At 68.2% G+C, this 178,199-nt stretch carries 155 protein-coding genes, 1 tRNA gene and 1 pseudogene; 81 read left to right on the top strand and 76 right to left on the bottom strand.

What is annotated here, in order from left to right; genetic code table 11:
* The first annotated feature begins 74 nt into the window (after positions 1–74).
* The 11 genes from FV217_RS01840 to FV217_RS01790 all read left to right on the top strand — a co-directional run bounded on the left by FV217_RS01840 (position 75) and on the right by FV217_RS01790 (position 11,004).
* Positions 75–1,706, top strand: coding sequence for an AarF/UbiB family protein (locus FV217_RS01840; protein ID WP_147813732.1), 1,632 nt, complete (start codon positions 75–77; stop codon positions 1,704–1,706).
* 353 nt (positions 1,707–2,059) lie between these two features.
* The gene (locus FV217_RS01835) at positions 2,060–3,289 is read left to right on the top strand and encodes an HWE histidine kinase domain-containing protein (protein WP_147813708.1); all 1,230 of its coding nucleotides are present in this window, start codon (positions 2,060–2,062) and stop codon (positions 3,287–3,289) included.
* Positions 3,290–3,425: 136 nt separating this feature from the next.
* Positions 3,426–3,731, top strand: a complete 306-nt coding sequence (locus FV217_RS01830; protein WP_147813706.1) for an alkylphosphonate utilization protein — start codon at positions 3,426–3,428, stop codon at positions 3,729–3,731.
* Positions 3,732–3,879: 148 nt separating this feature from the next.
* Positions 3,880–4,725: a formate/nitrite transporter family protein gene (locus FV217_RS01825; RefSeq protein ID WP_147813704.1), complete on the top strand. Its 846-nt coding sequence runs from the start codon at positions 3,880–3,882 to the stop codon at positions 4,723–4,725.
* A gap of 62 nt (positions 4,726–4,787) precedes the next feature.
* Complete coding sequence (locus tag FV217_RS01820) at positions 4,788–6,530, top strand: bifunctional protein-serine/threonine kinase/phosphatase (RefSeq protein WP_147813702.1); 1,743 nt, start codon at positions 4,788–4,790, stop codon at positions 6,528–6,530.
* Between the two features lie 213 nt (positions 6,531–6,743).
* A complete protein-coding gene (locus tag FV217_RS01815) occupies positions 6,744–7,127 on the top strand; it encodes a response regulator (RefSeq protein WP_147813730.1) in 384 nt (127 codons plus the stop codon).
* 130 nt (positions 7,128–7,257) lie between these two features.
* Positions 7,258–8,547: an aminotransferase class I/II-fold pyridoxal phosphate-dependent enzyme gene (locus tag FV217_RS01810; protein ID WP_147813700.1), complete on the top strand. Its 1,290-nt coding sequence runs from the start codon at positions 7,258–7,260 to the stop codon at positions 8,545–8,547.
* A 62-nt stretch (positions 8,548–8,609) separates the two neighbouring features.
* Positions 8,610–9,155 (top strand): L,D-transpeptidase family protein, encoded by a 546-nt coding sequence (locus tag FV217_RS01805; protein WP_147813698.1) that lies wholly within the window; start codon positions 8,610–8,612, stop codon positions 9,153–9,155.
* A 63-nt stretch (positions 9,156–9,218) separates the two neighbouring features.
* Positions 9,219–10,232, top strand: a complete 1,014-nt coding sequence (locus tag FV217_RS01800) for an NAD(P)-dependent alcohol dehydrogenase (RefSeq protein WP_147813696.1) — start codon at positions 9,219–9,221, stop codon at positions 10,230–10,232.
* Between the two features lie 167 nt (positions 10,233–10,399).
* Positions 10,400–10,642 (top strand): hypothetical protein, encoded by a 243-nt coding sequence (locus tag FV217_RS01795; RefSeq protein WP_147813694.1) that lies wholly within the window; start codon positions 10,400–10,402, stop codon positions 10,640–10,642.
* Between the two features lie 5 nt (positions 10,643–10,647).
* Positions 10,648–11,004 (top strand): MmcQ/YjbR family DNA-binding protein, encoded by a 357-nt coding sequence (locus FV217_RS01790; protein WP_147813728.1) that lies wholly within the window; start codon positions 10,648–10,650, stop codon positions 11,002–11,004.
* A 21-nt stretch (positions 11,005–11,025) separates the two neighbouring features.
* On the opposite strand, the gene FV217_RS01785 is transcribed toward FV217_RS01790, so the two are convergent.
* Positions 11,026–11,382: a hypothetical protein gene (locus tag FV217_RS01785; RefSeq protein WP_147813692.1), complete on the bottom strand. Its 357-nt coding sequence runs from the start codon at positions 11,380–11,382 to the stop codon at positions 11,026–11,028.
* A gap of 84 nt (positions 11,383–11,466) precedes the next feature.
* Positions 11,467–12,216, bottom strand: coding sequence for an RNA methyltransferase (locus FV217_RS01780; RefSeq protein ID WP_147813689.1), 750 nt, complete (start codon positions 12,214–12,216; stop codon positions 11,467–11,469).
* Positions 12,217–12,250: 34 nt separating this feature from the next.
* Between FV217_RS01780 and FV217_RS01775 the strand changes: the two genes are divergently transcribed.
* Positions 12,251–13,024 (top strand): TraX family protein, encoded by a 774-nt coding sequence (locus FV217_RS01775; RefSeq protein WP_187272396.1) that lies wholly within the window; start codon positions 12,251–12,253, stop codon positions 13,022–13,024.
* 45 nt (positions 13,025–13,069) lie between these two features.
* Here FV217_RS01775 and FV217_RS01770 read toward each other — a convergent pair whose 3' ends face one another.
* On the bottom strand, positions 13,070–13,618 hold the full coding sequence (locus FV217_RS01770; protein ID WP_147077143.1) for a formaldehyde-activating enzyme: 549 nt from the start codon (positions 13,616–13,618) through the stop codon (positions 13,070–13,072).
* 113 nt (positions 13,619–13,731) lie between these two features.
* Here FV217_RS01770 and FV217_RS01765 point away from each other — a divergent pair, with 113 nt between their 5' ends.
* A complete protein-coding gene (locus FV217_RS01765; protein WP_147813684.1) occupies positions 13,732–14,247 on the top strand; it encodes a hypothetical protein in 516 nt (171 codons plus the stop codon).
* A 106-nt stretch (positions 14,248–14,353) separates the two neighbouring features.
* On the opposite strand, the gene FV217_RS01760 is transcribed toward FV217_RS01765, so the two are convergent.
* Positions 14,354–15,487, bottom strand: a complete 1,134-nt coding sequence (locus tag FV217_RS01760) for a WcbI family polysaccharide biosynthesis putative acetyltransferase (RefSeq protein WP_147813682.1) — start codon at positions 15,485–15,487, stop codon at positions 14,354–14,356.
* A 161-nt stretch (positions 15,488–15,648) separates the two neighbouring features.
* On the opposite strand from FV217_RS01760, the gene FV217_RS01755 reads away from it, so the two are divergent.
* Together FV217_RS01755 and FV217_RS01750 are read left to right on the top strand one after the other, a co-directional pair.
* Entirely contained in the window at positions 15,649–16,863 is a 1,215-nt protein-coding gene (locus FV217_RS01755) for an NADP-dependent isocitrate dehydrogenase (RefSeq protein ID WP_147813680.1), read from the top strand.
* A 249-nt stretch (positions 16,864–17,112) separates the two neighbouring features.
* A complete protein-coding gene (locus FV217_RS01750) occupies positions 17,113–18,222 on the top strand; it encodes a helix-turn-helix transcriptional regulator (protein WP_147813678.1) in 1,110 nt (369 codons plus the stop codon).
* Positions 18,223–18,243: 21 nt separating this feature from the next.
* Here FV217_RS01750 and FV217_RS01745 read toward each other — a convergent pair whose 3' ends face one another.
* From FV217_RS01745 to glgX, 3 genes are all read right to left on the bottom strand, one after another.
* Entirely contained in the window at positions 18,244–18,561 is a 318-nt protein-coding gene (locus tag FV217_RS01745; RefSeq protein WP_147813676.1) for a plasmid stabilization protein, read from the bottom strand.
* Positions 18,562–18,574: 13 nt separating this feature from the next.
* Complete coding sequence (locus tag FV217_RS01740) at positions 18,575–20,185, bottom strand: histidine kinase famiy protein (RefSeq protein WP_147813673.1); 1,611 nt, start codon at positions 20,183–20,185, stop codon at positions 18,575–18,577.
* Positions 20,186–20,471: 286 nt separating this feature from the next.
* Positions 20,472–22,751 (bottom strand): glycogen debranching protein GlgX, encoded by a 2,280-nt coding sequence (gene glgX, locus FV217_RS01735; RefSeq protein WP_147813671.1) that lies wholly within the window; start codon positions 22,749–22,751, stop codon positions 20,472–20,474.
* 394 nt (positions 22,752–23,145) lie between these two features.
* Between glgX and FV217_RS01730 the strand changes: the two genes are divergently transcribed.
* From FV217_RS01730 to FV217_RS01715, 4 genes are all read left to right on the top strand, one after another.
* A complete protein-coding gene (locus tag FV217_RS01730) occupies positions 23,146–23,781 on the top strand; it encodes a hypothetical protein (protein WP_147813669.1) in 636 nt (211 codons plus the stop codon).
* 143 nt (positions 23,782–23,924) lie between these two features.
* Positions 23,925–24,773: an SHOCT domain-containing protein gene (locus FV217_RS01725; protein WP_147813667.1), complete on the top strand. Its 849-nt coding sequence runs from the start codon at positions 23,925–23,927 to the stop codon at positions 24,771–24,773.
* An 11-nt stretch (positions 24,774–24,784) separates the two neighbouring features.
* Complete coding sequence (locus FV217_RS01720; protein WP_147813665.1) at positions 24,785–25,852, top strand: spore photoproduct lyase family protein; 1,068 nt, start codon at positions 24,785–24,787, stop codon at positions 25,850–25,852.
* A 19-nt stretch (positions 25,853–25,871) separates the two neighbouring features.
* Positions 25,872–26,336 carry a nucleoside deaminase gene (locus FV217_RS01715; protein ID WP_147813663.1) on the top strand — a complete coding sequence of 155 codons (465 nt, stop codon included), beginning with the start codon at positions 25,872–25,874 and terminating at the stop codon, positions 26,334–26,336.
* Positions 26,337–26,345: 9 nt separating this feature from the next.
* Here FV217_RS01715 and FV217_RS01710 read toward each other — a convergent pair whose 3' ends face one another.
* The 11 genes from FV217_RS01710 to FV217_RS01660 all read right to left on the bottom strand — a co-directional run bounded on the left by FV217_RS01710 (position 26,346) and on the right by FV217_RS01660 (position 34,878).
* Entirely contained in the window at positions 26,346–26,657 is a 312-nt protein-coding gene (locus FV217_RS01710) for an ETC complex I subunit (RefSeq protein ID WP_147813661.1), read from the bottom strand.
* Positions 26,658–26,681: 24 nt separating this feature from the next.
* Positions 26,682–26,758, bottom strand: a tRNA-Pro gene (locus tag FV217_RS01705).
* A gap of 147 nt (positions 26,759–26,905) precedes the next feature.
* A complete protein-coding gene (locus tag FV217_RS01700) occupies positions 26,906–27,334 on the bottom strand; it encodes an exopolysaccharide production protein YjbE (protein ID WP_238230753.1) in 429 nt (142 codons plus the stop codon).
* A gap of 130 nt (positions 27,335–27,464) precedes the next feature.
* Positions 27,465–27,791: a DUF167 domain-containing protein gene (locus FV217_RS01695; protein ID WP_147813659.1), complete on the bottom strand. Its 327-nt coding sequence runs from the start codon at positions 27,789–27,791 to the stop codon at positions 27,465–27,467.
* A gap of 98 nt (positions 27,792–27,889) precedes the next feature.
* Positions 27,890–28,159 carry a cell division topological specificity factor MinE gene (gene minE / locus FV217_RS01690; protein WP_147813657.1) on the bottom strand — a complete coding sequence of 90 codons (270 nt, stop codon included), beginning with the start codon at positions 28,157–28,159 and terminating at the stop codon, positions 27,890–27,892.
* Positions 28,156–28,971 (bottom strand): septum site-determining protein MinD, encoded by an 816-nt coding sequence (gene minD, locus FV217_RS01685; protein ID WP_147813655.1) that lies wholly within the window; start codon positions 28,969–28,971, stop codon positions 28,156–28,158. The genes minE and minD overlap by 4 nt, the downstream gene beginning before the upstream one ends.
* A 47-nt stretch (positions 28,972–29,018) precedes the next feature.
* Positions 29,019–29,651, bottom strand: a complete 633-nt coding sequence (gene minC, locus FV217_RS01680) for a septum site-determining protein MinC (RefSeq protein WP_238230828.1) — start codon at positions 29,649–29,651, stop codon at positions 29,019–29,021.
* Between the two features lie 401 nt (positions 29,652–30,052).
* Positions 30,053–31,594: an exopolyphosphatase gene (ppx, locus tag FV217_RS01675; RefSeq protein WP_147813651.1), complete on the bottom strand. Its 1,542-nt coding sequence runs from the start codon at positions 31,592–31,594 to the stop codon at positions 30,053–30,055.
* 11 nt (positions 31,595–31,605) lie between these two features.
* Positions 31,606–33,975, bottom strand: a complete 2,370-nt coding sequence (locus tag FV217_RS01670) for an RNA degradosome polyphosphate kinase (RefSeq protein WP_147813649.1) — start codon at positions 33,973–33,975, stop codon at positions 31,606–31,608.
* Positions 33,976–34,088: 113 nt separating this feature from the next.
* Positions 34,089–34,553 carry a hypothetical protein gene (locus FV217_RS22640; protein ID WP_187272395.1) on the bottom strand — a complete coding sequence of 155 codons (465 nt, stop codon included), beginning with the start codon at positions 34,551–34,553 and terminating at the stop codon, positions 34,089–34,091.
* Between the two features lie 55 nt (positions 34,554–34,608).
* Complete coding sequence (locus tag FV217_RS01660) at positions 34,609–34,878, bottom strand: BrnA antitoxin family protein (RefSeq protein ID WP_238230751.1); 270 nt, start codon at positions 34,876–34,878, stop codon at positions 34,609–34,611.
* Between the two features lie 44 nt (positions 34,879–34,922).
* Here FV217_RS01660 and FV217_RS22635 point away from each other — a divergent pair, with 44 nt between their 5' ends.
* Positions 34,923–35,201 (top strand): hypothetical protein, encoded by a 279-nt coding sequence (locus FV217_RS22635; RefSeq protein ID WP_210245112.1) that lies wholly within the window; start codon positions 34,923–34,925, stop codon positions 35,199–35,201.
* Positions 35,202–35,274: 73 nt separating this feature from the next.
* Here FV217_RS22635 and FV217_RS01650 read toward each other — a convergent pair whose 3' ends face one another.
* Complete coding sequence (locus tag FV217_RS01650; protein WP_147813645.1) at positions 35,275–36,003, bottom strand: hypothetical protein; 729 nt, start codon at positions 36,001–36,003, stop codon at positions 35,275–35,277.
* A 219-nt stretch (positions 36,004–36,222) separates the two neighbouring features.
* Between FV217_RS01650 and FV217_RS01645 the strand changes: the two genes are divergently transcribed.
* Positions 36,223–37,767, top strand: a complete 1,545-nt coding sequence (locus tag FV217_RS01645; protein WP_246682698.1) for a hypothetical protein — start codon at positions 36,223–36,225, stop codon at positions 37,765–37,767.
* A 14-nt stretch (positions 37,768–37,781) separates the two neighbouring features.
* Here FV217_RS01645 and FV217_RS01640 read toward each other — a convergent pair whose 3' ends face one another.
* Positions 37,782–38,873 (bottom strand): AI-2E family transporter, encoded by a 1,092-nt coding sequence (locus FV217_RS01640; protein ID WP_147813643.1) that lies wholly within the window; start codon positions 38,871–38,873, stop codon positions 37,782–37,784.
* A 371-nt stretch (positions 38,874–39,244) separates the two neighbouring features.
* Here FV217_RS01640 and purM point away from each other — a divergent pair, with 371 nt between their 5' ends.
* Positions 39,245–40,312, top strand: coding sequence for a phosphoribosylformylglycinamidine cyclo-ligase (gene purM / locus FV217_RS01635; protein WP_147813641.1), 1,068 nt, complete (start codon positions 39,245–39,247; stop codon positions 40,310–40,312).
* A gap of 163 nt (positions 40,313–40,475) precedes the next feature.
* On the top strand, positions 40,476–41,129 hold the full coding sequence (gene purN / locus FV217_RS01630; protein WP_147813639.1) for a phosphoribosylglycinamide formyltransferase: 654 nt from the start codon (positions 40,476–40,478) through the stop codon (positions 41,127–41,129).
* 60 nt (positions 41,130–41,189) lie between these two features.
* On the opposite strand, the gene FV217_RS01625 is transcribed toward purN, so the two are convergent.
* Both FV217_RS01625 and ndk read right to left on the bottom strand, forming a co-directional pair.
* On the bottom strand, positions 41,190–41,564 hold the full coding sequence (locus FV217_RS01625) for a hypothetical protein (protein WP_147813637.1): 375 nt from the start codon (positions 41,562–41,564) through the stop codon (positions 41,190–41,192).
* Between the two features lie 171 nt (positions 41,565–41,735).
* Positions 41,736–42,158, bottom strand: coding sequence for a nucleoside-diphosphate kinase (ndk, locus tag FV217_RS01620; RefSeq protein ID WP_147813635.1), 423 nt, complete (start codon positions 42,156–42,158; stop codon positions 41,736–41,738).
* Between the two features lie 225 nt (positions 42,159–42,383).
* Here ndk and FV217_RS01615 point away from each other — a divergent pair, with 225 nt between their 5' ends.
* Both FV217_RS01615 and FV217_RS01610 read left to right on the top strand, forming a co-directional pair.
* Positions 42,384–42,917, top strand: coding sequence for a DUF2147 domain-containing protein (locus tag FV217_RS01615; protein WP_147813633.1), 534 nt, complete (start codon positions 42,384–42,386; stop codon positions 42,915–42,917).
* A gap of 421 nt (positions 42,918–43,338) precedes the next feature.
* Complete coding sequence (locus FV217_RS01610; RefSeq protein ID WP_147813631.1) at positions 43,339–45,399, top strand: carbohydrate porin; 2,061 nt, start codon at positions 43,339–43,341, stop codon at positions 45,397–45,399.
* 389 nt (positions 45,400–45,788) lie between these two features.
* Here the strand turns inward: FV217_RS01610 and FV217_RS01605 are convergent, their stop codons facing one another.
* From FV217_RS01605 to FV217_RS01595, 3 genes are all read right to left on the bottom strand, one after another.
* Positions 45,789–46,265: a MucR family transcriptional regulator gene (locus FV217_RS01605; protein ID WP_147813629.1), complete on the bottom strand. Its 477-nt coding sequence runs from the start codon at positions 46,263–46,265 to the stop codon at positions 45,789–45,791.
* A gap of 277 nt (positions 46,266–46,542) precedes the next feature.
* Positions 46,543–49,662, bottom strand: coding sequence for an efflux RND transporter permease subunit (locus tag FV217_RS01600; protein ID WP_147813627.1), 3,120 nt, complete (start codon positions 49,660–49,662; stop codon positions 46,543–46,545).
* 9 nt (positions 49,663–49,671) lie between these two features.
* Positions 49,672–50,772 (bottom strand): efflux RND transporter periplasmic adaptor subunit, encoded by a 1,101-nt coding sequence (locus FV217_RS01595; protein WP_238230747.1) that lies wholly within the window; start codon positions 50,770–50,772, stop codon positions 49,672–49,674.
* Positions 50,773–51,055: 283 nt separating this feature from the next.
* Here FV217_RS01595 and FV217_RS01590 point away from each other — a divergent pair, with 283 nt between their 5' ends.
* The 9 genes from FV217_RS01590 to FV217_RS01550 all read left to right on the top strand — a co-directional run bounded on the left by FV217_RS01590 (position 51,056) and on the right by FV217_RS01550 (position 63,284).
* A complete protein-coding gene (locus tag FV217_RS01590; RefSeq protein WP_147813625.1) occupies positions 51,056–51,436 on the top strand; it encodes a hypothetical protein in 381 nt (126 codons plus the stop codon).
* 63 nt (positions 51,437–51,499) lie between these two features.
* On the top strand, positions 51,500–53,182 hold the full coding sequence (locus FV217_RS01585; RefSeq protein ID WP_147813623.1) for an HlyD family efflux transporter periplasmic adaptor subunit: 1,683 nt from the start codon (positions 51,500–51,502) through the stop codon (positions 53,180–53,182).
* A 120-nt stretch (positions 53,183–53,302) separates the two neighbouring features.
* On the top strand, positions 53,303–56,473 hold the full coding sequence (locus tag FV217_RS01580) for an efflux RND transporter permease subunit (protein ID WP_147813621.1): 3,171 nt from the start codon (positions 53,303–53,305) through the stop codon (positions 56,471–56,473).
* Positions 56,474–56,499: 26 nt separating this feature from the next.
* Positions 56,500–56,886, top strand: a complete 387-nt coding sequence (locus FV217_RS01575; RefSeq protein ID WP_147813619.1) for a DUF305 domain-containing protein — start codon at positions 56,500–56,502, stop codon at positions 56,884–56,886.
* A 464-nt stretch (positions 56,887–57,350) separates the two neighbouring features.
* A complete protein-coding gene (locus FV217_RS01570) occupies positions 57,351–57,818 on the top strand; it encodes a c-type cytochrome, methanol metabolism-related (RefSeq protein WP_238230826.1) in 468 nt (155 codons plus the stop codon).
* A gap of 398 nt (positions 57,819–58,216) precedes the next feature.
* Positions 58,217–59,044 carry a methyltransferase domain-containing protein gene (locus FV217_RS01565; protein ID WP_147813617.1) on the top strand — a complete coding sequence of 276 codons (828 nt, stop codon included), beginning with the start codon at positions 58,217–58,219 and terminating at the stop codon, positions 59,042–59,044.
* Between the two features lie 146 nt (positions 59,045–59,190).
* Positions 59,191–60,231, top strand: coding sequence for an alpha/beta fold hydrolase (locus FV217_RS01560; RefSeq protein WP_147813615.1), 1,041 nt, complete (start codon positions 59,191–59,193; stop codon positions 60,229–60,231).
* A 761-nt stretch (positions 60,232–60,992) separates the two neighbouring features.
* Positions 60,993–61,700 carry a carbonic anhydrase gene (locus FV217_RS01555; protein ID WP_147813613.1) on the top strand — a complete coding sequence of 236 codons (708 nt, stop codon included), beginning with the start codon at positions 60,993–60,995 and terminating at the stop codon, positions 61,698–61,700.
* Positions 61,701–61,715: 15 nt separating this feature from the next.
* Positions 61,716–63,284, top strand: coding sequence for a SulP family inorganic anion transporter (locus tag FV217_RS01550; RefSeq protein WP_147813611.1), 1,569 nt, complete (start codon positions 61,716–61,718; stop codon positions 63,282–63,284).
* 183 nt (positions 63,285–63,467) lie between these two features.
* Here the strand turns inward: FV217_RS01550 and hflX are convergent, their stop codons facing one another.
* The 7 genes from hflX to dusB form a co-directional block, all read right to left on the bottom strand.
* The gene (hflX, locus tag FV217_RS01545; protein WP_147813609.1) at positions 63,468–64,862 is read right to left on the bottom strand and encodes a GTPase HflX; all 1,395 of its coding nucleotides are present in this window, start codon (positions 64,860–64,862) and stop codon (positions 63,468–63,470) included.
* Positions 64,863–64,957: 95 nt separating this feature from the next.
* Positions 64,958–65,215, bottom strand: coding sequence for an RNA chaperone Hfq (hfq, locus tag FV217_RS01540; protein WP_147080744.1), 258 nt, complete (start codon positions 65,213–65,215; stop codon positions 64,958–64,960).
* A gap of 318 nt (positions 65,216–65,533) precedes the next feature.
* Positions 65,534–66,904 carry a sigma-54 dependent transcriptional regulator gene (locus tag FV217_RS01535; protein ID WP_147813607.1) on the bottom strand — a complete coding sequence of 457 codons (1,371 nt, stop codon included), beginning with the start codon at positions 66,902–66,904 and terminating at the stop codon, positions 65,534–65,536.
* Positions 66,901–69,261, bottom strand: a complete 2,361-nt coding sequence (locus tag FV217_RS01530) for a PAS domain-containing sensor histidine kinase (protein WP_147813605.1) — start codon at positions 69,259–69,261, stop codon at positions 66,901–66,903. Before FV217_RS01530 ends, FV217_RS01535 begins: the two co-directional genes overlap by 4 nt.
* 102 nt (positions 69,262–69,363) lie before the next feature.
* Entirely contained in the window at positions 69,364–70,821 is a 1,458-nt protein-coding gene (gene ntrC / locus FV217_RS01525) for a nitrogen regulation protein NR(I) (RefSeq protein ID WP_147813603.1), read from the bottom strand.
* Positions 70,822–70,844: 23 nt separating this feature from the next.
* Positions 70,845–71,978: an ATP-binding protein gene (locus FV217_RS01520; protein ID WP_147813601.1), complete on the bottom strand. Its 1,134-nt coding sequence runs from the start codon at positions 71,976–71,978 to the stop codon at positions 70,845–70,847.
* Between the two features lie 5 nt (positions 71,979–71,983).
* Positions 71,984–73,018, bottom strand: coding sequence for a tRNA dihydrouridine synthase DusB (gene dusB / locus FV217_RS01515; RefSeq protein WP_147813599.1), 1,035 nt, complete (start codon positions 73,016–73,018; stop codon positions 71,984–71,986).
* A 115-nt stretch (positions 73,019–73,133) separates the two neighbouring features.
* Between dusB and FV217_RS01510 the strand changes: the two genes are divergently transcribed.
* The 4 genes from FV217_RS01510 to FV217_RS01495 all read left to right on the top strand — a co-directional run bounded on the left by FV217_RS01510 (position 73,134) and on the right by FV217_RS01495 (position 77,517).
* A complete protein-coding gene (locus FV217_RS01510) occupies positions 73,134–74,429 on the top strand; it encodes a bifunctional 2-C-methyl-D-erythritol 4-phosphate cytidylyltransferase/2-C-methyl-D-erythritol 2,4-cyclodiphosphate synthase (protein ID WP_147813597.1) in 1,296 nt (431 codons plus the stop codon).
* Positions 74,426–74,920 (top strand): CinA family protein, encoded by a 495-nt coding sequence (locus tag FV217_RS01505; protein ID WP_147813595.1) that lies wholly within the window; start codon positions 74,426–74,428, stop codon positions 74,918–74,920. Before FV217_RS01510 ends, FV217_RS01505 begins: the two co-directional genes overlap by 4 nt.
* Positions 74,921–75,412: 492 nt before the next feature.
* A complete protein-coding gene (locus FV217_RS01500; RefSeq protein WP_147813593.1) occupies positions 75,413–77,200 on the top strand; it encodes an ABC transporter ATP-binding protein in 1,788 nt (595 codons plus the stop codon).
* Positions 77,197–77,517 carry a phosphotyrosine protein phosphatase gene (locus tag FV217_RS01495; RefSeq protein WP_147813591.1) on the top strand — a complete coding sequence of 107 codons (321 nt, stop codon included), beginning with the start codon at positions 77,197–77,199 and terminating at the stop codon, positions 77,515–77,517. The genes FV217_RS01500 and FV217_RS01495 overlap by 4 nt, the downstream gene beginning before the upstream one ends.
* Before the next feature lie 128 nt (positions 77,518–77,645).
* On the opposite strand, the gene FV217_RS01490 is transcribed toward FV217_RS01495, so the two are convergent.
* The 3 genes from FV217_RS01490 to FV217_RS01480 all read right to left on the bottom strand — a co-directional run bounded on the left by FV217_RS01490 (position 77,646) and on the right by FV217_RS01480 (position 79,718).
* Positions 77,646–78,281 carry a L,D-transpeptidase gene (locus FV217_RS01490; RefSeq protein WP_147813589.1) on the bottom strand — a complete coding sequence of 212 codons (636 nt, stop codon included), beginning with the start codon at positions 78,279–78,281 and terminating at the stop codon, positions 77,646–77,648.
* 192 nt (positions 78,282–78,473) lie between these two features.
* The gene (locus FV217_RS01485) at positions 78,474–79,151 is read right to left on the bottom strand and encodes a metal ABC transporter permease (protein ID WP_147813587.1); all 678 of its coding nucleotides are present in this window, start codon (positions 79,149–79,151) and stop codon (positions 78,474–78,476) included.
* Between the two features lie 147 nt (positions 79,152–79,298).
* Positions 79,299–79,718, bottom strand: a complete 420-nt coding sequence (locus FV217_RS01480; protein WP_147813585.1) for an EF-hand domain-containing protein — start codon at positions 79,716–79,718, stop codon at positions 79,299–79,301.
* A gap of 454 nt (positions 79,719–80,172) precedes the next feature.
* Between FV217_RS01480 and pqqA (FV217_RS01475) the strand changes: the two genes are divergently transcribed.
* The 3 genes from pqqA (FV217_RS01475) (at position 80,173) to pqqA (FV217_RS01465) (ending at position 80,574) form a co-directional block, all read left to right on the top strand.
* Positions 80,173–80,262: a pyrroloquinoline quinone precursor peptide PqqA gene (pqqA, locus tag FV217_RS01475; protein ID WP_147048147.1), complete on the top strand. Its 90-nt coding sequence runs from the start codon at positions 80,173–80,175 to the stop codon at positions 80,260–80,262.
* Between the two features lie 68 nt (positions 80,263–80,330).
* Positions 80,331–80,420 carry a pyrroloquinoline quinone precursor peptide PqqA gene (gene pqqA, locus FV217_RS01470; protein ID WP_147813583.1) on the top strand — a complete coding sequence of 30 codons (90 nt, stop codon included), beginning with the start codon at positions 80,331–80,333 and terminating at the stop codon, positions 80,418–80,420.
* A gap of 64 nt (positions 80,421–80,484) precedes the next feature.
* Positions 80,485–80,574: a pyrroloquinoline quinone precursor peptide PqqA gene (gene pqqA, locus FV217_RS01465; RefSeq protein ID WP_091970034.1), complete on the top strand. Its 90-nt coding sequence runs from the start codon at positions 80,485–80,487 to the stop codon at positions 80,572–80,574.
* 149 nt (positions 80,575–80,723) lie between these two features.
* On the opposite strand, the gene FV217_RS01460 is transcribed toward pqqA (FV217_RS01465), so the two are convergent.
* From FV217_RS01460 to FV217_RS01435, 6 genes are all read right to left on the bottom strand, one after another.
* Positions 80,724–81,236, bottom strand: coding sequence for a winged helix DNA-binding protein (locus FV217_RS01460; RefSeq protein WP_147813581.1), 513 nt, complete (start codon positions 81,234–81,236; stop codon positions 80,724–80,726).
* A 354-nt stretch (positions 81,237–81,590) separates the two neighbouring features.
* Entirely contained in the window at positions 81,591–81,830 is a 240-nt protein-coding gene (locus tag FV217_RS22630) for a hypothetical protein (RefSeq protein ID WP_187272393.1), read from the bottom strand.
* 387 nt (positions 81,831–82,217) lie between these two features.
* The gene (locus FV217_RS01450; protein WP_147813579.1) at positions 82,218–83,525 is read right to left on the bottom strand and encodes an HlyD family type I secretion periplasmic adaptor subunit; all 1,308 of its coding nucleotides are present in this window, start codon (positions 83,523–83,525) and stop codon (positions 82,218–82,220) included.
* Positions 83,522–85,246, bottom strand: coding sequence for a type I secretion system permease/ATPase (locus FV217_RS01445; protein WP_147813577.1), 1,725 nt, complete (start codon positions 85,244–85,246; stop codon positions 83,522–83,524). The genes FV217_RS01450 and FV217_RS01445 overlap by 4 nt, the downstream gene beginning before the upstream one ends.
* A 95-nt stretch (positions 85,247–85,341) precedes the next feature.
* Positions 85,342–87,342 (bottom strand): hypothetical protein, encoded by a 2,001-nt coding sequence (locus FV217_RS01440; protein WP_147813575.1) that lies wholly within the window; start codon positions 87,340–87,342, stop codon positions 85,342–85,344.
* A 252-nt stretch (positions 87,343–87,594) separates the two neighbouring features.
* A complete protein-coding gene (locus FV217_RS01435) occupies positions 87,595–87,954 on the bottom strand; it encodes a hypothetical protein (RefSeq protein WP_147813573.1) in 360 nt (119 codons plus the stop codon).
* A 95-nt stretch (positions 87,955–88,049) separates the two neighbouring features.
* On the opposite strand from FV217_RS01435, the gene FV217_RS01430 reads away from it, so the two are divergent.
* On the top strand, positions 88,050–89,009 hold the full coding sequence (locus tag FV217_RS01430) for a LysR family transcriptional regulator (RefSeq protein WP_147813571.1): 960 nt from the start codon (positions 88,050–88,052) through the stop codon (positions 89,007–89,009).
* 34 nt (positions 89,010–89,043) lie between these two features.
* Here the strand turns inward: FV217_RS01430 and FV217_RS01425 are convergent, their stop codons facing one another.
* The 3 genes from FV217_RS01425 to FV217_RS01415 all read right to left on the bottom strand — a co-directional run bounded on the left by FV217_RS01425 (position 89,044) and on the right by FV217_RS01415 (position 93,428).
* A complete protein-coding gene (locus tag FV217_RS01425; RefSeq protein WP_187272392.1) occupies positions 89,044–89,340 on the bottom strand; it encodes a hypothetical protein in 297 nt (98 codons plus the stop codon).
* A 253-nt stretch (positions 89,341–89,593) separates the two neighbouring features.
* Positions 89,594–92,830: a glycosyltransferase gene (locus FV217_RS01420; RefSeq protein WP_187272391.1), complete on the bottom strand. Its 3,237-nt coding sequence runs from the start codon at positions 92,828–92,830 to the stop codon at positions 89,594–89,596.
* A gap of 148 nt (positions 92,831–92,978) precedes the next feature.
* Positions 92,979–93,428 carry a tRNA (cytidine(34)-2'-O)-methyltransferase gene (locus FV217_RS01415; RefSeq protein WP_147813565.1) on the bottom strand — a complete coding sequence of 150 codons (450 nt, stop codon included), beginning with the start codon at positions 93,426–93,428 and terminating at the stop codon, positions 92,979–92,981.
* A 197-nt stretch (positions 93,429–93,625) separates the two neighbouring features.
* On the opposite strand from FV217_RS01415, the gene FV217_RS01410 reads away from it, so the two are divergent.
* Positions 93,626–95,512 carry an ABC transporter ATP-binding protein gene (locus FV217_RS01410; protein WP_147813563.1) on the top strand — a complete coding sequence of 629 codons (1,887 nt, stop codon included), beginning with the start codon at positions 93,626–93,628 and terminating at the stop codon, positions 95,510–95,512.
* An 18-nt stretch (positions 95,513–95,530) separates the two neighbouring features.
* Here the strand turns inward: FV217_RS01410 and FV217_RS01405 are convergent, their stop codons facing one another.
* Complete coding sequence (locus tag FV217_RS01405) at positions 95,531–96,922, bottom strand: dipeptidase (protein WP_147813561.1); 1,392 nt, start codon at positions 96,920–96,922, stop codon at positions 95,531–95,533.
* 270 nt (positions 96,923–97,192) lie between these two features.
* Between FV217_RS01405 and FV217_RS01400 the strand changes: the two genes are divergently transcribed.
* The 8 genes from FV217_RS01400 to FV217_RS01370 all read left to right on the top strand — a co-directional run bounded on the left by FV217_RS01400 (position 97,193) and on the right by FV217_RS01370 (position 103,361).
* Positions 97,193–97,714: a (2Fe-2S)-binding protein gene (locus tag FV217_RS01400; protein WP_147813559.1), complete on the top strand. Its 522-nt coding sequence runs from the start codon at positions 97,193–97,195 to the stop codon at positions 97,712–97,714.
* On the top strand, positions 97,711–98,724 hold the full coding sequence (locus FV217_RS01395) for a xanthine dehydrogenase family protein subunit M (RefSeq protein ID WP_147813557.1): 1,014 nt from the start codon (positions 97,711–97,713) through the stop codon (positions 98,722–98,724). The genes FV217_RS01400 and FV217_RS01395 overlap by 4 nt, the downstream gene beginning before the upstream one ends.
* A gap of 13 nt (positions 98,725–98,737) precedes the next feature.
* The gene (locus FV217_RS01390; protein ID WP_147813555.1) at positions 98,738–100,996 is read left to right on the top strand and encodes a xanthine dehydrogenase family protein molybdopterin-binding subunit; all 2,259 of its coding nucleotides are present in this window, start codon (positions 98,738–98,740) and stop codon (positions 100,994–100,996) included.
* Between the two features lie 141 nt (positions 100,997–101,137).
* Entirely contained in the window at positions 101,138–101,506 is a 369-nt protein-coding gene (gene crcB / locus FV217_RS01385; RefSeq protein ID WP_147813553.1) for a fluoride efflux transporter CrcB, read from the top strand.
* Positions 101,507–101,516: 10 nt separating this feature from the next.
* Positions 101,517–101,951 carry an EamA family transporter gene (locus FV217_RS01380; RefSeq protein WP_147813551.1) on the top strand — a complete coding sequence of 145 codons (435 nt, stop codon included), beginning with the start codon at positions 101,517–101,519 and terminating at the stop codon, positions 101,949–101,951.
* Entirely contained in the window at positions 101,951–102,610 is a 660-nt protein-coding gene (locus FV217_RS01375; RefSeq protein WP_147813548.1) for a M15 family metallopeptidase, read from the top strand. The genes FV217_RS01380 and FV217_RS01375 overlap by 1 nt, the downstream gene beginning before the upstream one ends.
* A gap of 281 nt (positions 102,611–102,891) precedes the next feature.
* The gene (locus FV217_RS22625) at positions 102,892–103,038 is read left to right on the top strand and encodes a hypothetical protein (protein ID WP_187272390.1); all 147 of its coding nucleotides are present in this window, start codon (positions 102,892–102,894) and stop codon (positions 103,036–103,038) included.
* Positions 103,035–103,361 (top strand): hypothetical protein, encoded by a 327-nt coding sequence (locus FV217_RS01370; RefSeq protein ID WP_147813546.1) that lies wholly within the window; start codon positions 103,035–103,037, stop codon positions 103,359–103,361. Before FV217_RS22625 ends, FV217_RS01370 begins: the two co-directional genes overlap by 4 nt.
* A 269-nt stretch (positions 103,362–103,630) precedes the next feature.
* Here FV217_RS01370 and FV217_RS23275 read toward each other — a convergent pair.
* Positions 103,631–103,729, bottom strand: a pseudogene (locus FV217_RS23275) (ISAs1 family transposase); the annotation flags it as partial.
* Positions 103,730–104,223: 494 nt separating this feature from the next.
* On the opposite strand from FV217_RS23275, the gene FV217_RS01365 reads away from it, so the two are divergent.
* The 5 genes from FV217_RS01365 (at position 104,224) to FV217_RS01345 (ending at position 108,904) form a co-directional block, all read left to right on the top strand.
* Positions 104,224–104,709 carry a copper chaperone PCu(A)C gene (locus tag FV217_RS01365; protein ID WP_187272389.1) on the top strand — a complete coding sequence of 162 codons (486 nt, stop codon included), beginning with the start codon at positions 104,224–104,226 and terminating at the stop codon, positions 104,707–104,709.
* Positions 104,710–104,825: 116 nt separating this feature from the next.
* Positions 104,826–106,517 (top strand): circadian clock protein KaiC, encoded by a 1,692-nt coding sequence (kaiC, locus tag FV217_RS01360; RefSeq protein WP_147813542.1) that lies wholly within the window; start codon positions 104,826–104,828, stop codon positions 106,515–106,517.
* Positions 106,514–106,852, top strand: coding sequence for a circadian clock KaiB family protein (locus FV217_RS01355; protein ID WP_147813540.1), 339 nt, complete (start codon positions 106,514–106,516; stop codon positions 106,850–106,852). The genes kaiC and FV217_RS01355 overlap by 4 nt, the downstream gene beginning before the upstream one ends.
* Positions 106,849–107,154, top strand: coding sequence for a circadian clock KaiB family protein (locus tag FV217_RS01350; RefSeq protein ID WP_147813538.1), 306 nt, complete (start codon positions 106,849–106,851; stop codon positions 107,152–107,154). Before FV217_RS01355 ends, FV217_RS01350 begins: the two co-directional genes overlap by 4 nt.
* 1 nt (position 107,155) lies before the next feature.
* Positions 107,156–108,904 (top strand): PAS domain-containing sensor histidine kinase, encoded by a 1,749-nt coding sequence (locus FV217_RS01345; RefSeq protein ID WP_147813536.1) that lies wholly within the window; start codon positions 107,156–107,158, stop codon positions 108,902–108,904.
* Positions 108,905–108,946: 42 nt separating this feature from the next.
* On the opposite strand, the gene FV217_RS01340 is transcribed toward FV217_RS01345, so the two are convergent.
* Entirely contained in the window at positions 108,947–110,077 is a 1,131-nt protein-coding gene (locus tag FV217_RS01340; RefSeq protein WP_147813534.1) for a DUF2778 domain-containing protein, read from the bottom strand.
* A gap of 319 nt (positions 110,078–110,396) precedes the next feature.
* Between FV217_RS01340 and FV217_RS01335 the strand changes: the two genes are divergently transcribed.
* On the top strand, positions 110,397–111,122 hold the full coding sequence (locus tag FV217_RS01335; protein ID WP_147813532.1) for a tyrosine-protein phosphatase: 726 nt from the start codon (positions 110,397–110,399) through the stop codon (positions 111,120–111,122).
* Between the two features lie 7 nt (positions 111,123–111,129).
* Positions 111,130–112,143, top strand: a complete 1,014-nt coding sequence (locus FV217_RS01330) for a WcbI family polysaccharide biosynthesis putative acetyltransferase (protein WP_147813530.1) — start codon at positions 111,130–111,132, stop codon at positions 112,141–112,143.
* 69 nt (positions 112,144–112,212) lie between these two features.
* Here the strand turns inward: FV217_RS01330 and lpxD are convergent, their stop codons facing one another.
* The 6 genes from lpxD to frr all read right to left on the bottom strand — a co-directional run bounded on the left by lpxD (position 112,213) and on the right by frr (position 120,476).
* Entirely contained in the window at positions 112,213–113,274 is a 1,062-nt protein-coding gene (gene lpxD / locus FV217_RS01325) for a UDP-3-O-(3-hydroxymyristoyl)glucosamine N-acyltransferase (protein ID WP_147813528.1), read from the bottom strand.
* A gap of 213 nt (positions 113,275–113,487) precedes the next feature.
* Complete coding sequence (bamA, locus tag FV217_RS01320; RefSeq protein WP_147813526.1) at positions 113,488–116,043, bottom strand: outer membrane protein assembly factor BamA; 2,556 nt, start codon at positions 116,041–116,043, stop codon at positions 113,488–113,490.
* Positions 116,044–116,394: 351 nt separating this feature from the next.
* Positions 116,395–117,555, bottom strand: coding sequence for an RIP metalloprotease (locus tag FV217_RS01315; RefSeq protein WP_147813524.1), 1,161 nt, complete (start codon positions 117,553–117,555; stop codon positions 116,395–116,397).
* Positions 117,556–117,702: 147 nt separating this feature from the next.
* Positions 117,703–118,881, bottom strand: a complete 1,179-nt coding sequence (gene dxr, locus FV217_RS01310; RefSeq protein ID WP_147813718.1) for a 1-deoxy-D-xylulose-5-phosphate reductoisomerase — start codon at positions 118,879–118,881, stop codon at positions 117,703–117,705.
* 8 nt (positions 118,882–118,889) lie between these two features.
* Positions 118,890–119,777, bottom strand: a complete 888-nt coding sequence (locus FV217_RS01305) for a phosphatidate cytidylyltransferase (RefSeq protein ID WP_147813522.1) — start codon at positions 119,775–119,777, stop codon at positions 118,890–118,892.
* Between the two features lie 132 nt (positions 119,778–119,909).
* Positions 119,910–120,476: a ribosome recycling factor gene (gene frr, locus FV217_RS01300; protein WP_147813520.1), complete on the bottom strand. Its 567-nt coding sequence runs from the start codon at positions 120,474–120,476 to the stop codon at positions 119,910–119,912.
* Between the two features lie 454 nt (positions 120,477–120,930).
* Between frr and paoA the strand changes: the two genes are divergently transcribed.
* Genes paoA through paoC form a run of 3 tightly spaced genes read left to right on the top strand, consistent with a single transcriptional unit; the run spans position 120,931 to position 124,721 of the window.
* The gene (gene paoA, locus FV217_RS01295; protein ID WP_147813518.1) at positions 120,931–121,566 is read left to right on the top strand and encodes an aldehyde dehydrogenase iron-sulfur subunit PaoA; all 636 of its coding nucleotides are present in this window, start codon (positions 120,931–120,933) and stop codon (positions 121,564–121,566) included.
* Complete coding sequence (locus FV217_RS01290) at positions 121,563–122,513, top strand: xanthine dehydrogenase family protein subunit M (RefSeq protein ID WP_147813516.1); 951 nt, start codon at positions 121,563–121,565, stop codon at positions 122,511–122,513. The genes paoA and FV217_RS01290 overlap by 4 nt, the downstream gene beginning before the upstream one ends.
* Before the next feature lie 3 nt (positions 122,514–122,516).
* On the top strand, positions 122,517–124,721 hold the full coding sequence (gene paoC / locus FV217_RS01285) for an aldehyde oxidoreductase molybdenum-binding subunit PaoC (protein WP_147813514.1): 2,205 nt from the start codon (positions 122,517–122,519) through the stop codon (positions 124,719–124,721).
* A 43-nt stretch (positions 124,722–124,764) separates the two neighbouring features.
* Here the strand turns inward: paoC and pyrH are convergent, their stop codons facing one another.
* From pyrH to FV217_RS01265, 4 genes are all read right to left on the bottom strand, one after another.
* A complete protein-coding gene (gene pyrH, locus FV217_RS01280; RefSeq protein WP_147813512.1) occupies positions 124,765–125,487 on the bottom strand; it encodes a UMP kinase in 723 nt (240 codons plus the stop codon).
* A gap of 265 nt (positions 125,488–125,752) precedes the next feature.
* On the bottom strand, positions 125,753–126,673 hold the full coding sequence (gene tsf / locus FV217_RS01275; RefSeq protein ID WP_147813510.1) for a translation elongation factor Ts: 921 nt from the start codon (positions 126,671–126,673) through the stop codon (positions 125,753–125,755).
* Positions 126,674–126,818: 145 nt separating this feature from the next.
* Positions 126,819–127,886, bottom strand: a complete 1,068-nt coding sequence (locus FV217_RS01270) for a 30S ribosomal protein S2 (protein WP_147813508.1) — start codon at positions 127,884–127,886, stop codon at positions 126,819–126,821.
* A 212-nt stretch (positions 127,887–128,098) separates the two neighbouring features.
* Positions 128,099–129,019, bottom strand: a complete 921-nt coding sequence (locus tag FV217_RS01265; protein WP_147813715.1) for a KpsF/GutQ family sugar-phosphate isomerase — start codon at positions 129,017–129,019, stop codon at positions 128,099–128,101.
* A 317-nt stretch (positions 129,020–129,336) separates the two neighbouring features.
* Between FV217_RS01265 and FV217_RS01260 the strand changes: the two genes are divergently transcribed.
* The 6 genes from FV217_RS01260 to secA all read left to right on the top strand — a co-directional run bounded on the left by FV217_RS01260 (position 129,337) and on the right by secA (position 142,725).
* On the top strand, positions 129,337–130,035 hold the full coding sequence (locus FV217_RS01260; protein ID WP_147813506.1) for a response regulator transcription factor: 699 nt from the start codon (positions 129,337–129,339) through the stop codon (positions 130,033–130,035).
* On the top strand, positions 130,032–131,444 hold the full coding sequence (locus FV217_RS01255; RefSeq protein ID WP_147813504.1) for an ATP-binding protein: 1,413 nt from the start codon (positions 130,032–130,034) through the stop codon (positions 131,442–131,444). Before FV217_RS01260 ends, FV217_RS01255 begins: the two co-directional genes overlap by 4 nt.
* A gap of 130 nt (positions 131,445–131,574) precedes the next feature.
* Positions 131,575–135,696, top strand: a complete 4,122-nt coding sequence (locus FV217_RS01250) for a PAS domain S-box protein (protein WP_187272386.1) — start codon at positions 131,575–131,577, stop codon at positions 135,694–135,696.
* 16 nt (positions 135,697–135,712) lie between these two features.
* A complete protein-coding gene (locus FV217_RS01245; RefSeq protein WP_147813500.1) occupies positions 135,713–138,625 on the top strand; it encodes a bifunctional [glutamine synthetase] adenylyltransferase/[glutamine synthetase]-adenylyl-L-tyrosine phosphorylase in 2,913 nt (970 codons plus the stop codon).
* 165 nt (positions 138,626–138,790) lie between these two features.
* Positions 138,791–139,543 (top strand): class I SAM-dependent methyltransferase, encoded by a 753-nt coding sequence (locus FV217_RS01240; RefSeq protein WP_147813498.1) that lies wholly within the window; start codon positions 138,791–138,793, stop codon positions 139,541–139,543.
* A 263-nt stretch (positions 139,544–139,806) separates the two neighbouring features.
* On the top strand, positions 139,807–142,725 hold the full coding sequence (gene secA, locus FV217_RS01235) for a preprotein translocase subunit SecA (RefSeq protein WP_147813496.1): 2,919 nt from the start codon (positions 139,807–139,809) through the stop codon (positions 142,723–142,725).
* A gap of 65 nt (positions 142,726–142,790) precedes the next feature.
* On the opposite strand, the gene FV217_RS01230 is transcribed toward secA, so the two are convergent.
* Positions 142,791–143,525 carry a methyltransferase domain-containing protein gene (locus FV217_RS01230; protein ID WP_147813713.1) on the bottom strand — a complete coding sequence of 245 codons (735 nt, stop codon included), beginning with the start codon at positions 143,523–143,525 and terminating at the stop codon, positions 142,791–142,793.
* A gap of 167 nt (positions 143,526–143,692) precedes the next feature.
* Between FV217_RS01230 and gloB the strand changes: the two genes are divergently transcribed.
* The 10 genes from gloB (at position 143,693) to lpdA (ending at position 155,684) form a co-directional block, all read left to right on the top strand.
* Positions 143,693–144,472 (top strand): hydroxyacylglutathione hydrolase, encoded by a 780-nt coding sequence (gene gloB / locus FV217_RS01225; protein ID WP_147813494.1) that lies wholly within the window; start codon positions 143,693–143,695, stop codon positions 144,470–144,472.
* A 132-nt stretch (positions 144,473–144,604) separates the two neighbouring features.
* On the top strand, positions 144,605–144,991 hold the full coding sequence (locus FV217_RS01220) for an MAPEG family protein (protein ID WP_147813492.1): 387 nt from the start codon (positions 144,605–144,607) through the stop codon (positions 144,989–144,991).
* 256 nt (positions 144,992–145,247) lie between these two features.
* A complete protein-coding gene (locus FV217_RS01215) occupies positions 145,248–145,898 on the top strand; it encodes a TetR family transcriptional regulator (protein WP_306424624.1) in 651 nt (216 codons plus the stop codon).
* 310 nt (positions 145,899–146,208) lie between these two features.
* The gene (mdh, locus tag FV217_RS01210; protein WP_147813488.1) at positions 146,209–147,171 is read left to right on the top strand and encodes a malate dehydrogenase; all 963 of its coding nucleotides are present in this window, start codon (positions 146,209–146,211) and stop codon (positions 147,169–147,171) included.
* A gap of 109 nt (positions 147,172–147,280) precedes the next feature.
* Positions 147,281–148,477 (top strand): ADP-forming succinate--CoA ligase subunit beta, encoded by a 1,197-nt coding sequence (gene sucC / locus FV217_RS01205; protein ID WP_147813486.1) that lies wholly within the window; start codon positions 147,281–147,283, stop codon positions 148,475–148,477.
* Positions 148,478–148,486: 9 nt separating this feature from the next.
* Positions 148,487–149,371, top strand: a complete 885-nt coding sequence (gene sucD, locus FV217_RS01200) for a succinate--CoA ligase subunit alpha (protein ID WP_147813484.1) — start codon at positions 148,487–148,489, stop codon at positions 149,369–149,371.
* A 131-nt stretch (positions 149,372–149,502) separates the two neighbouring features.
* Positions 149,503–152,490: a 2-oxoglutarate dehydrogenase E1 component gene (locus tag FV217_RS01195; protein WP_147813482.1), complete on the top strand. Its 2,988-nt coding sequence runs from the start codon at positions 149,503–149,505 to the stop codon at positions 152,488–152,490.
* Positions 152,491–152,492: 2 nt separating this feature from the next.
* A complete protein-coding gene (locus FV217_RS01190; RefSeq protein WP_147813480.1) occupies positions 152,493–152,795 on the top strand; it encodes a YciI family protein in 303 nt (100 codons plus the stop codon).
* A 56-nt stretch (positions 152,796–152,851) separates the two neighbouring features.
* The gene (gene odhB / locus FV217_RS01185; protein WP_147813478.1) at positions 152,852–154,192 is read left to right on the top strand and encodes a 2-oxoglutarate dehydrogenase complex dihydrolipoyllysine-residue succinyltransferase; all 1,341 of its coding nucleotides are present in this window, start codon (positions 152,852–152,854) and stop codon (positions 154,190–154,192) included.
* 91 nt (positions 154,193–154,283) lie between these two features.
* On the top strand, positions 154,284–155,684 hold the full coding sequence (gene lpdA / locus FV217_RS01180) for a dihydrolipoyl dehydrogenase (protein ID WP_147813476.1): 1,401 nt from the start codon (positions 154,284–154,286) through the stop codon (positions 155,682–155,684).
* A 116-nt stretch (positions 155,685–155,800) separates the two neighbouring features.
* On the opposite strand, the gene zapE is transcribed toward lpdA, so the two are convergent.
* From zapE to miaB, 10 genes are all read right to left on the bottom strand, one after another.
* Entirely contained in the window at positions 155,801–157,015 is a 1,215-nt protein-coding gene (gene zapE / locus FV217_RS01175; RefSeq protein WP_147813474.1) for a cell division protein ZapE, read from the bottom strand.
* A 183-nt stretch (positions 157,016–157,198) separates the two neighbouring features.
* A complete protein-coding gene (gene mnhG / locus FV217_RS01170) occupies positions 157,199–157,540 on the bottom strand; it encodes a monovalent cation/H(+) antiporter subunit G (RefSeq protein ID WP_147813472.1) in 342 nt (113 codons plus the stop codon).
* A complete protein-coding gene (locus FV217_RS01165; RefSeq protein WP_147813470.1) occupies positions 157,537–157,821 on the bottom strand; it encodes a K+/H+ antiporter subunit F in 285 nt (94 codons plus the stop codon). Before FV217_RS01165 ends, mnhG begins: the two co-directional genes overlap by 4 nt.
* Complete coding sequence (locus FV217_RS01160; protein ID WP_147813468.1) at positions 157,818–158,306, bottom strand: Na+/H+ antiporter subunit E; 489 nt, start codon at positions 158,304–158,306, stop codon at positions 157,818–157,820. The genes FV217_RS01165 and FV217_RS01160 overlap by 4 nt, the downstream gene beginning before the upstream one ends.
* Positions 158,307–158,316: 10 nt before the next feature.
* Positions 158,317–159,882, bottom strand: coding sequence for a monovalent cation/H+ antiporter subunit D (locus FV217_RS01155; protein ID WP_147813466.1), 1,566 nt, complete (start codon positions 159,880–159,882; stop codon positions 158,317–158,319).
* Entirely contained in the window at positions 159,879–160,217 is a 339-nt protein-coding gene (locus FV217_RS01150) for a Na+/H+ antiporter subunit C (protein ID WP_147813464.1), read from the bottom strand. Before FV217_RS01150 ends, FV217_RS01155 begins: the two co-directional genes overlap by 4 nt.
* Positions 160,217–163,153 carry a monovalent cation/H+ antiporter subunit A gene (locus FV217_RS01145; protein ID WP_147813462.1) on the bottom strand — a complete coding sequence of 979 codons (2,937 nt, stop codon included), beginning with the start codon at positions 163,151–163,153 and terminating at the stop codon, positions 160,217–160,219. The genes FV217_RS01150 and FV217_RS01145 overlap by 1 nt, the downstream gene beginning before the upstream one ends.
* A 180-nt stretch (positions 163,154–163,333) precedes the next feature.
* Entirely contained in the window at positions 163,334–164,632 is a 1,299-nt protein-coding gene (locus FV217_RS01140) for a leucine-rich repeat-containing protein kinase family protein (protein WP_147813460.1), read from the bottom strand.
* A 14-nt stretch (positions 164,633–164,646) separates the two neighbouring features.
* A complete protein-coding gene (locus tag FV217_RS01135) occupies positions 164,647–165,714 on the bottom strand; it encodes a PhoH family protein (protein WP_187272397.1) in 1,068 nt (355 codons plus the stop codon).
* A gap of 61 nt (positions 165,715–165,775) precedes the next feature.
* Positions 165,776–167,116, bottom strand: coding sequence for a tRNA (N6-isopentenyl adenosine(37)-C2)-methylthiotransferase MiaB (gene miaB, locus FV217_RS01130; protein WP_147813710.1), 1,341 nt, complete (start codon positions 167,114–167,116; stop codon positions 165,776–165,778).
* A gap of 91 nt (positions 167,117–167,207) precedes the next feature.
* Between miaB and FV217_RS01125 the strand changes: the two genes are divergently transcribed.
* On the top strand, positions 167,208–167,699 hold the full coding sequence (locus FV217_RS01125; RefSeq protein WP_147813456.1) for an MEKHLA domain-containing protein: 492 nt from the start codon (positions 167,208–167,210) through the stop codon (positions 167,697–167,699).
* 5 nt (positions 167,700–167,704) lie between these two features.
* On the opposite strand, the gene FV217_RS01120 is transcribed toward FV217_RS01125, so the two are convergent.
* The 4 genes from FV217_RS01120 to FV217_RS01105 form a co-directional block, all read right to left on the bottom strand.
* A complete protein-coding gene (locus FV217_RS01120; RefSeq protein ID WP_147813454.1) occupies positions 167,705–168,598 on the bottom strand; it encodes a lysophospholipid acyltransferase family protein in 894 nt (297 codons plus the stop codon).
* Between the two features lie 25 nt (positions 168,599–168,623).
* The gene (locus FV217_RS01115; RefSeq protein WP_147813452.1) at positions 168,624–169,145 is read right to left on the bottom strand and encodes a GNAT family N-acetyltransferase; all 522 of its coding nucleotides are present in this window, start codon (positions 169,143–169,145) and stop codon (positions 168,624–168,626) included.
* Positions 169,142–169,831: a tRNA (adenosine(37)-N6)-threonylcarbamoyltransferase complex dimerization subunit type 1 TsaB gene (gene tsaB, locus FV217_RS01110; RefSeq protein WP_147813450.1), complete on the bottom strand. Its 690-nt coding sequence runs from the start codon at positions 169,829–169,831 to the stop codon at positions 169,142–169,144. Before tsaB ends, FV217_RS01115 begins: the two co-directional genes overlap by 4 nt.
* A 143-nt stretch (positions 169,832–169,974) precedes the next feature.
* Entirely contained in the window at positions 169,975–170,541 is a 567-nt protein-coding gene (locus tag FV217_RS01105; protein WP_147813448.1) for a NifU family protein, read from the bottom strand.
* 310 nt (positions 170,542–170,851) lie between these two features.
* Here FV217_RS01105 and rplS point away from each other — a divergent pair, with 310 nt between their 5' ends.
* Entirely contained in the window at positions 170,852–171,256 is a 405-nt protein-coding gene (gene rplS / locus FV217_RS01100; protein ID WP_147813446.1) for a 50S ribosomal protein L19, read from the top strand.
* A 116-nt stretch (positions 171,257–171,372) separates the two neighbouring features.
* On the opposite strand, the gene FV217_RS01095 is transcribed toward rplS, so the two are convergent.
* Together FV217_RS01095 and leuD are read right to left on the bottom strand one after the other, a co-directional pair.
* A complete protein-coding gene (locus FV217_RS01095; protein ID WP_147813444.1) occupies positions 171,373–172,560 on the bottom strand; it encodes a lytic murein transglycosylase in 1,188 nt (395 codons plus the stop codon).
* Positions 172,561–172,697: 137 nt separating this feature from the next.
* Positions 172,698–173,300 carry a 3-isopropylmalate dehydratase small subunit gene (gene leuD, locus FV217_RS01090; RefSeq protein WP_147813442.1) on the bottom strand — a complete coding sequence of 201 codons (603 nt, stop codon included), beginning with the start codon at positions 173,298–173,300 and terminating at the stop codon, positions 172,698–172,700.
* A gap of 130 nt (positions 173,301–173,430) precedes the next feature.
* On the opposite strand from leuD, the gene FV217_RS22620 reads away from it, so the two are divergent.
* The gene (locus FV217_RS22620) at positions 173,431–173,604 is read left to right on the top strand and encodes a hypothetical protein (RefSeq protein ID WP_187272385.1); all 174 of its coding nucleotides are present in this window, start codon (positions 173,431–173,433) and stop codon (positions 173,602–173,604) included.
* Positions 173,605–173,614: 10 nt separating this feature from the next.
* On the opposite strand, the gene ccrA is transcribed toward FV217_RS22620, so the two are convergent.
* Together ccrA and FV217_RS01080 are read right to left on the bottom strand one after the other, a co-directional pair.
* Positions 173,615–174,922: a crotonyl-CoA carboxylase/reductase gene (ccrA, locus tag FV217_RS01085; protein WP_147813440.1), complete on the bottom strand. Its 1,308-nt coding sequence runs from the start codon at positions 174,920–174,922 to the stop codon at positions 173,615–173,617.
* 152 nt (positions 174,923–175,074) lie between these two features.
* Positions 175,075–176,547 carry a catalase gene (locus tag FV217_RS01080; RefSeq protein ID WP_147813438.1) on the bottom strand — a complete coding sequence of 491 codons (1,473 nt, stop codon included), beginning with the start codon at positions 176,545–176,547 and terminating at the stop codon, positions 175,075–175,077.
* A gap of 157 nt (positions 176,548–176,704) precedes the next feature.
* Here FV217_RS01080 and proB point away from each other — a divergent pair, with 157 nt between their 5' ends.
* Positions 176,705–177,955, top strand: a complete 1,251-nt coding sequence (proB, locus tag FV217_RS01075) for a glutamate 5-kinase (protein WP_147813436.1) — start codon at positions 176,705–176,707, stop codon at positions 177,953–177,955.
* Positions 177,956–178,199: the final 244 nt, after the last annotated feature.

Genomic DNA, 178,199 nt, shown 5'->3' with positions numbered 1-178,199 from the left:
CCCCAAAAAAGCCCCACCCTCGTGACCCTTCACCCGTGCTTGCCAATCCGGGCGGCCGGGTCCATCCCAACCTCATGCTGAAGACCGCCTTCGTTGCCGCGCGCGACCGTCAGCGCCTGTCGGAAATCGCTTCGGTCCTGATCGGCTTCGGCCTGAACAAGGCCGTGGACCGCCTGGGGCTCCGCAACATCCCGCTGATCCCCCGGCGCACGCCGCGGGTCGACGTGACCCGGCTGTCGCAGCCGGAGCGGTTGCGCCGGGCGATCGAGGCGCTTGGGCCGACCTTCATCAAGTTCGGGCAGATCCTGGCCAGCCGGCCGGACCTGCTCTCGCCGGTCTGGACCGACGAGCTCGAGAAGCTGCACAGCCAGGTCAAGCCGATCCCGTGGGAGATGATCGGGCCGCAGCTCGAGACCGATCTCGGCGCGCCGCCGCAGGAGATCTTTGCCGAGTTCGACATGAACCCGATCGCCTCGGCCTCGATCGCCCAGGTCTACCGGGCGCGGCTGAAGAGTGGCGAGGACGTCGTCGTCAAGGTTCTGAGGCCGGGGCTGAAGAAGATCATCGAGGCGGACCTGCGCCTGATGGGTCACGGCGCGCGCATCGTCGAGACCGAGTGGCCGGAGATGGCCCGCTACCAGCCGCAGGAGCAGATGAAGCACCTCGCCGCCGGCATCAACGGCGAGCTCGACCTGCTCAACGAGGCCCGCAACTGCGAGATGATCGCCGGGATCTTCGAGGGCCGCGATGACATCCTGATCCCGAAGATCCACTGGGAGTGGTGCTCCGAGCGGGTGCTGGTGCAGGAATTCGTGAACGGCGTCTCGCCGAACGACGCCGCGGGCCTGCGCGAGATGGGTGCCGACAAGAAGGCGCTGGCCCAGAAGGGCTGCGACGCCTTCCTGCGCATGGCGCTGATCGAGGGCGTGTTTCACGCCGACCCGCATCCCGGCAACCTGCTGATCCTGCCGGGCAACCGCATCGGCTTCATCGATTTCGGCATCGTCGGCCGGCTCTCGCAGAAGCGGCGGCAGCAGCTGCTGGTGCTGATCGGCGCCATGCTGAAGCAGGACGTCGACGGCCTGATGGCGACGCTGCTCGACTGGACCGGCGCGACCACGCCCGATCTAACGAAGTTGGAGCAGAGCGCGCAGAACTTCGTGCAGGCGCATTCCTCGATCCCGCTCAATCTCGGGCTCGTGCTCACCGACTTCATGACCATGGCCCGCGAGAACGATCTCGCGATGCCGACCGATTTAGCAATTCTTTTTAAAGGTCTCGTCACGGCGGACGGCGTGATGCGCCAGCTCGACCCGAATTTCGACCTGTTCTCCGCCGCCGGCCCGACCGTGCGCGCCTCGATGCGCAGCGTGTTCTCGGCCAAGGCGCTGATGAAGAAGGCCGAGGCGCTGGGCTCCGGCCTCTACGGTGCGGCCTCCGAGCTGCCGACGCTGATCCACCTGCTGCTGGTGCGGCTCAAGCAGGGCCGCGTCACCGTCGAGATCGAGCTGAAGGGCATGGACAAGCTCGTGCGCGGCATCGAGCGCGGCGCGGCGCGGGTCGCCGTGGGCCTCGTCGTCGCCGCCTTCGCGATGCAGCTCGCGCCGCGGCTGATCGATCTCGGCACCCCGGTCTTCGTGCTGATCGCGCTGGCCGTCTCCGTCGTCGGCATCGGCTGGCTGGTGCTGCTTGGGCGTAACCGCTGAGTCTTCGCGGCGGCTCGACTCGCCGAGGTTGCAGCGCACACTGCGATCATGAGTCGAGCCCGCGATGGATAAAATCGTCGCGACCCGATTCATTGCATAGTCAGCTGTTTAACATTTACGAAACCTGCAACCCTCACTTGCGAGGCTGCGGTATCGTGATATGATCTGTCATGCACCGAATCGCGGGATGCCTTTAGGTAGCGCGACGGGGACAGAAACGGACAAGAAGCCGTCGCCCCGCCGAAGCTAGGAGAGCAGATCCCCACCCGCCCGTCGGCGCATGAAGCGCGGCGGCTGCGCGACTCCGTGGGAGGGTCGGCCCGTCGCCTCAGGGGGCTCCGGTGCTTGAGACCATGACGTTTTCCGCGGGGCCGTTCCGCGCCAGCCGAAAGGCCATTCTCGAGGCCGAGAACGCCTACCTGCGCAAGTTGCTCGCCGAGCGGCCGCCCGGCCCCGACGGCATCTACGTGACCGGTGAGCGCCGCCGCGCGGACGAGGCCGGCGCGTCCCGCTCCACCGCCGGCCGGACCGGCGCTGAGGCCGAGGTCGCCCGCTCCGCCGAGGCCGAGGAGGTCAACGCCCAGCTCCGCGCCAGCGAAGAGTTCAACCGGCGGGTCCTGGCATCAACTACGGATTGCATCACCGTCCTCGACGTCGAGGGCCGCCTGATCTCGATGAACGAGGTCGCCGTCCCGGTCTTCGGCGGCACGAGCTTCGCCCATGTCGTGGGCCGGCCCTGGATCGACGTCTGGCAGCTGCCGGAGAGCCGCGACGCGGTGCTCGCCGCCCTCGAACAGGCCCGCGCCGGCCGCAGCTGCCGCTTCCAGGCGGCGCTGGAGACCGGCGCCCCGGCCGAAACCCTGTGGTGGGACATCGTGCTCGCTCCGATGAACGGCGACGACGGCCGCCCCGAGCGCATCCTCGCGGTCTCGCGGGACATCACCGATCTCAAGCAGACCGAAGCCCGGCAGACCGTACTGATGCACGAGATGGCGCACCGGGTGAAGAACACCCTCGCCATGGTGCAGGCCGTGGCGACGCAGACCCTGCGCAACGCGCATTCGCTGGAGGAGGCCGGCGATGCGCTCGGCGCCCGGCTGCAGGCGCTGGCCCATGCCCACGACGTGCTGATGCAGGGCGCCTGGTCGAGCGCCGATCTGCGCGGCCTCGTCGACACCGCCGTGGCCCTGCACAGCGACGGCGAGCCCGGCCGCTTCGTCATCGACGGTCCCGACGTGACGCTCGGGCCGCGCCCCGGCCTGACGCTCGCGCTGATTCTCCACGAGCTCGGCACCAACGCGACCAAGTACGGCGCGCTGTCGAAGCCCGAGGGCCGCGTCGTCATCGGCTGGAACGTCGCGATGGTCGAGGGCGAGGAACGCCTGTCCTTCCGCTGGGAAGAGGTCGGCGGGCCGCAGGTGGCGCCGCCGACCCGCGTCGGCTTCGGCACCCGGCTGATCGAGCGCAGCCTCGTCCACAGCTTCGGCGGCAGCGCCAAGCTGCAATTCCCCGAGGACGGGGTCGTGCTGACCATGCAGGCCCCCGCCGCCAACGTCGTCGTGGTGCCGGCCGCGACCGCCTGACCGGCAAGGGGCGAACCGGGCGAACCGGTTCGCCGTCATCGCGAGCGCGTTTTGCGATGACGGCTTGTCGCGATGACGGCTTGCCGTTCACCCGCGCTACCGCGACAAGGTCCGCTCTTCGAGGCGGAGATTGCACGTGGCCGGCGCGGACGACGACTGGGTATACGACGAGGCCAGCGGCGAGTGGGGTCCGGCCCCAGCCGCGACGGCCCCGGCCGCCGCCGCGCGGAGGGAGGTGCGCGACGCGTCGGGCACCCTGCTGGCCGATGGCGATTCCGTCACCCTGATCAAGGACCTGAAGGTGAAGGGCGCAAACCAGACCCTGAAACAGGGCACCGTCATCAAGACGATCCGCCTCACCGACGACCCCGAAGAGATCGACTGCCGTCACGACGCGATCAAGGGCCTCGTGCTGCGCACGGAATTCGTCCGCAAGCGCTGAACACCCGCAGCCCGCGCGGCAAGGCTCGGCATGGATGATGCATTCTGCGGCACGCTGTGGGCGTGATGCCCGCAGAGTAGGCGCTCGCGGGTGCCCCGCTCATCTTTCGCATGTCTTTCGGCTCGACCGACGCCGCCAGGGAACAACAATGGCTTATCTCGCGCCCTCCGAATTCGTCATCAAAATGGTCGACGCCGGAGAATCCAAAGTCTTCATGTCGACCCGTGACACCTTGATCCGCGCCTACATGGCCGGTGCGATCCTGGCACTCGCCGCGGTGTTCGCCACGACCATCAACCAGCAGACCGGCATCCCGATCGTCGGCGCGGCCCTGTTTCCGGTCGGCTTCTGCATGCTCTACCTGCTCGGCTTCGACCTGCTGACCGGCGTGTTCGTGCTGGCGCCGCTGGCGCTCCTCGACAAGCGCCCCGGCGTCACCCTCGGCGGCGTCCTGCGCAACTGGGGCCTCGTGTTCCTCGGCAACTTCCTCGGCGCGCTCACCGTCGCCGTGATGATGTCGATCGTCTTCACCTACGGATTCTCGAGCCCGCCGGACAAGGTCGCACAGTTCATCGCCGGCATCGGCGAGAAGCGCACCCTCGGCTATGCCGAGCATGGCGCGCAGGGCTGGCTGACGATCTTCGTGCGCGGCATGCTCTGCAACTGGATGGTCTCCACCGGCGTCGTCGGCGCGATGATCTCGACCCACGTCAGCGGCAAGGTGATCGCCATGTGGATGCCGATCATGCTGTTCTTCTTCATGACCTTCGAGCACTCGGTCGTGAACATGTTCCTGTTCCCGGCGGGCCTGATGCTCGGCGCCAACTTCTCGATCTACGACTACTTCGTCTGGAACGAGATCCCGACCGTGCTCGGCAACCTCGTCGGCGGCCTCGCCTTCACCGGCCTGACCCTGTACTCGACCCATGTCCGCACCGGCGCCAAGCGCGGCCCGGCTGCCGTCGCCGCCAGCCCGCGCCGCCTCGCGGCCTAATCGGGACGCCGGTTCTCGATGCCTCGGCCCGCACGGGCCGGGGCCACTCTCGGCGATTGCTCATGCCGCCCGAACTCACCGTCTCCATCGGCCAGCACAGCGCGCGCGGCCGCAAGGCGGCGAACCAGGATTTTCACGGCGCCCTGGTGCCGCGCCAGCCCGATCTCGGCCTCAAGGGCATCGCCGTAGCGCTGGCCGACGGCATCAGTAGCAGCGCGGTCGGCGGGGCCGCCGCCGAGACCGCGGTCAAGACCTTCCTCGACGACTATTACGGGACGCCCGAGACCTGGACGGTCAAGACCTCGGCGCAGCGGGTGATCACCGCCACCAATTCCTGGCTCCACGCCGAAACCCGCCGCGGCCGCCATGCCGACAACCGCGACAAGGGCTACGTCACGACGTTCAGCGCGCTCGTGCTGAAGGCCCGCACCGCCCACCTCTTTCATGTCGGCGATGCCCGGATCTGCCGGGTTTCGGGCGCGTCGCTCGAACGGCTGACCGAGGATCACCGGGTCGTGGTGTCCTCCGAGGAATCCTATCTCGGCCGCGCCCTCGGCGTGAACGCGCATGTCGAGATCGATCATCTCGCCGTCCCGATCGAATGCGGCGACGTGTTCGTGCTCACGACGGACGGCGTGCACGAGCATGTCTCGGCGAAGGCGATCGTTGCGGCAATTGCCGCTTGCGCAGGCAATTTCGAGAATGCCGCCCGAGCCATCGTCGATGCTGCCTACGAAGCAGGCAGTTCGGACAATCTGACTGTCCAGATCGTGGGCATCGACGCGCTGCCGCCCGCCGAGCCGTTCGATATCGTGGGCAGCCTCGATCAGCTCGCTCCGGCGCCGGTGCTCGAACCGCCGACCAGCTTCGACGGCTACGACATCCTGCGCCCGTTGCATGCCAGCGCCCGCAGCCACGTCTATCTCGCCCGGGATGCCGCGACCGGCGCCATGGTCGCGCTCAAGGTGCCCTCGGTCGACCTGCGCGGCGACGCCGACTACCTGCGGCGCTTCATGATGGAGGAGTGGATCGCCCGGCGCATCGACAACCTGCATGTCCTGAAGGCCCACCCGCAGACGCGGCGGCGCAGCCACCTCTACGTCGCCATGGACTACGTCGACGGCCAGACCCTGACGCAGTGGATGGCCGACCATCGCGAGCCCGGTCTCGAGACCGTGCGCAACCTCGTCGGGCAGATCGCCCGGGGCGTGCAGGCCTTCCACCGGCGCGAGATGGTCCACCGGGACCTGCGGCCCGAGAACATCCTGGTCGATGCCGGCGGCACCCTGCGCATCATCGATTTCGGCTCCACCAAGGTCGCCGGCGTCATCGAGGCCGAGCCGCCGGTCGCGGACGAGGCGATGCTCGGCACACTGCAATACACCGCGCCGGAATGCTTCCTGGGCGACCCCGCGACGCCGGGCTCCGACATCTTCTCGGTGGGGGTCGTCGCCTACCAGCTGTTGACCGGCCGGCTGCCCTACGGCGCCAGCGCCGCCCGCGCCTGGACCCGGGCGAGCCAGCGCAAGCTGCGCTACGTCTCCGCCCGCGAGAGCCGGCCGACGCTCCCGGTCTGGGTCGACGGCGCGCTGCGCCGGGCCGTGCATCCCAACCCGGAGAGGCGCTACGCCGTCCTCTCCGAATTCCTGCACGACCTGCGTCACCCGAACCCGGTCCTCGCCGACACGCGAAGCCTGCCGCTGCTGGAGCGCAACCCGCTGATCTTCTGGCAGGGGCTCTCGCTGATCCTGGCCGTCGTGGTGTTCGCCCTGCTGGCCGATCGCGTGTTCTGGCCGCCGCGATGAGCGATCGAAGCCCGTCCGGCCCGGCGAAAACCGCGATCGGAGTCATCACGTTTTGTTGCTCCACACAGTCCCGCTCGGGGCTCTCGCAAAATCAATGCGATAGCGCTGCGCTGGGCGCTGCAGTGCACAAACCGGCGCTTTGGCGTCCTTGACCTCGAAGCGGGCCGCCTTTAGGGCGCAGACAGAAGCAGTATGAGAGCGTCACCGTCGCTGATGACAGACGACCCGTCCGAGCACCCCGTCGTCCTCCTCGTCGAAGACGACGGACTCCTCCTGATGGAGGCCTCCGATACGCTGGCGGAGGCCGGCTTCACCGTTCTCGAAGCGGCCCATGCCGACAAGGCGCTGACGGTTCTCGAAGGCCGCACCGACGTCGGCGTCCTGATGACCGACGTGGACATGCCGCAGGGGTCGATGGACGGCTTCGCCCTCGCCCGGCTGGTCTCCCGGCGCTGGCCCGGGATCCCGGTCCTCGTCGTGTCGGGCATGGGATTCCCCGGCCCGAACGACATGCCCGACGGGGCCCGCTTCATCTCGAAACCCTACCAGCCCTCGGCACTGGTGCGCACCCTGCGCGCGGTCGTCGGGGCAGCCTGAGTGATCCTCACACAACGCCCGTTCGCGACCGGTCTTCGGCCGGCGCGCAACAGGCTGCGGGCGTTGTTTGAGTAGCATTGTGCGACGCACCTCCTTGAGGCGCGCGCCGTTTCGCGACACTGTCCAAAAGATGTCCACCGAAAAACACCGCTTCGCCACGCAGGCCGTTCATGCCGGCGCCTCGCCCGATCCCGCCACGGGAGCGCGGGTGCAGCCGATCTATTTCACCAACGGCTTCGTCTTCGAATCTACCGAGCAGGCCGCCGACATCTTCGCGATGCGTCGGACCGGCTTCTCCTATTCGCGCGGCTCCAACCCGACGGTGGCGGCCCTCGAACGGCGGGTGACCGGGCTCGAAGGCGGCAAGGCCGGCGTCGCGGTCGCGTCCGGCCAGTCGGCCGTGCTGATGGTCATGATGACCCTGATGCGCTCGGGCGATGCCTACGTCTCCTCCAAGCGCCTCTTCGGCGGCTCGCTGGGCCTGATGCGCCGGCTGGAGGGCCGCTACGACCTCAAGCCGCAATTCACCGAGGACTTCACGCCGGAGGCCTTCGAGGCGCAGATCACGCAGGAGACCAAGGCGATCTTCTGCGAGTCGATCGTCAATCCGTGCGCGAGCGTGGTCGACCTCGCCGGCATCGCCGACGTCGCCCGCCGCCACAAGCTGCCCCTCGTCGTCGACAACACCCTGGCCTCGCCCGCCCTCATCCGCCCGATCGAGTACGGCGCCGACATCGTCATCCACTCGACCTCGAAGTTCCTGGGCGGCTCGGGGCTGACCATCGGCGGCATGATCGTCGATGCCGGCAAGTTCGACTGGGCGGCGCAGGGCTCGCGCTACAACCTGATCAACGATCCCTGGCCCGATTACGAGGGCATCGTGCTCTCCGAAAAGTTTCCCGAGACCTGCTTCGCCTCGGCCTGCAAGCTGTTCGGCCTGCGCGACCTCGGCCCCGGCCTCTCGCCGATGAACGCCTTCCTCACGCTGACCGGCATCGAGACCCTGCCGCTGCGCATGGAGCGCCACTGCTCGAACGCGAAAATCGTCGCGGCCTTCCTGAAGGACCACCCGGCGGTCGCCTGGGTGAGCTATCCGGCCCTGCCCGGCCAGGAGGGCGAGGCCATGGCCGCGCGCTACGTGCCGCAGGGCCCGGGCTCGATCTTCACCTTCGCCCTCAAGGGCGGCGAGGCGGCGGCCCGCACGGTGATCGAGAGCCTCGAGCTCATCTCGCACCTCACCAATATCGGCGAGATCAAATCCCTCGCGATCCACCCGTCGAGCACGACGCACCGCCAGCTGCAGAGCCACGAGAAGGCTGCCGCCATGGTCGGTCCGGAGGCCGTGCGGTTGTCTGTCGGGCTGGAGAACGTCGAGGATCTGATCGCGGATCTGGAGCAGGCGCTGGCGCGGGTTTCGTAGGCCGCCGACCTCTCCCCGCTCTGCAGGGGAGGGTCGGCGCGCAGCGATGGGGTAAGGGACACATGCGGAAGCGGCGTACGGTCGGCGTTGTACTGGGCCTCCTGATCCTCGCAGGCTCCGCCGTCGTCGCCTCCGACTACCTCCAGCTCTTCCGCACCGAGCCGCCCCTCGCCCCCGAGGCCGAGCGCGCAGACCTCGTCCGTGTCGAGAAGGGCGCACGCCGCCTCACCCTCCTGCGCGACGGCCGGGTGCTCGCGAGCTATCCGGTCGCCCTCGGCTTCACGCCGGTGGGCCACAAGCAGCGCGAGGGCGACGGGCGCACGCCCGAGGGGCGCTACCGCGTGGAATACAGGAACCCGGCGAGCGTCGCCCACCTGTCGCTCAAGGTCTCCTACCCGGAGCAGGCTGACCGGGACGCGGCGGCGGCACGGGGCGAGGAGCCCGGCGGCGACATCATGATCCACGGCATCATGAACGGGCTCGGCTGGACCGGGAGCCTGCACCGCCTGATGGACTGGACCAGCGGCTGCGTCGGCGTGAGCAACGCCGAGATGGAGGCGATCTACGCCCGCGTCGACGTCGACACGCCGATCGAGATCAGGCCGTGACCTGACGGGATCGGCGCCTACCTTCAGGGCACGCACGACAGCCCGAAGACCAGGAGCCCCCCCATGCGCGCCTACGAAATGTCCTCCGCCGACGGCCTCGACAGCTGGCGGCTGGCCGAGCGTACGCAGCCGGAGCCGGGTCACGGTCAGGTGCTGGTGCGGATGCACGCCGCCTCGCTCAACTACCGCGACCTGCTCATCGCCAACGGCCAGTACCCGTTCGCGGTGAACCTCGACCGGCTGATCCCCGTCTCGGACGGGGCCGGCGAGGTCGTCGCCGTCGGTCCGGGTGTGCGGCGCTTCGCGGGCGGCGAGCGCGTCGCCGGCATCTTCTCGCAGTCCTGGCTCGGCGGGGCGCAGGTCGCGGACATGTGGCAGACGGCGCTCGGCGGCGCCGTCGACGGCGTGCTCGCCGAGTTCCAGGTGTTTTCGGAGGAGGGCCTGGTCGCGCTGCCGGACCACCTCTCGTTCGAGGAAGGCGCGACCCTCCCCTGCGCCGCCGTCACCGCCTGGAACGCGCTCTACGGCGCGAAGCCGTTGAAGGCCGGCGAGACCGTTCTGACGCTCGGCACCGGCGGCGTCTCGATTTTCGCGATTCAATTGGCCCACGCGGCCGGCGCACGGGTGATCGCCACCTCGTCAAGCGACGCGAAGTTGGAGAAGGCCAAGGGCCTCGGCGCGGACGAGACCATCAACTACCGTGAGCATCCCGACTGGGAGAAGGAGGTCCGCCGCCTCACCGGCGGCGTCGGCGTCGACCACGTCGTCGAGATCGGCGGCACCGGCACGTTGCCCCGGTCGATCGCCTCCACCCGGCCGGGCGGCCATGTCGGCCTGATCGGTCTCCTCGCCCAGGGCGAGCCGATCGACCCGTTGGCCATCCTCGGCGGAAGCTGCCTCGTGCGTGGCGTCGCCGTGGGCTCGCGCGAGATGTTCGAGGACATGAACCGCGTGATCGCGCTCCACGCCATCAAGCCGGTGATCGACCGGACGTTCGGGTTCGACGCGGCGAAGCAGGCGCTGGCGGCCCTCGGCGAGGGCGCGCATGTGGGGAAGATCGTGGTGGCGATCGCGTAGCGCGCGAGTCAGCCGATGAGCCAGCATAACGCCGACTCGCGGGGCAGCCCGCCCAGTTCGGTTGGCGACCCACGAAGCGCAAGCGCGTTCACGCCATGGGACCGCCCGGAAGGGCAACGCGTTGACGACCCGGCGCGGCAGACCCAGCCGCCGGAGGATTCCTGTCAATGACGACCCTGTTCATCGCGAAGGTCCGCGGGCCGAACGGCGAGAAGCCGCTGATCACGGTGAGGGCTGCGGCCGAGGGCGAAGCGCGGCTGTTTCTCGAGGCGGCTTATCCCGAGGACACGATCGAGGACGTCGTCGAGCCGGGAGACTGGGTCAGCGACGCGGATACCGGCACGAAAGCCGGCGACGTGCGTGAGCATCCCGGCGTGTCGTGGCAGGCCCCGACGGGCAGTTCGGGCTGACAGCCGTGCCGTGCCTGCCGGAGGACGTGCGCGCACTCGCGCTGTTGCTTCCCGAGACGGTCGAGGGGGCCCACCAGGGGCATCCCGATTTCCGGGTCGGGGGCCGGGTCTACGCGACGCTCTGGACGGAGGAGGAGCGCCTCGTCGTGCGGCTGACACGCGAGACCCAAGCCACATTGGTCGAGACCGAGCCCGATTCTTTCGAGACGGTCCCGGGCAATTGGGGCAGTCGCGGCTGGACGAGCCTCGCCCTGTACGCGGCCGAGGAGGATGTCTTGCGCCGGGCGCTCCTCAGCGCCTGGAGCACCACCGCGCCGCCGGGGCTGGTCGCCCGATACGACGGGCTCGTCCTCGATCCGTAGAGGCGCATCTCGCGGCCGGCGTCATTGCCCCTTCGACAGTCGATCACCGACCTGTCCGTAGCCGAGCCGGGTGGCCGCCTGGTTCACCCGCCCGAAGCGCAGCACCGATTCTTCCAGGTAGTCGATCGCACCGACGAGATGCTGCCGTGCCGTCGCGACGTCGTCCCCGTCGCTTTCCGCAAGGATTACGGACGCGATGAGGACCCGATCGCGTTCGTCCTCGATCCGCCGATCCCGTTCGACATTGGGGCGTACGTCCGAATCGAAGGCCTCGATCACCTTCCAGGGTAAGTCGTCGGCTTTCGTCGCGCCGGGAAAGGCTTCCGCCAGCCGACGTCCCTTGGCCGCCGCAGCGCGAACCCGTTCAGCCAGCGTCACGTGCCGCTTCCTCGCATGGTACAGAGCGCTCACGTCTTATCGCGTCGGCCGCACCCTGACGATGCGGCGGACTCGGCCGGTCGCTCACGCCGGATCGATCGGATCGCGCCTCGCCCGCCGCGTCAGCGCCCGCAAGGCCCCGCGAAACGTGCGCACGTCCTGCTCGGTCAGCGCCATGCGGTGGAGCCGGTCGCGCATGTTGCGGATGATGCCGAGACGCTTTTCGGGAGGGTAGAACCCGGCCCGGCCGAGCGCCGTCTCCAGGCTCTCGAACAGCGAGAGCACGGCCTCGCGGCTCGCGGGCGGGGCCGTCATCGCACCGTCGAAGGGCTGGCGGGCGAGGCCGGCGGCGCGGCGCCACTCGTAGGCGACGAGCAGCACTGCCTGGGCGAGGTTGAGCGAGGAGAACTCGTCCGAGACCGGAAAGGTGACGATGGCATCCGCCAGCGAAACCTCGTCGTTCGACAGCCCCGTGCGCTCGCGCCCGAACAGGATCCCGACCCGCTGTCCGGTGTCCTGCCGCGCGGCGACGTCGGCCATGGCCGCGTCGGGGGCGTAGGCGCGCTTCATCTGGCCGCGCTCGCGGGCGGTAGTCGCCACCACGTATTGCAGGTCGGCGATGGCCTCGCCGAGCGTCGCGTGGATCGTGACGCCGTCGAGGACATGGACGGCGCCCGACGCCGCCTCGCGCACGCCCTTCTTCGGCCAACCGCCCTTGGGCGCGACGAGACGCAGCTCGGCCAGCCCGAAATTCGCCATGGCGCGGGCGGTCATGCCGATGTTCTCGGCGAGTTGCGGCTCGACCAGGATGATGACGGGGGCGGCACCGGACATGCCGGGCCTCTCGCACGGACCGGGGGAATGCGCCATGCCCGACGCGGGCTCGACCGAAACGGGCTTCTGGAAAACCTTGGGCTCGCGCCTGGAGGGCGCACCGCTCGACGCGATCAAGCTCGTCGCGGCCGTGTTGATGATCGGCGACCATGTCGACACGATCCTGCTCGACGGCCACGCGGTTCCGCTCTGGCGGCTCGGACGGATCGCGTTCCCGCTGTTCTGCCTCGCCGCCGCGCTGCATCTCGCCCGCGGCCATGATCCCGGCCGCTACGTGCTGACGCTGCTCCTCATCGCCGTGCCGACCCAACCGATCTACGCCACGGCCTTTCCCTACGGGACGACGGAGGCGAGCATTCTGGTCACCCTCGCCGCCGGCACGGCTTTCGCGGTGTGGCTCGCGAAGGCCGGCGCGTGGCGGCATGCGGTGCTGGCGGCGGGGCTCGCCTGCGTGCTGCTGCTGCCGAGCCTCGCCAAGACCGGCGTGGATTTCGGCCTCGCGGGCGTGCTGGTGCCGGGGGCATTCCTCCTGGCGCTGACCGGGCGAGCGGGCGGCGTGGCCTGGCTCGTCGCCGTCATCTTCGCGCTGAACGTCCATGGCTGGCATCCGCGCGGCGAAGCACCGTTGCCGTCGGCGATGTTCGATGCGGCGACGATTCTTGTTGGCGTTGCCGCGATTGTTTTGTTCGCGATGGGGCTGCAGGGGCGGCCGCGGTTCCTGCCGCGCTACGCGCTGCACGCGTTCTATCCGGGGCACCTGCTGGCGTTGGTAGGACTACGCGCGGCCGGATTCGCCATCGGTTCCTAGAAAACGCCGCCAGCAAAGCCGGCGGCGCAACTCTCGAAAGAAAAATCAGATCTTACCGTCGAGACCCATCTGATAATATTTGTGGGTGATCTTGTCCTGGTTCTCCAGCAGCCAATCGATCGAGGGCTCGTTGGTCATGGCCTTGCGGATCGCCTCGCACATGCCCTTGCGCTGGATCTCGAACAGCGACTTGTGGTCGACGGTCTCGGCCTCGATCACGCCGGGGCTGAGCCAGACCGAGCAGATGATGCCGAGGTCGTTGGCCTTGTGCTTGGGGATGTAGCCGGCGCGGACCGCGTCGAGGACGCCGTTGGCGATGGCGAACTGCACCGTGCCCATCAGGATCGAGGTGTACTTGCTCTCTGTCACGCTGACCTTGGAGACGCAGAGCGTCACCGGGCGGACCATGATGTCGGTGTTCAGCAGCGCGAACACGCGCGAATGGCCGACGACCTGATCGCCGGTCAGGGTGGCGAGCGCGGTGCCGACCGGCCCGTCGAGCTCGCCGATGATGACCTCGGGCTCGGCCGCCGTGTTCGGCGCGCCGCCCGCGACGAGGGCCTCGCCGGCGCGCAGGATGATACGGTCGCTCATGATGTCTCCTTGGAAATGGGAATGGCCTGAACCTGTTGCGCTGATGCACGAAATCCAGGGCCAGGGCCATGCGGGTGGCGCGGACGGGGTCCGTCCGGTAAGGCCTCGCGGCCATGACCCGACAGTCGCGACACGAGCATGACGGCCTGCGCTACACGGTGGCGCTGGTCGAGATCTGGGGCGGGATCAACGGTCTCTGGGGGTTCCTCCGGGATCTCGGCCAGACCGGATTCGCCGTGCCCCTGACGCTGCTGCCCGGCGTGCTGATCATCGGGCTCGTTCTCGCGGCGAGCGTCGTCGCGGGCGTCGCCCTCTGGTTCGACCGGCGTTGGGGCTACGCGCTGTCGCTGCCGGTGCAGCTGGCGCAACTGGTCTGGTTCACGGGCGCGTCGCTCACCTTCCGCATCGCCTCCAGCGGCTGGATACTGGCCGACCTGTTCGTCCGCAGCCGGGCCGACGGCAGCCTCGTCTTCGGCTGGCAGCTCGATCCGGTGCATAGCGGCGGCTATGCGCTCTCGCTGGCGCCGCGGGAGGAGATCACCGTCGCACTCAACTGCGTGGCGCTGGCGATCCTGGTCTGGCTGGGCCTGCGCCTGCGCACCCGGCCGCCGGGACTGCAGCGTGGCTGAGGCTGAGAGCCGTACCCGACCCGACTGCATCGGGCCGGCGTCTCTCAGCGATTGTCGTAACGCGCTTTCTTTCGACCAACCGGCAACCACTTGGTCGGAAAGCGCTCTAGCGGCCGGCGGCGGCGCGGAGCATCCCGCGGATCGCAGGATCGGCCCGCCAGGCCGCGACGCGCGCGCAGGTGAGCGCTTCGTCCGGAACCGTCCGGTAGCGGGCGAAGCTCGCTTCGACGAAGGCGCGCAGGGTCATGGTCCGCGCCGGGCCGCTTCGCGGCGTCTCGACCTTGAAGAACAGGGTGTTGCCCGGCACGCCGTAATGGCGGGCAATGTCCGGATAGACCGGCCAGGTCCCGCCGGCGATCAGGGTGTCCGCGAGATAGCTGTCGAGATCGCAGGGCACGTAGGGAATTCCGGCCTTGTCGAGCAGGCCGCGGGCGAGGTCGGCGGCGACGTACATCTTCGGATGGTTGTCCGAATGCATGAAGCAGCCGCGGCGGCTCCAGCGGATCAGGTCGGCATCGAAATCGTATCCGGCCTGCGCCCCGAGGACGCGCAGGCCTTCGGCCGAGGCGTTCCACTGATCGTAGTAGCCGAGCTCGCCGTAGATGCGCCCGTCGTAGAGCCCGAGGGTTCCGTCGAGGCCGACGCCTTCGAGATGACCGAACAGGGCGAGGGCGGAATGGGCGTGCCCCATCGGGCTCAGGAGCCCGCCATAGGCCGGCCGCCGCTCGTCCATGCCGACGCGAACCTGATCGGGGTGAAAGGCGGCGAACACCACGCTCGGGATCAGCACGGCCCGCGTCTCGGCCAGCAGCCCCAGCAGGTCGCCGCCATCCCGGAACGGCGGCAGATAGTGGTTCGTGAACACGAAGTCGTGGCGGCGCGCTTCGGCGAGGAGGTCCGCCAAGCGCGGAAACCGCCGGTTCAGCGTGAAGGCGGACAGGCCGGTCACGGCGGCGTCCGGCAGCAGCAGCGACATCGCCTGGGCCACCGCCGACCCCTGGCAGGTGCCGATCACCAGGATTCGGGGTGTCCGGCCGAGGCCGGCTCGGCGCGCCCGCCGCTCCGAGCCGCGCGACAGGAGGCTGCGCCGGACATCGGACAGAACGTCCATCATCAGCATCGGGCGCTTCTGGCATGACGCCCGCCGCCCGGCAATTACCGCGGGCCGCCTGTCGAGCGAGCGGCGTGGGAGGGCATGGAGCGCCAGCGCGCGGCCCGGATCGCCGGTCCGTGCGCGCATCCGGTGCCACGATCGCTTTGTGCCTTTGGTGCACCGCGTTATAGCGGGTTCCGACCTGACCCGCGGCGCGCGCCGGAGGGGATCCGGTCATTGTTCTTTCGCGCTTCCCCGGGCCGGCCCGGCATCGATTTCGGCGGGAAGCGCTCCAGCGGGGAAGCGATATGGCGAAGATCAAGGTGGCGAATCCGGTCGTCGAACTCGACGGCGACGAGATGACCCGGATCATCTGGGCGGAGATCAAGAACAAGCTCATCCACCCCTACCTCGATCTCGACCTCGACTATTACGACCTCGGCATCGAGCACCGCGACGCCACCGACGACCAGGTCACGGTCGATGCGGCCGAGGCGATCAAGCGCCACGGCGTCGGCGTGAAATGCGCCACCATCACCCCCGACGAGCAGCGCGTCGAAGAGTTCAAGCTCAAGGAGATGTGGAAGTCGCCGAACGGCACGGTCCGCAACATCCTCGGCGGCGTGATCTTCCGCGAGCCGATCATCTGCAAGAACGTGCCGCGCCTCGTGCCCGGCTGGACCCAGCCGATCGTGATCGGCCGCCACGCCTATGGCGACCAGTACCGCTGCACGAACTTCAAGGTTCCGGGCAAGGGCCGCCTGACCATCAAGTTCGAGGGCGACGACGGCACGGTGATCGAGCAGGAGGTGTTCAAGTTCCCGGCGCCGGGCGTCGCGCTCGCGATGTACAACCTCGACGACTCGATCCGCGACTTCGCCCGCGCCTCGCTGAACTACGGCCTCGCCCGCAAGTACCCGGTCTACCTCTCCACGAAGAACACGATCCTCAAGGCCTATGACGGGCGCTTCAAGGACCTGTTCGAGCAGGTCTACCAGGAGGAGTTCAAGTCGCGCTTCGTCTCGCTCGGCATCACCTACGAGCACCGCCTGATCGACGACATGGTCGCCTCGGCGCTGAAATGGTCGGGCGGCTACGTCTGGGCCTGCAAGAACTACGACGGCGACGTGCAGTCCGACACGGTGGCGCAGGGCTTCGGCTCCCTCGGCCTAATGACCTCGGTGCTGCTGACGCCGGACGGCCAGACCGTCGAGGCCGAGGCCGCGCACGGCACGGTGACGCGCCACTACCGCGAGCATCAGAAGGGCAAGGAAACCTCGACGAACTCCATCGCCTCGATCTTCGCCTGGACCCGCGGCCTCGCCCACCGGGCCAAGCTCGACGGCAATGCCGAGCTGGCGAGCTTCGCGACGAAGCTCGAGACTGTCTGCGTCGACACGGTCGAGTCCGGCTTCATGACCAAGGACCTCGCCCTCCTCGTCGGCCCGGACCAGAAATGGCTCTCCACCACCGGCTTCCTCGACAAGGTCGACGCCAACCTCAAGACCGCCATGGGCGTCTGAAGATCCAGGCGGGCGTTATCATGTATTCAATCGATGACGCCCACACTGGTCCCGGCCGGTGACCGCAGAGCCTGTCCGGCTCGACCGGGCCGTTCCTTTGCGTCGGCCCGGCTCGACTTCAGATGGCCTTGAACAACCGTAGCGATTTTTGTGTCAATCTTGCCCGCAACGGTGGCGGCCGGCGGCGACAACGGTTAACCTGAGGCGATCCCATCGCGTTTCGCGGGGGCAAAACCCAGGCTCCGGCGCATGGCGAGCGCGACACGGCGCTTCGACATCGAAGCGATCACCGACAAGATCTACGAGGCCTCGGTCGTCCCCGAATCGTGGACCTCCGTGCTCGATTCGATGACCGACATCGCCGGCGGCGTCGGCACGATCCTGCTCGCCGCCGACACCACCGATTTCCGCTTCATCAGCACGCAGGGGCTGAGCGGCTTCGTCGAGAGCTTCGTCGAGCAGGGCTGGCCGGAGCGGAACACCCGCACACCGGCCGTGCTCAAGGCGCGCCATGCCGGTTTCATCGTCGAGAAGGACGTCTACTCGCCCAAGGAGATCGAAAACGACCCCCTCATCAACCAGTTCCTGCGCCCGCAGGGACTGGGTTGGGCCACGGCCACCGCCTTCCCGATGAGCACGGGCGACACCCTGGTGTTCAGCGTGGAGCGCGCCTACCGCAACGGCCCGGTGCCGGAGGCATCGGTGGAGCTGCTCGACAGCGTGCGCCCGCATCTCGGCCGGGCCGCGCTGATCTCGGGCCGGCTCCGCCTCGAACGCGCCCGCGCCGCCGTCGAGACCTTGGCGCTGCTCGGCCTGCCGGCCGGCATCGTCTCTCGGGATTTCCGGCTCCAGGCCGCCAACGCCCTCCTCGAAGGGCTGATGCCGCGCGTGGTGCGCGACGGCAGCGCGCGGGTGGCCTTCGCCGACGGCGATGCCGACGACCTGCTGGCCACCGCGCTCAACGCCACCCGCCGCCAGGTGCCGCGCTCGATCCCGATCCCGAAGCGCGATTCCGACCCCGCCTTGGTCGCCCATCTCGTGCCGGTCCGCGGCATCGCCCGCGACCTGTTCACCGGCAGCGCCTTCATCCTGGTGCTGACGCCGGTGGAGAAGCAGGCGCAGGGGCCGGATGCGGACCTGCTCCAGGGCCTGTTCGACCTGACCGCCGCGGAGGCGCGGGTCGCCCGCGCCATCGTCGCCGGGGAGACCGTCGAGACGCTGGCCGTGCGCCAGCGCATCAGCGAGAGCACGGTGCGCACCCAGCTCAAGTCGATCTACGCCAAGACCGGCATGAAGGGGCAGATCGACCTCGTCCGCCTCGGTTCCGGCCTCAGCCTCGTGCGATCCGACGAGGCCTGAGGGGCGCGGACTACCCGACCCTCAGCCTGCCTTCGATTCCGCGTTTCTCTTCCGCGTGGCCGCCGCCTTCCTGGCCGAGGCCGAGCGCTCCTCCGCCGTGCGCGAGGACGAGGCCGCGCCACCCTTGCGGCCGCCCTTGTGCGCGGCCGGGTGGCCGGTCGACTTGCCGCGCCCCGAGCCGCCGGGATGCTTGCCGCCGCCGTCGTCCTTGTTGACGGTCGCCCAGGCGCGGGCCTCGGCCTCGGCCTCCGGCACCCCACGCTTCTCGTAGGATTCGGTGATCGCCTCGGCCTTGCGGACCTGCTTGTCCGTGTATTTCGACTTGTCTCCGCGGGGCATGGCCATCTCCGGCTCAGCCGCCCGTGGCGGCGTCGAGCGTGTTCCTCACCCGCCGCACGAGATCGGCGCGGCGATAGGGCTTGTTCAAGATCTCGAACTCCGATCCCCCCACGTCAGTTCGCTCCAAGCTGGCTTCGGCGTAGCCGGTGGTGAGCAGGACCTTGAGGTCGGGCCGCCGCCGCCGCGCCTCGCGGGCGAGCATCACGCCGTTCATGCCACCGGGCATGATCAGGTCGGAGAACAGCAGCGCGACGTCGGAGCACGTCTCCAGCACCTGCAGGGCTTCGCGGCCGTCGGCGGCGGTGAGGGTCGTGTAGCCGTAATCGCGCAGGATCGTCCTGGCGAGGTTCGCCACGTCCTCGCGGTCGTCGACGATCAGCACCGTCTCGGTGCCGGCCGGCTCGGCCTCCGGCGGGACGGGCACAGCCTTCGGGACCTCGTCCGCGCTCGCCGGGAAGGACAACCGCACCGTCGTCCCCTCGCCTACCACCGACGAGACCTGAGCGGTGCCCCCCGACTGCTTGGCGAAGCCGTAGACCATGGAGAGGCCGAGCCCGGTGCCCTTGCCCTCCTCCTTGGTGGTGAAGAACGGGTCCATCACCCGCGCCAGCAGCTCCGGCGGGATGCCGCTGCCGGTGTCGGTGACGGCGACGCTGACGAAGCGGCCGCCGGGGAGGCCGCTCGTGGCGGTCGCCTCCTGCGGCGTCAGATTCTCTGTGGCGATGACGAGCCGGCCGCCCTTCGGCATGGCGTCGCGGGCGTTGATCAGGACGTTGAGCAGCGCGACCTCGGCCTGGGCCGGATCGATCCGGCAGGTCCAGAGATCGGGAGCGAGCCGGGTCTCGATGGCGACCTGCTCGCCCAGCGTCCGCCCCGCGAGTTCCCCCATGCTCTCGACGAGCTGGTTCAGGTCGACCGGCCGCCCCTCCAGCCGCTGCTTGCGGGCGAAGGACAACAGCTGCTGCGTCAGCGTCGCCGCCCGCTCGGCGGCAGTGCGGATGCTGTCGGTGGCGCGGCCGAGGCGCGCCCGGTCCGCCCCGGGGTCGTCGAGCCCGGCGGCAACGATGTCGACATAGCCGAGGATGACCTGCAGCAGGTTGTTGAAGTCGTGCGCGATACCGCCGGTGAGCTGGCCGAGCGCCTCCATCTTCTGCGCCTGACCGAGCGCATCCTCGGCATCGCGGCGCCGGGAGACGTTGAGTTGCGAGGCGAAGAAGTACACCGCCTCGCCGGAGGCATCGAAGACCGGCGAGATGAACAGCGCGTTCCAGAAGGCCGAGCCGTCCTTGCGGTAGTTCAGGATCTCGACGGCGACCTCCCGGCGCGCCTCGATCGCGCGGGCGATCTTGGCGGCGGCCTCGGGATCGGTCGCCGGCCCCTGCAGGAAGCGGCAATTGCGGCCGACGACCTCGTCATGGACGTAGCCGGTCATCGTCAGGAAGGCGCTGTTGGCGTAGACGATCGGCGTATCGGGCAACCGCGGGTCGGCGATGACCATGGGCATCCGCGTCATCTCGACGGCGGCGAAGAAGACGTTGCCCTCGGGCCGCTGGATATCCAGGCCGGCGCGCTCCACGATCACGGGGCGCGCGAAACTCGCCGGCTTCTCGGGAGACGCGTCCATAGGCTCTTCCATCCCCTCCGGAGAGAGCGCGCCGTTCCTCAGCCCCGCCGGCGCAACCGACAAATAAGTAGTCGGAACATGAAGTCGTGTCGATCGATGGTTCGATGCGATGAACGGACCGGGCACGGCTTTGTCGTCCGGCACAGTTACCCAGGTCGAAGCATCGGCTTTTCCAAAACACCAACGACCACTTTTGCGGCCGGTGCTCCAAGCAAGGCAATCCCGAGGCATACACGCGACGTCGCGAGCCGCCCCGGGATTACTTCGCTGCGCGCAATGCCGGCGACTACGCTTCCCCGTCGAGCCCGAAGCTCACGCTCTCGACATGCGCCCGCTCGAAGGCCTGCATGACGTGCTGGTAGGAGCGCTCCATCTCGGAGTTGTCGGGACCCGACGTCTCCTCGGGTTTGAGCACGAACATCAGCATCGAGCGGCCGGTGACGGTGTAGCTGTCGCCGATGCCGAAGCTCGCCAGCTCCTGGCTGTCGGGCAGGTTGGTGTCGAGGATACGCGTCCAGGCGACGCCGCCCTTCAGCTCGGGCAGCGTGAAGTCGACCACGTCGTGATAGGAATTGTAGAACAGCAGCAGCGTGGCGTCCCCGCCGCGGCGATGGATGCCCGAGGCCTGGGCCCGGCCGTCGAGGAGCACCGCGAGAGAGCGCGAATTGCCGTCGTTCCAGTTCTCCGGCGCCATTTCGGTGCCGGCGGGCGTCAGCCAGGTGACGTCCTTGACCCCGAATTCCTCGTCGAAGGCGCCCGTGACGAAGCGGCCGCGCGAGAGCATCGGCAGGGCGTTGCGCAGCAGGATCAGGCGCTGCGTGAACTCGGCGAGATCGCGCTCGTCGGCACCGATCGCCTCCCAGTCCATCCAGGAAACCTCGTTGTCCTGGCAATAGGCGTTGTTGTTGCCCTTCTGCGAGCGGGCGAACTCGTCGCCGGCGAGCAGCATCGGCGTGCCCTTGGAGAGAAACAGCGTCGCCAGCATGTTGCGCATCTGGCGAAGCCGCACGGCCTTGATCTCGGGATCGTCGGTCGGGCCTTCGACGCCGAAATTGTAGGACAGGTTGTGGCCGTGCCCGTCGCGGTTGCCCTCGCCGTTCGCCTCGTTGTGCTTCTCGTTGTATGAAACCGTGTCGGCCAGCGTGAAGCCGTCATGGGCCGAAATGAAGTTGACCGAGGCCCAGGGACGGCGGCCGCGCTTGTTGAACTTGTCGGCCGAGCCGGTGATGCGGGACGCGAGCGACGGCAGCAGGCCCGCATCGCCCTTCCAGTAGCCACGGACATCATCGCGAAAACGGTCGTTCCACTCGGCCCAGCCGGGCGGGAAGCCGCCGACCTGATAGCCGCCGGGGCCGCAATCCCAAGGTTCGGCGATGAGCTTCACGGAGTTCAGCACCGGGTCCTGACGGCAGGTGTCCAAGAAGCCGCCGCCTTCGTCGAAGCCGTACGGTTCCCGGCCGAGAATGGTGGCGAGGTCGAAGCGGAAGCCGTCGACCCGCATTTCCGTCGCCCAGTAGCGCAAGCTATCCGTGACGAGCTGCAGCACGCGCGGATGCGACAGGTTGAAGGTGTTACCGGTGCCGGTGTCGTTGATGTAGTAGCGCGGCTCCTTCGGCATCAGCCGATAGTACGAGGAATTGTCGATGCCCTTGAAGGAGAGCGTCGGACCCTTCTCGTTACCTTCCGCGGTGTGGTTGTAGACCACGTCGAGGATCACCTCGAGGCCGGCGCCGTGCATGCGCGCGACCATCTCCTTGAACTCGGAGAAGGCGAAGTCCGGCACCGCCGCGTAGCGCCGGGCGGGGGTGAAGAACGAGATCGTGTTGTAGCCCCAATAGTTCGTGAGGCCCTTCTCCTGCAGGTAGTCGTCCTGCACGAAGGCATGGACGGGCAGCAGCTCGACCGAGGTGACGCCGAGGCTCTTGATGTAGTCGAGCACGGCGGGGGTGCCGAGGCCGGCATAGGTGCCGCGAAGTTTTTCCGGCACGGCCGGGTGCTGCTTGGTGAAACCCTTGACGTGGGTCTCGTAGAAGATCGTCTTCTCCCACGGCACGTTCGGCTTCACGTCGCGGCCCCAGGTGAAGGCCGGATCGATCACCTGACAACGGCGGGTGTAGGGTCCGCTGTCGCGATCGTCGAAGGTCAGGTCGTCGCCGGTCTCCATCTGGTAGCCGAACAGGGCCGGATTCCAGGTGATCGAGCCGACGAGCCCCTTGGCGTAGGGATCGATCAGCAGCTTGTTGTGGTTGAAGCGGTGGCCGGCCTTCGGCTCGTAGGGGCCGTGCACGCGGTAGCCGTAGATCGTGCCGGGGCGGGCGTCGGGCAGGTATCCGTGCCAGACCTCGTCCGTGTACTCGGGCAGGTCGATCCGCTCGATCTCCTTCTCGCCGGCATCGTCGAACAGGCAGAGTTCGACCTTGGTGGCATGGGCCGAGAAGACGGCGAAGTTGACGCCGAGGCCGTCCCAGGTCGCGCCGCGCGGGTGGGGCGAGCCCTCCCGGATGCGCGAGCGCGTGACGCGCGGCTTCGCGGGTCCATCGGTCTGGGTGCTCTTGGCGTCGGCCATGGTGTCTCCGCTGGCGGCCGCAACACGCGGGCGGCCGAATTCGAGGTGGGAACGCTCACGTTGCGGTGAAGCTCCGCCGCAACGCGAAAATATGCTGCGGCCGACAGGGTTGACGGGCAGAATTCCGCTGCAGCGCAGCAAGCCACCGCGCCCGCACGTCTTTTCCGCTCAGCCATGTGGCCGCCATGCCTAAGCGTTCATTCATTTCGCGCCGCTATGGTCCCGCCGAGTTGCGTTCGGCGAGCCGGAGTTGGTCGTGGTGGCGGTTGTTGCGTTGGGGAGCGCGCTGGGGCGTCTGTGCGGAGAGCTGGCGGCGGCCATCGCCTGCCATCTGACGCGATCGGACCACGAGGTCGGACCGGGCGCCGAAGGCGCGACTTACTACCATGAATCCATGCCAGCCTTCGAGGAGGCGACGCGGGTCCTGAAAGGCTTCGGTCTCGCAGCCCCCGTCCCCCGCGCCGACAAGCCGGATGAGGACTGGTACTGCCGCCACGCCCTGACCATGGATGCCGAAGCCATGCCGGGCGCGCTGGCTTCCGCCGGGATCGACGGCGACGCGGCGCTGCAGGCCGTGCTGGGCTCGTTCCTCACCCTGGGCTGCGGCCATGACCGCCTGTCGTCCGAGCGCACCCCCTTCACGCCGCCGGCCGCCTACGAAGCTGCGATGCGCGCGCTGGTCCGCGCCGGCTACGCCCAGAGCGTCGGCAGCGCCTTCCGCTGGACGGACAAGATCGGTCCCGCCATGCGCGGGATCGAGGCCTGGGACGAGAACGGCCAGTCGCTCGCGACCCTCCGCGAGCAGGACCGGCTGGCGCAGGCCGATGCGGCCTGGCGCTCGATGCCGGAGACGATCCGGCGGGCGCATTTCGCCAAGCGTCCGGTGCCCCTCGTGCCCGTGGTCGAGGCGCTCACCATGAGCTGGCGCGACGGCGCCTGGCATCCGGTGACCCGCGACGCGCCGGCCGCACCCGCCGGACAGATCGCCCTGGCGCGGCGGTTGATCGATTTGGCGCAGGGCCACGCTTGAGCGCCTCCTACGAAACTTGCCCTGCACGGTCGTGGCCAGGGCGAGCATTCCCGATGGCCCGGAGCTTCGCGAGAGACACCAAGCCCGGTTCCACCGGAGCCGTATCGGCGCGATAAGGGGGCAACTTCCAGCAGGATCGCGCCATGACCGATGACCCCTCCGACACCGCCGCGAGCCTGCGCGCTCTGGCGGAGAAGCATGGGGTCAGCCCGGAGGCGGTACGGCACATGCTGCAGGCGCTCGAGTCCGGCGGCGGCCGCATGGCGCAGTTCGATCATCCCGAATTCGGCGGCATGGGCCAGTGGTTCTCCGGCGGCATGGTCATGGTCGGCCGCATGAACGACCACGGCCTGAAGGCCCGCGTGACCGCGCTCTGCGACGACCTCTCGGCCGCCCTGCCGGAGCTGGCGCCGCGCCGGTCGCAGAGCTTCTCCACGAGCCAGTCGTCGAGCGGGTCTTCGGGCAACTGTTGGCCCGAGGGCCTCGGGCGGGCCTCGAGCGTCGGGTCGCAGAATTCGACCCGTTACGCCTGGTTTCCCGACAGCCGCCGGCTCGCCGTCGAGACCGACGGACGGGTCGCGCTCTACGACACCGGCGACCACGTCATCACCGGCGCCTCGCAGCAGCAATCGGGCACGTCGCGTGTCCGCTTCAGCGGCCCGCACGGGGTGATCTCGCTCGACGACCTGACGCCGGTCGGCCAGACGCAGGCACAGAGCGAGCCGAAGCCGAACGAGCCTGCGCGCACGGCGCCGTCATACTCCCCTCCCCCGGCTCCCGAACCACGCCCGGCCTACGCTCCGAGCCGTGACGACGCGCCGAGCCAGGCCAGCCCGCCCGAACGTCCCCGGCCCGCTTCCGCACCGACATCGGCCAGCCCGCAGACCGACGTGATCTCGACCCTGGAGCGGCTGGCCGAGCTGCACCGCAAAGGCATCCTCACCGACGAGGAGTTCTCGGGGAAGAAGGCGGAGTTGCTGGCGCGGCTCTGACGGTTCGCCGCATGACCCCGCAGCGCGACCTCGTCGACATTCAAAGGATCTACCACGAGCCCGCCGTCGCGGAGTTTGCCCGGGGGCGGGAGATCTTCGCGCGCTTTCCGGATGTGGAGCGCATTGCCGTGCCCTCGCACTGGAACATCCCTTCCCTCCACGGCAACGCGGGCGCGATCGAGGATTGGCTGCGCATCAAGCGCACCACGCTCGTCGTCGGCGTGAAGAAGGGGCTCGCCCTGCGGCCCAACGGGCGCAGCGCCCATTTCATCGCGCCCTCGACCTCGAACGGCTGCGCCATGGCCTGCGCCTATTGCTACGTGCCGCGCCGCAAGGGTTTCGCGAACCCGATCTCGCTGTTCGTCAACACCGAGGCCATCGGTGAAGCCATCCGCCGCCACGCCGAGAAACAGGGGCCGCTGACCGAGCCCGATCAGGTCGATTCGGCGCTATGGGTCTACGATCTCGGCGAGAACGGCGATCTCTCGGTGGACGCCATGCTCTGCGACAATGTCCGCGACCTCGTCGCGCTGTTTCGCACCATCCCGAACGCAAAAGGTTCGTTCGCGACGAAGGCGGTGAACCGCGACCTGCTCGCCTACGAGCCGCAGGGCAAGACGCGGATCCGGTTCTCGCTGATGCCGGCGCGGATCGCCAAGGTCGTGGACGTGCGCACCAGCCCGATCGCCGAGCGCATCGCCGCGATCGATGACTTTCTGCGTGCGGGCTACGAGGTCCACGTGAACTTCTCGCCGGTGATCCTCTACGAGGGCTGGGAGGCGGATTGGCGCGCGCTGTTCGACGAGATCGACGGCACCATCTCCGACGCGGCCAAGGCGCAACTCAAATGCGAGATCATCCTGCTGACCCACAATGCGGGCCTGCACGCGGTCAACCTCGGCTGGCATCCGCGGGCGGAAGACCTCCTCTGGCGGCCCGACATCCAGGAGGCCAAGCGCTCCGAGGGCGGCGGCGAGAACCTGCGCTACCGTACCGGCTGGAAGGGGAAATGGCTCGCCCGCTTCAAGGCGCTGCTGGCGGAACGGATGCCGTATTGCACGGTGCGCTACGCCTTCTGATTCTTTTCCGGAGTTTTCGATGAGCGATCACGAGACGTTCCTGCGCGAAGCCATCGCGCTCGCCCGCGACAACATACCGGCGGGTGGTACCGCCTACGGCTCCGTGATCGTGCGAAACGGCCGAGTGATCGCGCGGGCGGCGAACCAGGTCCACGCGACCAACGATCCGACGGCCCATGCCGAAGCCCTGGCGCTGCGCGAGGCCGGCCGCGTGCTCGGGCGGCCGGTGCTCGACGACTGCATCGTCTACGCCAGCGGCCGGCCCTGCCCGATGTGCCACGCCGCGATGCGGCTCGCCGGCATCCGCGAGGCCTATTTCGCCTTCACGGCGGAGGAAGCCGAAGCCCACGGCGCGGGCAGCGCGACGATCTACGCGGAGCTGTGCCTGCCGCCGGCCGAGCAACCGATGCAGGTGCGCCATCTGCCGCCCGTGGGCGAGACGGCGCCCTATGCGGACTGGGCCGCGCGCCGGGATCGGAGCTGAAGACCGCGCTCAGTGCGTCCAGGGCGCCGTGCGGTTGAACTTGAAATTGTCGGAGTAGGACAAGCCCTTGCGCACGGTCTGGGGCCGCGGGGTCTCGACCCGATAGGCGATGCCCTCGCGCTTGGCGTAGGCGATGGCCTCCTCAGCCGTGTCGAATTCCAGACGCACCTGCTGCAGCATGTCCGACGACGAGGTCCAGCCCATCAGCGGGTCGGCCTCGCGGGCGCTGGTCCGGTCGAATTCGAGCAGCCACTGCTTGGTGCGGGCCATCCCCGACTGCGAGGCATCCTTCGAAGGGCGGAAGATGCGGGCGCTCGACATCGGACGGAGGCTCTCCGGAAAAAATGGTCGGGGCGATAGGATTCGAACCTACGACCCTCTGGTCCCAAACCAGATGCGCTACCAGGCTGCGCTACACCCCGACACGCTCGCGCGCTGAGACGGACGTACGATTTTGCCTCCGCTGGGGCAAGCAGCGGCAGACGCGAACGTCCCATGAAAAACCAGCCCATGAAAAACCCGTCCGGCACGGCCGGACGGGCGGAATCGTCAAACGGGCCGGATGCGGATCAGCAATCGTCGCCCTTGTGGCCGGCATGTTGGGTGGCGGGTGTGTCGTTCATCGCGCCGACGGTGCCCGGCGAGGCAGGCTGTTCGCCGCCGGCCAGGTTCTTCGAACCGGCTTCGGCCTTGTCGCTCTTCTCGCCGCCCTTGTCGGCGGTCTGGGCCGCCTGGTTCGCGCCGGTATTGTTCATGGCGCCGACCGTACCCGGCGAGGCCGGCTGGGCACCGCCGGCAATGTTTTTGCTGCCCTTGTCTACGTCCGAGCTCGTCGCGTTGGTCGCCTGATCCGGGCTCTTTCCCTTCTCGGCGGTGCACGGCGCAGCGATGGCGGCAGAGGCGGACAGCAGTACGGCGGCAGCGAGATTGGCACCGATCACAAATTTCTTCACGTTTTTCTCCGCGTTGTTGTTCGCGGGAGAAAGCAGCAGCCCCATGCGGATGTTCCGCCCGAACAGGGTGGCTGCGACAATTCTGTCGCGCGGCCGCCGTGAACACGTCTATGCTGGAAAATACTTCCGGCATCGCGACAGAATATCGCAGGAAATCTTGAGCGGCGCCTCGGTCTCAGGGGTCGAGGAGCGCCGTGAGACGCGCCGCGAGCCCGGCGCCGTCACCGGCGAGATGCAGCAGCTTGAGCCGGGAGGTCGCGCCGGAAAGGATCGTCACGTCGGCCTTTCGCAGGCCGAAGCTCTTGGCCAGGAAGGCGACGAGGACCGCATTGGCCGCACCCTCCACCGGTGGCGCCGCGACGCGGAGCCCCAGCGCGGCCCGGCCATCCGCGCCGACGACGACGCGGCCGAGCGCCGTGCGGTCGGCCTTCGGCGTCAGGCGCACGGCAAGCCGCAGCCCGTCGGCATCGATCGCGAAGGGGGCTGGCGTGTCGGGCGTCATGGCGCTTCGGTCCGGCGGCTCTCACCGGACCATTGAACGAACGACGGCGATGGGTGGCCCCATCGCCGTCTGGCATCGGACTGGAGTTGGCAGACCACTCAGGCGCTGGCGCGCATCGGGGTGGCGTCGACGGGGATCTCGATATCCACGCCCAGCGTCGAGACGCCCTTGCCGCGCTCCAGCTTGATCTGGACCTTGTCGGCATCGACCTTCACGTACTTGGCGATGACGGCCAGGATCTCTTCGCGCAGCGTGATCACCAGATCGGGACGGCCGTTCTCGGACCGCTCGTGCGCGATGATGAGCTGTAGGCGTTCGCGGGCGGTGTTGGCCGAGCCGCGGGGCTTGAGGAAGGTGAGAACGCTCATGCTGCCCTCCGTGTGAACAGCTTGTTGATCAGGGACTTGCGGTCGGACGGGATCGCCATCGCAACGGTTTCACCCTTCAGGCGGCGCACGGCGTCGATATAGGCGCGGGACGGGGCGCAGAGCGGGTTGTTCAGCGTCACCGGGCAGCCGACATTCGAGGCGCGGAGCACTTCGAGGCTCTCGGGGATGATGGCCAGCAGCGGGATCGAGAGGATCTCGAGCACGTCGTCGACTTTGAGCATGTCGCCGCGGTCGGCCCGGGCCGGGTCGAAGCGGGTGAGGATCAGGTGCTTCTCGATCTGCTCGCCCTTTTCGGCGCGCACGGTCTTGGAATCGAGGAGACCGATGATCCGGTCCGAATCGCGCACCGAGGAGACTTCCGGGTTGGTGACGACCACCGCGACGTCGGCGTGGCGCATGGCGAGCTGGGCGCCGCGCTCAATGCCGGCCGGGCTGTCGCAGACGACCCAGTCGAACTTTTCGCGCAGCTCGGCGATGACGCGCTCGACGCCTTCGTCGGTCAGGGCATCCTTGTCGCGGGTCTGCGAAGCGGGCAGCAGCGAGAGGTTCTCGAGCCGCTTGTCGCGGATCAGCGCCTGGTTGAGCTTGGCGTCGCCGTTGGTGACGTTGATGAGGTCGTAGACCACCCGGCGCTCGGCGCCCATGATCAGGTCGAGGTTGCGCAGGCCGACGTCGAAATCGACGACGCAGACCTTCTCGCCGGCCTGGGCCAGCGCTGCACCGAGGGCGGCCGTGGTCGTCGTCTTGCCGACGCCGCCCTTGCCGGATGTCACACAGAGAACCTTGGCCATCTCATCGTTTCCCTTGAAGCCAAATCGTGTTCGTCGAAGCGTGCCGCTCAGGCGAGGGCCGCAAACTTGATCGCGCCGCCGTCGAGCCAGATCTGGACAGCCTGGCCGCGCAGGTGGCTGCCCATGTCCTCGGCCGTGCGGACGAGGCGGTCGATGCCGAGGAGTTCGGGCTCGAACTTCCGGCAGTAGATTCTTGCGCGCGGGTTCTTGGCGGCTCCCGCGATGACCCGGCCGCGCAGCGCGCCGTAGACGTGGACGGAGCCGCCCGCGAGAATTTCGGCGCCGGAGGAGACGGAGCCCATCACGGTCACGTCGCCCTCGGGATGACAGATGCTCTGGCCGGAGCGCACCGAGCCCTCAATGGTGAGCGAGGTGACCGGAGGCTTTTCCGCCTCGATCGTGACCGTCACACCCTCGAGCGTCGGACGGCCGCCGGCGAGGAAGGGAGGAAGTCCGACTGACGCGCAGGCCGCGCCCTCGATGCCGAGGATGCGGATGCTGCGGCTCGACAGCTCGGCGACGAGGCCTTCGAGCGCGGAGGCCTCGGGGGCCAGCGCCGCCACGTCGAGGATCACGCCCTTGTCCGCGAACAGGGTGGGCGAGCGCTTCAGCGCGGCGTCGAGGAGGGCGAGCCAGTCGCCGACCGGAGCTTGGGGCGCCAGGGCGAGCGCGCGAAACACGCGGCCGCGGCAGGCGAAGATGGGGAGTGTGGGAGCAGGGCTTGTCACGGGGGTGAACGTTTCCTTACCGACCCCCCCATTCACGGCCGCCATGGTTACCGTGCGGTTAATTTTTCCGGGCGGTCGGCAAGTTTTGCCGGGTGACGTCCGGGCACCGGATTGCCGTGTTTCGGAAATTATCCTTCACCGTCAGTGGCTTGATGATCGTGATCGGCGCGATACAATCGTTAAGGCGATTTCATCCGGCCTGCGGGGATCGCCCAATCCTGTGATCGTGCGAATCAGGGAGACGCCGACGCGGACGGTGATCGAGGGGTTTTCGAGAGGCGCGATCGCCCCCGGTGCCGGATCGCCTTCCGCCGGCGCCCCGGGCATCCGGCAAGGGGAAGTCGCCGGCGGCCTCAGCCGACTTCGACCCGGCCGTCGAGGCCGATCACGCGGCCGAGGCCGCGCACGCGGTTGAGCAGGCGTTCGCCGTCGAGGGGGCGCCATTCGGCCGGAAGCCTGAGCACGATCTTGCCGTCCTCGACGGCGAGCGGTGTCCGCTGGAGCACGCCCGCCATGCCGGCTGTGACCGGGAAGGCGACGCGCTGCAGGGCGGCGATCAGGCGGGCGCGCTCCAGCAGGCGGGGACCGGCGAGATCGCGCAGCATCTGGCTCGCCTTCTCCGGCGCGATGCCCTCGTGGCGAAAATATCCGGTCAGCGCGAGATAGGCGCGGCCGGGGTGGTCGATCCCGGTGAAGGCCGCGTTGGCGATCACGTTCAGGCCCTGCTCGCCCCGGTAATCCGGATGCGCCCGCCAGTTGATGTCCGACAGGAGGCAGGCGGCGTGGCGCAGCCGGCGCTCCTCGGTGGTCTCCGGCCCGTCGAGGGTCGCGATGAAGCGGTCGGTCCAGCCGCGCAGCTCCTCGCCGTGGCCGGGAGAGCGCGCGCGCTGGTCGTTGAGCACTTGCGCCCCGGCGATCAACGGGTCGAGCATCCGGGTCTCGCGGTCGAGCTGCTCGAACAGCAAACCCTCGCGGACGCCGAGCGCCGAGATCGCGACCTCGCGCGGCCGGCCGACATTGATGATCTCTTCGAGCACCACCGCGCCGTAGGCGAGCAGCGGCCGCCGTGCCTCCGACACGAGTTCCACATCCTGCAACGCGCTCGATTCGTTCTTCTCGACCATGTCGAGGAAGTCGAGCGTGTCCTGCGGCTCGACGCTGTAGCCGTGCATGACGTGGAGGTCATAGCCGCGGGCGGCCATGTGCAGCTTGGCCAGGGCGCGCCAAGTGCCGCCGACCGCGTAGAAGGTGCGCCCGCGCATGATCTCGAGCTGAGGCTCGGCCTTCTTGAGATGTTCGCGGGCGATCTTGCGGGCCTTCTTGGCGGAATCGCCGGAGAGATCCTGCAGGGCGAGGCCGCCGAGCGGCATGGTCACGCCCTGGCCCACCGTCGAGCCGCGCACGTCGACGAGTTCGAGGGAGCCGCCACCGAGATCGCCGACGACGCCGTCCGGCCCGTTGAAGCCCGAGACGATGCCGAGCGCCGACAATTCGGCCTCGCGCCGGCCCGACAGAAGCTCGATGCCCTGGCCGAGAATATCCTCGGCCGCCTTGATGAAGGCGGGGCCGTTCTCGGCGTCGCGCGCGGCGGCCGTGGCGAGCACGAAGATCCGTCCGATCTTCATGGTGTCGCAGAGCACCCGGAACCGGCCGAGCGCATGGAGCGCGCGGCGCACGGCCTCGTCGCTCAGCCGCCGCGTCGAGAAGACGCCCCGGCCGAGACCGCAAAGGACCTTCTCGTTGTAGAGCGGCGTCGGCGCACGGGTCAGCCCGTCATAGGCGACGAGCCGCACCGAGTTCGACCCGATGTCGATGATCGCAACGGGTTTGAGCCGGTCGGGCAAGGGCATGTCGGCGGAATGGGCGAGCGTCAGGTGAGAACGAATCGGACCCATGCGTCACCCTTTCAGGCACGCTGAGCCCGACGGCTCAACGAGCGGGGGCTGGATTTCTTCGACGACTTGCCGCGCCCGGACAGGCTCGGATTCGTCATGAAATACTTGTGCGCGTTGAACGGCTCTTCGCCCTCGGCGGGCTGGATCCGCTCGCTTGCGCCCGATGCCAGTACACGCCAGCTCTGCCGGTTGTCGAGGAGGTTCGCCAGCATGATCTGGTCGAGCACCTGCTGGTGCACAGTCGGATTGGTGATCGGCAGCAGGGCCTCGACGCGCCGGTCGAGGTTGCGCTGCATCAGGTCGGCGGACGAGATGTAGACGATCGCCTTGGGGTGGGGCAGCCCGGCGCCGTTGCCGAAGGCGTAGATGCGTCCGTGCTCCAGGAAACGCCCGACGATCGACTTGACCCGGATGGTCTCGGACAGGCCGGGCACGCCGGGACGCAGGCAACAGATGCCGCGCACCACGCAATCGATCTGCACGCCTTCAGTCGAGGCGTCGTAGAGCGCGTCGATGATCTGCTGGTCGACCAGCGAGTTGCACTTGATCCAGATCGCCGCCGGGCGCCCGGCCTTGGCGTGGGCGATCTCCTGCGCGATGTGCTCGAGGAGGCGCGGCTTCAGCGTCATCGGCGAGACCGCCATGCGCTCGAGCTCCGCCGGCTCGGCATAGCCGGTGATGTAGTTGAAGATGCGAGAGACATCGCGGGCGATGGCCGGGTCCGCCGTGAAGAAGGACAGGTCGGTGTAGATGCGCGCGGTGATCGGATGATAGTTGCCGGTGCCGATATGGCAGTAGGTGACGAGCTTCTCACCCTCGCGGCGCACCACCATCGACAGCTTGGCGTGCGTCTTCAACTCGATGAAGCCGAACACGACCTGCGCGCCGGCCTTTTCGAGGTCCTTCGCCCAGCGAATGTTCGCCTCCTCGTCGAAGCGGGCCTTCAATTCCACCAGTGCGGTCACCGACTTGCCGGCCTCGGCCGCCTCGGCCAAGGCGGCGACGATCGGCGAGTTCGAGGAGGTGCGGTAGAGCGTCTGCTTGATCGCGACGACGTTCGGGTCGCGGGCGGCCTGGGCCAGGAACTGCACCACCGAGTCGAAGGTCTCGTAGGGGTGGTGGACGATGAAGTCCTTCTGCCGGATCGCCGCGAAGACATCGCCGCCGCTCTCGCGGATGCGCTCGGGGAAGCGGGCGTTGTAGGGCTTGAACTTGAGGTCCGGCCGGTCGATCCCGACGATCTGCGAGAGCTCGTTGAGCGCCAGCGTGCCTTCGACGAGGAACACGCCGTCCTGCGCGATCTCTAGCTCGTCCATGACGAAGCTGCGCAGGTCCTCGGTCATGCCCTCCTCGATTTCGAGGCGGATCACGACGCCGCGGCGGCGCTGCTTCAGCGCGCTCTCGAAATGCAGGACGAGGTCCTCGGCCTCCTCCTCGATTTCGAGATCGGAGTCGCGCACCACCCGGAAGGCACCCTGGCCCTTCACGGAATAGCCGGGAAACAGCCGGTTCGTGAACTTCACGATGACCTGCTCGATGGCGATGAAGCGCGCCGTCGTGTCCCCCGTCGCGTCGGGCAGGCGCACGAACCGGTCGAGCATGGAGGGCAGGCGGATCAGCGCGCGGAGCGTGCGGCCGTCGCGCGGGCGCACCAGCATCAGGGCGATGGTCGAACCGAGATTGGGAATGAACGGAAACGGATGGGCCGGGTCGATCGCGAGCGGCGTCAGCACCGGCAGGATGTGCTGCAGGAAGTAGTCGTCGAGCCAGGCGCCATGCTCGTCCGACAAGCCCGCCGGCTCGACGAGCTCGATGCCGACTTCGAGCAATTCGCCACGCAGCGCCCGCCAGCGCTCCTGCTGGTCGAGGGCCAGCCGCGAGACCTCGGCGCCGACGCGCACGAGCTGTTCGGAGGGCGAGAGGCCGTCCTGCGAGGGCGTGGTGATGCCGGCGCGGACCTGATCGTACAGGCCCGCCACGCGGACCATGAAGAACTCGTCGAGGTTGGCCGCCGAGATCGAGAGGAAGCGCAGCTGCTCCAGCAGCGGGTGGTTCTTGTTGGAGGCCTCCTCCAGCACACGCCGGTTGAACTGCAGCCAGGATAGCTCGCGGTTCACGAAACGCTCGGGCGAGTGGCGCAGATGGCGGCCGGCCTCCAGGATCGGCTCGCGGGCGGCCTCGTCGACCTTAGCCCCCGTCTTCTGGCCGGTCGGGCCGGCCTCGGGCTCGGCGGCCTTCTCGGCGGCGAGGATGCGGGCGGCACGGGCCGTGCGGGCGCGGGCGCTCTCGCTGCGGACGCCGCGCTCTGTGGCGAGCGTCGTCTCCTCGGCCTCGACCGCCTCGCCGTCCTGCACCGTGACGTCCGACTCCATCTCCGGCAAAGGTCAGCCTCCTCAGTTGCGCGCGGGGCGGTGCCGTAGCACGGGCCGAGCTATGCCATATGACGTTTTTGCGACAGAGCGGCCAATGCCGCTGCGCCGCGACGGCCGGAAGGCTACTCCCCTTCCGCCTTCGCCTCCTCGGCGAAGATCGTCATGGCAGGGCCGAGATTCGGGGCGGGCTCGCGGCGCGTGTTCACCAGACGCAGCAGCAGCAGCGACTCGCCCATCACCGCCTTGAAGCCCGGCGTCACCCGGATCGGCAGGCAGCGGTCGAGCGTGAGGTAGGCCGCTGCTTCGTAGCGCTTCTTCGCGTCGTCGTCGCCTTTCAGGATCTTGGCCATGACCATCGGCGGGCCGCGCAGGCCGCCATTCGGCGCGAACAGGAAGCGGAACGCGACCACCGAGCCCTCGGTCCCCTTGGGCACCGTCCAGCAGCGCACGAAGGCGGCGCGCAGGTCCTTCCAATTGTCGAGGAGTGGCGCTGGATCCTCGGCGCGGGCAGGGAGGGCGGCCAGGAGCAGGACGAAGCCGACGGAGCAGACGCGGCGATACAGACGGCTCGGCAGATCAGAGGTCATGAGGTCCGATCCTCGTTTCGTGTCGCGGGCACGAGCCCAGAGTGATCGGTAACGGTCAGTCCCGCTCGCGAGGCGAAGCCGCCAGCCAATCCCGAAGCGCCTGATTGACCCGGCCATGCCAGCCGGCACCGGTCGCACGGATGCCATCCAGGACGTCGGCATCGAGACGCAGCGTGACCTGCCGCTTCGGCCGTTCGATCTTGGGCCGCCCGCGGCCGCGCCTGATGAGTTTGCCGCCGATGTGGAAATCGGCGCGTTCGATCATCTCGTCGGTAATCTCGGGAAGTTCTTCGTATTCCTCGGGCGTGATCTCGTGGGCATCCAAGGCAACGAGGTCCGTTCCGATCGGTCGATCGGCGGAGAAGCGGGGTGAAGCGCGTTTGCTCGCGGACATTGGCTTTCCTCATGGAAAATACGGCGATCCAACCCCCGTGGAATCCATCCAACGACGACCATTCGGCCGAAAAACAGCCCCATCGTGATGTTGCCGACCTCGCCGTAGTCTTTGCGCGTGTCTTCGAACGTGTAGGTCGGTCCGGCGAAAACGACCTCGGCATCGTCGAAACCGAGGCGCCCCTCGGTGAGCGCGTCTCTGGCGCTTCGCAGGATCCGAGACGATCGCCATCGATTATTCGCAACGCCATTTAACGCGGCGATCGACGATTAAAAGGCGTTACACAAAAGGCCGATCGGCATCACCCCTGTCGGAGAGCCGCGGTCATCAGGCCTCGTCATCCGCCCCGTCGGCGTCGTCCCCGGTCTCGGCCATGCCGAGCCGGTCGAGCACCGCCAGAGCCAACGGCTTGGTGATCCGCCGGCCGCGGCCGAGGGCGTCGCGGTCGAGTTCGGCGACCACGTCGCGGGCACGGGCCAGCGAGCGGTCGATGCGTAGGGCGACCGCTTCGACAACGGCGAGGTCCACCACGATCTGCCGGTCGACGAAGAGCTTGACGATGACCGCGCGCAGCAGGGCGTCGTCCGGCGGCAGGATCTCGACGCGCGGCGCGAGGCGCAGCCGCGAGCGCAGGTCCGCCACCTTGAGGCCGAAGCCGTCGACCGGGCCCGCTCCGGTGATCATCACCGGGCATTTCCGCTCGCGGGCGAGATTGAGCAGGTGGAACAGTGAGGACTCGTCACGATCCGCCGGGCGGTCGACATCCTCGATCACCAGGGCGCCGTTCGAGACGAGATGCCTGACCTGATCGGCCTGCAGCGTGCCGGCGGACACGGTCCAGGCATGGGCGCGCGTCGCCCAGATCGAGGCGAGGTGGCTCTTGCCGCTGCCGGCCGGTCCCTGCAGCAGAAGCACCGTGTCCGGCCAGTCGGGCCAGGCCTCGACCAGGCCGTAGGCCGTCTCGTTGGCCGGGCCGACGAGAAAATCCTCGCGGCCGTAGCGCGGGTCGAGGGGCAGGTCGAAGGTGAGCTGCTTCGGCGGAGCTTTGTCGCGCATGGGACGGGCTTATACACCCGATCCGTTGCGAAATTCGCGCGCGTTGCCTGCGAGTCATCAGCAGCCGTTCGGAGCAATCGTCGGGCCGAGCCTGTACGCGATACGGCGGAAATTGCATAAAATTAGAATTTCAAAATGCTCCAGAGGGCCGAAACAGCGCAAAGCCAAGTCTTAACGACTCCACTTCCAAATCGGGGACTGATTTTCGGGAGAGGCGACATGGCACGACCACGGCACGGTTTCCTGCTGGCCGCACAGGCGATCGTGATACTCGCCACCAGCGTCTGTCTCGGCACCATGCAAGCCTCCGCCACGACCGACGAGGTCCGCAATCATCTCGCCCGCAAGGACTGCGTCCGGGGAAAATTCGCGAACTACTATCGCGAGGGCCAGGGCGGCGACCCCGCGCCTAACTATCGCGGCCGGGTGTACAAGCTCAGCCAGGACTATCCCAATCAGCTGCCGCCCGCGGAAAAGCTTCCGTGGCAAAAGATCGATTTCAAGGATGGCGGGCCGGTCGATCCGAGGGCCTACCTGCAGGCGCTTCTCGATTACGGCCTGGAGGGCAATGTCGACGTCGACTTCTACGTCGAGGACAATAAAGTCCGCAAATGGTACGGCATGCCGTGGATGGACTGGAACACCGAGGTCGCCTCGGACTGGCCCGGCACCGACGGACGTGAATTCGTCCACGGTTTCACCCACGAGTTCGACTCGTCGGGCAACACGCTGAGCACCCTGCAGCGCGATTTCGTCGACACCTGGTCGGGCGCCTATTTCAACGACCGCGCCGCCTTCGGCATCGGGCAGGTCTATTGCAATCCGGACGACCCGAAACCCGGCGCGCTGAACCCCGACCCGACCGCGCTCAACACGTTCCCTGACGGCGCCTTCATCATCAAGCTGCTGTTCTCCACCGTCACGGAGGATCAGCTTCCCACCGTGAAGAACGCCCTCGAATGGAAGGCCGACGTCTTCGTCAACGACGATCCGCGCTGGCGCAATGCCGGGCCGATCGAGCGGTTCAAGCGCGAGATCAGTACGATCCGCATGATCCAGATCGACGTGTCGGTCCGCGACGCGCGCAGCACCACGGGCTGGCTGCTCGGCACCTTCGGCTATGACGGCAACGCCCGGGGCGACACGCCCTGGAAGCGGATGGTGCCGCTGGGCCTCCAATGGGGCAACTCGCCCAAGGCCACCTTCGCCGAGACTTGCACGGGGCCGAACGGACCCTGCGATCAGTCCAAGCTCACCGAGCAATGGATCAACCCGCAGGCCCTGAAGGAGCTGACGACCGCGCCGCTCAACTTCAACCATCTCGGCTATGGCGGGCGACTCGCCGGCCCCGTCGACAACGCCAAGGCCTCCTGCATGGGATGCCACCAGACGGCGGGCTTCCCGAACGTGGCGATCCTGCCGGAGTTTTCCGCCAACGGCACGCTGCTCGGCCTCGACGCCGAGCGCCGGCCGCAGACCGAGCAGAGCCTGCGGATGATGTACCAGGCGAACGTCGTCTCGGGCGTGGTGTTCAGCGACACCCAGCTCTACTCGTCGGATTCGTCCCTGCAGCTCTCGATGAGCCTACAGAACTACGTCTCCCTGCGTTGCGCGGCCCGGCCTCCGGGCGCCGGCGCGCCGCAGGAGACACCCTCGCTCTGCACGCAGCTCGCCCGCTGGCAGGTGCTGCAACGCAAGTCGATCGACGCCGTCTCGACCTTCGGGACGCCGGGTCCGGATGGCGGTCCGCTGCCGAGCCCGTAAACGTCTCGCAGAGGCTACTCCTCCGGCTCTGCCAGCAGCACCGGCTCTTCCGAGGTGTAGAGCCGGCTCTGCAGATACTGCTCGACGCCGAATCGAACGACCACGCCGATCGAGGCCGCCACCGGCACGGCCAGCAGCAGGCCGACGAAGCCGAACAGCGTGCCGAAGGCGAGCAACGCGAACATCAGCCAGACCGGATGCAGCCCGACGGAATCGCCGACGAGCTTCGGCGAGATGACGTTGCCTTCGAGGAACTGGCCGACCAGGAACACGCCGACGGTGAGGCCGATATGCAGCCAGTCGCCGGTCGGCCACCACTGCACCAGCGCGACGCCGAGCGAGAGCAGGAAGCCGGTGAGGCTGCCGACGAAGGGGATGAAGGTCAGGAAGCCCGAGATCAGCCCGATCAGCACGCCGAAGTTCAGCCCGACCGCAAACAGCCCGACGGCGTAGAAGGTGCCGAGGATCAGGCAGACCAGGGATTGCCCGCGCACGAATCCGGTGACGGCGTTGTCGATCTCGGCGGCGAGCCGGCGCGTGGTGTCGCGATGGCGCGGCGGCACCCAGCCGTCGAGGCCGGCGATCATCCGGTCCCAGTCGTGCAGCAGGTAGAACGCCACGACGGGGGTGATCACGAGAAGTGAGGCGATCGAGACCAGCGCCTGGCTGCCCGACCAGATCGAGCCGAGGAAGGCGAGGAACCAGGTTCCGCCCTGCCCCACCAGCGAACCGACCGAGCTCTGCAGCTCGCTGACGACGTCGGTGCCGCCGATCTTTTGCAGCACCGGCCCGACCCGCTCGACGATGATGCCCTGGAGCTTCGAGACCATGCCCGGCAGTGCGTTGACCAGCGAGGCGATCTGCCCGGCGGCCAGCGGCACGACGATGATCAGCAGCATGATCAGTCCGACGACGAAGCCGGCCAGGATGATCAGCGTCGCGGCAAGCCGCCCGACGCCGAGCCGCTCCAGCCGGTCTGCCAGGGGATCGAGCAGGTAGGCGAGCGCCAGACCCGCCACGAAGGGCAGCATCACCTCCCGCAGCGAATAGAGCAGGAAGACCAGGACCCCGAGGATCAGGAGACCGATGATTGCCCTGGTGCGCATCCCGGCTCCCCCGCAGCTCGACCGTTAACGAGACGGAGAGTGGGAAGCCGGTTTTGCCGGTCAAGGCAAGCCCAGGATGACGGCGGCCGTTCGGGGAACCGATACCCGGCCGATTTCTTCGGATTCATGCGAAGGCCATGATCTGCGATCCGGTCGGCAACCAGATGTCGGTCGTGCTCCCACAAAAGGGGCTGGCGAGATCGGCGAAGCCGTTCGCGGCGCCGCTCAACAAAGCAGGTAGTGTCGGTGCCGCGGATCGGCGGCCGAACCCACCGAGCGTTGTCGACAGCGATCTCGGCGATTGTGCGCAGGATGGGGTGGATGCCGGGCAAAATCGGCTAAAGAGGCTCCAACACGAGGACGGAGAGCCGATGACGGCCGCAGATCAAGACGGGCTGACCTACGCGCAGGCCGGCGTCGATATCGACGCCGGCAACGCGTTGGTCGAGACGATCAAGCCGCTGGTGCGGGCCACGCGCCGGCCCGGGGCGGATGCCGAGATCGGCGGCTTCGGCGGCCTGTTCGACCTCAAGGCCGCCGGCTTCAAGGACCCGATCCTGGTGGCGGCGAATGACGGCGTCGGCACCAAGGTGAAGATCGCCATCGAGACCGGGCGCCACGACACCATCGGCATCGACCTCGTCGCCATGTGCGTAAACGACATCATCGTGCAGGGCGCCGAGCCGCTGTTCTTCCTCGACTACTACGCCACCGGCAAGCTGGTGCCGGGCGTCGGCGCGGACATCGTGCGCGGCATCGCCGAGGGCTGCCGTCGGGCGGGCTGCGCGCTGATCGGCGGCGAGACCGCCGAGATGCCCGGCCTCTACGCCAACGAGGATTACGACCTCGCCGGCTTCGCGGTCGGCGCGGCCGAGCGCGGCACGCTGCTGCCGCGCCCCGGCATCCAGCCCGGCGACGCGGTGCTCGGGCTCGGCTCCTCCGGCGTCCACTCGAACGGGTTCTCGCTGGTGCGCCGCATCGTCGAGCGCAGCGGCCTCGCATGGGACGCCCCCGCGCCGTTCGCCCCCGGCCGGACGCTCGGCGAGGCGCTGCTGGAGCCGACGCGGATCTACGTGAAGGCCCTGCTCGCCGCGATGAAGCGCGCCGGCGGCGTGCGGGCGCTGGCCCACATCACCGGCGGCGGATTTCCCGACAACCTGCCCCGCGTCCTGCCCGACGGCGTCGGCATCGAGATCGACCTCTCCGCGATCGCGGTACCGCCGGTCTTCGGCTGGCTCTCCAAGGAGGGCGGCGTCTCGCAGGCCGAAATGCTGCGCACCTTCAACTGCGGCATCGGCATGGTGGTGGTGGTTGCCGCAGACGCCGTGGACGCGGTGGCCGGCGCCCTCGCCCAGGCCGGCGAGACGCCGGTGCGGCTCGGCCTTATCACCGAGCGTGGACCGGAGCCCGTGACGTTTACTGGATCGCTGGCGCTGTGATGGTGGGAGACTCGCCTTCCCTCCCCCTTGTGGGGAGGGATCGAGGGTGGGGGCGGTTTCGCCTGCCTCAGGCGGAGTCCAGCGGATCCAACCCCACCTCCAACTCCTTCCCACAAGGGGGAGGAGAGCCCGTTGGTGATTGCTTCTCCCGTGCGGCCTCCGCATGAGCGAACACCGAAAAAAACGGGTCGCAATCCTGATCTCGGGGCGCGGCTCGAACATGGTGTCGGTGATCGAGGCGGCGAAGGCAGCGGATTACCCGGCCGAGATCGTGCTGGTGCTTTCCAACCGGCCAGATGCGGCCGGTCTGGCACGCGCGGCCGAGGCCGGCATCCCGACGCAGGCGATCGACCACAAAACGTTCGAGAGTCGAGAGAGCTTCGATGCCGCGCTGGACACGGCGCTACGCGAGGCCGGGACCGAACTCGTCTGCCTCGCCGGCTTCATGCGGATCTTTTCCGCCGGCTTCGTCGAGGCCTGGGCCGGGCGGATGATCAACATCCATCCCTCCCTGCTGCCGCTGTTTCGCGGCGCGCAGACGCACGAGCAGGCGCTCGCGGCGGGTGTTCGCCTCCATGGCTGCACGGTGCATTACGTGGTGCCGGAGCTCGATGCCGGGCCGATCATCGCCCAGGCGGCCGTGCCGGTCCTAGCCGGCGACGATGCGGACAGCCTCGCCGCCCGCGTCATCGTGCAAGAGCACCGGCTCTATCCGAAGGCGCTGGCGCTGGTCGCGTCTGGCCGCGCGCCGCTTGAGGGAGGCCGCGTCGCCTTCGCCACCGGGCAAGGCACCGAAGGCGCCCTGCACTCGCTCTAACCCGGAGATTCCGAAGGGCTCGGCCCTTCGGCGGGGCGCGGGGCAGCGCCCCGCAACGGTTCAGGCCGGGCGCGGCAGCTTGCAGCTGTCGAGGGCGTTGAGGGCCTTCGCCTTGGCGCTTTCGTTGAAGTAGCCGGTTGCGCGGTAGGACTGGATCTCGCCGCTGTCGAGGGTGCTGAGCGTGCGGTCGGCATAGCAGCCGCAGGGCTGCTCGACGGAGGCCTCGGGCACCTTCTGCGAACGGGCCTGGGTAATGACGCAGGCGTGGCTGACGCGGCCCTTGAGGTTGCTCTTGGAGGCAGTCTTCAGCGCCGGATCGGGCGTGTAGCCTTCGAGCGAGGCGACCTGCGTGCGGCCGGACTGGCAAGCGGCGAGCAGGGAAGCGAGGGCGGCCGCCGCGAGAAGCTTGCTGGCGCGCGAGGAAACGAGGCGCATGGATCTTGTCCGCGAGAGAGATTCGTCGATGGAATCCTTCTCGTCTCGCCGGCCTCTGCGCCGCTAGGGCAGCGAGGCCACACCTTGGCGGGAATGCGACTTCACCGTGTCGCCGCCCGCAAGCGGGATGGTCTTCGAGACGTCCGCCTCGAAGACCGGATCTTGCAAAAATCAGCCGGCGATGTCGGAATCCTGGAAGAACTGCGCGATCTCGAGCTTCGCGTTCTCGGCGCTGTCGGAGCCGTGCACGGTGTTCTCGCCGACCGACTCCGAGAAGGTCTTGCGGATGGTGCCCTCGTCGGCCTGGGCCGGGTTCGTGGCGCCCATGACTTCGCGGTACTTGGCGATGGCGTTCTCGCCTTCGAGCACCTGCACGACCACGGGGCCGGAGATCATGAATTCCACGAGCTCGCCGAAGAACGGACGCGCGGCGTGAACTTCGTAGAACTTCTCGGCCTGGGCCTTGCTCATCTGGATGCGGCGCTGGCCGACGATGCGCAGGCCCGCCTTCTCGATCACGGCGTTGACCGCGCCGGTGAGGTTCCGCTTCGTCGCGTCGGGCTTGAGGATGGAGAAGGTGCGCTCGGTGGCCATGATCGGTACGGACTTTTTATGAGAGGTCGGTGAGGCCGAAAACGGCCGTCGCGCCGGGCTTATAGCGGGGGGACCCGGCGTCCTCAACCGAGGGCCGGCCGTGGACGGACATGGCATTGGCGCAACACTGCCGGAAATTCGCCCCATTGCGACGCTTTGATCCGTGAACGACGCGGGGCCCGGCCCTGCAGCAAGCGTCCCACGGCAGGCACACGGAGACCGCCCATGCGCATCGCCCTTCGATCCGCCCTCGTCCTCGCAGCGCTCGGTGCCGCCTCCGCGGCCTCCGCGGCACCGAAGGACCCGACCGGCACCTGGCTGACGGAGGACGGGCGCGCCAAGGTCCGCATCGACCGCTGCGGCCCGAGCGCCTCGAACATCTGCGGCAAGGTGGTCTGGCTCAAGACGCCGACCGCTCCCGGTGGCGGCCCGCGCACCGACCTCAAGAACCCCGACCCGAAGAAGCGCACCCGTCCGGTGATCGGCCTGACGCTGCTCGACAATCTCAAGCCGGAAGAGGCGAAGTTCTCGGGCGAGATCTACAACGCCGAGGAAGGCAAGATGTACTCGGTGAGCCTGGAGCGCGAGAGCGCGTCCGAGCTGAACATCTCGGGCTGCCTGCTCAAGGTGCTGTGCGGCTCGCAGACCTGGAACCGCGTACCGGACGTGAACCAGCAGGCAGCGGTCAGCACGACAGAGCCGAAGACCGCCACGAAGCCGGCCGCAAAGGCCGCTCCGGAGGCCGAACCGGAAGATTGACCGCCGGATTACTGTCGGCGACCCATCCTTGAACGAAAAAGGGCGCACCGGTCACGGTGCGCCCTAAGTTTTTGCCTATCCTGATGGGGGTTTAGGCTTCGCCTGATTACAGCACCCGCAGACTGCGACAAGTGATCGGCGCCCGCCAAGCTGTGATATCTTCCGACTTTCGATGCTGCGGCGCACGCGCCGGCCCGTACGAACGTTCGGGTGGCTGTCATCATCCTGTCGGCCAGTCCTGCTTGATCGCCATGTGGCGCTGGCGCAACGGTTCCGGAGAGTCGCTCCAGGCCGATTGCCGCGATTATAGCATTGGCTATACCTCGCTGACGGTCGCGGTGGGGAGTGCGTTTCGGTGGGGTGGGTCAGGGGACGAGACGAGGCGCGTGGCACCTGCCGGGCATGGCCCCGTGCGGCTTGGATGCTCGCCGCCGCCGGCCTGATCGCCGACGGGGCGCAGGCTGCCGATCTCGCGGCCCCCTCCCCTGCACCCGGCTTCGTCGACTGGTCCGGCAGCTATCTCGGCCTGCAGGGAAGCGCCGGAGCGTCGTTCGCCAACTTCGAGTTCGGCCCGTCGACGATCGGCGGGCGTCGCGTGCGGGCCTTCGAGACCGGCGACGCGACCGGCCGCGCCAACCTGAACCGCGATGCGACGGCGGCCGTCGGCGGCGCGTTCGGCGGCTGGAACTGGCAGAGCGGCGCCTTCGTCTACGGCATCGAGGCCGACCTCGTCGGCGCGAACCTGAAGCGGCCGGGATCCTCCACCGCACCGGGCTTCGGCTACGAGGCGGTCGACCCGCCCTTCGCCCTGATCCGCGAGAAGACGGACGTGATCGGCAGCGGCCGGGTCCGGCTCGGCTACGCCTTCGACCGGAACCTCGTCTATGCGAGCTTCGGCCTAGCCGGGGCGAACGGGCGGGTGATCGCGACCTATCCGGATCTCGCGACCGGAGGCGTCGGCGGCGCCCGCCGCGACGTGTCGTATCTCGGCTTCACGCTGGGTGCCGGCGTCCAGTACGCGATCACGCCGGACTTCTCGCTCGGGCTCGACTACCGCTACATCGATTTCGGAGAGAGCGGCCGCTTCGATCTCGGTGTGCTGCCGGGCGTGAACGGCGGCCCGGTCGCGACGCGCAGCGCCTTCGTCTCGAACGAGATGATGCTGCGCCTGTACTGGCATCCCGAGGGCCTGCGCCTTCCGCCGGAGAGCGAGGACGACACGCCGAGCGAGCCGAGCCGATTCTCGCTGCACGGCCAGACCACCTTCATCAACCAGGGCGTGACCGGCTTCCGCTCGCCCTATCGTGGCGACCAGAGCCTGGTGCCGCACCAGGCGCAGGCGACCACCACGGCCACGGCCTTCCTCGGCTTCAAGCTCTGGGAGGGCACCGAACTCTACTACAATCCCGAGTTCAGCCAGGGTTTCGGCCTGTCGCGGACGCTCGGCGTCGCCGGCTTCGTCAACGGCGAGGCGCAGAAGGCCGGCGCGCCGTTCCCGAAACTTCGCTCGAACCGCTACTTCCTCAAGCAGACCTTCGGCTTCGGCGGCGAGACCGAGGCGGTGCCGGACGGCCCGAATTCCATCGCCGGCACGCGCGACGTCGAGCGCATCACGCTGGTCGTCGGCAAGTTCGCGCTCGGCGACTATTTCGACAACAACGCCTACGCGCACGACCCGCGGGTCGACTTCATGAACTGGGGCCTGTGGGGCGCGGCCGCCTACGATTTTCCGGCCAACCTTCCCGGGTTCACGCAAGGCCTGATGGTCGAGTACAACCGCGCGGAATTCGCCCTGCGCGCCGCCTACACGCAGGTGCCGAAGCAACCCTCCAGCGACATCTTCGATACGCGGGTGCTCGAGCGGCAGGGCCTCACGGCCGAAATCGAGGAACGCCACGTGCTGCCGTGGCTCGAACAGCCGGGCAAGGTCCGGCTCGGACTGTTTTCCAACGTCGGCAACACCGCGAGCTACCGCGAGGCGGTGACGCTGACGCAGCTCGGCGTCTTCGGCGACGTCAACGATGCGGCGGCTGCGACCCGGACGGCGCGCCGCAAGAGCGGTTTCTACCTGAACCTCGAACAGGCGGTGACCAGCGATCTCGGCGTCTTCGCCCGCGCCAGCGCCGGCGACGGCCGAACCGAAAACCTGTCCTTCACCGACGTCGACCGCTCCTATTCCGGCGGCGTCTCGCTGAAGGGCACGGCCTGGGGCCGCCCCGCCGACACGATCGGCCTCGGCACCTCGATGAACCAGCTCTCGCCCGCCCACCGGGACTTCTTCGCGGCCGGCGGATTCGGCCTGCTGATCGGCGACGGCCAGCTCAACTACTCACCCGAGCGGGCGATCGAGGCCTACTATGCGATGAGCCTGACCAAGTCGGTCACGATGTCGTTCGACTACCAGCACGTCGAGAACCCGGCCTACAACCGCGACCGCGGCCCGGCCGACTTCTTCGGGACCCGGCTGCACGCGGACTTCTGATATCGTATCCAGTTGATCCGTTCGGTCCCACGGCCCTTTCCCGGACGCCTGCAGCGGAGCGGAAAGTGATCCGGGACCCAGCGTAACAAAGGCCGCGCCAGCGGCTCGATTCGAACGGCGCAGACGTTTCGACGCTTCGCGACGTCTTTATGCTCGGCCCCGGATCGGGTTCCGCTGACGCTCCACCCGTCCGGGGAAGGGAGCGTGGTAGGCCGAAGGAATCAACCGGAAACCGTATGAGAGAACGACCGGTGATCGCGATCGCCACGATGCAATCGCGACAGGCGGATCGACTCACCGAAACAAAGAGAGAGCCGCACCCGGTATGATCGGATACGGCTCTCGATAGTCTCGTGCCACCCTCGCGGACGACGAACGCGTCCAAGATCTCAGGCGACCTTGCGGCGACCGCGGGTCTTAGGCTCTTCGACGGCTTCCTCCGGAATACGGCCGCCCGGACGGCCGAGGCCGATCGACTTGGCAAGTGCGGAGCGCTGCGCGGCGTAGTTGGGTGCGACCATCGGATAGTCGCTCGGAAGGCCGTAGCGCTGGCGATAGGAATGCGGGTCGAGGCCATGCGTGCCGAGATGGCGCTTCATGGTCTTGTACGACTTGCCGTCGATGAAGCTGATGATCGCGTCGGGCGTGATCGACTTGCGCACCTGAGCCGGGGTCGGCTTCTCGACGCTCTCGGCGACCGGGGCGGCCTCGACGCTGCCCGACAGGCCGACGAGGGCCGTGTGGACGCTGCCGATCAGGGCCGGAAGGTCGGCGGCTGGCAGGGAATTCTTCGATACGTATGCGGAAACGATATCACCTGCGAGGGTGACGAAGTCTGTGTTCATTGTCTGTTGTTCTTCTGCCATTTTCACGGTCCGGTTGTGTGCCCCTCAGACGTAAGATCATACAAATGATCCTGAAAATCAAGAGACGATCCGAAGAGATCATGCACAGTTCACGGTCTGTACGATAGACGAATTCGAACAGAGCCTAGCCAAGGTGCAGACGACGCGAATTTGTATCAACCGAGCACTTCCAACGCCCCAATACGTCAACAAGCATACAAAAAGTTCCGGAGCCCTCGATCAAATCACCGTGATCGGCGTTAGCCGATCAAAGCTCGTTTCGCCAGCCGTCGGGCGATCAGGCGTCTTTCGCGGTGGTGAAACGACCGTAGTGGAGCGCGAGCGTCGGTACGATCGACAGATTCAGGATCGTCGAGGTCGCCAGCCCGCCGAGGATGACGATCGCCATCGGCCCCTCGATCTCGCGGCCGGGCTCGCCCGCTCCGAGGGCGAGTGGAAGGAGGCCGAGTCCGGTCACCAGGGAGGTCATCAGGATCGGCACGAGACGATCCGCCGCACCTTCGATCGCCGTCGCAAGTGTCCAGTCCCGACCCTCGGCACGAACCAGATGCTCGTAATGCGCGACCATCATGATCGTGTTGCGTAGACTGATTCCGAATAGCGTCACGAATCCGACGATCGATCCGAGCGAGACGACAGTTCCGGTCAGTCCAACGGCCAGCACGCCGCCGACGAAGGCGAAGGGCATGTTGACGAGTACGATCGCGAGGTTGCGCAAAGATCCCGTGACGATCGCGAGCAACAGCAGGATGCCGAGTCCGGCGAGGCCGGAATACAGGATCAGATCCTGCCGGGCCTGCGCCTGCGCTTCGGCCGCCCCCTCGAACCCGACATAGACGCCGGGCGGCAGCTTCACCGAACGGCCGATCTTGCGCTTGGCGGCGGCGACGAAGGAGGCGACGTCGCGGCCCTCGACGTTGGCCGTCACCGTGCGCACGCGCTGGGCTCCCGAATGCTGCACCGCGTAGCGGCCGGAGGTCTCGTAGACGTCCGCGACCTGGGCGAGGCGAATGTAGCTGCCGCTCGGCGTGCGCAGCGGAAGGTCGCCGACTGTCGAGAGCTTCGCGCGCGCCGCGCGTTCGAGGATCACGATGACGTTGAAGACGGCGTTGCCTTCGTAGGCCTGACCGACCGTGTCCCCCTGGTAGGCGGTGCGCACGATCTCCAGCACTTCGATCGCGTCGAGGCCCCAGTGGCGCAGGTCGTTCGGGCGTAGCCCCACATTGATCTGCGGCAGCCCGGCCGGCGACTTCTGCTGGACGTCGGCCGCGCCGCGGACCTCGGCGAGTTCGCGGGCGACGTCGCGGGAGGCCGCCTCGATCCGATCGAGGTCCGAGCCGTAGACCTGGACGACGACCGGCGCGGTGAAGCCCGACACCGTCTCCTCGATGCGCTCCGTCAAAAACGTCTTCAGAGAAAAACTCGCGCCGGGGGTCGCCGCCATCAGCGCGCGGATGCCGGCCTGGGCGCGGTCCTGGGCCGTGCCGTCGAGGCCGCGCTCCAGGTCGATATGGATCTCGCTGTCCTGCGGACCGCCGACATCGTAGCCGGCCTCGGCCCGCCCGACCTGCTGGGCGACGGCGCGCACGCCGGGGATCGCCTTCAGCCCCGTCGCGATATGCCCCCCGAGCCGCAGCGACTCCTGCAGCGAGGTTCCGGGCGCCGAGGCCATGTGCAGGATGAGGTGGCCCTCTTTCAGGTCGGGCAGGAAGGCGCTGCCGTAGAACGGGGCGGCCGCCGCGCCGGCCAGCGTCGCCAGAAGCGCTACGGTGATCATGAGGCGCGGGTGCCGGTCGATCCGCGACAGGCACCGCATGTAGACGGCCCGCGCCCCGCGCATCACCGGCGGATCGCGGGTCGGCAGGTTCTTGCGGCCCGCGAGCAGCAATCGCGAGAGGGCGGGCGTCACCGTCAGCGCCGTGACCAGTGAGGCCAGAACCGCGAGGATGTAGGCGATGGCGAGCGGACCGAAGAGCCGGCCGGGCACGCCGGTCAGCGCCAGCACGGGCAGGAAGACGAGCAGCACCGCGAAGGTGGCGTAGGCGACCGAAATGCGCACCTCGAGGATCGCATCGAGGATGATGCGGGACTCGCTCGACGAAGAGCCGGTCCTGCGATGTTCCCGCAGTCGGCGCACCACGTTCTCGACGCCGATCACCGCGTCGTCCACCACCTCGCCGATGGCGATGGCGAGGCCGCCCAACGTCATCGTGTTCAGGCTCTCGCCCAGCAGGCGCAGCACCAGCACGGCGCTGATCAGAGAGAGCGGGATCGCTACCGCGCTGATCAACGCCGTGCGCCAATCGAGCAGGAAGACGAACAGCACGATCACCACGAGCACGCCACCGAGCGCCAGCGCCTGCAGGACGTTCGCGTTGGCGACCGAGACGAAGTTCGCGGGTCGGAAGAGGTCGGCGCGCAGCGTGATGCCGTCGCGCTCCAGCGCCGGACGGAGTTCGGCCAAGGCCGTCTCGACCTTCTCGGTGACGTCGAGGGTGTTGGCCCCGTATTGGGCGCCGACCATCAGCAGCACGCCGGCCTTGCCATCGACCGACGCCCCGCTGATCGCGGGTTCGGGCGCGGTGACCACGTCGGCGACGTCCCCGAGGACGACGCTCGCCCCGCCCTCGTTGACGAGGACCGTGCGCGCCACCTCCTCAGGCGTCAGCGACTGTCCCTCCGTCTGCAGCGCGATGCGCTGGTTCACCGTGTCGACGAAGCCGGCGCCGCGCACGCCGGTGGCCTTGCGGGCGGCGACGAGCACGTCGTTGAGGCCGATGCGGAAGCGGATCAGGTCCTTCGGCCGGACCTGGACCTGGAACGAGCGCACCTCGCCGCCATAGACCAGCACTTCGCCGACGCCGGGCGCAGCGAGCAGCCGCAGGCGCACGCGCCAATCGGCGATGGTGCGCAGGTCGATCGGCGAGCGCGAGTCGGAGGTCAGGCCGACGAGGAGCACCGAACTCGTCGACGAGGTCAGCGCCGTCATGGAGGGCTGGAGGACGCCCTGCGGCAGCCGACCGGAGAGCGTCGCGAGGCGCTCGGTGACGAGCTGGCGCACCCGGTAGATGTCGCTGCCGGTGCCGAAGGTCACGGTGATCACCGAGACGCCCTGGATCGAGTTCGAGCGCATGGTGGCGAGCCCCGGCAGGCCGCTCAGCGCGACCTCGACGGCCTGCGTCACCAGCACCTCGACCTGCTCGGGGTTGAAGCCCGGCGCCTCGGTCTGCACCGTCACCGTCGGCGGCGCGAACTCGGGAAAGACGTCGTACTTCGCCTGACCCAGACCGAGGATGCCGTAGACGGCAAGCGCCATCGCCAGCGCCAGGACGATGCCGGGCCGACGCACGGCGAAGGCGACGAGGGCGGCCTGCGGGCCGGAGGGATCACGGATCACCGGTCTCTCTCAATCGTCGTCGTCGGCGGTGGAGCCCTGGCCCTGCGTCCGCACCTCCTCGGAGAGCACGGCCTGCGGCCCGGTCACGACGATCTCGGTCTCGGTGGTGAGGTCGGCCACGACGTAGGAATCGTCGGCCATGGGTGCGTCCGACCGCAGGGCATGGCGCGCGAAGGTGTCGTCGCCGACGCTCCGATAGATCCAGGCGCCGCCCTGCCAATGCACCACTGCGCTCTCGGGCACGGCGATGCCGTTGGCGACCTTGTCCGAGGTGAGGAAGGCGAGCGTGCTCATGCCGGGCAGGAGCCCGCTCTCGCCGGACACCGTATAGAAGAAACTCAAGCCCTGGATGCGCTGGTCGGTGCGGGTCGCGGCCGAGACGAGACGGAGCGCCACGCGCTCGCTCTGCGGCGGCACCTCGGCAAAGGCCGCGCCAGGCTGGCCCTTGAGCGTCTCGCCTGGTGGCAGCGTCACCTGCACCAGAAAGTCGGCCCGCTCGATCAGCCGCGTCACCGCCGGCGCCCGCTCGACGATCGCCTTGCCGAGCACCGGCCCCCATTCCTGCTGGGCCGTCGCCGCGAGGGTGCGCAGTTGCGACTGTGCCGCGGCGAGCGCCGCCTCGTCGGTGCGAAACGTGCCCTCGGAGGTCTCGACCTGCACCTGCGTCGCGTACTGGCCGAGACTCTTGGCCCGCGCATAGGCGCTGCGCGACACCTCCGCCCGGGCCTGCGCCGTCTGCAAAGCCGCCTTGGCGCTGGCGTAGGAATTGGTCAGGTCGGTGATGCGGGCGATGTCGAGCACGCTGCCATAGGCCTGGATCTCGGTGCGATGCGCCTTCGGCACCAGCCGCGCCGTCTCGACGCCCATGCGCCCGCGCTCGGCGTCGGAGAGCTTCACCACGATGCGGCCGCCCTCGACGGCGGTGCGCATCGCCGGGAGATGGGGGCGCTCCGGTTCGGCCTTGGCGGGTTCGGGCGTCTTCTGCGCGATCGGAACCAGGGGTTTCGGCGCGAACTGCTCCTGTAGAAACGGCCAGGGCAGCACAACGAGGGCGGCGGCCAGCAGCAGGCCGGCCATCCACCAGGCGGCGGTGTTGCTGCGGCCTCTCACGGGCGCACCGGTTTTTTCAATGCGAGCGCGACGCCGCCATCTCCCCAGGGGACGGGAAAGGACGTACGGGGCCACCCGATTCGATCAATGCGAAACCGAACCACGCGCGCTCCCCGATATTCGGCCACTTGGCGTAAGCCGTTCTGATCCCGTACTCGGATTACCGTTTTATCCCGAATCTTACTACCGTTTTAACCCGTCCTTCGAATCCTTTACCCTGACTGTCCCCGCTACAATGGTGGCCTGTCTCGGCAACGAGGTTCGTGCTAAGCGTGAGCGGGTCATGGCTCTGGTCCGACACATCGCGCTCCTTCTGGCGCTGGCGATCGCAACGATCGTCGTCTCCCTGACGCCGTCCTCGGCGCAGGCCCATGACGGCCATGCCCACGCCTCCGTCTCCATATCCGTTGATGCAGCCCGTCACGCATCGGCCGCGAACACGGTCATGACGGTCCAGGCCGAGGCCCGCATCGACTGCACCGGTCCGTGCTGTGCCGCCGACGGTCATCACGGTTCGTGCTGCTGTGCCACCGGGCTCGCCCCGGAAGGCACAAACGCAACGCTGCCGCCGATGGCGTCGGCCCGCTCCCTGTCGCGCGAGCATGCGAGCCCGGACGGAATCGTACCCGAGGCGCTCCCCGAGCCCCCCAGACCCTTCGCCTGAGCTCGCTGCCCGGGCCGCGCTCGCGCGCCGCCGGCGGCCTCCCTCCGGTGAAGGTTTTTCGTCATGTCTCGATTGTTTGCGGCAGCGCTCTGGGCGCTGGCCGTTTTTGGAGCGCATCCGGGGCTGGCCCACGAGGGTCACGACCACGGCACTGAAGCCCCCGTACCGGCCCATGTCGGGCCGCGGGCCGAGGCCGCTTCCCCAACCTTCGAACTCGTCGCGATCCCGCGCGGGCACGATCTCGTGCTCTATCTCGACGCCTTCGCCAGCAACGCACCGGTGGCCGGCGCCGACATCGACGTCGAGACGCCCGACGGCTTCGTCGAGGCGAAGGCGCAGGAGGACGGCAGCTACCGGCTTGCCGCGCCCTGGCTCGCGGCCGGCTGCCACCACGACCTCGCCGTCACGGTGAAGGCGGACGGCATCGAGGAGACGCTGACGCTCGATCTCGACCTGCCCGAAGCCGGGCAAGCCATGCCGGCAGCGGGAGCCGCAGAACCCTCCGCCCTTCTCACCGAACTCCGAAACCATCTCGGCCACCAGGGCCTCGTCGGCGCGGTGGCGGGTGGGTTCCTGCTCGGGCTCGCGACCATCGCGTTGATGCGCTCGCGGCGCGCGCTCCCGGCCCTGGCGGTCCTCGCCCTGACGCTGACCCTGCTGGTCGGCGGCGCGGCCATCGCGCATGAAGGCCACGACGAACCGCCGCCGCCTGTGAACGGTGCGGCCCTGATCGAGCCCACCGCCACCGTCTTCGAGCAGGCACGCCGGCTGCCCGACGGCACCGTCTTCGTGCCGAAGGCGACGCAGCATCTTCTGGCCGTCCGCACCGGCGTGACGGCCGAGGCCGCCTATCGCCGGACCATCGAGCTGCCCGGCCGGGTGATCGCCGATCCGAATGCCAGCGGCGTCGTGCAATCCTCCGTCGGCGGACGTCTGTCGCCGCCGCCCGGCGGTTTTCCGAATCTCGGCGCGCAGGTGCGCCGGGGCGACGTGCTCGCCACCGTCACGCCGCCGGTGCAGGCGGTGGACGCCTCCGACATGCGCCAGACCCAGGGCGATCTCGACCAGCAGATCGCCATCGTCGCCCGCCGCGTCGCCCGCTACGAAAAGCTCGCGCCGAGCGGCGCCATCGCGAAGACGGCGCTGGACGATGCCCAAGCCGAACTCACCGGCCTCAAGGATCGCCGCAGCGCCCTCGACACCCTTCGCCGCGTGCCGGAGGACCTGATCGCCCCCGTCGACGGCGTTGTCGCGGAGCGCGCCGCGACCGCCGGCCAGATGGCCGCCCCCGGCACCATGGTTTTTCGGATCGTCGACCCTGGGAAGCTCTACGTGGAGGCCTTGAGCTTCGAGGCTCTGGAGCCCGGCGCCACGGCCACCGGACGCCTGCCAGACGGCCGCACCCTTACCCTCGCCTATCGCGGCGCCGGCCTCGCCGACCGTGCCCAGGCGGTCCCGGTGCAGTTCGCGATCACAGGCGGAGCCGACGGCGTGCGGCTCGGCCAGTTCGTGACCGTGCTGGCCCCAACCGGCGGCACGGCCACCGGCCTCGCCCTGCCCCGGGCCAGCGTGATCCGCTCCGAGGGCGGTGCGGTCGTCTACGAGCACGTCTCGGCCGAGCGCTTCGCGCCGCTGGCCGTGAAGGTCGAGCCGCTGGATGCGGAGCGGGTGCTCGTGGCGGGCGGCGTTGCAGCCGGTCGGCGGATCGTGACGCAAGGTGCCGAGTTGCTGGATCAGGTGCGGTGATCATGGCTTTGCATCGGCCAGACGCCACCGCTTCAAGGCGGGCGCCCCCCTCTACCCGCGTGCGGGGAGAGGGAGGCTGCTCACGACCGGCGCGTGCGTCCTGCGAGAGGATTTAGCGCGATGTTCGCCTTCCTCGTCCGCGCCGCCCTGCTGAACCGCGTCCTCGTCCTCGCCCTCTGCGCCGCCCTCGTACTCGGCGGCGGGCTGGCGCTTACGCGATTGCCGGTCGACGTGCTGCCCGATCTGAACCGGCCCACCGTCACGGTGATGACGGAGGCGGACGGCTATGCGCCGCGCGAGGTCGAGCAGCTCGTCACCTACCCGATCGAGACCCGAATGAACGGCCTACCCGGCGTCAGCCGCGTCCGCTCGGTCTCAGGCGTCGGCCTCTCCATCGTCACGGTGGAATTCGACTGGGACACCGACCTCTATCGCGATCGCCAGTTCGTCGCCGAAAAGCTCGCCCTGGTGCGGGCCGAGCTGCCGGCGGGCGTCGAGCCGACCATGGGGCCGGTGGCCTCGATCATGGGCGGCATCCTGCTCGTCGCGGTGACCGGCGAGACGGCGACGCCGATGGAGCTCCGCGAGACCGCCGATTTCACCCTGCGGCCGCGGCTGCTCGCCATTCCCGGCGTGGCGCAGGTGATCCCGATCGGCGGCGAGGTCCGCCAGTTCCGGGTCAGCCCGAACCCGGCCGCGATGCGCATGCTCGGCGTGACCAACCAAGGCCTCGCCAACGCGCTCGCCGGCTTCGGCACCAATGCCGGCGGCGGTTTCGCGGATAGCAGCGCCCGCGAGATCCTGATCCGCAACGTCGGCCGCACGTTGAGCCTCGACGACCTGCGCAACGTCGTGATCCCAACCGGCGCGCAGGGCGCCACCGCGGCGGCGGACCTGCCGGGCACCGGCAATCCGGCGGTCGAGGGCCGGGTGCATCTGCGCCAGGTCGCCGAGGTGGCCTACGCGGCCAAGCCCCGGCGCGGCGACGCCGGCTACATGGGCAAACCGTCGGTGATCCTCTCGGTGGAAAAGCAGCCGGGCGTGGACACGGTGCGCCTTACCCAGAGCGTGGAAGCCGCCCTCAAGGACATCAGCCCGAGCCTGCCCGCCGGCATCGACGCCGAAAAAATCCTGTTCCGGCAGGCGGACTTCATCGAGACATCCCTCGGCAACGTCGAGCGGGTCCTGCTGGAGGCCGTCGCGGTGGTCGCGCTGGTGCTGTTCGCCTTCCTGATGAATGCGCGCACGACGCTGATCTCGCTGACCGCGATTCCCGTCTCGATCCTGACGACCGCCCTGGTCTTCAAGCTCTTCGGATTGTCGATCAACACGATGACGCTCGGCGGCCTCGCCATCGCCATCGGCGAGTTGGTCGACGACGCCGTGGTCGACGTCGAGAACATCCATCGCCGGCTGCGCGAGAACCGGGCGGCGGGTTCGCCGCGCCCGGTCTTCGATGTCGTGGTGGCGGCCTCGAGCGAAGTCCGCTCGGGCATCGTCTATGCGACGGCGATCATCGTGCTGGTCTTGGTACCGCTCTTCGCGCTGTCGGGCATCGAGGGCCGGCTGTTCGCGCCGCTGGGGCAGGCCTACATCGTCGCCATCCTGGCGAGCCTGCTCGTCTCGGTGACGCTGACGCCGGTGCTGGCCTCCTACCTGCTGCCCGGAATGAAGAGCCTCGCCGACCACGAGCCGCTGCTCGTGCGCAGCCTCAAGGCCGGCTATGCGGTGCTCCTGCGCGGCGCACTCGTGCACCAGCGCCTGCTGATCGTGGCGACGGTGATCGCGGTGGTCGCTTCGGGGATCGGGGCGAGCCGGCTGCCGCGGGCCTTCCTGCCGGCCTTCAACGAGGGCTCGTTCACGATCAACCTCACTTTCCGGCCGGGGATCTCCCTCACCGAGAGCGCCCGCGTCGGCACCATCGCCGAGCGCCTGCTGCTGGACGTCCCCGAGGTGCAGGCGGTGGGCCGCCGCACCGGACGGGCCGAGCTCGACGAGCATGCCGAGGGCGTCCACTCTTCGGACTTGGAAGTGCGGATGAAGCCCGGCGGCCGCGCGCGCGAGGCCGTGGTTGCGGATTTGCGGGCGCGGCTGGCGGTACTGCCGGTCGCGGTGAATGTCGGCCAGCCGATCTCGCACCGGCTCGATCACATGCTCTCGGGCGTGCGCGCCGAGATCGCCCTGAAGCTGTTCGGCGAGGATCTCGACACCCTGCGGAGCAGCGCCGAGGCCCTGCGCGAAAAGATCGCCAAGGAGGTGAGTGGCTTGGCCGACCTGCAGATCGAGCGGCAGGTGCTGATCCCGCAGCTCGACATCCGCGTCGATCACAACCGCGCCGCGCTCTACGGGGTCTCGCCCTCGGGCGTCGTCGAGGCGATCAGCAGGCTCGCCAACGGCCGCACGGTCTCGACCATCGCCGACGGGCCGCGCCGCTACGACGTCGTGGTGCGCCTGCCCGAGGCGCGCCGCACGCCGCAGGCGTTGGGGGATCTCCTGGTCGAGACGCCGTCGGGCTGGGTGCCGGCCCGCGAGATCGCCGACATCCGCGAGACCGACGGGCCGAACCAGATTCTTCGCGAGAACGGCCGTCGGCGGATCGTCATCCAGGCGAATTCCGACGGCCGCACCGACATGACCGCTCTCGTCGCCGGAATCCAGGGCGTGGTGGACGGCGCCCGGCTTCCCAAGGGGGTCGGCGCGAGCCTGGAGGGGACGTATCGGGCGCAAGGCGAGGCCGCCCGGACCATCGGCCTGCTCATGCTGACCTCGATCGTCATGGTGTTCGCCCTGCTGCACGGCCGGTATCGCTCCGTGACGCTCACCCTGGTGATCATCGCGAACGTGCCGGCGGCCATGATCGGCAGCGTGGCGGCCTTGTGGATCGCCGGACTACCGGTCTCCGTCGCGTCGATGATCGGATTCGTCACGCTCACCGGGATCGTCGCCCGCAACGGCATCCTCAAGATCAGCCACATGCTGAACCTCGCGGCCGGCGAGGGACTCGACCTCGGCCCCGCCCTCGTGATGCGGGCGAGTCTGGAACGGATGACTCCGGTGCTGATGACGGCCCTCTCGGCCGGCATCGCGCTGGTGCCGCTGCTGATCGACGGCACCGCGCCGGGCAAGGAGATCCTCCACCCCGTCGCGGTCACGATCTTCGGCGGCCTGATGAGCGCGACGCTGCTCGATGCGGTGCTGACGCCGGTCCTGGTCCTGCGCTTCGGCCGCCGCGCCTTCGCCCGGCTGAAGGCCGAGACGCCGACGGCCGGCGCGCTCCGCGAAGCCTATTGATCCCCCCTCACCCGACGAGAACCCGCATGCGCAAAGCCGCCCTCGCCGCCGCCCTCCTCCTCGCCTCGGGCTTCGCCGCCGCGACGGCCCTCGCAGAGGGGGCGCATCATCACGACCACGCCATGCCCGAGGCTAAGGCCACCGATACGGCGGCCACCAGGGAATTCCGCGCGGCCGACGCACAGATGCACCGGGACATGACCATCAGCTATTCTGGCGACGTCGATCTCGACTTTGTGCGCGGGATGATTCCGCATCACAGGGGCGCCGTCGCCATGGCGAAGGTCGCGTTGGCGCATTCGAAGGATCCGGAGATCCGCAAGCTCGCCGAAGAGATCATCAAGGCGCAGAACGTCGAGATCGCGCAGATGCAGGCTTTTCTAAAGCGCCGGCAGTCCTCCGCCGCTCAGTGATCGCCCGGAGTGCGAGCCGCCGTCATCGGTTGCTCGCGCACCCCGGTCGAAGTCGGCACCGGGGCCGGGAGCCCGACCCGAACTGCCGCGACATTGGATGGTCAGGCGACCCCGCGAGCCTATAGCTGCACTGCAAAATCCTGGGACTGACGCGAACCTGTTCCGATCGAAAACTCTGAAGTTGCGCTGCAATGAACGCAGCGCAAAACAGGTGTATCATACCTGACAGATAGACTAGAATTTCTCAAATTCGACTTTACGCTGCATCCTTATGCGGATCTCATGAGTTTCCCTGTGCGGCCGAACGCCACGGCCTTGGAGCGACAGTCCCAGCCACGGTGATCGGAATCGATGCCGTCTCTGCGAAGACGTGTCGCCAGAACAGGGAGAACGCCTTGAGACACGGACATCCCGGACAATTGCGGAAACTCGCCTTCCTCGCAGCCTTCGCGGCGGCGTCGGGACTGGCGACGGGCGCGGCGAATGCGGAGCCGAAGAAGCCGGCCAAGAGCGAGGACGGCAAGTATCTCGATGCCGACGGCCACCCGACCTACAACATCTCGGAAGAGGGCAAGAAGGTCGATTGGCTGACCTATTCCGGCTACCGCCGCTATCACGCCGAGTGCCACACCTGTCACGGTCCGGACGGCGCCGGCTCGACCTACGCGCCGGCCCTCGCCGACTCCCTGAAGACCCTCACCTACGACAAGTTCCAGGAGACGGTGATGGGCGGCAAGCAGGACGTGAACGCCTCCGAGAACAAGGTCATGCCGGCGTTCGGCGGCAACAAGAACGTGGCCTGCTACGTCGACGATCTCTACGTCTACCTGAAGGCCCGCGCCGACGACGCCTGGGGCCGCACGCGTCCGGGGGGCCACGAGGACAAGCCCGGCGCCATCGCGGAAGCCGAGAAGGGCTGCCTCGGCAGCTGATTGGGAAGCGACGGCGGGCGGGCCGGCCTCGGATGCCGGCCTGCTTCGCTCGACGTCGTCACCGTTTCGCCCGCGCTGCTGCGGCCGTCCACGACGCGCCCGATCCACGACATCGCTCGAAATCCGACGCCCGGCACTGATCCCGAACGTCCACGTTCGGAAGGGACTCGCACGACGCGTCGTCATGCCGATGCCGTCGCGCACCTCTTCAGGATGGAGCAGTCGACGGAGACCTTGGCATCGCATCCCCAAATACACAGTAAAATTTAATCATGGTTAATCGTCGGTTTAACCTCGACTACGTATTTGGAATGAGCAATCTTAAATGGCGCCGTAAAAACGAAGACGCACAATACACGGCATAGTAGTAGCTATCTCGATACCATAAGGGCGCCGCCATGCATGATGTGCTTTCGCAGCAATCCCGAAGCCTGGGTGATTTTGCCGACGTCGATTCTGCGGATTCCGAACATTTCGTCGCCAAACTCGACGAGATGCAGGCGTTGCCGGCTTTCCAGGACTACAAGCAGATTGCCTTCGCGCTGCTGAGGCTCGTTCCCGGCGCGTCCGTCGCCGACATCGGCTGCGGAGCGGGCGACGATGCAGGCCGTCTGATCGCGCTGGTCCAACCCTCCGGCAGCGTGACGGGTTTCGACTTGAGCGAGACGATGCTGGCGCAGGCGCGGGCGCGGTACGGCAATATTCCGGGCTTGAGTTTCGCCTTCGGCAGCGCGGACGGCATGACGGCGGCGGAAGGACGCTTCGATGCCGTGCGGGCCGACCGCGTCCTTATCCATGTTCCCGATGCAACGCAAACCTTGGCCGAGATGGTTCGGGCCACCAAGCCGGGCGGCCGTGTCGTCGTCAGCGAGCCCGACATGCCGGGCTGCTGGATGTCGAGCTCCGATCCGGAACTCGCGCAACGCGTCGTCCACGAAATCGCGCAGACCTGCACCTCGCCGTTCCTGGCGCGGGATCTCGTTGCGCTGTTCAAGGATGCGGGCCTCGTCGACGTCACCCTGACGGTCAGCCCCGTCACGGCCTTCGAACCCGGAATCGTCGGCAAGATCCTGGACTTTGCCGGCATCGTGCGCCGCCTGGTGGAGAGCGGAGCCGTGACGAAGGAAAAGGCGACGGAATGGGTCGCGGAACTCGAGGAGCGCGGTCGCACCGGCCGTTTCGTCGGCGGGATGTCAATTATGACGGTTGCGGGAACGAAGGTTTAATCTCCGTCAGATAGCCCAGGCTCGAGCGCTTTCCGATCGAGTGGATGCCGGTTGGTCGAAAGAAGGCGCGCCAGAACAGACTTTAGGCTCGTCGGCCGGATGGAATCGGGCCGGCGACCCTAAAGCGACTTCAGCTGGGCCTTCGGATGATCAAAGCCGCAGTACCGGCCTGCGACAGACCGGGGATCCATTGGAGGTCGCTGGGCAGCTACATCCGGGCGATCGGCGCATTCACGCGGACGGCGGCGCCAATCCTCGAACGATCGAGCTTCGCGCGGATCGCCGCCTCCGACTGGTCGGACCTTCCGCCGGCGCAGACCTTCCCGGTTCCCTCGGCCAGCCTCGGCTTCCGTCATTACGCGGCGGCCGACAGCAAACGCGTGCTCGTTCTGATTCACGGCTCGGGCTGCTTCTGTGACCTGGCCCACGAGATGGCCGTGCGAATCGTCCGCCGCAACGCCGCCCATGTCTATACCCTCGACATGCGTGGGCACGGCCGGTCGAGCGGCCCGCGCGGGCACGCCATCGACGACCAGGGCCAGATGATCGGCGATGTCGTCGCCTTCGTCCGTCACCTTCATGCCACCCACGATCGGCCCCAGGTCACCTTGGGCGGCCATTCCGCCGGCGGCGGAATCGTCCTGGCCTTCGCGCGCAGCCCGGCCGCGGACCTCGTGTCGTCGTACCTGTTCCTGGCGCCGTTCCTGGGTTTCGGCTCCGAGGTGGATCGTCCGCATTTCGGCGGCTGGGTCCGTCTGCGCATCGGCGTCCTGCGGCTCCTGACGCTGGCGAACGTCCTCGGCATCACCCGCTTCAACGGCAGCACCGTCGTCGACTTCAACATCGAGGCGGCGGGCGATCCGCGCTACGTGCCGAGCTGGTCGTTCAGCACGCTCCTGGCTTTCGGACCGGACCGTTGGTCGGCGAACGCCCGGCCGCTCCCCGCCGACAAGCCGGTGCTGGTCCTGGCCTGCTCGGACGACGAATGCTTCTCGCAGCGCCACTACGCCGGAGCGTTCGCGGTCGTCGCGCCTCACGCGGAGCTTCCCGAAGTCGGCCCCGGAGGGCACTGGGATCTGCTGGTCGATGCCAAGGCCGCCCAGCTCGCGGTTCGATGGCTGGAAGCTCAAGATCGGAGAGAGACCGAAACGACTGATAAGACGACGCCGCGTGAGCGTGCAGCTTAGTCGTATCCGAACACCACGGTGATCGCAGGCGCCATCCTGCCGTCCACGTCGAGGTCGGCGTCACGCGGGATCGGGCGTTCCGGCACTGTCTCCGGTTTCTCCCTGCAGAGCTGAGCAGAGCGCTCGCTTCGACCGGTCCGTTCGGTCGGACAGGGTGCGAGCAGTCGCGACCATCCATGACGGCCTGTGGAGGTGACGGCGGCCGACGCAACTTGAGCGATACGCGCCTCTCCGCATTCCGTGGCCGCTCTCCGAAAATCATCCCTGAAAATCTGCACCACACTGCAGAGATGTGCGATCACGCACATTGCTGAAAGTTCCCCGGGATTAAACCTCAAGTATATACAAGTGCGAAAACGCACTTAAGTTTGGTGTTTACATCGCTATAGGATGGAGCGCGCTGAAAGACTTCGTGCCGGGATAGCGACAGTCATGGACGCCTGATCGAAACGTCACCACTCTCGAGACGAGCGCAATCGGACGGGCAGCGCCCGCCGACGGTCCTCGCCCCGGCGGCAACGCAGACCGGAGCGTGCGACACAATCGCTGCCCCGGGATGAATGTAGCGCGAGATACGCGCGTCCAAGAATAGCCGCAGTATGGAATGGGGCCGCCGCCCGATCGTTCCAGTCAGATTCTTGGTCGGCATGCCGATCATGTGAGTTCCGAAGCATCTTTCTGACTGCAATCAATCCGTCATCTCAGACGAGTATTGCCTCCGCAGCGTACCGAGCCTCCCATTCGAGACGACGAGGTCATTCGTGGACAATATCATTCAGGGCATCTCGAATTTCCGCGGAAATATATTTCCCGGACAGCAGAAGGTCTATGAGCAACTCGTCCGCGACGGCCAGAACCCGAGCGCCCTGATCATCGCCTGCGCCGATTCCCGCGTCTCCCCCGAGCACATCACCCAATCCGGCCCCGGCGACCTCTTCGTCTGCCGCAACGCCGGCAACATCGTGCCCCCGTACTCGCAGCATAACGGCGGTGTCTCCTCGGCGATCGAGTACGCCGTCGTGGCGCTCGGCGTGCGCGACATCGTCATCTGCGGCCATTCCGATTGCGGCGCGATGAAGGGGCTGATGATGCCCGAGGCCCTCGAGAAGATGCCGAACGTCGCGGCGTGGCTGAAGCACAGCCAGGCGGCCAGCCGGATCGTCTGTGAGGCCTATCCCGCCGACATGGACCCGAAGGACCGTCACCGCGCCCTGGCGCTGGAGAACGTCGTCGTCCAGCTCAGCAACCTGCGCACGCATCCGAGCGTCGCCTCGGGCCTCGCCAGAGGTCAGTTGCGCCTCCACGGCTGGTTCTTCGAGATCGAGAAGGGCACCGTCCTTGCCTATGACGGCGAGGAGGGAGGCTTCGTTTCGATCGAGGAGAACATCCAGATCAAGGTCGCGCAGGCTCCTTCCGTGAGGGTCGCCGCCCCCGAATTCGCGCGAGCGATGTCGGTCGCGGCCGAATAAGGTCCAACCAACCCCATGCCACAGTCCCTCTCGCGGTTCCTGCCCGCCTCCCTGTCGCGGGACCTGCCCGCCTCCTTCGTCGTGTTCCTGGTGGCGCTGCCACTGTGCATGGGTATCGCCATCGCCTCGGGCGTCCCGCCCGAGCGCGGACTGATCACGGGCATCATCGGCGGCCTCATCGTCGGCATGCTCGCGGGTTCGCCGCTCCAGGTCAGCGGCCCCGCCGCCGGCCTCGCGGTCATCGTCTTCGAGTTCGTGCGCGAGCACGGCATCGGCATGCTCGGCCCCGTGCTGGTGGTGGCCGGCGCGATCCAGATCCTCGCCGGGGCGCTCCGCGTCGGCGGCTGGTTCCGGGCGATCTCGCCGGCCGTCGTGCACGGCATGCTCGCCGGCATCGGCGTGCTGATCGTGCTCGGGCAGATCCACGTGCTCACCGACGCGCTGCCGCAGGCGAGCGGCCTCGACAACCTCGTCGCCATCCCGGCCGCCTTCTTCGACTTCGTGCAGGGCGAGGGCAACAAGACCGGCGCGGTGATCGTCGGCCTCTCGACCATCGTCGGCATGCTCGGCTGGGAGAAGATCCGGCCGGCCCGGCTGAAGATGCTGCCGGGCGCGCTCGTCGGCGTGGTCGCAGGCACCGTCGTCAGCGCCGTCGCCGGCCTTGCCGTCAAGCATGTCGACGTGCCGGATGCGATCCTCTCGACGCTGGCGCTGCCGGCCACTGGCGATTGGGGCCGGCTCTCGGAGCCGACCATGATCGTCATGGCGCTCACCCTCGCCATCATCGCCAGCGCCGAGAGCCTGCTCTCGGCGGCGGCGGTCGACCGGATGCATGACGGCCCGCGCACCCAGTACAACCGGGAGCTCGGCGCGCAGGGCATCGGCAACATGCTGTGCGGCCTCGCCGGCGGCCTGCCGATGACCGGCGTGATCGTGCGCTCCTCGGCCAACGTCCAGGCCGGCGCCGTGAGCCGCGCCTCCGCCGTGATGCACGGCGCCTGGATCCTGGCCTTCCTGATGGCGCTGCCCTGGGCGCTGGAGCTGGTGCCGACGGCGGCGCTCGCCGGCATCCTCGTCGTCACCGGCGTGCGCCTCATCAGCATCGAGCACGCCTTCCACCTTCACCGGCGCCACGGCATCGCGACCGCGGCGATCTGGCTGGTTACCATGCTGACCGTGGTCGGCACCGACCTCCTCACCGGCGTGCTCGTCGGCCTCGGCCTCAGCCTGATCCAGGTGGTTCCGCACCTGCTCCAGAAGGGCCTGCTCAAGATCGAGGGCGGCGCCGCGACGGCCTTCCAGCCCGAGGGCGGCCTCGCGGCCGTCCCGGAGGTCCGACTCTCGGGGTCTGCGACCTTCCTGCAGCTGCCGCACCTGAACGAGGCGCTGGAGCTGACGCCGGTGGGCGGCACCGTCCGCGTCTCCGCGGACAAGCTGGGCCATGTCGACCATACCTGCCTGGAGATGATCCAGGACTGGGCCTCGCGCCGGGCCAAGGCCGGAACGACCTTCGAGGTCGTCGGCGGCTCGGCCAGCCTGCGCGAGAAGCTGACGGCAGCACTTCATCCCGCTGCAGCGCACTAGATCGCGCTGCGTTTTGATCGAATCGATCAGAACGCAGAAAACGTGATCGATCCAAAAGTTGACAGCAGGCTTCGCGCGAAAAAAACGTTACCACTTTTTCGCAGCCTGCTCTGACCGGACGCAGACACGCAAAAGGCCGGCGTGGGATCACCGCGCCGGCCTTTTTCGATGTCGAAGCTCGTTCTACCGAGTGGCGCTGCGGATGCGACGCGCGCCTTCGAAGCGGTTGAGGAAGCGCGGCTCCTTCTCCGGCGCGATGCGGATGGCGAGATGCATCGCGCCGCCCTCCTCCGACTTGCGATCGAGCACCTCGGCATTTTCGTAGAGCCAGTTTAGCGCCGCCCCCTCCTCCGGCCCGAGCTTCACCGCGAAGGTCGAGCGGGCGGTAGCGATGCGCTTCTCGATGCGGGAGGAGAGTGCGTCGAGCCCCTCCCCGGTCAGCGCCGAGACCAGCACGGGGGCTGCGCTGCCGCTCTGATTGCCAAGATTGGCGAGCCGGGTGCGCTCGCCCTCGTGCAGCAGGTCGGCCTTGTTCCAAACCTCGATGATGCGGTCGGCATTCGCCTCGATGCCGAGTTCGCGCAGCACCGTGTCGACGTCCTCGCGCTGCGCTTCCGTGTCGCCGTGCGAGACGTCGCGGACATGCAGCAGGATGTCGGCCTCGATCACGTCCTCCAGTGTGGCGCGAAAGGCGGCGATCAGCGAGGTCGGCAGGTCGGAGATGAATCCGACGGTGTCGGACAGGATCACCGTCTCGCCGTGCGGGAGCTTGGTGGCGCGGGCCGTCGGGTCGAGGGTCGCGAACAGCATGTCCTGCGCCTTCACGTCCGCTTTGGTCAGCGCGTTGAACAGCGTCGACTTGCCGGCATTGGTGTAGCCGACCAGTGCCACGATCGGGTACGGCACCCGCGCCCGGCTGGTGCGGTGCAGGCCGCGGGTCCGGGTCACCGAATCGAGATCGCGCTCGATCTTGGTCATGCGCTCCTGGATCTGGCGGCGGTCGGCCTCGATCTGGGTCTCGCCGGGGCCGCCGAGGAAGCCGAAGCCGCCGCGCTGCCGCTCCAGGTGGGTCCAAGACCGCACGAGCCGGCTCTTCTGGTAGGACAGGTGGGCGTGCTCGACCTGCAGCGTGCCCTCGCGGGTCGAGGCGCGGCGGCCGAAAATCTCGAGGATCAGGCCGGTACGGTCGATGACCTTGGCGCCCCAGGCCTTCTCGAGGTTGCGCTGCTGCACCGGCGAGAGCGCGCAATCGGCGACGACGAGGCCGATCTCTTCCGCCGCGATCAGCCCGGCGATCTCCTCGACCCGGCCCTTGCCGAGATACGTCGAGGGCCGGATGCGCTGGATCTGGACGCTGATCGCCTGCGTCACGTCGAGCTCGATCGCCGCCGCGAGGCCGGTGGCTTCGTCGAGGCGCGCCTCGATCGAGCGCGGGGTCTCGCCGCTACTCGCCGATCGCTCGGCGGCGCGGGTCAGATAGGGTCCGACGACCAATGTGCGGGTCGCGGCCGCGATGTCGCCTTCGGGCGCGGCGTGACGCCGCAGCCGATCTTCGGCGGGGGTCAGCGTCTCAGTCATGAAATCCTCTTGGCATCACGACGACATATCGTGATGCCGCTGCCGTTTCGCACGGGGTTCGCTCGGCGCAACCTCAAGCTGCGCGAGAAAAGGCGTCAAACCTTCTCGGCGGGCGCAGCCTCGTCCGGCTCGAACAACTGTACGGGATGGCCGGGCATGATGGTCGAGATCGCGTGCTTGTAGACGAGCTGCGAATGTCCATCACGGCGCAGAAGCACACAAAAATTGTCGAACCAGGTTACCACGCCCTGAAGCTTGACGCCGTTGACGAGGAAGATCGTGAGCGGGATCTTGTTCTTGCGAACATGGTTGAGAAACGTGTCCTGAAGGTTCTGTGCACGCTCGCCCGCCATTTTTCTTATCCTTTTTTGATTCGTGCCCGCCACTCGGGTGGGTTCTCTTGGTTGGCGACGCGCGTCGGACCGTCCACAGCCGACATTCGGGTCTGACTCCGCAAGCCCTCTCCATTACACGGCGAAGCCTTCGGCGACGCAAGAGGCTTGCGCAGCGGAAGGCTTCTTCTTGGACCGGTCCACAGCAAGGTGGTCCGGTCCAGTGCACCTTCCGACCAGGCAGTCGCAATCGGCCGGCAAAAAGCGCGTCGAGACAGAACCTTGGAGCCGCAGGCCCGATGCAATCGGATCGGATACGGATCCGGAACGATCAGACGTTCAGGGGCCGATTCCGAGGGATTTCAGCTTCCGGTGCAGCGCCGAGCGCTCCATACCGATGAACTCTGCGGTCCGGGAGATGTTTCCGGAGAATCGGGCGATCTGAGCGATCAGATACTCGCGTTCGAAGATCTCGCGCGCCTCACGCAGGGCCAGGCTCATCAGCTTCTCGCCGCCCGCCCCCGTCGGCGTGGTCGGCACCAACGCGCCGACCTCGGTGGGAAGCATCTCCGAGGTGACCTCCTGCTCCGGATCCGTCTTGGTCAGGATCATCAGCCGTTCGACGTTGTTGCGCAGCTGCCGAACGTTGCCGGGCCAGTCGTGCGATTGAAGAACCGCCATCGCATCCTCGGCGATCCGGCGGCGCGGCAGGCCGGTGGCGCCCGAGATCTGCTCCATGAAGAAGGTGATCAGTTCCGGCACGTCCTCGCGGCGCTCGGCGAGGGAGGGCACGCGGATCGGCACCACGGAGAGCCGGTGGAACAGGTCCTCGCGAAACCGTCCGCCGGCGATCTCTTCGGCCAGATCGCGCGACGAGGACGAGATAATGCGCACGTCGACATGCACGCGCGTCGTGCCGCCGACCCGCTGGAAGTTCTGGTCGACGAGAACGCGCAGGATCCGGCTCTGCGTCTCCTTGGGCATGTCGGCGACTTCGTCGATGTAGAGCGAGCCGCCATGCGCTTCCTCCAGCGCGCCGACCCTGCGGGTGCGGCCCTCGCCGGCCTCCACGCCGAATAGCTCCGCCTCCATCGTATCGGGTGTGATGGTGGCCGCGTTGATCACCACGAAGGGGCCGCTGGCGCGGGCCGACGTGGTGTGCAGGGTCCGGGCGGCGAGTTCCTTGCCAGAGCCCGGCGCGCCGGAGATCATCACGCGGGCATTGGTCGGCGCGACACGGTCGACGGTCTGGCGCAGCTGGTTCACGGCGACCGAGGCCCCGACGATGCGGTTCGTCTGGCCGCCACGAGTCTTGAGGTCGCGCACCTCGCGCCGCAGCCGCGAGGTCTCCAACGCGCGCTCGGCAACGAGAATCAGCCGGTCGGCCTTGAACGGCTTCTCGATGAAGTCGTAGGCGCCCGACTTGATCGCCGCGACCGCGGTCTCGATGTTGCCATGGCCCGAGATCATCACCACCGGCAGGTCGGGATGGCCGGCCTTGATCAGGTCGAGCACCTGCAGGCCGTCGAGGCGCGAGCCCTGCAGCCAGATGTCGAGGAAGACGAGGTGCGGCCTACGGCTCTCGATCGAGGCGAGCGCCTCGTCCGAACCGGAGGCGGTCCGGGTGCGGTGGCCCTCGTCGTCGAGGATGCCGGAGACGAGGTCGCGAATGTCGGCCTCGTCGTCGACGATCAGGATATCGGCGCTCATGACTGCATCTCCGCGACGCGGGGCGCACTTGAGACGGCGCCCTCCCTGCCAGTGTTGTTGTGAGGAGCCCGCACGGACGCGGCCGCCGCATCGGTGACGGCATCACGCGAGACATCGCGCGGCACCTTCATGCGGACCTGACCGCCCCGTCCGTCGGGATTGTCGTTCAACTCGATCCCGCCGCCATGCTCTTCCAGAACCTTGCTGACGATGGCCAAGCCGAGGCCCGTCCCCCCTTCGCGGGTCGTCATATAGGGCTCGAGCAGGCGCTGGCGTCCCTCGGCGGGAAAGCCTTTTCCGTTGTCGGTGACTTCGATCACCGCGAAGTCCTGTTCGACGAGCAGCCTCAGGCGCACCCGGCCCTGGCCGCCATCCGCCGTCAGCACGTCCTCGGGGACGGCCTGGACCGCCTCGACGGCGTTCTTGAGGATGTTGGTCAGCGCCTGGGACAGGAGCCGGATATCGAAGGCCGCCTCGATCCGTTCCTCCTCGCCGACGCCGTCCACCGAGAACGGGAAATCGAAGTCGGGATGCGCGACGCGCATCATGAAGAGGTTCTGCTTGGCGATCTCGGTGAGATCCTGCCGGGCGATGGCCGGCTTCGGCATCCGGGCGAAGGACGAGAACTCGTCGACCATGCGCTTGATCTCGTCGACCTGGCGCACGATCGTCGCCGTGCACTGGTCGAAGATCTCTTTGTCCTCGACGATCACCTTTCCGTACTTGCGCCGGATGCGCTCGGCCGAGAGCTGGATCGGGGTCAGCGGGTTCTTGATCTCGTGGGCGATGCGGCGCGCCACGTCGGCCCAGGCGGAGGTTCGCTGGGCCGAGACCAGATCGGTGATGTCGTCGAGGGTCACGACGTAGCCGCGTGCCCCGCCCTGAGCCTGCTCGCTCGTGACCCGCACCGCGATGGTGCGCTCGCGGCCGTTGCGCTGGAGCTGGATCTGCTTCTGGAGCGCGCGCTGGCGGCCCTCGCGGGCGCCGCCCTCCTCCGGCAAGAGCGCCGCCAGTTCCGGCACGGCCTGGGTCAGCGGCACGCCGACAAGTTCGCCGGAGGTCAGGCCGAGGGTACGCTCGACGGAGGGGTTGGCGATGGTGATGACCCCGCCCGCGTCGACGCCGATCACCCCCGGCGAGACGCCCGACAGCACGGCCTCGGTGAAGCGCCGGCGGCGGTCGATCAGCTCGCTCGCGGCGGTCAGCCCGTCATGCTGGCGGCGGAGTTCCTGTGTCATCTTGTTGAAGCTATCGCCGAGATGGCCGAGATCGCCGTCGTCCCTGCGGGCAGGCACCTGCGCGTAGAAGTTGCCCGAGGCGACTTGGTCGGCGGCGTTGATCAGGCGGCGGATCGGCTCGACGAAGCGGTTGGCGAAGCTGAGCCCGAACCAGACCGCCGAGAGCAGGGTGATCAGCGCGATCAGCAGGAAGACCGAGGCGAAGGCGATCTGGATCGAGCGCTTGAGCGAATCGTAGGTGAGGTATTCGGCCGCCGCCGCGCGCGAGACGCCGGGGAAGTCGATGGCGAGCTGACTGACCTCGCGCTGCACGAGGAGCACCGCGTTGTCGTAGGCCGGCATCCGCAGCAGGGCGGCGAAGACCCGGCCCTCGTTCGGCAGCAGGCAGATCGGATCGCTCGATTTCGCCGCGTCCTCGAAGGCCGCTGCCGAGGGCAGGCGCGTCTGCTTGAGGATGTCGATCTGGGCGCGGGCGACCACGTCGTTCGGCCCGCGCATGATCTTGGCGATCGGCAGGCCGAGCGCCTGGGCGCGCGTCGTCATGAAGCTCTCGAACCACTCGCGGTTCACGTCGAATTGCGGGCGGGCGCGGGTCAGATCGTCGGTGAGGATGCGGATCTCGCGCGCCAGCGACTGGCACTGGTTCTCCTGGTAGGCGTCGGCGACCTCGACGGATTTCAGCACCACGTCCCGGACCCGGTCGGTGAAGCCGAGGGACAGCCCGCGATCGATGGTGATCGAGGCGACGACGGCGAGCAGGATGGTCGGCAGGATCGCGATCAGGCTGAACAGGCCTACGATGCGCGAATGCAGGCGCGCCACCGCCGCATGGGCCTTGCGGGCATGCAGGAAGACTCGCGCCTCCCAGGCGATGACGACGACGAGGCCGAGGACGAGGGCGGCGTTGATGGCGAGCAATGCCACGCCGGTGGCGGGCTTCGGCGTCACCTTGATCAGCCCTGCGAGCATCATGAAGGTGACGCTGGCCGAGACGAGGGCCGTGGCGACCACGGCCGCGCCGATCCAGCCCGGTCCGCGGGGCGCCGAGGACGGCGCCGCGGCCCGGCCGGTATCCGCATCGGAGGCGGAGGTTTTCCTGATCCATTGCGTCAGCGGCATGGCTGATGCAGGGCCACAACAGTGTGGCGAAATTAATACGAATCGGGCCGAATTGCCGCCCGATCGATCAAACGGCCACGGTGGCCCTACCCGCCCTGCGGGTTAGCGCGAGGTGCGGAACACCTGCAGGTCGAGATCGCGCACCTTCTTCCGCAGCGTGTTGCGGTTCACGCCGAGCAGTTCGGCCGCGCGGATCTGGTTGCCGCGCGTGGCGGCGAGCGCAGCGCCGATCAGCGGGCCTTCGATCTCGCGCAGGATGCGGTGATACAGGCCGGGCGGCGGCAGGCTGTCCTTGTAGCCGGAGAAGTACTCGGACATGTGCCGCTCGACCGCGCCCGAAAGCGTCTCGTTGTCGCCGACCTTGCGGGCGCTCCCGTTCAGCGATTGCGGCTGGGCCAGCGGCAGGGTGTCGAGTTCGGCCTCGATCACCGGGCCGGTGATGGTCTCCTGCGGATAGAGGGCGGCGAGGCGCCGGACGAGGTTTTCGAGCTCGCGCACGTTGCCGGGCCAGCGGTAGCGCTTCAGGCGCTCCATGGCCTCGCCGTCGAGCTGCTTGCGGCTCAGGCCCTCGCGCTCGACGAGGACGAAGAAGTGCCGGATCAGATCGGGCACGTCTTCCGAGCGCTCGCGGAGTGCCGGCAGCCGCAACGGCACGACGTTGATGCGGAAGAACAGGTCCTCGCGGAAGATGCCCTGCTGGATCGAGACGCGCAGGTCCTTGTTGGTCGCGGCGATGATGCGGACGTTGGTCTTGATCGGTACCCGCCCGCCGACGGTGGTGTACTCGCCCTGCTGCAGCACGCGGAGCAGCCGGGTCTGCGCCTCCATCGGCATGTCGCCGATCTCGTCGAGGAAGAGCGTACCGCCCTCAGCCTGCTCGAAGCGGCCGGCCGAGCGGGTCAGCGCGCCGGTGAAGGCGCCCTTCTCGTGGCCGAACAGTTCCGATTCGATCAGGTCGCGCGGGATCGCCGCCATGTTGACCGGCACGAAGGGGCCGGCCCGGCGGCGGCCGTAATCGTGCAGCGCCCGGGCGACGAGTTCCTTGCCGGTCCCCGATTCGCCGGTGATCATCACCGTGAGGTCGGTGGGCATCAGCCGGGCGAGGGCCCGGTAGATCTCCTGCATCGCGGGCGAGCGCCCGACGAGGGGGATGTCGTCGTTCTCCGGCCCGGCACCCGGCGCCGGCGTGCCGCGCGGCCGGGAAAGCGCGCGGCCGACGATCGCCGTCAGCTCCTTCAGATCGAAGGGTTTGGGCAGATACTCGTAAGCTCCGCGCTCCGAGGCGCGGATGGCGGTCATGAAGGTGTTCTGCGCGCTCATCACGATGATCGGCAGATCGGGCCGCACCCGCTTGATGCGGGGCAGCAGGTCGAACACGTTCTCGTCCGGCATCACCACGTCGGTGATGACGAGATCGCCCTCGCCCTGGGCCACCCAACGCCACAGCGTCGCGCAATTGCCCGTGGAGCGGACCTCGTAGCCGGCCCGGGACAATGCCTGGTTGAGCACGGTCCGGATCGCTGCGTCGTCGTCCGCGACGATGATGTTGCCGTTCGGCATATCGGTTTACTCGGGCTCCGAACTCACGGCTCCGCCGCCGAGGCACGTCCGTCCCGGGCGCTGGACATGGGCAGAAGGATGCGGAAGGCAGTGCGGCGGGGAACGGGATCGCATTCGACGATACCGCCATGGTCGCCGACGATTTTCGCCACCAATGCAAGACCCAGGCCCGATCCCTGCGCCTTCGTCGTCACGAAGGGGTCGAACAGGTCGGGAAGCAGTTCCGCGGAGATGCCCGGCCCGTTGTCGCGCACGGCCACCTCGATCGGTAGGCTGACGCGCTCGCGCGAGCCCGGCACCTGCAGGCGCAGACCGGTGCGGAAGGCGGTCGACAGGGTGATCTCGCCCTCGACGGAATCGGCACCGATCGCCTCCGCGGCGTTCTTCACGAGGTTCAGGATCACCTGGACGAGCTGGTCGCGGCTGCCGAGGACCGGCGGCAGCGAGGGATCGTAGTTTTCGACGAAGCGGATGTGACGGCCGAAGCCGGACTGGGCCGAGCGCTTCACCTGGTCGAGCACGCCATGCACGTTGACCGGCCCGCGCTCGACGGGACGCTCCTCGCCAAAGAGCTCCATGCGCTCGACGATGCGCACGATCCGGTCGGATTCGTCGCAGATCAGCTGGGTGAGGACGCGGTCCTCCTCCACGCCGGACTGTTCGAGCAGCTGCGCGGCGCCGCGGATGCCGGCGAGCGGGTTCTTGATCTCGTGGGCGAGCATGGCGCCGAGGGCCACCATCGAGCGGGCGGCGCCGCGATGGGTGAGCTGGCGGTTCATCTTGTCGGCGATGGTGCGCTCCTGGAGCATCAGCACCACGTTGTCGCCGCCGTCGCCGAGATGCGTCGCGAACACGTCGACACTGCGCTCCAAGCCCGTGCGCGGCTGGATCAGCTCGACCCGGTACTCGCTGACGCTGGAGCGTCGGTTCCGCACCTCGGCGACGATCGCCACGATCGGCGAGGCGAACGGGAAGATGTCGCGCAGCCGGCCGCGCTTCATCAGCCGGACCGACGCGTCGAAGAAGTTCTCGGCGGCGTGATTGGCGTGGAGGATGCGCTCGTCGGTGCCGATGGTGAGGACCGGCAGAGGCAGAGCGTTGATGATCGCCTCCGGCGTGAGGCTTCCGATGGGAAAGGCGCTGCTCTCGCTAGTCATCGCGACTACGCAGCCTCGCCGAGGGATTCGAGGACGCCGTCGGCGGGGTCGAGAAACGCCCGGCGCAGCAGCGCGAGGGCTTCCGCCGGGTCGCTCGTCGTGAGCAGGCGCGTGCGGTCGGGCTGGCCGAGTGCGCCCGGCCCGGCATGGTCGACATAGGCCGCGAGATGCTTGCGGGCGTGCCGCACGCCCATCGCTGCGCCATAGAGCGCGATCAGCCCTCGGTAGTGCTCGCAGGCCGTCTCCGCGCGCTGCTCCCGCGAGAGATCGGCCACCGGTTGCCCCCCGAGGCCCGCTGCGATGGCACCCACCAGCCAGGGCCGGCCGAGCGCCGCCCGGCCGATCATCACGCCGGCCGCCCCCGAGGCGGCGAGACAGGCGCGGGCGTCGTCGAGGCTCGCGACGTCGCCGTTGGCGATGACGGGGATGCGCACCGCCTGGACCACGGCGCGGATCGCCGACCAGTCCGCGCTGCCCTTGTAGAATTGCTGCCGGGTGCGGCCATGGACGGTGACGCCGTTCAGGCCGAGGCCCTCGGCCCGTTGCGCCAGTAGGGCGGCGTTAACGGTCGCATGATCCCAGCCGAGGCGCATCTTGACGGTGACGGGTACGGCGACCGCGTCGCGCACGGCGCCGAGGAGGCGGGCGGCGTTGTCGAGGTCGCGCATCAGGGCCGAGCCCGCCGCGCCGCCGGTAACCGTCTTGGCCGGGCAGCCCATGTTCACGTCGATCACGTCGGCGCCGTTCGCGACGGCGATCTCGGCCGCCCGCGCCATCGGCTCCGGTGCGCAGCCCGCGAGCTGGACGATGTGCGGCGACACGCCCGCGCCCTCCGCGCGGACCTGCGATTCGGCGTCGCCGCGGGCGAGTTCGGCGGCGGCGACCATCTCGGAGACCACGGCGCTCGCGCCGGCGCGGCGGGCAATCCGGCGCATGTGCAGATCGGTCACGCCCGACAGCGGCGCCAGCAGGACCGGCGGTGCCATGCCCGGCCCCGCCTTCATTCCGCCGAGAACGCTCAAATAATGGTCAGCCGTCATTCTGCACAACAAATAGACAAATGCGCTCGGATGCAAGCGCTACCTCGGTTTGCCTTCACCTTGGGCACCGATTATGAGCGCAGCCGACTTCGCCATGATGTCGCAGAGGCCCCCGATGTCCGAGTCCGCCGCAAGGCCCCTGACCGCAGCGGTGGTCGTCGCGGCCGGCAAGGGCCTGCGCATCGGCGGCGACCTGCCGAAGCAGTATCGCCGAGTTGGTGGACGGGCCGTCCTGACGCGGACTCTGGCCGCCCTGGCAAGCCATCCCGGCATCGACCGCATCCAGCCTGTGATCGCGCCCGACGCCGCCGACTTCTTTCGCGAGTGCCTTGCCGATCTCGAACCGGACCTCGGCCGAAAGCTATTGGCGCCCGTCGATGGCGGGGCGACCCGCCAGCAATCCGTCCGTGCCGGCCTCGAAGCCCTGGCCTGCGGAGAGGCGCCGGACCTCGTGCTCGTCCACGACGCCGCCCGCCCCTACGTGGCGACGGACCTGATCGACCGCGCCATCGCGGCCGGCCGCGCCCATGGCGCGGCGGTGCCGGGCGTGGCGGTCTCCGACACGATCAAGCTGGTCCAGCCGATCGCCCCCGGCATCGGCCGCGTCCACGAGACGCCGGCCCGCGAATCGCTGCGCGCCGTGCAGACGCCGCAGGCCTTCGTCTATGCGACGCTGGTCGACGCGCATCGCCGTGCCGTGGCGGAAAACCGCGACGGCTTCACCGACGACGGCGCGCTCGCCGAATGGGCCGGGCTTGCGGTGGTGGTGTTCGAGGGCGACGCCGCCAACCGCAAGATCACGCAACCGAGCGACCTGATCGACGCCGACCGCACTTTCTCGGAACGCGCCGACGCGGTATCTGCATCAGCCATGACAACCCTCGTCTCCCACCTCGCCACCGGCTTCGACGTCCACAAGTTCGGACCGGGCGACCATGTCTGGCTCGGCGGGATCAAGATCCCGGCGGATCGCGGCGTGATCGCGCATTCCGACGGTGACGTGGTGCTGCATGCGCTCACCGACGCGCTGCTCGGCACCATCGCCGACGGCGACATCGGCACGCATTTCCCGCCGAGCGACGAGAAGTGGCGGGGCGCGGCCTCCGACCAGTTCCTGGCGCACGCCGTCGAACTGGTGCGCGCCCGAGGCGGCCGGATCGACCATCTCGACATCACCGTACTGGCCGAGGCCCCGCGCATCGGCGCGCACCGTGAGGCGATCCGCGCCCGCGTCGCCGAGATCGCCGGCATCCCGGTCGGCTGCGTCTCGATCAAGGCGACCACCACGGAAACGCTCGGCTTCGTCGGCCGCGCCGAGGGCCTCGCCGCACAGGCCGCCGCCAGCGTGCGCCTGCCGGAAATCTGCGCCGAACTCGACGCCGAGGCGGAGCAGGCCGCCCGCCAGTCGTGATCGAAGACGCCGCGCTCCTCGCCCGTGCCGAGGCGCTGGTGAAGGCCTACACGGCGGCGGGCAAAAAGATCGCGACGGCGGAATCCTGCACCGGCGGCCTCGTTGCCGCGCTGCTCACGGCGATTTCAGGATCGTCGAAGGTCGTGGAGCGCGGCTTCGTCACCTATTCGAACGAGGCGAAGGCCGAGATGCTGGGCGTCTCGACGGCGATTCTCGCCGCGCATGGCGCCGTCAGCGAGCAGACCGCCCGCGCCATGGCCGAGGGCGCGCTCGCGCATTCACAGGCCGACGTCGCGGTCTCGATCACCGGAATCGCCGGCCCCGATGGCGGCTCTCCTGACAAGCCTGTCGGGCTCGTGCATTTCGGCCTTGGCCGGACAGGCACGCAGACACGGCATCTGGAGCGGCGCTACGGCTCACTCGATCGCGGCGACATCCGGCGCCGCGCCGTCGAGGATGCGCTCGGGCTTCTCGAAGGCGCGGTGGCCTGATCGGCAACCGATTTGCTGGACTGAATGGCACGATCGAAGTGAGCACCGTCCCGGCCGATCGCACGGGGACCGGTGCGCTGGCGCACATCGGCGTTCGGATACTTTGCACGTTCTGAACGGCAGTGCATCTATCGATCGACCCGAATAGCCGCGATTTTTATTTTTCAATACATTACGTACTATGAAATATACTCTATCAATAGATCGAATTTGAAAAAATACTGTTCAATCTACGAATTTGCGAAGTCCAGTCGCGGCTGCTATCCACCGACTCGGCTGCAATTCAAACGAGGGAGGCCGCATGTTTAAAATTCGTCTCGCCTCTCCCGCCGGCCAGCGTTAGCTCGCTGAGCCTGCCATCCGCACCGGCCTGACGGCCGCCGCGGACATCGCAACCCTTCTTCCCGATCCGACCGCGACCGACGGCGTCATGCCGTGGCGACGCGCGTCCGTTGATGGAGCCGGCGTGTTTTCGCGCGTCGGGACAATTTCATGACTCTTCGTTCTCCCCGGCGCGGCGGCGCGCTCGGCCGCGTCCTCGTCTTCGTCTCCCGCCAATGGCGGCTGCGCTCCGGCCTCGTCTCTGCGCTCCTGGCGGCGACGATCCTGGCGACGCTCGCCGACGTGCTGCTGCCGCTCTATGCCGGCCGCCTCGTCGACGCGCTGACCCAAAGCGATCGCAATGCCGCGCTCGACACGGCCTTGTGGGCCTTCGCGGCGATGGCCGTGCTCGGCCTGTTCACGATCGGCTTCCGCCACCTCGCCTGGAGCCTGGTGGTGCCGCTGACGCTCGGCATGATGTCCGACGTGGCGCAAGCGAGTTTCCGCCGAGTGCAGCGCCTGTCGACCGATTGGCACGCCAACAGCTTCTCCGGCTCGACCGTCCGCAAGATCTCGCGCGGGATGTGGGCGCTCGACGGTCTCAACGACGTCGTGCTGCTCTCACTGGTGCCGACGCTGATCGTGCTGCTCGGCACGATGGTGATGCTCGGCCTGCACTGGCCGGCCATGGGCGCCCTCGTGGGCGTCGCGACGCTCCTCTACGTCTTCACGGCCGGGTACCTCGCGACGCGGGTGATCGCCCCGGCGGCACAGCTCTCGAACACCCTCGATACCCGGCTCGGCGGCGTGCTCAGCGACGCCATCGGCAACAATGCGGTGGTGAAGGCCTTCGGCGCGGAGGCGCGGGAGGACGCGCGGCTCGCCCGCACCTTCGGCAAGTGGAAGCGGCGGACCTGGCGCACCTGGATGCGGGTGACCTGGAGCGGCACGGTGCAGTTCGTGCTGCTGCTCGTCTTCCGCACGGCGCTGGTCGGGCTCGCGCTATGGCTGTGGTGGCACGAGGCGGCGAGCGCCGGCGAGGTCGCGACCGTGCTCACGAGCTACTTCGTGCTGCACGGCTACCTCCGCGACATCGGCGGCCACATCAACCACCTGCAGCGCGCGGTGAACGAGATGGAGGAGCTGGTCGACCTCGAAGCCGAGCCCTACGGCGTCGCGGATCTCGCTGAGGCGCGTCCGCTCGCCGTCGGCGGCGGGGCCGTGCGCTTCGACGACGTGACCTTCCACTATGCCGGCCACGACACGCCGCTCTACCAGCACGTCTCGGTGACGATCCCGGCCGGGCAGCGGGTCGGCCTCGTCGGGCGCTCGGGCTCCGGCAAGACGACCTTCGTCAAGCTGATCCAGCGGCTCTACGACGTCACCGGCGGCCGCATCCTGATCGACGGGCAGGACGTGGCGGGGGCGACGCAGGGGTCCTTGCGCTCGCAGATCGCAATCGTGCCGCAGGAGCCGGTGCTGTTCCACCGCTCGATTGCGGAGAACATCGCCTATGCCCGGCCGGACGCCTCCCTGGCCGAGATCGAGCGGGCGGCAGGGCTCGCCAACGCGCACGACTTCATCGCGCGGCTGCCGAAGGGCTACGCCACGCTGGTGGGCGAGCGCGGCATCAAGCTCTCGGGCGGCGAGCGCCAGCGCGTGGCGCTCGCCCGCGCCTTCCTGGCGGACGCGCCGATCCTGATTCTCGACGAGGCGACGTCCAGTCTCGATTCGGAATCGGAAGCACTGATCCAGGAAGCGATGGAGCGGCTGATGCGCGGGCGCACGGCGATCGTGATCGCGCACCGTCTCTCGACGGTGCAGGCCCTCGACCGCATCCTCGTGTTCGACCGCGGCCGCATCGTCGAGGACGGGCCGCACGCCGCCCTGATACGCCGTCCGAACGGAGCCTACCGGGCGCTGTTCGAGAAGCAGACCGTGCTGGCGGAGAGCGCGTGAGGCTGCTGTTCGTCTGCGGTCGGGCCCGCCTCCGGAGCCCGACCGCAGAGCAGATCTTTTGTCGGTACGACGGTCTGGAGACGGCCTCGGCCGGGGTTTCGGCGGATGCCGACGAGCCGGTCACGGCCGAGCATCTCGCATGGGCCGATATCGTCTTCGTGATGGAGCGTGGGCATCGCCGGAAGCTTCAGCGGCGGTTCCGGTCGGCGCTCAAGCATGCCCGGCTGATCTGCCTCGATATTCCGGACGACTGTGCGTTTATGGACCCGGCGTTGGTGCGGTTGCTCGAGACGAAGGTACGGCCGCATCTCCGATGATGTCGAGCCGTCATTGCGGGCGCAGCGAGGCAATCCAGGGCCAAATGCTCGACCGTAAGCGAGTTGGCCCCGGATTGCTGCGCTGCGTTCGCAATGACGAAAAGATATCCGCTTACCTAAAAGCTGTCTCAATACTCCCCGTAGGCGTCCTGCCGGCCGTAATAGCCTTCGCCGAAAGGATCGTAGGAACGCTGCCGCGGGGCGTATTGGTAGCCGGTCGGGGCGCGGCTGGCCTCCATACCGGCCGGCATGACATCGCCGTCGTCGTAGTCGCGGCGCGAACGGGCCGCGCGGTAGCCGGGCTCGCGACCGCCGCCGGCAACGCGCTCCTCGACCTCGCCCTGCAGGGTGATCCGCGTGTTCGCCATGCCCTGCGCCTTGATCAGACTGTAGAGCGTCGCGGCGTTGCCGGGCGAGAGCCGGACGCAGCCATGCGAGGCGGCGCGGCCGAGGTTGCGCACCTGGTTGGTGCCATGGATGGCGTGGCCGATCTGCGTGAAGAACACCGCATGCGGCATCGGCGCGTTGTCGAACTCGCGCGAGAAGTGGCTGGCCTCCATCCGGAACGGCTTGAAGCTGCCGCTCGGCGTGTCGTAGCCGGCGACGCCCGTGGAGACGGGCCAAGTGTAGCGAGGCTGGCCATCGACGGTCACCGACATCCGCTGGGACGCCTTGTCGACGTCGATGCGGAGTTCGGCCGAGGCCGAATTCGTGAGAACCGCGAGCAGAACGCCCGACAGTAGGATTGCAGAGAACGGACGCATGAAACGGCCTCGCGGCGACGACGGTCGAACCTGACGGACTACGTGCCGAACCGTAGGCGGTTCCGGCAGGTGTGGCGAGCAGTCCGCCTTCACCGACGGGGCATAAGGCCCTGCATCGTCGGTCTTTTCGGCGAAACGGCGCCGGAAATCCTCCCGGCGCCGCCCGATCTCGGTAGTCTGACGCCCGGCCGATCACATCGGAGGGGTCAGGCCGTCCTTGCCGACGGCGACGAGCTTGCCTTCGAGCTTGCTGCCGTCCTTGGCCGCGACCACGAAGATGTGGCTGCCGGGCTTGAGGATCGCGGCGTCGGCGGGCTCGAACGCCACGATCGGCGCCTTGGCCGGCACGGCGATCGTCTTCGAACCGTCCTTGTCGTAGGTCACGGTGAGGGTCTTGTCGCCGCCGGCGCCCGCGGCCGACTTGACGGTGCCGTTGGTCATCGAGCTCTTCACCTTCGGCGCGGCTGCGGAGCTTGCCTTGACCGTACCGTTGGTCATCGAGCTCTTCACCTTGGTGCCGCCCTCGGTGGTGTCGGTGATCTCGTCCCAGCCGTAGTGGCCTTCCGCCGTGCCGCGCATCGACTCGGGGAAGAGCACGACTTCAAGGGCGGTGGGCGGGTTGTCGCCCTTGGTGGCGGTGCCGATGAAGACGCCGTCCTTGATCTCGTCGAGGCTCGACTTGACCACCCAGGCGAACTTGGCGCCCGAAGTCGCGACGGTCTCGGACTTGCCGTCCGCCGTCTTGATCACGACCGAGCTGCCGTCGGCGCTCTCGATGGTGCCGCGAACCCGCTGAAGCTCGGGGGCGGCGACGCTGGCGCTCGTGAGGGCCAGAAGACCGGCGAAGGCTGCGAGCGTGGTGCGTTTCATGGTCGTATCTCCCTGTCTGTGCCCCGCAATTATGGGGCGGCCGACCGGGCAGACAAGCTTGCGCGCAATCGAATGACGCTCAAGCATCCTTATATTGCGCATAGGGGCGTGGCCGCCCGGTTTCGGACAGCCACGCGACGGAAACCCTTACTTCAGCAGCTTGGACAATGCCTTGCCGGCCGGGCTCTTCAGCTCCTTGGCGTCGACGGTGCCGTCGTTGTCCGGATCGGCTTCCTTGAACAGCGAACCGGCGAGCGCGACGAACTCCTTCTTGTCCAGGGTGCCATCGCTGTCGGGATCGGCCTTCTTGAGGGCGGACGGGCTAAGGCGGCCCTTGAGCTCCTTGACGTCGAGCGTGCCGTCCTTGTCGGGGTCGAGCACATCGAACTTCGCGGAGGCAGCAGCCTCGACTTCCTTGAGGTCGATGGTGCCGTCGTTGTCGGTGTCGACCGACTTCAGGATCGCGCTGCCGGCGGCCTTCTTGGCGAAGGCAGGGCTCAGGGTGGCAACCGGCAGCAGCAACGCTGCGGCAGCGAGAAGTGCGGTCGCACGGAACGGAACGGTCATCGTCGGTCTCTCCTGACTGTGGATGATTAGCAACGATCGATGACTACCATGACGGCGCAAGCGGATGGCCGCGATATCTTGCAATGCGGCATTGCAATATGGGCAAGTTCGGCAATCGGGCCGCAGATGCGGGAGCGGCTTCGTCCGGGCCACCGGCGGTCATCGAATCGTGTTCCGACCGGCCGGCAACCGGTACCGGGCTGAGGCGTTTCTCAGATGCAGAAGCGGCAATCCGGCCCTTGCGCGACGCTTGTCTTCCCGTGCGCATCGGCGATTGGAACGATATCCCGGACGCTAAGCCGCTGTCATATCGGCGCTATCAATTCCGGCTGGCGTCTCGCTCGGCGCACAGGCCTGCCGGAATGTTCTATGAGAAATATAAGTGTAGTGCCCGCTTGAATTGCGCCCAATAGATCGCCTATGTTGGGTCTATCGAAGAACGCAGGAGATGGTCATGAAGTGGTCCGCCCCGGTCGTCCAGGAAGTCTGCGTCGGCATGGAAGTCACCAGCTACGAGTCGGCAGAGATCGACACCTTCAACTAATGAAGTGACGGCGGCTCGATCGAGCCTGTCTCTTGCGTCTCATCCAAAATCCAAACAGGAGAAACGTCATGAAGTGGTCTGCCCCCATCGTTCAGGAAGTCTGCGTCGGCATGGAAGTCACTTCCTACGATTCCGCTGAGATCGACACCTTCAACTAAGGTCGTCTCCGGCTAGATTCAGCCGATCCTTCCTCTTTTTAATCAGTCAATCAGGAGATTCATCATGAAGTGGTCCGCTCCCGTCGTCCAGGAAATCTGCGTCGGCATGGAAGTCACCAGCTATGAGTCCGCCGAGATCGACACCTTCAACTAAGGTCGTCTCGTCGAACTCCAGCGGTTCGAGGGCGTCACCCGGAAGGGTGGCGTCTTTTTTTCGTGCCGTGACGAACGACGTGAAACGGCCGGATGATCGCTCATCCGGCCGTTTCACGTGTTAACAGGACTGGTCGGTGAGCCGAAGGCTCAGAGCTTGTAGCGGATCTGGTCGGTCCAGAAGCGTTCGAGCCGGCCCAGTGCCTGGTTGAGGCGGCCGAAATCGTCGGTCGAGATGCCGCCGATCGGCTGGATGGTGCGAGCGTGCTTCTCGTAGAGGCCGCGGATGATCTCGTGGACCTCGTGGCCCTTGTTGGTCAGGCTGATCCGCACCGAGCGGCGGTCCAGCTTGGAGCGGGCGTGGTGGAGGAAGCCCGCCTCGACCAGCTTCTTGACGTTGTAGGAGACGTTCGAGCCGAGATAGTAGCCCTTCGAGCGCAGCTCGCTCGCGGTGAGCTCTTTGTCGCCGATGTTGTAGAGCAGCAGGGCCTGGACGCTGTTGACGTCCTCGCGACCACGGCGCTCGAACTCGTCCTTGATGACGTCGAGCAGGCGGCGGTGCAGGCGCTCCACGAGGTGCAGAGCCTCGAGATAGTTGCCGGCCACCGGAGCGGTGTCGGGAGCGGTGTCGGACTCGACGATCCTCGCAGCCTGGGACTTCATCTGACGCCTCACTTGGTCTGTTCTGCCGGTGCGCCGTTTTGGTCGGCGCCGCTTATGCAGCCAATCTGGCCCAGACGAATGAAAGGCGATTTAAGCGACAAGATGAATTTGTGATTTACCCGGAGTGGTCAATGCGCAATGAAATCCGCGATATTTACGAACGCGAAGGGCTATACGGCAAGCTCCCGCTAAGATTACCAAGCTCGCTTCGCAACTCGACTTCGCTTTGCCGGGGAAACCTGCGGAAAGCGCCAGGACGGTCTCAAGCTGGACCCGCGACGGCCGGACCTCCGGCGCGTCGGCATCGCATCCGGGCGCCACCGCGCGGCCCAGGATTCAGCAGCCGAGAAGCCCTCAGGCCTTCACGGTACGCTTGCGCTTCGGCTTGGGAGCGGCCGGCTCGGGGGCCTGGGCCGCGACCTCCGCCTCCTTGGCCAGACGCATCGCGCGCAGGCGCTGAGTCCGGTCGTCGACCGCCCTGATCTGCGCCTTGTGGTCGGCCATGGCCTGCGCGCCGTCACGCGCCATGCGCTCGGCGCGCTCGGCGCGGTCCTCGGCGCGGTTCTTCGCAGTCGGGTCCTCGGTCGTCGTCATCGCGGTCTTTCGGTACTCGTCCGGTGCCCATCCATCGGCGCAGCGCATGGCGCATGCCGAAAATCCGCTCTCCGGCGAGGACGGGGCTGCGTCGGGAAGACATGGCGCCGAGCGGAGGAAGCCGGCACCGATTACGCTGCCCGATGTAGCACGCCGCGATGCGCAATGGCCAATCGCAGCACTCGCTTCATCCTTTCTCACCGCGAAAACATCGGTTCGGTGGCAAGCGAGAACCGCAGATGCCGCTCGCGGCGCATATCGGCGGCGATGATTGCCTCGGGCGACCGTCCAGGCGCACCGCCAAGTCGGGCATCGTGCTCGATACACGGCATTCGCAAAGCCGCCCGACGCGACCCGGTCGGACGGCGGAATGCGGGCGCGCCTCCCTTACTTCTCGCGGAAGGCCCGCCGGGCCTGATCCGTCAGCGGCTTGGTCAGGTAGGAGAACACCGTGCGATCGGCGGTGCGGATGAAGGCCTCCACCGGCATGCCGGGCATCAGCTTGGCGCCGTCGAGGCGGCCGAGCTCGTCCTTCGTGACGCCCAGCCGCACGAGGTAGTAGAAGCTGCCCGTCCGCTTGTCCTCGCTGACGTCGGCGGCGATGCGGGTGACGCGGCCGTTCAGCTCCGGCGTGGTGCGCTGGTCGAAGCTCGGAAAGCGCAGGCCGGCCTCCTGTCCGGTGCGCAAGCGGTCGATGTCCTGGGGCGCGACACGCACCTCGACGACGAGAGAATCCGCGGTCGGCACCACGAGCATGATCGGCTCACCCGGCGAGATCACGCCACCGCGGGTGTGCACCGCGAGTTCGTGGACATAGCCGGTCTGCGGCGAACGGATGTCGATGCGCTGCAACTGATCGAGGGCGGTGATCTTCTGCTCGGTGAGCGTCGCGGCCTTGGCGCGGATCTCTGCGAGTTCCTTGGCCACGTCGCTGCGCAGGTTCTGCTCCAGCTGGATCACCTGCAATTCGGTCTCCGAGATCTTTCCCTTGGTCTGCGCGATGTTGGCGACGAGTAGGCCGCGCTCGCCCTTGAGCCGCGAGATGTCGCGTTCCAGCGCGGTGAGGCGGGTCATCTGGATGAGGTTCTTCTTCCAGAGATCCTGCACGCCCTCGTATTCGCGGCCGATGACCGTGGATTCCTGCTCTTTCGCGGCGGATTGCTCGACGAGCCCCTTGATCTCCTCGCCGAGCTGCCCGACGCGCTCCTTCAGCTGCGATTTCTGGCCCTGCAGCGCATCGCGCCGGAAACGGAAGAGCTTTTGCTCGCCGTCGACGATCCGCGAGACCTCGGCGCCGGCGGCGGTCAGCTCGGCCGGGAAGGCCACCGCGTCGAGCCCGTCGCGCTCGGCCTCCAACCGCGCGCCCCGGGCGGCCAGCTCGAAAAGGCTCTTGCTGACGCTGTCGTAGGTGGCCCGCGCCGTGGTGGCGTCGAGGCGGATCAGCAGATCGCCGGCCTGGACGCGCGCGCCTTCCTGCACCCGCAAGTCGTCGACCACGCCGCCGGTCGGATGCTGCACCTTCTTGATGTTGGTCTCGACCACCAGGGAGCCGGTGGCGATGATGGCGCCGGAGAGTTCGGTCGCCGCCGTCCAGGCGCCGACGCCCGTCGCCACGACGATCACCGCGGCGACGCCGCCGATATGCCGCCGCAGCGAACGGCGGGTGTTCCGGGTGACGTCCACTGCGTTGCTCATGCGACTCTCGTGGGTGTCTGGCGGGTGAGCGCGCTAAGCTGCGCCAGGACCTCGTCGCGCGGGCCGTGCATCTGCACGCGGCCGTCGGCGAGCACGAGGATGCGGTCGACCGCGGTTAGCGCGCTCGGCCGATGCGCGATGACGATGGCGATGCCGCCACGCGCCCGCACCGCCTGCACCGCCGCCGACAGCGCCCGGTCGCCCTCGACGTCGAGGTTGGAGTTCGGCTCGTCGAGCACGACGAGGAACGGATCGCCGTAGAGTGCCCGCGCCAGGGCGATGCGCTGGCGCTGGCCGCCGGACAAGCCGAGGCCTCCCGCGCCGAGCAGCGCGTCGTAGCCGCCGGGCAGCCGCAGCACGACCTCGTGGACGCCCGCCGCCCGCGCGGCAGAGAGCAGCGCCTCCGGATCGGGCTCGGGATCGAAGCGGGTGATGTTCTGGGCGATGGTGCCCTCGAACATCTCGATGTCCTGCGGCAGGTAGCCGGTGGAGCGGCCGAGCGCGTCGGGATCCCATTGCGCGATGGCCGCCCCGTCGAGGCGGATGACCCCGCGGCTGGCGCGGGCGAGCCCGACGAGCGCGCGGGCGAAGGTGGACTTCCCAGAGCCGCTCGGGCCGATCACGCCGAGTGCGCTGCCGGGGGCAAGGGCGAGGTTGACGTCGTGAAGCGCTAGCGTGTCGGTGCCGGGGATCGCCACCGAAAGCGCCGTCACCCGCAGGCTCTCGCGCGGGGCGGGCAAGGGCGTCAGCGCGGCGGGTTCCTTGCGCGGCAGGAACGTGGCGAGGCGGGTCCAGGCCTGGCGCGCGGCTGCGAACGACTTCCAGTTGGCGATGGCCAGATCCACCGGCGCCAGCGCGCGGGCCGACAGGATGGTCGCGGCGAGCATCACCCCGGCCGTCGCCTCTTCCCGCACCACGAGATAGGCACCGAGGGCGAGGATGCCGGATTGCAGCACGGTGCGCATCAGCCGCGCTGAAGCGCCGAAGCCGATGGCGAGGTCGTTGCCGTAGGTCGCGACGTCGAGGTTTTTTTCCGCGCGAAGCTGCCACAGAGCGGCGATGCGGGAGCGCATTCCGAGGGCCGACAGCAGCGGCGCGGTGCGGTGCGCCATGTCGACGAAGGCGCGGCGCTCGCTCGCCGCCTTGACCGCCTCACGGGTCGGGCCGGACGAGGCCCAGTCGGTCAATATCGTCAGAATGCACAGAAAGATCGCGCCGCCCAACACCGTCAGACCGATCCAGGGGTGGAACAGGAAGCAGACGGCGACGTAGAGCGGCACCCAGGGCAAATCGAAGAAGGCCGTGAAGGCCATGCTCGACAGGAAGCCGCGCACCGTGTCGAGGTCGCGGAGCGCCTGGGGGCCTTCGTCGCTGCGCGGCATCTCGGAGCCCCGCACCAACAGCCCCCGAAAGATCCGCGAGCCGAGGCGCTCGTCGACGAGGCGGCCGAAGCGCGAGAGGATGCGCGCTCGAAACACTTCGAGCACACTCTGAACCAGGAACAGTATCAGGGCGATGCCGGCGAGCCCGACGAGCGTCGCAAGGCTTCGGCTCGGCAGCACCCGGTCGTAGACTTGGAGCATGAAGACCGGCGCCGTCAGCATCAGCAGGTTGATGAGCCCGCTGACGCCGATCACGGCGAGCAGCGCCCCCCTCCCCGCACCCACGGCAGCCCAGAATTCCCGGCGCTTGGCCAGACGCACCACGCGGTCTTCGCTCACGTCACGGTTCCGGGTTTTTGGGGGACGGGGTGCGGAGGGTCAGGTCTGGGGGTGCGAAAAAGTCCCCGCCGCGCCAGGGCGGCGGGGACCGGTCGTCACAGCCCGAGGAGGTGGAGGCCGCTCGTCGCGCCATGCGGCGTCGGATCGGCGTGATGCGCTTCCGCATGCCCGCCGAGATCGATCGCGAGCACCCCGAGATCGATGCCGGCACCGTGCGAGGCGTCCGCATCGGCCGATCCGGCGGTCGTCGTGTGGACGATGTCGAGGACATGGCCGACCAGGGCGTCCCCGCCGCCGCCGCCCGTCGCGGGGAAGGCGATGCCGTCGCCGGACAGAAGCCCGGCGCCAAGCAGGCCCGGCTGGTCGGCGCCGACGCCGATCGCGCCGACCTGAACCGTGTGCGCCGGATCGGCCGGGGGCGTGAAGATTCCGACATTCGCGACCGGCGCCGCAGTGGTCGGGCCGGCTGCCACGTCGATCAGCGGATGCGTCCCCTCCCCGCCGCCGGTCAGGCCACCGAGGATCCCCGTCAGCGGATTTCCCCCACCCGTTACTCCGCCGACGGTAGAGAGTACGGGCGCGAGCACGCCATCGAGCGGCGACCCGCCGTTACCGCCGGTCACCCCATCGAGCACCCCGGTCACCGGTGCGAGCACGCCGTCGCCACCGCCCGTGAGGCCGCCGAGCACGCCGTCGAGGGGCGTCCCCGAGCCGACGCCGCCGGACAGGAGGCCGTCGATCACGCCGGGAACGCTGCCGACGACCGCGCCGGCCGCATCCGCCACATGGCCGACGTCGGCCACGACTTGGCCGATGCCGGCCGGACCGTTCCCGCTGAGGATGTCGCCGGGGAGGTTCACCACGTCCGTGACGAGGTTGCTGCCTTCGCCGAGCGCGCCGAGACCGACCGTCGTGCCGAGGTTGATCACCTCGTGCAGCGGCACGTTCAGGATCGGGATGTCGTGGCCGAGGTTCTCGATGTTGGCGTGGATGCCGTCGATCAGCCCGTTGGCGATGTCCCCCACCGGCTGCAGGGTACCGTCGGGACCGAGCAGGTCGCCGCCGAGGGGACCACCGCCGAGAAGTGCGGTGACGGGCGCGAGTACGCCGCCACCGTCACCGGCGAGCCCGCCGAGCAGGCCATCCAGAGGCGTTCCGGAATGGCCGCCGGTCACGCCGTCGAGCAGGGACGTCACGGGCGCGAGAAGGCCGCCGCCCTCACCGGTCAGCCCGCCGAGAAGTCCGTCGAGCGGAAGGCCGGACTGGCCGCCGAGCAGGCTGCCCGGAATGTGGAGGACGTCGCCGAGCAGGCCGGTCGCCGCGCCGGTGACATGGCCGAGATCGCCGAGGATCGGCGAGAGCGCGTCGAGGCCCTGGCCGTTCAGGAGGCCGCCGGGCAGCCCGACGATGTCGGTGAGCAGGTTGCCGCCGGTGCCGAGATGACCCAGCCCCACGGTCTCGCCGAGGGCGGTGAGCCCGTGCAGCGCGTCGTTCAGGATCGGCAGGTCGTGGCCGAGCCCCTCGATGTTCGCGTGGAGATCGAGCACCACGGCGTTGGCGAGGCTCGAGACCGGTGCGAGCAGGCCATTCGGCGCGAGCAGGTTGCTCCCCGTACCGCTCCCGACGGCCGAGGCGACCAGCCCATCGGTCGCGCCGAGCGCCCCGCCGAGATCGTTCAGTAGGGGCGCCGCGGAGACCAGCCCGCCGCCGGCGGCCACCGCGGCCGGAACCGCCGTCAGGTCGGTGAGGATGTTGCCCGGTTCGCCGATATGGCCGAGGCCGACGGTCTCGCCGAGGTTGGTCAGGGCGTGAAGCGGGCCGTTCAGCGGCGCGACCTCATGGCCGAGGTTCTCCAGCGCGGCATGCGCATCGATCACCGCCTGGTTGGCGATGCCGGTCGCCGTGCCGGCGAGCCCCGCCGTCGCGCCTTCGGTCAGGGGAACGTCGAGGCCGCCCTCGATGAGCGAGGCGATAGGGCCGAGCGTGCCGAGCTGCCCGGTCGCGAGCGCCGTCGAAGACAGCAGGGCATCGGGGCCGATCAGCCATTCGAGCGAGCGCGCAGGCTGGCCGAGCACGGATAGGGGTGATGTCGACATCTGATCCTCCAAGAGTCATGGACCAACTCTGGAAGCTCGATGTTGTTTCTCTACTTGAATTTCAGAGTAAATTTTCGATTAAAATCTCGTTTTAGGCTAAAATTTGATACTTATGCTGTCTTTGTATAGTTTTCGACTGTTCCATTGGCTGAAAAGTGAATTCTATAGCCACGCAATCGGCGGGGTCGGACGCACGACCCCTCCCGGCACGGTGTCGCGCCGGGAGGGGGCTGTCGGTTGCGACGCCGGCCATCAGTTGAGGGCGGCCGCTTCCTGGGTGATGCCCGCCGCGCGCAGCGGCGAGACGACGATGCGGTCGCCGATCCGGCTGATCTCGACGGAGCGGGTCTCGGCGCCGAGGCCGCGCGGGGTCGAGAGGGTCACGCTCTGGTCGGCGGCGAGCACCGTCTCGAAGCGGACCGCCGGGGCGGCGGCGCGCGGCGCCAGGGTGACGACCACGCGAAACCCCTTGGGCTCGGCGGTGTAGTAGGCGACGCCGGAGAGCGTGCCGAGGTCGACGCTGCCGCCGGAGGCCGACTTGATCTCGGCTGCGTTCGCCGAGGCAATGCCGGTCGAGAGGGCGAGGGCGACGAGGAGGGGACGAAGGGTCATGATCGGGTCTTTCGCGGTCTGCAGGGCGAGATGCCCTTGCCTGTGACCGGGATATGCTCTGCAGTGCAGCATGTATCAAACCGATTGGATCGCTAGTGGCTATTGATCATATCGATCTGGCCCGCATCGACCTGAACCTGCTGACGGCGCTCGACGCGCTGCTCTCCGAGCGCAGCGTCACGCGGGCGGCAGCGCGCATCGGCATCGGCCAGTCGGCGATGAGCTCCGCGCTCGCGCGCCTGCGCCGGCTGTTCGACGACGAGCTGCTGACGCGCGCGCCCGAGGGCATGCGGCCGACGCCGCGGGGGCTCACGCTGGCCGAGCCGGTGCGCGCCGTGCTGCGGCAAATCCAGTTCCTCGTGCGCCACGAGGACGATTTCGACCCGCGCAGGGTGGAGCGGAGCTTCACCATCAGCCTGCCCGACAGCACGGAGATGCTGCTCGGCCCGCGCCTGCTCGCCTATCTGCGGGCCGAGGCGCCCGGCATCCGGCTGCTGCTGCGCTCGGTCGACCGCGACCGCTCCCTCGAAGAGCTCGATACCGACCGGGTCGACCTCGCCGTCGGCTTCTCGTTCGAGGGCCAGAGCCATCACAAGCGGCGGCTGCTCTATCGCGACAGCTACGTCTGCCTGTTCGAGGCCGGGCTCGTCGGCCTGACGCCGCCGATCTCGCTCGACGACTACCTGCGGTTTCCGCACGTCCTGACGAGCCTGCGCGAGACCGCCCACGGCGTCGTCGACGACGCCCTCGCCAAGATCGGCCGAACGCGGACCCTCGCCGTCACCACTCCGCGCTTCCTCGTGGTGCCGTTCCTGGTCCGCAGCGCCCCGGTGATCGCCACCATGCATGCGCGCCTCGCCACCACTTTCGCCGACGCACTCGGACTTACGGTGAGCCCGGTGCCGGTGGCCCTCGACGACGTCGCCGTCGCCATGCTCTGGCACGCCTCCTACGACAACGATCCCGCCCACCGCTGGCTGCGCCGGGTGCTGGTGCGCCTCGCAGGCGAGACGGCGGAGGCCGAACCGCTGATGGTGATGCACGGGGCGGGCTGAGGCGCGCTTCCCGGCTCCCGGAGCAGCCGCCGGATCACTCCTCGCTGCTGCCGGCCTGATCGAGCGCTTCCAGGGCGCCGGGCGATCTGGCAAAGCGCGCCCGCAATCGGGCCTCGTCCTGCTCGATGGTGTTGCACCTCAGGCGGAACCGCGCCTGCGCGATCGCAGCCCCCCGGTCCGCATCGGTCGCCTCCTCGCCGGCCCAGTGGTTGCACCCGGCCAGACGCTTCACGAAGGCCGTGATCTCGGGCGGAAGCGGCAGCGGGTTCGGGGCGATCAGATCCGGCAGGTCCTGCGCGACCGCGCGCGACGGCATGACGGCCGCCGCCATCAGAACACCCACGGCCGCAGCCGCCATCCATCGGTGAAACGCCGGAATGCCCGATCTCGTCATGTCATTTCTCCGCGGACCTCGCGTCCGCCCGATGTGAAGAGATCTGTACGCCATCGGCCCCTGCACAACTCTCCGGCATGACAGGCCGGCGATCGGGTGCCGGAAGCCGTTACCGATCGCATCGCCTTGGCGATTCTCGTGCCGACGCGCGGGTCGATGGACGGTCGGGTCGAGCGCGACGCCGTTCTGCCTAACCCCACGGCCCCGGCGCCGCCGCGCAATCTGCCGCGAGCGTATCGCAGAACAGGTCGAGCGCAGGCTGCCATGGTTCCAGCACGGCTTTGCGCTCGACAGGTCCTCCGGCCCAGGCGGCGTGCTGCCGGGCGAGTTCGGCGCAGACCTCGATCGTGGCGTTCGAGGTGACGATCGGGAATTCCCGATGCGCCTCGATGCCCGAGGCGACCACCGGCAGACCCATGGCGAGGGCCTGCCCGATCCCGAGGTTGTAGCCCTCCCACCGCGAAAAACTCGCATAGGCGTCGGCGACCGCATAAAGCTCGCCCATCTCCGCGTCCGAGACGTTCGGGAAGACCCGAAGCCCCTCGCCTTCCAGCAGGGCCACGTCCGCGGGCTCGCCCCGCCCGACGAGCGCGAAGACGCAGGCATCCTTCGCCTCCGGATGCAGCAATCCGAACTCCTGGGCGATATCGACGTAGCGGTCGACACCCTTGTAGTTCCGTTCGGAGGCCGTGAAGCGGCAGACGTTCAGGATCACGAACCGGTTCGTCAGGTTCCAGCGCGCGCGAAGCGCATCCCGGCGGGCGGCCCATTCGGCGTTCCACGCCGTCAGGTGCGTGCCGCCGTTGCGCAGGACCATGGCGTCCTGTCGGAACTGCTGCCCGTAGATCGTGCGCGAGATCGTGAAGATGCGCTTGGCGAAAGCCGCCGAGAGCCGCTTCTCGCGGTCCACGGCCTCGCGGCCGACGCGATCGGGAAACAGCTCCGGGCTCGGCTCTCCATGGTCGACGAAATACGTCGCCGGATGGGCGCCGAGCAGGCGGGCGACGCTGAAGAACGGCTGCGTATGCGCCACGACGCAATCGATGCCCTCGCTCACCGCGAAGTTTGCTGCCGCACGCGCGTCTGCGAGCGCGACGCGGCGGCAGCCCGGATACTCGGTGTCGCGCTCGGAGACGGGGCCGCCGACGGTCACCTCGAAGCCGCGGGCGCGGAGCGCCGCCGCCTGCTGCGCCAGGACCACCGGCACGCCGAACCCCTGTCCGTGGACGAGGCTCAGCATCAGCACGCGCTTCGCCCCCCGGCTTCGCCGCCACGGCCGCACGATGCGCGGCGGGAAAGCCGGGTCGTAGAGGCGGGTCAGCGACAGGTTCGGGCTGTAGGCCGGATCGTCGCGAAACATCGCGGGGACCTGGGCAATCAGGGTCGCTGCCTCCCGATAGAGGCGGTTGAGCTTGGCGCTCGAGTCGCTGTAGCCGCGCGACTTCGACTCGTGGTGGTAGAGCAGCGGTTCGGCGATGTTGACGGTGCGGTATCCGGCCTGGACGGCCGCCACGCAGAGCTTGGTGTCGTTGAAGTTCACCTCCAAACTCGGATCGAAGCCGCCGAGTTCGAGGAAGAGCTCGCGCCGCATGGCGAGGCAGGCGCCGGTGACGGCCGAGAATTCGCGGGTGACGTCCGCCGTCGCGATCGCCGTGTACGGAACGCCGGCATGGCGGTGGATGCCGACGCCGTGGACGCCGAGGATGACGCCCGCATGCTGCACGGTGTCGTCCGGATAGAGCAGCGTCGCGCCGACGGCGCCGACCTCCGGCCGGCGGGCCTGGGCCACGAGCTTCTTCAGCCAATCGGCCCGGTTCACCGTGGTGTCGTTGTTGAGGAAGACGAGGATGTCGGCGTTCGAGCGGGCCACGCCCGCATTGTTGATCGCCGAGAAATTGAACGGGCCGGGCGCCGGCACGATGACGACGCCGCGCGCCGCGATGTCCCGGAAGTATTCCGCCGTCTCGGGCTTCTCGGAGCCGTTGTCGACGACGATGATCTCGCGGCGGTCGGCTGGATAGTCGGTCTGCGCCAGGATGCTCTCGATGCAGGGCCGCAACAATTCGATGCGGTCGCGGGTCGGGATCACGATGCCGACACTGGCGAAGGCCTCGCCCGGCTCGGCGATCACCGGCTCAGCCGTCACGAAACGCGGCGTCGGCGCCGCGCCGATCCGGTGCGAGAGCACGAACGGCACCCGCGTGACGGCGGCGGGATCGAGTCGTTGCAGGAAGGCGCTCGGCAGGGTCGCGCTCGGCTGCGCCCGGGCATAGGCATCCGAGAGTGCCGCGCGGGTGCCCGCGTCGGAGCGGAAGGCGGCGGCCGGCCCGGCATAGGCGACGCGGCGCAGGTAGTCCGGCGACATCTCGGGAGTGAAATCCGGCGCCGTCCGCTCTGTCCCGGTCAGGCGGTCGTGATCTGCATAGGCGGCCGTGGCGCCATGCGCGCGAAGCCAGCGCGCGAAGGCGTCGGCGGCATGGGCCCGCAGGATCGCGTCGCCCGCGCAGAGCAGAACGGTGCTGCCGTCTGCGATCTCGCCGAGCGCGAGATCGAGCGAGATCGCACATCGGATCTGCGAGTGTCCGGAGACGCCGGTTTCGCAACGCCGCCAGAGCTCGGCGGGAAGGTCGGCGGCGGGGGCGAGCGTGGCCTGCCAGTCCGCGCCGATCTGGCCGCGCAAGGCTTCGAGGATCCGCGGCAGGCCGTCCACGGCCGCGGCGTCGAGCACGCAGAGCACCTGAACCGGCGGCAGCGGATCCCGCTCGGCCTCGGCGCGGATCGCGGCCTCGTCCTCGGGCGTGAGGGCGTCGTGAAGCTGGATCCAGCGCTGGTAGAGCGGCGCTCCGCTGCCGGCATGGCCGCGCGCGCGGCCATACAGCACGAAATGCTCGATCGGGGTCGGGAACAGCGTCCGGTAATCCGGGTAGAGTTCGGTGTAATATTCCGGATCGAAGGCCGGACCCGGCGCGCGGTTCTCGAGGCGCCCGTAGCGGATGTAGTGGTCGAACGGTTTCGACGTGGTGCGGGCGACGTCCGGGTTCTGCGCGAAGTAGAAATCCGGGTCGAACAGCCCGCTCGCCAGGATCACCGGCCGCAGGGCTTCCTCCGTCGAGGGCGTCCAGAGATAGGCCGAGTCCGGCTCGCGGCGGCGCATGGCGTGCAGGAAGGGCGGTTCGCCCGAGGCCGCGACGCCGGTCGCCCGCGCGCGGTAGGCGTCCGTGCTGAAGAGCGGGCCGGGATCCTTGCCCTCGTAGATTCCGTGCTGGCAGAAATGCGCGAGCGGGCCGGCCGGGTAGGTGCGCACGTCGGGATAGCGCCGCAGATACCAGCGCGGGGCGAACAGGCCCGACTGGCGTACCGCCGCGATCAGGACCGGGTCAAGCTTGCGATGCCAGGTGAGGCGGCGAACGATACGACGCAGTCGCATGCGATGGGACGATCCGGGTGCCGAGAGCATGATGCGGGATCGCGCCCGCGCCGACGGGTCCTCACGGGCCGCGACCCGCTCTTGGCCCGTCCGGAAGCGAGCGCTTGGTACAACGGGGCCGAGGGGCGGTCCAGCGAGGGAGGCTCGATCAGCCGGCCTGCCGGATCGCTTCGCCGAGGATCATCGCCGCCGCCACCGCGACGTTGAGCGAGCGCAGCCCCTCGCGGATCGGCACCACCACCCGCGTGTCGGCCGCCATGTGGACCGCCTCCGGTACGCCGGCAGATTCCCGGCCGACCAGGATGCAGTCGCCGTCCCGGAATGCATGCTCCGTGTAGGGCACCGCGCCCGCCGTCGTCGCCAGCACCAGCCGAATGCCGGCCTCGCGCCGCCAGTCCTCGAAGGCGGCCCAGGAGCGGTGGCGGGTGATCGCGACGTGTTCGAGATAGTCGAGCCCCGAGCGGCGCAGGTGCCGGTCCGAGACGTCGAAGCCTGCCGGCTCGATGATCTCGACGGCCACGCCGAGGCAGGCGGCCATGCGCAGCATGGTGCCGGTGTTCTGTGGGATGTCGGGCTGGTAGAGGGCGAGGCGAAGCATGGACTCATCGATCGGACGGCCATGTGGCCGTTGGCAAGCGCGAATGCACGTCGCAGCCCATGCTGTGGACGGTCCCGGCGGCGTCGGCCGGCAGGGCCACGCGACGTGTCCGGTCATGCCCGCGGCATCGCAGCGGACTTGGCTGATCGTCGAGGCGGCTTAAGTCTGGCTCTCCAACCTCAATCGGTACCCCACGCATGTTTCTCGACTGGCTCGAGCGCCGCATCGACCCGTTCGCGGCGTTCGACGACCGGCAGATGCCGCCCAAAACCGTGATGGGCTTCGTCGGCTTCTACCTGAGGCCGATCCGCTTCGCCCTGGCGATCCTGTTCGTCGCCGCCGTCTTGGCCGGCACGATCGAGGCCTCGCTCTACCTGCTGATGCGCTGGTTCATCGACCTGATGAACGGCGCCGACCGCTCCACCGTGCTCGCCGAGCACGGAACGGGGATCGGGCTGGCGCTGGCGCTGCTCCTCGTGGTGCGCCCGGTCTCGATCTGGCTGCACGAGATCTGCTCGAACCAGCTCATCGTGCCGCAGACCGCGAGCCAGATCCGTTGGCGCACGCATCTCTACACGCTCGGGCACTCGCTCTCGTACTTCCAGTCCGACTTCGCCGGGCGGCTGGCCAACCGGATCGTCCAGGTCGGGCCGGCAGTGCGCGAGCTCGCTGTCGTGTTCATCGACACGTTGCTCTACGTGGCGATCTACGCCGTCACCGCGATCGGGCTGTTCAGCTCGATTTCCCTGTGGCTCGCGCTGCCGGTCGTGGCCTGGGTCGCGGCCTATGCAGCGCTGACGACGTGGTTCGTGCCGCGCGCCCGGGAGCGCTCGCACAAGAGCGCCGAGACCCGCTCGACCCTCGTCGGCCGCGTCGTCGACAGCTACACCAACATCCTGACGGTCAAGCTCTTTGCCCGCGACCGTGAGGAGCGCGCGGCCGTGCGCGAGGCGGTCGACGCCAACACGGCGGCCTATCTCCACCAGTTCCGGCTGACCACGCTGACGACGACGCTGCTCGGGATCCTCAACAGCGTCCTCCTCGTCGCGACGGCCTCCGCCTGCTTCCTGCTCTGGCGCGACAACGCCATGACCACCGGCGAAGCCGCCGCCGGCCTGGCACTGGTCATGCGCCTCCTCGCCATGTCGGGCTGGGTGATGCAGACCGTGCGCGGCGTCTTCGAAAATGTCGGTGTGATCCAGGAGAGCATGGCCACCGTCTCACGCCCGCACGCCCTGGTCGATGTGCCGAATGCCGGCACGCTGCGGGTCTCCGGAGGCGACATCCGCTTCGAGGACGTCGACTTCCACTACGGCCGGGGCGATGCCTCGATCATCGAGAACCTGTCGTTCCGCATCCGGCCCGGCGAAAAGGTCGGACTCGTGGGCGTCAGCGGCGCGGGCAAGACCACCATCACCGCACTGCTGCTGCGCCTACACGACCTGGAGGGCGGCCGCATCCTGATCGACGGCCAAGACATCGCCGAAGTCACGCAGGATTCGTTGCGCGGCTCGATCGCGATGGTGACGCAGGACACCTCGCTGCTGCACCGCTCGATCCGAGACAACATCGCATACGGCAATCCGGAGGCGTCTCAGGCCGAGATCGAGCGGGCTGCCCGGCTCGCGCAGGCCGACACCTTCATCGGTGACCTGATCGACCACAAGGGCCGGCGCGGCTACGACGCCCAGGTCGGCGAGCGCGGCGTGAAGCTATCGGGCGGTCAGCGCCAGCGCATCGCCATCGCCCGCGTCATCCTCAAGGACGCGCCGATCCTGATCCTCGACGAGGCGACCTCGGCCCTCGACTCGCAGGTCGAGGCGGCGATCCAGGACAGCCTCGACATGCTGATGCAGGGCAAGACCGTGCTCGCCATCGCTCATCGCCTCTCGACCATCGCGGCGCTGGACCGGCTCATCGTCATCGACAAGGGCCGCATCGTCGAGGAGGGCAGCCATGCCGAGCTGATCCGCTCGGGCTGCCTCTATGCAAGGCTCTGGCAACGCCAGTCGGGGGGCTTCCTCGGAGATGGCGCCGCAGGCGCCGACGCCTCACGCAGCCTCGACACGACGGCAGCGGAGTGAGGTCGGGTTCGCCCACGGTCAGGAGCGGGCCACCGCCCCCAGCGCCGACAGGATACGCGCCCAGCTGCGCGTACCCTTGTGGAAGCTCTGCAGCTCGTACTTCTCGTTCGGCGAGTGGATCCGGTCGTCGTCGAGGCCGAAGCCGATCAGCAGGGTATCGAGGCCGAGGATGCGCTTGAAGTCGCCGACGATCGGGATCGAGCCGCCGGCCCCGACCGCGATGGCGTCGCGGCCCCATTCCTCGGTGAGCGCAGCCTGCGCGACGGCGAGCTGCGGCATGTCGAAAGGCAGCGCCAAGGCGCGCGAACCCTTGTAGCAAATCACGTCCACCTTGCAGTCGGCCGGAACGCGCTCGCGCACGAACGCCTCGAAAGTCTTCGCCAACACCTGCGGGTCCTGGTCGTCGACCAGTCGGAACGACACCTTGGCGCTCGCCTGGCCGGCGATGACCGTCTTCGTACCCTCCGCCGTATAGCCGCCGATGATGCCGTTGACGTCGCAGGCCGGGCGCGACTGGATCAGTTCGATCAGCATGCGCCCACGCTCGCCGGCCGGCTCCTTGAGGCCGATCGGCCCCAGGAACTTCTCGGCGGTGAAGTCGAGGCCCTTCCATTGCTCCAGCACCTCGGGCGGCGGCTCGCGCACCCCCTCGTAGAAGCCCGGCAACGTCACCCGGCCGTCGTCGTCGTGGAGCGCAGCGAGGATCTTCGACAGCACATGGATAGGGTTCGCCGCCGCCCCACCGAAGAAGCCCGAATGCAGGTCGCGATCGGCGCAGGTCACCGTCACCTCGAAATAGGCGAGACCGCGCAGGGACGTGGTGATCTGCGGAGTGTCGCGGTCCCACATCGCCGTGTCGCAGACGAGGGCCACGTCGGCCTTGAGCCGGTCGCGGTTCGTCTCGACCCATTCCGGCAGCCCCTGCGACCCACTCTCCTCCGCCCCCTCGATGACGATGGTGACGGCACAGGGCAGTTCGCCGGTCATGGCGAGATGCGCCCGGCAGGCCTCGATGAAGGTCATGACCTGACCCTTGTCGTCCGAAGCCCCGCGGGCGACGATCTGGCGGTGATCGCCTTCTCCGGTCAGGCGCGGCTCGAAGGGCGGGTGCGTCCACAGGTTCAGCGGGTCGACCGGCTGCACGTCGTAATGGCCGTAGAACAGAACGTGCGGCGCACCGGGCTTGGGCTTGTGCGCGTAGACCACCGGGTGGAGCGAGGTCTCCTCGACGCTGGTCTCGAAGCCGAGCGCCGTCAGCGTACCCTCCAGCCAGTGCGCGGCCCTGCGGCACTCGCCCTTGTAGGCGGAATCGGTCGAGATCGACTCGATGCGCAGGAAATCGAACAGCCGCTCCAGGGCGTTGTCGAGGTCCTTGTCGATGTCGTTCAGGATCGGATCCAGCGCGGCCATGGCCTGTCCTTCGAGAAGATTGTGCGGGTTGGGCCAGCGTTAGCCGAGCGGCGGCCGCGGCGTAACCCCGCTGCAATCCGCTGACGCGGCAGGGAACGGCGCCAGATTGGAACGGTTATCGAAACAATCCGGCGCGGCGTCCGTCCGCGCTGCATCCGTTCAATCGCCCTGCCTCTAGCCGCTACAAGTCACGTTCGCACGGCAGGCGGCGGACCCACCAATCGCAGACGCTCCGGTTCCATGGACCGGAGCAGCATCATGGAAAACGCCATGCTTATCGACAGCGGCTCATCCGGAGCCCATGCCAAGATCGGCATCACCCTCACCATCAATGGCGAGAAGCGCGAGATCGAGGTCGCGCCCTGGACGACGCTGCTCGACCTCCTGCGCGAGCGCCTCGACCTCACCGGCACCAAGAAGGGCTGCGACCATGGTCAATGCGGTGCCTGCACCGTTCTGGTGAACGGCACCCGCATCAATTCCTGCCTCGCGCTCGCCGTGATGAAGGACGGTGCCGAGATCACCACGGTCGAGGGGCTGGCCGGCATGGCCCAGCGCCAGGGCAACAACACCCTGCACCCGATCCAGGAAGCCTTCGTCGAGCATGACGCCTTCCAGTGCGGCTACTGCACGCCGGGGCAGCTCTGCTCCTCGGTCGGCCTGATGAACGAGGGCCACGCCAAGACCCGCGAGGAAATCCGCGAGGCCATGAGCGGCAACATCTGCCGCTGCGGCGCCTACACCAACATCGTCGATGCGATCGAAGACGTCATGCAGGGAGCCGCCCGATGAACCGCTTCGATTACGTTCGCCCGACCACTGTTGCCGAGGCCATTCAGGCTCTCGGCTCGGATGCGAGTGCGCGCTTCATCGCCGGGGGCACCAACCTCGTCGACCTGATGAAGTACAATGTCGAGAAGCCGGGCCGGCTCATCGACATCACCCGGCTGCCGCTCGGCGGCATTGCGGAGCATGAAGGCGGCCTGCGCATCGGCGCGCTCGTATCCAATGCCGACCTCGCCTACGACGCGCGCATCCAGACCCGCTACCCGCTGTTGTCGAGCGCGCTGCTCGCCGGGGCGTCGGCACAGTTGCGCAACGCGGCTTCGACCGGGGGCAACCTCAACCAGCGTACGCGCTGCTACTATTTCTACGACGAGGGCACGCCCTGCAACAAACGTGAGCCGGGCTCCGGCTGCCCGGCGATCGGCGGCGTGAACCGCATCCATGCGATCTTCGGGGCGAGCGAGGCCTGCATCGCCACCAACCCTTCCGACATGTGCGTAGCCTTGGCCGCCCTGGAAGCGACGGTGCAGGTGACCGGTCCCGACGGCGACCGTGCCATCGCATTCGCCGATTACCACCGCCTGCCGGGTGACGACCCGTCGAAGGACAACAGCCTCAAGCCCGGCGAGATCGTCCTCTCCGTCGACCTGCCCGCGCGAGATTACGGCCAGCATCACACTTACCTGAAGCTGCGCGACCGGCTCTCCTACGCCTTCGCGCTGGTCTCTGTGGCGGCCGCCCTCGAACTCGACGGCCGGACCATCAAGACCGCTCGCCTCGCATTGGGCGGCGTCGCGCACAAGCCGTGGCGCAACGTGGAGGCCGAGGCCCTGCTGCAAGGCAAGCCGGCGACGCGCGAAAGCTTTCAGGCCGCCGCCGACCTCATCGTGGCCGAGGCCAAGCCGCAATCCGAGAACGGTTTCAAGATCGAGCTGGCGCGGCGCGCCATCGTGCGCGGCCTCGAACAGGCCGCCGCGGGCACGCCGCAGAACCAGTCCGACAAGCGCATTCAGTAAGGATCTTTTGCCCATGGCTACGCAGATCAGCCCGGCATCCGGGCGCGACAAATTCGTCGGCAGCGCGCAAAACCGCGTCGACGGTCCCGCCAAGGTCACCGGTCTCGCCAAATACGCCGGCGAGTTCACCTCCGAGAACCTCGCGCACGGCTACGTCGTGTCGAGCGCCATCACCAAGGGCCGGATCACCGCAATCGACAGCGCGGCAGCCGAAGCCGTGCCCGGCGTGCTCAAGGTGATCACCCACGAGAACAGGCCGAGCGTCGCTGGCGAGGCTGAGGCCTACCAGGACATGGTAGCGCCGCCCGGCGCGCCCTTCCGCGCGCTCTACGACGAGACCATCGCGTTTTCCGGCCAGCCTGTGGCGCTGGTCGTGGCGGAGGATTTCGACACGGCACGCCATGCGGCCTCGCTCGTGAAGGTGTCCTACGAGGCCCAGACGCCGCACACCGACATCGCAGCGCTTCAGGATCAGTCCTACGACCCGCCGGAAAAGCGCGGGGGCATCAAGACGCCGCCGAAGCCTTGGGGCGATGCCTCCGCCGCGTTCGACGGCGCCCCGATCAAAGTGAGCGAGCAATACCGGATCGCCCACGAGCATCACAATCCAATGGAGCCCCACGCCTCGACCGTCGTCGTCGAGGATGACGGCACCTATACGGTCTACGACAAGATCCAGGGTGTCGCGAACACTCAGATGTACTTGACCAACGCCTTCGGCCTGAAGCCGGAGCAGGTGCGCTGCCTCAACCCCTATCTCGGGGGCGGCTTCGGCTGCGGTCTGCGCCCGCAATACCAGCTCTTCCTGGCGATGCTGGCCGCACAGGACCTCGGCCGCTCGGTGCGCGTCGTGCTGACCCGCGACCAGATGTGGAGCTTCACCTACCGGCCGGGTGCGATCCAGACCGTATCGCTCGGCGCTGAAAAGAACGGCGTACTTCAGTCGCTGAAGCACGATGCCCTGCACGGCACCTCGCAGTTCGAGGACTACCAGGAGAACGTCGTCAACTGGTCGGGCATCCTTTACCGCTGCGACAATGTCGAGTTGACCTATCGGTTGTCGAAGCTCGACACGGCGACGCCCGGCGACATGCGCGCCCCCGGCGCCGTCACCGGAATGTTCGCCCTCGAGACGGCGATGGACGAACTGGCCTACGCGACACGGATCGATCCGATCCAGTTGCGCATCACCAATTATACCGACACCGACCCGGTCGAGGAGAAGCCGTACGGCTCGAAGGCCTTGAAGGACTGCTTCGTGCAGGGCGCCGAGCGCTTCGGCTGGGCCAAGCGCACCCCCGAGCCGCGCTCGATGCGCGACGGAAAGGAGCTCGTCGGCTGGGGCATGGCCTGCGGGATCTGGGAGGCGCTGATGATGGAGTCGAGCGCCAAGGTCACGCTGACCGCCGACGGCCGGCTCGAAGTCGGAAACTCGACGGGAGACATCGGCACGGGCACCTACACGATCCTGACCCAGATCGCGGCCGACGCCCTCGGCCTGCCGATGGACCACGTCACGACGAAACTCGGCGACACCGACCTCGCCAAGGCCCCCGTCGCCGGCGGCTCCTGGACGGCCGCGTCGTCCGGCACGGCCGTGATGAAGGCCTGCCGAAATGTCGCCGAGCAGGCTTTCAAACTCGCCCGCGGCCTGGAGGGCTCGCCGCTGGCGAACGTTGATTTCGACCGTATCGTGTTTTCGAAGGGCCGCATCGAAGCGGCCGGCGATCCCTCACGTGGCGTGGCGCTGACCGATGTTCTGAAGGCCTCGGGCCAAGACAGGATCGAGGCGACGGAAACCGCAAACCCCGACAAGGACTTCGCCAAGAAGTACGAGGCCTACACCCACTCTGCCGTCTTCGCCGAGGTGAAGATCGACGAGGACCTCGGCATCGTTCGTGTCACCCGCATCGTTTCGGCGATCGCGGCCGGCAAGATCCTCAACACTAAGACGGCGCGCAGCCAGATCATGGGTGCAGTGGTGATGGGCATCGGCTCGGCGCTGCATGAGGAATCGATGCTCGACCACCGCCTCGGCCGGTTCATGAACCGCAACCTCGGCGAGTATCACGTGCCTTCCAACGCCGACATTCACGACATCGACGTGATCTTCGTCGAGGAAGAGGACAAGGCGAACCCATTGGGTGTGAAGGGCGTCGGCGAGATCGGCATCGTCGGCACGGCCGCCGCGATTTCGAACGCGGTGTTCCACGCCACCGGCAAGCGCATTCGCGACCTGCCGATCACGGTGGACAAGATCCTGGCGGCTTGAGCCGACCTGAACGGTGCGACCCGAACCGGCAGCCCTCGCGGCTGCCGGTTCTTTTTTGCGCAGCGACCGCTCCCGCGTTGCGGTCGCCGATCGACGCGCGGTATCGCCGGGCAATGTTGAGTCTCTCAATCGGCTGACCGGATGAACCCCCTCCTCGTCTTTTTCGGTGCCGGGATCGGTGGCGTGCTGCGCCATGGCGTGAACCTCGCCGCCATCCGGCTCGGCTCGGGCTTTCCCTGGGGCACGATGACGATCAACGTCGCCGGCTCGATCCTGATGGGCGTCGTTACCGGCTGGTTCGCCCTGCGCGGCGGCAGCATGCAGGCGCGGCTGTTCATCGCGACGGGCATACTCGGCGGCTTCACCACCTTCTCGACCTTCTCGCTCGAAGCCTTCATGCTGTTCGAGCGCGGCGAGACCGGCGGAGCGATCGCCTACATTCTCACATCCGTGATCGCCGGCATCGGCGGGCTGGCGTTCGGCCTGCTGCTGATGCGCCAGATTCTCTGACGGAAGCGGCATGGCCGAGCTCGCGCAATCCTGGCGGTTCTGGGCGCTGCTTTCGGCAGGGTTCGCGGCGCTGACCGCGATCCTGGCCAAGGTCGGCGTCACGGGCGTGGAATCCGACGTCGCGACCTTCGTGCGCACGGTGGTGATCCTCTGCCTCACCGGCGCGATCGTGCTCGCCGCCGGCCAGAGCCAGGCGCTGACGCAGATCCCCGGCCGCAGTGCGCTGTTTCTCGTGCTCTCCGGCCTTGCGACCGGCGCGTCCTGGCTCTGTTACTTCCGCGCACTTTCGCTCGGGGATGCCTCGCGCGTCGCGCCCATCGACAAGCTCAGCGTCGTCCTCGTGGCAATCTTCGGCGTGGTGATCCTCGGCGAAAAGCTCTCCGGCGTGAACTGGCTCGGCGTCGTGCTGATCGCGGCCGGCGCCGTGCTGGTGGCGTTCCGCTGATGAGACGGCCGGCCATCGTCGCCGCACTTCTCGCCAGCTGCCTTCGGGTCTACGCGGAGAGTCCGTTCGTCGATGCGGCCTCGGTCGTACCCGGCCTCACGGTGGAGATGCGCTATGCCGGCGCGCACAATTTCGTCGGCCGCCGGATCGCCGGCTACGAGGCGCCGCGCTGCTTGCTGACGCCGAAGGCCGCCCGGGCGCTGGCCGCAGCGCAGGCCGATTTGGCCAGCCGGGGCTACGGCCTCAAGGTGTTCGACTGCTACCGGCCGACCCGGGCGGTGGCCGATTTCGTCGCCTGGGCGTCCGACCCTGCCGACACCCGCATGAAGGCCGCGTTCTATCCGGCGATCGACAAGCGCGACCTGTTTCGCCTCGGCTACATCGCCGAGCGCTCCGCCCATTCCCGGGGCTCCACCGTCGATCTGACGCTGGTCCGTCTCGGCGGCAACGAGGTCGACATGGGCACACCCTTCGACTGGTTCGGCCCGGAATCCGCGCCGGGTTGGCACAAGCTCGCCCCGGCGCAATCGACGGCACGCGGCGTGCTGCGGGCGGCGATGATTCGGGCCGGTTTCCAGCCCTACGCACAGGAATGGTGGCATTTCACGCTTCGCGGCGAGCCCCATCCCGCCACGGCTTTCGACCTGCCGGTGCGCTGAGGTCGGATTGGCGAAGTCGCCAAGCCGATGCCCTGCCTCGCCTTTCGAAACCACATTGAATTCTTCTAATTCAGCACTGCCGATGCCACTGGTGTTTTTGCGCTTTTGAGTATTTCCAATGTTTTCACAATGACTTGATTACGGAGATCGCCTCGTTCACTTAAGCATCCATGTCGAAAGCCTTCAGCCAGATCGCTCTTCATCCACCCCGCAGTTTCGCGGTGTTCGCAGTGCCGAGAGCACGGCCCTGGCGGTTCGATTGGAGCAGAGTGGAGAGCGAGATGGCGCGGGCGTTCGGGGCGATCCGGGAATGCGCGAGGATCGCATGGTGGGACGGTTCGGCCATCGGCCTGCACCTGCACGGCGTCTTCGACCTGTTCGACCTCCTCGACATCCGGCCCGGTTCGGATCGGGGAGACCTGCTGTGACCGCCGGCGTCTCCACGGCCATGCGCATCGCCGAGGAGCGCGGCCGCCAGTCGTCGCTGGAGCGCGCCCTGACCTGCGCCTTCTGGCGGACCGTCCAGAACGAGCCGATGCCGGTGATGGCGGCCCTCGAAGCCGCGGCCCGCGCGCTCGGCCACCTCTACCGCCAGACCGCCGCCGCACACGGCCCCGGCGGCAGTTGTGGCTGCGGGTGGCAGCCGGACCCGGAAGCCGACCTGATCGTATTGGAAGCGATGCTCGCCGCCGCCGTCATGCAGCAGCCAGTGGAGACGCTCGCCGAGATGGAAGTGGCCGGCCGGGCTTAGGTTTCTGAGGGCGCTGAAGTTGGCGGGCGCGTAGTCGGCGCGCCGCCCGCACTCGTCGTCGCGGCAGACCAGGTCCATCACTCAAGGCAGGCTGTTCTCGATGGCTCAATGGCTGCGCACGATGGTGCGGAGGCGCTCGGCCGGCAGGGTCAGGGAGGTGATGTAGAGCCGGGTCTCGCACTCGACCGCGGCTCCGATCTCGCGGCAGCTGACCGTGGTGCTCTTGAAGCGGCCTCCCTCTGCTCGGCGACGAAGAGGTCGAGATCGGCGTGCAGCGTCCTCTGGTTGCCCTTCAGGGCGAGGACGTAGTCGGCGCATCCGTCGAGAATCTTTCGGGCGATGCCGCGTTGGCATCCCATGGCCCTCATCTTGAGCCCGTCGAAGGACGAGCGTCACGACGGCGCCCTCGATGGCGATCAGGTCACGCGCGACGATCCCGGCCGGCGGCCCGGTTCGGCAGGGCCGCGAAGAACGTCAGGAAGACAACCGCTTCGCCCAGCTTCTCGAAGGCCGCCTCGTCGCAACTCACGCCCGTGTCCTCATCCCGATCAGAGGATCACGACAGGTTCAGTATCTCACCCCGATGTCACGCACACGTTCACCCGATTGCCCTGGCGCTCGTACAAGCCTGGATTGCAAAGGGGGCAACTTGCCCATCGAGCAGTCGCAGGACCCTCACGGACCGCAAAGCGCGACACGACGGCCTGACGGCGTGTCGCGGACGACTGATCGGCTCCGCCCCATTCTCGACCGACAATCGCGCCACCTCCCCCGGTAGTGGCCGGCGCTGATTTGGAATGCCGGTTGCAACAGGCTTGGCGCGAGACGGAGCGTCCTCGCGCCCTTCGATCCCGAGGACATGATGAGACAGACCAAGACCAAGCTGCTCGCACTGACGCTCGCTCTGCTCGCGTGCGGAGCGGGCGCGTCGCATGCTGCGGATTATGCGGTTGGCCCGCTCACGATCGCCCATCCCTGGGCGCCGGCGACGCCCGAGGGCGCCAAGGCCGCGCCCGGCTACTTCACGGTGACCAATGCCGGCCGCGAGGCCGATCGCCTGATCAGCGGCTCGTTCGTCGATGCCGGTCACGTCGAGATCGTCAGCGGCGGCGGCAAGGCGACCCAGGCGATCGCTGGCGGGCTCGTCATCGCTCCGGGCGAGACGATCACGCTCTCGCCGACCGGCCCGCACCTGATGTTCACCGGACTGATCGGCCCTCTCGAACAGGGCAACTCGGCGCAAAGCATCCTGCGCTTCGAGAAGGCCGGCCCGGTCGTGCTCGAATTCGCGATCGAGGGCGCTGCCCGCAAGCCCGCATCGGGCAAGGGCGCGCACCACGGGCACTGAGGCGCCGCCCTTGCCAAGGCCCGCATCGCGGTCCATCCCACGCCCGGGATGCGGGCAGCCCTTTCGGGCACATCATCCTGCCGATCGTGCACCGCGATGCCTGGGGATGATCATACGTGGCGCCTGAACCTTCGACCGCCCCGGCGCTACCCAAGGCGCGGACCGGCATTTCCGGCTTCGACGACGTCACCTACGGAGGCCTGCCCGAGGGCCGGCCCTCCCTCGTCTGCGGCGCTGCCGGCTGCGGCAAGACGCTCTTCGCGATCACCTTCCTCGTCAACGGTGCGACGCTGTTCGACGAGCCCGGCGTCTTCATGAGTTTCGAGGAGCGCGCCGAGGACCTTGCCGCCAACGTCGCGTCCCTCGGCTACGATCTCGACAAGCTGGTTTCGGACAGGAAGATCGCCATCGACCATGTCCGGGTCGAGCGCGGCGAGATCGAGGAATCCGGCGAATACGACCTCGACGGCCTGTTCATCCGGCTGGCCTACGCGGTGGAGTCGATCGGCGCCAAGCGCGTGGTGCTCGACACCATCGAGACACTGTTCGCGGGCCTCACCGACGCCGCCGTGCTGCGCTCGGAACTGCGCCGCCTGTTCGGCTGGCTCAAGGAACGCGAGCTGACGGCCGTCATCACCGGCGAGCGCGGCGACGGCCACCTCACCCGGCAGGGGCTGGAGGAATACGTCTCCGACTGCGTGATCCTGCTCGACAACCGCGTCGAGGACCAGATCACCACGCGGCGCCTGCGGGTCGTAAAGTATCGCGGCTCGGCGCACGGCACCAACGAATACCCGTTCCTGATCGACGAGCAGGGCATCAGCGTCCTGCCGGTCACCTCCGCCGACCTCGATTACGGCGCTTCGAGCGACGTCCTTTCGTCGGGTATCGACGGGCTCGACGCGATGCTCGCCCCGGGCGGATTCTTCCGTGGATCGAGCATCCTGATCTCCGGGGTCGCCGGCACCGGGAAGACGACGATCTCCTCGCACCTGCTCGACGCGGCCTGCCGGCGCGGCGAGCGCTGCATGGCCTTCGTCTTCGAGGAGAGCGGCGCCCAGATCTGCCGCAACGCCCGCTCGGTCGGCCTGGACCTGCAGCCACACATCGATTCGGGACTGTTGCGCTTCGAGGCGGCGCGGCCGTCGCTCTACGGGCTGGAAATGCACCTCGCCCGGATGAACCGGGATATCCAGACGTTCGAGCCTACGATCGTGGCGATCGATCCGGTCTCGGCGTTGCGCGGCCCGGTCACCGAGCTGCAGGCGACGCTGCTGCGCATGGTCGACATGCTCAAGAGCCGCGGCATCACAGCAGTGTTCACCAGCCTGCGCACGGACGGCACCTTCGACCAAGCCGGCGATCTCGGCCTGTCCTCGATGATGGATGCCTGGATCAAGCTGCAGGACGTCGACGCCAACGGCGAGCGCACCCGCACGCTCTACGTCATCAAGGCGCGCGGCATGAGCCATTCCAACCAAGTCCGCGAGTTCCAGATGTCGGCCTCCGGCGTACGGCTCGTCGACGCCTATGTCGGACCGGCCGGCGTCCTCACCGGCACCGCCCGCGTCGTGCAGGAGGCCGAGGAGCAGGCCGCCCTGCTGCGTCGCCGCCAGGATTCGGAACGCCGCCGCCGCGAAGTCCTGCGCCGGCGCCAAAGTCTCGAGCGCCAGATTGCGGAACTGCGCGCGAGCCTCGACCTTGCCGACGAGGAGGAGCAGGTGATCCTCTCCGAGGACGAGCTGCGCGAGTCCCTGCTGAATCAGGAACGCACCACGATCGCCGGACGACGGGGGGCCGCGGAATGACCGAGACCATCGCGACCAAGACCGATCCCGACGCGGACGCCGATCTCGAGCCCGGCCATTACCATTTGCGCCTCTACGTCGCCGGACAGACCATCAAATCCGTCACCGCGCTGGCGAACCTCAAGCGCGTCTGCGAGGAGCATCTTTCGGGCCGCTACGAGATCGAGGTGATCGACCTGCTGAAGAGCCCGCAGCTCGCCGCCGGCGACCAGATCCTGGCGATCCCGACCCTGGTGCGGCGCTTGCCCGAACCGCTCAAGCGGATCATCGGCGACCTCTCAAACACCGACAAGGTGCTCGTTGGCCTCGATATCCGCCCCAAGGCGACGTCTTGAGCGGCGACGGGCCCGATCCGGCCCGCTACCGCCTCCGGCTGTTCATCGCCGGATCGGCGCCGCGCTCGCGCCGCACGGTGGAGAACCTGCGCCGGATCTGTACGGCGCATCTCGCCGACCGCTTCGATCTCGAAGTCGTCGACATCTACCAGCAACCGGAGATCGCCAGGGCCGACCGTATCGTCGCCGCGCCGACCCTCCTGAAGCTTGCGCCGCTGCCGACGCGCCAGATCATCGGCGATCTTTCCGACGAGGCCCGCGTGCTGCGCGGCCTCGGCCTTCCCTCCGCAGGCGAACTCTAAGATGAGCTCGGCTCCTGATTCCGTGGCGGATAAGACGGCGGCCGAGGCCGATCGCGCCCGCATCCGCGAACTGGAGGCCCGGCTCGAGGAGAGCGAGGAGACGCTGGCCGCGATCCGGCGTGGCGACTTCGATGCCGTCGTGGTGCAGGGGCCGGACGACCAGCAGCGCGTCTATACCCTGGAGAGCGCCGACCGGCCCTACCGCGTCCTGATCGAACAGATCCAGGAGGGCGCGCTTACGCTCTCGGCCGACGGCCTGATCCTGTACTGCAACCGCCGGATGACGGAGATGTTGGGGCTGCGCCAGGAGCGCCTGATCGGGCAGCCCTTCCACAGCTTCGTTGCCGCGGATGACGGTCCGACCCTGAAGCGGCTCCTGCGTGAGGCTGCCGACGGCAGCGCGCGGGCAGAACTCTGCCTGCAGGCCATCGGCGGCACCAACCTGCCGGCCAACGTCTCGCTCAGCCAGCTCGAGCGTGACGACACCGCGCCGCTGCTTTGCGGCGTCGTCACGGACCTGACCCAGCAGAAGCTGCATCTCCACGAGCTCGCGGAGGCGAATGCCCGCCTTCGTGCCCAGAGTGAGGAGCGCGAGCAGATCGAGGACGCCCTGCGGCAAGCACAGAAGATGGAGGCGGTGGGCCAGCTCACCGGCGGCATCGCCCACGACTTCAACAACCTTCTGACCATCATCAAGTCGTCGACGGACCTGTTGCGCCGTCCCGACCTCGCGCCCGAGCGACACCGCCGCTACGTCGACGCCATCGCCGATACCGTGGAACGCGCCGCCCGGCTCACCGGGCAGCTTCTCGCCTTTGCCCGGCGGCAATCGCTCAAGCCCGAAACCTTCGACGTCAACGATCGTGTCCACCGCATCATCGAGATGCTCGGGACGATCGTCGGTGCTCGCATTCGGATTGAGCGGGCCCTGCACGCGGTGCCCTGCTGCATCGAGGCCGATGTCAGCCAGTTCGAGACGGCCCTGGTCAATCTCGCCGTCAACGCACGCGACGCCATGGAGGGCGAAGGCGTACTAAGGCTCCGGGTCTTCTGCGGGGCGAAGATGCCGGCGCAGGCCGGACAGCAGGCCGAGGCGAAACCGTTCGTCGCAGTAGCCGTGACCGATACCGGCTGCGGCATCCCGCCGGATAGGATTGGACGGATCTTCGAGCCGTTCTTCACCACCAAGGAGGTCGGCAAGGGCACGGGGCTCGGTCTCTCTCAGGTTTTCGGATTCGCCAAGCAGTCCGGCGGCACCGTCGGTGTCGAGAGCGCGCTCGGCAAGGGTTCGACCTTTACGCTCTACCTGCCGCAGGTCGAGCCGGGCACCGGCCCGGAACAAGCGGCGCCCTCGACTCGCGGCATCCAGCGCGACAGCGGCGGCGGCCGACGGGTTTTGGTGGTCGAGGACAACGCCGATGTCGGCGCGTTCTCGACGCAATTGCTGCAGGATCTCGGCTACGCCACGACCTGGGCCGCCCGCGCCTCGGATGCGCTGCTGCTTCTCGTCGAGGACGCCTCGCAGTTCGACGTCGTGTTCTCCGACGTCGTGATGCCCGGCATGAACGGCGTGGAGATGGCCCGCGAGATCCGCCGGCTCTACCCGACCCTGCCGGTCGTCCTCACCAGCGGCTACAGCCATATCCTCGTAGAGGAAGGACCGCAGGGCTTCGAACTGCTGCGCAAGCCTTACGCGGTCGAGGATCTTTCCAGGGTGTTGCGGAAGATCACACGGCAGCACGGCAGCTGATCGGCCACCGGCGTTTCATGTCGATGCGAACATCCAAGATGTTCAGCCGTCATTGCCTGCACGCGCCGTGCGCACCGTTCCCCGGCTGGCGACGCTCGGCAATGCGTCCTGGCCATTGCCCGGCACGACGACGACGCGGGCGATCTGGCCGTTGAGATAAGCCTGCAGGAACCTGTTGTAGTCGCGAAACGAGATGCAGCCGTTCGAGGCGCCGTTCGGGCCCAGCATGTAGGTGTGGGCCAGGAGGCCCGCCCGGCCGTAGATCGAGGCCGCGCCGCCGACGGGGTTGAGGCGGATGGCACGCACGCCGTGAAAGAGCGCCTCGCGCTCGGTGAGGTCGTAGACGCCTGGCGGCGTCGCACCGCGCATCTTGGTCGCAACGGAGCGCGGATCGTCCATGCTCTCGCCAAGGCCGGAATGGGCCTCGAGTTTCTCGCCATTGGGCAGCGTCACGGTGCGGGCGCTGATGTCGTAGACGGCGACGCCGCCGCCCGAGGGTGGGACCGGCGCCGGAGCGACCTGCCGCGGAATCGCCGAGGCGGCCGGCGGCTGTTCCAGCGCGGCATAGGCGAGCACGGGGCTCGTCGGCGCCGGTGCGACGCCGAACAGCTTGTCGAAGAAGGAGCGCGTATCCTCCACCGGTGCCTGCGGCACGGCGGCGGCGACGCGGCGCGAGGCCCGGTTGCTCCGAGAGAATTGCAGCGGATTCGGGCCACGCAGTTCGGGCGGCCGCGGGACCGGCAGCGGCACGGTCTGAGCGAGCCGATCACCCGACTCGGCTTCCGGTTCGGCCGACGTCGCCTGCTCCTGCCGGGCGAACGGAGTGGTTGTCTCGATGGCCGCCACGATATCGGAGGGAGCGGCCGGCGAAGCTGGGACGGCCTCCACGGGCGTCGCAGGGGACGGCGACAGCGACGCGAGGAGGGCGCCGCGCAAGGTGTTGATGGCGTCGTAGTCGAGGGCCGGTCCGGGCTGTGCTGCCTCGGCAACGGCCTCGGAGACCGAATCGCGGTGACCGCCGACAGCTGCGATTCGGGCCGAGTACGAGAGTCCGCCGACGATGCCCAGGCCCGTGACCGCGACCAGAACTCCTCTCAACAGGGCCGGACCACGGCGGCGGAGTTGGAGAAGGCGGGGGGCGTGGCCGTCCGGCGGGGCTGCAGCGTGTTCCATGCGGTCAGTCGGCCCCTCGTCGCCTTGCGGATGCTTGCCCCGCCTTGATCGCGTCGGGCCGATAGCATTCGCCGTGCATCAGACAGCCGGGCCCGCCCGGCTTTTATGGGGCGACAGCATGGTGAATCTGGGCCGAAGCGGGGCGGTTCGCGTCCGGATCGGCACGAGAGCATCGCCACTTGGTGAGGACGGATGCGGACCGGGCATCGTTCGGGCCGCCAACGGTCCTGCGACGAACGGACATGCGCGTTGTCGGGTGACCGGCTGCCTGTTAGAGCGGCGCCGGCAAACCCTGCCGAGACGCCCGCGACCGGTCCTGGTGTTCAACCGCTTCCTCCCTCCCGAAACGCGCTACGCGCGGCGCATGGCGCGCATCGCGAAGTTCGAGCGGCCGATCGTCGGAACGCTCTCGCGGGCCGGGGCCTGGGCGAACATGCTGCTCGTCGACCACGGTGTGTTCCGGCTCGCCTATCTCAACCGGCACCGCGTCGGCAGCGGGATCATCTGGCGATCGGCCCAGCCCAGCCCGCACCAACTCGCCTGGTTCAAGCGGCAGGGCGTGCGCAGCGTGATCTCGCTGCGCGGTGGGCGCGAGCATGGCTCCTGGCCTCTTCAACGCGAGGCCTGCGAGCGCCAGGGCCTCAAGCTCGTCGAGTTCGTGCTGCGCTCGCGGGAGGCTCCGGCCAAGGAGACCATCCTCGCGGCCAAGGACTTTTTCGCGGGCGTCGAGTATCCCGCCGTGATGCACTGCAAGTCCGGCGCGGACCGGGCCGGACTTGGCGCCGCATTGTTCCTGATCCTGCATGAGGGCGTCTCCGTGCGGGAAGCGGCGGCGCAGCTCTCGCCGCGCTACGGCCATTTCCGCTTCGCCAAGACCGGCATCCTCGACGCCTTCTTCGCTACCTACCTGCGCGAGGGCGAGGCGCGCGGCCGAAGTTTCCTCGACTGGGTCGAGCACGACTATGATCCCGAGGCGCTCAAGCGCGATTTCCGGCCGGGCTTCTGGTCGGATCTCGTGGTCGACCGCGTCATCAAGCGCGAATAGGCGCGGCGTGGCTCTCTTGGAGACCGGCAGGCGGGCGCTGCGTCGTGGCCGCGCCCTCCTGCCCTGGACCACCGTCGTCGCGCGAAACGCTTCGGCCGGGCGGACCGGGCCGCGGATCGCAGTGATCGGCAATTGCCAGGCCCGCGGCGTCGCACGCTCGCTGACCGTGCTGCTGCCGAATGCCCGCGTCGACCTGATGCCGATCGGTACGCTCGGCAAGGGTCGGCGCAGCCTGAGTGCCTTCGCCGAGAGTTTGAGGGCCTACGACCACGTCTTTTCACAGCCCTTCCTGACGGGACGCTTTCGCGACGGCGGCTCCGCAGAACTCGTCGAACTGCTGCCGCAGGCACGGCTGTTTCCGGCAATCGTGTTTCCGGCCTTTCATCCCGACATGGTCTATGTCGGCGATCTCGGCTCGGGGGCGGAGGCGGCCCTCGTCCCCTCCCCGCTCCACACTTACCACTCGGCCATCACCCTGTTCGGATACCTGCGCGGCGTATCCGCCGCGCGCATCGTCCGGCTGTTTCGCGAACAGACCTTCGCCGCCCTCGGCTATCTCGATGGCTGGCAACTGTCTGCCGAGGACCTGGCACGATCGAGCCGAGCCGTCGGCGTCGACCTTACGCCGGAGATCCTGCGCTGGTCGCGCAGGGGCGCGTTCATGCATGCGATCAACCATCCGAAGCTGTTCGTGCTGGCGGATCTCGCAGCGCGACTCGCGCGCGACGCCGATCTCGCCCCCGCCGATCTGTCCGTCGACGCCTATCTGGTCGACGACCTGCTCGACGACGTGATCTGGCCGATCTATCCGCCGATCGCCGACGTGTATGGACTGGCCGGCTCCTACACGTTCAAGCAGCGTACGGCGCCCGGTGCGGCCCCGTCGATGCTGGATCTGCAGACCTTCATCGCAGGGAGCCTCGCGCTCTACGACACGATGCCGAAGACGCGGCTGACCTGCCACCGGACCGAGCACTGGTCCAGTGCGCCTGAGATTCGAGCCCTATTCGACGCCGCCTGACGCTAGAGCAGGCTGCGAAAAAGTGGCGACGGTTTTTCGCGCGAAGCCTGCTCTAAACTTTTGAATCGATCATGCCTCGGGTTCAGCGCCCTTGTCTCCAGCCCGCTCGGCGAGGCGCGCCAGCGTGGTGAGTTCCCGGAACCAAGTGCGCACGGGCTTCGCCGGCGTTCCGCCCCAGCGCGATCCCGGCGGAACGTCGCGGTTGACGTTGGACGACCCGGCGATCTGCGAGCCCATACCGATGCGCACGTGGCCGACCACGCCGACCTGCCCGCCGAGCACCACGTAATCTTCCAGCGTCGTCGATCCGGAAATGCCGACACCGGAGACGATCACACAATGCCGCCCGATCACCACGTTGTGGGCGATCTGGACGAGATTATCGATCTTGGTGCCCTCGCCGATCACGGTGTCGCGGCTCGCACCGCGGTCGATCGTGGTGTTGGCACCGATCTCGACGTCGTCCTGGATGATGACCCGGCCGATCTGCGGCACCTTGAGATGGCCGGCCGCGCCCATGGCGAAGCCGAAGCCGTCCTGGCCGATCCGAACGCCGTGATGGATGATGACGCGGTTTCCGACGAGCGCATTCGTCAAGGTCGCGCCCGCGCCGACGGACGAGTCCCGCCCGATGCAGACGTTCGGACCGACGGCTGCCCCAGGTCCGATCACGCTGCCCGATCCGATCTCGGCACCCGGTCCGATCACGGCGCCCGGATCGACGCGTACGCCGTCTTCGAGGCGTGCCTCGGGATGGACATGCGCACCCAGAGAGACGCCAGCCGATCCGAACAGCGACCCCGGCCGCAGCGCGTCGGGATGGAGTCGTCCGAGGAGCGCCGCATAGACGCGGTAAGGGTCGCGCACGACGAGCGCGACGGTTCCGGCAGGGACGCGTGCCGAGAAACGCTTCGAGACCAGACAGACCCTGGCCCGGGTCTGCGCCAGCGCATCGCCGTATTTGGCATTGTCCATATAGGCGAGATCGTCCGGCCCAGCGCTTTCGAGCGGGGCCGCTCCGGTGACGATTGCGGCAGGGTCGGCGCCTTCGGGTAACGGGATCCCGGCGGCCTCGGCGATGTCGGCGAGGCTCAGCGTGCCGTTGGTCGTGAAGAAGGCGCGGTCCGACATCAGGCGATCACGGTGGTTGCTGCGGTCATCCGGTCCAAGACCATGGAACGGCAGGAATTCCAACAACCAGGAGCATTTTCGAGCGACGTCGCTTCCGCTCTACCGTGAGGGAATGCGGGTCCGCCAGAAACGACGAAGCCCGGAAACGACTGGCGTTTCCGGGCTTCTGCAGAGATTGCCGCCGCCCGGAGACCGGGCGGTGCGTCGTTGAGATCAGAAGCGCGAACCACCCGAAAAGCGGAAGGCCTGGATCTGGTCTTTGCCGACGCGGCCGAAGGCCGTCTGAACGCCCTCGTCCTTGCTGAGCGCGTAGGCGTAGTCGAAGCGGATCGGTCCGAGCGGCGAGTTCCAGAGAATCGAGGCGCCGACCGAAGAGCGGATCGTGGGCTTGTCGCGCACGTTCACGCATTCCGGCTCGACCCTGATCGCGCCGGTACCGATGCTGGTGAAGTTGCAGCGGCCGCCGGGGCCGATGCCGTTGATGAGGGCGTCGCCGTTGACGTTGAACTGCGTCTGACCGCTGTAGCCGAACAGGGTACCGGCATCGGCGAACACGGCGCCCTTCAGGCCGAGATCCTTCGGGATGAAGGGGATCGGGAACTGAACTTCGAGGGTGCCGCCGAAATAGGTGGTGCCGCCGATGGCGTTCGAGCGGGCGTCGGTCGTTCCGACGTCACGCGGGCCGATACCGTTCGGGGCGAAGCCGCGAACGAGCGACGGGCCGAGGAAGAACTGGTCGGTGATGCGGAGCGGCTCGTCGTTGAGGGCCGAGATGTGACCGCCCTGGATACGGACGAAGCCGACGACGTCCTCGTAGAGTTCCTTGTAGTAACGGGCATCACCCGTGACGCGGAAGAACTTCGAGTCGCCGCCGAGACCGGCGATGTCGGGCTTGATCTCGCCGTAGAAGCCGTTGGTGGGCCGGGCGATGTTGTCCAGCGTCGAATAGGCGAGCGTCGCACCGACGAGCGAGGTCAGCGTGTTACCCTGAGAGCCCTTTAGAGCGATCGAAGCCTCGCCGTCATAGGCGCAGTTCGGATATAGCGGCGGTCCGTTAGCGGAACCGGCAGTGATAGGTTGCCCATCCTGCCCCAGCGTGTAGCCCGGAATCGGGATCGAGCAGTCGTTGTAGGGCCGCTTGATCGTGTTCGGGACCGTCAGCTCGGTGTTGTACAGCGAGTAACGGAACGTCACGCCGAGTTCCTGCGTGATCGGCAGGCCGATGCGGAGCTGGCCGCCATAGACCGTGGTCTCGTAGCGCGAGAACCGGGTCAGGTCTGAATACTTGTAGAAGGCATCGAAGCCGGCCGCGAGGCGGTAGCCGAGGAAGTACGGCTCGGTGAACGAGAAGTCGACGCCCTTGGCGTACTGGCCGCCGGTGCCGGCGATGCGCACGTACTGGCCGCGGCCGAGGAAGTTCGACTCCGAGACCGAGACTTCGCCGATGATGCCGTCCTGGGTCGAGTAACCGCCCGAGACCGAGAACGACCCCGTGGGCTGATCCTCGACGTCGATGTTCACGACGACACGGTCGGGGGCCGAACCGGGCTCGTTGGAGAAGCGCACCTTCTTGAAGAAGCCGAGCCCGTTCAGCCGGCGCTCGGCACGGTCGACCAGCACCCGGTTGTAGGCGTCGCCCTCGCCGAGATCGAGCTCGCGGCGGATGACGTAGTCCCGCGTGCGGGTGTTGCCACGCACGTTGATGCGCTCGATGTAGACGCGCGGGCCGTCCTCGACGACGAAGCCGAGCGCCACCTGATGGGTGTTGCGATCGCGTTGGCCGGTGGGGCGGACCTGGGCGAAGGGATAGCCCTGGCGGTTGACCTCAGTGGTAACGCCCGAGAGCGTCTTCTCGACGTTCTCGGCATTGTAGACGTCGCCGACCTGGGCGCGGATCTCGCCGTCGAGGGCGCCCTGGTCGACGCCGGGCACGCGGCTGTCCACCGAGACGGCGCCGACGGTGTACTGCTCGCCCTCTTCGACCGTCACCGTGACGACCCAGCCGGCCTCGCCGTCACCGTCGACGTAGCGGGCATCGGCCGAGACGACGCGGAAGTCGGCGTAGCCGTTGCGGAGGTAGTAGCGGCGGACGATCTCGAGATCGGAGGCGATGCGATCGGGATCGTAGACGTCGGAGGTCTTGATGAAGCTCAGGAAGTTCATCTCGGAGGTGGTCATCAGACCCTTGAGGGTCGATTCCGAGTAGACGTTGTTGTTCACGAACGCGATCTGGCGCACGCCGGTCTTGTCGCCCTCGTCGACCTGGAACACCACGTCGGTGCGGCCGTTCGGAAGATCGACCAGACGGTAGGTCACCTTCGCGCCGCCGCGGCCCGAGCGGCGGTAGGTCTCGCGGATGCGCTCGACGTCGGCGGCGATCACGGCGTTGCTGAGCGCACCGCGGTCCTTCGACTCGACGACGCCCTGGAGCGTCGCCTTCTCGAGCTTCTTGTTACCCTCGAAGACCACGCGGCCGATGATGTTGTTCTCACGCACACGAACAACGGTGGTCCCACCGCGCGCAGAAACCTGGACATCGGAAAACAGGCCGGTGGAGAGCAGGTTTCGCCGCGCCTCCTCGGGCGACCCGGAGGCCGTCCCGGTCACGTAGGAGCGGATGGTATCCGATTCGACCCGGCGGTTGCCTTCGACGACGATCTGCTGCGCGAATGCCGCGCCGCTCAGAACGACGCCGACAGCTGCGGTGGCGATCAGTCCGATGGTCCGCTCCGCCGACTTGCGCCGGCGCTTCCCCGTCATCGAGATCATGTATTCGCCCGTCTCTTTATTATCAGTACGGGTTCGCACCCGCAGACGTCCGCTTTTGCAGCGTAACGCCTTCTGGTCCCAGCCACGCTTCTATCGGGATTCCGAAGCGAAGCAACGGCTACAGGGACGACCCAAAGGGATTTTGGCGGGTCGTGGCCTTCGGGCAACTTAACGATGCAGGGGAGTTCCGCACGATTTCACGACAGGGTGAACGCCCCGTAAACATCGGAAGCGCCGAGGCTTTTTCGAAAAGCCTCGGCGCTTCTTCAGGGTTCGTGAACGGTTGGTTTTTGGACTTTTTCATGGCGGGCAAGCCGATAACGCCAAGCCCGCCGGTCCTGCACTCCCGGCTCAGGTCCCGCGGGGACTCCAGGATGCGACCGCATTGAAAATGTCGTTCTTGGTCGCGAACAGCATCAGCATCAGAACCAGCGCGAGGCCGATGCGGAAGCCGATTTCCTGCACGCGCTCGCTCAGCGGACGGCCGCGGATCGCCTCGCAGGCATAGAACAGCAGGTGACCGCCATCGAGGAGCGGGATCGGAAAGAGGTTGAGCAGGCCGATCGAGACCGACAGGAACGCGATCCAGTTGATGATGCCGCCGACACCGCCGACCCGGGCGACCTCGCCGGAGACCCGCGCGATGCCGATGGGACCGGAGAGCTGGTCGACCGATTCCCGTCCCGTGACGAGCTTGCCGAGGAAGTTGATGGTGCGCTCGACGATGAAATAGGTTTCCTGCGAGCCGAACGCGAGCGAATCGAGCGGCCCGTAACGGACCACCTTGCCCTCGTTGCCCTTCGGACCCTGGATGCCGAGGCGGCCGAGGCGATGGCGGCCGAACGGCGTCGTCTCCTCGTAGACTTCCGGCTTGGCGGTGAGCCGAGTCTCGGCGCCGGCGCGCTCGACGGTGAAGACGAGATTCGAATCGGCGTTGGTCGAGACGATCCGCTGCATCCCGTTGAATGTGCCGACCAACTTACCGTCGATCGCCTTGATGACGTCGCCGGGCTCGAAGCCGGCGCGCGCGGCGGCGCTGTTCGGCATCACCGCGTCGACGCGTGGCGGGATTTCGTAGCGGCCGGCAATCCAGATCGCGCTGCTGTAGACGGCGATTGCCAGGATGAAGTTGGCGATCGGCCCGGCCGCGACGATGGCGGCACGCTTGGCGACGGACTGGGTCGGGAAGCTGATGGCCCGCTCGTGCGGATCCATCTTCGCGATGGCTTCCGGGTCCGGCACGCTGGCGCCGTTGGCGTCGCCGACGAACTTGACGTAGCCACCGAGTGGGATGGCGCAGAGCTTCCAGCGGGTGCCGTGCCGGTCGTTGAAGCCGACGATTTCCGGCCCGAAACCGATCGAGAAGGCATGGACGCCGACGCCGCACCAGCGTCCGACCAGAAAGTGGCCCATCTCGTGGACGAAGACCACGATCGTGAGCACGACGAGAAAGGTGAGGAGCGCGCTGAAGAAGCCCGCCGCCGTGCCGCTCATGGCGGTCAGAAATTCCATCGTTCCATCCCCTCGCCGCGGCTTTCGTGATCCGGTCGGCACACGGATGCAAGTGCGGCGGCAATCCCGGATCGTCGCACGGCCCGCACCCGTTCGCGAGCCCCCATCCCGGCAGTTGCTCGCTTTCCCCGCTGTCCCCGATATCCGTCAGCCGGCGGCGCGGGTCTCGGCCAGACTCTCCGTCGACCAGGTCCGTACCTCGGCATCGATCGCCAGTGCCTCGTCGATGTCGCCCGGGGCGGTGCGGAAGGCAGGCGCGAAATGCTCGCAGGCCCGCTCGACCAGTGCGGCAATTCCGTAGAAGGAAATCTCGCCGCGGATGAAGGCTGCGACTGCGATCTCATTGGCAGCATTCATGACCGTCGGCGCGGCGCCGCCCTCGGCCAGGGCCGCGCGGGCGATCCGGAGGCAGGGAAAGCGCTCCTCGTCGGCCGGTTCGAAGGTCAGGCTGCCGGTGGCGGCGAGATCGAGACCCCGGCCGCGGGCGATCGACAGGCGGTCGCCGAGGCCGAGGCAATGCGCGATCGGGACGCGCATGTCCGGCATGGCGAGGCCGGCCGTCACCGCGCCGTCGCGCCAGGTGATGAGGCCGTGCACAATCGATTGCGGGTGGACGATGACGTCGAGGCGGTCGTGCCCGATGGCGAACAGGTGATGCGCCTCGATCAGTTCGAGGCCCTTGTTCATCAGCGAGGCCGAATCGATGTTGATCTTCATCCCCATCGACCAGGTCGGATGCTTGGCGGCCTCGGCGGCACTCGCCGCCTGGATGCGCTCCCGCGTCCAGGTCCGGAACGGGCCGCCGGACGCCGTGATCGTCATCTTGGCCACATCCGAGACCGGGCCGCCGCCCAGCGCCTGAGCCAGGGCATTGTGCTCGGAATCCACGGGCAACAACAAAGAGTTGTAGCGCTTGGCGTCGCGCATGAAGGCGTCGCCGGCACAGACCAGGCTCTCCTTGTTGGCGAGGGCGATGGTGCGCCCGAGGCGAAGCGCGGCGTGCGTCGGCTTCAGGCCGGCCGCACCGCTCACCGCCGCCACGACGATGTCGGCGTCGCGCGAGACCGCCTCCAGCACCGCGCTCTCGCCGGCACCGTTGGGGATGCCGGAGCCCGAGAGCGCCTCGGCCAGGGCAGGCCCGGCGCTGTCGTCGGCCAGGGCGGCGAAGGAGGCGTTCGTCTCTCGCGCGAGCTTGGCCAGGGACGCGGCATCGCGGCCGCCGACCAGGGAGCCGACGCGGAAGCGGTCCGTATGCTGCGCGAGCAGGTCGGTGGTGGAGGCGCCGATCGAGCCGGTGGCGCCGAGGATGGAGACGGTGAGCACGATTCTTCCCCTCAGGCCGGCAGCGTCTCGCGGGCCAGAACAACGTGTAAGATTAGATAGATGCCGACCAGCAGCGCGACGGCGAAGAAGCCGTCGAGGCGATCCATCACGCCGCCGTGGCCCGGGATCGAGCGTCCCGAATCCTTCACGCCGTAGCGGCGTTTCAGGGCGGATTCGAGGAGGTCGCCGGCTTGGCTGACGATGGAGGCGGCGGCGCTGGCCAGCGCGACGGCCGGGAGCGGCAGGGCGGCGAGCGTGCTCCAGCCGTGGTCGCGCGCGATGAGCACGACGGCGAGGCCCGCGAGGGTGCCGGCGGCGAGGCCGCCAAGGGCGCCGGACCAGGTCTTCTTCGGGCTGACGCGCGGCAGAAGCTTCGGTCCACCTAGGCTGCGGCCGGTAAAATACGCAATGATATCCGTGCTCCAGACCACCGCGAACATCCAGGCCGGCCCGACCAGGCCGATGCCGGGCATCTCGCGGAGCACCGTCGGCACCACAGCGATGACGGCGCCCCCGAGGAGTCCGGCGACGGCATTGCGGCGCGCGGAGCCGTCGCCCCTGGCGAGCCCCAGCATCGCGGCGAGGCCCAGTGCGAAGACCCCGAGAACCAGCCAGGGCGGCGCGCCCGCTAAGATGACGAGGATAGCCACGGCAAGCACCGCGCCGTTCGCCAGGGTCAGCACCAGGGTCGGTTCGGTGCGGCTGATGGTGAACCACTCGGCGGCCCCGACGATACCCGCGGCCAGCCAGACCAGTGCGAACGGCCAGCCTCCCACGACGAGCGCGCCGAGCACGACGGCCCCGAGCACGATCGCGGAGATAACGCGCAGAAAGAACTCGCGAGAGGCGAAGGCCGTGCGTGGCGCCGGCGAAACGCCGGCTTCGTCTGGATGCGTCATCCGCCGCAACCGTTCCGGGAGGCCACCGTGACGGTCCGGCACGCACCGTGCGAGCGGTTCACCGCGCCTCTCCCCCGATCTTCGAGCCGGCACGATCCTAGCGGCCCGCGCCTAAACGGATTCATGCGGGTCTCAAACCTGCATGATTTCCTTCTCCTTGGTGGCGAGTACCTGATCGACCTCGGCGATGAACGAGTCGGTCGCCTTCTGGACGTCGCCGGCCTGACGCTTCTCGTCGTCTTCGGAGATCGCGCCGTCCTTCTCGAGCTTCTTGAGATGGTCGAGGCCGTCGCGGCGCACGTGGCGCACGGCGACGCGGGATTCTTCCGCGTATTTGTGCGCGACCTTGACCATCTCCTTGCGGCGCTGCTCGTTCATCTCGGGGATGCGCAGCCGGATGGTCTGGCCTTCGGTCTGCGGGTTCAGCCCGAGGTCGGATTCGCGGATGGCCTTCTCGACGGCGGTGACCATGGAGCGGTCCCAGACCGAGATCGAGAGCAGGCGCGGCTCCGGGACGCTCACGGTGGCGACCTGCGCCATCGGCATCGCCGATCCGTAGGCGTCGACCTGGATCGGGTCGAGGATGCTCGGCGTGGCTCGGCCCGTACGCAGCGAGCCGAGATCCTTGCTCAGCGATGCGATGGCGCCCTGCATGCGGCGCTTGATGTCGTCGAGGTCGAATTCGGGGAGTGCAGCCATGTTTTTACAGTCGTCCCGTCGCAGTCCGGGGCGCTCTTGTCACGGATGCGGAGGCCGATCCGTCGAGAAAAAGCGCCGCTGGGCAGGTTTTCGATGCGAAGCCCGGACGCCGGCGAGGGGCCGGGCTCACTTGCGGCTTCCATGAACGAAATCGGGCAGCCTCGCAAATCCGCAAGCGCCGTTCGCGACGTCCCAAGGCTGGAAAAGCCTGAGATCGCAACCGATCTCTCGCGAGAAATGCCGGGCGCCGTGTGTCCGCACGTTCGGGCCGACCACAACGGCGCCAGCTCGGCCGAGCCGATCGGTTCCGGCGACCTCCGGCCGCGCCCCATGAGTGTGGTCGCGGGCCAAAGGGGAGCTAGTTTAGAGCAAATCCATAATACAGCGCCGCGGCTGCGGCGTGACACCGGCTGGCGGGCGCCCCCCGTCCAGGCTGCGGTTCGGAGAAAGCGGCATGAAACATCCCGGAGAGTTCGCACTCAACCGGAGGGACCTGGTCGCGGGCGCGTCCGCCTGCACCGCCCTGACCGTGATGCCCCTGACGGCGCGGGCGGAAGCCCCCATCGCCGACAGGGCGGTCAAAACGCCCGTCTCCCTCACGATCAACGGTCGGCGGCACGACCTCGAACTCGACACGCGCACATCGCTCCTCGACGCGGTGCGGGAGCACGCGCACCTCACCGGCTCGAAGAAGGGCTGCGACCACGGCCAGTGCGGCGCCTGCACCATGATCGTGGGGGGCCGGCGCATCAATTCGTGCCTGACCCTCGCGATCATGCACCAAGGCGATGAGATCACGACCATCGAGGGTCTGGGCAAGCCGGACGCCCTGCACCCGATGCAGGCGGCCTTCATCAAGCACGACGGCTACCAGTGCGGCTTCTGCACGCCGGGCCAGATCTGTTCGGGCGTGGCTGTGCTCGACGAGATCAAGGCCGGCATTCCGAGCCACGTCACCGCCGACCTAACGGCGGCGAGCGAGGTCACGGCCTCCGAGATTCGCGAGCGCATGAGCGGCAACATCTGTCGATGCGGCGCCTATTCCAACATCGTCGACGCGATGACCGAAGTAGCCGGGAGGCGCGCATGAAAGCGTTCACTTACGAGAAGCCCGCCTCGCCTGCCGAGGCCGCTTCCGCCGCCGCCCGCATGCCGGACGCCAAGTTCATCGCCGGAGGCACCAACCTCCTCGACCTGATGAAGCTGCAGATCGAGACACCGGCGCATCTCGTCGACGTCAACGGGCTGGGGCTCGACACGATCGCGGCGACGCAAGAGGGCGGCCTGCGCATCGGCGCCCTGGTGCGCAACACCGATCTCGCGGCCGACGCAAGGGTTCGTACGGATTACGGCGTGCTGAGCCGGGCGCTCGTCTCGGGCGCGTCGGGGCAGCTGCGCAACAAGGCGACGACGGCCGGCAACCTGCTGCAGCGCACCCGCTGCCCGTATTTCTACGACACGGCCCAGCCCTGCAACAAACGGCAGCCGGGCTCGGGCTGCGCGGCGATCGGCGGCGTCAGCCGGCAGCTCGGCGTGATCGGCACGAGCGAGGCCTGCATCGCGACCTATCCCGGCGACATGGCGGTGGCGATGCGGGTACTCGATGCCACCGTGGAGACGGTCGATGCTGAGGGGGCCGCGCGAAAAATTCCGGTGGCCGAGTTCCATCGCCTGCCCGGCGACACGCCGCAGATCGAGACCGCTCTGAAGCCCGGCGAGCTGATCACCGCCGTGACCCTGCCGAAGCCCGTAGGCGGCACGCAGGTCTATCGCAAGGTCCGCGACCGGGCCTCCTACGCGTTTGCCCTCGTCTCCGTGGCGGCGATCGTCCAGCGCGACGGTTCTGCGCGTGTCGCCTTCGGCGGAATGGCGCCCCGGCCCTGGCGGGTCGAGGCGGCCGAGGCCGAACTGGCCAAGGGCGCCAAGCCGGCAGCCGAGCGGATCTTTGCCGGCGCCAAGCCGACCCACGACAACGCGTTCAAGCTGAAGCTCGCCGAGCGCACGCTCGATGCCGTGCTCACCGAAGCGAGGGGCTGATCCATGAAGTTCGACACACCCGCAGCCCAGAACCCGATCGACCGGCTCACGGTGATCGGCAAGGCGACCGACCGGATCGACGGTCCCTACAAGACCACCGGCACGGCGCCCTACGCCTACGACTGGCACGATCCGGCCCTGAAGCCGGCCTACGGCTTCGTCCTCGGCGCCGGCATCGCCAAAGGCCGCATCCGGTCGATGGACCTGTCGGCGGCCAAGGCGGCGCCCGGCGTGATCGCGGTCGTCACCGCCGAGAGTGCCGGCCAGCTCGGCAAAGGCCAGTACAACACCGCGCCGCTGCTCGGCGGCCCGGAGATCGCGCACTACCATCAGGCCGTGGCACTCGTCGTCGCCGAGGGCTTCGAGCAGGCCCGCGCCGCGGCGGCCCTGATCAAGGTCGATTACGACGCGGCCAAGGGCACGTTCGATCTCGCTGCGGCCAAGGATTCGGCCAAGCCCGCCAAGATCATGAAGGACCCGGGCGATACGGCGGTCGGCGATTTCGAGGCCGCCTACGCCAAGGCGCCGGTTCGGGTGGAGGAGACCTACACCACCCCCGACGAGGCGCATGCGATGATGGAGCCGCACGCCTCCATCGCCTCCTGGGAGGGCGACAAGGTCACGCTCTGGACCTCCAACCAGATGATCGACTGGAGCGTCGGCGACGTCGCCAAGACGCTCGGGATGCCGAAGGACAAGGTGCGCCTGATCTCGCCCTTCATCGGCGGCGGATTCGGCGGCAAGCTGTTCATCCGCTCAGACGTGATCCTCGCGGCCCTCGGTGCCAAGGCGGCCGGACGCCCGGTCAAGGTCGCGCTGACGCGGCCGCTGATGTTCAACAACACCGTCCACCGGCCGGCGACGATCCAGCGGATCCGCATCGGCGCGAACAAGGACGGCACGATCACCGCCATCGGCCACGAGAGTTGGTCCGGCAACCTCCCCGGCGGCCGGCCGGAAGCCGCAGTCTCGCAGACGCGCCTGCTCTATGCCGGCGCGAACCGGATGACGGCGACGCGATTGGCCACGCTCGACCTGCCCGAGGGCAACGCCATGCGCGCCCCGGGCGAGGCACCGGGCCTGATGGCCCTCGAGATCGCCATGGACGAGGTCGCGGAACGGCTCGGCATGGACCCGGTCCAGCTGCGCATGCTCAACGACACTCAGGTCGACCCGGAAAAGCCCGACAGGCCCTTCTCGAAGCGCGAGTTGATCGCCTGCCTCCGCGAGGGCGGCGAGCGCTTCGGCTGGAGCAAGCGCGTCGCGACGCCGGGTCAGGTCCGCGACGGGCGCTGGCGGGTCGGGATGGGCGTCGCCGCCGCGTTCCGGAACAACCAGTTGATGACGTCGGGCGCGCGCATCCGGCTTGGACCCGACGGCACGGTCACGGTCGAGACCGACATGACCGATATCGGCACCGGCACCTACACCATCATCGGCCAGACCGCGGCCGAGATGATGGGCGTGCCGCTCGACAAGGTGACGGTGCGGTTGGGCGACTCAAGCTTCCCGGTCTCGTCCGGCTCCGGCGGCCAGTGGGGTGCGAACAGCTCGACCTCCGGAGTCTACGCGGCTTGCATGAAGCTGCGTGAAGCGGTGGTGCAGAAGCTCGGTTTGCCGGCTGCGGACGCGGTGTTCGCGGACGGCGAGGTCCGTTCGGGCGGCAAGAGCGTGAAGCTGGCGCAGGCTGCGTCGGCCGGCGAGATCGTCGTCGAGGACGCGATCGAGTTCGAGGGGCTCGCCAAGAAGTACCAGCAATCGACCTTCGGCGCGCATTTCGTCGAGGTCGGAGTCGATGCCGCCACCGCCGAGATCCGGGTGCGGCGGATGCTGGCGGTCTGCGCGGCCGGGCGCATCCTCAACCCGAAATCGGCCCGCAGCCAGGTCATCGGCGCGATGACCATGGGCGTCGGCGCAGCACTGATGGAGGAACTCGCGGTCGACAAGACCCGAGGCTTCTTCGTCAACCACGACCTCGCCGGGTACGAGGTGCCGGTGCATGCCGACATCCCGCACCAGGAGGTCGTCTTCCTCGACGAGGTCGATCCGATCTCCTCGCCGATGAAGGCCAAAGGCGTCGGCGAACTCGGCATCTGCGGAGTGGGAGCTGCCATCGCCAACGCGGTCTACAACGCCACCGGCATCCGCGTGCGCGACTATCCGATCACCCTCGACAAGCTCCTGGAGCGGATGCCCGACGCCGCCTGACGGAAGCGGCGGCGGCTCCGGCCGCTGCCGCCTCGGACGTCTCTTACGGCACCACGTGTGTCGAGGGGGCCTCGCCCATCAGGATCGCCTTGATCGACGACGGGGCGTGGACCGAGCCGACGACGATCGAGAGCCGGCTCTCTCGCGCTAGCGCGAAGGCGGCGGTGTCCATCACCTTGAGGTCGCGCGCGATGGCCTCGTCGTGGGTGAGGCGGTCGTAGCGGGTGGCGGTCGGGTCCTGCTTTGGATCGGCCGAATAGACGCCGTCGACCTGCGTCGCCTTGAGCACGGCGTCGCAGCGCAGCTCCGCCGCGCGCAGGACGGCGGCGGTGTCGGTGGTGAAGAACGGATTGCCGGTGCCGCCGGCGAGCACCACGACCTGCCCCTTGTCGAGGTGATGCAGGGCGGGCTGGCGGGCATAGGTCTCGCAGATCGTCGGCATCGAGACCGCCGACATGGTGCGGGCCGAGACGCCGGCCGCGTTCAGCGCCGTCTCGATGGCCAGCGAGTTCATGACGGTGGCCATCATGCCGAGGGAGTCGCCGGTGGCCCGGTCGATCCACCCGGCGGCTGAGATGCGGGCGCCGCGGATCAGGTTGCCGCCGCCGACGACGATGGCGATCTCGATGCCCTGCTCGGTCACCCGGCCGATATCCTCGGCGAGGCCGGCCAACGTCTGCGGATGCAGCCAGTAGCCGTCTGGGGCGGCCAGCGCCTCCCCGGAGAGCTTTACGAGGACGCGGCGAAACGGCGTCGTCTCCGGCATCGAAGGCTCTCCATGGCCGGCCCGAGCCGCCATCCGATTGATGATGTCGGCGGCTTCTAGAGCATGGGGCGGGCCATGGGAATTCGGTTTCGGGCGGTCACTCCGCCGTCATCGCGAGCGGAGCGAAGCGATCCAGGGCCGCACCCACGACGTCGTGCGTCGGCCCTGGATTGCTTCGCCTGCGGCTCGCAATGACGTGGAGGGTTTGAAACGAGAAAGGGCGGCCTCTCGGCCGCCCTCTTCAGTCCCTGCACTCTGACAAAAACTAGCGCGACATCGCGGCGACTTCGGCCGCGAAGTCCGGGCCCTCTTCCTTCTCGATGCCCTCGCCGAGTGCGTAGCGCACGAAGGCGGTGAGCTTGACCGGGGCGCCGGCCTTGCCCTCGGCCTCCTTGAGGACCTGGGAGACGGTCTTGGAGCCGTCGTGGACGAAGGGCTGCTCGAGGAGGGTGACCTCCTTGTAGTAGCTCTTCAGGCCACTCTCGACGATCTTGGCCATGACGTGGTCCGGCTTGCCGGCGTTCTTCTCGCGCAGGATGTTCGACTCGCGCTCGAGCACGGCCGGATCGACGCCCGAGGCGTCGAGCGCCACTGGGTTCGTCGCGGCGACGTGCATGGCGATCTGGCGGCCGAGGGTCGACAGGAAATCGACGTCGCCCTCGGATTCAAGCGCGACCAGCACGCCGATCTTGCCGAGGCCGGGGCTGACCGGGCCGTGCACGTAGTTGGCGACGACGCCCTTCGACACGTCGAGCTTGGCGACGCGGCGCAGGGTCATGTTCTCGCCGATGGTGGCGATGAGGCTCTGCAGCTTGTCGGTCACGGTCTCCTGCGAGCCCGGGAAGGTCTTGGCCTGCAGGCCTTCGAGGGTGCCGTCGGAATCGAGCGCGAGCTTGGCGGCTTCGCGGGCGAAGGCCTGGAAGCTGTCGTTGCGGGCGACGAAGTCGGTCTCGGAATTCACCTCGACCAGCGCGGCATGGTGGCCGGCGGACTCGACGGCGACGAGACCTTCGGCGGCGACGCGGCCGGCCTTCTTGGCAGCCTTGGCGAGGCCCTTCTGGCGCAGCCAGTCGACGCCGGCCTCTAGGTCGCCGGCGACCTCGGTCAGGGCGCGCTTGCAGTCCATCATGCCGGCGCCGGTCTTCTCGCGAAGCTCCTTCACGAGGGCTGCGGTGATCTCGGCCATGGGATTCTCTCTCAGCGAATGGGGGGCGGCGGTGGGGTCGTGAATGGTCTTTGAAGTGAGTGAGCCCGGCGCTTGGATAAGCGCCGGGCTTTGCAGTGAAGTGACGCGCGATCGGACCGGGCCGACGCCCGGCCCGAACCGGCCTCTAGGCAGCGGGGGCGTCGAGCAGGCCGCGGGCCTGGGCGATCCAGCCGTCGCGCTCGATGCGGCCGTTGAGCTTGAGGTCGGCGTCGAGCTTGGTGACGTCGTCCGGGGTCATGGCGACGAGCTGCCAGTAGTGCCAGACGCCGGCGTCGTTCAGCTTCTGCACGATCTGCGGACCGGCGCCGTGCAGCTTGCTCAGGTCGTCCGGTGCGCCGCGCGGAGCGGGGAGCAACTCGTAATGCTCGGTCGAATCGGCGAGTGCGGCGACGTCGGCCTGCGTGATCGCGTCGGACTCGATCGAGGCCGGGGCGGAGGTCTCCTCGGGCGGCAGCTCCTCAGCGGTCGGCTCGACGGAGGCGCCGGTGTCGACACCCGACTGGCCCTGGCCGCGGCCGATGCCCTCGATCGCCGCGCGGGCGATAAGATCGCAGTAGAGCGCAATGGCGCGGCCGGCGTCGTCGTTGGCGGGCACGATGTGCGTGATGCCCTCGGGATTGCAGTTCGTGTCGACGATGGCGGCCACCGGGATGCCGAGGCGGTTCGCCTCCTTGATCGCGAGCTGCTCCTTGTTGGTGTCGATGACGAAGATCAGGTCGGGCACGCCGCCCATATCCTTGATGCCGCCGAGCGCCTTCTCAAGCTTGTCCTTCTCACGCGTGAGCATGAGGCGCTCCTTCTTGGTGAGGCCCGTGGCCCCGCCTTCGAGCGTCTCGTCGACCTTGCGCAGGCGCGCGATCGAGCCGGAGATGGTCTTCCAGTTGGTCAGCATGCCGCCGAGCCAGCGGGAGTTGACGTAATACTGGGCGGAGCGCTTGGCGCTCTCGGCGATCGCCTCGGCCGCTTGGCGCTTGGTGCCGACGAACAGCACGCGGCCGCCCTTGGCGACCGTGTCGCTCACAGCCTGCAGCGCAGTGTGGAGCGCCGGCACGGTCTGGGCGAGATCGATGATGTGGATGTTGTTGCGGGTGCCGAAGATGTAGGGCTGCATCTTCGGGTTCCAGCGGTGCGACTGGTGACCGAAATGGGCGCCCGCTTCGAGGAGCTGACGCATAGTGAAATCGACGGCCATATCCGTTTTTTCTCCGGTTTGATTCCGCCGCGGAGGATGTCGCCGGCTGAGATGCCGACCACCGGAAGGCCTCATTCAGGCATGAGGCCGCCTCCGCGTGTGGGATGGGCGGTGGCGTTAGCAGATTTGCGCGATTTCATGCAAGCCGCAAATGACGGCGCCGATCAGCGCAGGAACCGCAGTGGCGGATTGCAGTCCAGACGCCGACGGCCTCAGGCCACCCCGGCCCGCAGCAGATCGTGGATGTGCAAAATCCCCACCGGCCGCCGCTCGCTCGTCACGAACAAAGCCGTGATCCGCTTGCGGTTCATCAGACCGAGCGCCGAACTCGCCAGCAGGTCCGGCTCGACGATGATCGGGTCGGCGGTCATCACGTCGCGCACCGGCGTGTTGAGCAGGGCCGGGCCCATGTGGCGGCGCAGGTCGCCGTCGGTGACGATGCCGACGAGGCGGCCGTCGGCGTCGGTGACGCCGCAACAGCCGTAGCGTCGGCTGGCGATCACGATCAAGGCCTCGGACATCACGGTATCGTCCCGCACCAGCGGGACCTCGCTGCCATCATGCATGAGCTGCTGCACGTTCTTCAGGCGCGCCGCGAGCTTGCCGCCCGGATGCAGCACCTTGAAGCCGGCGGAGGTGAAGCCGCGCTTCTCGATCAGCGCCACGGCCAGCGCATCGCCCAGCGCCAGCTGGATCAGGGTCGAGGAGGTCGGCGCGAGGTCGTACGGGCAGGATTCGCGCACCCGGGGTAGCGCCAGCAGGACGTCGGCGGCGCGGCCGAGCGTGCTGTCGGGCTTGCTCGTGATCGCGATCAGCGGAATCGAGAACCGGCGCGAAAAGCTGACGACGTCGCCGAGTTCGGCGGTTTCGCCGGACCAGGACAGGGCGATGATCACGTCGTCGGGCGCGATCATGCCGAGATCGCCGTGGCTCGCCTCGGTCGGGTGGACGAAGAAGGCGTGGGTGCCGGTGGAGGCGAGGGTCGCGGAGAGCTTGCGGCCGATATGGCCGCTCTTGCCGACGCCGCAGACGATGACTCGGCCCTTGGCCTGCACGATGGTCAGTACCGCCCGTTCGAAGGCCTCGCCGAGATCGCCCTCGAACGCCGCCGTCAGCTCCCGCATTGCCGCCATGCCGGATTGCAGGCTGCGCGTCGCCGACAGGCGGATGTCGTCCGTCGCGTCCTGCGCCGGGACGAGGCTGAGATTGCGGAAGGGAACCGTCTCGGTCGCGGTCTTCATGTGCCGGTATCGACTCCAGGCAGTCCCCGTCATCGGGACACGACGTGCCGAACGACTGCGAAAGATCTCGGAAAATCGCGTGCGCGCAGGGCGTTGAACCTGCCGTTCGAGGGTGTGTAGACGGTATGGTTTAATTGTGACGGTTGCCGCCCCGCTCGCGCGGCAGAGCCATTTCCGGCCGGGCGGCGAAGGCCTATCTGACAAGCGCAATGCGCCTCCTCATCATCGAAGACGACCGCGAGGCCGTCGCCTACCTCGTCAAGGCCTTCCGCGAGGCCGGCCACGTCGCCGACCAGGCCTCGGACGGGCTCGACGGCTACGCCATGGCCCGCGAGGGCGGCTACGATCTACTCATCGTCGACCGCATGCTGCCGAAGCTCGATGGGCTCTCGCTGATCCGAAGCTTGCGCGAGCAGGAGGTGGCGACGCCAGTGCTGATCCTCTCGGCGCTTGGCCAGGTCGACGACCGGGTCAAGGGCCTGCGCGCCGGGGGCGACGACTACCTGCCGAAGCCCTACGCCTTCTCGGAGCTGCTGGCCCGGGCCGAGGTGCTGGCCCGCCGGCGGTCGAGCACGGCCGGCGCGACCGAGGCGACGGCGTACCGCGTCGGCGACCTCGAACTCGACCGGCTCTCGCACCGAGTCGTGCGGGCCGGCCGCGAGATCGTGCTGCAGCCGCGCGAGTTCCGGCTGCTCGAATACCTCATGCGTCATGCAGGCCAAGTGGTGACCCGGACGATGCTGCTGGAGAACGTCTGGGACTACCATTTCGACCCGCAGACCAACGTCATCGACGTCCACGTCTCGCGGCTGCGCGGAAAGATCGACCGCGGCCACGAGCATGCGCTGATCCAGACCGTGCGCGGCGCCGGCTACGTCGTCCGCGCCGAGGAGCCGCGCGCGTCGTGAGTGGCCCGGCGCCGCATCGCGAAAACCTGCTGGCGCGGGTCGGCAAGCTTTTTCGCACCACGGCGTTCAAGCTGTCGCTGGTCTATCTCGCCGTCTTCGCGGTCTTCGCGGTGTTGGCGCTCGGCTACGTCGCCTGGAACGCGCGCAGCGTCCTCGACGACCAGATCGTCCAGACCATCGAGGCCGAGATCAACGGGCTGCAGGAGCAATACACCACCGGCGGCCTGCGCAAGCTCATCACGGTGATCGAGCGCCGCGCCAAGGAGCCCGGTGCCTCGCTCTACCTCGTCACCACGCCGGCCGGCGAGCATATCGTCGGCAATGTCGGCTCGCTGCCCTCGGGGCTGCTGTCGAGCTCCGGCCAGTTCGAGATTTCCTACGGCCGCGACGCAGATTCGAAGGACGTGCAGCACCGCGCCATCGTGCGTATCTACACCTTGGCCGGCGGCTTCCGCCTGCTCGTCGGCCGCGACATCGAGGAGCGCGACAGGCTACGCGCCGCCATCGGCAACACCTTCGGCACCGCGCTGGCGCTGATCCTGCTGCTCGGGGTCGTCGGCGGCTGGTTCGTGGCGAGCCGCGTGCTCAAGCGCGTCGACGACATGACCGAGACCACACGCAGCATCATGGCCGGCAATCTCGACGGGCGCCTGCGCGTGGCCGGCACCGGCGACGAGCTCGACCGGCTCGCCCAGAACCTGAACCTCATGCTGGAGCGCATCGGCGAGCTGATGCGCGGCATGCGCGAGGTCTCCGACAACATCGCCCACGACCTCAAGACGCCCCTCACCCGCTTGCGCAACCACGCCGACGAAGCGCTCCGCGGCGAGCGCTCGCCGGAGGAGCTTCGGACGGCGATCGGGGCGGTGATCGAGGAGAGCGACGGGCTGATCCGGGTGTTCGAGGCGCTTCTCACCATCGCGCGCCTCGAAGCCGGGAGCGCCCGCGAATCTTTCTCGGAGATCGATGCCGGCCAAGCCTTGCGCGAGGTCGGCGAACTCTACGAAGCGCTGGCCGAGGAGAACGGGCTGACGCTCACCGTGGACGCGGAGCCCGGCCTGATGCTCCACGGCAACCGCGAACTCGTCGGCCAGGCGCTCGCCAACCTCGCCGACAACGCCATCAAGTACGGCGCGTCCGGCAGCGGCGAACGGCGCATCGCGATGACGGCGCGGCGCGGGCCGGACGGGATCGAACTCGTCGTCGCCGACCATGGACCCGGCATTCCAGAGAGCGAGCACGGCCGCGTGCTCGACCGTTTCGTGCGGTTGGACGACGCCCGGTCGCGCCCCGGCTTCGGGCTCGGCTTAAGCCTCGTGAACGCGGTGGTGCGGCTGCATGGCGGGACACTGGCCTTGCGAAACAACGCGCCGGGTCTCGCGGTTAGGCTGTCGCTGCCGGTCGCCTGAAGGCCCGGCGCGAAAGCGACACCCGCTTGGTCACATGCTAGGAGACCGGCATGCTTCATGTGCCGCCGCGCGACCCTCTCCATCGAGACCGTTTTCGCGATGCGCCCCTGCCGCGCTACGGCGTCCGCCGATGACGGTCGAACCCCCAGCGAACGGGGACGAGGCGGGGCGTCTCGCGGCTCTGCACAGCTACGACATTCTCGACACGCCGCCCGAGCCCGAGTTCGACGACATCGCGCAGATGGCCGCTCAGGCCTGCGGCACGGCGATGGCGCATATCAACTTCATCGACGCCGACCGCCAGTGGATCAAGGCCGCCGTCGGCCACGAGGCCCGCGAGATGACGCTGCATCTCGGCTTCTGCACGGACACGCTGGAGAAGGCCGATCTCCTGATCGTCCCGGATCTCTCGGAGAATCCCGAACTGGCGGACAATCCGCTCGTCAGCGGCCCGCCGCATCTGCGCTTCTATGCCGGCGTTCCCCTGAAGAGTTCCGAAGGCTGGGTCATCGGCACGCTCTGCGTGCTCGACCGGGTGCCGCACGAACTCAGCGAGCAGCAGATCTTCATCCTGCGGGCGCTGGCCCGCACAGTGATGACCCAACTCGAGATGCGCCGCACCGACCAGGCCCTGCGCCGCAGCGAAACCCGCCTGCGGCTCGCCCTCGCCGCCGCCGGCCAGGGCGACTGGGAACTCGACCTGTGGACGCTCGATCTGCAGGCTTCGGAGACCTGCCGGGCGCATTTCGGACGCACGCATGACGAGCGCTTCACCTACGAGGATTTGAAGGCGGGCGTTCACCCGGACGATCGCGAGCGGATGCAGGCCGCGGTGGCGGAGGCGATCGCTGGGCGGACCGACTACGACATCGAGTACCGCTGCATCCGGCCGGATGGCGGCGAGTGCTGGCTGCACATGCATGGCCGGCCGAGCTACGCGGAGGACGGCAGCCCGCGCGTCATGGTCGGCATTTCGACCGACGTCACGGCACGGCGCGAGACCGAGGCGGCCCTGCGTGCCAGCGAGGCCCGTCTCGCCGCCAGCGAGGCGCGCCAGGCCTTCCTGCTCAAGCTCACCGACACGATCCGGGCGCTGACCGATCCGCATGCGATCATGTCGGCGTCGGTCGAGGCGTTGGGCCGCCACCTCAAGGTCCCCCGCACCGGCTATGGGCGCATACAGCCTGACGGGCACACCATCGTGCGCGAGGTCGGCTTCACCGACGGTGTCCAGCCGACGACTGGTCCCCAGGACATCGAAGCCTTCGGCGGCGAGTTGCTGGGCAAGCTGCGCGCCGGCAAGACCATCGTCGTGACCGACGTCGCGTCCGGTACGACGGCCGACCCTTCGGTCTGGCAAGCCGTCGGCGTCCGCGCCTTCGTCGGGGTGCCGCTGGTGCGCGACGGGCGCCTGATCGCGACGCTCTACGCGACCGAGAACGAGCCGCGTGGCTGGACCTGGGACGACGTCACGCTGGTCGAAGACGTCGCCGCGCGCACCTGGGACGCGGTCGAGCGGGCCGGCGCCGAGGCCTCGAAGCGCGAGGGCGCGACGCGCCACCGCCAGATCCTCGATAGCGCCATCGACTACGCCATCATCGCCACGGACCGCGACGGCCGGGTCACCGAGTGGAACGAGGGCGCCCGGCGCATCCTCGGCTGGGACGAGGCCGAGATGCTCGACCAGACCGCCGAACGCTTCTTCACGCCGGAGGACCGCGCCAAGGGGCAGATCGAGGCCGAGATGCGCCTGGCGGCGGAGACCGGCATCGGCAACGACGAGCGCTGGCACTTGCGCAAGGGCGGCGAGCGCTTCTGGGCGAGTGGCGAGATGACGCCGTTGCGCGACGAGGCCGGTGCACCGATCGGCTTCGTGAAGGTGCTGCGCGACCGGACCAGTGACCAGCTCGCCCGCGAGGCACTCGACGAGGTCGTGCAGCGCCAGGAGATCGCCCTCGATACCGGCCGGGTCGGCTTCTTCGATTGGGACGTCGACAGGAACGTCGTCCAGGGGGACGAGCGCTACGCGGGCTTCTTCGAGATGCCGGCGAAGACGCTCGCCGACGGCGTGCCCCTCGATACGCTGCTCGGCAAGGTTCAAGCGGAGGACAGGCAGGCCGTCTCGGATCACATCACGGCAGCGCTGGAATCCCTGAGCGACTACGCCGTCGAGTTCCGGGTGAAGCCGGCCGCCAGCGAGCGCTGGCTCGTCGCGCGCGGCCGCTGCTACGCGAGCGCGGACGGGCGGCCGCTGCGCTACGCCGGCACCGTGATCGACGTCACCCACCAGAAGACGACGCAATCGCGCCTGCACGAGAGCGAGGAGCGCTACCGCTCCCTGTTCGACTCCATCGATGCCGGCTTCTGCATCATCGACATGATCTTCGACGCGGACGGCCGACCGGTCGATTACCGCTTCGTCGAGGTCAACCCGGCCTTCGAACGCCAGACCGGCCTGACGGCTGCCGTCGGACGGACGATGCGCGATTTCGCGCCGGACATGGAGCAGCACTGGTTCGACACCTACGGGCAGGTCGCGCTCACGGGTGAATCGAAGCGCTTCGAGAACGCGGCGGAGGCGCTCGACGGCCGCTGGTACGATGTCTACGCCTTCCGCAGCGGCGAGCCGTCGGCCTGCCGGGTCGCAGTCCTGTTCAACGACGTCTCACCGCGCCGCCACCTGGAACTGCAGTTGCGGCGGCTCAACGAGACGCTCGAAGCGCAGGTGGCCGAGCGTACGGCCGAACGCGACCGCGTCTGGCGCAACGCCCGCGACCTGCTCGCGATCATCGATCGGACGGGGGTCTTCCGCGCCGTGAACCCGGCCTGGGAGACCACGCTCGGCTTTCGCTCGGACGAGATCCTGGGACGCAACTTCCTCGATTTCCTCGCGCCCGAGGACATTGAGCGCAGCCGGCGCGCGCACGAGGTCGCCACGCACGAAAGCCTGTCCAACTTCGAGAACCGCTACCGGCATTTCGACGGCAGCTATCGCACCATCGCCTGGCAGACCTCGGTGGAGGGCGAGCTCGTCTACGCCTACGGCCGCGACGTCACCGTCGAGCGCGAGCGGCACGAGGAGCTGACCCACGCCCAGGAAGCCCTGCGCCAGTCGCAGAAGATGGAGGCGGTCGGCCAGCTCACCGGCGGCGTCGCGCACGACTTCAACAACCTCCTGACGATCATCCGCTCCTCGGTCGACTTCCTGCGCAGGCCCGACCTGCCGGATGACCGGCGCAAGCGCTACATGGACGCCGTGTCGGACACGGTGGAGCGGGCGGCCAAGCTCACCGGCCAGCTCCTCGCCTTCGCCCGCCGGCAGGCGCTGAAGCCCGAGGTATTCGACGTCGGCAGCCGGCTCGGAAGCGTCGCCGACATGCTCGACACCGTCACCGGCGCGCGTATCAGCGTCGTGGCGCACGTGCCGGACCATCCCTGCTTCATCCGGGCCGATATCAGCCAGTTCGAGACGGCGCTGGTGAACATGGCCGTCAACGCCCGCGACGCCATGGATGGCGAGGGTACGCTGACGCTCCGTCTCGTCTGCTCGACACCGATGCCGGCCTTGCGCGGCCATGCCGGCGCGCGCGGGCCCTTCGCCGCCGTCTCGCTTCACGATACCGGCTCGGGCATCGGCTCCGAGGCGCTGGCACATATCTTCGAGCCATTCTTCACGACGAAGGAAGTCGGGCGCGGCACCGGCCTCGGCCTCAGCCAGGTCTTCGGCTTCGCCAAGCAATCGGGCGGCGACGTCTCGGTGGAGAGCGAGCCCGGCACCGGGACCACCTTCACGCTCTACCTGCCCGAGATCGAGGCGCCGGAAGGCGGCGAGATCGTCCAGGCCCTCGAATCCGACCTCTCCTCCGACGGGACCGGGCGGCGCGTGCTCGTCGTCGAGGACAACATCGAGGTCGGCCGCTTCGCCACGCAGATCCTGCAGGATCTCGGCTACGCCACCGCTTGGTCGGCCAATGCCGAGGAGGCGCTCGACACGCTCGGCAGCGACGGCGCCGGTTTCGACGTGGTGTTCTCCGACGTGGTGATGCCGGGCATGGGCGGCGTGGCGCTGGCGGAAGAACTCCGCCGCCGCCTGCCCGACCTGCCGGTGGTGCTCGCCTCCGGCTACAGTCACGTCCTCGCCCAGGAGGGCGCGCACGGCTTCGAGCTTCTGCACAAGCCCTACTCGGCCGAACAGCTGTCGCGGGTTCTGCGACGGGTCAGCGCGCGGTGGCGGCGGCCGAGGGTGGAATAGCAAGCGTGGAGGCGCCATGAGAAGCCGGCCGAAGCTGATCGCGCGCCTCGGCGCCATTCCTCCCCCGTCGAACCCGGACGAGGCGGAGGCGCGCTTTGCGACGATCGCAGGCGCGTTGCCGGCATCGCTCCGGACCGGGCCGGCGCGCGACCTGCTGCTGACGCTGGCCGACCACTCGACCTTCCTCTGGGGCCTCGCCGCCCGCGATCCCGAAGGCCTCGCGCGGCTGTTCGACGAGGCGCCGGAAGCGACCGATGCCCGCATCGTCGCCGACCAGTGCGCGGCCGGGCGCGAGACCGACGACCTCGACGCGATCGGCGCCCGGCTCCGCATCAACCGGGCCGAACATGCGCTGCTGGTTGCGCTCGCCGATATCGGCGGCGTCTGGCCGGTGAAGACGGTGACGGAGGCGCTGTCGGACTTCGCCGACGCCTCGGTCTCGGCCGCGGCCGACGCGATGCTGCTGCAGGCGGCAGCGGCCGGCCGGTTCGTTCCAAAAGACCGGAAGAACCCGCAGGTTGAGTCCGGCCTCGTCGTACTGGGCCTCGGAAAGCTCGGCGGCCGGGAGCTGAACTATTCGAGCGACGTCGACCTGATCGTGCTCTTCGACGGCGCAGCCGCGCCGCTCAGGGAGGGCCTGGAGCCGACGCCGTTCTTTTCGAAGTTGGCGCAGGGCATGGCGAAGCTGCTGCAGGAGCGCACCGCCGAGGGCTACGTCCACCGCGTCGACTATCGCCTGCGGCCCGACCCCGGCTCGACTCCGACGGCGCTGAGCCTCGATTCCGCCTATCACTATTACGAGAGCACCGGGCAGAACTGGGAGCGTGCCGCCTTCATCAAGGCGCGGCCGATCGCCGGCGACGTCCCGGCAGGCGAGCGCTTCCTCAAGGACCTGACGCCCTTCGTCTGGCGCAAGTACTTCGATTTCGCGGCCATCGCCGACGTCCACGCCATGAAGCGGCAGATCCACGCCGTGCGCGGACACGAGGCGCTGGCCGTCGCCGGCCACGACATCAAGCTCGGGCGCGGCGGCATCCGCGAGATCGAGTTTTTCGTGCAGACGCAGCAGCTCGTCTTCGGCGGCCGGCGGCCGGACCTGCGCGGGCGCGGCACGATCCCGATGCTGTCGGCCCTGCAGGCGGACGGCTGGATCTCGGGGCAAGCCCGCGACGAACTCGGCGCGGCCTACGGCTTCCTGCGCACCATCGAGCACCGCCTCCAAATGGTCCGCGACGAGCAGACCCAGCGCCTTCCCACCGACGAAGCCGAGCTGGGACGGTTTTCGCGCTTCGCCGGATACGAGACCCGAAAGGAATTCGAGCAGGCGTTGCTGGGCCATGCCGGCCAGGTGCAAGCGCATTACGCCCTGCTGTTCGAGGCGGGGCCGGACCTGTCTTCCGAGATCGGCGACCTCGTGTTTTCGGGTTCCGAGGACGATCCCGCTACGCTGGAAACCCTGCGAAAACTCGGCTTCCGCGAGCCGGAGCGCGTGGCCGAGACGGTGCGTGGCTGGCATTTCGGGCGGCGCTCGGCCGTGCGCAGCGCCCGCGCCCGCGAGGTGCTGACCGAACTGGTTCCGGCGCTGCTCAAGGCGCTCGCCGGCACGCCGGACCCGGATGCGGCCCTCGACAACCTCGACCGCGCCTTCGCCCGGATGCCGGCCGCCGTCGAGCTCCTGACCATCCTGCGCGAACGCGAACGCCTGCGCACGCTCTTCGCCGACCTCGTCGGCAGCGCGCCGCGGCTGGCCGACATCGTCGCCTTCAGCCCGCATGTGCTCGACGCGGTGATCGACCCCGGCTTCGTCGAGCCGACGACGGACGCGGCCGAGATCGCCGCGCATTACCGTGGGCTCGTCGGCACGCCCGACAGCCATGAGATCTTTCTCGACCGCTCGCGCGACGCGGCCCGCCAGCTTCGCTTCGTCACCGGCGCGCGCCTGCTCTCGGGCATCCTGACGCCCGAGGGCGGCGGCCGGGCGTTTTCGGCGATCGCCGACGCGGCCGTTGCGAGTTCGCTCGACGAGGTCACCGGGCACTTCGTTACCGAGCACGGCACGGTTCCGGGCGGGCGCATGGCGGTGCTCGGGTTCGGCCGGCTCGGCTCGCATCAGCTCACGGCGGAGTCCGACCTCGATCTCGTGGTCCTCTACGACTTCGACGCGGAAAGCCGTGCGAGCACCGGCAAGCGCCCGCTCGACGCGGCGGTCTACTTCAACCGGCTGACGCAGCGCCTCGTCGCGGCGCTCACCGTCCCGACCCGGCGCGGCCATTTCTACGAGGTCGACCTGCGCCTGCGCCCCGGCGGCGGACAGGGCTCGGTCGCCACGCAGTTCCGCAGTTTTCGCGACTATCAGCGCGAGGAGGCCGAGCTCTGGGAACACATGGCGTTGAGCCGCGCCCGCGTCGTCGCCGGCGATACCAGCCTCGCCGAGGAGGCCAAAGCGGTGATCCGCGACGCCCTGATGCGGACGCGCGACCCAAAAACCGTGAACCGTGAGGTGCGGGCCATGCGCGCCCTCGTCGCCAAGGAGAAGGGCGACGACGGCCCCCTCGACCTCAAGCTCGCACCAGGCGGCCTGCTCGACCTCGACTTCCTGGCCCAGGCTCTGGTGCTCGGCCACGCCGCCAGGATGCGCGACCTGATCGGGCTCGACGCGCCGTCCGTGTTTCGGATCGCGGCGGAGCACGACCTGCTGCCGGCCGGCGACGCCGAAACCCTCGTCGCGGCCTACCGCCTCCTCGACGACGTCCACCACTGGCAGCGCCTGATGGTCGAGGGCGATCCCGCGAAGGCGACACCCGTGGCCCTTGCCCGCCTCGCCCGCGCCGTGAGCCTGCCGGATACGCGGGCGCTGGAGACGGAGTTGGATACCCGGCGCAAGGCGGTGCGGGGGTTGTTCGATCACCTGCTGAAGGTGAAGCACTGAGCATTGTGTAGCCCGGCACGTCCGGTGTAGCCGGAAGACGCTATCCAAGTGGTTGGGGTCGCCCTGTGCAGGCCCTCTTCCTCCTTGTGGGGAGGGAAACGCTGCTGAGCCGAACAGACCTAAGCGGACAGCATAAATCACTCCCCTCGAACGCCACGAGGCTCCATGACCTTCCGCTCCGGCAACCCGGCCGTCGACCGTTACATCGCCGAGGACTACGAGAGCGTGCGCGGCATGTCTTCGCGCTTCGCGGCGACGATCTGCGCGCATGTGATCCGCCGACAGGGTGACCTCGGGATCGCGGGTCATTTCGCCGAGATCGGCACCTTCGAGGGCCGGTTCTTCATCGCCATGGCCCTCGGACTGGCGCCCGGCGAGAAGGCGCTCGGCATCGACACCTTCGACTGGCCGGATGCCGGCATCATCGACCGGTTTCACGGCCACTGCGCCCGGCTCGGGCTCGCCGAGGACCGCGTCGTCGCGATCAAGGCCGCCGCCCGCGATCTCACCCGCGCGGACATCCACGGCGCGCTCGGTGGCCCGGTGCGGTTCTGGCACGTCGACGGCGATCACACCCCCAAAAGCCTGACCGCCGACCTCGACCTCGCCGTGCAGAGCCTGCATCCGAAAGGCATTCTCTGCCTCGACGACATGCTGCACCCGGGCTACCCCCTGCTGATCGTGGCGGTGCACGAGTGGCTCGCGCGCCATCCCGAGATGCGCATGCTCGCCGTGATCGACCGCGAAGACATCGTCGCGGCGGCCAAGGTGATGATCTGCCGGGCCGACGCCATCGACCTCTACGGCCAGGACCTCGTCGACGCCTTCCCGGCCCATCACTGGAAGCTAGGGTCCGACTGGGGCGATTATTTCGCGGTGGTGCTGACGCCGAACCCGCGGCTGGCCGTGGTGGAGTAAGGGGCTTTCCATCCCCGTCATTGCGAGCCGAAGGCGAAGCAATCCAGGGCCAATGGGCCGACGTCGCGGGTGCGGCCCTGGATTGCTTCGCTGCGCCCGCAATGACGGGCGAGTGCAGCAGCGGCCCCGGTGAACAGACACTGCTCAGCGCCGCTCTTTCGGATGCGTCCCCCGATATTTACCTCTATAAGCCCGCCCAACGCCGGCTGACGGTGCCGTTTCGGCATCTCGCAGGCGACGCTTTCGAAGTCCGCAGGTTCACGATGCTCGGTGCATTCGCCAAGAAGATTTTCGGCTCGGCCAACGACCGTCGGGTCAAGGGCTTCCGCCCCCGCGTGGCGCAGATCAACGCGCTGGAGCCCGAAATCTCGGCGCTTACGGACGAGCAGCTGCGCGAACGCACGCTCGCCCTGAAGGCCGAAGTCGCCGCCGGCAAGAGCCTCGACGACGTGCTGGTGCCGACCTTCGCCCTGGTGCGCGAGGCGGCCAAGCGCGTGCTCGGCCAGCGCCACTTCGACGTGCAGCTCATGGGCGGCATGGTGCTGCACGAGAGCGGCATCGCCGAGATGAAGACCGGCGAGGGCAAGACCCAGGTGGCAACGCTCGCGGTCGTGCTCAACGCGCTGTCGGGCAAGGGCGTCCACGTCGTCACCGTGAACGACTACCTCGCCTCGCGCGACGCCGAGTGGATGGGCCGGATCTACAACTTCCTGGGGCTGACCGTCGGCACCATCGTGCACGGGCTCGACGACGATCAGCGCAAGGAAAGCTACGCCTGCGACATCACCTACGGCACCAACAACGAGTTCGGCTTCGACTACCTGCGCGACAACATGAAGTACGAACTCTCGCAGATGGCGCAGCGGGGGCATAACTTCGCGATCGTCGACGAGGTCGACTCGATCCTGGTCGACGAGGCGCGCACGCCGCTGATCATCTCCGGCCCGGTCGACGACCGCTCCGAGCTCTACGTCGCCGTCGACGCGGTGATGCCGCAGTTGCTGCGCGAGCATTACGACCTCGACGAGAAGCAGCGCACCGTCTCACTCACCGAATCCGGCAACGAGTTCATGGAGGAGGTCCTGCGCGAGGCGGGCATCCTCAGGGAGGGCGACCTCTACGACGCGCACAACGTCACGATCGTCCACCACGTCACGCAGGCCCTGCGCGCCCACACCCTGTTCACCCTGGACAAGGACTACATCGTCAAGAACGACGAGGTGGTGATCATCGACGAGTTCACCGGCCGCATGATGCAGGGCCGGCGCTACTCGGAAGGCCTGCACCAGGCGCTCGAGGCCAAGGAGCGGGTGACGATCCAGCCCGAGAACCAGACCCTCGCCTCGATCACCTTCCAGAACTACTTCCGCCTCTACGACAAGCTCGCCGGCATGACCGGCACGGCGGCGACCGAGGCCGACGAGTTCGCCGAGATCTACAAGCTCGACGTGGTCGAGATCCCGACGAACAAGCCGGTCGAGCGCGTCGACGAGGACGATCAGGTCTATCGGACCGTCCAGGAGAAGTACGACGCGATCATCCAGGAGATCGACAAGGCGCATGAGCGCCACCAGCCGGTCCTCGTCGGCACCGGCTCGATCGAGAAGTCGGAGCTGATCGGCGAACTCCTGACGAAGCACGGCTACACCCTGCTCGACTACTCCGACCCGAACGCCCTCACCGACGTCTACAAGGCCGCCCGCGAGAACCGCGTCACCAAGCGCTTCGCCGTGCTGAACGCCCGCTTCCACGAGCAGGAGGCCTACATCGTCGCCGAGGCCGGCGTGCCCGGCGCCATCACCATCGCCACCAACATGGCCGGCCGCGGCACCGACATCAAACTTGGCGGCAACCTCGACATGCGCATCGAGAAGGAGCTCGCCGATCTGGCCGACGGCCCCGAGCGCGACGCCGCCGTCGAGGCGCTCAAGGCCGAGATCGCAGAAAACCGCGAGAAGGTGCTGAACTCGGGCGAGAAGGCCAACCCCGAGGCCGGCCTGAAGAAGGACCTGCCGGGCGGCCTCTACATCGTCGGCACCGAGCGCCACGAGAGCCGGCGCATCGACAACCAGCTCCGCGGCCGCTCCGGCCGCCAGGGCGATCCCGGCCGCTCGAAGTTCTTCCTGTCGCTGCAGGACGACCTGATGCGGATCTTCGGCTCCGACCGCATGGACGGCATGCTGACGCGGCTGGGCCTGGAGCAGGGCGAGGCGATCATCCACCCCTGGATCAACAAGGCCATCGAGAAAGCGCAGCAGAAGGTCGAGGCGCGCAACTTCGACATGCGCAAGAACGTGCTCAAGTACGACAACGTCATGAACGACCAGCGCAAGGTGGTGTTCGAGCAGCGTCGCGACCTGATGGGCCAGGACACGGTGCGCGAGACCGTCGACGACATGCGCGAGGGCGTGATCGACGACCTCGTCGCGGTCCACGTGCCCGAGAACGCCTATGCCGAGCAGTGGGACATTGCCGGCCTGAAGGAGCGCACCCAGGAGGTGCTCAACCTCGACCTGCCGGTGCAGGACTGGGCGGCCGAGGAGGGCATCGCCGACGAGGAGATGCGCGAGCGCCTGAAGAAGGCGGCCGAGGAGGCCTATGCCGCGCGCTCCGAGCAGAACACGCAGGAGGTGATGACCTATGTCGAGAAGCAGGTCGTCCTGCAGACCCTCGACCACCTCTGGCGCGAGCACCTCGTCACCCTCGACCACCTGCGCCAGGTGATTGGCTGGCGCGGCTTCGCCCAGCGCGACCCGCTCAACGAGTACAAGTCCGAGGCCTTCGACCTCTTCAACAGCCTCGTCGTCGCGCTGCGCGAGCAGGTCACCGGCCAGCTCTCGCGCATCGAGATCATGTATCAGGACCCGGAGGGCGCGGACGGCACCTCGGCGAGCTTCGAGCAGGCCGGCCTCGGCCAGCCGCAGCTGCCGCAGATGTTTGCCCAGCATCTCGACCCCGTCACCGGCGAGAACGAATTCGGCCGCGGCGGTTCGGGCAGCGATGGCGGCGGCGGGCCGGCCTACGGCTACGCCGCGCGCGAAGTCTCGGCCGACACGGCCGTGCTGGAACGCAACCCCGACGACAGCACCACTTGGGGCAAGGTCGGCCGCAACGAGCCCTGCCCCTGCGGCTCGGGCAAGAAGTTCAAGCATTGCCACGGGCGGTTCGAGACCGAGGCCTGAGGGCCGCATTGGCCATTTCGGGCTCGGCCCGAACCCGCCGGGGCCTCAGGCCCCGGGCACCGTGATCACCCCGGCTGCCCGGCCGGTACCAGGATCGGCGATGGGATCCGCGCCCGCACCTTGCGCACCTGCCGCACCGTCACCGGGCGGTAGAGCTGTTTCGTCGCGTCGATGACGTGCAGGCCGGCGAAGGGCAGCGACAGGCTGGTGCCGAGCCATTCCCAGGTGCCCGCCGTCTGCAGCATCAGCCGCGAGCGCACCGGCGGCATGTAGAGCGTCTCGGCCCAACCCTCCGGCGAAAAGAGCGTGTCGCGCATCAGCCGGCCGAGCTGCGAGCGGCTATAGGGCTGGCCATGACCGAAGGGGGTGGCGTCGCGCCGCGCCCAGACACCGGTGCGGTTGGGGACGACAAGGATCATCCGGCCGCCCGGCGTCAGCACCCGCCAGACATCGGCCAGGAGTTCGCTCGGGCTCTCGACGCCTTCCAGCGCGTGGACGAGGATGACGCGATCGACCGCGGCTTCGGGCAGCGGCATCATGGTCGGGTCGGCAAGCGCCGTGATCGAGCGGCCGGTGGCCGGCCAGTTCACGACACCCTGCGTCGCCGGCATGAAGGCCAGCGTACGCTCGGCGATGTAATGGACCGACCCGAAATAGGGCGTCACGTAGCCGAGGCCGAGGATGCGCAGGCCGGAGACCGAGCCCAGGAAGCCCTCGATCGCCCGCGCTACGAAGCGATGCGTGACGAGGCCGAGCGGGCTCGCGTAGAAGGCACGCAGGTCGTTGACGTCGAGACGCATCGGGACGGGTTCCGGCACGGCCGGTTTCCTCTGCCGGACAGCTTCAGGCATGAATGGGGGTTGCCCGCTACGTGGGCAAGCGCGGCGGGGCCCATGGCTCGGAACTGCGGTGGGCAATCGCCCGTTCTCCCGCGCAATCCGCATTCGCCGCAAGGACGCGAGGCTTCATGAGCGCTGACGGATCCGAGATCCGCACCTTTCTCTGCCGCAGCGACAACATCGGCGTCCTGATCCGCGATCCCGCAACGGGCGCGTGCGCCGCGATCGACGTGCCGGATGCCGAGCCGGTGCTTGCGGCCCTCGACGAGGCGGGATGGACGCTCACGGACATCCTCGTGACGCACCGTCACGGCGACCACGTCGCCGGCATTCCCGAGGTCAAGGCGCGCACCGGCGCGAAGGTCACGGCGCCCGCCAAGGCCGGCGATGCCGTGCCGGACGTCGACCGCACGGTGGCGGAGGGCGACCAGGTCCAGGTCGGACGTTTGGAAGCGGAGGTCTGGGAGACGCCGGGCCATTGCGCCGACCACGTCAGCTACATCTTCCACGATGCCGGAGTAGCGTTTTCCGGCGACACGCTGTTCACCCTCGGCTGCGGCCGGGTGATGGAGGCCCAGCCCGAGACGCTGTGGCGCTCGCTCGAACGCTTCCTCGCTCTGCCGGACGCGACCGAGGTCTATAGCGGTCACGATTACGTGCTCGCCAACGCTCGCTTCGCCCTGGCCGCGGACCCCGACAACGCCGCGCTTCGAGAGCGTATGGCGGAAGCCGAACGGCTCAAGGCACAGGGGCGGTTCATGATCCCCTCGACGATCGGAGCGGAGAAGGCGACGAATCCGTTCCTGCGCGCCGCCGAGCCGCCGCTCGCCCGCTCGGTGAAGCTCGAACCGGGAACGGACCCGGCCACAGTGTTCACCGCGCTCCGCGCCTGGAAGAATTCCTTCTGAGAAATACCGTTCGAGGCGTATGGCCCAGCCCATCGCTTCACGCGTGCTCGCGTGACAAGCGGCGGGATGCGTGAAGCCGTCTCGACCGGAGCGCATGCCCTCCCCATCCACCACGAACCCCAAGAGTGACGCGTGATCTTTCCTGCAACCACGGCCTTCTTCGCCGGCCTGTTCGGCCTCCTCTATGTCGGCCTCAGCAGCTGGGTCGTCGGCGGGCGCGTCTCGAACGACGTCCTTTTCGGCGGCGGCGGCGACTCGCTGCAGAGACGCATTCGTGCACACGGCAATTTTTCGGAGTTCGTCCCGCTCGCGCTTCTGCTGGTCGCCTTCCTCGAAGCCGGCGGCACGAAGCACTGGATCGTCCAGGCCCTGCTTGTGGTTTTGCTGATCGGCCGGATCCTGCATCCGTTCGGCTTGTTCGCGCCCAAGAACTCCCCGCAGCAATTCGCTTGCCGCGGCGGCGGTATCCTCACCACGCTCATCGTGCTGCTGATTTCCTCGATCCTGCTGCTGGTCTGATACCGGCGGCCGTAAGCGGCGCCTTCTCTGGCAGGCGGCCTCGTGCAATCGCGACTGCACGCGGCGGAGGCGTCGACCGAGAGGGCCGCTGGTTTGGCTGTCGCGACACGCTTTCGCTTGCCAAGGGCCCACTCAGCAGGGAGGTTCACCGCAGCAGGAGCGGAGCCTCCAGCGGAGTGACATGCAGCCGGCCGCGAGCATCGAGACCAGCGCCGATCCGCGCGACGACCTCGACCACGTCGGGGTCCCGCCGACATTGCGCCTGCCACCGCGGTCGCCGCGTCTCAGCGGACCGGCGGCGAGGGCACGGCCGACACCCGTCTCGACCGATGCGCGGCTGCTGGCCATCGCCTCCGACCATCTCGCCCGGCTCGGGCCCAAGGGCGTCACCGTCGTGGCCGTCGCGGCGGAAGCCGGGATGACCCACGCCAACGTCTACCGCTACTTCCCCTCGAAGGACGCTCTGCTCGATGCCGTCGCCGGGCGCTGGCTGCGCGATGTCGAGACCCGGCTCGCCGGCATCGCCGACGCGCCCGATCCGGCCGACGACAAGATCGAACGCCTGCTCACCGCGCTCAGCCTCGCCCAGCGCGCGGCGCTCGCCGACGAGCCCAACGTCTTCGCGGTCCATCTCGACGCCAGCGTGGCCTCGCGTCCCATCGCCCGCCGCCATCGCGGCCGCCTGCGTGCCCTGGTGGAGCGGGTGGTCGAGGAGGGTATCGGCACCGGGACCTTCGTCGCCCGGGACCGCGAACGCGCCATCGCCTGCATCTTCGATGCGAGTTATCGCTTCACCCACCCGCTGGCGATCCAGCAGGATGCCGAGGTCCCCCGCGACCTGCTGGAGGCGCGACTCGGTGCGGTGATCCAGGCGATCCAGCGCATGCTGCGCTCGGGCATGTTCTGAGGCCGCCAAAAGGTTAAGTGACAGATTGCACGTTCTGTCACCGAGGCCATTCCGCTGCGGCGCCGTCTCTGCACCGCACCTAAAACGCTCATATCATTGAATTTTCAGGAGGATTTGCCGGCGGTGGATCAGGATCCCGATGCTCGCGAACACCGCCTGCATTCCACGCCTTCGGGTTGAAGCAGCATGGCTTTTCCTCCAAACCAACGCCCGCAACAGGACCGGCCTGTCAGTCGCGACGATCCGGGAGGATTTCGATCCCCCGCGGCAGCCTGACGAGCCGTCGCAGGCATTCGGAGGCTCTTCGTTCATGGCACGCAGCAAGATCGCGCTCATCGGCGCCGGACAGATCGGCGGAACGCTCGCGCATCTCGCCGGCCTCAAGGAACTCGGCGACGTGGTGCTGTTCGACATCGTCGACGGCGTCCCCCAGGGCAAGGCCCTCGACATCGCCGAGTCGGCCCCGGTCGACGGCTTCGATGCCAAGTATTCCGGCGCGAGCGACTATTCCGCGATTGCCGGCGCCGACGTGGTGATCGTCACCGCCGGCGTGCCGCGCAAGCCCGGCATGAGCCGCGACGACCTGATCGGCATCAACCTGAAGGTGATGGAAGCGGTCGGCACCGGCATCAAGCAGCATGCTCCCGACGCCTTCGTGATCTGCATCACCAACCCGCTCGATGCGATGGTCTGGGCGCTGCAGAAGTTCTCCGGCCTCCCGACCAACAAGGTCGTCGGCATGGCCGGCGTGCTCGATTCCGCCCGCTTCCGCCACTTCCTGGCGGAGGAATTCAAGGTCTCGGTGGAGGACGTCACCGCCTTCGTGCTCGGTGGCCACGGCGACGACATGGTGCCGCTGACCCGCTACTCGACGGTGGCCGGCGTGCCGCTGACCGATCTGGTCAAGCTCGGCTGGACCACCCAGGAAAAACTCGACGCCATGGTCGAGCGCACCCGCAAAGGCGGCGGCGAGATCGTCAACCTGCTCAAGACCGGCTCGGCCTTCTACGCGCCCGCCGCCTCCGCCATCGCCATGGCCGAGAGCTACCTGCGCGACAAGAAGCGCGTCCTGCCCTGCGCCGCCTACCTCAAGGGCGAGTACGGCATCGACGGCATGTATGTCGGCGTGCCGGTGGTGATCGGCGAGAACGGCGTCGAGCGCGTGCTCGAAGTGACGTTCGATGATGCCGAGAAGGCGATGTTCGAGAAGTCGGTCGGTGCCGTGAAGACGCTGATCGCGGCTTGCAAGGACGTGAACCCGGCTCTCGCCTGAGCGGCCAAGCGAGTGGGGAATGGCGAATGGAAGGTGATTCCCTTCTTCGCCGCAGCCTCGACGCACCCCACTTGCCTTTCCCTATTCGCCATTCGCCCGCGGAGCGCACATGAACATCCACGAATATCAGGCCAAGGCCGTCCTCAAGGAGTTCGGCCTGCCGGTTTCCCGGGGCGTCCCGATCTTCAAGCCTGAGGAAGCAGAAGCGGCCGCCAAGGAACTCGGCGGCCCGGTCTGGGTCGTGAAGTCGCAGATCCATGCGGGCGGACGCGGCAAGGGCACCTTCAAGGGCGCGCCCGAGGGTGCCAAGGGCGGCGTGCGCGTTACCAAGTCGATCGACGAAGTGAAGCAATATGCCGGCGAGATGCTCGGACAGACGCTGGTCACGATCCAGACCGGCCCGGCCGGCAAGCAGGTCAACCGGCTCTACATCGAGGAAGGCGCGCAGATCGCCGCCGAGTTCTACCTGTCGATGCTGGTCGATCGCGAGACCGGACAGGTCGCCTTCGTCGTCTCGACGGAAGGCGGTATGGACATCGAGACGGTGGCCCACGACACGCCGGAAAAAATCGTGACCTTCTCGGTCGATCCGGCCACCGGCATCATGCCCCATCACGGCCGCGCGGTCGCCAAGGCGCTGGGCCTCACCGGCCCGCAGGCCAAGGAAGCCGCCGAACTCACCAGCAAGCTCTACGCGGCCTTCACGGCCAAGGACATGAGCATGCTGGAGATCAACCCGCTGGTGCTCACCGGCGACGGCCATCTCAAGTGCCTCGACGCCAAGATCTCCTTCGATTCGAACGCCCTCTACCGTCATCCCGACGTCGTCGCGCTGCGCGACGAGACCGAGGAGGACGCCAAGGAGATCGAAGCCTCCAAATACGACCTCGCCTACATCGCGCTCGACGGCACCATCGGCTGCATGGTCAACGGCGCCGGCCTCGCCATGGCGACGCTGGACATCATCAAGCTCTACGGCGAGGAGCCCGCGAATTTCCTCGACGTCGGCGGCGGTGCCTCGGAAGAAAAGGTCACCGCGGCCTTCAAGATCATCACCGCCGACCCGCAGGTGAAGGGCATCCTCGTCAACATCTTCGGCGGGATCATGAAATGCGACGTCATCGCCCGCGGCGTGATCGCGGCGGTGAAGGCGGTGGGCCTCGAAGTGCCGCTGGTGGTGCGCCTCGAGGGCACCAACGTCGAGCAGGGCAAGGACATCATCCGCAATTCGGGACTTAACGTGATCCCGGCGGACGACCTCGACGACGCCGCCCAGAAAATTGTTGCCGCCGTGAAGAAGGGCTGAGCGAGACCAATGTCCATCCTCATCGATGCGAACACCAAAGTCATCTGCCAGGGCTTCACCGGCAAGAACGGCACCTTCCATTCCGAGCAGGCCATTGCCTACGGGACGAAGATGGTCGGCGGCACCTCGCCGGGTAAGGGCGGGGCGACCCATCTCGGGCTGCCGGTCTTCGACACGGTCGCCGAGGCCCGCGAGGCCACCGGCGCGGAAGCCTCCGTCGTCTACGTGCCGCCGCCCGGCGCTGCCGACGCGATCTGCGAGGCGATTTCGGCCGAGATCCCGCTGATCGTCTGCATCACGGAGGGCATCCCGGTGCTCGACATGGTGCGGGTGAAGCGCGCTCTCGAAGGCTCGAAGTCGCGCCTCATCGGGCCGAACTGCCCGGGCGTCGTCACGGCCGGCGAGTGCAAGATCGGCATCATGCCGGCCAACATCTTCAAGCCGGGCTCGGTCGGCATCGTCTCGCGCTCCGGCACGCTGACCTACGAGGCGGTGTTCCAGACCACCACCGCCGGTCTCGGCCAGACGACGGCCGTCGGCATCGGCGGCGATCCGGTAAAGGGCACCGAGTTCATCTCCATGCTCGAACTGTTCCTCGCCGACGACAGGACCGAGTCGATCGTGATGATCGGCGAGATCGGCGGATCGGCCGAGGAAGAAGCCGCGCAGTTCCTGGCCGACGAGGCCAAGCGCGGCCGCAAGAAGCCGATGGTCGGCTTCATCGCCGGCCGTACCGCGCCTCCGGGCCGCCGCATGGGCCATGCCGGAGCGATCATCTCCGGGGGCAAAGGCGGCGCCGAGGACAAGATCGCGGCGATGGAGCGGGCCGGCATCCGGGTCTCGCCCTCCCCGGCGCGACTCGGATCGACCCTCGTCGAGGTCCTTAAGGGCTGAAGCCTGGCCTGCGCGCCTGTGTTGCAGCGCACGCAGTACCGCAAGGCCCATGTAGGAGACCGGGGATGAGGGCATCCCCGGTTCGAGAGAGAGGCGGTCGCACCGGCGGCCGAGTTTGAGGACACCAAGCGATGGCACGCCAGGACGCGAACGACGCCTTCCTCGAAACCTCGTTTCTGTACGGCGGCAACGCCGCCTACATCGAGGAACTCCAGGCGGCCTACGCCCGCGATCCGAACTCGGTCGATCCCGAGTGGCAGCGCTTCTTCAAGGACCTCGGCGAAGACGACGGCCTCGTCCAGAAGAACGCGGCCGGCGCCTCATGGGAGAAGCCGCACTGGCCGATCGCCCAGAACGGCGAGATCGTCTCGGCGCTGGACGGCGACTGGAGCAGCCTCGAAAAGGCCGTCGGCGACAAGATCCAGGCCCGCGCCGGCAAGCCCGCGGACGCCCCTGCCAAGGGCGCCGAGATCGTCGCCAAGACCGGCGTCTCGGTGGAGCAGGCCACCAAGGATTCCGTGCGCGCGATCATGCTGATCCGCGCCTACCGCATGCGCGGACACCTCCACGCCAAGCTCGACCCGCTGGGTCTCTCGAAGCGCGGCGACCACGAGGAGCTGCATCCGCAGCATTACGGGTTCCAGGAAGCCGACCAGGACCGGCCGATCTTCCTCGACAACGTGCTCGGCATGGAATTTTCGACGATCCGCGAGATCGTGAAGATCCTGGAGCGCACCTACTGCCAGACGCTCGGCGTCGAGTTCATGCACATCTCCGATCCGGAGGAGAAAGCCTGGATCCAGGAGCGCATCGAGGGCAAGGACAAGGAGATCTCCTTCACCCCCGAGGGCCGGCGCGCGATCCTCAACAAGCTGATCGAGGCCGAGGGCTTCGAGAAGTTCCTCGATACGAAGTACACCGGCACCAAGCGCTTCGGACTCGACGGCGGCGAGTCCATCGTTCCGGCATTGGAGCAGATCATCAAGCGCGGCGGCGCGCTCGGGGTCGAGGAGATCGTGCTCGGCATGGCCCATCGCGGCCGGCTGAACATCCTCACCAACGTGATGGCGAAGCCCTTCCGGGCGGTGTTCAACGAGTTCAAGGGCGGCTCGGCCAACCCGGCCGAGGTCGAGGGCTCGGGCGACGTGAAGTACCATCTCGGCGCCTCGTCCGATCGCGCCTTCGACGACAATCACGTCCACCTGTCGCTGACCGCCAACCCGTCCCACCTCGAGATCGTCGATCCGGTGGTGCTCGGTAAGGTGCGCGCCAAGCAGGACCAGCTTGCCAAGCCGAATGTCGAGCGCCGCAAGGTGCTGCCGCTGCTGATCCACGGCGATGCGGCCTTCGCCGGCCAGGGCGTGGTCGCCGAGTGCCTCGGCCTGTCGGGCCTGAAGGGTCACCGCACCGGCGGCTCGATCCACTTCATCATCAACAACCAGATCGGCTTCACCACCGATCCGCGCTACTCGCGCTCCTCGCCCTATCCATCCGACGTGGCGAAGATGGTGGAGGCCCCGATCTTCCACTGCAACGGCGACGACCCGGAAGCCGTGACCTTCGCCGCCAAGGTCGCGACCGAGTACCGCCAGAAGTTCGGCAAGCCCGTCGTCATCGACATGCAGTGCTACCGGCGCTTCGGCCACAACGAGGGCGACGAGCCGGCCTTCACGCAGCCGAAGATGTACCAGCTCATCCGCAAGCACCCGACGGTGCTGGAAACCTACGGCAGGAAGCTCGTGGAGCGGAGCGACCTCACGCAGGAGCAACTCGACGCCCGCAAGGCCGAGTTCCGGGCCATCCTCGACAACGAGCTCGACGTCGCCGGCAGCTACAAGGCCAACAAGGCGGACTGGCTCGACGGACGGTGGTCCGGCTTCAAGTCGGTCCGCGAAGACGTCGACGACCCGCGCCGCGGCCAGACCGGCGTGCCGGAGGCGACGTTGCGCGAGATCGCGCAGAAGATCACCACGCCACCGCCGGGCTTCCACCTCCACCGCACGATCCAGCGCTTCTTCGACAACCGCGCCAAGGCGGTCGACACTGGCCAGGGCATCGATTGGGCCACCGCCGAGGCCCTCGCCCTCGGCTCGATCCTCATCGAGGGAAACCGCATCCGGTTCTCGGGACAGGATGTCGAGCGCGGCACCTTCTCGCAGCGCCACGCCGTGGTGATCGACCAGGAGAACGAGCAGCGCTATACGCCGCTGAACTCCGTGAAGGAGGGCCAGGCCCGCATCGAGGTGATCAACTCGATGTTGTCCGAGGAGGCGGTGCTCGGCTTCGAATACGGCTACTCGGCTGCCGAGCCGAACGCGCTGGTGCTGTGGGAGGCGCAGTTCGGCGACTTCGCCAACGGCGCGCAGGTCGTCATCGACCAGTTCATCTCGAGCGGCGAGCGCAAGTGGCTGCGCATGTCCGGCCTCGTGATGCTGCTGCCGCACGGCTACGAGGGCCAGGGACCGGAGCATTCCTCCGCCCGGCTGGAGCGCTACCTGCAGATGTGCGCCGAGGACAACATGCAGGTCGCCAACTGCACGACGCCCTCGAACTACTTCCACATCCTGCGCCGCCAGCTGAAGCGCGACTTCCGCAAGCCGCTGATCCTGATGACGCCGAAGTCGCTGCTGCGCCACAAGCGCGCCGTCTCGCGCCTTGCCGACATCGCCGACGACTCGACCTTCCACCGCGTGCTCTGGGACGATGCCGAGCACGAGGATAATGGGATCAAGCTCGTCAAGGACGACAAGATCCGCCGCGTCGTGCTGTGCTCGGGCAAGGTCTATTACGACCTGTTCGATGAGCGCGAGAAGCGCGGCGTCAACGACGTCTACTTGATGCGCGTCGAGCAGCTCTATCCGTTCCCGCTCAAGGCGGTCGCCAACGAGATGAGCCGCTTCCGCAACGCGGAGGTGATCTGGTGCCAGGAGGAGCCCAAGAACATGGGCGCCTGGGCCTTCGTCGACGACTATCTCGAATGGGTGCTCGGCCAGGCCGGCTCGTCGGTGAAGCGCGCCCGCTATGTCGGCCGGCCGGCCTCGGCCTCCACCGCCGTCGGCCTGATGTCGAAGCACGTCGCCCAGCTCCAGGCCTTCCTCAACGAGGCCCTGACGGTCTGAGCATGGCCTACTTCCTGCTCAGGCTCTCGCCGCCGCGTCCGAGCTTCCCGTTCGACGCGACGGAGGCGGAGAAGACGCTGTTCGCGGAGCATTCCGGCTACTGGCTCGACAAGGCGAAGACGGGCGAGGCCGTCGCGGTCGGCCCGGTCTTCGATGCCGCGGGTACCTGGGGCCTCGCCCTCGTCGAGGCCGAAGACGAAACCGAAGCCAAACAACTCGGCGATGCGGATCCCGTCATCCGGGCGAATGCCGGCTTCGCCTATACGCTCGCGTCGATCCCATCCCTGATCCTGCGGCAGCCCTGATGCCTGCCCGCACCCTGAATTCCAGAGGAGGTCCCCGCCTAGGGGGCGATTGATCCATGGCCACCGACATTCTCGTCCCGACCCTCGGCGAATCCGTGACCGAGGCCACGATCGGCCGCTGGTTCAAGCAGCCCGGCGACACCGTCGCCGCCGACGAGCCTCTGGTGGAGCTCGAGACCGACAAGGTCACGCTCGAGATCAACGCTCCGGCCGCCGGCGAACTCGGCGAGATCCTGGTCAAGGACGGCGAGACCGTGGAGCCCGGCGCGCTGCTCGGCTCGATCGTCGAGGCCGGCAAGGGCGGCGGCGCGAAGAAGCCGGCGGCTGCCAAGGGCGCCGAGAAGTCCGAGCAGAAGGCCGAGAGCCGCAGCGAGGCGCCGGCGAAGTCAGGGGCGGACAAGGAAGGGACCGAGGCGTCGCCGCCCCAGGAATCCTCCGCCTCCTACGGCAGCCACGGCGACGCCGCGCCGCAATCGCGTCCGAACGACGAGAACGGCCCGGCCGTCGGCAAGATCGCTCGCGAGACGGGCATCGACCCCGCGACGCTGAACGGCAGCGGCAAGGACGGCCGCGTCACCAAGGGCGATATGCTCGCCGCCAAGGACGGAAAGGGCGCGCCGGCCGCGAAGTCCGAGGCGCCGGCTCAGGAGGCCAAGCCCCCGGCCCCGCCGCGCCCGGCCTCCGCACCGGACGATGCCGCACGCGAAGAGCGCGTGAAGATGACGAAGCTCCGGCAGACCATCGCCCGGCGCCTCAAGAGCGCGCAGGACAATGCCGCGATGCTCACCACGTTCAACGACGTGGACATGGGCGCCGTGATGGCGATGCGCACCCAGTACAAGGACATGTTCGAGAAGAAGCACGGCACCAAGCTCGGCTTCATGGGCTTCTTCACCAAGGCGGTGATCGGCGCCCTCAAGGACGTGCCGGCGGTCAACGCCGAGATCGACGGGCAGGACCTCGTCTACAAGAACTACTACCATATCGGAATCGCCGTCGGGACCGATAAGGGCCTCGTCGTTCCGGTGGTGCGCAACGCCGACGACCTCTCCATCGCCGGCATCGAGAAGACGATCTCGGGTTTCGGCAAGAAGGCCCGCGACGGCAAGCTCTCGATCGACGAGATGCAGGGCGGCACCTTCACCATCACCAACGGCGGCATCTACGGCTCGCTGATGTCCACTCCGATCCTCAACGCACCCCAGTCCGGCATCCTCGGCATGCACCGGATCGAAGAACGGCCGGTGGTCCGGGCCGGAAAGATCGAGGCGCGGCCGATGATGTATCTGGCGCTGTCCTACGACCACCGCATCGTGGACGGGAAGGAGGCCGTAACCTTCCTGGTGCGGGTGAAGGAGGCGCTGGAGGACCCGGCGCGGCTCGTGCTGGATTTGTAATCGGACTGGATTGCAGCCCGCATTCTTCCCAATCGAACACGTCTTTCGATGGTGGCGGCACCTGCCATCGCACTCTTGAGCCGAGAACTGAATGTCCTACGATCTCGTCGTCATCGGCACCGGCCCCGGCGGCTACGTCTGTGCGATCCGCGCGGCGCAGCTCGGTCTCAAGACGGCCGTCGTCGAGAAGCGGGCGACGCATGGCGGCACATGCCTCAACGTCGGCTGCATCCCGTCGAAGGCGCTGCTGCACGCCTCCGAGGCCTTCGAGGAGGCGACCAAGCACTTTCCGGATCTCGGCATCCAGGTCGGGACGCCAAAGCTCGATCTCGCGAAGATGCAGGCGTTCAAGCAGAGCGGCGTCGACGGCAACACCAAGGGCGTCGAATTCCTGCTGAAGAAGAACAAGGTCGACGCCTATCACGGCATCGGGCGCATCGCCGGCGCCGGCCGCGTCGAGGTGATCTCCGAGGACGGGGGCAACCAGATGCTGGAGGCCCGCAACATCGTCATCGCCACGGGCTCGGACGTGACCCGACTCCCCGGCGTCGAGATCGACGAAAAGGTCGTCGTCTCATCCACCGGCGCGCTCGAGCTGGCCAAGGTGCCGAAGAAGCTCGTGGTGATCGGCGCCGGCGTGATCGGCCTCGAACTCGGCTCGGTCTGGCGGCGTCTCGGCGCCGAGGTCGTAGTGATCGAGTATCTCGACCGCGTGCTGCCAGGCATGGACGGCGAGGTCGGCAAGCAGTTCCAGAAGATCCTGGCCAAGCAGGGCATCGCATTCAAGCTGTCCTCGAAGGTGACGGGCGTGGAGGCGGCCAAGGGCGGCGCGACCGTCACCGTCGAGCCAGCGGCCGGCGGCGAACCCGAGAAGATCAAGGCCGACGTGGTGCTCGTGGCGATCGGGCGTGTGCCCTACACCCAGGGCCTCGGCCTCGAAGAGGCCGGCGTCCAGATGGACGACAAGGGCCGCGTCCAGACCGACAGCCACTACGCCACCAACGTCACCGGCATCTACGCCATCGGCGACGTGATCGCTGGGCCGATGCTCGCCCACAAGGCCGAGGACGAGGGCGTGGCGCTGGCCGAGATCCTGGCCGGCCAGTCCGGCCACGTAAATTACGGCGTGATCCCGAACGTGGTCTACACCTTCCCCGAGGTCGCCTCGGTCGGCCGCACCGAGGAGGAGTTGAAGAAGGACGGGGTCGCCTACAACACCGGCAAATTCCCGTTCACCGCCAACGGCCGCGCCAAGGCCAACGGCACCACGGACGGTTTCGTGAAGATCCTGGCCGATGCCGAGACCGACAAGGTGCTCGGCGTCCACATCGTCGGCGCGGATGCGGGCAACCTCATCGCCGAGGTCGCGGTGGCCATGGAATTCTCGGCCTCGGCCGAGGACATCGCCCGCACCTGCCACGCCCATCCGACGCTGACCGAGGCGGTGAAGGAAGCGGCGCTCGCGGTGGGCAAGCGCGCGATTCATATCTGAGCGCGGGTCAACAAACGCACCGCCGTCATCGCGAGCGCAGCGAAGCGATCAAGGCTATACCTACGCCGTCGGGAAGTGGCCCTGGATTGCTTCGGCTTCGCCTCGCAATGACAGTTTCAGGTCTCGACGAGACCGCTGCTCGATCCGGAGGCCTCGGAATGTCCGCCGCCATGCGGAAGTCCGAGGTATTCGTTCGACCGCATCTCGATCAGCCGCGAAACGGTACGCTCGAACTCGAAGGCCTCGCGGCCTTCCGTGCCGGTGTAGAGGTCCGGCGCCTCCGCCGCGGCCGAGGCGATCAGCTTCACGTGGGCGTCGTAGAGCGTGTCGACCAGCGTGATGAAGCGCTTGGCCTCATTCCGGGTCTCGGGACTCATCACCGGAATGTCCGAGACGACCAGCGTGTGGAACGTGTTGGCCAGCGCCATGTAGTCGGAGGCCCCGAGCGGCCGCGCGCAGAGATCCTCGAACGAGAACCGTGCCACGCCGCCCGCCTCTTCCGGCACCGGGACCTCGCGCCCCTTCACGCGTACGGAGCCGGGCTTGCCCTTGGCCTTGCCGGTGAGCGCCTTGAAGGCCTCGTCGAGCGCCGCGTTCGCGCTCCCCTCCCCGGTCAGGTGGTAGACCGAGCTGCCGCCGAGTTTCTCCAGCCGGAAATCCGTGCGGGAATCGAGGCGCAGCACGGCGACGCGCTCCTGCAATTCGGCGATGAAGGGCAGGAACAGCGCGCGGTTGAGACCGCCCTCGTAGAGCCGGTCGGGCTCCACGTTGGAGGTGGCGACCACCGTGACGCCGCGCTTGAACAGGGCCGCGAACAGCCGGCCGAGCAGCATCGCGTCGGCGATGTCGGTGACGGTGAATTCGTCGAAGCAGAGCAGCGTGGCTTCCGCCGCCAGCGCGTCGGCCACCGGCGGGATCGGGTCGTCGCCCTTGGCCTGACCCGCCTTGACCGCCTGCCGGTGGGCATGGATGCGCTCGTGCGCGTCGGCCATGAAGCCGTGGAAATGGATACGCCGCTTCGGTGCCGGGGCGGCCTCGTGGAACAGGTCCATCAGCATGGTCTTGCCGCGGCCGACCGAGCCCGAGATGTAGAGCCCCTTCACCGGCCCGGCATCGTCGTCCTTGCGGCCGAACAGCCAGCCGAGCGCGCTGCCCTTGCTGGCGCGCTTGCGCCGCCCGAGATCGACCGCCAGCCGGTCGAGGGCTTTCACCAGCTTGATCTGGGCCGGATCGCTCTCGATCGCGCCGGATCGTGTCAGGGCCTCGTAGCGGTCGAAGACCGGACCCGGGGAGACGGCGCCGGCTCGGGCCTGCTCCGAGGGAGACGCCATCGGGCTCACAGTCTGACTCACGACGAAACGCCCCTGCCCCGCGCGGCGCGATCCCATCCCGCCACGGAGGATCCGTAAGGCCGACGGGATCGAGAGCAACCTGTGCCGCGCGGATCCGGCCGGATCAAGCCCGCGATGGTGCGCAGCCCCTATCCGACGCGGACGCCCGTCGCGGCTTCGGGGTCACGGGTCCGGCGGCGCGTTCGCGTTGCCGTCGCTCCGGTCGCGGTAGGCGGCGGCGCGGCCGAGCAGGATCAGGGTGATCGGCGTCGTCACGGTGAGAAACAGGCCGATCAGCAGGTCGCGCAGGACCGGGCGGCCGTCGGCAGCCGAGAAGTAGACGATCGAGGCCGCCAGGATCATGGCCATGCCGAGCGTCGCCCCCAGGGTCGGGGCGTGGACGCGCTCGTAGAAGGTCTTCAGCCGGATCAGGCCGACGGCGCCGACGAGCGAGATGCCGGCACCGGCGAGGGCCAGCGCCGACACCAGCCACGCGGCCCAATCGGGCAGGTCGCCGGGGCTCACCGGATCACCTCGCCGTGGACCAGGAACTTGGCCAGGGCCACGGTCGCCGCGAAGCCGAGCATGCCGATCACGAGCGCGGCCTCGAAATACAGGCCGCTGCCGGTGCGCATGCCGTGCACGACGATCGCCAGCATGCCGTTGAGGTAGAGCGTGTCGAGGCCGAGCACGCGGTCCTGGGCGCGGGGGCCGCGCAGGATGCGCCATGCCGCGATCGCCATCGCCAGCACCAGCATCGCCTGGGCGAGGCCGAGGCCGTAGGCGAGGACGAGGGCAGCGCTCACGAAAAGACCTCCATCAGCGGGCGCTCGTAACGGTCCTTGATCCGGCGGACCCATTCGTCGCCGTCGACGAGGTCGAGCACGTGCAGGAGCAGGTGCCCGGTATGGGAATCGTACTGGATCCAGAGCGTGCCGGGTGTGGCCGTCACGATGATCGAGAGGACCGCGAGGCCGTAGCGGCTGCGCAGGTCGAGGGGAATCGAGACGAAGCCGGCGCGCCGGTCGCCCCGGCGCAGGCCGAGGATGACTTTCGCGACGTCGCGGTTGGAACGCAGCACGTCGTAGAGCACGAGCACGGCGAGCTTCAGGATCGTGCCGGGCGCGCGGACATGGACAGCCTCCGGCTCCAGGGTCCGCATGACGGAGGGTACGACGAGCCCGACGAGCACTGCCGACAGGGCGGTCGCGGGGGTCACCGGCGCGTTCAGGAGCAGCCACGTCACGGCGAGGCCGAGCGAGAGCAGCGGATGGGGCAAGATCCGTCTCATGATGCCCGGCTCATGACGCGCCTCCGCCGAGCACCGCGTGGATATAGTCGGCGGGGGCTGCCAGCCATTCCACCGTCCTGTCGGCATAGGCGAGGCCCGTGCCGGCCCAGAACGTCAGGGCGAGGCAGGCGGCGAGCAGCCCGGCGAGCGCCGCGAATTCCGGGGTGCCGACCACCGGATCTGGATCGTCGCTCGGGACCCAGAAGCCGAGGATGCCGAGCCGCACCAGCGGCATCAGCGTACCGAGGCTGGAGGCGGTGAGCACGCCGACGAGCGCCCAGGCGGAAGCGGACATCGCACCGGCGGCGAGCCCCGAGAATATCGCGAGCTTGCCGACGAAACCGGCGAGCGGCGGCAGCCCTGCCAGCATCAGCGTGCAGAGCAGGAAGCCGCCGCCGAGGATCGCCACGGCGGCCGGGACCACGCGGCCGACCTCGCTCTCGCCCGCATCGTCGAACGGATCGGTGTACTCGTCCTCGAATACCGCCTGCGCCGCGGCGGCCGGGTCGCGGCCGCGGCGCAGGATCTCGGCCAGCAGGAACAGCGCACCGGCCGCCAGCGTGGAGCCGACGAGATAGTACAGCGCACCCGCAAGCGCAGGCCCGCTCCCGGTGCCCAGTGCCGCGAGCACAGTGCCTGACGAGATCATCACGGCGTAGGCGGCCGCCCGCGACAGATCCCGGGCACCGAGGATGCCGATGGTGCCGTAGGCGACGGTCGCCAGCCCGGCGGCGAGCAGCCAGGACAGGCCGAATCCGGCGGACGCGCCCGCGCCGAACAGGAGCGACTCCAGCCGCACCACGACGTAGATTCCGACCTTGCTGAGGATGGCGAGGATGGCTGCCGCCGGCGCGCTCGCGGCCGAATAGGTCGGCGGCAGCCAGAAACCGAGGGGCCAGGCGCTGCACTTGATCAGGAAGGCGATGCCGAGCACCGCGCATCCGACCGCGAAGAGCCCGGCTTCGGGACTGGGCGGACCCGAAAGCCGCCGGGCGAGATCGGCCATGTTGAGCGTGCCCATGGTGCCGTAGATCAGGCTGACGCCGATGAGGAAGAACAGCGACGCGATCAGGTTCACGGCGATGTAGGCGAGGCCCGCCTTGATCCGCGCCGCGCCCGAGCCGTGCAGCACGAGGCCGTAGGACGCCGCAAGCATCACCTCGAAGAATACGAACAGGTTGAACAGGTCCCCGGTGAGGAAAGCGCCGTTCACGCCCATCAGCAGCAGCAGGAACAGGGCATGGAAGCGCGGCCCGGCCCGGTCCCAGCGGGCCAGGGAGAACACCAGGGCGCAGAGACCCAGCACGCCCGTCAGCGCCAGCATCATGGCCGAGAGCCGGTCGACGACGAGGACGATACCGTAGGGCGCGGCCCAGTTCCCGAGCCGGTAGACCTGCGGCTGCACGGCCGCGGCCTGCAGCAGGGCGAAGGCCGCCGCCAGAAGCACCGTGACGGTGGCGAGGCTGATCGCCGCCTTGAGGCCGCTGCGGCGCTCGTCCAGCAGCAGCATCGCCCCGGCCGAGGCAATGGGCAGGACCACCGGCAGGACGACGAGGTGGTCGGTCCAATGGGTCATGGGCCGGGCTCGCCTCCGTCGACATGGTCGCTGCCGGTGATGCCGCGGGCGGCGAGCAGGACGACGAGGAACAGGGCGGTCAGCGCGAAGCTGATCACCAGGGCGGTGAGGACCAGCGCCTGCGGCACCGGGTCGGAGACCTGTGCGCCGACGGCGCCGGCATCCAGCACCGGCGGCGCATCGACCCGCAACCGCCCCATCGCGAAGATGAACAGGTTGACCGCGTAGGTCAGCAGCGACAGCCCGAGCACCACCTGGAAGGTCCGCGGCCGCAGCATCAGCCACACGCCCGAGGCGGCGAACACGCCGATGCCGAGGGACAGCACGATCTCCATCAGGCTTGCGTCTCCGCCGCGGCCTCGGTGGACGCTTCGCGCTGGCGGCGCAGGGATTGCCGCGCCAGGGCGACGAGCATCAGCACAGTCGCCCCGACCACCAGCACCACGACGCCGAGATCGAACGCCACCGCGCTGGCGAGCGGGATCTTTCCGAGGATCGGCAGCTCGGCATACTGGAAGGACGCGGTGAGGAACGGGTTGCCGAACAGCCACGGCACGGCGCCGGACAGCACCGCGACGAGCAGCCCGACCCCAATCCACGCGATCGGCCGGATGCGCAGGCGCTCCTCGACCCATTCGGCCCCGCAGGCCATGTATTGCAGGACGAAGGCGATCGAGAGCGCGATGCCCGCCGCGAAGCCGCCGCCCGGAAGGTCGTGCCCGCGCAGGAACAGGTGCAGCGCGAGCACGACGACGAAGGGAAACAGCCAGGTCATCACCACGCCGGGAATCAGCATGGTATCGGCGGCGGTGTCTCCGACCTCGCGGTGTTCGTGGGCGTGGTCGGCGGCCTCCTGACGGAGCTGCTGCTTCGGCCGTTCCAGGCTGTCGGCGGCCGGACGGAACCGGCGCAGCAATGCGAATACCGTCAGGCCGACCACGCCGAGGACCGAGATCTCGCCGAGCGTGTCGAAGGCGCGGAAATCGACCAGCAGGACGTTGACGACGTTGCGCCCGCCGGCCTGGGGATAGGCCTCGTCGACGAACCAGCGGGCGATGCCCTCGGGCGCCGGGCGGGTCATCACGGCGTAGGCGAGGCCCGCGAGCCCCGCGCCGAAGGCCGTCGCGATGCCGAAATCGGTGATCCGGCGGCGACGCGCCCGCGCCTTCTCGGCGGCGGGGGCCGGAATTTCCTGCTTGCGCTTGGGCAGCCAGCGCAAGCCGAGCAGCAGTAGAACGCCGGTGACGACCTCGACGAGAAGCTGCGTCATCGCGAGGTCGGGTGCCGACAGCCAGACGAAGGTGAGGCTGCCGACGAGGCCTGCCCCGCTCGTGAGCATGACCGCCGAGAGGCGATGATACTTGGCGCGCCGCGCCGCCCCCACGGCACAGGCCGCGCCGACGAACCAGAGCAGCGCGAAGACCGGATCGATGCCGGCGAGAGGCGCCGGCGAGAGCGTCGCGCCGGGCATCGCGAAAAACCCGGCGCCGAACGCGGCCGCGACGGACGCCGCCAGCGCGACGAGGAACAGGGCGCGCAGCTGCCCCTGCAGGCGCGTCGCGCCGAGGACGACTTCGATACGGCGCGCGCCGTGCACGAGGCCGCTCATGCCGCGCTCGAACAGCCAGCCGCCGTCGAGCCGGTCCATCAGCCAGGGGCCGCCGCGCGGATTCGAATTGATGCGCCTGCCGAATGAGACGTAGAGCGCTACGCCTCCGGCCAGCGCCCCGACGCTCATCGCCAGGGGCGCGTTGACGCCGTGCCAGATCGCGAGGTCGTAGGCGGGCGCGGCATCGCCGAACACGGCGCGCACGGCGCTCTCCAGGGCCGGGCCGATGGTGAGGTTCGGGACGAGCCCGATGGCGACGCAGGCGAAGACCAGCAGCTCGATCGGCAGGCGCATGTAGCGCGGCGGCTCGTGCGGCGCCTTCGGCAGGTCGTGCGGCGGGGGCCCGAAGAAGGCCTGCCGGATGAAGCGCAGCGAGTAGAGCACGGTGAAAGCCGAGGCCAGCGTCGCCAGCACCGGCAGGGCGAGGTGCAGCGGGTGTTCGCCCAGGTTGTCGACGGCCTCCGACAGGAACATCTCCTTGGAAAGGAAGCCGTTCAGCAGGGGCACGCCGGCCATCGCGGCCGCCGCGACCATGGCGAGCGTCGCGGTATACGGCATCGCCCGCCACAACCCGCTGAGGCGGCGCATGTCGCGGGTGCCGGTCTCGTGGTCGATGATGCCGGCGGCCATGAACAGCGACGCCTTGAAGGTCGCGTGGTTCACGGTGTGGAAGATCGCGGCCACCACGGCGAGCGGCGAATCGAGCCCGAGCAGCAGCGTGATCAGCCCGAGATGGCTGATGGTGGAATAGGCCAGCAGGCCTTTCAGGTCGTGCTGGAAGATCGCGCTCCAGGCGCCGACCAGCATCGTCGCCATGCCGGCGCTGCCGACGATCCAGTACCAGGCGTCGGTGCCCGACAGCACCGGCCAGAGGCGGATCATCAGGAAGATGCCGGCCTTCACCATGGTGGCCGAGTGCAGGTAGGCGCTGATCGGCGTCGGCGCGGCCATGGCGCGTGGCAGCCAGACGTGGAACGGGAACTGCGCCGACTTGGTCAGCGCGGCCATCAGGATCAGCAGCACGGCCGGCAGGTAGAGCGGGCTCGACCGGATCGCGTCGCCGGAGGCGAGAACCACGGCGAGATCGTAGCTGCCGACGATGCGGCCGAGGATCACCGTGCCGGCGAGCAGGCACAGCCCGCCGAGCGCCGTGATGGTCAGCGCCATGCGCGCGCCGTCGCGGGCCGAAGGGTTGTCGTACCAGTAGCCGATCAGGAGGAACGAGAAGACGCTCGTGAGCTCCCAGAACACCACGAGCTGGATCAGGTTGCCGGACAGGACGATGCCGAGCATCGCGCCGACGAAGCCGAGGAAGAACGCGAACAGCCGTGGCACCGGATCGTCGGGCGCCATGTAGTAGCGGGCGTAGAGCACCACGAGTGCGCCGATCGCGAGCACCAGCACCGCGAACAGCCAGGACAGCCCGTCGAGCCGGAAGACGAAGGCCACGCCGAGCGTGGGCAGCCAGTCGATGCGCTGCACCACGGTGCCGCCCCCGGCGACCTGCGGATAGAGCGCCGCGATGCAGCCGAGGCTCGCCAGGGTGACGACACCGGCCAGGAGGGCGGCGGTGGTGCGCGCGTTCCGCGGCAGGACGGCCGCGACGGCGCTGCCGAAGAAGGGCAGGAGCGCAGCGGCAGCGAGAAGGAACTCGGCGGACATCAAGGGCGGCAAGGCTCGGAGCCGGCGATCATACGCGTCCTGTGCACGCGTTTTCGGCGTTTGTCGCGCCCGCTGCCCCGATGCGGGCGCACGGGTCGGTTGATGCGGGACCATCGGGGGACGGAAAGACGCAATCCTCGCGCGTCGTGACGTCGGAGACCAAAAAACGCAACCGGACCGTCACGGTGCGCCGAGCGCGGCGACCACCTCCGCCATCAGCGGCCGGTCCTTCGGGTCGGGTTGGGTACAGGCCCGCGCCAGCGTGCCGATGTCATCACGCCCGGCCTCGCAGCGCGCCAGAAGCTCGCCGAGCAGCAGGCCCCAGGCCTTCACCTCGATCCGCTGCAGCGCTTCGCCGGCAGGGCCCGGCGGCAGCATCGAGGCGGCGCCGAAATCGCTCAGCACCGCCGCCCCGGCCGTGCCGTCCCATAGCAGGTTGTGGGCGTAGAGGTCGCCGTGAAGCAGGCCGCGTTCATGGAGATGCGCCGCGGCCGACGCCGTGGCATGGGCGATCCGAAGTGCCACGCCCGGATCGAGCCGCAACGCCGGATCGTAGACATCGCGGCTGCACGACGAAAGGCTCGGCGGGCCGGCGAGGACGCGCCAGTGCGACGGCAGCAGGCGCAGCGCCAGCCCCTCCATCCCATCGGGATGGCCGACGAGCCGGCCGAGGCCGCCAGTCAGGTTCGGATGGTCGCCGGCCGCGAGGCAGGCCGCCATCTCGCGCTCGGGCAGGCCGTCGCTGGTCATCGCACCCTTGAACAGCTTGAGCGCCACCGGCCGCGCCTCGCCCCCGCCCCGCCAGAGCGCGCGATGGATGACGCCCGACGCGCCCTCCCCCAAGCGCTCGCCGAGGTCGAGATCGGCCCACGGCACCAGCGCAATGTCCTGGGGCGGAACCTCTCCTTCGAGCGGATTTCCGGCGAAGGACAGCCAGGCGAGGCTAGGCAGCGCCGTCAGCCAGGGCGGCAGCCCCGCGAAGCGGTTGGCGGACAGGCGGATCAGTTCGAGATTCTCGGCGTTTGCGAGGCTCCCCGGCAGGTCCCGCAGCCGGTTGCCGGCCAGCAGCAGTTTCTGGAGATGCGGACGCTCGCCGAGTGCGTTCGGCAGCCGCTCGATGCGGTTATCCGTGAGCGTCAGCCAGCGCAGGCGCGGCGGCAGCGCCTCGCCCGGCACCTCGCGCGTCCCGGTGCCGCGCATGCCGATCTGGCTGAGCGCCGCGCAGTCGCCGAGGGCCGGCGGCATCCGATCGAAGCGGTTGCCGGAACAGAACAGTACGCGGAGGTTCCGCAGCCGGCCGATGTCGTCGGGCAACCTGGTGAGGGTGCCGCCGCTGAGGTCAAGCACCTCCAGGCTGTCCGCCAGCCCGAAGATCTCCTGAGGGAATTCATCGAGGCAGCCGGGCAAGCGCAGTTCCCGCACTCCGGCGAGATCGCCGCGGCGGAGTGCGGTCAGCGTGTCGGTCGATGAGAGACGCATCGTGCCGCAGCCGCTCACGCCAGCGGGCGCCGCCGCGACATCGGGTTGCGGTCGGCCTCGGCCTCGCCGTGGCTCGCCGCCTCGTAGGCGGTGACGATGCGGCGGACGAGGTCGTGCCGCACCACGTCGACGTCGCGGAAGCGGACGCGGCCGATGCCCTCGACGCCGTCCAGGATACTCACCGCCTCGACGAGGCCGGATTTTTGGCCCGGCGGCAGGTCGATCTGGCTCGGATCGCCGGTGATGATCATGCGCGAGTTCTCGCCCAACCGGGTGAGAAACATCTTCATCTGCATGGAGGTGGTGTTTTGAGCTTCGTCGAGCAGCACGACGGCGTTGGTGAGCGTGCGCCCGCGCATGAAGGCGAGCGGCGCGATCTCGATCACGCCGGTCTGCAGGCCGCGATCGACGTGGCGGGCCTCCATGAAGTCGTAGAGCGCGTCGTAGATCGGGCGCAGATACGGATCGACCTTTTCGCGCATGTCGCCCGGTAGGAAGCCGAGGCGCTCGCCGGCTTCCACCGCCGGGCGCGACAGAATCAGCCGCTCGGCGTGGCCCTGCTCCAATAGCGAGACCGCATGGCCCACGGCGAGCCAGGTCTTTCCGGTGCCGGCCGGGCCCTCGGCGAAGACGAGTTCGTTCGAGCGCAGCAGCTTGATATACTCGCTCTGCGCCGCGTTGCGGGCGCGCACGGCCCCACGGCGGCGGGTGGCGATCTGTTCGAAATGCTCGCGTTCCGGCTCGGCGGCGACCTCGGCCGAGGGAAACAGGTTGCCCTGGACCGTAACCTCCTGGATCACCCCGTCGACGTCGCCGAGCGTCAGGGCCGTACCGCCCTTGGCGACGCGGCCGTAGAGCCGTTCGAACACCCGACGGGCCTTCTCGGCGGCATCCGGCGGCCCCTTCAGGACGAGGTGGTTGCCGAGCGCGGTCGCCGTGACCTCGAGCCGGCGCTCGATGTGGGCGACGTTCTGGTCGTATTGGCCGAAGACCAGGCTCGCGAGCCGGTTGTCCTCGAAGGTCAGCGAAACCTCCACCGTTTCGGCGAGGCCGCTGCGGGCGGCCGATCCCCGGGCCTTCAGCCCACGCCCGGCGTCAGTCGGCACGCGATCGATCCTTCAAGCGCTCGTCCTCATGCAGTGGTCACGCGGCGGCCGCCGCATCGGTTTCCAACGCGCCGAACAGGCTGTTGGAGCCGCAACGCACGATCCGCACGCTCTGCAGCGTGCCGATGGTAGAGGTGGGAGCGTCGAACTGCACCATCAGCAGGTGCGGCGTCTTGCCGGCGACCTGACCCGGATGCCGGCCGGCCTTCTCCACCAGCACCTCGACGGTGCTGCCGACGGTCGCGGCGTTGAAGGCGTGGCGCTGCGCGTCGAGGAGGGCCTGAAGCCGTGACAGGCGCTCGCTCATCACGCTCTCGGGCACGGCGTCCGTACGATCGGCGGCCGGCGTGCCGGGGCGGGGGCTGTACTTGAAGGAGAAGGCGCTGGCGAAGGTGAGGTCGGCGACGAGCCGCATCGTCTCCTCGAACTCGGCATCGGTCTCGCCGGGGAAGCCGACAATGAAGTCCGAGGACAGGGCGATGTCGGGCCGCACGGTGCGCACGCGTTCGATGATGCGGCGGTAGTCGTCGGCGGTGTGCTTGCGGTTCATCGCCTGCAGCACACGAGTCGAGCCCGACTGCACGGGCAGGTGCAGGTAGGGCATCACCAGCGGGTTGTCGCCATGGGCGGCGATGAGGTCGTCGCCCATGTCGTTGGGGTGGCTCGTCATGTAGCGCAGGCGCTTGAGGCCCGGCAGGTCGGCGAGCGCGCGCATCAGCCCGGCGAGCGTCGCGGTGGCACCGCCGACCCCCTCGCCGTGATAGGCGTTCACGTTCTGGCCGATCAGGGTGATTTCGCGCACGCCCCCGGCGACCAGCGCCTCGGCCTCGGCCCGGATCGCCGCGACCGAGCGCGAGACCTCGGCGCCGCGGGTGTAGGGCACCACGCAGAAGGCGCAGAACTTGTCGCAGCCTTCCTGGATGGTGAGAAAGCCGGTGACGCCGCGGGTACGGCGGGCCGGCAACCGCGAAAACTTGTCCTCGATCGGGAATTCGGTGTCGACGACGCGGCGGCGATGCGACTCGGCGAGGAGTTCCGGCAGGCGGTGGTAGCTCTGCGGCCCGACCACCACGTCGACGGCCGGGGTGCGCGCCAGGATCTCGCGCCCTTCCGCCTGCGCAACGCAGCCCGCCACGACGATCCGGGTATCTTGGCCCCGCTCGGCCCGCTCGGCCTTGAGCACGCGGAGCCGCCCGACCTCGGAAAACACCTTGTCGGCGGCCTTCTCGCGGATGTGGCAGGTGTTGAGGACGACGACGTCCGCCTCCTCGACCACCTCCGTCGCGGCATAGCCCTCGGCCGCGAGCAGGTCCGCCATGCGGCCCGCATCGTAGGCGTTCATCTGGCAGCCGTAGGATTTGACGAAGGCTTTCTTCAACGTGTCCTGCTTCAGCGCGTCTTGGCCGTGTGGCATTGTTTCAACCGTTCGGCCCGCGCCGACGGTCGCTCGATCAGGCAGCCGCCTTAGCATGCTTTCACGCGCGCGTCGCCGAGGGGAAACGGAGGAGACCGGCATTCCCGACCTGACCACGGACCCGGGCTTTTTCGAGCTCCTGACCGGCAGCCATCGCCGTCTCGTCGGCCGGCCGCTACTTCCGGACGGGGCGGATGCGGACTGGGCTTACCGGCTGGCGCCCTTCGCGCTCCTCGCGCACGACACCGCCCCCGACCCGTGCTTCGTCTATGCCAACCGCATGGCACAGGAGAACTTCGGCTATTCCCGCGACGAACTGATCGGCATGCCCTCGCGGCTCTCGGCGGAAGCGCCCGACCGGGCCGAGCGCGACCGGCTGCTCGCGGCCGTCGCCCGCAATGGCTGCGTCGCCGGCTATTCCGGAATCCGCATCGCGAAGTCGGGCCGGCGCTTCCCGATCGTAGATGTCGTGGTCTGGCAGTTGATCGACGCGGACGGCGTAACGCACGGACAGGCGGCGACGTACCGGCTGCCGCCGGGCGGTTGAAGCGTTCAGACAGCCGCGACCCCCGGGGCCGACACGTCGGCGCCCTCGCGGCCGCTCTCGCGCTCGGCGGCCTCCGCCATGCGTGCACCGTTCCCCGCCGTCGGCCTCCCGGCAATCGCATGCCGCAGCGATTGCCGCACGGCGGCTTCGGCCTGGGCGGTGGCGGCCTTGCGATCGGTGCCGGGCTCGAAGGCGATCGGCGCGCCCCACACCACCTGCAGGTCGATCGGGCCGCGCCGCGCGAACAGGTCGAGATGGGGCGCGAGCTCCATGTCGCCGTACCAGGCGACCTCCGGGCGCTCGATGCGCGTCAGCGGCAGGCCGGCGCGGCCGGTATAGGCCAGGGCCAGGGGCTGCAGGCGGATGCGGGCAAGGCCTCCGGTTCCCTCCGCGAGCGCCTCGCGGGCGGCGCCGACGAGGGAGGAGCGGAACGGCAGCAGGCGCAGGCCGTCGCCGGTGGTGCCCTCCGCGAACAGCACGACGAGCTCGCCGGCGGAGAGGCGTTCGCCGATCATGGAGTTGACGGTGGCCGTGGCGCCGCGGCGGGCGCGGTCGATGAAGACCGTGCGCTGGAGCCGCGCGAAGGTTCCGATCACCGGCCAGCCGGCGATCTCGGATTTCGCCACGAAGGAGAGCGGACGCAGGGAGCCAAGCACGACGATATCGAGCCAGGATACGTGGTTGGAGAGCACCAGCGCCGGCTCGCCGACCTCCGGCGGGGTGCCGCTCTGCGTGACGCGGACCGAGAACAGCCACAGGAAAAGACGGTGCAGCAGCATCGGCAGGCGGCCGGCGAGACGGCCGCGGCCGTAGCGCAGGCTCAGCACGTGCGGCCCGACGATCGCCGCGAAGAACAGCGCGTAGACGACGAGCCGCGCGATGAACACGATGCGCGTCATGGCGCTCAGATCGCGGTGCGCCCGCTCACGCCAGCGTCGCGCGCATGGTGAGCGCCGTGGCGCGGCTACCGTCGGGGCGGGCGTAGTAGCCGGTGCGCTCGCCGGTCTTGGCGAAGCCGTGGCGGGTGTAGAGCTTCAGCGCCGGGGCGTTGCCCTCGTCGACCTCGAGATGGACGTTGCGCACGCCGGCGAAGCTCAGCGCCGTCAGATGCTCGCGCAGCAGGCGATGACTGTGGCCGCCGCCGCGGATCGCGGGCGACAGCACGATGGTCAGGATTTCGGCCTCGTCCTCGACCTTGCGCGAGAGCGCGAAGCCGTGGACGCCGTTGCCGCGCCAGAGCGCATGCGCCTCGGTGGAGCGTTCGCAGAGCATGCGCTCGAATTCGTGTGCGTCCCAGGGCCGGGCGAAGGCGGTGGCGTGGAGGCGCGAGAGCGTGGCCGCCTGGGCGGGATCGCGCAGGGGCGCGACGTAGGGCGTCGGGCCCCAGGCGTCCCACCAGGCGGACCACCAGTCGAGGGCCCAGAAGGGCGACAGGGCGCGCGTCATCGCAGGGCGATCCTCGCATGATCCTGGGGCTGGGCGTCGACGCCACGCAGGTAGAGCGGGCGCGGCAATGCCTGTTCGGGATCGGCCACCAGCCCGAGTTGGGCGACCCAGCCGATCTGCGGCGGGCCGGTCTCGGCGACACGGACGGCGATGCCGCGGGCCTTGGCTACGGCCGCGAGCGCCGGTGCGCCGGATCCGACGAGGGTGACGCCCTCCGAGAGGTCCTCCGCCGAGATGCGATCCACCGCCTGCTCGATCGCGAGGCGGGACGGCGCCACCGCGACGCCCGCGCCGCTGATCGCCTGAAGATAGACGGCGCCGTGGCGCGCATCGATCGCGGCGATCACGAGCCCGTCGGCATTGAGCGCGAGTTGCGGCGCGAGCAGCGCCGACAGGGTCGTGACTCCGACGACGGGGATCTTGGCGGCGAGACCGATGGCGCGGGCGGCGGAAAGGCCGACGCGCAGGCCGGTATAGCTGCCGGGGCCAACGGTGACGGCCACGCGGTCGAGGCTCTCGAAGCCGCCGTCGATCTGCGCCATCACCCGCTCGATCAGCGGCAGCAGCGCCTCGGCATGCCCGCGGGCGAGCGTCATCGTCTCCACGCCGAGAAGCTCCTCGCTCTCGTCGTTGGCAACGCAGGCGCTGCAGGCGTCGAGCGCCGTATCGATGGCCAGGATGCGCACCGTGTCTCCGTTCCGGACCGGCGGTGCTCGCGTTCACCGCCCGTAGCGATCACGTTTAAGACACAAACGGCCGCCCCGTCAGTGCGGGGCGGCCGATGAAGCGTGATTTGTCGGGGCAGTGTTGCCCGACTGCCCGAAAAAAATCAGATCGCCTGGACTTCGCGCACACTCGGCAGGAAGTGGCGGAACAGGTTCTGCACGCCCTGGCGCAGGGTCGCGGTGGAGGACGGGCAGCCGGAACAGGCGCCCTTCATCTCGAGGTAGACCACGCCTTCCTTGTAGCCGCGGAAGGTGATGTCGCCGCCGTCGCTGGCCACGGCCGGGCGCACGCGGGTCTCGAGCAGGTCCTTGATGGTGACGACGGTGTCGTGGTCGGCCTCGTCGTAGAACTCCTCCTCGGAGGTCTCGCTGAGCACCGTGCCCTCGGCCATGACCGGCGCGCCGGACTGGAAATGCTCCATGATCGCGCCGAGCACGGCGGGCTTCACCTGCGGCCACTCGCTCTCGCCCTCGGCCTTGGTCACCGAGATGAAATCATGCCCGAAATAGACGCCGGAGACGCCGGGCACGGCAAACAGCGTGGTCGCAAGCGGCGAGCGCGCGGCGCTCCCGGCATCCTTCGCTTCGAAGGTCGATTCGGACAGCACGACGCGGCCGGGCAGGAACTTGAGGGTGGCCGGATTGGGGGTGGCTTCGGTCTGGATGAACATGGCTCTGCGAAATCCTCGTCCGCTGGCGCCGGTTCAAGGCCGGCCGGGAACGGCACCGGAGCGATCCGGCACCGTACTCCATGTGGACTCGAATCGCGCGTTTCTCAACAGCGGGAGGTGCGCGTCCCGTGCTCCGCGGTGGCATACGGGCGGTCGGGAAGCGCTACGGCGACCCGGTGAGGCGCGGTAGCCCGGCGTGACAACGGCCCCCGCCTCCTGTATGGGCCAGCCCAACTCACAACAGGATGCCGAAATCCTGACGCCCGTCGTCCATCCGGGACGATGCGGCTCAACGGCCGGAGCTATGTCTATGAACATCATCCAGCAGCTCGAGCAGGAAGAAGTTGCTCGTCTCGCCAAGACCATTCCCGACTTCCAGGCAGGCGACACGCTCAGCGTGAACGTGAAGGTCAAGGAAGGCGAGCGCACTCGCGTCCAGGCCTACGAGGGCGTCTGCATCGCGCGCTCCGGCGGCGGGCTCAACGAGAGCTTCACCGTCCGCAAGATCTCCTACGGCGAGGGCGTCGAGCGCGTCTTCCCGGTGCATTCCCCGATGATCGACTCGATCAAGGTGGTCCGTCGCGGCAAGGTCCGCCGCGCCAAGCTCTACTACCTGCGCGACCGCCGCGGTAAGTCCGCCCGCATCGTCGAGCGGGTCGACCGGACGCGGGCCAAGGGCGCTCAGAAGGCTGCAGCCCCCACCGCCGCCGAGTAATTTTTGGAGCTCGCCTTGGCGGGCTTCCTATCGAAAATTCAAAAGCCCGCTCCGATACTTCGGAGCGGGCTTTTGCGTGATCGGAGCTGACATCCGAACAGTAGCCTGGCTGGGCCTCAGCCCCCCAAGGCCTGCAGCACCTTGCCGCCCGGCCGTCCCGTCAACGGCATGCCGAGGCTGCGCTCGACTTCCTTGATCGCCTGCCGCGTCTTCTCGCCGACCTTGCCGTCCGGCTCGCCGACGTCGAAGCCCTTCTGGGTGAGCCGGACCTGCAGGTCGCGGCGCTCGGCGCGCGACAGCGGCGGGTCGTCGGTCGGCCACGCGGCCTGGACGCCGGCCCGGCCACGCAGGCGGTCGGAGAGGACGGCAATGGCCAGCCCATAGGACTCGGCGGCATTGTAGGAATAGATCGAGTCGAAGTTCTTCGTCACCAGGAAGGCCGGCCCGTTGGCGCCGGCCGGCGCCAGGATGCCGACCGGGCCGGAAGCGCTGAGCGCGCTGCCGTCGATCTTGGTCACGCCGAGCGAGCTCCAGTGCCCGACCGGATGCTTGCGGGTGCGGCCGGCGGCGGAGGTGTTGAAGCCGCGCGGCAGCTTCACCTCGTAGCCCCAGCCCATGCCATTGGACCATTTCGCGGCGCGTAAAAAATTGGCGGTGGAGCCGACGGCGTCGGCGGTGGAATCCACCACGTCGCGGCGGCCGTCGCCGTCGAGGTCGACCGCGAGGCGCTGATAGGTCGAGGGCATGAACTGGGTCTGGCCGAAGGCGCCGGCCCAGGAGCCGGTGAGGCGCGAGGGTTCGATGTCGCCGCGCTCGATGATCTTCAGCGTCGCCAACAGCTCGCCGCGAAAGAAGTCGCGGCGGCGGTTGCCCGAGCAGGCGAGCGTCGCAAGCGACTGCACCAGCGGCATCGTGCCGAGGTTCTTGCCGAAATTCGACTCGACGCCCCAGACGGCGGCGATGACGTGGCGGTCGACGCCGTAGCGCTGCTCGGCCGTCGCCAGCGCCTGCGCGTTGCGACGCATGGCGGCCTTGCCGTCCTCGACGCGCTCGTCGTCGACGAGCGCCGCCATGTAGTCCCAGATCGGCGTCTTGAACTCGGGCTGCTTCTGCGAGAGCTCGATGACCTTGTCGTCGTAGACGATGCCATTGGTTGCGGCACGAAACGCCTGTGCCGAGACGCCGGCCGCCGCAGCCTGGCTCTGGATGCCGGCGAGGCAGCTGTCGAAGTCGGCGCGGGCCGCACCGGTGGTGGCGACGCCTGCGAGACAGACGAGGGCGGTGAACGTGGCGCGCGAGGTCATCGGAGCGTCTCCTGCCGGCTCTGCTTTCGCCGCGGCATTCGACGACGAACCGGAACCCAGTTCGTCGGATGATGCGCTGGCGATTTCGCAGATTTAAGGCGCCCGGATGGTAAAGACTTCGTAACGAGGCCTTCGCCTTATGCCCAACCCCGCTCGGCCTGCCGTGCCTCGTAGCCGTCGATCGCCGCGCCGCGCTGCATCGTCAGGCCGATCTCGTCGAGGCCGTTGAGCAGGCTGTGCTTGCGGCCTGCGTCGATGTCGAAATGCAGCGTGCCGCCATCCGGCCCCTTGATGGTCTGGGCGGCGAGGTCGACGGTCAGCGTCGCGTTGGAACCGCGCTCGGCATCCTCGAACAGTTTCTCGAGGTCTTCGGGCGAGACCACGATCGCCAGGATGCCGTTCTTGGCGCAATTGTTGAAGAAGATGTCGGCGAAGCTCGTCGAGATCACGCAGCGGATGCCGAAATCGGCCAGCGCCCAGGGCGCATGCTCGCGCGACGAGCCGCAGCCGAAATTGTCGCCGCAGACCAGAATCTTCGACTGCCGATAGGCCGGCTTGTTGAGGACGAAGTCCGGGTTCTCCGAGCCGTCGTCGCGATAGCGCATCTCGGAGAACAGGCCCTTGCCGAGGCCGGTGCGCTTGATCGTCTTCAGGTACTGCTTCGGAATGATGCGGTCGGTGTCGACGTTGATGATCCGCATGGGCGCCGCGACGCCCTCCAGGGTCGTGAATTTGTCCATTGTTTTGCAAGCTTGCCGATGAGCCAGAATTGACGTGGTTCTATCAGCAGCAGCGCTCGCTCGGAAGGCGCGCCTCGCGCTCGTCGCATTGCCCGACTATGGTCGCGCCACCGGAACGGACAGGGCGGCCATGAACGACACGACCAACACCTTCAAGAAGGCGCCCAAGCGCAAGGGCGACAAGGGCCGGAGGGTCACGATGTCGCCGGAAGCCAAGCAGGCCTATGCGGACCTGATCCAGCATCGCCAGGACCAGGAAGAGACCTACAAGCGTCACCTGCCCTCGGATGCCAAGGGCAGGTGAGCGGAGTCGATCAGACCTCGGCCTTCTTCGGCCCGGCCTCGATCACGTCGTCGACGGTGCGCAGGCCCGCCTTCGTCGCGTTGACGAGCACCGCCATGTTGCCGGGCGGATGCTTGTTCTCCCACATCAGGGTATGCGCCGCCGGGATCTTCTCCCAGGGGTAGACCTCGCTCATGCAGGGGTCGACGCGCTGGTCGATCACGAAGCGGTTGGCGGCCGAGGCCTGCTTGAGGTGGGCGAAGTGCGAGCCCTGAATGCGCTTCTGGCGCATCCAGACGTAGCGGGCGTCGAAGGTGATGTTGTAGCCGGTGGTGCCGGCGCAGAACACGACCATGCCGCCGCGCTTCACCACGAGGCAGGAGACCGGGAAGGTCGACTCGCCCGGGTGCTCGAACACCATGTCGACGTCCTTGCCCTTGCCGGTGATCTCCCAGATCGCCTTGCCGAACTTGCGGGCTTCCTTGAGCCAGGTGTTGTACTCGGGCGTGCCGACCTTGGGCATCTGGCCCCAGCAGTCGAAGTCCTTGCGGTTGATCACGCCCTTGGCGCCGAGGCTCATGACGTAGTCGCGCTTCGACTCGTCCGAGATCACGCCGATGGCGTTGCCGCCGGAGGCCGCGATGAGCTGGACGGCGAACACGCCAAGACCGCCGGAAGCGCCCCAGACCAGCACGTTGTCGGAGGGCTTCAGCTGGTGCGGCGGGTGGCCGAACAGCATGCGGTAGGCGGTGGCGAGGGTCAGCGTGTAGCAGGCGGCCTCTTCCCAGGTCAGGTGCTTGGGGCGCGGCATCAGCTGGCGCGACTGCACCCGGCAGAACTGCGCGAAGGAGCCGTCCGGCGTCTCGTAGCCCCAGATGCGCTGGGAGTTCGAGAACATCGGGTCGCCGCCGTTGCACTCTTCGTCGTCGCCGTCGTCCTGGTTGCAGTGGATGACGACCTCGTCACCGACCTTCCACAACTTCACCTTGCGGCCGACCGCCCAGACGATGCCCGACGCGTCCGAGCCGCCGATGTGGATATCGCACTTGTGCGAATCCATCGGCGAGACCGGCTCTCCGAGCGAGCCCCAGACGTGGTTGTAGTTGATGCCGGCGGCCATGACGTAGACCAGCACGTCGTCGTCGCCGATGTCCCAGGTCGGAACGACCTCGACCTTGTTGGCGCTCTCCGGCGGCCCGTGGCGCTCCTTGCGGACCACCCAGGCATACATGTTGGCCGGCACGTGGCCGAGCGGCGGAACCTCGCCGAGGTCGTAGAGGTCCTTGATTTCCACGGTCCCGCCTTTTCCGGCCGGGGTAACCGCTGCGCTCGATGCCATCGTGGCACTCCTTGGTGTGGGTTTTGCGACGCTATAGCGACGTTCCCTGGGGCCTCCAAGTGGGCCGAAAGGCCAAGATCATGCGGTAATCCACGTAAAAAGGCGCCGATGGAGACCGGCGCCCTTCTGCATTCAAAATTATGGTCGAAACCCTACTCGGCGGCGACCCGGCCCGCGTCGATCCCGAGGCCCTTGGCGACGCCCTGACCGAAGTCGGGATGCACCTTGTACCAGTGCGCGATCATGCGATCCTGGATGTGGCGCGGGCTGTCGCCCATCGAATCGACGATGTTGTCGACGAGCCGCTGGCGGCCGCCGTCGTCGAGCACCTTGGTCCAGAAGATCTTGGGCTGCCCGTAGAGATCCTCGTCGTCCCCCGGCCAGCCGTAGCGGCCGGCATCGCCCTTCAGACGCAGCGGCGGTTCGGCGAAGGACGGATCCTGCTTCGGCCCCCCGAAGGAATTCGGCTCGTAATCGACCTGTGCGCCGTGGTTGCCATCCGTCCGCATGGTACCGTCGCGATGATAGGTCTGCACGGCGGCTTTCTTGGCCTGGTTCACCGGGATCTGCTGATAATTCACGCCAAGCCGGTAGCGGTGGGCGTCGGCGTAGGAGAGCACCCGGTTCTGCAGCATCTTGTCCGGCGAGAAGCCGATGCCGGGCACGATGTTCGACGGCTCGAAGGCCGACTGTTCGATCTCCGCGAAGTAGTTTTCGGGGTTCCGGTTCAGCTCCATCTCGCCGATCTCGATCAGCGGGTAGTCGCTATGCGGCCAGACCTTGGTGAGGTCGAACGGGTTGATCTGATACGTGTCGGCATCGGCCTCGGGCATGATCTGCACGTCGACCCGCCATTTCGGGAATTCGCTCTTCTCGATCGCGGTCGAGAGATCGGCGGCAGAGTAGTCCGGGTCAGCGCCGGCGATCTTGTCGGCCTCGGCGGACGAAAAGTTCTGGATGCCCTGCTTGGTGTGGAAGTGGAACTTCACCCAGTAGCGCTCGCCCTTGTCGTTCCAGAGCGAATAGGTGTGCGAGCCGTAGCCGTTCATGAAACGGGCGGATTTCGGGGTGCCGCGGTCCGAGTACAGGAACATCACCTGGTGGATCGCCTCGGGGCTCAGGCCCCAAAAGTCCCAGCGGCGCCAATGCGGCTTCAGGTGGGTGCGCGGGTCGCGCTTCTGGGTGCGGATGAAGTCCGAGAACTTGATCGCGTCGCGCACGAAGAAGATCGGCGTGTTGTTGCCGACGAGATCCCAGTTGCCCTCCTCCGTGTAGAACTTGAGGGCGAAGCCGCGTGGGTCGCGGGCCGTGTCGGCAGAGCCGGATTCGCCGCCCACCGTCGAGAAACGGGCGACCATCGGCACCTCCTTGCCGACCTCGGTCAGCACCTTGGCGCGGGTATACTGCTCCAGGCTCTTGGTCAGCCGGAAGGTGCCGTAGGCGCCGTAGCCCTTGGCGTGGACGACGCGCTCCGGAATCCGCTCCCGGTTGAAATGCGCCATCTTCTCGATGAGGTGGTAGTCCTGCATCAGGACCGGCCCGCGCGAGCCCGCCGTGATGGAATTCTGGTTGTCGGAAACCGGGTTTCCGAAGGCCGTCGTCAGTCGCGGGCTTTGGTCTGCCATCGCGTTCCTCTCCGTGCTCATACGTATTCGACCGGTGGCGGCGCGGGTTGCGCACGACACGATCGTCCGCGTGCAACGCACGGGATCGCGTTTGGAGCCGTTCGAAACAGCGGATCTCGTCGCTGATCTCCCGACTCCTCAACCGTGGCTTCCGGTCATGAAGCCGGAGCCCGACACCGCACCTCGGGACACGACCGAAGTCTCCCGCCTGTTCAAGCTTGTGCCGTTGGTGCAAACGGGTCGCATCGTCCGCTCCTGCCGCGCCCTGCCCGTGTCGACACCCGCCATCGAAGATTTCCGCCGCGTCGTCCTGAAGGTCGGTTCGGCCCTGCTCGTCGACCGGGCGCGCGGCCGCCTGCGCCATGCCTGGCTCGCGGCGCTCGCTGAGGACATCGCCGAGCTTCATGCGGGCGGCGTCGACGTCGTCGTGGTCTCCTCCGGCGCGATCGCACTCGGGCGCACCGTGCTCGGCCTGCCGCCCGGCGTGCTGCGGCTGGAGGAGAGCCAGGCCTCGGCCGCCGTCGGGCAGATCGCGCTGGCGCGACACTGGACCGAGGCGCTCGGGCACCACGACATCGTCGCCGGCCAGATCCTGGTCACGCCGAAGGACACCGAGGAGCGCCGCCGCTACCTCAACGCCCGCGCCACCGTGCAAAAACTCTTGGAAGTCCGCGCGGTGCCCGTCGTCAACGAGAACGACACGGTCGCCACCGTCGAGATCCGCTACGGCGACAACGACCGCCTCGCCGCCCGCGTCGCCACCATGATCGGCGCCGACGTGCTGGTGCTGTTTTCCGACATCGACGGGCTCTACACCGCGCCGCCGCACACCGATCCGGCCGCCCGGCACCTCGCCGTGATCGACCGGATCACCCCGGAGATCGAGGCCATGGCCGGCGGCCCGGCCTCGGAGCTGTCGCGCGGCGGCATGCGCACCAAGGTCGAGGCGGCCAAGATCGCGGTCTCGGGCGGCACCCACATGGTCATCGCCGACGGGCGCGGAAAAAATCCGCTGCGTGCGATCCGCGAGGGCGGGCGCTGCTCCTGGTTCCTGTCCGGCTCCACCCCGACGGCTGCGCGAAAAACCTGGATCGCGGGCGCGCTGGAACCGAGCGGCACGCTGGTCATCGACGACGGCGCGGCCCGCGCGCTCCAAAGCGGCGCGAGCCTGCTGCCGGTGGGCGTGACGGCGGTCGAGGGCGCCTTCGGCAAGGGCGACGCGGTGCTGATCCGCGACCGTTCCGGCCGCCTGCTCGGCCGCGGGCTCGTCGGCTTCGACAGCGGCGAGGCCCGGCGCATCATCGGCCGGCCGAGCCGCGAGATCGAAGGACTGCTCGGCTATTCCGGCAGAGCCGAGATCGTCCACCGCGACGACCTCGCCACCGCCGGATCGTTCGATCCGATCTGATCGCGGCGGCCGCCTTATCCGAACCGGGCACGCCGGCGCTTGTTTCGGAATCGCCCGGCATGCGATGAGTCGTCGAGAGTATCCTGCGCCCCGCGCGCATTCCCGATGACGGAAACGGAATCGTGCCTGTCTTGAACCTCCGGTCGGAGTTCTCGGATTCCGACGACCTGCCGACTCTGATGGCCGCGATCGGCCGCCGGGCGCGGGCCGCCGCGCGCGGCATGGCGCTCGCCTCGGCGCACAC

This window comes from Methylobacterium sp. WL9 (assembly GCF_008040035.1).
Classification (GTDB): Bacteria; Pseudomonadota; Alphaproteobacteria; order Rhizobiales; family Beijerinckiaceae; genus Methylobacterium; species Methylobacterium thuringiense.
This window is presented reverse-complemented; position numbering and strand designations above follow the sequence as displayed.

What these genes read in the sequence shown, in the direction of transcription:
- FV217_RS01840 (WP_147813732.1), top strand. Translation starts at nt 75, where the DNA reads ATGCTGAAGACCGCCTTCGTTGCCGCGCGCGACCGTCAGCGCCTGTCG.
- FV217_RS01835 (WP_147813708.1), top strand. Translation starts at nt 2,060, where the DNA reads ATGACGTTTTCCGCGGGGCCGTTCCGCGCCAGCCGAAAGGCCATTCTC.
- FV217_RS01825 (WP_147813704.1), top strand. Translation starts at nt 3,880, where the DNA reads ATGGCTTATCTCGCGCCCTCCGAATTCGTCATCAAAATGGTCGACGCC.
- FV217_RS01820 (WP_147813702.1), top strand. Translation starts at nt 4,788, where the DNA reads ATGCCGCCCGAACTCACCGTCTCCATCGGCCAGCACAGCGCGCGCGGC.
- FV217_RS01815 (WP_147813730.1), top strand. Translation starts at nt 6,744, where the DNA reads ATGACAGACGACCCGTCCGAGCACCCCGTCGTCCTCCTCGTCGAAGAC.
- FV217_RS01810 (WP_147813700.1), top strand. Translation starts at nt 7,258, where the DNA reads ATGTCCACCGAAAAACACCGCTTCGCCACGCAGGCCGTTCATGCCGGC.
- FV217_RS01805 (WP_147813698.1), top strand. Translation starts at nt 8,610, where the DNA reads ATGCGGAAGCGGCGTACGGTCGGCGTTGTACTGGGCCTCCTGATCCTC.
- FV217_RS01800 (WP_147813696.1), top strand. Translation starts at nt 9,219, where the DNA reads ATGCGCGCCTACGAAATGTCCTCCGCCGACGGCCTCGACAGCTGGCGG.
- FV217_RS01795 (WP_147813694.1), top strand. Translation starts at nt 10,400, where the DNA reads ATGACGACCCTGTTCATCGCGAAGGTCCGCGGGCCGAACGGCGAGAAG.
- FV217_RS01780 (WP_147813689.1), bottom strand. Translation starts at nt 12,216, where the DNA reads ATGTCCGGTGCCGCCCCCGTCATCATCCTGGTCGAGCCGCAACTCGCC.
- FV217_RS01775 (WP_187272396.1), top strand. Translation starts at nt 12,251, where the DNA reads ATGCCCGACGCGGGCTCGACCGAAACGGGCTTCTGGAAAACCTTGGGC.
- FV217_RS01770 (WP_147077143.1), bottom strand. Translation starts at nt 13,618, where the DNA reads ATGAGCGACCGTATCATCCTGCGCGCCGGCGAGGCCCTCGTCGCGGGC.
- FV217_RS01765 (WP_147813684.1), top strand. Translation starts at nt 13,732, where the DNA reads ATGACCCGACAGTCGCGACACGAGCATGACGGCCTGCGCTACACGGTG.
- FV217_RS01760 (WP_147813682.1), bottom strand. Translation starts at nt 15,487, where the DNA reads ATGCGCGCACGGACCGGCGATCCGGGCCGCGCGCTGGCGCTCCATGCC.
- FV217_RS01755 (WP_147813680.1), top strand. Translation starts at nt 15,649, where the DNA reads ATGGCGAAGATCAAGGTGGCGAATCCGGTCGTCGAACTCGACGGCGAC.
- FV217_RS01750 (WP_147813678.1), top strand. Translation starts at nt 17,113, where the DNA reads ATGGCGAGCGCGACACGGCGCTTCGACATCGAAGCGATCACCGACAAG.
- FV217_RS01745 (WP_147813676.1), bottom strand. Translation starts at nt 18,561, where the DNA reads ATGCCCCGCGGAGACAAGTCGAAATACACGGACAAGCAGGTCCGCAAG.
- FV217_RS01740 (WP_147813673.1), bottom strand. Translation starts at nt 20,185, where the DNA reads ATGGACGCGTCTCCCGAGAAGCCGGCGAGTTTCGCGCGCCCCGTGATC.
- glgX (WP_147813671.1), bottom strand. Translation starts at nt 22,751, where the DNA reads ATGGCCGACGCCAAGAGCACCCAGACCGATGGACCCGCGAAGCCGCGC.
- FV217_RS01730 (WP_147813669.1), top strand. Translation starts at nt 23,146, where the DNA reads ATGCCAGCCTTCGAGGAGGCGACGCGGGTCCTGAAAGGCTTCGGTCTC.
- FV217_RS01725 (WP_147813667.1), top strand. Translation starts at nt 23,925, where the DNA reads ATGACCGATGACCCCTCCGACACCGCCGCGAGCCTGCGCGCTCTGGCG.
- FV217_RS01720 (WP_147813665.1), top strand. Translation starts at nt 24,785, where the DNA reads ATGACCCCGCAGCGCGACCTCGTCGACATTCAAAGGATCTACCACGAG.
- FV217_RS01715 (WP_147813663.1), top strand. Translation starts at nt 25,872, where the DNA reads ATGAGCGATCACGAGACGTTCCTGCGCGAAGCCATCGCGCTCGCCCGC.
- FV217_RS01710 (WP_147813661.1), bottom strand. Translation starts at nt 26,657, where the DNA reads ATGTCGAGCGCCCGCATCTTCCGCCCTTCGAAGGATGCCTCGCAGTCG.
- FV217_RS01700 (WP_238230753.1), bottom strand. Translation starts at nt 27,334, where the DNA reads ATGGGGCTGCTGCTTTCTCCCGCGAACAACAACGCGGAGAAAAACGTG.
- FV217_RS01695 (WP_147813659.1), bottom strand. Translation starts at nt 27,791, where the DNA reads ATGACGCCCGACACGCCAGCCCCCTTCGCGATCGATGCCGACGGGCTG.
- minE (WP_147813657.1), bottom strand. Translation starts at nt 28,159, where the DNA reads ATGAGCGTTCTCACCTTCCTCAAGCCCCGCGGCTCGGCCAACACCGCC.
- minD (WP_147813655.1), bottom strand. Translation starts at nt 28,971, where the DNA reads ATGGCCAAGGTTCTCTGTGTGACATCCGGCAAGGGCGGCGTCGGCAAG.
- ppx (WP_147813651.1), bottom strand. Translation starts at nt 31,594, where the DNA reads ATGGGTCCGATTCGTTCTCACCTGACGCTCGCCCATTCCGCCGACATG.
- FV217_RS22640 (WP_187272395.1), bottom strand. Translation starts at nt 34,553, where the DNA reads ATGACCTCTGATCTGCCGAGCCGTCTGTATCGCCGCGTCTGCTCCGTC.
- FV217_RS01650 (WP_147813645.1), bottom strand. Translation starts at nt 36,003, where the DNA reads ATGCGCGACAAAGCTCCGCCGAAGCAGCTCACCTTCGACCTGCCCCTC.
- FV217_RS01645 (WP_246682698.1), top strand. Translation starts at nt 36,223, where the DNA reads ATGGCACGACCACGGCACGGTTTCCTGCTGGCCGCACAGGCGATCGTG.
- FV217_RS01640 (WP_147813643.1), bottom strand. Translation starts at nt 38,873, where the DNA reads ATGCGCACCAGGGCAATCATCGGTCTCCTGATCCTCGGGGTCCTGGTC.
- purM (WP_147813641.1), top strand. Translation starts at nt 39,245, where the DNA reads ATGACGGCCGCAGATCAAGACGGGCTGACCTACGCGCAGGCCGGCGTC.
- purN (WP_147813639.1), top strand. Translation starts at nt 40,476, where the DNA reads ATGAGCGAACACCGAAAAAAACGGGTCGCAATCCTGATCTCGGGGCGC.
- FV217_RS01625 (WP_147813637.1), bottom strand. Translation starts at nt 41,564, where the DNA reads ATGCGCCTCGTTTCCTCGCGCGCCAGCAAGCTTCTCGCGGCGGCCGCC.
- ndk (WP_147813635.1), bottom strand. Translation starts at nt 42,158, where the DNA reads ATGGCCACCGAGCGCACCTTCTCCATCCTCAAGCCCGACGCGACGAAG.
- FV217_RS01615 (WP_147813633.1), top strand. Translation starts at nt 42,384, where the DNA reads ATGCGCATCGCCCTTCGATCCGCCCTCGTCCTCGCAGCGCTCGGTGCC.
- FV217_RS01610 (WP_147813631.1), top strand. Translation starts at nt 43,339, where the DNA reads ATGCTCGCCGCCGCCGGCCTGATCGCCGACGGGGCGCAGGCTGCCGAT.
- FV217_RS01605 (WP_147813629.1), bottom strand. Translation starts at nt 46,265, where the DNA reads ATGGCAGAAGAACAACAGACAATGAACACAGACTTCGTCACCCTCGCA.
- FV217_RS01590 (WP_147813625.1), top strand. Translation starts at nt 51,056, where the DNA reads ATGGCTCTGGTCCGACACATCGCGCTCCTTCTGGCGCTGGCGATCGCA.
- FV217_RS01585 (WP_147813623.1), top strand. Translation starts at nt 51,500, where the DNA reads ATGTCTCGATTGTTTGCGGCAGCGCTCTGGGCGCTGGCCGTTTTTGGA.
- FV217_RS01580 (WP_147813621.1), top strand. Translation starts at nt 53,303, where the DNA reads ATGTTCGCCTTCCTCGTCCGCGCCGCCCTGCTGAACCGCGTCCTCGTC.
- FV217_RS01575 (WP_147813619.1), top strand. Translation starts at nt 56,500, where the DNA reads ATGCGCAAAGCCGCCCTCGCCGCCGCCCTCCTCCTCGCCTCGGGCTTC.
- FV217_RS01565 (WP_147813617.1), top strand. Translation starts at nt 58,217, where the DNA reads ATGCATGATGTGCTTTCGCAGCAATCCCGAAGCCTGGGTGATTTTGCC.
- FV217_RS01560 (WP_147813615.1), top strand. Translation starts at nt 59,191, where the DNA reads ATGATCAAAGCCGCAGTACCGGCCTGCGACAGACCGGGGATCCATTGG.
- FV217_RS01550 (WP_147813611.1), top strand. Translation starts at nt 61,716, where the DNA reads ATGCCACAGTCCCTCTCGCGGTTCCTGCCCGCCTCCCTGTCGCGGGAC.
- hflX (WP_147813609.1), bottom strand. Translation starts at nt 64,862, where the DNA reads ATGACTGAGACGCTGACCCCCGCCGAAGATCGGCTGCGGCGTCACGCC.
- hfq (WP_147080744.1), bottom strand. Translation starts at nt 65,215, where the DNA reads ATGGCGGGCGAGCGTGCACAGAACCTTCAGGACACGTTTCTCAACCAT.
- FV217_RS01535 (WP_147813607.1), bottom strand. Translation starts at nt 66,904, where the DNA reads ATGAGCGCCGATATCCTGATCGTCGACGACGAGGCCGACATTCGCGAC.
- FV217_RS01530 (WP_147813605.1), bottom strand. Translation starts at nt 69,261, where the DNA reads ATGCCGCTGACGCAATGGATCAGGAAAACCTCCGCCTCCGATGCGGAT.
- ntrC (WP_147813603.1), bottom strand. Translation starts at nt 70,821, where the DNA reads ATGCCGAACGGCAACATCATCGTCGCGGACGACGACGCAGCGATCCGG.
- FV217_RS01520 (WP_147813601.1), bottom strand. Translation starts at nt 71,978, where the DNA reads ATGACTAGCGAGAGCAGCGCCTTTCCCATCGGAAGCCTCACGCCGGAG.
- dusB (WP_147813599.1), bottom strand. Translation starts at nt 73,018, where the DNA reads ATGACGGCTGACCATTATTTGAGCGTTCTCGGCGGAATGAAGGCGGGG.
- FV217_RS01510 (WP_147813597.1), top strand. Translation starts at nt 73,134, where the DNA reads ATGTCCGAGTCCGCCGCAAGGCCCCTGACCGCAGCGGTGGTCGTCGCG.
- FV217_RS01500 (WP_147813593.1), top strand. Translation starts at nt 75,413, where the DNA reads ATGACTCTTCGTTCTCCCCGGCGCGGCGGCGCGCTCGGCCGCGTCCTC.
- FV217_RS01490 (WP_147813589.1), bottom strand. Translation starts at nt 78,281, where the DNA reads ATGCGTCCGTTCTCTGCAATCCTACTGTCGGGCGTTCTGCTCGCGGTT.
- FV217_RS01485 (WP_147813587.1), bottom strand. Translation starts at nt 79,151, where the DNA reads ATGAAACGCACCACGCTCGCAGCCTTCGCCGGTCTTCTGGCCCTCACG.
- FV217_RS01480 (WP_147813585.1), bottom strand. Translation starts at nt 79,718, where the DNA reads ATGACCGTTCCGTTCCGTGCGACCGCACTTCTCGCTGCCGCAGCGTTG.
- pqqA (WP_147048147.1), top strand. Translation starts at nt 80,173, where the DNA reads ATGAAGTGGTCCGCCCCGGTCGTCCAGGAAGTCTGCGTCGGCATGGAA.
- pqqA (WP_147813583.1), top strand. Translation starts at nt 80,331, where the DNA reads ATGAAGTGGTCTGCCCCCATCGTTCAGGAAGTCTGCGTCGGCATGGAA.
- pqqA (WP_091970034.1), top strand. Translation starts at nt 80,485, where the DNA reads ATGAAGTGGTCCGCTCCCGTCGTCCAGGAAATCTGCGTCGGCATGGAA.
- FV217_RS01460 (WP_147813581.1), bottom strand. Translation starts at nt 81,236, where the DNA reads ATGAAGTCCCAGGCTGCGAGGATCGTCGAGTCCGACACCGCTCCCGAC.
- FV217_RS22630 (WP_187272393.1), bottom strand. Translation starts at nt 81,830, where the DNA reads ATGACGACGACCGAGGACCCGACTGCGAAGAACCGCGCCGAGGACCGC.
- FV217_RS01450 (WP_147813579.1), bottom strand. Translation starts at nt 83,525, where the DNA reads ATGAGCAACGCAGTGGACGTCACCCGGAACACCCGCCGTTCGCTGCGG.
- FV217_RS01440 (WP_147813575.1), bottom strand. Translation starts at nt 87,342, where the DNA reads ATGTCGACATCACCCCTATCCGTGCTCGGCCAGCCTGCGCGCTCGCTC.
- FV217_RS01435 (WP_147813573.1), bottom strand. Translation starts at nt 87,954, where the DNA reads ATGACCCTTCGTCCCCTCCTCGTCGCCCTCGCCCTCTCGACCGGCATT.
- FV217_RS01425 (WP_187272392.1), bottom strand. Translation starts at nt 89,340, where the DNA reads ATGGCGGCGGCCGTCATGCCGTCGCGCGCGGTCGCGCAGGACCTGCCG.
- FV217_RS01420 (WP_187272391.1), bottom strand. Translation starts at nt 92,830, where the DNA reads ATGCGACTGCGTCGTATCGTTCGCCGCCTCACCTGGCATCGCAAGCTT.
- FV217_RS01415 (WP_147813565.1), bottom strand. Translation starts at nt 93,428, where the DNA reads ATGCTTCGCCTCGCCCTCTACCAGCCCGACATCCCACAGAACACCGGC.
- FV217_RS01410 (WP_147813563.1), top strand. Translation starts at nt 93,626, where the DNA reads ATGTTTCTCGACTGGCTCGAGCGCCGCATCGACCCGTTCGCGGCGTTC.
- FV217_RS01405 (WP_147813561.1), bottom strand. Translation starts at nt 96,922, where the DNA reads ATGGCCGCGCTGGATCCGATCCTGAACGACATCGACAAGGACCTCGAC.
- FV217_RS01400 (WP_147813559.1), top strand. Translation starts at nt 97,193, where the DNA reads ATGCTTATCGACAGCGGCTCATCCGGAGCCCATGCCAAGATCGGCATC.
- FV217_RS01395 (WP_147813557.1), top strand. Translation starts at nt 97,711, where the DNA reads ATGAACCGCTTCGATTACGTTCGCCCGACCACTGTTGCCGAGGCCATT.
- FV217_RS01390 (WP_147813555.1), top strand. Translation starts at nt 98,738, where the DNA reads ATGGCTACGCAGATCAGCCCGGCATCCGGGCGCGACAAATTCGTCGGC.
- crcB (WP_147813553.1), top strand. Translation starts at nt 101,138, where the DNA reads ATGAACCCCCTCCTCGTCTTTTTCGGTGCCGGGATCGGTGGCGTGCTG.
- FV217_RS01380 (WP_147813551.1), top strand. Translation starts at nt 101,517, where the DNA reads ATGGCCGAGCTCGCGCAATCCTGGCGGTTCTGGGCGCTGCTTTCGGCA.
- FV217_RS01375 (WP_147813548.1), top strand. Translation starts at nt 101,951, where the DNA reads ATGAGACGGCCGGCCATCGTCGCCGCACTTCTCGCCAGCTGCCTTCGG.
- FV217_RS22625 (WP_187272390.1), top strand. Translation starts at nt 102,892, where the DNA reads ATGGCGCGGGCGTTCGGGGCGATCCGGGAATGCGCGAGGATCGCATGG.
- FV217_RS01365 (WP_187272389.1), top strand. Translation starts at nt 104,224, where the DNA reads ATGAGACAGACCAAGACCAAGCTGCTCGCACTGACGCTCGCTCTGCTC.
- FV217_RS01355 (WP_147813540.1), top strand. Translation starts at nt 106,514, where the DNA reads ATGACCGAGACCATCGCGACCAAGACCGATCCCGACGCGGACGCCGAT.
- FV217_RS01345 (WP_147813536.1), top strand. Translation starts at nt 107,156, where the DNA reads ATGAGCTCGGCTCCTGATTCCGTGGCGGATAAGACGGCGGCCGAGGCC.
- FV217_RS01340 (WP_147813534.1), bottom strand. Translation starts at nt 110,077, where the DNA reads ATGGAACACGCTGCAGCCCCGCCGGACGGCCACGCCCCCCGCCTTCTC.
- lpxD (WP_147813528.1), bottom strand. Translation starts at nt 113,274, where the DNA reads ATGTCGGACCGCGCCTTCTTCACGACCAACGGCACGCTGAGCCTCGCC.
- bamA (WP_147813526.1), bottom strand. Translation starts at nt 116,043, where the DNA reads ATGATCTCGATGACGGGGAAGCGCCGGCGCAAGTCGGCGGAGCGGACC.
- FV217_RS01315 (WP_147813524.1), bottom strand. Translation starts at nt 117,555, where the DNA reads ATGGAATTTCTGACCGCCATGAGCGGCACGGCGGCGGGCTTCTTCAGC.
- FV217_RS01305 (WP_147813522.1), bottom strand. Translation starts at nt 119,777, where the DNA reads ATGACGCATCCAGACGAAGCCGGCGTTTCGCCGGCGCCACGCACGGCC.
- frr (WP_147813520.1), bottom strand. Translation starts at nt 120,476, where the DNA reads ATGGCTGCACTCCCCGAATTCGACCTCGACGACATCAAGCGCCGCATG.
- paoA (WP_147813518.1), top strand. Translation starts at nt 120,931, where the DNA reads ATGAAACATCCCGGAGAGTTCGCACTCAACCGGAGGGACCTGGTCGCG.
- FV217_RS01290 (WP_147813516.1), top strand. Translation starts at nt 121,563, where the DNA reads ATGAAAGCGTTCACTTACGAGAAGCCCGCCTCGCCTGCCGAGGCCGCT.
- paoC (WP_147813514.1), top strand. Translation starts at nt 122,517, where the DNA reads ATGAAGTTCGACACACCCGCAGCCCAGAACCCGATCGACCGGCTCACG.
- pyrH (WP_147813512.1), bottom strand. Translation starts at nt 125,487, where the DNA reads ATGCCGGAGACGACGCCGTTTCGCCGCGTCCTCGTAAAGCTCTCCGGG.
- tsf (WP_147813510.1), bottom strand. Translation starts at nt 126,673, where the DNA reads ATGGCCGAGATCACCGCAGCCCTCGTGAAGGAGCTTCGCGAGAAGACC.
- FV217_RS01270 (WP_147813508.1), bottom strand. Translation starts at nt 127,886, where the DNA reads ATGGCCGTCGATTTCACTATGCGTCAGCTCCTCGAAGCGGGCGCCCAT.
- FV217_RS01265 (WP_147813715.1), bottom strand. Translation starts at nt 129,019, where the DNA reads ATGGCGGCAATGCGGGAGCTGACGGCGGCGTTCGAGGGCGATCTCGGC.
- FV217_RS01260 (WP_147813506.1), top strand. Translation starts at nt 129,337, where the DNA reads ATGCGCCTCCTCATCATCGAAGACGACCGCGAGGCCGTCGCCTACCTC.
- FV217_RS01250 (WP_187272386.1), top strand. Translation starts at nt 131,575, where the DNA reads ATGACGGTCGAACCCCCAGCGAACGGGGACGAGGCGGGGCGTCTCGCG.
- FV217_RS01245 (WP_147813500.1), top strand. Translation starts at nt 135,713, where the DNA reads ATGAGAAGCCGGCCGAAGCTGATCGCGCGCCTCGGCGCCATTCCTCCC.
- FV217_RS01240 (WP_147813498.1), top strand. Translation starts at nt 138,791, where the DNA reads ATGACCTTCCGCTCCGGCAACCCGGCCGTCGACCGTTACATCGCCGAG.
- secA (WP_147813496.1), top strand. Translation starts at nt 139,807, where the DNA reads ATGCTCGGTGCATTCGCCAAGAAGATTTTCGGCTCGGCCAACGACCGT.
- FV217_RS01230 (WP_147813713.1), bottom strand. Translation starts at nt 143,525, where the DNA reads ATGCGTCTCGACGTCAACGACCTGCGTGCCTTCTACGCGAGCCCGCTC.
- gloB (WP_147813494.1), top strand. Translation starts at nt 143,693, where the DNA reads ATGAGCGCTGACGGATCCGAGATCCGCACCTTTCTCTGCCGCAGCGAC.
- mdh (WP_147813488.1), top strand. Translation starts at nt 146,209, where the DNA reads ATGGCACGCAGCAAGATCGCGCTCATCGGCGCCGGACAGATCGGCGGA.
- sucC (WP_147813486.1), top strand. Translation starts at nt 147,281, where the DNA reads ATGAACATCCACGAATATCAGGCCAAGGCCGTCCTCAAGGAGTTCGGC.
- sucD (WP_147813484.1), top strand. Translation starts at nt 148,487, where the DNA reads ATGTCCATCCTCATCGATGCGAACACCAAAGTCATCTGCCAGGGCTTC.
- FV217_RS01195 (WP_147813482.1), top strand. Translation starts at nt 149,503, where the DNA reads ATGGCACGCCAGGACGCGAACGACGCCTTCCTCGAAACCTCGTTTCTG.
- FV217_RS01190 (WP_147813480.1), top strand. Translation starts at nt 152,493, where the DNA reads ATGGCCTACTTCCTGCTCAGGCTCTCGCCGCCGCGTCCGAGCTTCCCG.
- odhB (WP_147813478.1), top strand. Translation starts at nt 152,852, where the DNA reads ATGGCCACCGACATTCTCGTCCCGACCCTCGGCGAATCCGTGACCGAG.
- lpdA (WP_147813476.1), top strand. Translation starts at nt 154,284, where the DNA reads ATGTCCTACGATCTCGTCGTCATCGGCACCGGCCCCGGCGGCTACGTC.
- zapE (WP_147813474.1), bottom strand. Translation starts at nt 157,015, where the DNA reads ATGGCGTCTCCCTCGGAGCAGGCCCGAGCCGGCGCCGTCTCCCCGGGT.
- FV217_RS01160 (WP_147813468.1), bottom strand. Translation starts at nt 158,306, where the DNA reads ATGAGACGGATCTTGCCCCATCCGCTGCTCTCGCTCGGCCTCGCCGTG.
- FV217_RS01155 (WP_147813466.1), bottom strand. Translation starts at nt 159,882, where the DNA reads ATGACCCATTGGACCGACCACCTCGTCGTCCTGCCGGTGGTCCTGCCC.
- FV217_RS01150 (WP_147813464.1), bottom strand. Translation starts at nt 160,217, where the DNA reads ATGGAGATCGTGCTGTCCCTCGGCATCGGCGTGTTCGCCGCCTCGGGC.
- FV217_RS01145 (WP_147813462.1), bottom strand. Translation starts at nt 163,153, where the DNA reads ATGTCCGCCGAGTTCCTTCTCGCTGCCGCTGCGCTCCTGCCCTTCTTC.
- FV217_RS01140 (WP_147813460.1), bottom strand. Translation starts at nt 164,632, where the DNA reads ATGCGTCTCTCATCGACCGACACGCTGACCGCACTCCGCCGCGGCGAT.
- FV217_RS01125 (WP_147813456.1), top strand. Translation starts at nt 167,208, where the DNA reads ATGCTTTCACGCGCGCGTCGCCGAGGGGAAACGGAGGAGACCGGCATT.
- FV217_RS01120 (WP_147813454.1), bottom strand. Translation starts at nt 168,598, where the DNA reads ATGACGCGCATCGTGTTCATCGCGCGGCTCGTCGTCTACGCGCTGTTC.
- FV217_RS01115 (WP_147813452.1), bottom strand. Translation starts at nt 169,145, where the DNA reads ATGACGCGCGCCCTGTCGCCCTTCTGGGCCCTCGACTGGTGGTCCGCC.
- FV217_RS01105 (WP_147813448.1), bottom strand. Translation starts at nt 170,541, where the DNA reads ATGTTCATCCAGACCGAAGCCACCCCCAATCCGGCCACCCTCAAGTTC.
- rplS (WP_147813446.1), top strand. Translation starts at nt 170,852, where the DNA reads ATGAACATCATCCAGCAGCTCGAGCAGGAAGAAGTTGCTCGTCTCGCC.
- FV217_RS01095 (WP_147813444.1), bottom strand. Translation starts at nt 172,560, where the DNA reads ATGACCTCGCGCGCCACGTTCACCGCCCTCGTCTGTCTCGCAGGCGTC.
- leuD (WP_147813442.1), bottom strand. Translation starts at nt 173,300, where the DNA reads ATGGACAAATTCACGACCCTGGAGGGCGTCGCGGCGCCCATGCGGATC.
- FV217_RS22620 (WP_187272385.1), top strand. Translation starts at nt 173,431, where the DNA reads ATGAACGACACGACCAACACCTTCAAGAAGGCGCCCAAGCGCAAGGGC.
- ccrA (WP_147813440.1), bottom strand. Translation starts at nt 174,922, where the DNA reads ATGGCATCGAGCGCAGCGGTTACCCCGGCCGGAAAAGGCGGGACCGTG.
- FV217_RS01080 (WP_147813438.1), bottom strand. Translation starts at nt 176,547, where the DNA reads ATGGCAGACCAAAGCCCGCGACTGACGACGGCCTTCGGAAACCCGGTT.
- proB (WP_147813436.1), top strand. Translation starts at nt 176,705, where the DNA reads ATGAAGCCGGAGCCCGACACCGCACCTCGGGACACGACCGAAGTCTCC.